174 protein-coding genes and 1 tRNA gene (2 of these 175 running past the window's edge) are annotated in these 199,771 nt (G+C 35.7%); 81 read left to right on the top strand and 94 right to left on the bottom strand.

From position 1 onward, the window contains the following. Together CHRYMOREF3P_RS12125 and CHRYMOREF3P_RS12120 are read left to right on the top strand one after the other, a co-directional pair. Positions 1 to 949 carry the 3' end of a SusC/RagA family TonB-linked outer membrane protein gene (locus CHRYMOREF3P_RS12125; RefSeq protein ID WP_180564731.1) on the top strand. 1,952 nt of this gene lie to the left of the window's left edge, so the window shows 949 of its 2,901 coding nt (coding positions 1,953-2,901); its start codon lies off the left edge, out of view; its stop codon occupies positions 947 to 949. Between the two features lie 15 nt (positions 950 to 964). Continuing rightward, positions 965 to 2,860 (top strand): SusD/RagB family nutrient-binding outer membrane lipoprotein, encoded by a 1,896-nt coding sequence (locus CHRYMOREF3P_RS12120; protein ID WP_180564730.1) that lies wholly within the window; start codon positions 965 to 967, stop codon positions 2,858 to 2,860. Positions 2,861 to 2,973: 113 nt separating this feature from the next. On the opposite strand, the gene CHRYMOREF3P_RS12115 is transcribed toward CHRYMOREF3P_RS12120, so the two are convergent. The 10 genes from CHRYMOREF3P_RS12115 to CHRYMOREF3P_RS12070 form a co-directional block, all read right to left on the bottom strand. Then, positions 2,974 to 3,462 carry a hypothetical protein gene (locus tag CHRYMOREF3P_RS12115; protein WP_139348583.1) on the bottom strand — a complete coding sequence of 163 codons (489 nt, stop codon included), beginning with the start codon at positions 3,460 to 3,462 and terminating at the stop codon, positions 2,974 to 2,976. 90 nt (positions 3,463 to 3,552) lie between these two features. Then, positions 3,553 to 4,077, bottom strand: a complete 525-nt coding sequence (locus tag CHRYMOREF3P_RS12110; RefSeq protein ID WP_180564729.1) for a hypothetical protein — start codon at positions 4,075 to 4,077, stop codon at positions 3,553 to 3,555. After that, on the bottom strand, positions 4,074 to 6,827 hold the full coding sequence (locus CHRYMOREF3P_RS12105; protein WP_180564728.1) for a hypothetical protein: 2,754 nt from the start codon (positions 6,825 to 6,827) through the stop codon (positions 4,074 to 4,076). Before CHRYMOREF3P_RS12105 ends, CHRYMOREF3P_RS12110 begins: the two co-directional genes overlap by 4 nt. Beyond that, complete coding sequence (locus CHRYMOREF3P_RS12100) at positions 6,820 to 7,620, bottom strand: WxL protein host-binding domain-containing protein (protein ID WP_180564727.1); 801 nt, start codon at positions 7,618 to 7,620, stop codon at positions 6,820 to 6,822. The genes CHRYMOREF3P_RS12105 and CHRYMOREF3P_RS12100 overlap by 8 nt, the downstream gene beginning before the upstream one ends. A 104-nt stretch (positions 7,621 to 7,724) precedes the next feature. Then, entirely contained in the window at positions 7,725 to 8,303 is a 579-nt protein-coding gene (locus CHRYMOREF3P_RS12095) for a hypothetical protein (RefSeq protein ID WP_180564726.1), read from the bottom strand. Positions 8,304 to 8,477: 174 nt separating this feature from the next. Continuing rightward, a complete protein-coding gene (locus tag CHRYMOREF3P_RS12090; RefSeq protein ID WP_180564725.1) occupies positions 8,478 to 10,823 on the bottom strand; it encodes a phosphocholine-specific phospholipase C in 2,346 nt (781 codons plus the stop codon). A gap of 82 nt (positions 10,824 to 10,905) precedes the next feature. Continuing rightward, entirely contained in the window at positions 10,906 to 12,426 is a 1,521-nt protein-coding gene (locus CHRYMOREF3P_RS12085; RefSeq protein WP_232539019.1) for a SusD/RagB family nutrient-binding outer membrane lipoprotein, read from the bottom strand. Between the two features lie 20 nt (positions 12,427 to 12,446). Then, positions 12,447 to 15,605, bottom strand: coding sequence for a SusC/RagA family TonB-linked outer membrane protein (locus tag CHRYMOREF3P_RS12080; protein WP_180564724.1), 3,159 nt, complete (start codon positions 15,603 to 15,605; stop codon positions 12,447 to 12,449). Positions 15,606 to 15,935: 330 nt separating this feature from the next. After that, positions 15,936 to 17,639 (bottom strand): hypothetical protein, encoded by a 1,704-nt coding sequence (locus tag CHRYMOREF3P_RS12075; protein WP_232539018.1) that lies wholly within the window; start codon positions 17,637 to 17,639, stop codon positions 15,936 to 15,938. A 4-nt stretch (positions 17,640 to 17,643) separates the two neighbouring features. Further along, the gene (locus CHRYMOREF3P_RS12070) at positions 17,644 to 18,438 is read right to left on the bottom strand and encodes an SDR family oxidoreductase (protein WP_180564723.1); all 795 of its coding nucleotides are present in this window, start codon (positions 18,436 to 18,438) and stop codon (positions 17,644 to 17,646) included. Positions 18,439 to 18,833: 395 nt separating this feature from the next. On the opposite strand from CHRYMOREF3P_RS12070, the gene CHRYMOREF3P_RS12065 reads away from it, so the two are divergent. The 3 genes from CHRYMOREF3P_RS12065 to CHRYMOREF3P_RS12055 all read left to right on the top strand — a co-directional run bounded on the left by CHRYMOREF3P_RS12065 (position 18,834) and on the right by CHRYMOREF3P_RS12055 (position 25,162). Continuing rightward, complete coding sequence (locus tag CHRYMOREF3P_RS12065; protein ID WP_180564722.1) at positions 18,834 to 21,722, top strand: SusC/RagA family TonB-linked outer membrane protein; 2,889 nt, start codon at positions 18,834 to 18,836, stop codon at positions 21,720 to 21,722. A 25-nt stretch (positions 21,723 to 21,747) separates the two neighbouring features. Then, positions 21,748 to 23,256 carry a RagB/SusD family nutrient uptake outer membrane protein gene (locus CHRYMOREF3P_RS12060; RefSeq protein WP_077418764.1) on the top strand — a complete coding sequence of 503 codons (1,509 nt, stop codon included), beginning with the start codon at positions 21,748 to 21,750 and terminating at the stop codon, positions 23,254 to 23,256. A gap of 73 nt (positions 23,257 to 23,329) precedes the next feature. Further along, a complete protein-coding gene (locus CHRYMOREF3P_RS12055) occupies positions 23,330 to 25,162 on the top strand; it encodes an alkaline phosphatase (RefSeq protein ID WP_180564721.1) in 1,833 nt (610 codons plus the stop codon). Positions 25,163 to 25,324: 162 nt separating this feature from the next. Here CHRYMOREF3P_RS12055 and CHRYMOREF3P_RS12050 read toward each other — a convergent pair whose 3' ends face one another. From CHRYMOREF3P_RS12050 to CHRYMOREF3P_RS12030, 5 genes are all read right to left on the bottom strand, one after another. Beyond that, complete coding sequence (locus CHRYMOREF3P_RS12050) at positions 25,325 to 26,305, bottom strand: phosphatidylinositol-specific phospholipase C (RefSeq protein WP_232539017.1); 981 nt, start codon at positions 26,303 to 26,305, stop codon at positions 25,325 to 25,327. Between the two features lie 236 nt (positions 26,306 to 26,541). Further along, positions 26,542 to 27,222 (bottom strand): hypothetical protein, encoded by a 681-nt coding sequence (locus tag CHRYMOREF3P_RS12045; protein WP_232539015.1) that lies wholly within the window; start codon positions 27,220 to 27,222, stop codon positions 26,542 to 26,544. 67 nt (positions 27,223 to 27,289) lie between these two features. Further along, entirely contained in the window at positions 27,290 to 28,513 is a 1,224-nt protein-coding gene (locus tag CHRYMOREF3P_RS12040) for a 3-phosphoshikimate 1-carboxyvinyltransferase (RefSeq protein ID WP_180564719.1), read from the bottom strand. A 71-nt stretch (positions 28,514 to 28,584) separates the two neighbouring features. Next, positions 28,585 to 28,911, bottom strand: coding sequence for a nucleotide pyrophosphohydrolase (locus CHRYMOREF3P_RS12035; protein ID WP_047385875.1), 327 nt, complete (start codon positions 28,909 to 28,911; stop codon positions 28,585 to 28,587). Then, complete coding sequence (locus CHRYMOREF3P_RS12030) at positions 28,911 to 30,320, bottom strand: hypothetical protein (RefSeq protein ID WP_180564718.1); 1,410 nt, start codon at positions 30,318 to 30,320, stop codon at positions 28,911 to 28,913. The genes CHRYMOREF3P_RS12035 and CHRYMOREF3P_RS12030 overlap by 1 nt, the downstream gene beginning before the upstream one ends. Positions 30,321 to 30,503: 183 nt before the next feature. On the opposite strand from CHRYMOREF3P_RS12030, the gene CHRYMOREF3P_RS12025 reads away from it, so the two are divergent. The 8 genes from CHRYMOREF3P_RS12025 (at position 30,504) to CHRYMOREF3P_RS11990 (ending at position 39,067) form a co-directional block, all read left to right on the top strand. Next, entirely contained in the window at positions 30,504 to 30,755 is a 252-nt protein-coding gene (locus CHRYMOREF3P_RS12025) for a type B 50S ribosomal protein L31 (protein ID WP_002976190.1), read from the top strand. Between the two features lie 105 nt (positions 30,756 to 30,860). After that, positions 30,861 to 32,021: a GlmU family protein gene (locus CHRYMOREF3P_RS12020; RefSeq protein WP_180565778.1), complete on the top strand. Its 1,161-nt coding sequence runs from the start codon at positions 30,861 to 30,863 to the stop codon at positions 32,019 to 32,021. A 100-nt stretch (positions 32,022 to 32,121) separates the two neighbouring features. Beyond that, a complete protein-coding gene (locus CHRYMOREF3P_RS12015) occupies positions 32,122 to 32,631 on the top strand; it encodes an RNA polymerase sigma factor (protein ID WP_047385893.1) in 510 nt (169 codons plus the stop codon). After that, entirely contained in the window at positions 32,606 to 33,283 is a 678-nt protein-coding gene (locus CHRYMOREF3P_RS12010) for a hypothetical protein (RefSeq protein WP_077418770.1), read from the top strand. The genes CHRYMOREF3P_RS12015 and CHRYMOREF3P_RS12010 overlap by 26 nt, the downstream gene beginning before the upstream one ends. Before the next feature lie 16 nt (positions 33,284 to 33,299). Next, positions 33,300 to 34,586: a DUF4252 domain-containing protein gene (locus tag CHRYMOREF3P_RS12005; RefSeq protein ID WP_228408896.1), complete on the top strand. Its 1,287-nt coding sequence runs from the start codon at positions 33,300 to 33,302 to the stop codon at positions 34,584 to 34,586. Between the two features lie 11 nt (positions 34,587 to 34,597). After that, positions 34,598 to 35,101, top strand: coding sequence for a DUF4252 domain-containing protein (locus CHRYMOREF3P_RS12000; protein ID WP_077418771.1), 504 nt, complete (start codon positions 34,598 to 34,600; stop codon positions 35,099 to 35,101). A 287-nt stretch (positions 35,102 to 35,388) separates the two neighbouring features. Continuing rightward, positions 35,389 to 36,849, top strand: coding sequence for an IMP dehydrogenase (gene guaB / locus CHRYMOREF3P_RS11995; protein WP_077418772.1), 1,461 nt, complete (start codon positions 35,389 to 35,391; stop codon positions 36,847 to 36,849). A 349-nt stretch (positions 36,850 to 37,198) separates the two neighbouring features. Beyond that, positions 37,199 to 39,067 carry a GEVED domain-containing protein gene (locus CHRYMOREF3P_RS11990; RefSeq protein ID WP_180564717.1) on the top strand — a complete coding sequence of 623 codons (1,869 nt, stop codon included), beginning with the start codon at positions 37,199 to 37,201 and terminating at the stop codon, positions 39,065 to 39,067. Between the two features lie 54 nt (positions 39,068 to 39,121). Here CHRYMOREF3P_RS11990 and CHRYMOREF3P_RS11985 read toward each other — a convergent pair whose 3' ends face one another. From CHRYMOREF3P_RS11985 to ruvC, 5 genes are all read right to left on the bottom strand, one after another. Next, entirely contained in the window at positions 39,122 to 39,319 is a 198-nt protein-coding gene (locus CHRYMOREF3P_RS11985; protein ID WP_180565777.1) for a KTSC domain-containing protein, read from the bottom strand. Positions 39,320 to 39,415: 96 nt separating this feature from the next. Continuing rightward, on the bottom strand, positions 39,416 to 40,108 hold the full coding sequence (locus CHRYMOREF3P_RS11980) for a T9SS type A sorting domain-containing protein (RefSeq protein ID WP_077418775.1): 693 nt from the start codon (positions 40,106 to 40,108) through the stop codon (positions 39,416 to 39,418). 5 nt (positions 40,109 to 40,113) lie between these two features. Further along, positions 40,114 to 40,707, bottom strand: a complete 594-nt coding sequence (locus tag CHRYMOREF3P_RS11975) for a phage tail protein (RefSeq protein WP_180564716.1) — start codon at positions 40,705 to 40,707, stop codon at positions 40,114 to 40,116. A 173-nt stretch (positions 40,708 to 40,880) separates the two neighbouring features. Then, positions 40,881 to 41,951, bottom strand: coding sequence for a DUF4407 domain-containing protein (locus CHRYMOREF3P_RS11970; RefSeq protein WP_180564715.1), 1,071 nt, complete (start codon positions 41,949 to 41,951; stop codon positions 40,881 to 40,883). Positions 41,952 to 42,103: 152 nt separating this feature from the next. After that, positions 42,104 to 42,658 (bottom strand): crossover junction endodeoxyribonuclease RuvC, encoded by a 555-nt coding sequence (gene ruvC, locus CHRYMOREF3P_RS11965; protein ID WP_077418778.1) that lies wholly within the window; start codon positions 42,656 to 42,658, stop codon positions 42,104 to 42,106. A gap of 100 nt (positions 42,659 to 42,758) precedes the next feature. Between ruvC and CHRYMOREF3P_RS11960 the strand changes: the two genes are divergently transcribed. After that, entirely contained in the window at positions 42,759 to 43,250 is a 492-nt protein-coding gene (locus tag CHRYMOREF3P_RS11960; RefSeq protein WP_139348585.1) for a hypothetical protein, read from the top strand. A 2-nt stretch (positions 43,251 to 43,252) separates the two neighbouring features. Further along, a complete protein-coding gene (locus tag CHRYMOREF3P_RS11955) occupies positions 43,253 to 44,611 on the top strand; it encodes a M64 family metallopeptidase (RefSeq protein ID WP_180564714.1) in 1,359 nt (452 codons plus the stop codon). Between the two features lie 31 nt (positions 44,612 to 44,642). Here the strand turns inward: CHRYMOREF3P_RS11955 and CHRYMOREF3P_RS11950 are convergent, their stop codons facing one another. Beyond that, complete coding sequence (locus CHRYMOREF3P_RS11950) at positions 44,643 to 45,167, bottom strand: 2'-5' RNA ligase family protein (protein WP_180564713.1); 525 nt, start codon at positions 45,165 to 45,167, stop codon at positions 44,643 to 44,645. Positions 45,168 to 45,246: 79 nt separating this feature from the next. On the opposite strand from CHRYMOREF3P_RS11950, the gene CHRYMOREF3P_RS11945 reads away from it, so the two are divergent. After that, positions 45,247 to 45,570, top strand: a complete 324-nt coding sequence (locus CHRYMOREF3P_RS11945) for a PadR family transcriptional regulator (protein ID WP_047385914.1) — start codon at positions 45,247 to 45,249, stop codon at positions 45,568 to 45,570. Further along, positions 45,567 to 46,286, top strand: a complete 720-nt coding sequence (locus CHRYMOREF3P_RS11940) for a hypothetical protein (protein ID WP_077418782.1) — start codon at positions 45,567 to 45,569, stop codon at positions 46,284 to 46,286. The genes CHRYMOREF3P_RS11945 and CHRYMOREF3P_RS11940 overlap by 4 nt, the downstream gene beginning before the upstream one ends. 16 nt (positions 46,287 to 46,302) lie before the next feature. Here the strand turns inward: CHRYMOREF3P_RS11940 and CHRYMOREF3P_RS11935 are convergent, their stop codons facing one another. Continuing rightward, on the bottom strand, positions 46,303 to 47,415 hold the full coding sequence (locus CHRYMOREF3P_RS11935) for a serine hydrolase domain-containing protein (protein WP_077418783.1): 1,113 nt from the start codon (positions 47,413 to 47,415) through the stop codon (positions 46,303 to 46,305). A gap of 173 nt (positions 47,416 to 47,588) precedes the next feature. Between CHRYMOREF3P_RS11935 and CHRYMOREF3P_RS11930 the strand changes: the two genes are divergently transcribed. After that, positions 47,589 to 49,007 carry a pyridoxal phosphate-dependent decarboxylase family protein gene (locus tag CHRYMOREF3P_RS11930; RefSeq protein ID WP_180564712.1) on the top strand — a complete coding sequence of 473 codons (1,419 nt, stop codon included), beginning with the start codon at positions 47,589 to 47,591 and terminating at the stop codon, positions 49,005 to 49,007. A gap of 35 nt (positions 49,008 to 49,042) precedes the next feature. Here CHRYMOREF3P_RS11930 and CHRYMOREF3P_RS11925 read toward each other — a convergent pair whose 3' ends face one another. From CHRYMOREF3P_RS11925 to CHRYMOREF3P_RS11915, 3 genes are all read right to left on the bottom strand, one after another. Continuing rightward, positions 49,043 to 49,753, bottom strand: coding sequence for a diphthine--ammonia ligase (locus CHRYMOREF3P_RS11925; protein WP_180564711.1), 711 nt, complete (start codon positions 49,751 to 49,753; stop codon positions 49,043 to 49,045). Positions 49,754 to 49,795: 42 nt separating this feature from the next. Beyond that, positions 49,796 to 50,854, bottom strand: coding sequence for a hypothetical protein (locus tag CHRYMOREF3P_RS11920; protein WP_180564710.1), 1,059 nt, complete (start codon positions 50,852 to 50,854; stop codon positions 49,796 to 49,798). A gap of 91 nt (positions 50,855 to 50,945) precedes the next feature. After that, positions 50,946 to 54,293, bottom strand: a complete 3,348-nt coding sequence (locus tag CHRYMOREF3P_RS11915) for a methylmalonyl-CoA mutase family protein (protein ID WP_077418786.1) — start codon at positions 54,291 to 54,293, stop codon at positions 50,946 to 50,948. A 249-nt stretch (positions 54,294 to 54,542) separates the two neighbouring features. Here CHRYMOREF3P_RS11915 and CHRYMOREF3P_RS11910 point away from each other — a divergent pair, with 249 nt between their 5' ends. After that, a complete protein-coding gene (locus CHRYMOREF3P_RS11910; protein WP_077419348.1) occupies positions 54,543 to 54,875 on the top strand; it encodes a hypothetical protein in 333 nt (110 codons plus the stop codon). On the opposite strand, the gene CHRYMOREF3P_RS11905 is transcribed toward CHRYMOREF3P_RS11910, so the two are convergent. Beyond that, positions 54,872 to 55,984, bottom strand: a complete 1,113-nt coding sequence (locus tag CHRYMOREF3P_RS11905) for a DUF3667 domain-containing protein (RefSeq protein ID WP_077418787.1) — start codon at positions 55,982 to 55,984, stop codon at positions 54,872 to 54,874. The genes CHRYMOREF3P_RS11910 and CHRYMOREF3P_RS11905 overlap by 4 nt on opposite strands. A gap of 347 nt (positions 55,985 to 56,331) precedes the next feature. Between CHRYMOREF3P_RS11905 and rplM the strand changes: the two genes are divergently transcribed. The 3 genes from rplM (at position 56,332) to rpsB (ending at position 58,129) form a co-directional block, all read left to right on the top strand. Next, positions 56,332 to 56,787, top strand: coding sequence for a 50S ribosomal protein L13 (gene rplM / locus CHRYMOREF3P_RS11900; protein ID WP_047385928.1), 456 nt, complete (start codon positions 56,332 to 56,334; stop codon positions 56,785 to 56,787). A 6-nt stretch (positions 56,788 to 56,793) separates the two neighbouring features. Then, entirely contained in the window at positions 56,794 to 57,180 is a 387-nt protein-coding gene (gene rpsI, locus CHRYMOREF3P_RS11895) for a 30S ribosomal protein S9 (protein WP_047385930.1), read from the top strand. A gap of 187 nt (positions 57,181 to 57,367) precedes the next feature. Continuing rightward, positions 57,368 to 58,129, top strand: coding sequence for a 30S ribosomal protein S2 (gene rpsB, locus CHRYMOREF3P_RS11890; RefSeq protein WP_047373581.1), 762 nt, complete (start codon positions 57,368 to 57,370; stop codon positions 58,127 to 58,129). A gap of 66 nt (positions 58,130 to 58,195) precedes the next feature. On the opposite strand, the gene CHRYMOREF3P_RS11885 is transcribed toward rpsB, so the two are convergent. The 9 genes from CHRYMOREF3P_RS11885 to tsf form a co-directional block, all read right to left on the bottom strand. After that, on the bottom strand, positions 58,196 to 58,384 hold the full coding sequence (locus CHRYMOREF3P_RS11885; RefSeq protein ID WP_139348586.1) for a bacteriocin-like protein: 189 nt from the start codon (positions 58,382 to 58,384) through the stop codon (positions 58,196 to 58,198). 264 nt (positions 58,385 to 58,648) lie between these two features. Continuing rightward, positions 58,649 to 59,089: a DUF6759 domain-containing protein gene (locus CHRYMOREF3P_RS11880; RefSeq protein WP_077418788.1), complete on the bottom strand. Its 441-nt coding sequence runs from the start codon at positions 59,087 to 59,089 to the stop codon at positions 58,649 to 58,651. Positions 59,090 to 59,095: 6 nt separating this feature from the next. Continuing rightward, positions 59,096 to 59,797: a DUF6759 domain-containing protein gene (locus CHRYMOREF3P_RS11875; RefSeq protein WP_180564709.1), complete on the bottom strand. Its 702-nt coding sequence runs from the start codon at positions 59,795 to 59,797 to the stop codon at positions 59,096 to 59,098. A 19-nt stretch (positions 59,798 to 59,816) separates the two neighbouring features. Then, positions 59,817 to 60,494 (bottom strand): tRNA (guanosine(46)-N7)-methyltransferase TrmB, encoded by a 678-nt coding sequence (trmB, locus tag CHRYMOREF3P_RS11870; protein WP_077418790.1) that lies wholly within the window; start codon positions 60,492 to 60,494, stop codon positions 59,817 to 59,819. Positions 60,495 to 60,590: 96 nt separating this feature from the next. After that, a complete protein-coding gene (locus CHRYMOREF3P_RS11865) occupies positions 60,591 to 61,355 on the bottom strand; it encodes a DUF6759 domain-containing protein (protein WP_077418791.1) in 765 nt (254 codons plus the stop codon). A 284-nt stretch (positions 61,356 to 61,639) separates the two neighbouring features. Continuing rightward, entirely contained in the window at positions 61,640 to 62,434 is a 795-nt protein-coding gene (locus tag CHRYMOREF3P_RS11860) for a hypothetical protein (protein WP_077418792.1), read from the bottom strand. A gap of 201 nt (positions 62,435 to 62,635) precedes the next feature. After that, entirely contained in the window at positions 62,636 to 66,034 is a 3,399-nt protein-coding gene (locus tag CHRYMOREF3P_RS11855; RefSeq protein WP_180564708.1) for a T9SS type B sorting domain-containing protein, read from the bottom strand. 114 nt (positions 66,035 to 66,148) lie between these two features. Then, a complete protein-coding gene (locus CHRYMOREF3P_RS11850) occupies positions 66,149 to 68,971 on the bottom strand; it encodes a gliding motility-associated C-terminal domain-containing protein (RefSeq protein WP_077418793.1) in 2,823 nt (940 codons plus the stop codon). Positions 68,972 to 69,359: 388 nt separating this feature from the next. Continuing rightward, positions 69,360 to 70,184, bottom strand: a complete 825-nt coding sequence (gene tsf, locus CHRYMOREF3P_RS11845) for a translation elongation factor Ts (protein WP_047385945.1) — start codon at positions 70,182 to 70,184, stop codon at positions 69,360 to 69,362. A gap of 145 nt (positions 70,185 to 70,329) precedes the next feature. On the opposite strand from tsf, the gene CHRYMOREF3P_RS11840 reads away from it, so the two are divergent. Further along, positions 70,330 to 71,115: a DUF6759 domain-containing protein gene (locus CHRYMOREF3P_RS11840; RefSeq protein WP_077418794.1), complete on the top strand. Its 786-nt coding sequence runs from the start codon at positions 70,330 to 70,332 to the stop codon at positions 71,113 to 71,115. A gap of 56 nt (positions 71,116 to 71,171) precedes the next feature. Here CHRYMOREF3P_RS11840 and CHRYMOREF3P_RS11835 read toward each other — a convergent pair whose 3' ends face one another. Beyond that, entirely contained in the window at positions 71,172 to 72,128 is a 957-nt protein-coding gene (locus tag CHRYMOREF3P_RS11835) for an acetyl-CoA carboxylase carboxyltransferase subunit alpha (protein WP_047385949.1), read from the bottom strand. A gap of 49 nt (positions 72,129 to 72,177) precedes the next feature. Then, the gene (gene gltX / locus CHRYMOREF3P_RS11830; RefSeq protein ID WP_180564707.1) at positions 72,178 to 73,686 is read right to left on the bottom strand and encodes a glutamate--tRNA ligase; all 1,509 of its coding nucleotides are present in this window, start codon (positions 73,684 to 73,686) and stop codon (positions 72,178 to 72,180) included. A 440-nt stretch (positions 73,687 to 74,126) separates the two neighbouring features. Between gltX and CHRYMOREF3P_RS11825 the strand changes: the two genes are divergently transcribed. Next, positions 74,127 to 75,515: an MAC/perforin domain-containing protein gene (locus CHRYMOREF3P_RS11825; protein ID WP_077418796.1), complete on the top strand. Its 1,389-nt coding sequence runs from the start codon at positions 74,127 to 74,129 to the stop codon at positions 75,513 to 75,515. 306 nt (positions 75,516 to 75,821) lie between these two features. Next, positions 75,822 to 76,787 (top strand): hypothetical protein, encoded by a 966-nt coding sequence (locus CHRYMOREF3P_RS11820; protein ID WP_180564706.1) that lies wholly within the window; start codon positions 75,822 to 75,824, stop codon positions 76,785 to 76,787. 55 nt (positions 76,788 to 76,842) lie between these two features. On the opposite strand, the gene CHRYMOREF3P_RS11815 is transcribed toward CHRYMOREF3P_RS11820, so the two are convergent. The 16 genes from CHRYMOREF3P_RS11815 to pdxA form a co-directional block, all read right to left on the bottom strand. Next, positions 76,843 to 77,727: a hypothetical protein gene (locus CHRYMOREF3P_RS11815; protein WP_077418798.1), complete on the bottom strand. Its 885-nt coding sequence runs from the start codon at positions 77,725 to 77,727 to the stop codon at positions 76,843 to 76,845. Next, on the bottom strand, positions 77,720 to 78,622 hold the full coding sequence (locus CHRYMOREF3P_RS11810) for a glycosyltransferase family 2 protein (RefSeq protein ID WP_232539013.1): 903 nt from the start codon (positions 78,620 to 78,622) through the stop codon (positions 77,720 to 77,722). The genes CHRYMOREF3P_RS11815 and CHRYMOREF3P_RS11810 overlap by 8 nt, the downstream gene beginning before the upstream one ends. Further along, positions 78,601 to 79,740: a glycosyltransferase gene (locus CHRYMOREF3P_RS11805; RefSeq protein ID WP_180564705.1), complete on the bottom strand. Its 1,140-nt coding sequence runs from the start codon at positions 79,738 to 79,740 to the stop codon at positions 78,601 to 78,603. The genes CHRYMOREF3P_RS11810 and CHRYMOREF3P_RS11805 overlap by 22 nt, the downstream gene beginning before the upstream one ends. Beyond that, positions 79,740 to 80,987 (bottom strand): glycosyltransferase family 4 protein, encoded by a 1,248-nt coding sequence (locus tag CHRYMOREF3P_RS11800; protein WP_175627283.1) that lies wholly within the window; start codon positions 80,985 to 80,987, stop codon positions 79,740 to 79,742. Before CHRYMOREF3P_RS11800 ends, CHRYMOREF3P_RS11805 begins: the two co-directional genes overlap by 1 nt. A 79-nt stretch (positions 80,988 to 81,066) precedes the next feature. Next, positions 81,067 to 82,302, bottom strand: a complete 1,236-nt coding sequence (locus CHRYMOREF3P_RS11795) for a glycosyltransferase (RefSeq protein ID WP_180564704.1) — start codon at positions 82,300 to 82,302, stop codon at positions 81,067 to 81,069. Positions 82,303 to 82,305: 3 nt separating this feature from the next. Next, complete coding sequence (locus CHRYMOREF3P_RS11790; protein ID WP_180564703.1) at positions 82,306 to 83,493, bottom strand: glycosyltransferase; 1,188 nt, start codon at positions 83,491 to 83,493, stop codon at positions 82,306 to 82,308. A gap of 3 nt (positions 83,494 to 83,496) precedes the next feature. Then, positions 83,497 to 84,483 (bottom strand): hypothetical protein, encoded by a 987-nt coding sequence (locus CHRYMOREF3P_RS11785; protein ID WP_180564702.1) that lies wholly within the window; start codon positions 84,481 to 84,483, stop codon positions 83,497 to 83,499. A gap of 4 nt (positions 84,484 to 84,487) precedes the next feature. Further along, entirely contained in the window at positions 84,488 to 85,234 is a 747-nt protein-coding gene (locus CHRYMOREF3P_RS11780) for a glycosyltransferase family 2 protein (RefSeq protein WP_232539108.1), read from the bottom strand. Between the two features lie 55 nt (positions 85,235 to 85,289). Next, a complete protein-coding gene (locus CHRYMOREF3P_RS11775; RefSeq protein ID WP_180564700.1) occupies positions 85,290 to 86,054 on the bottom strand; it encodes a polysaccharide deacetylase family protein in 765 nt (254 codons plus the stop codon). 1 nt (position 86,055) lies between these two features. Next, entirely contained in the window at positions 86,056 to 86,838 is a 783-nt protein-coding gene (locus CHRYMOREF3P_RS11770) for a glycosyltransferase family 2 protein (protein ID WP_180564699.1), read from the bottom strand. Continuing rightward, positions 86,839 to 88,086: an ornithine--oxo-acid transaminase gene (gene rocD / locus CHRYMOREF3P_RS11765; protein ID WP_180564698.1), complete on the bottom strand. Its 1,248-nt coding sequence runs from the start codon at positions 88,084 to 88,086 to the stop codon at positions 86,839 to 86,841. A 317-nt stretch (positions 88,087 to 88,403) separates the two neighbouring features. Beyond that, positions 88,404 to 89,759: an acetyl-CoA carboxylase biotin carboxylase subunit gene (gene accC, locus CHRYMOREF3P_RS11760; RefSeq protein WP_047385963.1), complete on the bottom strand. Its 1,356-nt coding sequence runs from the start codon at positions 89,757 to 89,759 to the stop codon at positions 88,404 to 88,406. 91 nt (positions 89,760 to 89,850) lie between these two features. After that, positions 89,851 to 90,327 carry an acetyl-CoA carboxylase biotin carboxyl carrier protein gene (gene accB, locus CHRYMOREF3P_RS11755; protein ID WP_077418808.1) on the bottom strand — a complete coding sequence of 159 codons (477 nt, stop codon included), beginning with the start codon at positions 90,325 to 90,327 and terminating at the stop codon, positions 89,851 to 89,853. 127 nt (positions 90,328 to 90,454) lie between these two features. Continuing rightward, the gene (gene rpmF / locus CHRYMOREF3P_RS11750) at positions 90,455 to 90,658 is read right to left on the bottom strand and encodes a 50S ribosomal protein L32 (RefSeq protein WP_002976251.1); all 204 of its coding nucleotides are present in this window, start codon (positions 90,656 to 90,658) and stop codon (positions 90,455 to 90,457) included. A 67-nt stretch (positions 90,659 to 90,725) separates the two neighbouring features. Then, entirely contained in the window at positions 90,726 to 91,256 is a 531-nt protein-coding gene (locus CHRYMOREF3P_RS11745; protein WP_180564697.1) for a YceD family protein, read from the bottom strand. A gap of 84 nt (positions 91,257 to 91,340) precedes the next feature. Continuing rightward, a complete protein-coding gene (gene pdxA / locus CHRYMOREF3P_RS11740; protein WP_077418810.1) occupies positions 91,341 to 92,432 on the bottom strand; it encodes a 4-hydroxythreonine-4-phosphate dehydrogenase PdxA in 1,092 nt (363 codons plus the stop codon). Positions 92,433 to 92,480: 48 nt separating this feature from the next. Here pdxA and CHRYMOREF3P_RS11735 point away from each other — a divergent pair, with 48 nt between their 5' ends. From CHRYMOREF3P_RS11735 to CHRYMOREF3P_RS11725, 3 genes are read left to right on the top strand one after another with little or no spacing between them, the layout of a single operon-like run. Then, positions 92,481 to 93,065, top strand: coding sequence for a riboflavin synthase (locus CHRYMOREF3P_RS11735; protein WP_180564696.1), 585 nt, complete (start codon positions 92,481 to 92,483; stop codon positions 93,063 to 93,065). Between the two features lies 1 nt (position 93,066). Beyond that, positions 93,067 to 94,521, top strand: coding sequence for a sensor histidine kinase (locus tag CHRYMOREF3P_RS11730; protein WP_077418812.1), 1,455 nt, complete (start codon positions 93,067 to 93,069; stop codon positions 94,519 to 94,521). Further along, entirely contained in the window at positions 94,521 to 95,213 is a 693-nt protein-coding gene (locus CHRYMOREF3P_RS11725) for a tRNA1(Val) (adenine(37)-N6)-methyltransferase (RefSeq protein WP_077418813.1), read from the top strand. Before CHRYMOREF3P_RS11730 ends, CHRYMOREF3P_RS11725 begins: the two co-directional genes overlap by 1 nt. A 67-nt stretch (positions 95,214 to 95,280) precedes the next feature. Here CHRYMOREF3P_RS11725 and CHRYMOREF3P_RS11720 read toward each other — a convergent pair whose 3' ends face one another. Both CHRYMOREF3P_RS11720 and rpmH read right to left on the bottom strand, forming a co-directional pair. Further along, a complete protein-coding gene (locus CHRYMOREF3P_RS11720; RefSeq protein ID WP_077418814.1) occupies positions 95,281 to 95,991 on the bottom strand; it encodes a cell division ATP-binding protein FtsE in 711 nt (236 codons plus the stop codon). A 153-nt stretch (positions 95,992 to 96,144) separates the two neighbouring features. Beyond that, complete coding sequence (rpmH, locus tag CHRYMOREF3P_RS11715) at positions 96,145 to 96,303, bottom strand: 50S ribosomal protein L34 (protein WP_034701860.1); 159 nt, start codon at positions 96,301 to 96,303, stop codon at positions 96,145 to 96,147. Positions 96,304 to 96,538: 235 nt separating this feature from the next. Between rpmH and CHRYMOREF3P_RS11710 the strand changes: the two genes are divergently transcribed. After that, positions 96,539 to 97,543, top strand: a complete 1,005-nt coding sequence (locus CHRYMOREF3P_RS11710) for a DHH family phosphoesterase (RefSeq protein ID WP_077418815.1) — start codon at positions 96,539 to 96,541, stop codon at positions 97,541 to 97,543. Between the two features lie 50 nt (positions 97,544 to 97,593). On the opposite strand, the gene CHRYMOREF3P_RS11705 is transcribed toward CHRYMOREF3P_RS11710, so the two are convergent. The 7 genes from CHRYMOREF3P_RS11705 to tilS form a co-directional block, all read right to left on the bottom strand. Further along, complete coding sequence (locus tag CHRYMOREF3P_RS11705; protein WP_180564695.1) at positions 97,594 to 98,400, bottom strand: patatin-like phospholipase family protein; 807 nt, start codon at positions 98,398 to 98,400, stop codon at positions 97,594 to 97,596. 72 nt (positions 98,401 to 98,472) lie between these two features. Beyond that, entirely contained in the window at positions 98,473 to 99,255 is a 783-nt protein-coding gene (locus CHRYMOREF3P_RS11700; protein ID WP_180565775.1) for an alpha/beta fold hydrolase, read from the bottom strand. Between the two features lie 109 nt (positions 99,256 to 99,364). Next, positions 99,365 to 99,889: a biopolymer transporter ExbD gene (locus CHRYMOREF3P_RS11695; RefSeq protein ID WP_180564694.1), complete on the bottom strand. Its 525-nt coding sequence runs from the start codon at positions 99,887 to 99,889 to the stop codon at positions 99,365 to 99,367. 304 nt (positions 99,890 to 100,193) lie between these two features. Beyond that, entirely contained in the window at positions 100,194 to 101,729 is a 1,536-nt protein-coding gene (locus CHRYMOREF3P_RS11690; RefSeq protein ID WP_180564693.1) for a T9SS type A sorting domain-containing protein, read from the bottom strand. A gap of 158 nt (positions 101,730 to 101,887) precedes the next feature. After that, entirely contained in the window at positions 101,888 to 103,426 is a 1,539-nt protein-coding gene (locus CHRYMOREF3P_RS11685; protein WP_180564692.1) for a T9SS type A sorting domain-containing protein, read from the bottom strand. Between the two features lie 122 nt (positions 103,427 to 103,548). After that, positions 103,549 to 105,618, bottom strand: a complete 2,070-nt coding sequence (locus CHRYMOREF3P_RS11680; protein WP_077418820.1) for a protein-disulfide reductase DsbD family protein — start codon at positions 105,616 to 105,618, stop codon at positions 103,549 to 103,551. Continuing rightward, on the bottom strand, positions 105,608 to 106,957 hold the full coding sequence (gene tilS / locus CHRYMOREF3P_RS11675; protein ID WP_180564691.1) for a tRNA lysidine(34) synthetase TilS: 1,350 nt from the start codon (positions 106,955 to 106,957) through the stop codon (positions 105,608 to 105,610). Before tilS ends, CHRYMOREF3P_RS11680 begins: the two co-directional genes overlap by 11 nt. A gap of 87 nt (positions 106,958 to 107,044) precedes the next feature. On the opposite strand from tilS, the gene CHRYMOREF3P_RS11670 reads away from it, so the two are divergent. Beyond that, positions 107,045 to 107,878: an OmpA family protein gene (locus tag CHRYMOREF3P_RS11670; protein ID WP_047385985.1), complete on the top strand. Its 834-nt coding sequence runs from the start codon at positions 107,045 to 107,047 to the stop codon at positions 107,876 to 107,878. Between the two features lie 52 nt (positions 107,879 to 107,930). Here the strand turns inward: CHRYMOREF3P_RS11670 and CHRYMOREF3P_RS11665 are convergent, their stop codons facing one another. From CHRYMOREF3P_RS11665 to CHRYMOREF3P_RS11655, 3 genes are read right to left on the bottom strand one after another with little or no spacing between them, the layout of a single operon-like run. Further along, positions 107,931 to 108,893, bottom strand: a complete 963-nt coding sequence (locus CHRYMOREF3P_RS11665; RefSeq protein ID WP_180564690.1) for an HTTM domain-containing protein — start codon at positions 108,891 to 108,893, stop codon at positions 107,931 to 107,933. A 4-nt stretch (positions 108,894 to 108,897) separates the two neighbouring features. Further along, positions 108,898 to 109,470 carry a hypothetical protein gene (locus CHRYMOREF3P_RS11660; protein ID WP_180564689.1) on the bottom strand — a complete coding sequence of 191 codons (573 nt, stop codon included), beginning with the start codon at positions 109,468 to 109,470 and terminating at the stop codon, positions 108,898 to 108,900. Positions 109,471 to 109,523: 53 nt separating this feature from the next. Beyond that, the gene (locus CHRYMOREF3P_RS11655; protein WP_077418824.1) at positions 109,524 to 110,117 is read right to left on the bottom strand and encodes a hypothetical protein; all 594 of its coding nucleotides are present in this window, start codon (positions 110,115 to 110,117) and stop codon (positions 109,524 to 109,526) included. Between the two features lie 839 nt (positions 110,118 to 110,956). Between CHRYMOREF3P_RS11655 and CHRYMOREF3P_RS24400 the strand changes: the two genes are divergently transcribed. The 6 genes from CHRYMOREF3P_RS24400 (at position 110,957) to CHRYMOREF3P_RS11630 (ending at position 114,759) form a co-directional block, all read left to right on the top strand. After that, positions 110,957 to 111,112, top strand: coding sequence for a CCPGW family putative bacteriocin (locus CHRYMOREF3P_RS24400; protein WP_410493605.1), 156 nt, complete (start codon positions 110,957 to 110,959; stop codon positions 111,110 to 111,112). A gap of 128 nt (positions 111,113 to 111,240) precedes the next feature. Further along, positions 111,241 to 111,888: an O-methyltransferase gene (locus tag CHRYMOREF3P_RS11650; protein WP_077418826.1), complete on the top strand. Its 648-nt coding sequence runs from the start codon at positions 111,241 to 111,243 to the stop codon at positions 111,886 to 111,888. Between the two features lie 85 nt (positions 111,889 to 111,973). Further along, positions 111,974 to 112,690 carry a C40 family peptidase gene (locus tag CHRYMOREF3P_RS11645; RefSeq protein WP_047385994.1) on the top strand — a complete coding sequence of 239 codons (717 nt, stop codon included), beginning with the start codon at positions 111,974 to 111,976 and terminating at the stop codon, positions 112,688 to 112,690. A gap of 22 nt (positions 112,691 to 112,712) precedes the next feature. Beyond that, on the top strand, positions 112,713 to 113,180 hold the full coding sequence (locus tag CHRYMOREF3P_RS11640; protein ID WP_077418827.1) for a DUF1648 domain-containing protein: 468 nt from the start codon (positions 112,713 to 112,715) through the stop codon (positions 113,178 to 113,180). Then, entirely contained in the window at positions 113,177 to 113,521 is a 345-nt protein-coding gene (locus CHRYMOREF3P_RS11635; protein WP_077418828.1) for a cupin domain-containing protein, read from the top strand. The genes CHRYMOREF3P_RS11640 and CHRYMOREF3P_RS11635 overlap by 4 nt, the downstream gene beginning before the upstream one ends. 5 nt (positions 113,522 to 113,526) lie before the next feature. Further along, positions 113,527 to 114,759, top strand: a complete 1,233-nt coding sequence (locus tag CHRYMOREF3P_RS11630; protein WP_180564688.1) for a 3-deoxy-D-manno-octulosonic acid transferase — start codon at positions 113,527 to 113,529, stop codon at positions 114,757 to 114,759. Here CHRYMOREF3P_RS11630 and CHRYMOREF3P_RS11625 read toward each other — a convergent pair. The 3 genes from CHRYMOREF3P_RS11625 to CHRYMOREF3P_RS11615 are packed head-to-tail and all read right to left on the bottom strand — an operon-like array spanning position 114,751 to position 117,133. Beyond that, complete coding sequence (locus CHRYMOREF3P_RS11625) at positions 114,751 to 115,377, bottom strand: deoxyuridine 5'-triphosphate nucleotidohydrolase (RefSeq protein ID WP_077418830.1); 627 nt, start codon at positions 115,375 to 115,377, stop codon at positions 114,751 to 114,753. The genes CHRYMOREF3P_RS11630 and CHRYMOREF3P_RS11625 overlap by 9 nt on opposite strands. Further along, on the bottom strand, positions 115,377 to 116,132 hold the full coding sequence (locus CHRYMOREF3P_RS11620) for a glycosyltransferase family 2 protein (RefSeq protein ID WP_077418831.1): 756 nt from the start codon (positions 116,130 to 116,132) through the stop codon (positions 115,377 to 115,379). Before CHRYMOREF3P_RS11620 ends, CHRYMOREF3P_RS11625 begins: the two co-directional genes overlap by 1 nt. 23 nt (positions 116,133 to 116,155) lie before the next feature. Then, positions 116,156 to 117,133, bottom strand: a complete 978-nt coding sequence (locus CHRYMOREF3P_RS11615) for an acyltransferase family protein (protein ID WP_077418832.1) — start codon at positions 117,131 to 117,133, stop codon at positions 116,156 to 116,158. A gap of 198 nt (positions 117,134 to 117,331) precedes the next feature. Here CHRYMOREF3P_RS11615 and CHRYMOREF3P_RS11610 point away from each other — a divergent pair, with 198 nt between their 5' ends. The 13 genes from CHRYMOREF3P_RS11610 (at position 117,332) to CHRYMOREF3P_RS11550 (ending at position 132,736) form a co-directional block, all read left to right on the top strand. Then, a complete protein-coding gene (locus CHRYMOREF3P_RS11610) occupies positions 117,332 to 117,805 on the top strand; it encodes a lipocalin family protein (protein WP_077418833.1) in 474 nt (157 codons plus the stop codon). A gap of 184 nt (positions 117,806 to 117,989) precedes the next feature. Next, positions 117,990 to 120,803, top strand: coding sequence for a leucine--tRNA ligase (gene leuS / locus CHRYMOREF3P_RS11605; RefSeq protein ID WP_180564687.1), 2,814 nt, complete (start codon positions 117,990 to 117,992; stop codon positions 120,801 to 120,803). 240 nt (positions 120,804 to 121,043) lie between these two features. After that, the gene (locus CHRYMOREF3P_RS11600) at positions 121,044 to 121,907 is read left to right on the top strand and encodes a MotA/TolQ/ExbB proton channel family protein (protein WP_047386005.1); all 864 of its coding nucleotides are present in this window, start codon (positions 121,044 to 121,046) and stop codon (positions 121,905 to 121,907) included. 61 nt (positions 121,908 to 121,968) lie between these two features. Then, positions 121,969 to 122,577, top strand: coding sequence for an ExbD/TolR family protein (locus CHRYMOREF3P_RS11595; protein WP_047386006.1), 609 nt, complete (start codon positions 121,969 to 121,971; stop codon positions 122,575 to 122,577). Between the two features lie 11 nt (positions 122,578 to 122,588). Next, the gene (locus tag CHRYMOREF3P_RS11590; protein ID WP_047386008.1) at positions 122,589 to 123,158 is read left to right on the top strand and encodes an ExbD/TolR family protein; all 570 of its coding nucleotides are present in this window, start codon (positions 122,589 to 122,591) and stop codon (positions 123,156 to 123,158) included. A 29-nt stretch (positions 123,159 to 123,187) separates the two neighbouring features. Next, complete coding sequence (locus CHRYMOREF3P_RS11585; protein WP_077418835.1) at positions 123,188 to 124,027, top strand: energy transducer TonB; 840 nt, start codon at positions 123,188 to 123,190, stop codon at positions 124,025 to 124,027. Positions 124,028 to 124,102: 75 nt separating this feature from the next. Further along, positions 124,103 to 124,300 (top strand): DUF308 domain-containing protein, encoded by a 198-nt coding sequence (locus CHRYMOREF3P_RS11580; RefSeq protein ID WP_172617109.1) that lies wholly within the window; start codon positions 124,103 to 124,105, stop codon positions 124,298 to 124,300. Continuing rightward, complete coding sequence (locus CHRYMOREF3P_RS11575) at positions 124,290 to 125,162, top strand: PstS family phosphate ABC transporter substrate-binding protein (RefSeq protein ID WP_077418837.1); 873 nt, start codon at positions 124,290 to 124,292, stop codon at positions 125,160 to 125,162. The genes CHRYMOREF3P_RS11580 and CHRYMOREF3P_RS11575 overlap by 11 nt, the downstream gene beginning before the upstream one ends. Positions 125,163 to 125,253: 91 nt before the next feature. After that, the gene (locus tag CHRYMOREF3P_RS11570) at positions 125,254 to 126,906 is read left to right on the top strand and encodes a tetratricopeptide repeat protein (protein ID WP_077418838.1); all 1,653 of its coding nucleotides are present in this window, start codon (positions 125,254 to 125,256) and stop codon (positions 126,904 to 126,906) included. A gap of 81 nt (positions 126,907 to 126,987) precedes the next feature. Then, positions 126,988 to 127,707, top strand: coding sequence for a bacillithiol biosynthesis deacetylase BshB1 (gene bshB1, locus CHRYMOREF3P_RS11565; protein ID WP_077418839.1), 720 nt, complete (start codon positions 126,988 to 126,990; stop codon positions 127,705 to 127,707). Between the two features lie 35 nt (positions 127,708 to 127,742). Then, a tRNA-His gene (locus CHRYMOREF3P_RS11560) sits at positions 127,743 to 127,818 on the top strand. 256 nt (positions 127,819 to 128,074) lie between these two features. Then, positions 128,075 to 130,387: a hypothetical protein gene (locus CHRYMOREF3P_RS11555; protein ID WP_180564686.1), complete on the top strand. Its 2,313-nt coding sequence runs from the start codon at positions 128,075 to 128,077 to the stop codon at positions 130,385 to 130,387. Between the two features lie 48 nt (positions 130,388 to 130,435). Further along, a complete protein-coding gene (locus CHRYMOREF3P_RS11550) occupies positions 130,436 to 132,736 on the top strand; it encodes a VCBS repeat-containing protein (RefSeq protein WP_180564685.1) in 2,301 nt (766 codons plus the stop codon). 189 nt (positions 132,737 to 132,925) lie between these two features. Here CHRYMOREF3P_RS11550 and CHRYMOREF3P_RS11545 read toward each other — a convergent pair whose 3' ends face one another. Both CHRYMOREF3P_RS11545 and CHRYMOREF3P_RS11540 read right to left on the bottom strand, forming a co-directional pair. Continuing rightward, positions 132,926 to 133,261 carry a DUF3276 family protein gene (locus tag CHRYMOREF3P_RS11545; RefSeq protein WP_034701927.1) on the bottom strand — a complete coding sequence of 112 codons (336 nt, stop codon included), beginning with the start codon at positions 133,259 to 133,261 and terminating at the stop codon, positions 132,926 to 132,928. A 99-nt stretch (positions 133,262 to 133,360) separates the two neighbouring features. Beyond that, on the bottom strand, positions 133,361 to 135,022 hold the full coding sequence (locus CHRYMOREF3P_RS11540; RefSeq protein ID WP_077418842.1) for an ABC transporter ATP-binding protein: 1,662 nt from the start codon (positions 135,020 to 135,022) through the stop codon (positions 133,361 to 133,363). Positions 135,023 to 135,113: 91 nt separating this feature from the next. Here CHRYMOREF3P_RS11540 and CHRYMOREF3P_RS11535 point away from each other — a divergent pair, with 91 nt between their 5' ends. The 5 genes from CHRYMOREF3P_RS11535 (at position 135,114) to CHRYMOREF3P_RS11515 (ending at position 139,123) form a co-directional block, all read left to right on the top strand. Next, complete coding sequence (locus tag CHRYMOREF3P_RS11535) at positions 135,114 to 136,019, top strand: transcription antitermination protein NusB (RefSeq protein WP_077418843.1); 906 nt, start codon at positions 135,114 to 135,116, stop codon at positions 136,017 to 136,019. Between the two features lies 1 nt (position 136,020). Next, on the top strand, positions 136,021 to 136,527 hold the full coding sequence (locus tag CHRYMOREF3P_RS11530; protein ID WP_180564684.1) for a DUF1573 domain-containing protein: 507 nt from the start codon (positions 136,021 to 136,023) through the stop codon (positions 136,525 to 136,527). 10 nt (positions 136,528 to 136,537) lie between these two features. Next, entirely contained in the window at positions 136,538 to 136,900 is a 363-nt protein-coding gene (gene yajC / locus CHRYMOREF3P_RS11525) for a preprotein translocase subunit YajC (RefSeq protein ID WP_077418845.1), read from the top strand. Positions 136,901 to 137,056: 156 nt separating this feature from the next. Next, positions 137,057 to 137,791, top strand: a complete 735-nt coding sequence (locus tag CHRYMOREF3P_RS11520) for an SDR family NAD(P)-dependent oxidoreductase (protein WP_180564683.1) — start codon at positions 137,057 to 137,059, stop codon at positions 137,789 to 137,791. A gap of 486 nt (positions 137,792 to 138,277) precedes the next feature. Continuing rightward, positions 138,278 to 139,123 carry a mechanosensitive ion channel family protein gene (locus CHRYMOREF3P_RS11515; protein WP_180564682.1) on the top strand — a complete coding sequence of 282 codons (846 nt, stop codon included), beginning with the start codon at positions 138,278 to 138,280 and terminating at the stop codon, positions 139,121 to 139,123. A gap of 54 nt (positions 139,124 to 139,177) precedes the next feature. On the opposite strand, the gene ligD is transcribed toward CHRYMOREF3P_RS11515, so the two are convergent. The 3 genes from ligD to CHRYMOREF3P_RS11500 all read right to left on the bottom strand — a co-directional run bounded on the left by ligD (position 139,178) and on the right by CHRYMOREF3P_RS11500 (position 142,511). Continuing rightward, positions 139,178 to 141,049, bottom strand: a complete 1,872-nt coding sequence (ligD, locus tag CHRYMOREF3P_RS11510; RefSeq protein ID WP_180564681.1) for a DNA ligase D — start codon at positions 141,047 to 141,049, stop codon at positions 139,178 to 139,180. A 71-nt stretch (positions 141,050 to 141,120) separates the two neighbouring features. Further along, the gene (locus CHRYMOREF3P_RS11505; RefSeq protein WP_180564680.1) at positions 141,121 to 141,726 is read right to left on the bottom strand and encodes a DNA polymerase ligase N-terminal domain-containing protein; all 606 of its coding nucleotides are present in this window, start codon (positions 141,724 to 141,726) and stop codon (positions 141,121 to 141,123) included. Beyond that, a complete protein-coding gene (locus CHRYMOREF3P_RS11500; RefSeq protein WP_180564679.1) occupies positions 141,726 to 142,511 on the bottom strand; it encodes a Ku protein in 786 nt (261 codons plus the stop codon). Before CHRYMOREF3P_RS11500 ends, CHRYMOREF3P_RS11505 begins: the two co-directional genes overlap by 1 nt. A 144-nt stretch (positions 142,512 to 142,655) precedes the next feature. On the opposite strand from CHRYMOREF3P_RS11500, the gene CHRYMOREF3P_RS11495 reads away from it, so the two are divergent. Both CHRYMOREF3P_RS11495 and CHRYMOREF3P_RS11490 read left to right on the top strand, forming a co-directional pair. Next, positions 142,656 to 143,225: a Crp/Fnr family transcriptional regulator gene (locus tag CHRYMOREF3P_RS11495; RefSeq protein ID WP_077418852.1), complete on the top strand. Its 570-nt coding sequence runs from the start codon at positions 142,656 to 142,658 to the stop codon at positions 143,223 to 143,225. 129 nt (positions 143,226 to 143,354) lie between these two features. After that, entirely contained in the window at positions 143,355 to 144,629 is a 1,275-nt protein-coding gene (locus CHRYMOREF3P_RS11490; protein ID WP_180564678.1) for an adenylosuccinate synthase, read from the top strand. Between the two features lie 89 nt (positions 144,630 to 144,718). Here the strand turns inward: CHRYMOREF3P_RS11490 and CHRYMOREF3P_RS11485 are convergent, their stop codons facing one another. The 7 genes from CHRYMOREF3P_RS11485 to CHRYMOREF3P_RS11455 form a co-directional block, all read right to left on the bottom strand. After that, positions 144,719 to 146,050 carry a M12 family metallopeptidase gene (locus CHRYMOREF3P_RS11485; RefSeq protein WP_180564677.1) on the bottom strand — a complete coding sequence of 444 codons (1,332 nt, stop codon included), beginning with the start codon at positions 146,048 to 146,050 and terminating at the stop codon, positions 144,719 to 144,721. Between the two features lie 497 nt (positions 146,051 to 146,547). Next, positions 146,548 to 147,252 carry a glutamine amidotransferase-related protein gene (locus tag CHRYMOREF3P_RS11480; protein ID WP_180564676.1) on the bottom strand — a complete coding sequence of 235 codons (705 nt, stop codon included), beginning with the start codon at positions 147,250 to 147,252 and terminating at the stop codon, positions 146,548 to 146,550. A gap of 45 nt (positions 147,253 to 147,297) precedes the next feature. Beyond that, the gene (aspS, locus tag CHRYMOREF3P_RS11475) at positions 147,298 to 149,052 is read right to left on the bottom strand and encodes an aspartate--tRNA ligase (RefSeq protein ID WP_180564675.1); all 1,755 of its coding nucleotides are present in this window, start codon (positions 149,050 to 149,052) and stop codon (positions 147,298 to 147,300) included. A 137-nt stretch (positions 149,053 to 149,189) separates the two neighbouring features. Continuing rightward, on the bottom strand, positions 149,190 to 149,552 hold the full coding sequence (locus CHRYMOREF3P_RS11470) for a hypothetical protein (RefSeq protein WP_139348588.1): 363 nt from the start codon (positions 149,550 to 149,552) through the stop codon (positions 149,190 to 149,192). A 150-nt stretch (positions 149,553 to 149,702) separates the two neighbouring features. Continuing rightward, positions 149,703 to 150,143, bottom strand: coding sequence for an ankyrin repeat domain-containing protein (locus CHRYMOREF3P_RS11465; protein WP_077418858.1), 441 nt, complete (start codon positions 150,141 to 150,143; stop codon positions 149,703 to 149,705). Positions 150,144 to 150,153: 10 nt separating this feature from the next. Next, on the bottom strand, positions 150,154 to 150,357 hold the full coding sequence (locus tag CHRYMOREF3P_RS11460) for a helix-turn-helix domain-containing protein (RefSeq protein WP_077418859.1): 204 nt from the start codon (positions 150,355 to 150,357) through the stop codon (positions 150,154 to 150,156). A 2-nt stretch (positions 150,358 to 150,359) separates the two neighbouring features. Further along, positions 150,360 to 150,944: a DUF2975 domain-containing protein gene (locus tag CHRYMOREF3P_RS11455; protein ID WP_077418860.1), complete on the bottom strand. Its 585-nt coding sequence runs from the start codon at positions 150,942 to 150,944 to the stop codon at positions 150,360 to 150,362. Positions 150,945 to 151,146: 202 nt separating this feature from the next. Between CHRYMOREF3P_RS11455 and CHRYMOREF3P_RS11450 the strand changes: the two genes are divergently transcribed. Then, positions 151,147 to 152,541 (top strand): MATE family efflux transporter, encoded by a 1,395-nt coding sequence (locus tag CHRYMOREF3P_RS11450; RefSeq protein ID WP_077418861.1) that lies wholly within the window; start codon positions 151,147 to 151,149, stop codon positions 152,539 to 152,541. A 250-nt stretch (positions 152,542 to 152,791) separates the two neighbouring features. Next, entirely contained in the window at positions 152,792 to 152,911 is a 120-nt protein-coding gene (locus CHRYMOREF3P_RS11445; RefSeq protein ID WP_002976304.1) for a 30S ribosomal protein THX, read from the top strand. Between the two features lie 59 nt (positions 152,912 to 152,970). Here CHRYMOREF3P_RS11445 and CHRYMOREF3P_RS11440 read toward each other — a convergent pair whose 3' ends face one another. The 3 genes from CHRYMOREF3P_RS11440 to CHRYMOREF3P_RS11430 all read right to left on the bottom strand — a co-directional run bounded on the left by CHRYMOREF3P_RS11440 (position 152,971) and on the right by CHRYMOREF3P_RS11430 (position 155,481). Then, positions 152,971 to 153,630 (bottom strand): DUF937 domain-containing protein, encoded by a 660-nt coding sequence (locus tag CHRYMOREF3P_RS11440; protein WP_149387223.1) that lies wholly within the window; start codon positions 153,628 to 153,630, stop codon positions 152,971 to 152,973. Between the two features lie 80 nt (positions 153,631 to 153,710). Beyond that, on the bottom strand, positions 153,711 to 154,970 hold the full coding sequence (locus CHRYMOREF3P_RS11435; protein ID WP_180564674.1) for a protein O-mannosyl-transferase family: 1,260 nt from the start codon (positions 154,968 to 154,970) through the stop codon (positions 153,711 to 153,713). Position 154,971: 1 nt separating this feature from the next. Continuing rightward, the gene (locus tag CHRYMOREF3P_RS11430) at positions 154,972 to 155,481 is read right to left on the bottom strand and encodes a DUF2480 family protein (protein ID WP_077418864.1); all 510 of its coding nucleotides are present in this window, start codon (positions 155,479 to 155,481) and stop codon (positions 154,972 to 154,974) included. Between the two features lie 78 nt (positions 155,482 to 155,559). Here CHRYMOREF3P_RS11430 and lpxB point away from each other — a divergent pair, with 78 nt between their 5' ends. From lpxB to CHRYMOREF3P_RS11370, 12 genes are all read left to right on the top strand, one after another. After that, the gene (gene lpxB, locus CHRYMOREF3P_RS11425; protein WP_180564673.1) at positions 155,560 to 156,663 is read left to right on the top strand and encodes a lipid-A-disaccharide synthase; all 1,104 of its coding nucleotides are present in this window, start codon (positions 155,560 to 155,562) and stop codon (positions 156,661 to 156,663) included. A gap of 40 nt (positions 156,664 to 156,703) precedes the next feature. Continuing rightward, the gene (locus CHRYMOREF3P_RS11420; RefSeq protein ID WP_180564672.1) at positions 156,704 to 157,795 is read left to right on the top strand and encodes a glycoside hydrolase family 99 protein; all 1,092 of its coding nucleotides are present in this window, start codon (positions 156,704 to 156,706) and stop codon (positions 157,793 to 157,795) included. Between the two features lie 136 nt (positions 157,796 to 157,931). Then, on the top strand, positions 157,932 to 159,710 hold the full coding sequence (locus CHRYMOREF3P_RS11415) for a ComEC/Rec2 family competence protein (RefSeq protein ID WP_180564671.1): 1,779 nt from the start codon (positions 157,932 to 157,934) through the stop codon (positions 159,708 to 159,710). Between the two features lie 144 nt (positions 159,711 to 159,854). Then, positions 159,855 to 160,517 carry a succinate dehydrogenase cytochrome b subunit gene (locus CHRYMOREF3P_RS11410; RefSeq protein WP_047386045.1) on the top strand — a complete coding sequence of 221 codons (663 nt, stop codon included), beginning with the start codon at positions 159,855 to 159,857 and terminating at the stop codon, positions 160,515 to 160,517. 15 nt (positions 160,518 to 160,532) lie between these two features. Further along, positions 160,533 to 162,545, top strand: a complete 2,013-nt coding sequence (locus tag CHRYMOREF3P_RS11405) for a fumarate reductase/succinate dehydrogenase flavoprotein subunit (RefSeq protein WP_180564670.1) — start codon at positions 160,533 to 160,535, stop codon at positions 162,543 to 162,545. Between the two features lie 24 nt (positions 162,546 to 162,569). Continuing rightward, entirely contained in the window at positions 162,570 to 163,337 is a 768-nt protein-coding gene (locus CHRYMOREF3P_RS11400) for a succinate dehydrogenase/fumarate reductase iron-sulfur subunit (protein ID WP_062675785.1), read from the top strand. Positions 163,338 to 163,645: 308 nt separating this feature from the next. Beyond that, complete coding sequence (locus tag CHRYMOREF3P_RS11395; RefSeq protein ID WP_077418869.1) at positions 163,646 to 165,187, top strand: TlpA family protein disulfide reductase; 1,542 nt, start codon at positions 163,646 to 163,648, stop codon at positions 165,185 to 165,187. 108 nt (positions 165,188 to 165,295) lie between these two features. Continuing rightward, positions 165,296 to 166,708 carry a 23S rRNA (uracil(1939)-C(5))-methyltransferase RlmD gene (gene rlmD, locus CHRYMOREF3P_RS11390; protein WP_077418870.1) on the top strand — a complete coding sequence of 471 codons (1,413 nt, stop codon included), beginning with the start codon at positions 165,296 to 165,298 and terminating at the stop codon, positions 166,706 to 166,708. Between the two features lie 31 nt (positions 166,709 to 166,739). Then, complete coding sequence (locus CHRYMOREF3P_RS11385) at positions 166,740 to 167,216, top strand: DUF6452 family protein (RefSeq protein ID WP_077418871.1); 477 nt, start codon at positions 166,740 to 166,742, stop codon at positions 167,214 to 167,216. Further along, positions 167,182 to 167,847, top strand: coding sequence for a DUF6048 family protein (locus CHRYMOREF3P_RS11380; protein WP_180564669.1), 666 nt, complete (start codon positions 167,182 to 167,184; stop codon positions 167,845 to 167,847). Before CHRYMOREF3P_RS11385 ends, CHRYMOREF3P_RS11380 begins: the two co-directional genes overlap by 35 nt. A gap of 180 nt (positions 167,848 to 168,027) precedes the next feature. After that, positions 168,028 to 171,060 carry a reprolysin-like metallopeptidase gene (locus CHRYMOREF3P_RS11375; RefSeq protein WP_180564668.1) on the top strand — a complete coding sequence of 1,011 codons (3,033 nt, stop codon included), beginning with the start codon at positions 168,028 to 168,030 and terminating at the stop codon, positions 171,058 to 171,060. A gap of 167 nt (positions 171,061 to 171,227) precedes the next feature. Further along, a complete protein-coding gene (locus CHRYMOREF3P_RS11370; protein ID WP_180564667.1) occupies positions 171,228 to 175,658 on the top strand; it encodes a GEVED domain-containing protein in 4,431 nt (1,476 codons plus the stop codon). A 280-nt stretch (positions 175,659 to 175,938) separates the two neighbouring features. Here CHRYMOREF3P_RS11370 and coaE read toward each other — a convergent pair whose 3' ends face one another. The 4 genes from coaE to ruvB are packed head-to-tail and all read right to left on the bottom strand — an operon-like array spanning position 175,939 to position 179,141. Further along, the gene (gene coaE / locus CHRYMOREF3P_RS11365) at positions 175,939 to 176,568 is read right to left on the bottom strand and encodes a dephospho-CoA kinase (RefSeq protein ID WP_077418875.1); all 630 of its coding nucleotides are present in this window, start codon (positions 176,566 to 176,568) and stop codon (positions 175,939 to 175,941) included. A 9-nt stretch (positions 176,569 to 176,577) separates the two neighbouring features. Beyond that, entirely contained in the window at positions 176,578 to 177,444 is an 867-nt protein-coding gene (locus CHRYMOREF3P_RS11360) for an MBL fold metallo-hydrolase (protein ID WP_077418876.1), read from the bottom strand. A 13-nt stretch (positions 177,445 to 177,457) separates the two neighbouring features. Then, the gene (locus CHRYMOREF3P_RS11355; RefSeq protein ID WP_077418877.1) at positions 177,458 to 178,069 is read right to left on the bottom strand and encodes an FMN-binding negative transcriptional regulator; all 612 of its coding nucleotides are present in this window, start codon (positions 178,067 to 178,069) and stop codon (positions 177,458 to 177,460) included. A 49-nt stretch (positions 178,070 to 178,118) separates the two neighbouring features. Next, positions 178,119 to 179,141, bottom strand: a complete 1,023-nt coding sequence (ruvB, locus tag CHRYMOREF3P_RS11350) for a Holliday junction branch migration DNA helicase RuvB (RefSeq protein ID WP_047425136.1) — start codon at positions 179,139 to 179,141, stop codon at positions 178,119 to 178,121. Between the two features lie 259 nt (positions 179,142 to 179,400). Here ruvB and hutI point away from each other — a divergent pair, with 259 nt between their 5' ends. From hutI to CHRYMOREF3P_RS11335, 3 genes are all read left to right on the top strand, one after another. After that, positions 179,401 to 180,624, top strand: a complete 1,224-nt coding sequence (gene hutI / locus CHRYMOREF3P_RS11345) for an imidazolonepropionase (RefSeq protein WP_180564666.1) — start codon at positions 179,401 to 179,403, stop codon at positions 180,622 to 180,624. 357 nt (positions 180,625 to 180,981) lie between these two features. Beyond that, complete coding sequence (gene hutG / locus CHRYMOREF3P_RS11340) at positions 180,982 to 181,902, top strand: formimidoylglutamase (RefSeq protein WP_077419353.1); 921 nt, start codon at positions 180,982 to 180,984, stop codon at positions 181,900 to 181,902. Between the two features lie 136 nt (positions 181,903 to 182,038). Continuing rightward, complete coding sequence (locus CHRYMOREF3P_RS11335) at positions 182,039 to 183,331, top strand: aldehyde dehydrogenase family protein (protein ID WP_180564665.1); 1,293 nt, start codon at positions 182,039 to 182,041, stop codon at positions 183,329 to 183,331. Between the two features lie 174 nt (positions 183,332 to 183,505). Here CHRYMOREF3P_RS11335 and pyk read toward each other — a convergent pair whose 3' ends face one another. From pyk to CHRYMOREF3P_RS11310, 5 genes are read right to left on the bottom strand one after another with little or no spacing between them, the layout of a single operon-like run. Then, positions 183,506 to 184,951, bottom strand: coding sequence for a pyruvate kinase (gene pyk / locus CHRYMOREF3P_RS11330; RefSeq protein WP_077419354.1), 1,446 nt, complete (start codon positions 184,949 to 184,951; stop codon positions 183,506 to 183,508). Then, on the bottom strand, positions 184,944 to 185,417 hold the full coding sequence (locus tag CHRYMOREF3P_RS11325; protein ID WP_047386079.1) for an IPExxxVDY family protein: 474 nt from the start codon (positions 185,415 to 185,417) through the stop codon (positions 184,944 to 184,946). The genes pyk and CHRYMOREF3P_RS11325 overlap by 8 nt, the downstream gene beginning before the upstream one ends. Further along, entirely contained in the window at positions 185,395 to 186,159 is a 765-nt protein-coding gene (gene rnc / locus CHRYMOREF3P_RS11320) for a ribonuclease III (RefSeq protein WP_077418880.1), read from the bottom strand. Before rnc ends, CHRYMOREF3P_RS11325 begins: the two co-directional genes overlap by 23 nt. Positions 186,160 to 186,168: 9 nt before the next feature. Beyond that, on the bottom strand, positions 186,169 to 187,413 hold the full coding sequence (gene fabF, locus CHRYMOREF3P_RS11315; protein WP_180564664.1) for a beta-ketoacyl-ACP synthase II: 1,245 nt from the start codon (positions 187,411 to 187,413) through the stop codon (positions 186,169 to 186,171). A 34-nt stretch (positions 187,414 to 187,447) separates the two neighbouring features. Next, on the bottom strand, positions 187,448 to 187,687 hold the full coding sequence (locus CHRYMOREF3P_RS11310) for an acyl carrier protein (RefSeq protein ID WP_002976354.1): 240 nt from the start codon (positions 187,685 to 187,687) through the stop codon (positions 187,448 to 187,450). Between the two features lie 715 nt (positions 187,688 to 188,402). Here CHRYMOREF3P_RS11310 and CHRYMOREF3P_RS11305 point away from each other — a divergent pair. The 8 genes from CHRYMOREF3P_RS11305 to CHRYMOREF3P_RS11270 all read left to right on the top strand — a co-directional run bounded on the left by CHRYMOREF3P_RS11305 (position 188,403) and on the right by CHRYMOREF3P_RS11270 (position 197,668). Next, positions 188,403 to 188,780 carry a hypothetical protein gene (locus CHRYMOREF3P_RS11305; RefSeq protein ID WP_180564663.1) on the top strand — a complete coding sequence of 126 codons (378 nt, stop codon included), beginning with the start codon at positions 188,403 to 188,405 and terminating at the stop codon, positions 188,778 to 188,780. A 197-nt stretch (positions 188,781 to 188,977) separates the two neighbouring features. Next, positions 188,978 to 192,052, top strand: coding sequence for a phage baseplate assembly protein V (locus CHRYMOREF3P_RS24325; protein WP_180564662.1), 3,075 nt, complete (start codon positions 188,978 to 188,980; stop codon positions 192,050 to 192,052). A 3-nt stretch (positions 192,053 to 192,055) separates the two neighbouring features. After that, complete coding sequence (locus tag CHRYMOREF3P_RS11295) at positions 192,056 to 192,781, top strand: hypothetical protein (RefSeq protein WP_180564661.1); 726 nt, start codon at positions 192,056 to 192,058, stop codon at positions 192,779 to 192,781. A gap of 6 nt (positions 192,782 to 192,787) precedes the next feature. Then, entirely contained in the window at positions 192,788 to 193,141 is a 354-nt protein-coding gene (locus CHRYMOREF3P_RS11290) for a DUF4280 domain-containing protein (RefSeq protein WP_180564660.1), read from the top strand. A gap of 292 nt (positions 193,142 to 193,433) precedes the next feature. After that, positions 193,434 to 194,726 carry a phage integrase SAM-like domain-containing protein gene (locus CHRYMOREF3P_RS11285; protein ID WP_180564659.1) on the top strand — a complete coding sequence of 431 codons (1,293 nt, stop codon included), beginning with the start codon at positions 193,434 to 193,436 and terminating at the stop codon, positions 194,724 to 194,726. A gap of 11 nt (positions 194,727 to 194,737) precedes the next feature. Beyond that, complete coding sequence (locus CHRYMOREF3P_RS11280; RefSeq protein WP_180564658.1) at positions 194,738 to 196,228, top strand: hypothetical protein; 1,491 nt, start codon at positions 194,738 to 194,740, stop codon at positions 196,226 to 196,228. Positions 196,229 to 196,343: 115 nt separating this feature from the next. Beyond that, positions 196,344 to 196,613 carry a helix-turn-helix domain-containing protein gene (locus tag CHRYMOREF3P_RS11275; RefSeq protein WP_180564657.1) on the top strand — a complete coding sequence of 90 codons (270 nt, stop codon included), beginning with the start codon at positions 196,344 to 196,346 and terminating at the stop codon, positions 196,611 to 196,613. Positions 196,614 to 196,765: 152 nt separating this feature from the next. Further along, complete coding sequence (locus CHRYMOREF3P_RS11270; RefSeq protein WP_180564656.1) at positions 196,766 to 197,668, top strand: hypothetical protein; 903 nt, start codon at positions 196,766 to 196,768, stop codon at positions 197,666 to 197,668. Between the two features lie 178 nt (positions 197,669 to 197,846). On the opposite strand, the gene CHRYMOREF3P_RS11265 is transcribed toward CHRYMOREF3P_RS11270, so the two are convergent. Both CHRYMOREF3P_RS11265 and CHRYMOREF3P_RS11260 read right to left on the bottom strand, forming a co-directional pair. Continuing rightward, the gene (locus tag CHRYMOREF3P_RS11265; protein WP_180564655.1) at positions 197,847 to 198,944 is read right to left on the bottom strand and encodes a reverse transcriptase family protein; all 1,098 of its coding nucleotides are present in this window, start codon (positions 198,942 to 198,944) and stop codon (positions 197,847 to 197,849) included. Between the two features lie 166 nt (positions 198,945 to 199,110). Then, positions 199,111 to 199,771: the 3' portion of a hypothetical protein gene (locus CHRYMOREF3P_RS11260; protein WP_180564654.1), read on the bottom strand. It continues 620 nt past the right edge of the window; only the last 661 of its 1,281 coding nucleotides appear in the window; the start codon falls outside the window, past its right edge — the gene reads right to left on this strand; it ends in the stop codon at positions 199,111 to 199,113.

Genomic DNA, 199,771 nt, shown 5'->3' with positions numbered 1-199,771 from the left:
CTATTTTAATAATAATGCGACTGATCAGCTTATAGCTATTCCGATAAACCCGCTATCCGGATATGAAAGAATGATGATTAATTCAGGAGGGCTGCATAATAAAGGATTTGAATTTGTTTTGAATACAGATATTTCTAAGAAGGAAAATTTTGCGTGGAACGTAAATGCTAATTTTTCAACTTTAAAAAGTAACATCGATAAAATTGATGGAAATATTTCAAAATATCCTCTATCAGGTTTTGATAACGTTGCTTTCTTCGCTGAAGTAGGAAAACCTTATGGTGCAATTTATGGAACGAAATTCTTGAGAGTAGAAGATACCGCTAGTCCTCATTACGGAAAACTGATTGTGGATCAAAATGGATTGCCACAGGCTACTCAAGACCAATATTATCTTGGAGATCAGACTCCGAGGGCTTTGTTTGGCTTTACCAACAGCTTTGTATATAAAAATATTGGACTTTCATTTTTAATTGACGGAAGAATCGGAGGTAAATTTTTCTCCGCAACGCAAGCAGCATTACAAGCTAATGGACTTGCTGCAGACACTGCGCCCGGAGGAAAACGTGATAATATGATTTTGGATGCCGTAGTGGAAGGAAATGGCGGTTATACAGCAAATACCAAAGAAATAACTCAGCAGGATTATTGGGGAGCTGTAACATCTGGAAATTTAGGAATTACGGAACAGAATATTTATGATGCTACCAACATTCGTTTAAGAAATATTCAGCTGACGTATAATTTCCCTAAAAGTATTTTCCAAAAATTAGCCTTGCAGAGTGCTAAAGTTGCTTTTACGGCCAATAATGTCTGGATGATCTACAGTAAAGCAAAAGGAATTGATCCGGAATCTGTATTCGCAATTAATTCTAATGCTACAGGATTTGAAAACCTTGCTTTTCCTACTTCAAGATCTTATTTATTTACAATTACTTTAGGCTTTTAATTAAAAACTGAAACAATGAAAAAATATATCTTATCATTTTTTACCATCGGTTTATTATGTACTTCATGCAATGATTTTGAAGAAATCAACAATAACCCATTTGCCGTAGACGCTAATAAGGCAGAACCTGAATATTTCTTAAATAACTCAATTCTTGGCGCTCAGCAGGATCCTAATATTGCAGAACGTGTTTTTGTTTTATACTGGAAAACGGCAGCGAGACAGCATTTATCAACAGGAATTGCAGGTGGAACTTACGACGATTCCTGGACTTCCGAATATTGGAAATACGTTTCAGATTGGCTGAATAATGCGAATGCGGCTATTCAATTGGCTAATGAAAAAAAGGCGGCCGGGCAAGGAAAACCTTATTATGACAATGTCATTCAGGTTTCCAGAATTTGGAGAGCTTATTTAATGAGTGAATTTTCGGATAATTTTGGACCTCAACCTATTCAGGCTTTTCAGGGAACGAATCCTACTTTTAATTCTGAAAAAGAAGTGTATTATTTTATTTTGGAAGAATTAAAAGATGCAGTCGCAAAAATGGACACAACCCAAGGAGCACCATCAAACGCTAATGCCCATGATATGGTGTATGGGTTCAATTGGACGCAATGGGTAAAGTATGCCAACTCTATGAGAATGAGAATTGCTATGAGAATTGCTGAAGTAGATCCTTCAAAAGCAAAAACAGAATTTGAAGCAGCTGCCAATTCAAATATGTTTATCGCTACAAATGCAGATAATTTTAAAGTGGCTGAAAAATCCGGTTGGGATGCCTTAACGGGTGTAATGTCCAGAGAATGGAACTCCCAAATCTTGTCAGCAACCCTTAATAATTTATACATTGGTTTAGGAGGAGTAAGTTCCACAGAGCAATTACCTGCAGCTCAACATACAGCAGTTAAGGCATCTGACTATGTTGGCATAAAGTATGATCAACAGTTCACCACAATGACCAACGATCCTAGTGCAGGATATTGGTTGGATGGACTACCCAATAAAATTGATCCGAGAGCGTATAAAACGTTCTATATTCCGGGTGATCTTACAAGCCCGGTTTATTCATTATATCCCACTTATACCAATCAGGCAACTACCAATCATGGAGATCTTACATTTGAAGATAACTCTAAAGTAACAATAAATACAGTAAATACCTGGAATGCCTATACCATTGGAAATTGGGGGGTAAAAGGACAGAGAAACGGCTTGAGAAATGTAGTAGGATGTATGCCGGCTTTGGGTAAGCAGTACCGGGAAAGTACGAATTCAAGAATATTTTTTGCAAGCTGGGAAACTTATTTCCTTTTGGCGGAAGCGGCATTGAAAGGCTGGGCTGTTCCAATGGGCGATGAAGCGGCATATAATAAAGGAATTCAGGAAAGTTTTGCTTATAATGGAGTTTCACAATTCTATGGTCAATATATTGCTTCAACAGATTATAACCGTGATGGGACTTCTGTTTCTTACAGTCATATTACAGAACCGGGAGTGAGCCATACGATGAAATATAAAGATCCTGTAAGCGGGAACTTAGTTTCGGTAGACATTAAATATCCTGTAAATACCATTTATAAAAATGGATCGGTAAAGAATGATAAACTGACAAAGATTATTACCCAGAAATATATTGCCAATATGCCTTGGTTACCGTTAGAGTCCTGGAGTGATCAGAGAAGGCTTGGACTGCCGTTTTTTGAAAATCCTGCCATCGAAACTCCATTGGCAAACCTTCCTAATCTGAGTTCAGGGAATTATATGACAAATTCTATTCAGAATTTCCCTCAGAGATTAAGATATCCAAGTACTTTCAGAAATACGGATCAGCCTGGATATGATAAGGCTGTACAGTTACTTGGTGGTGCAGATGCTGTACTGACTCCTCTTTGGTGGGCCAAACATTAATTAGTTTTAAATACAATAAAAAAACAATCCTTTTCTGATTTTGAAAAGGATTGTTTTTTTTTAGATATAAATTGACTGATTATGTCTTTAGCTGGATTGGTATTGGAGTATTTTTAATTGGGACCTATTGTGAAAACTATTTGCGTGTTATAGGTTGTTGCAGGAACGATTACAGAAACACCACTTATTTGTAATTGTCCATTAATGCCTGAAAAAGTAACACTATTACCCAATCCCAAAATTCCCGAGAAATTTATTGTAAAGAATGCTGTATCTACAGCTTGTGGTATTTCTACATAGGTTGTCCCACCATTGATCGTTGCAGTACAGCCAAGGCAAAGTCCACTGATACTGGTTGTCCCGCCACTTCTTTTGGCATAAAGGTGTAGATTGCTGTTCCAGGTGGTAGGAGTATGATGCATGCTTATTCTTGCCGCCCCACTTGTGAGCAGATTTAGAAAAGATCCTGGCAGTGTTCCTGATAATGTTATCAAATTAGTAGCGCTCTGATACGTTCCGGCATAGTTTGTCCCTGCTTCGGTAATAGAAGGTACGCTTACTGTCCAGTTACTTCCACCTACAGTTATTGTTTGGCCTGTCAAATAACTACTTATTATTAAAGGAATAACATATAGATATTTTTTTAAGAGGATTTCCCTGAAAAAGTGGCTGTAGACTTTCATTTTTCAATTTTATTCTGTGATGGTGTAGGTGATGACAATTGCTGTATTGGCCTGTGCCTGTAAATTAGCATAAGTATTGGTCGTTAGAGAAATAGTGAGCGCATGGCCATTGTTGGCACCATTTCCTGTGTAGGCACCTCCAATGCCGCTAATAATTGTAACAGGAGTCGTCGTAAGGGTAACCTGTCCTGAGGAAGTTCCCAATGTTCCGCCTCCAGCTCCGGAAGCGGCAGCTGCCTGTAATCTTATATTAACTCCTGCAATAACTTTATTCACAGATGCTGTAATTTTTCTGGTAAGCCCTCCGGGTGCAATTGCAGAGGTATAGTTGACCCATTTGGAAGTATTGGGTGTTGGATTACCAAGAGCATTTCCTGCTTCGGTAGGAGCTGTAAAATTGAGCGTAAAACTTCCTGTAGGTTCTATATCCATTAAAGTTACGATAGGTAAAGTCATCGTAACAGTAGTCTGGGAATAGAATACGCCCGAGAAGATGAAAAACACTAATAACAATAGGGAACGGATCAAAATCATTTTTTCTTTTTTATTTCATTATATCCTACCTTTAAGGATTCCTGCTGGTATTTTATTTCTATTTGCTGTTTGACAATATGAATATTTAATTTTTTTGTTTCCGAAGGGTTAAGCGTAAACTGAAATTTGTCGTTCGAGACTTTATAACGTTTATCAAGACCATTGCGATAGACTTTAACGGTCCAGTCTCCAGGTCTGAGGTAAGTAAAATCAAAATCTTCACCTATAAAACATATTTTACGGTAGGTCTGATCCTTACCTGTAGCTTCTATAATAATACTTTCTTTTTTCTTTTTCTCTTTTTTAGCAAGTAGTTCAGTAAGTCCGGTCTGATCTTTATCTTCTGTTTCTACAAACTGAATATGACCCTGAACATTAGCCGCTGTCGTTAATCCGAAATTAAAAATATTTTCCTTATTACTTAAAGAAAGAGCTGCCGGAATAGCCAATGTGGGAATATCATTGATCTCAGTTGTTGAACGGTCGATTTCCAGAAAATAATTTCCGGGAATCACATTTTTGAATAAATAATTTCCTTCCTGATCGGTAACTGAAAGGTAGCTTCCCAACATGAGTCTTATCCCTTCCGTCTTTTTTATCCCAAGATTACTGATATTTCCGGATAACGAAATATATTCAGCGGTTTTCTGTACCGGAATATTGGGACGCCAGGTATAACGCATGGAGAATATAAAATCTTTATCCCCAATTTCTCCCCTCTGCAATGAATATCTGCCGGAAAGATCAATTTCATTTCCGGGAAACAGCTGCTGGTGGAAGAGAAGTTCAAATAAATTTCTGTCTTTAAAATATTCTTCCGGCATATAATTGTTCTGATAAAAAATACTTAAACTAGTCTTATCAGAAAAACGACTGTAAATTCTTGCCCCATAATAGAGCTGTTTCTGGTTCTGCAGCTGGTATCTCGAGCTGATAGCATAGCTTCCGAATACATTAAAATAGGTCCTGAATTTTTGAAATGAAAGATTGGCAGAATAAAAACTTGAATTACCACTAAACCCTGTCAGATAATTATCTGTTTTACCAAACTGTCCTTCAATATTTACTTGAAACATTCCGACCTGCTGATCAATGCTCACCTTGAAAAAACGCTCATAATAATCAAACTGTTTTGGTTCTAAACGATCCTGATACTTTTGATAACCGCTATTAACGATAACATATCCATTGGAGCGGTATTTATATTGTACTCCATATTGCAGATACTGTCTGTAAGGAGCTGCTAAAAACAGCGTATCTCTCTGGAAATTTTTAACATCCTGTGTATAGTTGACAAAAGCACTGAGCTTTCTGGAAATTTTATAGCTAATGTTCCCGTTAAAGGTATTTGTATTCGTAAAATATCCTGCAAATTCCGGACTTGCTTTTACATACATTAAACTTCCGTTGAACTTTTCAAAAATAGCATCAGCCTGAAGCATGTAAGCTGTTCCATCCGTTTTTTTTGTAGTACTGTAGGCCAATTCTCCAGATACATTAATGTTTCTTGATATCTTGAATTTTCCTTTGGCATAAGGAAGATGTGCATCCGAATCCAGCCTTAGATCTCCATATCGGATTTCCTCCTTTCTTGGAGTTTTGTAAAGATATCCAACCGAAATTTCTGATTCCTTCCGGATTTTGAAACTGGAATAAAGGTTAAATTCATCCTTAATATCTCTGAAAAATCTTGGATGATTATAGAAGCCGCCCAGACTGAATTTGTTAAAATCATAGCGGATTTCTGCCCCGCGGCCATATCTTGCAAACTCCGTTAAATAAGATGAAGAATACGTTTTATCACCAAGATGAATAAAGAACTTATCCCGTTTATAATTCACAAAATATTCTTCATATTGAGTAAATGTATTGAGATCTACAGGATTGTGGGTTACCGCCCGGAATTCGATCTGGTTTTTGTTGTCTTTATCCAGAGTCCCTTTCCCATAAATTTCTCCCTGAAAGCCATCATTGTAAACCCCCATATTCTGCATTCCGATAAAAGATAATGAAACGGCAACAGGAAGTCTGTGGTAGATATCGTTTTCAGATGGTTTTACGGATATAATCTGAGTACTTACATAAACATTTTGAACTTCCTTAAGATTACCTTTTGAGTATACCGAAAGATTAAGGTTCTGAAATTCATTTTGACTGAGTTCAGGGTTTGTTACTTTGTGTATTGTAATGATTTTTGATTCATTGGGTTCCAGTACTAATGAAGTATCATTGTCAAGAATGGCATTTTTACTTTCAAGATGAATATCCTCTGTTATATTACCATTATTTTTTAAGAGAAAAGAAGCCCGAATCATTTCTCCGGCCCTTACAAACTCAGGTGAATTCAAAGGAGTCAGGGAAATATTTCTGTTTCCTGAAACTGTTATTTTTGATGTTTTTGTAAAGGATATTCCGTTATTGCGGTCAGTAATGTTCAATGTTACAGAATAATTTCCCTGGCTCGTTTCCGTTGCAATACGCAAAGGAACCAGATAAACTGATGCTTCATGTGCCGCAATCTGAAATTCTCCTTTTGCTAAAATAGGTGTAATAGAAGGACTTGAGGTGGTAACTGATATCTCATAAGTCCTGTTTTCATCCGAATTATTTTCTAATGTAAAAGGAATAGAAGTTGACATTCCCGGTAATATACTATCTTTTTTACTGGACAATCGGTTCGATTGCTGTTGAGAAAAAATAAATATCGGGAATAATGATATGATAATAAATATAGTCCAAGTTCTAATCATTTTTTACTTCTAATTCCACATTGAGTGCAAATGCATTCTCTTCTTCATCCGTAGCTATTATGGCGGCTTTGTATTTGTCCGGCGGTATTTTACTGATATCAATGTAAAATGTTTTGGAGGTGTCAGGCAGCAGTCCCATCGTTAAACTTGAATACGTTCCTATTTTTTCACCTGTTTTACGGTTATAAATTTCAATGGCTGTTGTCGGTTTACAGTAAAGATTACCATTATTGGCTACAGCAATCTTCACGGTTTGCTTTCCCTCCTGTTTCTCTACTTTTACACTCTCAAACTTAAGGTCCGGTTTGGCCTTTTCTGTTTCAAAATCTGTAATGACCTGAATCGCGTAACGTATCACAGAAGTGATATTCACTCCTGCCTTACTGTCGCTGGGCTTTATATCCTCTACCGGTTCTACAATAATGACACTCCAATAGCTTCCGGGATCTCTGTTTTGATTGGGAACTGTAATCTCATAAAAAACCTCAGTTTTCTCCTTACCTTTCAGGGTAATCAGGTTGGTATTGAGTTTAATCCATTCTCCATTGGTCCGTTTATTTGTACGCAAAGCCGAATAATTGATCGTTCCGTCAGCATGGTAAGCAAAGTCCTGTAAAAATAATTTTACACTCTGAGGATTATTGCTTGTGTTTTCAATGGCTACTTTTCCCTTGTAAACCTTTCCGTTTTCAATTTTGTAAGAATGTGTAAGTCCATTGAGAATCACAATGCCCGCATGTAAAAAGCTAAACTGCAAAATCAAGGTAATCAACAGAAGAATACGCTTTATCATTATGTAAAGTTTGGAGTTAAATGATGAGTAATACAAAAACAGGAAGAAACTGAATGACAACTTCTTCTTGTTTTTGAAATAGAGAATAAAATTTTATTTAAATTCTAATTGTCGGATATCGTATAAGTAACGGTAGCTGCTACAGTGGCTGTTGCCTGTAAATCTGCGTAGGCTGCTACCCCTCCAGGACCACTTCCTGCAGCAATTGCGTACGTAAGATTGTGTCCGTTGTTGGCACCATTTCCTGTATAAGCACTTCCGATTCCTGAAATGATAGTCTGGTTGGCAGCACTTAAAGTCAACAGACCTGCAGATGTTCCCAATGTTCCTGCTCCTGCTCCGGTAGCTGCTGCTGCTGTTACCTGAAGATCAACTCCGGGAATGATAGCATTCATGGTTACACTTATATTACGGGTAGGATCTGCAACAGATTTAATGGATGAATAATTAAGCCATAAAGTAGTGTTGGCTGTTGCCGGAACGATAGGATTTCCTGCTTCAGTAGGTGCTGTAAATCCAAGAGTAATGTTTTTGGTGGCAGATGGTTCAATATCTACCAATGCAACTTCGGGAATAGAAATGGTAACCGTATGGTTATCTGTAGCGAGGTCTTGGGCGCTCATATTCCCGGATAGAGCCAATGCAAATACAGACACTGCAATAGTTAAATTTAGTTTTTTCATGATGCAAATAATTAGTTAAGTGAATATAACAAAATTCAGTGCATTGTGAAAAAAATATATTATAATTTTTATATTATTGCTTATTTGCACTATGTAATGCATTATATTTAAAGAATAACTCAAAAAAACCTGTGCTTTTTTGGTACAGGTTTTTATTAAATTGTAAGCGTTTTTCTATGCCCAGTGTGGATCAGAAACAGAAACCTTTCCCGTTTCTACTCTTCCGGCAAAATGCCACAGACATTCATCTGACGTTAATTTCAAATCATACCAGCCTTTAAATTTATCAAGATCAATAATTATTTTTTCTTCTGTTTTTTGTACAGAAATTGTTTTTTTATTTTTTGTGTACAAATCTTCCAGATTGATGGAGAAATTTTTCTTTTTGTTATTTCTTATAGTCAGTTCCACTTGGTTTTTTGTGGTCATATTCTCTAAAATTATCTCTATTTCCGGTGAAATACTTCCCTGAAATCTCCTGAAAAAGCCATTGGGACCGAAAATTTCATAATAATAAGCTCCGGAATGTACAGCATGGGATAATTCCTGCTTTGAATATAAGGCATATGAAAAATGATAATCCTTACTGTCGAATTGAGTCCTGTCATACACCAAAAGCGGAACGCCATTCTCTTTTAAATTGGACATTTTTATCTGTTCACCTTCTAAATTGACATGGAAATGATACGGAAGCGGATTTGATGGCTTCAGACCTCTTTCCTGAATTTCAAGTAAATTACCGTTAAGTTCATTTTCAGAATACCATTTCAGATCAGGAACAGGTTTGTTTTTGGCTGCATTGATGGTTTTAGCATAGTCTTTCTGATCCAGATAATTTATTTGTGGAACTTTTACACTGGAAGAATTGAAGGCAGACGTAAGATCACCGCATACCGCTCTTCTCCAGTCACTGATATTGTCAACATGCACATCCTTTTTGAATTTTTTCATGATAAATTTCTCCAGAAACTGCAGTACAGAAGTGTGATCCGATACTTCGGAATTTACAAATCCTCCTTTCGTCCATGGGGAAGCGATGATCATTGGAACCCTGTAACCCAATCCAACGGTTCCTTCAATTTTTTCATAATTTTTTAAAGAAGGATTGCTCATGTATTCCTGGGATTGATTCACATATTCCACGCCTTCTTTGCCGTTCATATCAACAGGCTGGCTTGGATTTACGGGTGGCGCGAAAGGGAGTACATGATCGAAATATCCGTCGTTTTCATCATAATTGATGATGAATATGGTTTTTTTCCAGGTTTCAGGATCTTTGGTCAGAATATTCAAAACCTCAGAAATATACCACGCGCCATACCATGGTGATCCCGGGTGGTCTGAGAAATGTTCAGGAGCTACCAGCCAGGAAACCAGCGGGAGTTTCTTCTCTTCCACATCTTTTCGGAACTGAAACAGTACGTCACCTTCAGGAACAACCAGCCTTTCTCCGTTTTCATCCTTTCCGATTTCCAGTTTCCAGTAATCAGGATCATTGGAGTTGGTGGTGAAGGCTTTTTCGTGAAGGTTTTTTTCCTCTTTTGAAAGTTTTGAATAATTATCCGGATGGTATTTCACCTGATCTTCCTGAACTTCAGCGAGCATAGTTTCCAGCCTTTCTTTCTGTTGAGGATTTTTTTCAATTTCCTGCTTCAGATACGCTATGATATTAGGAATATTCTGATAATATCCTTTTGAAAATTTAACGTTGAATTTTGAAAACCATTCAATAGGGTTATCGGTAAAATTACTTAACCATGCTTCCTGTTCTCCGGACATTCCTTTTGGAAGACTGATTTCATTCTGATAAATTCTCCACGAAACATTCTGTTGTTCTAAAATTTCCGGGAAACTTTTCCATTTGGCCTGCCTTGCTTTGTCATAATCAATATTTTCATTCACAACATTAGCCTTTACCTTTCCATTCTGCTGCGCTCTCAACGTTCCGGACCATAGAAATAATCTGTTTGGAGTAGTCCCGGTAAGTGAAGAGCAGAAATATTGGTCGAATATGGTAAATGCATCTGCCAGCTGATAATAAAACGGAAGATCTTCACGGTTGTAATATCCTAATGTCAGCGGAATATTTTTGTAATCTTTATTCCCTGAAGCTTTAGCCTGAAGCCACTGGTCGTATTTTCCCTTGTTCAGTGCTTTTTGCTGATCAGCCCATGAATGAGGCAGTGAGCTCATCCAGGTTGATTTGGTATTTCTTAAATCCAGGCGGGCTGGGGATGCATATTTCCCGTCATCATTCTTTTGAAAGAAAACGGATTGCCCATCCTGTTTTACAAAGGCTCTTTTATCTAAAAAACCTCTCACTCCTTTGAGAGCACCGAATGCATGATCAAATGAACGGTTCTCCTGCATCAGGATTACAACATGCTCTGCATCATAAAATGTAGACTGGGCAGCCGGATCAATGGCTAAAGCTTTTAAAATGGAAGGATGCAGAACACTTGAAGTTCCCAATCCGGCTAATAAAAGACTTGATTTTTCTAAAAATTCTCTTCTGTTCATGTTCAATCGAAATAAGAAAGAAACCGCAAGTTAATAGGATTTTCCTGCGGTTTCTTTGTTTTATATAAAATTAATCAGATTTCTATTGTAACCACCAAGGTTTAGAGTTAATATTATCATTCCCTCCATACTGAGCAGCTAAAGCAGATTTTAAATTACTGCTGTTATAGTTGTACTCAGACTGTGGATATCTGAATCTAAATGGTGCAGCAACTCCAGCTTTTAAAGGATAGTTTGGATATCCGGTTCTCAGATAGTCATAATAAGAAGTCCATTGTGCCTGATGAAACATTGTCATGTATTTTTGAGTCATGATTTTTTCCAGCTGTGTCTGTAAAGGATCAGCATTATTATAAACTACTAAAGGCGTTGCCAGATATTGATTCACATCAAATCCTGAGAAATATTGTCCCGGATTTTTCACATAAGTCTGATAAAAATTGAAACTGGCTTTGATTGCATTGTCGTAATGTGTTTTTGCAGATCCGGAAATCCAGCCTCTTGCAGCAGCTTCAGCCAGGATAAACTCAAGCTCTGAATAACTTAATACAGAAGCAGGTTCATTGGTAGGATCTTTATAAAAACGATCGTTTACTTTGGAAATATTCTTAGCCGTGATCAGAGCGGCATTGTCAGAATATGGAGAAGTAGGATTTCCACCGTTATATGCTGTATAATCAGTAATAGCTTTTCCTGCTTCTTTTGCTCCGGTAGTCTGTGCAGCAAAAGTGAACAAACGTGGATCATGTCTGTCTTTGAACATATTGATGAAATAATCCGCCATATATAAGCTGGAACCATATCCGCTGTTGTTAAACATTGTATATCTGCTGTCGGCAGCATCAGCAAACTTAAGTTCACCGTTATCTGCAATGGAGGTCATTAAAGACTGGCTTCCTGCAATAGATGCAAATTCTGTAGCAATATTATAATTTCCTAACGTAGTTTTCTTAGATAAAGTAATCAGGATTTTAAGACGGAATGAGTTAATCAGTTTTTTCCACTTCAAAGCATCCCCGTTGTACACAATGTCACCCTCAATTTTATCATTGGTATTAATGAGATCATTGGCTTCTTTTAATTCTGATAAAATTCCGGACATAATCGCTTCCTGAGTGTCATACTTAGGCTGTGTAATTCCTGATTCACCCTTAGCAGCTTCAGAATAGGGAGCGCTTCCTACTTTTAAGCTGATATTGAAGAAATGATAAGCTCTCAAAAATTTTCCGATTGCCAGATAATTTTTATTTCCTCTCTTTTCTGCTTCCTGCATCATTTTTCCTGTATTCAAGAGGCCTTTTGTGTAAACTTCAAAAGAAGCATCATTCCATTTCATATACTGGTATGAATTCTCACCATCAGTACCAATCATCATTCTTGACGCATACATATTCTCACCATTTACCTGAAATGTATATTTTTCAACGTAAGTAAGAAGGTTTTTCGGATCAATGCTTGCCTGGTCATTAGGGTTCTCATTGATCGTATCAAGGCTGGTTTCGCATGAAGCCAGTGTCAGAAGTCCTGCCGCAAATAGAGACCTCATCAGCCACTTTGCCGTTTTACCCTTTTGCCCTTTTATATTGTTTATATTATTTTTCATTGTCTTGACGTACTTTTTAGTTAAAACTTAAGATTAAATCCGATTCCGAACCATCTGCTGGACGGATCCTGGATATCATTAGCGATATCTCCACTTCTACCTGATCTTATCTGGAAATCCGGATCGGAGTAAAGGTTCTTCGATTTTTTCCACATGGCTAAGTTGTAGGCAGAAATATTGGCAGTGAAACCTTTCACCATCCCTTTCGGATTAAGCAGCGAAGAAAAATCATACTCCAATACTACAGATCTCAGCTTGATGAAAGTTCTGTCAAAAACGTTGGCAAACTCTTCACTTTCATCCTGCGTTACCCTTGCCTGGTATGGATAATTCTGTGCCCAGTCCTGGAAACTGATAGCTTTTGTGTGTGGAGTATAAAGACCGGTAGCAGGATTGTAATTAACTCCATCCGGCACAAAATAATATGTTCCCGGATTGGCATATTCAAGATCTCTGTACGCTACAGAATTAGGATGTTTTCCTCCCCACCACATCTTCTCAACAACCTGCGACCTCATCACACCTCCGATGCTTCCATCAATTCCTATATTTAAAGAGAATTTTTTGTATTTAAACGTGTTGTTGAAACCAAAAGTCCAGTCCGGATTGAAATGTCCAAGGTTACTTGGGGTATTGGCTCTTGTCGGCATTCCTGAATTGACATCAAGAATTACTTTTCCGTCCGGAGACTTTTGCCATGTATAGTCATAATAACTGTCCATTCTTTCGCCTAACTTAATATTTTTGTAGTTCGGCATATTATCATAAATGGAAGTAAGCTTTTGCTCATATGTACTCCAGTTGATCAAGGTTTTCCAGGTGAAATCAGAGGTTTTTATGGGAACTAAACCTAACGAAACTTCAAATCCTTTCGTAGTATATTCATTTCCGTTTACATATTGTGAAGTGAAACCTGATGATTCAGCAGCCGGGAATTCAAGAATGTTATTATAATCTAATGTTCTGAAATAAGTAGCATCTAAAGTAATCCTGTTGTTCAGGAAGCCGGCACTTAATCCTAGCTCATAAGATTTTGTCTGTTCAGGTTTCAGAGAGTTTTCTACATTCAGCGTGGTAGGATAATAAGAAGTAGGATTTCCGTTGAATGTAATTCCCTCATTATTCAGATAATAATTTCTGATGGAATAAGGCTGGAAATCATACGCCACTTTAGCCCATGAAGCAGAAAGCTTCAACATATTGATAGACTCAGGTAATTTTACCAGGTTTGAAATAACAGCACTGATGGATGCAGAAGGGTAGAAGTAAGATCTGTTGGCCTTAGGAAGGGTAGAAGACCAGTCATTACGTCCTGAAATATTGATGAAGAAAGCATTGTACAATCCGATATCAATCGTTGAATAAGCACTATAAATCAACTTTTCCTTCAGATAGGTATAATTTTTAAGCGCTCCGATAGAGTTTTCAAATGTGTATACTTCAGGAGTTATCAATCCGTCCGTAGATCTTTCATTGTTATTGTTTTTGAAATAAAAAGCTGAACCTCCTGCATTGATTGTGAAATCAAAGTTTTCAGATATCTTTTTCTTGTAAGTAGCCAGAACATCATAGTTAAGATTCCATGTTTTATTATCTTTCAGAATATATCCTCCACTTCTTGGCGCACTGTAATTGAAATAAGAATAAGGACTTAGTATTTCCGTTTTGCTGTGGTTTTCCACGAGGGATACTTTCCCTTTTACTGAAAGATCCTGAGTAGCCTTATATTCTAATCCTGTCTGAGCATTGATGATATTCGTTCTGTTCTGATTTTTATAATACTCAGCGCCGAACCATGGGTTGTTGTACCATGCATAGTTCCAGTTGGCCTGTGCTCTTCCTTCTTGTCCGGGAATCCACATATGATTTTTCAGTGCCTTTCCATCTACGTCGCCTCCCATCCAGATCAGAATGGTATACATATGTCCGCTTGGGTTGTAATCGTAGTTAGGGACATTAGGCGTAAAAGCCTGATTGAAATTGAATTTCGTATTAAAGATTAATTTATCCCCCAAATGGTTTTCAGACGAAAAGTTGAGCCCATATTTTTGAAGATAAGAATTCGGAACTCTGTCATCGTAGTTCATGAAGTTTCCTGAAAACCTGTAGATATCTTTATTATTTCTATAGCTTATGGCGAAATTATTGTTGTTGATAACCGCAGGCTTTAAGAATGTGCTTAAGTTATCGTGGTATTTCCAGTCAATGGGAACTCTTTCATACCTTGATTTATTATCATATTGAGTTCCTGTCACTGCTCCATACCATGGAATTACCTGTCCTGTTACTTTATCTCTGATCGGGCTGTTCCATTGGGCAATTTGTAAACCAGGAACGAATTTTGGTCCCCAGATCATATCCCCGTCATTCACCCCGCCATCGGCTCCATCCCAGAATTCGTACTTTCCATGAGATCCGTTTCCGTATTCCGTTTGGGTTTTTGGAAGATTGGTAAATCCTGCCGTAATCATGGTGTTCTGAGAAAACTCTACAGAGAATCCTTTCTTCTTAGCTGTTTTTGTTGTTATTAAAACAGCTCCGTAACGGCCTCTGGAACCATACAGTGCAGAAGCAGTGGCACCTTTCAGTACATTGATATTCTCAATATTGTTTGGATCTAAATTCTGAAAAACTTCCTTTTCTACAATTACTCCGTCAATCACAAAAACTACATTGGAATTTCCTCTCAAGGTAAATTGTGGTGCCTGCTGCATTCCTGTCGGATTGGAAACACTCAGACCGGCAACCTGTCCTGAGAATAAATTACCAATACTCGGTGTTGTAATGGTTTCAAACTGTTTGGTTCCCACTTCCTGAGTAGAATAACCGATTTTTTCTTTCTTCTTGGCAATACCTAATGCGGTGATGACAACCCCTTCAATCTGCTTTTCGTTTGGCTTTTTTAAGACAACAGAATACTGTTTTTTTGAAGAAACCTCAACGGTATAAACAGAAAAATCAGGAGCAAAAAACTCAAGAATGTCTTTCGGGTTTGCAGAAATGGTAAAATTACCATTTTCATCTGTAGTGGCAGTCTTTCCTGTATTTTTATCAGTGATGTTTACACCGGAAACACTAGAGCCGTTTTCTGATTTTACATTTCCGGAAATATTGATTTCCTGTGCGGAAAAATATAGAGGAAGTAAAAAAACGGCAAAAGTAGCTAGAGTCTTCTTCATTTTTTTTGAAGGCAAATTTAGCGGAGCACTGTTACCTGTACTTTAATGATGTATTAAAATAAAAATACGATTTAATATTTTTTAACATGAAGAGTTAATAGAAAGGTAAAATGAAAAATATCCTTTGTATGGGAATTTTTGTTTTATTCTATAAGTATTACTATAAGGTAGGAAGCTGGAAGAGCGAGGCTGGAAGTTACTGTGGTGTTGTCAACTTCTTGCAATCCTTAGTAATAAATTTTGAAAAAACTTCGGTCTTATGAAAGAAATAAATTGCGAAACCAAGACTCCGATAACTTCTATCCTCCAGCTTCCTTCTTCTTTTCTTTTTTAAAACCTGCTCAGGATTCCCCAGTGAATTTTGGTATCATTAAACTTAAAAGGATTTCCAAACTCGTTACCATTAGACAGCTGAAAGCTCATCAGACCGATAGGAATGAAGAAATTGAAACCGAGTCCGACACTGTAGAGTTTGGGCCTTACATTCAGTGATTTATTATTAAGCTGTCCATATTGTCCAAAGATGTCGAAGAATGCCTGACTGCCAATCAGATACCGGTATTCCAGACTTCCATAATAGTAGAAATCGGCTGCCAGTGATTTTTCATTGAATCCCCGCATGGAGTTCCAGCCCCCGAAACGGTATAATTCGTTGGTGGTGAACTCTACTTTAGAATCCATCATGGCACCTTCTCCCTTAATGTTCAGGAAGTGGTTTCCGGAGATATGGTAATTGTGTTCTCCAAAGAAATAAAACTGGTTTTGGTTGGCTTTGATATTGTCTTTAGAATAGGTGGTTGTTAAAAAATCGTAACCAGCATTGATCCTTGTCTTATAAAGGAAAAGGTCAATATCAGTAGGCTCTGTCATTTCAAACCATACTCCGAGTCCCTTTTTGTTATAATCTTTCCCCTGCACATACAGCGTGTCAATAATGGTAGAGGATTCCAAAGTTGCCCTTAAACCTATTTTGTTACGGTTGTTGATATGGTAATAGAAGGCAGGCAGGAATTTTACATTGGCAAATGTAGAATCCTGGCGATAGATATTCACTTTTGCATTCATCCCGACATTCGATTTGAACAGATATGGGATATCCACCTGAAGATCAAAAGTCTGCCCTCTATCCGGGTTTCTCTGCCAGTATAAATTGACGGTTTCAAAACCGTTGAACATATTCCTGAAATTTACATTCATGGTTCCGTTTAACGTAAACTTGGAGGTTTTGTCATTCCCGAAACCGATTACTCCGTCAAAAGTATTGGTCTTTTTCTTTTCCAGGAACAGGTAAATACTTGTAGAGTCTTTTGTAAATAAAGTTTGCGGCTGCCGTTCAAGAGTCAGAAAAGGATGGCTCTGAAATGTTTTATTGATGGCCAAAAGATTTTTATCATCGTAGTTTTTGCCTTTAAATTCCTTTTCAAGATTTTTGATGAATCTTTTAGGAACTTTTTCATATCCTTTTACGACAAAATTATTGATCGTTCTTTTATCGTTCTTGTTAATGTCAAGTTCTACGATGGGGTAGCCGTTTTTCTGTCCCTTATATTTGGATTTGATTCTGCTGAAAGAATATCCGTCATCAATATAAGTTTTGTTGATGCTTTTCTTGGTGGAATCTAAGTTTTTAGTGAAAAAATCTTTCTGAATCTTTAGCTTCTGAACAAGAGAATCAGTGAGGTTTACATAGGTTTCATTGAAATTCTTGCCTTTGTCAAAGAAAATTTCAGTGCTGTCACCCTTTACTTTTACATCCTTAAGTTTGGTAAAGAAATAATTATTCTGAGCTAATGAATCCAGAAACTTTACTGCGGAAGTAGAATCTTTTACTTTTTTCCTGACATTGGTTTCTGTATCAATCAGCCAATACTGCTTTTTCTGCGCTTGTGTAAAAACGCAGAACAGCACAAAAAATATTTTTAAAAGTAATTTCAATTTATCAGCTTCTGAATGTGAAGAGGATTGAGAAATCTTCAGTACAAAAGATTCTTCACTGCATCGCATTCTGTTCAGAATAACTATGCGCCCTATCAATCAACTAATTTTTATCCAGTTTATTATATTTTTTCATTAAATTCTCATAAGTTCCCTGTGGAAGAATCCATTTCAAAGGAACCCCGATTTTCTGCCCGAATTTACCAAAATAATAATGAGCTTTCCACTTATTTTTTGCTAAAAGTTTTTCAATGTATTCTGCAACTTCCAAAGGTTCAGTTCCATCGTTCACATGAGAGTTCATCAGAGCATATACTTTATCAAAAACATTTTTATAAGGTTGGGAAACTTGTGCAATAACTCTGTTGTCTGCAATATTGGTTTTGATATCTCCCAAATGCAGTGAACATACTTCAATATTCCAAGGATAAACTTCATACCTCATCGCTTCCGTTACTTTATCCAGCGCAGATTTTGAAGCCGAATAAAATCCGCGGAAAGGCAGACCCATCTCACTTCCGATGCTGGAAACATTGATGATCTTCCCAAATTTGTGTTCACGCATTTTCGGAAGAACAGCGCTCATCATCTGTACAGGTCCGGCAAGATTTAGGCTGAACAATTTTAAAATATCTTCTTTCGTAGAATCTTCTACTGCTCCTACCATTCCCATTCCAGCATTATTGATCAGAACATCAATTCTGGATTCTGTTTTTAAAACCTCAGCGATAGCATTCTGAACGGCTGTGTTATCGGTAACATCAGTGGGTATAGATCTGAAATACTCACTTTCTGTATGCTTTCTGCTTAATCCGTATACTTTATGCCCTTTTTTACCAAAATATTCGGCCAATGCAAACCCGATCCCTGATGAGGTTCCTGTAATAATGATGGTCATTGAATTTGTCTGATTTTATTGTTTTTATTTTTCTTCTGATGCCAGTGAGACGTTTTTAAAGGTCTGTGTTCAAAAGTAAAATCTATTTTCAGCAAATGTAAAAAAAGAAAAATGAACTCAGTTATTTATTATTCCTGAAATAATTTTAATGATTTACTGATCTATTGCTATCAGTTCATAATAAACTTAAGACAAACTTAATCTCAATTCTGCATGCAATATCAGAGAAATGATTACTTTTAATTACTTATATAATTGATATACAATGTTTTACTTACAACGTGTGGTAGGTGGTGTCTTAAAAAAGCTAAAATTTATTAATAAAAACATAAGGAAACCTTAATGGGGCGGGGGAGCGGACTGATCTAATTTTGCACCTAATCAAAAAGGAGATCATGAATGTATTTAAAATCCCTGTCTCAGTAACGTATTTAACGGGAAGGGTATTACTTATTGGTGCAATATCAGCTTCACCGATGTTCCTCGCTCAGAAAAAAGACAGCTTAAAAGAAAAATCCATCGACGAGATTGTTGTTGTAGGATACGGAACACAGAAAAAAAGTAAAGTTTCCGGCGCTGTTTCGGAGGCTTCGCTGGATAAGCTTACTTCCAGATCTTTGTCTGGTGTAGGAGAGGTTCTTCAGGGTAAAGCTCCCGGAGTAACTGTAGTGAACGAAGGTGGAGATCCTAACGGCTCACCTAAAGTAAATATTCGTGGTCTGGGAGGAATCAATGGAGAAACTCCTCTTTATGTAGTAGACGGAGTAGTTTTTAATGGAACACCCTCTATTAACCCAAATGATATACAGGATATTTCTGTACTTAAAGATGCTTCTGCAGCCATTTATGGAGCAAGATCTTCCGGAGGGGTTATCCTGATCACCACTAAAAAGGGGAAAAAAGGAAATCTTACCGTAGATTTTGATGTAAAATATGGAGTGAACCAGGCATGGAGGCTAAAAGAGTCTCTGAATGCAGCGGAATTTCAGGATGTAATGTACAAAGCATATGAAAATGCCGGGAAACTGGGAAGTTTACCCATTGCTTTTAATCCTAACCAATATCCGGACGGAAGAATTACCAGAACAGACTGGATGAAAGAAATTTTCAGAACAGGAACTATTCAGGAATACAATGTTAACCTAAGCGGAGGAAGTGAGAAATCCAGATATTTTGTGGGAATGAACCATAGAAATCTGGAAGGAATCTTACTGAATACGCAGGCAAAACGATATAATTTCAGAGTCAATTCTGAACATAAAGTAAAAGATTGGCTGACGATTGGAGAAAATATGTATTATAATTACTCTGACGGCAATACAGCAGATACAAAAAGTGGTTATACGGGAGCTTTAGTGGCTGCAATGTACTATCCACCGAATGTTCCGGTATACACACCAAGCGGAGCTTTTTCCGGATTACCAATTGATGTGGCAGGAGGTTACGGAGATATGATCAATCCGGTAGCTTATCTTAAAAGGATCAGTATCAGAAATCCTACGCATGAGATCTTGATCAATCCATATGCTGAGATTACGTTGGCTAAGGATTTAAAATTCCGTTCTAACTTTTCGCAGACTTTTAAACTGGGTGATGTAAAAAACTTTACCTATAGAGTATTGGAAGTCGGGAAGATTTTTGATACGAATAATTTAGAGTACCAGTCCAATAACTCATCTACAGCACTTGCAGAGCAATTGCTTACCTATAAAATTGCTGCAGGAAAACATAATTTTGATTTCCTGGGAGGGTTTACTTTCCAGAAAACAATTGATGATGGTTTTGTAGCAAAAGCCTATGATTTCAGAAGTGAAGCTGAGGTTTTCCAACATCTTCAGAATGCTGCAGATACCAATAAAGATGTTTCCAGTTACAGATTCAAGCAATCTTTGGTTTCTTATCTGGCGAGAGTAAATTATGACTATGCAGGAAAGTATATCATAAGTGTATTGGGAAGACGTGATGGTTCTTCACTGGTAGCAAAACAGAACAGATTTGCTAACTATTATGCGGTTTCCGGTGCATGGGTAGTTTCGAAAGAAAATTTTATGAAAGATATTTCATGGCTTTCCAGTCTTAAACTGAGAGGAAGTTATGGTATTCTGGGTAACCTTGGAGGGATTTCTCCACAAGCTGTTAATCCATTAATGACCAGAGATAATAATGTGATTTTCGGACAGGATCCTTCTCAAAATATTGCTTATTACGCAACTACACGTCCGAACCCGGATCTGAAATGGGGGAAATCTGAGCAGACTAACTTTGGGGTAGATGCTTCATTCCTCCACAACAGCCTTTCTTTACAGTTTGATTATTTCGTAAAGAATTCCAAAGATCAGATTTTCAATGTAAGCTTACCAAGTACGGCAACATATAATAATCAGTATGTGAATGCAGGATTATTTCAGGATAAAGGATTCGAGTTGGGAATCAATTACAACAAAGTAGTTTCTGATGATTTCACATTCTCTGTCGGAGCTACAATGAGTCAACTAAAAAACACGGTGAAGCAGCTTGCCAATGTGAATGAGATCTTTATCAATGATAATGGAGTAAGAGGTGTGCTGAAACCAACACGCGTGAAAGTGGGTGATCCTCTCTATTCTTTCTATGGTTACAAGACCGGAGGAATTTTCCAGACTCAGGAAGAGATCAACAATTATAAAGATGCCAACGGAAATCTTATCCAGCCGAATGCAAAACCAGGTGATATCAAGTTCCTGAAGAAAGAAGGTAACACAGGAGTGCTTAATAATAATGACTTTGTTAATCTTGGTAGCCCATATCCTAAGTTTTCTTACGGATTTTCTTACAACATGACATGGAAAAACTTTGATCTGAACTTATTCTTCCAGGGCGTATACGGAAATAAAATATTCAACGGGATGAAGTTTATTTCTTTGAACCCGGGTGGTACAGGGCAGAACTACAACATGGATAAAGATATCCTTAATGCATGGACTCCTCAGAATACGAACACCGATATTCCAAGACTGGTACACGGAGACCCAAGCGGTAATTATTCCAAAGTATCGGATTTCTATGTGGAAGACGGATCTTATCTAAGGCTGAAGAACCTTACCATTGGTTACTCATTACCAAAAGAATTGTACAGCAAGCTGGATGTGAATAAGGTGAGAATCTATATGACTTCCAATAACCTGTTTACGATTACGAAATATACAGGATTTGATCCTGAAGTAGGAATGAATTCTTATGGTGTAGATACCGGAAGATATCCTCAGGCACGCTCATTCATCTTTGGGGTGGAGATCGGGTTATAATTTTTAACTAACAAAAAAGTAAAAAATGAAATTTTTCAATAAAATATTTTTAGTATCAGGAATATCCGTAATGCTTTTATCATGTACAGGAGAGTTGGATGTTCAGCCGGAAGGAACACCTACTGAAGCCAGTTTCTGGAAAACGGAAAATGACCTGATTACCGGTGCTAATGCCATGTATAAACCTTTGTTCGACGGTGAATTTTACGGAAGAGGACTATTTTGGTTTATCAACGCCAGTGATGATATGGTAACCGGAAGAGCAAAGAGCGAAGCGGATAACGCAAAAAACTTCAGCAGTAATTACATCGCAGCGGGAGATCTTGAAACTCAATGGAACAAAAGATATAATGTAATTGGGGTGGCCAACCGTGTGATCCGTAATATTGATAACATCCAGACTTCACAAGCCATTAAAAATAAATACCTGGGAGAAGCTTTGTTCATGAGCAGCAGAATGTATTTTGAACTTTCTTATTCTTACGGAAATGAAAAAGCGGGAGTACCTATTATCGACCGTTCTAAGGATCCTGATCCAAACCCGATTCCGAGAGCAGCCAATGTGATGGAAAATTACACCTACATTGTAAACGACCTGAAAAGAGCAGCCGAATTATTACCTACTCAGGCAGAACTTCCTGCAAAAGATTACGGCAGACCACATAAAGCTGCAGCATGGGCACTTTTGGCAAAAGTATACTTGTTTATGAAAGACTGGAAGAATGCAGAATTCTGGGCTAATGAAGTGATGACAAAAGGAAACAGAGCTTTGCTGGGTAATTTTGCTGACGTCTTCAAAGCTGAAAACAACTACAGCTCAGAATATATCTGGTCTGTCCCCGGGACACCTAAGTTTACAGCATGGGGAAGTATTCTTCCGGGCGTAATGCTTGAAAATAAAGGATGGGGCGAATATAACGGATGGGGATATTTTCAGCCTACAAAAGAACTTTATGACGAATATGAAACAGGGGATCTTAGAAGAAGTGCATCCATCCTGAAAATAGGTGACAAATTTACCTTTAACGGGAAAGAAAGAATATATGCTTCTACCAATTCACTTACCGGATATCAGTTCAATAAATATATGGATGCTTTCAAATATCAGCTTAACAGCGGTCATGTGAGTGCCAACGGAGATTATCCGTGTACGGATCTTGCCGTTCCGATCATGCGTTATGCTGAGGTTATCCTTATCAAAGCAGAAGCTGCATTGATGCAGGGGAAATCTGCAGATCAGGAAATCAATATGATCAGAGTACGTGCAGGTTTATCTCCGAAAAACGGATGTACAATGGCAGACCTTAAACATGAAAGACGCTGTGAGCTGGCAGGTGAATGGGCAGACAGACACAGAGACCTTGTACGTTGGGGAGATGCACAGGCAGCTTATGCCAAGCCTCTGCATGGTATTAACGGACAGGAGGTTTGGGCAGCAAGAAATTTTAATCCAGCTGTACATAATGTTTGGGCAGTTCCGCAGGCTGAAATCGTAAACAGTCATGGAATCATCAAGCAAAATGAAGGCTGGTAACATCTTAATCTTATATATTATCCACTATATCATTGCAGAAACTTCTGTGATGATATAGTTTTTTACAGAAATTATGAAACGGAAACTATCAAAAATTTTGGCTGTACTGGCCCTGGCTGTTTTTTCTGAAAATCAGGCACAGAATTATTTAAACTACAATGTTGGCAATGCACATTCACATAATGATTACATGCAGGAGATCCCTTTCTGGCAGGCTTATTATGCCAACTTTGGTTCCATAGAAGCAGATGTATTTCTTGTAAAAGGTAATCTTTGGGTAGCTCATACCGAAAAAGAACTTTCTGCAGACAGAACACTGGAAAACCTTTATCTCGATAATATTTCAAAACAGATTAAGCTGAACAAAGGGAATATCTATCCGGATGCCGGCAAAAAACTCCAGCTGCTGATTGATATTAAGCAGGATTATAAAACATCATTGGATGCTTTGGTGGCTACATTAAAAAAATATCCTGAGATCACGGGAAATTCAGGAATTAAAATTGTGATTACCGGCGGAAGACCCCAACCGACAGATTTTAAAAACTATCCAGACTATCTTTACTTTGATGGAGATCTTGACAAAAATTATTCTGCAGACCAGTTAAAAAGAGTAGGAATGTTCAGTGCAGATCTTCCCGGATTGGTAAAATGGAATGGAAAAGGAATCCCAAGAGACGAGGAAACGGCAAGGATTAGAACTGCTGTTGAAAAAGCACATTCCCAGCAAAAACCAGTGCGTTTTTACGGGGCTCCGGACTTTCCTAATGCATGGGTGAATTTTATGGATATGGGAGTAGATTATATCAATACCGACCATATTCCGGATCTAAAAAAATTCATGAACTCTATCCCGAAAAACTTTTATAAAAATACAAAAGAATACAGCACCTATACTCCGACTTATGCATCAGACGGAGTGGTTAAAAAGGTAAAGAATGTGATCCTTCTTATACCAGACGGAACTTCTCTTCCGCAATACTATGCTGCCTTTACAGCCAACAAAGGAAAGTTAAATGTTTTCAATATGAAAGCTACAGGACTTTCCAAAACCAATTCATCCAATGCCTATATTACAGATTCAGCACCGGGTTCTACAGCATTTGCAACAGGAGTGAAAACTAAAAATACTTTTGTAGGAGTTGACAATATGGGAAAAGCACTCGCACAAATTCCTGATATTATCGCTGAGAAAGGAATGGTCTCCGGATTGATTTCTACGGGTGATGTTACAGATGCAACGCCTGCTGATTTCTATGCACACTCAGACAATAGAAATAGTTCCGAACCTATTTTGAAAGATTTCGCAGCTTCAAAAACGAGAATTCTTATCGGAGGCCCTACAAACGGACTGTCTCAGGAAAATGTACAGAAATTTAAAGATGCCAAAGTCGATTTGTATAAAGATTTGAAATCAGTTACTGCAATTAAGAACCGTACTTTGGTGATTGATCCTCTGGCTTCACAAAGAATAACCAACGGAAGAGGAAACTGGCTTTCCGATGCGTTCGATCTTACCTTAAATAATTTAAAGAATAATAAAAACGGATTCTTTATGATGATAGAAGCTTCTCAGACTGATGGAGGAGGTCATAGCAACAATATTGAGCAGCTGGTTACAGAATTACTGGACTTTGATCATGTGGTTGGTAAGGCAATGAAATTTGCTGATGAAAATAAAGAAACCCTGGTAATCGTGGTGGGAGATCATGAAACAGGTGGTTTGACGCTATTGGACGGAAGCCTGAAAGATGGCTGGATATTCGGAAACTTCAGTACGAATGATCATACCTCCATTCCGTCAAGTGTTTTTGCATACGGTCCGAACTCTAAAGAATTTACAGGATTATTTGAAAATACAGAGATTTTCAACAAGATATTGGCAGCCTACGGAATACAGAAATAACTTTTGATTTTAATACTTTTACTTTTACAAAGAGAGACTGTTTCAAAAAAGAAACAGTCTTTTTTGTGTATTGATTTAAAGCCTGAGATAAAACAAGAACAAAATTTAAAAAGGCTGCCTCAAAAAAGAAACAGCCTATAAATATATCTAACAAATAATGAATTAGAAATTGGTCTTCACTATTAATTCAGACAGTTCCGCATTTACAAAGTCAATCGGCATTATTCCATATGAACCCTGAGTATTCGTCTGGAAGAAGGTCTTAAGTTTTGGATTAATGGTATTGGATACTGTAGGAATACTTGGGATCCCAAAGATTCCCGGTTTATAACCGCTGGTGAAATTCACGAAAAGCTTTCCGTTAGTATCATTTTTGGCTTCATTAAGCAGGCTGGAAATTCCATTCCACTTATCATCATTGTTGGTAACCTTATAATAATCCTGAACTTTTAATTGTACGCCGGAATTGTTGATATCAAATGTCGTATTATCTGCCCACGGAGAAGCATTGATTCCTTTAGTTGTTCCTGAAGAAAACCTTCTCAACAATTTGATCTTTCCTCTTACAGCTCCTAATGCAGGAATGTTTGCCCCAAGATCCCATTTAGAAGGATTTTTCTGTACATAAGAATCGAAGGTCTGCTCAAAACTTCTGGTAGTGTTGGATGCGTCATATTCTTCCTTTACAGACATGATAATTGTTTCTGATGGATGGCTGTTAAGGAACGTATAGCAGGCATTAAGCACATCATCAAAATTCAGATTTTGGTAAATCGCACCGTGATGAATGGTGAAAGAATTGTCAATATGTCTGCAACGGATATCCAGAAAACGGACTCCTGCATTCAGTTGTTCTGCAATGCTGAGGTCTTGAGTTTTAGCCGTACCTGATACAACAGGAGCATCTACACGTGCACCGGAATCATGAGTCCCGGGAATAGAGATTTTTGAAATTGAAATATTATCCTGAAGACCAGACATCCAGCTATTCATGGCAATAGGTAATAATGAAGCCTTATTACTTGTTTTTGCTAAAGAGGCTGCAAGAGTTTCATTATCTCTTTCCATCATGCTGTCATTTGAACAGGAAAAGAAGATCGACGCAGTAACAACCCCAAGAGTGATGGCTGTAAAACGTTTCATGCTTTGTTTGAACATAGTTTTTTTATTTTTTAATGCAGCTTAAAAATAAGAATATATCAAAGTACAAGGAGTTAATTTAATCTTAAGAGATGATTAAGTTGCTATAAAGTCAGGAAGTTGGGGGATGGATGGTGGAAAAAGAGAAATCGTTACTAGTTAAATAGTAATGGATTTACAATAAAGCAGCTATGATAGATCAACCACCTAACAGTAACCTCCAGCTTCAATCTTCCATCCTAAAACACAAAATCCTCCTTCGACCCGGGAACTTTGAACTTGTGGTCTCCGATAAAGAAATCATTCATTTTAATAAGAGCCGGGAATTTATGAGAAAACTCTTTGTGTGAGTTTTCGGGTACTTTGGTGCCATCATCACAGGATGAATATTCTCTGTCAACAATTACTTGCCCTGTAGAAAAATTGATTTCATTTGTAAAACTGAATTCACAGGTGTCTTCAAAATGATCGTGCGAACCTATAAGATAAAAATCTCCGTTCTGAAATCTGAAGGTATGTTTATATTGCTGGGTATGCCTTGAATTGGTAAAAAACTGCTGTTCAATAATAAGACAGTTATTTTTTATATTGATTTCAAGAGTATTATCAGAAGGATAAAATCCGAATCCGCTTGAAAAAAGGAGGGTAGAATTTTCGTTCCATACTTTTAGACCGCTGTTTCCTTTTTTCAGAATATAGAAAACCCTTTTATAGTCATTTGTACCTTCCAGGTTTTGCTTGTCTGATGCTTTTATATTCGTATTAAATATCAGGATAGTTTCATCTTTTCCATCTTTGTCAAGATCGCCTTTGGCTTCCACAATCTGGGTATAACCTTTCGGAACAGAAAAATTTTTCAGATTCTGAGCAGGTAAGCTCGTCACAGATAAGAAAGCCAAAAAGAGAAAGATGAGTCTCATTATTAGTAGTATGATTAAAATGTGGTAATCCAGAATGAAACCATTTCCAAATTACCACATTTTTAAATTAATTTGTTACAATACTTTCAAGGTCTTCCCAAAACATTGGATAAGATTTTTCAACTACATTTTCATCCTCAATAGTAAGCTCATTAATCAGGCAGAACGGAGCAAAACTCATTGCCATTCTGTGATCCTGATACGTTTTGATAGAAATATGATCCTGTGGCTCTCCAAAACGGATTGATTTAATCGTTAAATCTGTAATTTCTGTTTCAGTGCCCAGTTTTTCAAGCTCATTATATAAGGCAAGAAGTCTGTCGGTTTCTTTTACTCTTAAAGTTCCCAATCCGGAAATATCAAAAGGTATTTTTAAGGCTGCGGCTGTTACACAAAGAGTTTGTGCAATATCAGGACAGTCATTCATATCCAGGATAATTTTTTCCGGAAAAGAAAAATCTGGCTGAGGTTCCAGCGTTAGTTGATGCTCATCTTCAGAGAATGTTGTTTTGATTCCGAAGAACTTCTCATAGATATTGGCAATTGCAGAATCTCCCTGCGTTGACTCTTTGTAAAAACTTTTCAGGTGGATGGTTTCTCTTCCCAAAGCACAGATAGAGTAGAAGTAAGAAGCCGAACTCCAGTCACTCTCTACTTCATAATGTACTTCTGCATTATGGTCAGGAGTGAAGGGGGCTACTTTGATCGAATTTCCTTCAAAACTGCTTTGGATACCAAATTTTGTCAGAATATCAAGGGTCATTTCAATATAAGACCTAGATGTAACCTTCCCTACAAGATTAATTTCCATTCCGTTTTCAAGTTTTCCTGCAACAAGAAGCAGAGAGGTAATAAACTGGCTTGAAATATTGGCCGGAACATTCACAGAAGTCTGGGTGATCTTTTTTCCTGTAATTTTTAAAGGAGGAAAGCCTTCATTCTCCAAATACTCAATTTCTACCCCAAGATCCCTCAAGGCACTTACCAGATTTTTGATCGGTCTTTCTTTCATTCTTCCTGAGCCGGTAAGAATAGTAGTCTTTCCTTCCTGGATAGAATAATAAGAAGTAAGAAAGCGCATTGCCGTTCCTGCATGGTGAATGTCTACCACTTCTATATTTTCAGATAATGCTTTTTTCAGCAACTGAGTATCCTGAGAATTGGATAGATTTCCGATTTTTATATTGCTAAACAGACTTTCCAGAATCAATAAACGATTCGAAATACTTTTCGAACCGCTGATCTGTACTGTTTTTCCTCCTGATAACTTTGATTTTTCTAGCTTCTTCATTATTATCTACATGATATTAAAAAAATTATGAGTTACAAATTCATCTATAATTCATAACTCATCATTTATAATTATTTCAATTTTTCATTATTCTGATGCCGGTCTTTATCCCGGTCAGTCTTGATTTTCATTTTTCTGTCAAAAGCGTCCTGTAAATTAACTCCCGTCTGATTAGCCAGGCATAATGTTACAAAAAGTACATCAGCCAGTTCTTCGCCAAGATCTTTTGTTTTATCGCTTTCCTTTTCGCTTTGTTCACCATACCTTCTGGCAATGATTCTCGCTACTTCACCTACTTCTTCTGTCAGCATCGCCATATTCGTAAGCTCATTAAAGTATCTTACGCCAATGGTTTTGATCCATTCATCAACCTGCTGTTGTAACTGGGTAATTTCCATTATTGATAAGCTCCCAGCGTTGGGTTTGTAGTTCTGGATACATTCACAATATCGAAAGGTACTGTTGCTGCAACAGCCGCATTTCCTTTTCCAAGAGCTGGAGAACCTGGTTTTACCCTTAAATTCATTTTAGCCATAAAATAGTTGACAAACTGTGGATCAGTATTCTTGGTTGTTTGTATTACGTTTGGATTATTGTCAAAAGTGAAACCTGCTCCTGTTGCACTGGTATATTTTATTAATGAATTTTGAAGTAAGAATTCAAACTGCTGTCCCGGAGTCTGTTCAAAATGAATAGCATCATCCCTATCAGAATATATGATACTGTTTTTAATATCAAGCAGCTGTAAAGCGCCCTGTTCTGATTGTCCTGCATCATTCTTCCATTCATTGGCTGCAAAAATTCCGCTTCTGTCAAAAGAGCTCATTGTTCTGGAATAATTGGCAATCGTAGCGTGAGTATAGCTGTGTTTTCCTCCTCTGAAAATACCGATACATGATAAACCGCAATTGTTCATCACAAGGTTATTGGCATTCACAGTAGAACCTACCGCATAGATACCGTATTCAAAGAAAGTATGGATGAATGAATTGGTGATAGTAGCATTGGTTTGTCTCATATCAAAACCTCTTGTTCCTCCGAAAAGTCTTGCATGGTTCATCTTGAGCGTAGAATTTGCTTCCATTTTAATAGAATTCCAGTTTTTAGGAATCGTATCATAATAAGGATCATTTCTGTCTCCACGAAGAATAACCTGATCGGTCTGAGTTCCATTGATATTTAAAACAGCTCCGGAAGAAACTTTCATTCCACTGTTTTTGTGGAAGTATACCTTAGTTCCAGGATTTATGTCCAGTGTTACACTTGGGTTGATGGTAAGATTCCCGTAGATGATCTTTGCTTTATTGTTATTCCATGTAGTGGAATTGGTAATTTCATTAGGGTTGCCGGGAGTCTGAATAAAAAATTCAGCATCCTGAACTACAGAAAATAAGGTCACATGCTGCTGTCCTGCAGGCCCTGTGAAAATAACTTTGTCCTCAGCAATCGCTTCTGGTCCGGTAGCTTCAGGGGCAATTTCAACAAAAATATAAAGACTGTCTTTCTTTCTTAAAGGAACATTTTGAAAATCATATCCAGGTTTTCCATCTACATTGATTCTATATAATGAAGAGGCACCTTTCTCAAGATTTACTCTTGGGATCATGATATCCTTATCTTCATTATTATATACTTTTACTACATAGGTTTCTGAACGTACCTGATGATATACCGTATCACAGAATACTGTGTCTCTTGAGAAACTTAGCTGCTGCGTAGGGCTGTCAAACGTAATATCATCCTTATTACATGATACTGCTACAAGTAACATCCAGAAGGAAAAAGCCAGTAATAATTTGAATTTCATTGAAATTAAGGTTTAAGTAAGTTCCAAATTTAACGAAAATACTTTAAATTTCTTACCAATAAAAAAAAATGAATTCAGTATTTGGAATTTTAAAAAAATGTTGTATTTTTGCAACCTAAAATTTAGCAGAGAAATATCCATTACTATTTCGAAAGCAAACTTAATTTTTTTAAAAATAGTATTATGAAAAACGGAATCCACCCAGAAAATTATAGACTTGTTGTTTTCAAAGATATGAGTAACGACGAGGTGTTTCTTTGCAAGTCTACTGCAGAAACAAAAGACACTATCGAGTACGAAGGACAAGAGTATCCACTAATCAAAATGGAAATCTCTTCAACTTCTCACCCTTTCTACACTGGTAAAGTAAAACTAGTTGACACTGCAGGTAGAGTTGATAAGTTCATGAACAAATACAAAAAATTCGCTAAGTAATTTTTGTATACTTAAAAATATAGAAGTCTTCCAATTTTTTGGAAGACTTTTTTTATTGTAAATTTGTTAACCTTGAATTTTAAACTTTAAACCAAAACCTGAATGATGCAGTTAGTATTTTCAGACGCACAATATTGGGAAGATTTTCTTCCGCTTACTTTTACCCGCCCTGTTGCTGCCATGCGATGCGGAATTCTTACATTCTCCGAAAGATGGCAGAAAATCCTTGAAAACACGGAAATTTCCTACTTCACGGAAACGTATCTTCAGGATAAATTTAAAAGTCCGGAGGAAAAAGAAAGTCTCTTTTTAGTTCCGAATTTCATTCCTACAGAAACCGTAATTCAACAGATTAAAGATCTTAAGCTGGGAGAAGCGTTGGTTTATGAAGATGAATTGATCGCCGCTAAAATCAATATGAAAGATTTCTCTCTGAATCAGATTGAAAAAATGACAGACATTAAGGAGGATCTTATTTTCTTTAAAAGACCAAAAGATCTGTTTACCTATAATCATCATGCTATTGATTTTGACTTTGATCTGCTTACCAAAGGAAGAACTTCACAGGAGTTATCTTCAACCAATGGTTTTTTAGGAGATAAAAAAGATCTGTTTATTGAAGAAGGTGCAGAAATTGAATTCTCTACTTTAAATACTAAGACCGGGAAAATTTATATCGGTAAAAATGCTGAAGTGATGGAAGGCTGTCACCTTAGAGGTCCTATTACCCTTGGAGAAGATTCTAAATTTAATCTTGGGGCTAAAATTTACGGAGCAACTACCATTGGTCCACATTGTAAAGTGGGAGGGGAAGCCAATAATATTATCATTTTTGGTTACACCAGTAAAGGACATGAAGGTTTCGTTGGAAACTCTGTAATCGGGGAATGGTGCAATTTCGGTGCTGATACCAATTCTTCCAATCTTAAAAATAATTACAGCCATGTAAAACTGTGGAATTACAGAACAAAAGCTTTTGAAGATACGGGCTTACAGTTTGCTGGTCTGATCATGGGAGATCATTCCAAAACAGCAATTAACACTCAATTGAATACCGGAACGGTGATAGGAGTAGCATCCAATATATTCAAACCTGGTTTTCCACCCAATCTTGTGGAAAACTTTTCATGGGGAGGGTTGAAAGATGATGAAAGATTCAGGCTGGATAAAGTATATGAAGTGGCAGAAAGAGCAATGGCGAGGAGAAAAGTTCCTTTAACAGAAGAAGATAAAGCTATTTTGAAACATATTTTTGATACGTATTAATTCGATTATAATAAAAAACTTCAATTTTTTTTGAAGTTTTTTTATTTTTGATGTAATAGATCTGTAACGGCAATTGTCTTACCTATAAGAAACAAAACTCATGACCCAAGAAACTTTCAAGAATACGGTGTTTATTCTCAAAGACGAGATGTATCGTTTTGCGAAGCGGTTTGTCATGAGCAGTGATGAAGCAGAAGATGTAGTGCAGGATCTCATGATAAAGTTTTGGCAGAAGAGGGATGAACTGGGGCAATTCGGAAATTTTAAATCCTATGCGCTGAAGTCTGTCCGGAACGAATGCCTGAACCGGCTGAAACATCACGATGTCAAGATCGGCTTTGCGGATATGCAGCTTCATCGCTCGGAGCTTTATAGTATGGAAGTTGATAACCTTAAGGAACATATTATAGGATTTATCAATCAGCTCCCCGAAAAACAGAAGATGGTCATCCACTTGAAAGATGTAGAAGAGTATGATGTTTCTGAAATTTCTGAAATGCTGGAAATGGAGGAAAATGCAGTAAGGGTAAACCTGATGCGTGCGAGACAAAAAGTAAAAGAACAAATCTCACAACTGATGAGCTATGAAAAAAGATCAATTACAAGATAAATACAACGAAGTCTTCCGGGATATTAAGGAAGAAAAAATGGACTGGAGTTTTGAAGACTTTCTTCAGACTGCTGAAGGCGCGGAGCCTGAACAGAATGCAACACCTGTTATTCCATTGCAAGAAAAGAAGAAACCCTCCTTTCCTAAATGGTTCTGGATGGCCGCCAGTGTAATGCTGGTCTTAAGTATCGGATTTTTCCTGAATAACAATAATAAGAATGCGCAGGATAAAGAAAAGCTGGTAAAAGATGAAATCTTAAAGCAGAAGTCCGGATTCATTGAAGAAAACAGTGATCACCAGGAACAGGTTGCCATAAATCATACAGATTCTATTTCCGGTGTGAAAAAAGATTCTGTTTTTCAGGATAACCAGGTAGCGGAAAAAGATGTAATGGATGAAATCCTGCCAAAAAGAGGAAGACTTAAAAAGGAAACAAGACCCAGATACGTAAGTAATTCCTCAAACAGTAAAAGTTTAAATGATTCTGCTACAGCATACAATGACTCCTATGTAATTGTAAACGGCAAAAGAATCAGCAGTGAAAAAGAAGCCATAGATGTTGCTAAATATTCCTTTATGAAATTAGGAACTGAGTTTAAAAAAACAGTAGCATCTTCTCAAAAAAATGAAAATCTTGACAGCGAATACTAAAAATCAGAACAATCCCATGAAAAAAATATTTTTTATAATAGCCGTAATGCTAAGCAGCTTTGCAACTTATTCTGCACAGACTGAGAAATTAGACAAGCTTTTTCAGGATTTTGAAAAAAAGGGTAGAGTGACCTCTATCAATATTAAAAAACCGATGTTCAAGCTATTGAATACCATTGATGTTGATGATGCCTATGTCGGAAAAATAAAACCGATTTTGAACGATGTGGATGGGCTTAAAATTTTAATTATTCCTAAAATTACCTTCCCAGATCGTTTAAAAGATGAGAATCTTGCCAATATAAAAATGAACGAGGATAAAACGGCGAGAATAAATGATGCCTTAAAATCATTAAACTTCAACGAGCTGATGTCTATGAGCAGCGATGGAACTTCTATGAAATTTCTGGCTGAAGATGAGAAAGATAACTATCTTGAAAATTTGGTGTTCAATGTTGATTCTAAAGAAGAAAATATTATTTTTATCCTTAATGGAAAAATGAAATTATCTGATGTTAACAAGATTATTAATTCCGGCGAAACAACCACTTCTTCTGTAACAACTTCCGTGAGAAATGATCTTACTTCGGGTAATACATCGTCTTACCTGAATGGAGATAACAGAAATGTGGGTGAATTTTCCAAGATAGATGCCAGCGTAGGAGTAAATGTTACCTATAAACAGGAAAATACAAAAAGTGTAAAAGTTATTGCGGATGCTGATAAGCTTCAATATGTGATCACAAAGGTGGAAAACGGAGTTTTAAAAATATATGTTGACAATAAAGGAGTTCGGAACCTGAGATTTAAAAATCTTAATGTTAATGTTTCTGCACCTAGTATTAACGCTATAAAAACATCATCAGGAAGTGTCTTTACAGCTGTGAATCCGGTTACAGAAAACAGTTTGGCAATTGAAGCAGATTCTGGTTCTATTATTAAAGGAACATTCAATGTAAAAGATGCTACAGCAGTGCAGGTAAGCTCAGGATCTGTACTGGATGTTGATATTAAAACGCCAAAGCTTGCATTGGATACTTCCAGTGGCGCAAGTGTTAGCATATCCGGAGAGGCAGCCTCTGCCGTAATTGATATCAGCAGTGGAGCCTCTTGTAAAGCAGATGATCTTAAGATCGCTACAGCAGTGGTAGAATCTACTTCAGGAGCAAGTCTTTCCTTACTGGTAACAGATAAGCTGAAAGTAAGTGTTTCATCTGGAGCGGCAGTAAAATTGAGAGGAAACCCTGAACTGGATGCCAAAGTAGATAAAATTTCAGGAGGAAGTTTCAGACAAATCAAATAAAAAACTAAACTATGAAGACTCTTAAAAACATTTTCCTAGCTATTCTGACAATAGGTATGCTTCAGTCGTGTATTGTATCAGAAAAGCCGAATATCGATTTTTTTCAAAATTCAAAATATGATTTCAAAGGAGCGCGGTTTGCAAGTATTAATGTACCTATGGCTCTTGCTAAATCGTATATTAAGAAAGCGTTAAGGGAAGAAGGAGAAAGTGAGGAAACAGTCAACCTGGTAAAGAAAGCTTCAAAAATAAAAGTTCTTACCGTAACAAACGGGAGTAAGGAAATGCTGAATGATTATAGCCAATATTTGAGTGATAATCACTACGAAGAATGGGCTACCATTAAGCACGATGGAGATAATGTCAATATAAAGGTAAAACAAGACGGAGAAGCTATTAAAAATATGCTGATCACTGTAGGTTCCAATAGCCAGGATATGGTTTTTGTGGATGTGAAAGGGAACTTTACTCCTGATGATATTTCAAAAATGATTAATTCAGTTTCTGCTAAATAATCCTTGCACTAATCTCAAAACTTTCGCAGCCTGGAAAAACTAATACATTATACATCCATAAAAATAATTTAGGTGAAAATGAAAACCAGGTCAAGTAAGCCTTTTAACAACCAGTTTAATCAGATTTAACAAGTAGTTTCTACATATTCAATTATTTTGTACCGTAACCGTTCTGATAAAAGAACGGTTTTTTCGATTTAAGTTATTGATTATTAAATTTTATTTAAACTATTAAAAAGGATTTTCATATCTCACTAAAATAACCTAATTTTGCAAAGAAAGTAAAGATGTCTATTCATAACAAAATTGTAGAGACAGCCATCACTTTCGATGACGTTCTTCTAGTCCCTTCTTATTCAGAAGTTTTACCTAACCAGGTTTCATTAAAATCAAGACTTACCGACAAAATCACGCTGAATGTTCCGATAGTTTCCGCTGCGATGGACACTGTTACTGAAGCTGATCTGGCTATTGCTTTAGCAAGAGTTGGAGGATTAGGTTTTATCCACAAAAACATGACGATCGATGAGCAGGCAGCTCAGGTAAACCGTGTAAAGCGTTCCGAAAACGGAATGATCTCAGATCCGGTTACATTATCTAAAGATCATACTTTAGGTGAAGCTAGAGATCTTATGTCAAGATATAAGATTTCCGGTCTTCCGGTGGTAGATCCTAATAATGTTCTGATCGGAATTATTACCAACAGAGATGTAAAATATCAGGAAAACCTTGATATGAAAGTGGAAGAGATCATGACCAAAGAAAATCTGATCACTTCAGACAAAGATACCAACCTTGAAAAGGCAAAAGAAATCCTTCTTAAAAACAGAGTTGAAAAACTTCCTATTGTAGATAAAGATAATAAGCTTGTAGGATTAATCACGATCAAGGATATTGATAATCAATTGGAATATCCAAACGCTAATAAAGACCAGAATGGTCGTCTTATCGTAGGAGCAGGAGTAGGAGTAGGAGAAGATACATTGGCAAGAATTGAGGCTTTGGTACAGGCAGGAGTTGATATTGTAGCAATTGATTCAGCTCACGGTCATTCTAAAGGAGTTTTAGATAAAATCTCAGAAATCAGAAAAGCATATCCAAACCTTGATGTTGTAGGTGGAAATATTGTAACTGCAGAAGCTGCTAAAGACCTTATTAAAGCTGGAGCTAACGTACTGAAAGTTGGAGTAGGCCCGGGTTCTATCTGTACAACAAGAGTAGTTGCAGGAGTAGGGGTTCCTCAGTTATCTGCGATCTATAACGTTTACGAATATGCTAAGTCACAAAATGTAACGGTAATTGCTGATGGTGGAATCAAACTTTCAGGAGATATTGTTAAAGCGATTGCAAGTGGAGCAGGAGCAGTAATGCTTGGTTCTCTTTTAGCGGGTACAGATGAAGCACCAGGGGAAGAAATTATTTTCCAGGGAAGAAAATTCAAGTCTTACCAAGGTATGGGAAGTCTTTCTGCTATGAAGAGAGGAGGCAAAGAGAGATATTTCCAAAGTGAAGCTAAAAAATTCGTTCCGGAAGGAATCGAAGGAAGGGTTCCGCATAAAGGAAAATTGGAAGATGTAATTTTCCAGTTGACAGGAGGTCTAAGAGCCGGTATGGGATACTGTGGATCTAAGGATATTGAAACACTGCAAAGAGATTCTAAACTGGTAATGATTACAGGAAGCGGATTGAAAGAATCCCACCCTCATGATGTAATTATTACACAGGAGGCTCCGAATTATTCTTTATAAAATTATAATTGAATTTATATATTAAAAACCGCACAATTAGTGCGGTTTTTTTATTTTGCATTTGTATTTTAACTTATTGATTAATAGTAATTTGCTTTTATATGTTTGGTTTTTAAAATTATATATTTCTCTTTATTCTGTGTATTTTTTTAAGGAAAAATTAAATAAAGTAATAGTAGTTTGAAGTGATGTTAATTTTATTTTCGTTTAAAAATGTAACAATAATGAACTTTTTTCTACTAACTGAAGTGAAATTTAAAATTTTACATTGGTTTTGATGATAAATATTGTTGATTGATATGTGAAATTAATGAATTTTCAACTTGTTTAATTTTTTTAAATTATTGTAATGAAGAAAACTATCCTTTGTGGGGCATTGCTACTATCCCTTTCAATATCAGCACAGCAAAAAAAAGAATGGTGTGACTTTGATAATGAACAGAGAGTACACCAGAAACAGAATGCGGAAATTGATGAAATGGTTCGCAATATGCGTAACAAAATTATTAGCAGTAATCAAAATACTACTGCTAAAGGTGGAAGTGCATACAAAATTGTAAATGGAGTTTATGAAATTCCTGTTGTAGTACACGTAATAGCACCTACAGGAGCTGCTATTGGAACTACTTATAATAAGAGTGATGCACAAATTCAGGCGTGGTTGGATCATTGCAATCAAATGTATGCAGGTACTTATCAGTGGGCTCAGGGAATTCCCGCAGATTTTGGTACTGCAGCTACAATGCCGATTAAATTGGTGTTGGCTAAAAGGGATCCTAACTGTAATGCTACTACAGGTATTGTTAGATATAACGGGGGAGCTCTTACAGGATATGATACTTATGGGGTGAAACGTAGTGGTACAAATGGTGTTACTACAGATCAGATTAAATCAATTGCTCCGCACTGGTCTGAGGCATCTTACTTTAATATTTATATTATGAATAAAGTAGATGGTGGTGGAACATATGGTATTATGGGATGGGCAGGTCTGCCTCAAAATTCTGATGATAACTACGAATCGTTTATGAAATCTTTTGTAGTTACTTTACAGGATGATATTACATTAGCACACGAATTTGGACATAGTATGGGATTACTTCATACATTTGGTAATGCTAACGCTCAACCGCCACAAGGTACTACTTCTACTACCTACTGCCCGGCGATGACTTATAATGATTGTAATAAAGATGATGATCAGGTATGTGATACAGAAAGATCAAGAAGCTTACTGAATGATCCTGCACCTACTAACAATGATATGAATTATTGTACAGGAGCAAACTATCAGGGAGTACAGTATAACATGATGAATTATACCAATCCAATAGCATTTAAGTTTACCAATGGACAGCATGACAGGGCTGCTCTTTACTTCTTTTTAATGAGAGGATCTTTGAGTTCTTCATTAGGAGGAACAGCTCCATCTACTGCTGCTGCGATTGGAACGCCTATTGCTGCAACATGTAATCCCGCAGGTATTACTACAGCAGATGATTATTTTGTAGGACCAACTCTTGTAAAACTGGGAAGTATTAATAATGCAACTACTGGATATTGGCATAATAATGCTAGTTTTTATGAAGACTATACAGGAGCAAGCTGCCTGAAAGCTACATCAACTGAACTTTCATCAACGGGAACACATAACCTTCAGGTAAATGTATCAGGTTCAAATAATGAAATAAGAGTTTGGATTGACTATAATAATAATGGAACGTTTGAAGCTTCTGAACTTGTAGCTTCTGCTGATAATATTATAGCAGATCCAGCTACAGAAATAGGTACTTACAGTACTACAATTACAGCTCCAGCTTCAACGGTATTGAATACTCCATTAAGAATGAGAGTTCTTGTAGATGATGAGAATCCTAACATGACCCCTTGTGGACAATTAATGTACGGACAGGTTGAAGATTATACAGTGAAATTTGTTACTAACTTAGGAACAAACGAAGTGAAAGCTGATAATAGTGATTTGACAGTGTATCCTAACCCGGTAGCAACCGGAGATAAAATCTTCATTAAAGCTAAAAATGGTAAAAACCTGAAAGTTTCTATTTCTGATATGGCAGGAAGATTGGTAGCAAGCCCGTCTGCAACTGAAGAAGGAAATGGTATTTTCAAAGTAGATCAGCAGTTAGGAAAAGGAGTATATATGATTCAGGTTTCTAACGGAAAAGACTCTAAAACTTCAAAATTGATCATCAAATAAATTGATCAAATTTTAAAATAATATAAATGTCTCCATTTCAATGGGGACATTTTTTTATTCAATCCTAATATATTTAAATCTGGGCTTTATGACTTTGTTCAGAAACTGTCCTTTAGATTTTGCCTTTCCGAACTTTTCTATGATATCAGAGGGTACTTTAAAATAGTCATAAACCGCTCCTGACTGATATATAATCCTCAATATTTCAGTACCCGGGAAATAGATGAAATGATGTACAACACTTGAAGGCATGCTACAGTTCATACAATAAATGTTCCTTATCATCAAAAATAAAAAGCTTCCGGTAATTCCGAAAGCTTCAAAGATGTGCTCCTGTAAAATAGTAGTTTATTTTTTCACGAATTTAAATTGATGAGTTTGGAAATTCCTGGTATTTATTTTTAATATATAACCACCTGGAATAAGTTGTGAGACATCAATTTTTGAATCAAACATTTCAGTTTTTACAAGTCGTCCGTCCATATTATAAATTTGGATAGATAATCCGTCATCAATGCCGGAAATACGAATGAAATCTGTCACAGGGTTCGGGAAGATCTGGATTTTATGTTGAGAAAGATCTGAAGTTCCCAATGTTGTGGTCTGTACGTCACCCGTCATGGTGGAATTTACCGCAGTAAGGTTTCCGCCACATTGTCCGTTAGTCATTACTGTATTTTCAACCCAGGTTCCGACGCTGTTGCCTGGTGGTATCGGAACAGAATTGTTTCCTGTTGAATTATAATAAATCAGATAAGGGGTCGTAAAAGTTCCGTTTCCTTCATCACCAAGAAATTCCCATCTTGTAAGAGTGTTGTTCCATTGGATTTTAAATTCACAGGTGCCTAATCCATCACAATCTTGTCCGCCGTCAATAGGGGTCGTCATATAAATATTTTTGTTAAAAGCATCTACTCCGGTTTTGTTAAAAGTATATGTATTCGGCGGGCTGCTAAACAGATTAGGACATCCATTAAACGTTATGGTCTGTGCAAAAGCTGAGCTTCCGGCGAGCAGACATAATAAGTAAAGAATTTTCATAACCGTTAATTTTGTGATGGGAAAACTCCGGCCAATGCAATGATGCATTTCAGCGTGATAAAGGGAGGTCTGTTTTCATGAGGCTGGCTTCCTCCTGTGTTTCCTACCATTGTGCTTTTCATCGTAGTATTGGCCGCTGCGTCGGAATATTCTTTATCGAGAATTTTGGTGTCTGCCGGAAGATTATTTGTTGGTGAATTTTGATTTCCTTCCGCTGTTACGGCATTTACAGTATGATTGTGAGCTGGCATTTGTGTTATCAATAATGTTACACTTTCAGTTCCGCCGGTTTCTCCCATAGTGTAGCTTGTTGGCCCTCCAGGAGCCTGTCCGTTATGAACAAGAACTCTTCCCCTCATATCGGGTAAAGCAAATGTGGTTGTTCCATTTCCTCCATAAGTAGTTCCTAACAATGAAAAAAGTGCTTGATTTTGAGCGATAGGCAGGATCTGCCCATTACATTCTGCCCAGTATTTTGGTGCAAAATTATAAGGTACAAAGGCTATTTGCCCTAAAAATGGTTCTGATGCCTGAGCTTTTAAAGCAGGGGCAAATGCACCGCAGATCAGCAGTGTACATGCAAGAAATAAATTTTTCATGATGACAAGGTTTTAAGTAATATAAAATTAGAAAATATTTCACATATAATCAATTATAAAAATAAAAACCTTTCATTAATTTAATGAAAGGTAGATTTTATTAATGAAATATTAATTTTTTATAGATTTTTTCTCTAATGTTTAAATTGCTCAATAGCCAATGCAGATGATCATTAATTTTTCAGATTATCCTTAAAATCTTCAATTCTGAAATCTGTCAGAGCGTTTCCTTTTTCAATTTTCTCTTTGGAATACAACCTGAAATCATTTTCTGTTTTTTCTAAAAGATAATCGTAAGGCCCTATATGAGAAATTAATTTTACCAGAACCGGAGAGATCTCAAGACAGATGAACAGTCCCATAATAAAAGCTGCTGCCAATCCTATAATCGCTGAATTCTTACCCAGTTCATCCAGTGCCTGAAGTCTTGCTGCAAACCCATTGAATTTGTCCTCAAAAGTCTCTGTAGATTTTCTTTCTGTTTCCAGATTCGTATATACCTTGGATATTTCTTTGTCTAAATATTCCAGTCTGGGAGCAGCTTGTTTTTGATAATTCTCAAGATCCTGTCTGCGTTGCACTTTTAATTCCTGTTTACGTTTAGCATTCGGTCCGTAACCCTCTTTTCCACTGGTTAGACCCGATTGTTTTCCCAGAATTTCTTTTTCAAGTTCTACTGAAGCAGAATCATAGGATTTCTGATACTGTGCTATTTTTCCTGAAATCTGCTGTTTTTCGGTTTCAAAAGGGCCGCTCTGTTGAAGAATCCTTCCATTCATTTCACCCTGAAGCTGCTTTTTATTCCTTTGAATGATGGTATTCAACTGTTTATTTACCTCTTTCTCAAAAATTTTAAGCTCTAATGGTTTAGAAATAATAATCCCTAAAAATGTGGCTAGGATAAGACGGGGAATAGCCATCAGAATCTGATTCCACCATGTTCCTGTTTTTTTAATGGAAGAAACGATATAACGGTCAAGATTAAAAATCATCAATCCCCAAAGAATTCCAAATCCTACAGCTGCCCAAATGTTGTCAAAAACGGTATACATCGCGTAGCCTGCAGATAAAGTGGCAAATACTGCAGTGAAAAGTACAATCCCTCCAATCCCTGAAAATTTATTCCATTCACTCGGAGTCTTTCTTAAGATATGGATGTTCCCGCCGGAACACACCATCAGAAACTTTTGGAACCAGTTTATTTTATGAGTCCCTTGATTTATAGTTTGTTGGTTTGTTTTCATAACTGAAAATTTATACAAAGGTAATACTAAAAATCATACCAATGTAAAAGATAGTATTATGTTTTACCAAGTAATTGAATGTGTTTTCGTAAAAAACTGTTTTTAAGACGATTAAATTTACTTTTTTGAAATTTTCAAGGAGAAGATCAAGATCACTTCAATCTATCAGGATTCTGTTTCAAAAAACTATCCCATCCGGAATATGATTTGGTATCTGCTATTGTTCCGGAATTAAAATGATGACATACGGCAACGGCAAGCCCGTCAGAGGCATCCAGGTATTTGGTAGGGAATTCTTTTAAATTAAGAAGATTCTGAAGCATCCCTGCCACCTGTTCTTTACTGGCGTTTCCGTTTCCGGTGATGGCCATTTTAATTTTTTTCGGAGAATATTCGGTGATAGGGATATTTCTGTAAAGGCTGGCAGCCATGGCAACTCCCTGTGCACGGCCAAGTTTAAGCATACTCTGTACGTTTTTTCCAAAGAAAGGAGCTTCAAGAGCAACTTCATCAGGATGAAACTCATCGATGAGAGACAGCGTTCTTTCAAAAATATATTTGAGCTTTGTTTCGTGGTTGGGATATTTTTTTAAGATCAGTTCATGGATAGAAACCATCTCCATTTTTCCTTTTTTTACGGAGATAATGCCAAACCCCATCACAGCTGTTCCCGGGTCAATACCTAAAATTATTTTCTCTGAAATCATTGCCCCAAAGATAGGACTTTCTGTGTTTTAAGCTGAAAAAAGTATTTGCAATGATTTTCGTTCATATTTAAAACTTTAGTAACTTTAAACAAAAATGATTATGAAAAATGTATTTAATGTACTCATTGTTCCTGTTTTTCTGTTCTGCAGCTTTCAGAAAGAAAATGGATTAACTCAAAAAAGGCAATCGCTTTCAGAAACTGTGGCAAGAAAAGGCGATAGGATTATTTATTTGTTTTTCAAGGCAGATAAAGATCAGTCAGGAAATGCAAAAATTACCCTGCAAAGTTCTAAAATTACAGATGGCAGGTTGAAACACACCCCTTATTTTGAAAGAAATGGAGTGGATAAGGGAGATCTTATCATCACATTAACAGAGTCTGGTGGGAAAGAAGTTGCCAAACAGCTTGTAAAAGATCCTTTTAATCCTGAATTGGAAGTGTATGAAAAAGAAGGTATTTCCCGACATAAAGCTTCCCTTCAAAGCGCGGAATTCAGTGCCCGTTTTTCCTATTCTGAAAATGTTCAGACTATAAAGATTGAAAAGGCAACTGATGATGGAGCACAACTATTATTCACACAAAAACTATAATTATGGAAAAAGTTTTATTATCCCTTTTAATAGGAAGCAGCTGTTTTGCCCAGTCATTTGAGACTGTTCCTCTTTTACAGAACGGAGACAACAGTAAGCGGGTTGTGATTGCTGTGTTAGGAGACGGGTTTACCGCTGCACAGCAGGCTGCTTTCACAACATCAGCTCAGAATACGGTCAACTATCTTTTTACAAAAAGTCCCTATACAGAATATAAAAATTATTTTAATGCCTATGCGGTAAAAGTGATTTCTACAGAATCAGGAGTGAAGCACCCGGGAACTGCCACAGATGTTACTGAACCCGTAATTCCTGTAACCAATCCTAATAACTATCTTGGTTCTACCTTCGATGTTGGAGTTCACAGATGTATATACAGTAATACAACCAATAAGGTAGGGCAGGTTTTGGCGGCCAATATCCCGGATTATGATATCACCTATGTATTGGGTAATTCTACGGAATACGGAGGTTGTGGAGGTACCTATGCCTTTGCTTCCTTAAATGGTTCTTCTAATGAAATTGTGGTACATGAGCTAGGACATTCCTTTGGTAAATTAGCTGATGAATATTGGTTTTCAGGTACATTGGAATCCGCAAATAAAACCCAAAACTCCAATCCTGCGACGATCAAATGGAAAAATTGGGTAGGATTAAACGGGGTAGGTGTCTATGCTCATGCTGAAAGCCCAACCTGGTTCCGTCCGCATCAGAGTTGTGAGATGAGATATCTTAACCAGCAGTTTTGCTCCGTATGCAAAGAAGCAATTATCGAAAAAATCCATAGTTTAGTGTCTCCTGTAGATTCCTATACACCGGCAAATAACACTTCAGTAGATGCCACATCAAATGTTACTTTCACGGTCACTGAAATTCTTCCTATTCCTAATACATTGGTCAACACCTGGACATTAAATGGAACAGCTTTGGGGGCTACAGGAAATAGTGTTACCATTACTCCCGGACAACTTAACAATGGAAATAATACTTTGACATTTTCGGTCGTAGATAATAACCCGCTTTTAAAAGTTGATAATCACAGCACCCTTCATGTTACCAATGTTTCCTGGACTCTGAGTAAATCAACTCTTAAACTTTCAGAAGTAAAAGCTGAAGAAAGACGTTTCAGTATTTATCCGAATCCTACAGATGGTGAATTTTTCATTAAAGGAAAACAGGATTTTTCAAAAGATGTAAAAATAGAAATCTATGATACTTCCGGAAAATTGATTCCATCCAGATTTGAATTCAAAGATGCCGGGATAAGAATTGATATTAAAAACTTTCCGGCAGGTGCTTATCTGCTGAATGTAAAAGAAAACAAAAATCTGATTCTCTCTCAGAAAATCATAAAAGAATAAATTTGAACTTAACCGGCTCCTGCAGCCGGTTTTATTTTTCCAGTTTTTTTTCTGCTATAGGCACCCATTGTCCATCGTGGCGGAGAAGTATTATTTTATCAACTAAGAATTTAGTTTTATAATCCTTTGTTTCATATTTTTCCCAGGCTTTAAGATAATTTTCCCAACTCAGATCTCTGTAGCCTACAGTCATATGTGGGCTAAAAGAATAAGGGACAAAATTAAAATACTCTTTTACCCTATGATAAAGCTCAGTTAAATGAATATTTGCTTTTGGCTGAATATAGAGTACAGGATTTTTAGGATTAGGAAAGCTTCCAAAGCCATCCAGTTCTACTTCAAAAGGGTTGATTTCCGTATTGATCTTCTGAAAAGCAATATGAATATCGTCCTCCATTTCAATTTCTCTGGAAAAGGGAGGGAATAGTGTAATATGGGCTTCATTTTTCAAAGCCTTGGAATTGGCATAATTCATTACCAGATCTCTTTTAAAGGCTTTTATTTCTTCAATAATCTCCTGAGGAGGATAAATGGCTATGAAGTACATTTTTTTCATAAGACAAATTAAAAGTTTTTACATTAAATTTATATACATAAGAAAATTATGCATATGTTTGCAATGTATAAATCATTCTATGAAAAAGAATAGTCTTTATAAAGGTACCCTGCAGAATATTATTTTGAAGCTTCTTTCAAAAGAAATCAAAATGTACGGATATCAGATTACTCAAAGGGCAAAAGAACTCACGGAAGGTGAGCTTGAAATGACGGAAGGAGCACTTTATCCATTATTGCACAAACTGGAGGGTGACGGAATGATTATTTCTGAAATTCAGAAAATCAACGGAAGAGACCGTAAATATTATCTGCTGACTGAAAAAGGGAAAAAACAACAGGAAGAAAAAGAGACTGAGATGAAAAGCTACTTATTAAACCTACAAACCATATTCAATTTATGATAACGGAGGAACAGGAAAATAAAATTACAGATTATCTGGTAGCTCAACAGCTCTCATTGGATATTCTGGTAGAAATCAGAGACCATATGATCAGCCAGATTTCAGATCTTCAGTATAAAGAGAATATCAGTTTCGAGGAAGCTTTCTTACAGATAAAAGAATCCTGGAGTGGAGAATTTAAATTAGTTAACTATCTGCTATTCTATCCAACGACAATCCCTTTGATTGCCAAAAAGATTATACAGGAAAAATATGCCGGACTTTTCAGAAAATCTTTAATAATAGGATTGCTGGCTTTAGGAATTAATTTATTGCTGATTTTTACAGCACAAAACCAGGAAGTTTATAATATATTTTTTAAACTGCTTAACGGATCATTTTTATTGGGATCAGTATTGATATTGGTTTTTAATTATAAGATCTGGAAATACCTGAAAGCAGATTTCAAATACAAGGAAAAAAGCCTTTATACAATGTATCAGCAGAATATAGGATTATTGGTTGTTTGTGCTTCTTCAATGGTACAGATTGTAATGAAGAACGGGACTTATGCTTATCAGTTTTTCAGAGAACACAATCATTCTGAAGTTGCTCTGACCTTAATTACATTGATCTTCCCTTTCATATTGCAGACGGCACTTGTTTTTGCTGTATTCAATTTTATGGAACACAAAAAGAATTTAGTGAAAATGCAGGAATTCCTTAAACCCGCATAAATAGCACGTTATTCAACTAGTGTTGTGATCTTAGCTGCGTAAGAGTGTTCTCAAGATGATCTGTAATCTTTTTTACTTCAATATGAGGTCTGAAGATAACTCCTTTTCCCTTTTCTTCATCGGCAATATTAGAAAGGATGATTACTGAAGTTTTGGTGTCGGGATAATAGATATTTAATGAAGGGGAACCTTTTATATAACCGCTGTGGAAATAAGAATTGGGTTGGCCAATATTAAGCATGATGCCGTAAGCGTAGCCCATCTTTCCAAAGATTGCATGACGTCTTTCTGCGCTTTTTGCCATGAATAGCTTCTGCGTTTCTGGTTTTAAAATTTTCCCACCATACAAAGCATTGTTCCATGAATGAAGATCCTGAATAGTGGATAATATTCCACCAGCCGGAGTTCCTATTTCCTGTCCGCCTAATCTTTTCGGCATATTGGGAACTTCCTGAAATCTAGCAGGTGTACCGAGATAAGCACTGGCAAAGTTATTTCCTTTAAAAGTATCTCCGGTTGAAGAATGGTTCATTCCTGCTTTTTGAAAAAGTTCCTGAACGTTTTCAGCATATGATCTTCCGGAAACTTTTTCCACAATCTTTCCAAGGGTATTGAATCCGTCGTTGGAATAGAAGAAGTCAGAACCGCTTTTAAACATAAGCTTTCCTCCCACCATATTTAACCCTGAAGTATGGTTCAATAGCTGATGAATTGTAATGTTTTCATATTCTTTGATCTGGAATTCCTTTAAATATTTTGAAACTTTATCTGTCACGTTCAGTTTTCCCTGTTCCATTTGAAGTAATACCAAAACAGCGGTAAACTGCTTGCTTACAGAACCTATGGCAAAAATGGTATTACTGTCAATTTTAGTTTTCTTTTTAAAATCAGAATATCCGTTTTCTCTTCTGTAAAGGGATATGGTGTCTTTAAAAACAGCAATACTTCCATTGAAATGGTACTTTTTGAAAGCAGAATCAATCTGTTGTTCTAAAAGTGTTTTCTGAAAAGCGGCAACAGTAGAATCGATAATGGCTTTTTTATCAACAGGAGAAGCCTTTGGAGCCTCAGTTGTTGTACAGGAAAATAAAAAACAGAATAGAGTCAGGAATACTAAATTTTTGATCACAGGTGTTGTATTTTTATATGATGGTTGTTACCCTTAAAGATACTAAAATATCCAGGAGCATTTAGGGATGCAAATTGCGTGCTAGGACGGGATTTGGATCAATTTAATATTAAATTTAATAATTCTTTAGCAGGTATTTTTAATACATTTGATATAGAAATGTATCACAAAGTATGAATGAACACTTGAAAAATGATTCAGCAAACATCGGATACCTGCTGAATATCATCAAAGAACAGGGGACGGATTATCTGAACTCTATTGAAGACAGATCAACATCGGTAATCAATAACAATCTAAACACTCTATTGGAAAAACAGGAACTCCCGGAATCAGGATTAGGAGCAGAAGAGGCTTTGCGGATTTTCAACGAAAAATTTGAACCGATCATGGTGGGTTCCGGAGGGCCCCGATACTGGGGATTTGTGACGGGAGGTGCTACACCGGCATCGGTAGCTGGTGACTGGCTGGCGACGGTTTATGATCAGAATACCCAGTCTGTAAAAGGACAGGGAGATATTTCCGCAACCATAGAAATGGAAACCGTACAGCTTTTGCTAAAACTTCTTAAGCTTCCGGAAAGTTTCTTTTGTGGTTTTGTATCAGGAGCTACAATGTCTAATTTTACCTGTTTGGCTGTGGGCCGTCAATGGCTGGGAAAAGAGCAGGGAAGAGATATTGCGAAAGAAGGCATTTCGGGAACAGTAAAGATACTCACAGCGACTCCTCACTCTTCTTCTATAAAATCATTGTCATTATTAGGACTGGGAAGCGCCAATATTATTAAGATTAAAACGGAAGAAGGAAACCGGGAAGCCATCCATATCAAGGATCTGGAAGAAAATATTCTAAAGCTTTATGGGGAGCCATTTATATTGATTTCAAGTGGAGGAACAGTAAATACGGTGGATTTTGATGATTTCAAAGCGATCAGCAAATTAAAAGAAAAATACAATTTCTGGTGGCACATCGATGCCGCTTTTGGTGGTTTTGCAGCTTGTTCGGAAACCCATCATCATCTTGTGGAAGGTTGGGAATATGCCGACAGTATCACAGTAGATTGTCACAAATGGCTGAATGTACCTTATGAAAGTGCCGTATTTTTCATTAAAGAGCAATATAAAATTTTACAGATAGAAACTTTTCAGAATTCAAATGCCCCTTATCTGGGAGATCCGTTGGATAATTTCAACTATTTAAATTTCCTTCCTGAAAACTCAAGAAGATTAAAGGCGCTTCCTGCATGGTTCTCTCTTATGGCTTATGGTAAAAAGGGGTATCAGGAGATTGTGGATAAGAATATATCATGGGCGAAACAGTTTGGACAGCTGATTGAAAACAGTCATGATTTTAAACTGCTGGCTCCGGTAAGACTGAACACAGTTTGCTTTACATTGAAAGATGATGCAAAGCAGGATGCGGTAGGACGATTTCTTGAAAAGCTAAATAATACAGGAAAAGTCTTTATGACCCCTACTTTTTATAATCAGCATAAAGGAGTAAGAGCTGCTTTTGTAAACTGGATGACTAGTGAAAACGATATCAGACAGGTATTTGATCTGATGAATGAAATCATTACTGAAATACAATAATCTATTGAAAAGCCTGTGAAGATTTATCCACAGGCTTATTTTGACAGCAGATCACAAAACCAGAAAACATATTCGCCGTCTTCTTCTTCAGCAGAGGTTTTAGGTTTAGGATAAGTTTTTTTAACTGTTTCCCCGATTTCAAAGTTTACCGGATTTTTGAAAATAGGTCCATCAAAAGTGAAGGTGTGAAACTCACCGTTTTCTCCGCATGGATCTACATTTTCAGGAAGATCATCTATAAATTTCTGATCAATGATTCGTCCTGCAAAGCTTTTATCCAGATAAGTTCCGTTTACACAGGTTACAATGGTTTTAAAACCAAGCTCTAAAAATTCATGGATGAGGTTGGAGGTATCTTGTTTCCAGAGGGGAAATAGAGCCTTCATACCGATGGCATTTAATTGGTCTTCCCTGTATTTTCGCAGATCTTCCAGGAAAATATCACCAAAAACGGAATGGGTAATCCCCTGAGCCTGAATTCCGGCCATTGTTTTGCTCATGATTTGCTGGTATTCTTCCATTGATGGTTCTTTGGGAAGCTCCATTTTAATTAACGAAATCCCGAGGCTTTCGGTCTGTTTTTCCAACAGAGAAACATGAACACCATGCATGGAAATCCTTTGAAATTCTTCATTAATACTTGTAAGCAAAGTAGAAATTTCATATTGATCTGCCTGTAGTATTTTATAAAGAGCAAGCGCAGAATCTTTTCCGCTGCTCCAGTTGAATAAAGCTTTTGGTTTCATTTTAAAAATAAAAAACTCCCAAAAGTAAGGAGATTTTGTGGGTTAATAATTTTTGTTTTGAATTTCTTTGATCGGAACAAATCCACCATTGAAGTAATCTATCTTCATTTCAAAAGGATAGGCTGGATTGCTCATAATCAGAACACCAATGGCACCAAAGAATGCAGCTCCAGTCAGCATCATACTTCCCGTATTGGGATTCGACCTTATTTTTCCGATAAAATAGTAATCATTATCTTTCTTTACCGCCTTGGTAAAAAGGTTTTCTATGGAAAGGTAGATGTATGGTTCTCCTTTATACACGATAGCATAGATATTATCTTTTTTGATTTCTTTTTCTTTGCCGTCTGCCATTTCATAGATTCTTACAATTTTTGGAGCATTACCGTAGAATTTGACATTTGCGATTTCTTGGTCCGGCTGTTGATTCTTTAAAGAGTTATAGTTTTTATATACTCCATCTTTCAGTTGAGGTGAATTGTAAAAACTGATTGACTGCTTGGCGGTATTATCAAAGTTCTTTACTTGTTCAATTGTATAAGAATTGGTTGTTTCTGGCTTTTTAGATGCGTTTTTACTGATGAAATCTACGAGCATTTCGCTTCCTTTTTCAAGTGTTTTTGTGGTAACATCAGTTGCTTTGATATCAATTACTGTATCGGTCTGATCCATCAAAGAGTAAGTTCCATCATTGTTTTTTGAAAACAGAAACCCCTGAAAATAGCAGTAGCCATGCTCGCTGAGTTTGGCAGTAACCTCCGCAAAGTATAATTGTTTCAGGTACAGAACCATCATTCCATCTTCGGTATCATCTCCATTGATGCTGTTCAGGATACTTTGAAATTGGCTTGATATACTGGAGGTGGGAATCACTTTAGCTTTGGCATTCAGCATTCCCTGCTGTACAATTCCTAAAGAAGTGGTATCTTCTCTTTTATCAATAAGTGTTATCATTTTATAGTAGCTTTTCTCTACTTTGTGGCTGGGAAGGCTTATAGTAAATGGTTCGGTACGTTTCTGGCTCCATAAAGCAGATGTAAGACAAATGAGGATTAAGAGCAGGGTTTTCTCAAAATTAATGTTCATGGTTATCTTTTTCATTGTTAATTAGTTTTTAAAATTAAAAATACAAAAAAACCTCAAAGAATTTCTTTGAGGTTTGATTTATAAAAAATGTATGCCCAATTACGGTTTACATATTTCTTCTGTATTTACCACCCACTTCAAATAAAGCGTTGGTAATTTGTCCTAGAGAGCAGTATTTTACAGCATCCATCATTACTTCAAATAAATTTTGCTGGTTGATGGCTGCATGCTGAAGTTGTTTCAGAGCTTCTTCAGATCTGTCGTCATTCGCTTGCTGGAAGTTGTGTAGAGATTCAATCTGTGATTGTTTTTCTTCTTCAGTAGAACGGATAACTTCCCCTGGTAAAACAGTTGGTGAGCCATCTTTTCCTAAGAATGTATTTACCCCGATAATCGGATATTCACCGGTGTGCTTCAGCCATTCGTAATGCATAGATTCTTCCTGGATTTTTGAACGCTGATACATTGTTTCCATAGCTCCAAGAACACCACCTCTTTCAGTAATTCTGTCAAATTCTGTATATACAGCTTCTTCCACAAGATCCGTTAATTCTTCAATGATAAATGATCCCTGAAGCGGATTTTCGTTTTTAGCCAGTCCTAATTCCTTGTTGATGATCAACTGAATTGCCATCGCTCTTCTTACAGATTGCTCAGTAGGAGTCGTGATCGCCTCATCATAAGCATTGGTATGAAGTGAATTACAGTTATCATAGATCGCATAAAGCGCCTGAAGAGTTGTTCTGATGTCATTGAAATCAATTTCCTGAGCGTGAAGAGAACGTCCTGAAGTTTGAATGTGATATTTCAGCATCTGGCTTCTTTCGTCAGCTCCGTATTTTAATTTCATAGCTTTTGCCCAGATTCTTCTTGCTACACGTCCGATTACCGAATACTCAGGGTCGATACCATTGGAGAAGAAGAAAGATAAGTTCGGTGCAAAATCATTGATGTCCATTCCACGGCTTAAGTAATATTCCACATAAGTGAAACCGTTGGCCAGGGTGAATGCCAATTGAGAAACTGGGTTTGCTCCTGCTTCAGCAATATGATATCCTGAAATGGAAACAGAGTAGAAGTTTCTTACTTTCTCTCGGATGAAATATTCCTGAACGTCACCCATGAGTCTAAGGGCAAATTCAGTAGAGAAGATACACGTATTCTGAGCCTGGTCTTCTTTTAAGATATCAGCCTGAACGGTACCACGAACGGTAGCAATCGTTTTAGCTTTAATTTCTGCGTATACATTTGCAGGAATTACTTCATCACCCGTTAATCCTAAAAGCTGTAATCCTAAACCATTATTGGATGGAGGAAGTTCGCCTTTATATTTTGGTCTTTCTAAACCTTTATCGTCAAATTTCTCCTTAAGTTTAGCCTCTACTTTAGCTTCTAAACCGTTTTCTTTGATATATTTTTCAACATTCTGATCAATGGCAGCATTCATAAAGAAAGCCAATAGCATCGGTGCAGGACCGTTGATCGTCATGGAAACCGAAGTCAGTGCATTAACCAGATCAAATCCGGAATACAGTTTTTTAGCATCATCCAATGTTGCAATAGAAACTCCTGCATTTCCGATTTTACCATAAATATCCGGTGGTAAAGCAGGATCCTGACCATATAAAGTTACCGAGTCAAATGCTGTGGATAAACGTTTTGCAGGCATTTCTGCAGAAACATAATGGAATCTTCTGTTGGTTCTTTCGGGACCTCCTTCTCCAGCAAACATTCTTGTCGGATCCTCACCGGTTCTCTTGAACGGATAAATTCCTGCTGTATAAGGGAAACTTCCCGGAAGGTTTTCCTGTCCTTTCCATTGGATCAGATCACCCCAGTCATTGTATTTTGGTAATGCAATTTTTGGAATTCTCAAATGAGATAAGGATTCTGTAGAAGTTTCCACCTTAATCTCTTTTCCTCTTACAAAATAAGAGTAGAATTCTTCCTGGAAAGCTTTTTTAGTATCATCCCATGTCTTCAGGAAGTCGATATTATCCTGTTGAAGATGTTTTTCTGCCTTTTGATATTCAGCCTCTAACACCTCATTGGAAATTATTTTTTTTACGCCTTCAATATGATACATTGTTCTGGCCAGCTCAGCCTGTTTTTCGATATTGATGTCGTATTGCTTGTTGTTTTCAACAATTTCAGAAAGGTAACGAACTCTTTTTGGAGGAATAATTGTTACTTCGTCTGTGATTTCCTGTTCTACGAATGTATTTAGTTTTAAATCAGCAAACTTTTCGTTTACTTTAGAAACCAATCTGTTGTAGAGTTCCGTTGTTCCGTGGTCATTAAACTGAGATGCTTTTGTAGCATATACAGGCATATCTTCTAATGGACTTTCCCATAAAAGGTGGTTTCTCTGGAACTGTTTTCTTACCGCCTGAAGAGCATCAAGAGCCCCTCTTTTGTCAGATTTATTTAATGCGACAAGATCCGCATAGTCCAACATGTCGATTTTTTCCAGCTGTGTAGACGCTCCATATTCAGGAGTCATTACATACATAGAAACATCGGCAAAATCTGATACTTCTGAACCAGACTGCCCGATCCCTGAAGTTTCAAGGATGATAACATCAGGATGAGCCAGTTTCAGTACATTCAAAGCAGAATGAATGAATGGAGAAACGGAAACGTTATTTTCTCTCGTTGCCATAGAACGCATATACACTCTAGGATCATTGATCGCGTTCATACGGATTCTGTCTCCTAATAAAGCCCCTCCGGTTTTCTTTTTTGAAGGGTCAATAGAGATAATGGCAATTTTCTTATCAGTATTTGAACGTAAGAAACGTCTTACCAATTCATCTGTTAAAGAAGACTTACCAGCTCCTCCAGTACCTGTAATACCAATAATTGGAATGGTTAAATCTTTAGACTTTTCGTCAATTGCTTTTACAAGCTCAGGTTTTTCTTCTGAGAAGTTTTCAACAGCAGAGATAATACTGGCGATGCTTGTTGAGTTTTCAAAACTGATGGCATCCAGGTCTTCTGCAGTTACATCTTTTCCTGTCGCAAAATCTGATCTGTGCACAAGATCATCAATCATTCCCTGAAGACCAAGTTCACGACCGTCATCCGGAGAATAAATTCTGTCTATTCCATAAGACATCAGATCTTTGATCTCTTCCGGAAGGATTACACCGCCACCACCGCCAAAAATTTTGATCTGTGGTGAATTTTTTTCTCTCAACAGGTCGTAGATATATTTGAAATATTCTGTGTGACCTCCCTGATATGAAGTTAATGCAATAGCATTGGCATCTTCCTGGATTGCTGTATTTACAACTTCCTCTGCTGATTTATCGTGTCCTAAATGGATCACTTCGCATCCTGTTCCCTGAATAACACGACGCATAATATTGATCGCAGCATCATGCCCATCAAATAATGAGGCAGCAGTTACGATTCTTACCTTGTTGGTTGGAGTATATTTTTGGGTTTCCATAAAAATTCTAGAAAGTTTCTAAGTTTTCAAATATAACAATAAAAAAAGAACCATGTGTTTGATTTTATTCTTTTGATTATCAATTGATTGTTTGTGTTTATTTAATTATATATCCCCTTTTTGAGCAGGATACTTTGAAAGTTGGGAAACCACAGAGTTAAAACAAGTTGCAGTGACTTCGCTTTCAAAGCTCCTCATCTTTACATTCTCAAATTAAATTCTCTACTTTTGCAGAATATTTTTACAGACATGCAAAAAGCTTTGATGTACTTTGGATTAGGAACCGTAATTAGCTTCCTGATCAACTATTTCTTTTTAAGTTCAGAGAATATCGGACTGGATATTTATTATGCTGTTGCCTTTGGTTCTGCCTGGGGACTTGCTTATTATCTTGATACACCCAATTTTTCACTACCTAAGAAATTAGGACTGTCTTTTATAGGAATGGGAATTCTTGTTCTTGTAGGAGCTTTAATTTTTAATCTTGAATTGGCAATTCCATCTATCCTGAAATTTTCTACTGTTTTCGTTGCGTATTATTTATTTGCGAGTTTCAGAGGGAATAAATCCCTTAGAAATTAATGAAGCATAATAAAGCTTAAGTACATCAGTATCATAAACATCAGAAGTAATCCGATATAGTTAATAATAAATAATAAGGAACCTTTGAGTATGCTTATTCTTTTTTTTGTTTCATATACCCTGTGATGTGCTACAAAGAAATAGATCGTCATATAGACTGCCAGTGCTATACAGGCTAAAACATATAACAGGGTAAGTATATTATTGTCCGGAAGAAAGCTTACTATCTTTTCTCCTACTATAAATACTAATATTCCTAATAAAAGGAAAGAGAAATAGTGAAGGGTAAATATACCGTGGTCAAAGTACCACCATTTTTTCTTGTTATGGAATAGCCATAAAAAGAATGCAAATATAGGAAGGTATACAAAGAGCGCTTTAGGAATCGTATGAATGAAATTGTCTTTATATTTTTCCCAGATCTGATGTTTGCTGTATCCTTCTTCCTTTAAAGAAAAAGCTTTTTCTGCCAGGGGTCTCGCTAATGAATATATCCCTGTTTTATCCTTTGCAAGTATAGAATCATACTGTTTTATTGTATAGGCATTCATAATAGACTCTTCTTTCGTATCGAACGTACGGTCAAAAAGTTCAGTCTTTTCTCGGGTGTCTTTAATTTTTAGGGTATCCAAAGTTTTTAAAGTATCCAACACCTTTTGAGTATTTGTTGCTACTTCATGGGACAGAACGCCTTCTTTTTGTAAATCTTTTACAATGTCTTGTGAAATTTCTTTTGGCTTTTTTGCCTTTGTTTCTTTTTTTATCTGGCTTGGTCTTTCTGTTTCTTCTTTGGCGTGAGGTAAGATGTTGGGTAGAAAAAATGTAATGAAGCTTATGAATATGTACAGCTTTACAGGAGCAACATACAATTGTCTTTTACCAGCCAGATATTCTTTGGTAAGTGTCCCCGGACGGGTAAACAGATACTGCATAGTTTTCCAGAACTGCCCGTCATAATGGGTGAAATCCTCAATGAAATGAGTAAAGAGAAAATGAAAGGGCTGTCTGCTTTCAATATTTTCCTGTCCGCAGTGTGGGCAAAATCTTTCATCAACCTGATGTCCGCAGTTCAGGCAGGTTTTATCATCTCTTAGTTTTCCGTGGCTCATGGATTATGAAATATGATTGACACAAATATAATTATTTCAGCGAAACTGTAATTATATTAATGTCTTTTATGGAAATCTTTAAAGTAAATTTAATAAAAGAAAGAGTTGAGGGAATGAACTCTTTGCTGTATCACTTGTGTTTTTAGAATCTTCTGAGCGTTTTTTTCATCGCCACAACATTTTACAAGATGCATGCCAAATTATAATAGTGTTAAAATCTATTGATATAGGGGTGTGTAACCATGATTATATAGATAAAATAAAATATGTTTTTGGGTTACAAAAATAATGTGTACCTTTGCACACCCTTTTAGGGGTAAATTATGTTTAATCTTTAACTAAAACGTGTGAATACATTAAGTTACAAAACTGTTTCAGCGAACAAAGCTACTGCGAATAAAGAATGGGTTGTGGTAGACGCTGAAGGACAGCCGTTAGGTAGACTAGCTTCTACGGTTGCAAAGATTTTGAGAGGTAAGCACAAAACGAACTTTACACCTCACGTAGATTGTGGTGATAACGTTATCGTTTTGAATGCTGGGAAAATTACACTTTCCGGAAACAAGTGGGCTGATAAGACTTATATCTGGCATACAGGATACCCTGGTGGACAGAAGTCTATGACTGCGGCTGAACTTCAAAAGAAAGATTCTTTAAAGGTATTAGAGAAGTCTGTAAAAGGTATGTTGCCTAAAAACAGATTAGGATCTGCTATCCTTAAGAACCTTTATTTATATGAAGGAACTGAGCACAAACATGAAGCTCAACAGCCTAAAACAATTAATGTTAACGAATTTAAATAATTAATTATGTCTATAGTTCACAAAATCGGAAGAAGAAAAACTTCTGTAGCAAGAGTTTATGTAAGACCAGGTTCTGGTGTTATTACAGTAAACGGTAAAGATGCTAAAGAATATTTCTCTACAGACGTGATGGTTTATAAATTGAACCAACCGTTTATCCTTTCTGAGACTGTTGGCCAGTATGACGTTACCGTAAACGTATTCGGTGGTGGTAATACAGGTCAGGCAGAGGCTATCAGATTGGGTATTTCAAGAGCTTTATGCGAAATCAACGCTGAATTCAGATTAGCATTGAAACCAGCTGGTTTACTTACAAGAGACGCAAGAATGGTGGAAAGAAAGAAGCCAGGTCAGAAAAAAGCAAGAAAGAGATTCCAATTCTCAAAACGTTAATTTCGGGATTCAGGATATCATACACAAGATTCAAGACTTTGCTCTCAGATCTTGGCTCATGGTTCTTGGTTCTATTTTATCTAAACAAAAAAATTGCCCGTTACGTTTAGCATCCAAACGCTTCTCCCATCTAAAGAAGTTGTTGATTGTTTAAAAGACGGAAAGTAAACTAACAAAAACAGAAAACATGGCAAAAGCAAATGTAAAAGACCTTTTAGAGGCTGGCGTACACTTCGGTCACATGACTAGAAAGTGGAACCCAAATATGGCTCCATACATTTTTATGGAGAAAAACGGTATTCACATTGTAGACTTACATAAAACAGCAGTTAAATTAGATGAAGCTTGCAGCGCTTTAGAAAAATTAACTTCTGCAGGTAAAAAAGTTCTTTTCGTAGCTACTAAGAAGCAAGCGAAAGAAGTTGTTGCAAAACACGCTTCTGAACTTAATATGCCTTATATTACAGAAAGATGGCCAGGAGGTATGTTAACGAATTTCGTTACTATCAGAAAGGCTGTAAAGAAGATGAATGCTATCGACAAAATGAAAAAAGACGGTACGTTCGAAACTTTATCTAAAAAAGAAAGATTACAAGTTGACAGACAAAGAGCTAACTTAGAAAAGAACTTAGGTTCTATCTCTGACATGGTTCGTCTTCCTTCTGCAATCTTCGTTGTAGATATCTTGAGAGAACACATCGCTGTAACTGAAGCTAAGAAATTAGGTATTCCAGTTTTCGGTATTGTTGATACAAACTCTGACCCTAGAAAAGTTGATTTCGTTATCCCAGGAAACGATGATGCTTCTAAATCTATCGATATGATCTTGAGCATTGTTTCAGAATCTATCAAAGAAGGTCAGTCTCAAAGAAAAGCTGATAAAGAAAAATCTAAAGAAGAAGGAGAAGTAGTATCTGCTGATAAAGATGCTGACTTCGATGCAGAATAATTAAAGATTTTCTTTACTATAGGAAAAACGCTGGATTTCGATCCAGCGTTTTTTTGTTGTTTATAACTAAGGTTTTTTAGGGCATACCGTTAATTCAGGGAAATCAGGATCTGTTGTTGGTACAACGACTCCAATTCTGCATACGCCGCTGCAGCACATTTCTCCCATTTCTATATTACAGCCGTCTATACAACTTCTGTATCCTCCTTTGATGGTTCTTAGCTCACTTCTTGAGACTTTTTTTAAATTTTTCATGGTTTTAGTTTTAGCTTTTTTCCTACTCTATATGCTTTTCGGATACCGCAATTATATTTCTAAATATATGGAAATATTTTTATGTGTATGATTTACAATGAGATATTTTTCATTTTACTTCGTTTAAACTTTTAATAATGGGATTTTGTGATCGCTTTTAAAGCGATGAAATGAGTCTGTTCAGACGACTTTAACGTTTTTAGTTGGTTTAGAATAAGAAAGAACATTAAAAATAAAAACCCACAGAAATCTGTGGGTCATATTTTAGTTTGAAAGCTTTATAGAATATGAGGTTGTGACAAACTTTGTAGACTGATAGGTCGAGTTACAAATAAGTCCGGATAATCTGTAGTTTTGATTTTTAGGAACCATTGTATATCCTACTTTTCCAGAGCCGATAGGGATTTTCTTGAAGAAATTATTTCCGCTTACCGTAAGTACCATGTTGCATGGAGATTTGTTTTCTACTGAAATGGAGGTTCTGGGATTTTTCGGATCATCATTGTTAAGAAGATCATTAAGAACGTCTGCTGTTTCCGGTTTATAGGTCTTTATAAGTTCGTTATATTCTCTTTCCGTATTGGCTCCGTTACCTGAATTACTGGTAGAGGAAGGGTAGGAGGTTCTTACCGGATAACTGCCATAATTTACATTACAGCTGGCAAGGATCATTGAAATCCCGGCAAAAACTAATAGTCTTTTCATACTAGTTTACTTTTTGGTTTTTCTTTTTTTCGAAGACTTCTTTACTTTGGCAGGTTCCTTTTTGGAGGGTTTTGCTTCTGTGTCAGGGAGTCTTGGATTATCAATCGTTACAAATATACTTTTTTTAATGTCTTTCTGGGAGATGTATTTCATATCGCAGATATTGCTGTTGAGCATATATGAACCCTTATTGATCACAATGAAATTTTCTCCGTGAGCGGGAACGGCAAGATTGTAATAATCTTTTCCTTCAATCCTCAGTACAATATTGCAGTCTGAATTATTTTTGAATAAGAGTATTGCTTCCTTGCGGGTAATATCTTCATTGAACATTGCATTCAGAAGTTTCACCGTTTTTTCTTTGTGCTCAGCAGAGGTTTCAGCGATGAGCTTTTTAAACTCCTCAGCATCATCTGAATGAGGGTTTCTCATGATACTTTTAGGAATATCGGAGATAATAGGCCTTGCTTCCATCGGCTTGGCTGTACGGGCTCCTTTTGTCCATTCTGCGTTTTTTAAAGCGATAAGCTTAGGTTTTAGCACGCTTTTCTTTGGATCATCAGGATGGGTGTTCTTAATATACTCTTCAATTTCTTTAATATCAATGCTTTTCAGGATGTCATTACCTCCTTTTTTCTGAGCAGATATTGAGTTGGGGAACAAAAATGTGAAGAATAAAAAGAAAACAGGGAAAAGTTTTTTTTTCATCAATTATTATTTTACTTCATCAGCTTATCCGGAATTTAATGTAAGTAATTGTTTTTCCTTTCGCTGAGAAAAGTTCTTCATAATAGGTTTTAATGTCTCTAAGGTGCTCCGTATCAGGGTCATATTCTGGTGCTCCGTAGATATCATGATGGGCACTAATGATTTCATAGCCAGCCCCCTGCAGATATCCCAGTGTATATCCATGTAAAAATTCTGAATCAGTTTTTAAATGAATAATACCGCCAGGCTTCAGAAACTTTTTGTATCGGTTTAAGAAATCAGGGTGAGTCAATCTGTGCTTTGTTCTTCTGTATTTGATCTGTGGATCCGGGAATGTAATCCAGATTTCATCTACTTCATTTTCAGCAAAAAAATGATCAACAAGCTCGATCTGTGATCTCAGAAAAGCCACATTATTCATGTTGCTGTCTACCGCTTCTTTAGCTCCAAACCAGAATCTTGCCCCTTTAATATCAATTCCGATAAAGTTTTTTTCAGGAAATGTTTTTGCGAGTCCTACAGAATATTCTCCTTTTCCACAACCTAATTCCAATACAATTGGATTGTCATTTTTGAAGAAATTTTCTCTCCATTTTCCCTTAAGTTTAAAACCTTGTAAGGCATCTTCCCTTGTAGGTTGGATTACATTTGGTAATATTTTGTTTTCTGCAAATCTTGCTAATTTATTCTTGCCCATTGAGTTATAAAATGAGTGCAAAAATAGTGAAAATTTATGGAGAATCTCTGTCTTTTGAAAGTAAAAGACAGAGAGATAATCCGTGTATGATTGTAGCTACTGGCTTCCTAAAGCCACCATAATAGGTCTTTCAATTGTTTTTTGTGAAGCATATTGAGCACCACAAACCAGGCTGGTGAAAAGATACTGGCCTTTTTCTATAACAATTGAACCTTCACCCTGAGCAGGTACTGCCAGTCTGTACTTGGTTGTACCTACACCTTCCATTCTTACAATGATATTACAATCTGATTTATTTTGAATCAGAACAATACATTCTTTAGAATTGGGGTCATTATCAAACAAAGAGTTGAGGATTTTTACCGTTTTATTTTTGTGCTCTATGGGAGATACAGTCATAAGCATATTGAATTCTTCTGCTTCAGCATTGGGAATTGCTGTATTGGCTGAAGCATTTACAACAAATGTATTCTGTGCGGTGCTCGGAGTATAAGCAGTGCTAGGCTGTTTTGCAGCTAATTCGGCCTTGTATTTGGCAATTTGCTTCTGCTTGATGATCGCATTCATTTCATCAAAGGTGATCTTTGTGGAAGGTCTTCTCCTTAGCATGGCAAGCATTTCCTGCATATCTTTTACTTTCTGATCGGCTGGATGTGCATCTTTGATGTATTCTTTCATCATATCCATTACCCTTGGTTTCAGAACAGATCTCCGCGGATCATCAGGATGGGCATCTCTTAAGAAGGCATTGATTTCATAGATATTCTTACTTTTCAGAATATTACTATAGTCTTTCCCTTTTTTTTGAGCAGACATAGTAAAGAAAAACATACAGCAAAGAAGTAAAAGTACTTGTTTCATTAATTAATATTAAGTTAAAAAATAGGTGCTTCTCTCTTAATTTGCGTTTTGGGTTGGTTAGTTTTTATTTGGATAACGAAATACAAGTGTTTTTATTTTTAAACACCTGTTTGTGAGATAAAATTAAACATATTTTTGAATATTGAAGAATGATATGTAATAAAAGTTGAATAATCTGTATTGGATGTAGTGTGGAAGGGTTATACCACGGAATTTCTGTTTATTTCAAAAAAAATAATCCATGTGAAAGACATGGATTATTTATATATATTGGAATTATTTCTTTAATTACTGCTTACAACTTCCTGAAGATGTGAACTTCTAAGTCTCTTCTGATAGATTGGCAGATATTTTTCAATAGGAATCTTTATGGCTTCAAAATTTCCGGCCAATACATAAGCCTGAATATTTTCAGAAGTATAAACGAATTGAAGGAAATTATCAATTAAATTCTCAGGAATTTTAAACCTTGTGAAATAATCTTTCCCCAGATAGTTTTTGATCTGTGTAACGGAACTGTTCATTCTTTCGTATTCCTGATAACGCTGTTTTTTCTTTCTCTCACCGGAAAGAATATCATAGATACTTTCAAGACTGAAGGTAAGCCCGCCATCTCGCAATCCGGCAACAGGAAGTTCAGGAGGAGTTCCGTCACCTTTGGGCTCCGGAAGCCCGATTACTTTCTTAAGAGCATGTGCTTTGTCTTCTTTTCTTAAAGAATTGACATCATACCGAAGGTTTCCGGTAGGTTTGAACCTGCTGAGTACAATTTCCTGAATTTCATAGTACGCAATTTTTAGCTCAACCAGATTTTTTTGTGTCATAGATTGAGGCGTGAGCTTAATATCTTTTCTTTCCGTAACAATAGAAGTAAACCGGATCACATCTCCGGTATTGGCAGGGATATTAAAATTACCATTAAAGTCCGTAAGAACGGTTTTCTGGGTATTTAGGTTAGTGACATATACCTGATTGAGATATAAAATAGAGTTGTCTCTCAGAAATACCTCTCCGGAATATATTTGAGCATTAATTTTTGCCAGAAAAACCAATAGCAGTAGAGTAAACAGTTTCTTCATATAATGCGCAAAATTACATAGAAATATAGCAATTTTGTCTAGTTAGATGAAGAATAGTGGTTAAAGTTATATTAAACTTTAACATTAAACTGTTAAGGACTGTTAGAAATTTACAGTTGCCTTAAAAAAGTGTGTATATAAGTAAAGAAGCCGGAAGAAAGCACCGCTGAAAATTCAGCTTTCTTTCTTCCGGCTTCTTTTTTACCTATGTTTTACAAGCAGCCAGCTTGAATATTTTACAGTGAGGGAAGAACCATACTCTGTCCAGGTGATAAAATACCAATAGGTTGCTGTAGGGACATATCTTCCACCTATTCTTCCGTCCCAGGTATATCTGTTTTCAGGAGTTCCTCTGAAGACTTCCGCACCGTACCGGTCAAAGATCCTGAATACAAGATTATCATTGGCCATTAAAGCAGAATAGTCTATTCCTTCGTTATAACCATCTCCATTCGGAGTAATTGTGTTGATCAGGTTAATAATGGCAAATGGTTTCTTTACTTCTTCACACATTTTAGAGTCTCTTACAAATACATTGTGCGCTCCTCTTGGTACATTGTAGAATACATTGGAACTCTGCCATACCACACCATCCAAAGAATATTCATAAGGCGGGATACCACCACTTACTCCGACTTTTACCGTTGTACCATCAATTTCAATAGACGTAATCATAGGAAGCGGCAATTCTGTAACATTCACATATTGTTTGTAAACACAGCCATTGAAGGTAAGCTCTACCCAATAACTTCCAGGGGCAACATTGGTGATGGAAGGGGTAGTAGCTCCCGTGCTCCACAAGTATCTTTCAAAGCCAGGTCCTGCATCCAGTGTGGTAGTGGTTTTCGGACAAATGGCTTTATCTTGTAATACATCCGACTTTTTAGGAATTTTAATGTTGATTTTAAGAGTCCCTACTTCCGGACAAACCCCATTTTTTTCAAAACGGATATAATAGATTTGTGAATTTGTAATATTAACAGGTGATGAAACGATGTTCACATTATTCTGAGCATCCGCCAAGGTTGCATGAAAAGTGAAAGTAACATTGGGATCTAAAGTAAACTGGGGGATAAACTGAGCCAAGTTCACACTTTTTATTCCATCCAGGTCATCATCACAAACACTTTCCGTAACAGTTTTGGTAATTAATGTTACTTTAGCTCCGATACTGAACTGTAAAGGCTTGATCACAGAAGCACAGCCATCCGGAGAATCTACTCTGATGTAAATGGTAGTTGTTGCGGTATAACTCCAGCTGTTAGGAAGAGTATTATTGTTTCCTGCGTTAGCATCCGCCAGATTTGCATAATATCTTACATTGGTAAAATAATTAGGATTATTAAGTACAATAGGAGTGACATTGGAAAGGATGAGAGTAACAGTTCCGTCCAGGTTATCATCACAGAAAATACCATTGTAGTTGTCCAGGACAATCGCTTTATTGTAAAGAGACAATGTGATCTGCGCGATACTTTTACATCCAATATTGTTCTTTACAACAGCATATATGATTGTTCCATTAGGTGCAGGATAAGCTGTAGTATTGGTGATCAATGCTGCGGCATTTTCATTCTGAGCATCCAGAAGAGTAGGATAGTAAGTAATTGTAACGGGGGAGTTATTAGTAATATTTGCTGTCGTCAAATTGAATGTTCCCTGTCCGTTGATATCACAGGCAAATAATGTTGTATTCATTACTGTAAGCGCCTGAATATTGATGGTAACTGTTATTGTTTCACAATCCGGAAAGTCCGGATCATTTCCGCAGAATGTATAAGTGAATGTATCTGTTCCTGATGTACCGGGAGTATTTACAGTATAAGTAATGATTCCTGTAACAGGGTTTATCACAGCAGTACCCAAAGAAGGAGCTGTTGTAATCGCTACCGTGCCAGGAACAGGAGTTTGTGATGAAGTACTGAAGGTAGGTGTTATAGTCTGTGAAGTGCATACATTGTAGGAAGCATTGCTGAGTTTTGTACAATTCAGAACCTTAAATTTTTCAGTAATTAAAGGTGCGCAGCTTCCCATTGTTACAGAACAGGTATAATTTCCGGGTAGTGTAGGGGTAATTGAAGATGCCGTAGCTCCCGGAACAAGTGTGCCGTTTCTATACCATTGATAAGTGTCATAGATAAGTGGATCCACAGTAAGAACAATACCAGGAATACAGCCGTCGCCTGATTGTAAGATAACGGGCTGCGTAGGAAAACCGGCGAAAAAACCTCCATATCCTACGGCATCACTTCCGGCAGTTATGCCTGCCATAATGGCCTTGTTTGAAACCACAGTAATAGTACCCGTCACATTGGGAATTCCATAAGTAACCCAGTTGGTAGTTCCGGTCATATTGTAAGGACCTGTTACCGCAGGAGGATTGGCTCCATTTACTGTAATAATCGCTCCCCTTTCTGTTATAAGATTTAGTTTTGTTGGGATGTTCAGAATACCGCTGGGATTACCATTGGAATGAACAAAATTTTCATTGATAAGCCCCAGTTCATTAATCTGTTTCGGAAGGTAGCAGTTCAAAGCCGGAATGAAATTGAATCCTCCGGTAGCCGTTTCATTTCCCGAATTTGAATCTCCGGCTAAAATCTGGTAGACATAAGCATTTTTTGATGTTTTTAGATATAAATTATAATGTCCGTTTCCCTGAAGGATATATTTGGAATCAGGAATAACGAAGTATTTTCCTGCATTAATGGTAGCTACGGGAGGTATTTCATTATTGACAAAGATCTGAGTGTTGTCCTCTGTAGCAATAACGACAGCGCCTTCCATATTGGAACCAAGCGGGCCGTTACCTTTTACAAGGGCAAATTCATTTCCAAGCCTGTTGACAGGTACTGCCTGGTCCATTAAAATATCAGAACTGGAGGGGAAATTTCCTGCATATTGCCCGTTAAAATTTCCATTGGTAACATTGACAGGTTTGTTTGAAATAATTTTAGAGCCGATGAAACCATCAAAGTTTCCTGCTATATCCCCCATTCCGTCAATGATGTAAGACTGTCCCTTATTTAAAGTGAAAGTCATTGTCGGATTGGTGGCTCCTGTTGTTCCATTAGAAAACTGAACGGCAGGGTTGTATCCGGAAATGGTAACGGTTGTGTTATCTTCAGTTGCCAGTACACTGGTCATGAAGTTCAGAATATTGTTGCTCACCGTAATAGGAGCGGAGGCTGCATAAAATGTTTTTCCTGTGGAAGGAATCCCTTTGGAAGTGATAATTTCTGCGTGGTTGAATACCGAGAACCTTAAATTGGCATAAAAAGGAAATTCTGCTTTAAGATATAACCCTTTGGTTGTAGGGGTAAATAAATCCGTCTGCTGTGTGGTAATTATATAATTCCTTAGTACATCGAATTTCTGTGGATTATTTTTACTGATGTTCACCGTTCCGATGAGAACATTATTGTTATAAATATTTACAGGAAAAGGAGTTGTTCTGCTGGTGGATAAATACAGTTTCTGATAAGGATTGGGAGCGCCGGTCCTGTCTACCATCGGAGAAAACCAATGCTCTCGGTCCAATTGGGCAAAAGCAGAGGTGAAAATATAAAATATAAATAAAAAAGATAGAATTTTCTTCATTCAGTAGTAGTATTTATCACAAATTTAATAATAAAAAGTATTAAATGCTTGAAAATGTAATAAAAAAGCCACGATTATGAAATCGTGGCTTACCATTATGGTTTTAACTAATTATTACTCTCTGTTTTTAACAAGAATCCAACCTGTATATTTTATTGGAGTCTTTTCTTTATTGGATTCAGTCCAGTTGATATGATACCAATATGTTCCTGTTCCAAGTTTCTTATCAAAGTGTTTTCCGTCCCATCTGTAGTTGTTGAATTTATTTCCGGTAAATACCATATTTCCATATCTGTCATATACTACAAAACTTAGGTTTTCTTTATAAGCAAGCTCACTGTAATCTATATAGTCATTTACGTTATCTCCATTAGGAGTAATGGCATTCAATAGATTAGGAACTGTAATTTCTACCTCAGTAGGAGTACAGTTATAGAAGTCTTTTACATAGAAAGTATGTTGTCCTCTTGTTAAGCCTGTGAAGGTATTTGAATCCTGCCAGTTAGCAGTTCCGTCAACGGCATATTTATAAGGTGCTTTACCTCCGCTTACAATTACTGTTGCGGTATTGTTGTTGAGCTCAATCGTTTGGATTACCGGATCTTCAACTTTTTTAACTTTTACTGTCTGAGTAAGGAAACATCCGTTCTTACCAAGTATTACCGTGTATTCTCCAACACCTATATCTCTGATACCTGAAGTGGTAGCGCCTGTGCTCCATTGGTAAGAGTCATATCCGGAACCAGCATCCAGGTTGGTTTTAGCATCCATACAGATATATTGATCTACCAATATCGGAGATTTTTTGATTGGAAGTACAATTAATTCGATTTTTGCATTTGCTGTACATCCTTCAGCAGTTGTTACTTTCACATATACAAATCCTCCTGTTGAAGGGAAGTTATCTGGTGTTGTGATTTCATTGATACCTGCAGTAAGGTCATTCAGAGTACGGTAGTATTTTTTAGTAACGGCATTATAATCTGTTACTTTAGCTTTCGTAAGATCAAAATAAGCGTATGGAGCTACATCATACCAGCATGCCTTAATAGAAGTATCCGTTACAATGAATGGTACTACAGTAAGGTTTAGTGTTATCTGCTCACAATCTGTAAACTCAACTGAGTTTCCACAGAATTTATAAACTATTTTATCAGGTCCTAAATATCCAGGATTTGGGGTATAAGTGATTGTTCCGTTTGGATTAACCACTGCTGTTCCTTTTGTAGGAGGAGTTAAAATTACTACGGTAGTCGGTACCACAGTCTGTGTTGACGAAGTAAACGCAGGGGTAATAATTTTAGTAGAACAAGCATTAAGCGCTTGAGTTGTTTCCTTTAAACAGGTTTGTACTTTATAGATAGGAGTTGTCACAGGAGGGCATGTTCCCATTGTTACTTTTACGGTATAATTTCCTGATTGTGTAGGAGTATAGGTATAAGAAGTTGCACCCGGAATAATTACTCCGTCACGGTACCATTGGTATGTTTCATACCCATCATCAAGTTCAAGAACGATTCCCGGTACACATTCACCTGTCTTTTTAGCAATTACAGGGATAGATGAGAATCCGGCAAAGTAACCTCCGTATCCTGCGGAACTAAATCCTCCGTTGATACCTGCTGTTACAGCCTTTGTAGAAGTAATTTTAATATTTCCTGTTACTCCGGTGATCCCATACGTTACCCAGTTAGTATTTCCTGCTACCGGATAGGGGCCGTCTGTCGCTGCAACTGGGTTATCATTTACCATTACTGTTGCTCCTGTCTCTGTTAAAATATTTAATTTTACAATAATATCCTGAACAGCACTGGCTCCTCCTGTACCAATAGGCATTTCATTGATCTTTCCGATTTCATCAATTTTTCTCGGAAGGAAACAGTTCAATGGGGGTATATAGTTGAATCCGTTCGTAGCATCACTTCCCATAATTCCAATAAATTGGTATAGGTATACATTTTTAGTAGTAGAAATGAACATATTTGAATGCCCTGAAGTACCTTGAGCCACATAGCTGGTTTCATTTATTCTGTACCATTCTCCGGCAGCAAGTGTCGCAACAGAAGTACCACCTCCATTTAAAAACACATCAGTATTATCTTCAGTGGCAACAATAAGCCCTCCTTCCATATTTAGGTTAGGAGCAGTAGACCTTGTTTTTACCATTGCAAAAGTATTTCCAAGCCTGTCAACAGGTACAGACTGATCCAGAACCGGATCACTTCCTGAAGGGGCAGTGGAGAAGTTAGCATTACAGCTTCCGTTGGTAAGTGTTACCGGTTTGTCAGCAACTATTTTTGCACCGATAAAGCCTGTCTTGTTTGCAGACTGAGTTCCGGATCCTGCAAGAATGAAAGATTGTCCTTTCTGCAATGTAAAAGATTGAGTGTTACCAGTAGGAGTTCCATTGATAAAAACTACTCCGGCAGTAGGGTTCCATGAAACGGTTACATTGGTATTATCTTCAGTGGCAAGTACACCTGCTGTAAAGTTTTGAATACTGCTGGTATTGGTATTGGGAGCAGTAGCAACAAAGAATGTTTTTCCAATTCCTGCCCTTCCTTTACTGGTAATTACTTCCCCGTGAACACTTTGAGCAAGTCTTAAACTGCAGTAGAAAGGTTTTGCTGCTTTTAGATAAAGTCCTTTATTGCCCACATTGAATGCATCAGTAGAGGTACCTGTAGAAATAAGGCTGTTAGTAACCTTATAGGTTTGTGGGTTAGTTTTACTGATGGTAACCGTAGTAACTACGGCGTTATTATTGTAAATGGTTACATCAATGGGAGTTGGTGAATCAGTGGATAGGTATAGCATATTGTTATACCCTCCGACACTGTCATAATAAGGAGCAATCCAATGCTCGGTATCCCTTTGTGCAAAGAGTGTATTAATTGTAAAAAAAATTAATACCAAACTGAGTAGAAATCTTTTCATGTGTATGGAATTAGGATTTCTACAAAATTAAAATAAAAAATGAAATACTTTTAATAAAATGTAAATAAATGTTAAAAAAATATTACCAATTTTTAAATAAATGCCATCTTGAATATGAAACTGGTAATTCGATTTCAAATCAGTCTGTCTGATAATATGTAAATATATCTCTTTATTAGGACTTATTTTATTCGATTTTCCGATGAATACAATTTTATCAGAAAGGCTTATAAATGGATGCTCTTTACCGGCCAGCAGCTTCAATGGTGAGATTCTGCTTAATTCCGCCCGATATCAGTTTGTGTAATATTGTAGTTGAAGGGTTTTGTGAATAAAAAAATCCCGGTGAAATTCACCGGGATTCAATATTTTTTTGAAGATAATAAGCTTATAGGCTTACTCTTACAAATCCTGTTACTTTTAGATCTGCATTTACAGATTTTACATAATCAGCAACTGAGATACTTCCGTCTTTAATGAAGTCCTGGTGTACCAAAGTGTTATCTTTGTAGAATCTCTGCATTTTACCTTTAAGGATATTGTCGATAATGTTAGCAGGCTTACCTTCTTCAGTAAGTTTATGTCTTTCGATCTCTAATTCTTTATCAATAGTCTCCTGAGAAACTCTTGTTTCGTCCAAAGCAATTGGGTTCATAGCAGCAACCTGCATAGAAACAGCTTTAGCAGCTTCGTCAGCTCCGTCTACTTTAGCAGAAAGAGAAGAGATTGCAGCGATTTTGTTTCCAGCGTGGATGTAAGCTCCTAAGAAATCTCCCTGGATTCTTTCGAAAGATCCGATTTCGATTTTCTCACCGATAACTCCTGTTTGCTCTACTAATTTCTCAGCAACAGTCATTCCGTGGAAATCAGTAGCTAAAAGCTCTTCTTTAGTAGCAGCGAAGATAGCCATCTCAGCTAATTCGTAAGCTAGCTCGATGAAAGCTTCATTTTTAGCAACGAAGTCAGTTTCGCAGTTTAGAGAGATAACTACACCTAAAGTGTTGTCTTCGTTTACTCTTGCGATTACTGCACCTTCAGCAGATTCTCTGTCAGCTCTGTTAGCAGCAACTTTTTGTCCTTTTTTTCTAAGGATATCTACCGCTTTTTCGAAGTCTCCTTCAGCTTCAACTAGAGCTTTCTTGCAGTCCATCATACCTGCACCTGTTTGGTTTCTCAATTTTGCTACGTCTGCAGCAGCTGGTGTATAAGACATAATATCTATTATTTTTTTTATTTAAGATTAGTATTAATTTTTAGCTTAAATTTAGAGCAGTGCAAAGATAATGATTTTAATGATAAACTAAAAAATGACTTTTCACGTTATTAATATATTTAATACTATTTTAAAGATTTGATTAATGAAAAAAATCTTATTCCTTCTATTTATATGCATTTTCTCACTTGGTTTTTCCCAAAAAAAGAAAAAAACAAAATCTAAAGCTGTTGTTGAAAAAGAAACTGTAATTATCTATACAGAGCAGGAAGCTGAGATTTCAAAAGAAGCCAGAGTAATTGCAGGCTTTTTGAAGCAGAATCCTGGACATGCTAAAACTGATTATTTTAAAAGAAAACTTATTGATATTATTATGGCAGGTAATTCTCCGGAAGCAAAACCTACAATTAGACCAATCAGTAAAGAAAAAATTGAAAATATCGTTAAGAATAATGAGTTAAACAGCGGTAAAACACTTGCTGCAAATAAAACTTATACAGCGAATGGCAAGCCTGTTTCTAATAATACAGCAGCTGCTATTGAAGCTTTAAAAGAAGAAAGAAGAACAACTACGTTTGCATCGGTAGGTTCTGCCGGCTCAGCAAAAAGTGCCGGTACTTCTACAGGAGCATCTAAAGCAGGCCCAAGTGAAGAAAATAAAAGAACAGCAGCAATGCTTACCCATCTTTTTAATAATGACACTAGCAAAAATGAAGCTTATATCAATATTAAAAACAGATCTACCTGCAATCTTATTGTAAAGATAAGCGGTAAAAAATATTATAATCTGAGTGTTCCTGCAAAAGGAGAGAACTTTATTCTGGTAGATAAAGGAGAGTATGTCATGACAACAATGGTATGTGATGCCAAATATTCTGCTTTGAAAAAGATTAGCCAGGATATTGAAATAGCACTTAATGTTGCAGATTAGAATAGAAGAAAGCTAAAGTAAAAAAGGTTAAGAAGAAATTCTTAACCTTTTTATTTTTATCCTTTAAACTGACCCATCGCAATGAATTTATCTTGTCTCTGGGTTTCAAGCTCCTGTCCTGTAAATTTGGAGAAAGCTTTGATGTTTTGTAAAATTGAATTTTTCAGATTTAGGTAGGTAGTCTCCTGATCATACTGAGCTCCACCAAGTGGTTCCTCAATGATTCCGTCGATGAACTTTTCTCTTAAGGCATCTGCTGGAGTAAGGTTCAATGCATTGGCTGCATCTTCCTTGTGATCCCAGTTTCTCCATAAGATAGAAGAGCAACTTTCCGGTGCAATTACAGTATACCATGTATTTTCCAACATATACACTTTATTTCCAACACCTATTCCTAATGCACCACCACTGGCACCTTCTCCAATGATGTAAGTGAAGATAGGAGTTTTCAGCTGAACCATTTCAAAAATATTTCTTGCAATAGCTTCTCCCTGTCCTCTTTCTTCAGCTTCCAATCCTGGATATGCTCCCGGTGTATCTACCAAAGTTACCACAGGAATATTGAATTTTTCAGCAAGCTTCATTAGTCTTAAAGCTTTTCTGTATCCCTCAGGATTTGGCATCCCAAATCTTCTGTACTGTCTTTCTTTAGTTGTTCTTCCTTTTTGAGTCCCTATGATCATTACTTTTTGACCATCAAGGGTAATCAATCCTCCAATCATTGCCGGATCATCAGCGAAATTTCTATCTCCATGAAGTTCTAAGAAACTGCCTTTGTCTGCCATTCCGTTGATATAATCCAATGTATAAGGACGATCCGGGTGACGGGACAGTTGTACTCTTTGCCAAGGTGTAAGATTTCCATAGATTTCTTTTTTCTTTTCTAAAATCTTATCCTCAATCTGGCTGCATGCTAATTTTACATCAACACCACTTTCTTCTCCTACTAAAGAACACGTCTGGTATTGATCCATCAATTCTTTGATAGGAAGTTCGAAACTTAAATATTCCATTTCTTGAAGTAAATTAAATCTTTCAAATGTATGAAAAATTATGGTTATTCTATTTAAAATTATTTATAGCATTGCTTATTCTGGAGGTACTTTCCTCTTTACCAAGGGTTTCCAGGATATCGGGAACGTCCGGTCCTTTTAATTCTCCTACTAAAGCCAAACGTAGCGGCATCATTACTTTACCCATACCCAGTCCTTTGCTTTCCGCGAAATCATGCATTGTATGTTTCAATGTCTCTGAAGTAAAGTCTGTAGATGCAAAAGCTGATGCCAATTCTGCTAAAATTGCAGATGTTTCATCATTCCATGCTTTTTTAGATGCTTTTTCATCATAAGAAGCCGGAGCTTCAAAGAAGAATTTTCCGTTTTCATAGATGTCTTTAGGGAAAGTTGCTCTTTCTTTCATCAGATGAATTACTTTCAACAGTTTTTCATCAGAAGCTCCTGCAAAATCAATAGCTGTGTTTTTCAATATCTGAAGAAGCTCTTCGTCAGATTTCATCTGAATATACTGATGGTTGAACCACTCCGATTTTTCTTTACTAAATCTTGCTCCCGCTTTATGTACTTTATGAAGGTCAAATTCCTTAATCATTTCCTCTAAAGGAAGAATTTCTTTATCATCTGCCGGAGACCATCCCAATAATGCTACCATATTGATGAAAGCATCAGGAAGATAACCGTTTTCTCTGTATCCTTTGGAAACTATGCCAGTAGCTGGATCTTTGAAGTCAAGCGGGAATACCGGAAATCCAAATTTATCTCCATCTCTTTTACTTAGTTTTCCTTTTCCTTCAGGTTTTAAAATTAAAGAAAGGTGTGCAAACTGTGGTGCTTCCCACTGCATTGCTTCATATAATAAAGTGTGGAGTCCTAAAGATGGCAGCCATTCTTCTCCACGGATGACGTGAGAGATTTCCATTTCATGGTCATCAATGATGTTGGCGAAATGATAAGTCGGCATTCCGTCATTCTTTACCAAAACTTTATCATCTAAAGTATTTGTATTTACAGAGAATTTTCCACGAATGATATCCTCAAGATTTAATACTCTGTCAACAGGCATTTTGAATCTTACGACATACGGAGTCTTTTCGTCTAGTAGTTTTTTAACTTCTTCTTCAGAAAGTGTCAGGCTGTTTCTAAGACCGTTTCTTGTTTTATTGTCATATGAGAAAACATCACCTTTGGCTTCATATTGTGCACGAATGGCATCCAGTTCTTCTGCAGTATCAAAAGCAATATAAGCATAATCTGTTTTTAAAATCTGCTCCGTATAGCGGTCATAGATGTCTCTTCTTTCAGACTGTCTGTAAGGAGCAAATTTTCCTCCTTTCTTAGGACTTTCATCCGGGATGATTCCGCACCATTCCAAAGCTTCTTCAATATATTCTTCAGCTCCTTCCACATATCTGGCAGTATCTGTATCTTCAATTCTCAATACAAATTCCCCTCCCTGGTTTTTAGCAAAAAGATAATCATATAATGCGGTTCTTACGCCTCCCAAATGTAATGGTCCTGTAGGACTTGGAGCAAAACGTACTCTTACTTTCTCCATTTCAATTTTAATTTTTGCAAATTTACTTAAAATTATGCGTTTAAGAGGTGATTTATGACCTGGTATTCTTTTTTTTAATTCCAATTTTTGTATTTATTTCTGCGGATTTTCGTGAAATACTGTTTTAAAGCTTTCAATCTTATTATTTCGGATTATGATTTTAATTCATGGAGGATCATGTATGACTGATCATATTATGAAAATTAAGCTCATAAAGGAAAAGTATTATATTAATGTTTGTGTCTTCTAATGGATGTAATAAAGTTGGTTTTTATAATTTGTTTTTGTTATTAAATCACAAATAAATGATATATTGTTTCTTTATTAATGGTGTGTTAAACCATATTTGAATTCACTAAATAATGATATATATCATTGTGTGATTCCTTTTTTCACTAAGTGTTGAATATTATATTTGCCGGAAACTTTTAATTAATACTATGAAAAAACAAATTTTATTTTGCTTCAGTAGTTTACTGATGCTTTTCATGAGTTCATGTTCAACGGAAGAACTGAGCAATGAGGCAACACCTGAAAGCCCGGCGGCAAAAGCTAATCACCGATTATCAGCAGCCAAATTTGCAGGAGACGGAATTTACGATGTCTTAGGGCATGGTTATAATGTTGCCGGTGAATATGCCAATGCAACTGCAGCTGGTTTTAAAGTGATTGATATTGATCGTTTTAAAGTGGAGCAGACAAACAGATTGATCAGCGAAAACACTTTCTCACAGGAATATACTGAAGAATATGGTGAAAATGCTGAGGCATATTCTAAAATGGTTTCAACCAAAGTGAATGTTACTGCCGGTATTCCATTATTCAAGAAAACACTTTCAGTAGGATTTAACTCTGCAGTAACTACAAACAATAAGTTTGAAGGAAAATACATCTACGGAAGTTATAACCTTACCATTAAACAAAAAAGAGTAAGATTCAATGCAACTACAGACATGTTGGGAGACTATCTTACTCCAGAATTTGTTCAGGATCTGCAGACAAAAACGCCACAACAAATTGTACAGGACTATGGAACTCACGTAACACTTGATATCTATACAGGAGCAAAACTTGATGTTTTATTCCAGGCGGAAACAAGAAGCCAGAGCCGTGACCGTGCTGCAAGAATTGGAGTAAAAGTAGGAATGAAAGATATCTTTGATGTAGATGTAACCAATGATGTGAATACTTCAGAATCCTCTATGAACTATTCTAAAAAATTATCCTTTAAAACAAGAGGAGGAGATCCATCAAAAGGGTTATTAGGAGAACTGAATCTTGATATGTCAAATCCAAAAATCAACTTTTCCAACTGGCAGAACAGCTCTAATACGAGCAATTCTGTTTTGGTAGATTTCGGAAACAACGGATTGGTTATTATCTATGACTTAGTGAAAGATGCTGCTAAAAAAGCTCAGCTTAAGGCTTATGTAGATCAGTATCTGATAGACAATAAAGTTTATATGGAATTCAATACCATTCCGGTATACAGATATTACAACGGAGTAGATCATTATTATACAAAAACTCCGGGAAGCTACAGTGGCTATTCTTATGAAGGAACAGAGTTCAACGCATTCTTATATAAAGCTCCAAATACAGTTCCTGTTTATAGATATTATAATGGGAAAGATCACTACTATACAAAAACTCCTGGATATTATCAGGGGTATGTAGATGAGGGAATTGAGTTTAATGCTTTTGCTACTCAACAGCCTAATACAGTTCCTATTTATAGATATTGGAATGGGAAAGATCATTATTATTCAAGATCAAGTGTAAGACCTTCTGGTTATGTTTCTGAAGGAATTGAATTCTACGCATACTAACTAGATAATATTAATATTTTACAAAAAACCGTCTCAGCTTTGAGACGGTTTCTTTATACAACGAAAAACCAAAATAAATATTTGTAAAATATTTTCGTTGATATTAGGAACACTGAAAGAATATTTCCGGCAGTCTTATCATTAAAAATGTATTTTTGTACCTTATAAGTTTAGTTTATCAATGAAAGAGCATTTTGTCTTTACAGATGAAATCTGTGTCAGAAACTACAGAAATAAGATTATCGTATTCCTGTTTCTGTCATTGAATAGGATAGAAGCTAAATAATTTAACTTATTTACTAACAAATGAAAATTATTTTCCACGAAAATCAATTATGTTATAGAGGGACTTCCAATGCCCTTTTTGATTACGCTTATTATAATGAGGAAATGCTTGGCAATGAATCAATGATTCTTTATCCCCAAAATAGTCCGAATAATGCAGAAGAAGCTATCGGGCGTTTTAAAAAGAGGTTTAATGTTGTTGGATATAGTGATATAAAGGAAAGAGATGCTCTTATTAAGAAATCAAATGCTGATCTTTTTTATGCGATAAAATCTGGTGAAAAGGAAACGGATACCCCACAAGATCTTATTAAAACGGTTATTCATGCGGTTTTTAAGTATAATGAGCCTTACGGTGATGTCTACGCATATGTCTCCGAATGGCTGGCAAAAACCATGAGTGATGGAAAGCTTCCTTTTGTTCCTCATATCGTAGATCTTCCTGAAATAGGAGGTGATCTTCGGGCCGAATTGAATATTCCGAAAGATGCTGTGGTATTTGCAAGATACGGAGGAACCGAAACTTTTGATATAGATTTCGTAATGGATGCTGTAAAGAAAACAGCCCTGAAAAATAAAAATATATATTTTGTTTTTATGGGAACCGATGCATTTGTAAAGAAAAACTTTTTCAGGTCTTACAAGAATATTATTTTCCTTCCTCCTACAACAGATGTTGAAAGAAAAGTGAAATTTATTAATACTTCTGATGCATTTTTGCATGCCCGTAGACAGGGAGAGAGTTTCGGAATGGCGGTAGGCGAGTTTTCCATTAAAAATAAACCTATTATAACATGGTCCGGATCTGATGAAAAGTCACATCTTGAGATTTTGGGAGATAAAGCGTTCTTATACAGCGATAAAAAAGATATCCTGCAGATTCTGAATAATTTTGAACCGGATCCTGATAAAAACTGGGATTGTTATTCTGAACTTTTCAATCCACGGACAGTCATGGAGAAATTTGAGAATGTTTTTATCAAATAATAAAAAAGGCTAGTGTTACAACAACATTAGCCTTTATATTTTTGGTCTGAAGGAATTAAAAAAGGCTTTTAATTCTCATCTTTATTTTTTTTGTGAAAGATAAGTTCAGATTGAGTTTTTGCTGAGGATATTTCTTAGAAAAGGACAGAATAAATTCATCAATGTTTTTTGCCGGGAAAAAAGAAAGTTCTTTCCAGATCCCTTTATATAATGGATGGAAATCTATGAATGTTTTGTAATTATCAGAATTGACCTCTTTCCAGGAATTTAAAAATTTTGAAGTGTCAAAATCATTTTTATGCCCCCAGTTATTGATCTTTTCTGAAATTTCCATTTCTTCACGCGCCCAGGACTGATGAATTAAATAAAAATCTAATGGGAGAATTCTTCCCTTATTGGTATTTCTGGCATATTCATATTTAGGATAGTTTGTAATAAGCATACACTTCTCATCAAAAGGTGTAATAACGAAGAAACCTTCAGTATTATGTTTGAATAATGTAACGAAGTTTACCTGAAAATTAAAAGGATTTTTAGCTGGATTCTTCAATAAGAATTTATTTTTTTTCAAAAACTGAGCTAATACCTTGAAATCATAGGCATATTCATCACCATCCATCTGGATATGCCATCCGGCAGACCCCATCTTTTCAGCCATCATATTTCTTTGTCTGGTCTCCAGATCCATCGGCTGCATACCTTCAATAAAAAAAGTGTCTTTATAAAAGATGATTTTATTCTTAATATCCAATTTTTTGATATCACTAAAAACATTTTCAGGAATATGGATGTCATTTCCCGCCCATGTTTTATTATTGGCATCATAGCTTATCACGATACAGTCTGCATGCTCATAAATATGCTGAAGAGATGTAAAGATGTAAGAGTAGTCATACGATAAAAGATATCCTACTTTAATAATATTTTTTTTATTACTCATTTTTTATTTTCTCTAAATTGGAATAAAGACCGTCTAATATACCTTTAATGTATGCTTTCGCCATAGAAAATTTTCCTTTTTTAAGTGCTTTCCTTGCGAATTTCCATCGTTCTTTGGTTACATATTTTATATTTCCATCGTATAATCTGCACATCCAGATTCGGTTTCTGGTGATATAATATTCGTAAAAACTGCCTTTATTACTGGCAAGGTTGAAAGCTTCACATTGGGTATTCACCGCAATCTTCCATTTGTTATTCCTAAGGAGGCGCAGACACCATTCAGACTCTTCATAATACATGAAAAAACGGGTATTCATTAAACCCACATCATCTAATATTTCCTTTCTGAACATTAATGCACTTCCATCTACATATTGTATGTTGTAGTTATAATGAGGAGCATTTACATGATTCTTATCCTTTTCAGAATTGGTATGTCCACCCTGAAACCCCTCTTCAGGGAATAGCAGTCCGCCGTCTGAAAATATTCTGTCACGAATGTTTCTGTAGCAGATGCGGGGACCTATTATTCCAATATCTGGAAGCTCTTTTAAATCTTTGTATAATTGGCAGATCGTACTACGTGATATTTCAATGTCCGGATTTAATAATAAAAAATAATTCTTACCGTCTTCTATCGCTTTTTTTATGGCCAGATTATTACCGAAAGCGTAACCTCCATTATAATCACTTAAAATATAGTGTATGTGTTTTTGAGATCCCAGTTTCTCAATTTCTTTCCTGTCTTTTGAATTATTATCTACTACATAAATAGATTTTTGAGAAATTCCTTCGCTTAATAATGAATTAACTTCCCTGTTGGTGTCATCAAAAGAATTGTAATTCAATATGATAATTGCTAAATCATCCATTAATGTAAAATGTTTTTCCATTTTTCTATCGCTTTTTCTTCAGAAAAATTATTCTTAAAATAGACTTCAGCCTGTATTTTCATTTCCTGATAAGAAGATTCATTTTGTAGTAAAGACATTATCTGATCCCTAAAAAATTCCGGATTGTCAGTTACTAAGCAGCCATTTGAAATTTTTGACGGAAAGCCATCAATAGCTCTTTCAGTTCCTACAACAGGAAGACCGTAAGATAATGCTTCTATTACTTTTATTTTGATACCCGTACCTTCCAGCATCGGGCAAATTGCAATTTTCGACTGGTGGTAATATTCTTCTAAATTTTCTGCAAATTCTACCAATTTGACCCCTTCCCGTTCTTGGAAGTGTTTGCATATCCTTCCAATAATTACCATATGAATGTTTTTGGGAAGTAATGGATATACATGATCAAAAAACCATTGCATTGATTGTATATTGAAAATATTTTCAGACCCCACAAAAATTAAATCATACTTTTTATCAGTGTCATTTTTCTCGAAATGAGGGGTGAAAGAAGGAGGAATATTGATTACCTTTTCTCCTAAAAATCTTTTAAAAACAAGATGTTCATCTTCTGATATGGTGATCACCTTATCAAATTTTGAAAGGTTATTTATCTCCTCATTCAAGCGCTTTCCAATATCTAATGATTTGTTTTTGTAGAATTCATTGAGTGTAATCCAATCATGAGTGTCAATGATTTTTAAAGTATCTTTCATAGACTCATTATCAATTAATCCGGCCCAGAACTCATAATTGATGACGATGGCATTATATTTTTCTTTATTGAAGATATTCGTAAATTCTTTCTTTGCAAAATCTGTCAATAAGTGGTTATACTCATTAGATTTTTTAGAAAATTTTGATATTTTGTATTTCCAGTAATCTGATGACGTTTTTATTTTCGGTGGTTTCTGATTGATTAAGAACAGATTGTCAACAATACTTTTATCAATTTCCGTAGTGTCGTTTTGTCCCTTATAAATCTCAGCAGCCCCCACCAGATCAATACTATAACCCAGATTTTTTAAAACAGTAAGAGTCGTTTTTGCTCTTGTGGTATTTCCGGCCCTGTTTGAAAAAGGATTTTCAGGGAAAAAGAATAGAATTTTTCTTTTCATTATAAAGATTTGATGGCTGAATTAAATTTATTGATAATAGTGTCCCATGAATAGTTTTTCAAGACGTAATCTTTTGCTTTATTACCCTCTGAAATCAGATTTTCCTGTGTTTGCTGTAAGTAAAAAGTCAGAGCCTCGGAAAATTCATTACTGTCTGTGAAGCTTTTCCCGGTTTCACTCTTTTCAATATGCGAATACAGTACTTCACAGTTTTTGTTTACAATGACAGGAACTTTCAGTAACATGGCTTCTAATGTAATTAATGACAGACTTTCATAAAACGAAGGCATTATAAGTGCACTTGCATTTGCCAGCAACGCATTTTTAAGCTCATGATCTACAAATCCTGTCAGGATAATATCATCTCCCTGAGTTATTTTTTCATCAAGAGAATTTTTACCTACCAAAACTAACTTTATATCGCGATATTCAGGTTTTTTTTCTTTAAAATCTTTAAAATATTCAATCATCATGACACAGCCTTTGTCTTCAACAATTCTTCCAATATAAATGAAATATTTGTTCTGATAAAGATCCTGCGGTAATGTGCCTGATGTAACGTCATAATCATCGAAACCAATTCCTGCAATTTCAGATTTTAATTTTTGGGCCTGAGGGTAAACTTTCTCCACAAAATCCTTTTCAATCTGAGTATTATACATGATGAATTCTGGAAGAGAAAACAATTGAGAATAGCCATCAAGATAAAACTGAGGCTCATCGTGTGCCGTAGGAATGAGAATGCTTTTATCAGCAACTTCTCTTATACCTATATTGGTAGGGTGGTATAAATAGGTGAAGAAAATAAAAGCCTTATAATTTTCTTTTTTGTCTTTTATAAATTGAATTAAATCATTGGAATAGGGTCCCTGTACTTCTAACCATTCATTGAAATTAAAATCTTTTTTGTTGTATTTAAATCTCTTATAAAGCAAATAAGGGAAGTTTAGAACACTTAGCTTTCTGCTATAATACTTATATAAGTTACGAGCTATTTTACTTAGCTCGTTGAATTTTTTTAAGTCTTTTTTTAAAGTTTTAAATCTTCTTACTTTAATGTCGTTGATGATTTCAATTCCTTCCGGATAATGATTATCCCAACGTTCGAATTCTATAGCACAGGTTGTAATAATTTCAATATCATAGATGGCAGATAATTTTTCAGCTAGTAATCTTGCGTGAAGCTCTGCGCCTCCGTTGATCTCCAATCCATATCTTTGGACTACTATTGCAATTTTGTCTTTCATATGAAACATGATTATTATTTCATTATTAATCTATAGACCTGTCCATTGGATGACGGCCCGGAAAATTAACCAAATAAAATTATTTTCTGCCTTTTTTAAAAAACGCGTTTACTTTTTTTCTTATTTTATTATAAAGAGTACGTTCAAGATAATTGACTCTGGTGTTTAATCTTTCAATTTCGCTCAAATAGAAAACATTATTTACATCACTGCCTCCGCTGCTTTCTTTTTTACCAAAACCATCAATGGAACCCAGTCTTATTTTGAATAAATCCCCGATAGACTGGATAGAAAAATTCTCAGCGATTTGTGATTTTGCCTTTTCTCTCATTGAGGTCAGACTATCAAAATTGTTTTTGATGTATTGGAGTTTTTCAACAGCATCTTTCAGACTTGGTTTAGCAAGTGTTAAACCTTCGTCGATCAATCCTTTTGTATTGGAGGTTTTGATGAAATCATACTGAATGAGAAAACTGTTATTTACATTCATGAAATCAAGGTTTCCGGAATAACCGGTTCCGACTACAATTTTTCCATAAGCCATGGCTTCTGCCATTGTAAGCCCAAAACCTTCCGAACCATGAAGAGAAATCAAAACATCAGACTGCTGAATCAGAGAATGCAGCTTTTCCTTTGAAAAATGTTCATTAATGATAACCACGTTCGGGATATTATTGTAGGCTTCCAAAGCTTTCTGAGCATCTTTGCTTCTTTCAAGATTGTGTGTTTTTACAATAAGAACACTATTTTTATCCTCTTTGAAAACCGTTGTGAAAGCTTCAAGTGTCGCTTCCGGGTTTTTTCTGATGGTCGTACTCAAAGAGTCAAAAATCGTAAGATAGATCTTTGAATCTGAAGAAATAGTATACTGGCCCAGTTCAAAATCCTTAGATTCTGCCATCTTTTGAATCGGGTGAGAAAATCTGATGACCGGAATTCCCGTATATTTTGTGAATATATTGACACAGAAATCACTTGGAACCCAAAGCTCATCAAAAACATTTAATATTTCGACAACTTTATCGGAAACTTCGGGAAATTCCCAGGCCCAGTAAATAATGTTATAATGATCCTTAAGATTCAGATCCTGATTCTTAGAGAAAAAATTGTTAATAAAATTGATGTTAATGTGGAAAACATTAATCGAAGATGATGTTTCGGAACCTGTATCAATTCTCTCAAAAGTTTCGCTGGAATAATTAATCCGGTTTACTTTGATACCGATTGTTTCCAATGCTAAGGCATTCAGTCTGGTTGCTTCAGAAATTCCAAAATTTCCGTCAAAAAAACCATGGTAATTTACACTTAATGACATGGATTATAATGTTTTAAGTTTTTCTTTTACTTCTTCCGGTGAAAATGCTCTCAGACTGTCCACAGAATGTTGGCTTAATGTATTCCAAAGTTCTTCATTAATATTCAGCTGAATGATTGCTTCTGCAAAACTGTTTTCGTCATTGGCAATCAATACATTTTTTTTATCTGTAAGCTTCATCCCTTCAGCACCAATGTCTGTGGTAACCACCGGGAAAAAGTATTCAAAGGCTTGCCCTATTTTTCCTTTTACCCCAGCCCCAAACCGTAAAGGAGCCACCATGATTTTAGAATTCATGAAATGCTCTTCAATGCTTTCTACAAACCCTAAAAATTTAAACTTAGGATATAGTTTAAGGTCCAATTTTTCGGAAACATTTCCAATGATACTTACTTCCAGTTCAGGATTTGTTTTCCAGACAATGGGCATTATTTTTTCATAAAGGAACTTTACCGCATCAATATTCGGTTCATGGATAGACCCGATGAAGGTGATTCCTTTACTTTCACTAAAGTTCTTCCTTTCTGAAATATCAATTTTAGGATAGTGAATGTTCGATATGGTAATGATCTTATTTTTATCCGCGTACTGGCTCATAATCTCTTTCTCTTTATCCGAGATGGCAATAATGTAGTCCAGCTGTGGTGCAACAACCGTTTCCAGGCGGAAGAAATGCTTGTAATTTTTCTTTAAAGAAATACGGGTTGGTTCCAGTTCAATCGCTCTTTTAAACCTTAAAAAATGAATATCCACCATATCATAAATGAATCGGGTAGAAGGGAGAAGAGCCTTCATTTTTTTGTAAAACAGATTCAGGGCAAGGGGCCCATTAAACCAAATATAATCTACCTTTTTAAAGGAAGACAGGAAATCATAGATATTCTTATATTTATTGTTCTCTATATACACGATAACATCATGCTGCTGATAAAACTTTACATATGAATCGTCTTCAAAAATATGAGGAGCAAATAAAATGCAGTTGTATCCTAATTCTTTGTAGATTAATATGAGTTCTTTCAGTCTGTTAGCCCCGGATTCTTTATCATGGGCAGGAAAATCTCTTGAAGCAAACAGAATTGTTTTTTTGGAATCGTCAAACAGATTGATATTGACTATATCCTTAGATTGAAGATATTTGAGCTTTTCTTTTCTTTCGAAGTGTTTTTTTATTTTTTTTAAGATTCCCATTTGCTAGTTTTTAGTATCAAGTTCAAAAACTTTGTTTACCCAACTATCCAAAGTATATCTGTGATAGATTTCCTCAGGAATTTTTTCGTAAGGTGTTTCAAAAAAAGATTTGTCAAGATTACTAATATTTTTGTTTAAAATCAAAATATTATTGGGATTGTAAAAATCATAGGTTTTAATGACTTCATTATCAGTAATGATTTTCTTCTCCAGAGACATCGCTTCAAAAACTCTGAAACTAAGCCCATATTGACCTTCACGCATCAGGTCAAGCAACACTTTTGAATTTTTATAATACTTAGGAAGATCATTATGAGGAATCTTTTTGATGCTGAAAATCAGAAAGAGGTTTTTAGGTACCGTCATGAAAATATTCGTCAGCTGATGTTTCCATGATTTTTTCCCGATAATCATAATCTGGAATTTCAGACCCTGCTCAATCAACTTTTTAGCCAGTAATTTTATCAGCGAAACCCTTCTGTTATCATAAGAGGTGATATAGAAAAGATCCATTTCAGGCTGCTGGATTTCTTTTGCGCAGTGGGGCAGATAAATATAATTCGTTAGTTTTTCAAATCCATGCTTTTTAACATCTATATAGTCAAAGGAAAATACTTTGTCAAAAAGGTAGAGTTTGTCTTCTACAGGAACTCTTTCAAGGTTGTCATAAAGATAGGTAACGAGGCGGTCTGTATATTTTCGGATTTTTTCAAGGGTTGAAAGATCAAATGTATCAGGGTTCATCACTAATATCTGATCCTGATGTCCTAATTTTTCCAAGGCATCCAGAACATATTTCTGTCTTTTTTCAGTCTTAAGATTTTTGTTTAAAAAGGTTTTGCTTAAAGCATTTACAGCTCTTTCATTGAAATTGGAATGAGTAACGGTACTGATCTTTATATGATGGGCATCAATACCCCGTTTGCATAATGTTTCAACAATATACTTATCATAATCCCAAAAATCATAACTAATGATACAAATCTTCATTCAACTAATTTTGCTCTTTTTTTAATGATTCATAGGTTTTGAAAACGCTTAAAGATTGCAGGTAAGATAACTGATACCCTTCTTTTCCGTCTAAAATACCTAATCTCATTATGTAGGCTTTAAAGAATTTAAAAGCTGTTTTAAGATATTGCACTAAAACATTGTACTTTTTCCCTTTTGCAGCCAGTTCTTTCCCCTTTAAAACTCCGTAATGAATCATTTTTTTTCTATAAGATTCATAATCTGAAACGGAGTAATGTAGTAATTTATTTTTTAAAATCCCAATGGTTCCGTTGACTTCCAGAGTTTCGTGTACCTTTTTCCCTGCCATGTATCTGGCCTTCGATTTTCTGAAAAGCCTGAAATTTTTATCAGACTGTGTTCCTGAAAAATGAATCGGTTTCTGAGCAAAAAAGAATTTCCTGTAAAAATAATAGGCATCTTTTTGCCCGGGTTTATTCAGCTCACCTATAATTTCCTGCTTCAGGGCTGGTGTAAGCCTTTCATCACCGTCCAAAAATAGAACCCAGTCATTTTTTGCAGAATCCAGAGCCAAATTTCTTTGCTTTGTAAAGTCTTCAAATGTATTTTGAACCACTTTTACATTAGGGAATTTCTTTGCAATTTCTACAGTTTTATCCGTGCTAAATGAGTCTATCACTACTATTTCATTACAGAAATCAAAAGACTCAAGGACAGCCTGTATATTTTTTTCTTCATTATATGTTATGATTAAACCACTTATATTCATCACAACGATTTGTTTGATAGAGGAGTACATCAAAATACTCCTTTAAAATTGTTTTTTAAAATAGTTTTAATCTTCCAAAGATAAGTTTTAATTTGAACTTTATGATCGAATCTTTGCCTTTTATATCAACTCTACACAGTTCGTATGGGTGCTGTGTTGGGTAGTAATTAACTCTATTTCCAATTCTTACTGCAAAATCAATTCCTATTTTTTTCAAAATAGAAAAAAAAGCAGATTTTTCCTCTTTTTGATTAGGATATTTTCCATAAGGGTACGCTAAAACCTTTGAATACGGTATCTTTTGGGCATCGAGAATTTGCATATTCTTTTCTAGATCTTTTTCTATAAGATCTAAAGACATGTTTTTCAGATTTTCATGGGCATGGCTGTGAAGAGCAATCTCAAAATATTTTTTATCCAGACTTCTGATCTCATCAAAGGTCATCATCGGATAATTTTGATATCCTTTTTCGATAAATCCTGTGGGAATAAAAATGGTTGCTTTGAGATTATATTTTTCCAGTAAAGATGGCAGATATTCAAAATTGTTTCTGTAACCGTCATCAAAGGTGATAACAATATTTTTTTTCGCAGAAACACTGAGTTCTGAAAAAAACTTTGAAGTATATTTTTTATGGCTTAGATATGAAAACTGTTGTTCAAGGTTTTCTAAACTTACCGTAAGGTCTTCATGACTTTCTTTTTCAACCTGATGGTACATGAGGATGATCAGTCTGTTGTGTGGGAAGGTAAAGAGATACAGACGAAAATATATGACGATAAATACCGCCAACAAAACAGGAATAAGATAAAAGATCATGCTATTTTACCGTGTTTTTTTCAATTTCCAGTAGTCTTACTTTTTCGCGCAATTTAATATATTTCAAAAAGGTGTAATAGGACATTGTTTTGGCAATATAATATCCAGGGAATCCGTCCAGAAACCCCAATTTGAAAATAAATACCTTGATAAATTCAAAAACAGGACTTACAATGATTTTAAATCTATTGATTTTTTTTCCTCTTTCAAACATTTTCTCCGCCATCATATCGGAATATTTATTGATTTTTGAGACATGATGGTGAATACTTTTGTAAGTATAATGATTCAGCCTTCCGTCCAATAACCCCACTTTTTCATAGGTAATCAAAAATTCATGAACCTTGTCATGTGAATACGCGGCATATTCTTTTTTGAAAAGCCTTTCACGGCATACATTTCCCCAACCACCGTGTTTGATCAGGTGGGGGCCTAGATGATTATTAAATCTGGCCTTATACACATTGAATTCTGTACTTGCTGAAGAAACGATTCTCTGTATGGATCTTTTCAGATTTTCATCAGGAACTTCATCAGCATCCAGAAACAGAACCCATTCATGAGAACATAAATTAAGGGCATGGTTTTTTTGTTCACCATACCCGTTAAATTTTTTCTCAAAGAATTGTACCTGTTGATATTTTTGAGTGCAGATTTCTTTTGTCTTATCTGTTGAAAAGCTATCGACAATGATAATCTCATCAGCTATATCTACTAATGAATCTAAAAGTCTTACGATGTTTTCTTCTTCATTATAAGTGATGATTGCAAGGGAAAGAGCCATTTATTTATACTCGAGAATAGTCTTTTCAATAATCTTTACACAATCTAGTAATTGCTCTTCAGTAATTACCAATGGTGGTGCCAATCTGATGATATTACCATGGGTAGGCTTTGCCAGTAATCCGTTTTCTTTTAGTTGCAGGCAAAGGTTCCATGCAGTAGAACTGTCAGGGGTGTCGTTGATCAGGATAGCATTTAAAAGTCCTTTTCCTCTTACTTTGGTAATAAGATCTGACTTTTCGATCAATTTTTCAATTTCAGATCTGAACAGTTGGCCAAGTTCTTCAGCTCTTTCAGACAATTTTTCATCTGCTACTACATCCAATGCTGCTACGGCTACCGCACAGGCAATCGGGTTTCCTCCGAATGTAGAACCATGTTGTCCGGGCTTAATGACATTCATGATGCTGTCATTTGCTAAAACAGCGGATACTGGGTACATTCCTCCGGAAAGTGCTTTTCCTAAAATTAAGATATCCGGCTGTACATCCTCGTGATGGCATGCAATCAGTTTTCCTGTTCTTGCGATACCCGTCTGAACTTCATCTGCAATGAAAAGAACGTTGTATTTTTTACATAGTTCAGAAGCATTTTTAAGGAAGTTGTCATCCGGAACATATACTCCAGCTTCTCCCTGAATAGGTTCTACAAGGAATGCAGCAATATTATCTGCTTCTCTGCTCAAAACTTCTTCTAAGGCGGCAATATCATTGTAAGGAATTTTGATAAATCCTGGTGTAAAAGGTCCGTAGTTCTGGTTAGCATCCGGATCATTAGAGAAAGAAACGATAGTTGTCGTTCTTCCGTGGAAATTATTTTCGCAAACGATTATTTTTGCTGCGTTTTCCGAAATCCCTTTTACTTCATAACTCCATTTTCTTGCTAGCTTTACTGCGGTTTCCACAGCTTCAGCTCCGGAATTCATTGGTAAAACTTTATCAAATCCGAAAAGAGTCGTGATTTTTTGTTCGTATTCTCCCAATTTAGAGTTGTAGAATGCTCTTGATGTTAGAGCCAGTTTTTTTGCCTGCTCTACCAATGCTTCTACAATTTTAGGGTGAGAATGCCCCTGGTTCACAGCAGAATATGCTGAAAGAAAATCATAATACCTTTTGCCTTCTACATCCCAAACGAAAACACCTTCTCCACGATCCAGAACTACTGGAAGCGGGTGGTAATTGTGTGCTCCATGTTTGTCTTCAAGGTCAATAAAATACTGTGAGTTTTTTGTTTGTTCTGCTGTTGACATATATTTTGGTTTTCAACAAATTTACACAATATTAATGATATGCCTGAACAAATACCTTGTGTCGTACGGAGGTCTAATTAAAGTAGATTTTAAGGCAAAATAATGAGGTGTCAAAAATATTTTCTTTGTCAACAGGTTGTTTTAGGTTTTATATCTTTCTTATGGCAGAATTTTATTTTTATTAAATTTTCATTAAATAATTAACGATAGATTACTTTTAATTGTTTTTATGATATGTAGTCTGAGATACTGTATGATGGGTGGAAAAAAAAACTGCCTCTTTTTGAGGCAGTTTCATTATATATTTTAAAATAATCTTAGTGATTATCATATTTTCTATCCATTACAAAATCTTCCATGAATTTTGTCGTATAGTTTCCTGCAAGATAATCTTCATTATCCATTAGTTGTCTGTGGAAAGGAATAGTTGTTTTTACTCCTTCAATATAGAATTCCTCAAGAGCACGTCTCATTTTTGCAATAGCTTCTTCACGGGTTTGAGCCGTTGTGATAAGCTTAGCAATCATAGAGTCATAGTTGGAAGGAATGCTGTATCCGGAATATACGTGAGTATCTACTCTGATTCCGTGTCCGCCAGGGATGTTTAATCCTGTGATTTTTCCTGGAGATGGTCTGAAATCTGCGTAAGGATCTTCTGCGTTGATTCTACACTCAATTGAATGTAATTTAGGGTAATAATTGATTCCTGAAATAGGAGTTCCCGCAGCAAGAAGAATCTGTTCTCTGATCAGGTCATAATCAATTACCTGTTCAGTAATAGGGTGCTCTACCTGGATTCTTGTATTCATTTCCATGAAATAGAAATTTCTATGCTTGTCTACAAGGAATTCGATAGTTCCTACACCTTCGTACCCAATGAATTCAGCAGCTTTTACGGCAGCATCACCCATTTTCTCACGAAGTTCATCTGTCATGAAAGGAGAAGGAGTTTCTTCAGTTAATTTCTGATTTCTTCTCTGTACAGAACAGTCTCTTTCAGAAAGGTGGCATGCTTTACCGAATTGGTCACCGGCAACCTGAATTTCGATGTGTCTAGGCTCTTCAATCAGTTTTTCCATATACATCCCTCCGTTTCCGAAGGCAGCTACAGCTTCCTGAATGGCAGACTCCCAGTGATCTTTAAGGTCTTCAGCTTTCCAAACAGCTCTCATTCCTTTTCCACCACCACCAGCAGTTGCTTTGATCATTACCGGGTATCCTGTTTCTTCAGCCACTTTTACAGCGTGTTCGTAAGATTCTATCAATCCGTCAGAACCTGGTACACATGGTACACCTGCAGCTTTCATGGTAGCCTTAGCATTAGCTTTGTCTCCCATTTTTTCAATCTGCTCAGGAGAAGCACCAATAAATTTGATGCCGTTCTTTTGACAGATTCTTGAGAAGTTAGCATTTTCAGATAAGAATCCATACCCTGGGTGAATAGCGTCAGCATTGGTAATTTCCGCAGCTGCAATAATGTTAGGGATTTTAAGATAGGAGTCTTTACTCATTGCAGGGCCAATACATACCGCTTCATCAGCAAATCTTACGTGAAGACTGTCTTTATCAGCAGTAGAGTATACCGCAACGGTTTTTATCCCCATTTCTTTACAAGTACGTAAAATACGCATTGCAATTTCGCCACGATTGGCTATTAATATTTTTTTGAACATCTCCGAAATTTTAAATTATAAATTTTGAATTTTAAATTATTTTAAATGAAAAAGATTCATCTAAAATTTATAATCTTTAATCTAAAATTCCTTAAGATGGATCTACTAAGAATAAAGGTTGGTCATATTCTACAGGAGTAGCATCGTCAACTAAGATTTTAACGATTTTTCCGCTGATTTCAGATTCAATCTGGTTGAATAGCTTCATTGCTTCAATAACGCAAACTACTTTACCAACAGAAACTTCGTCACCTACATTTACAAATACATCTTTATCAGGAGATGGTTTTCTATAGAAAGTACCAATCATAGGAGACTTGATTGTTACATACTTGCTGTCATCAGATGCAGCTTCAGCTTTCTCAGCAGCAGCAGGAGTTGCAACAGGTGCCGGAGCCGCTACAGCTTGTGGCGCAGTGTGATATACTGCAGGCTGTGCATATACAGCGTCGCTTCCAGCTAATGGAGTTTTAATAGTGATTTCGAAATCTTTAGTCTTGTATTTTACTTCTGAAACTTCAGCTTTAGATACAAACTTAATAAGATTTTGTATGTCTTTAATGTCCATAAATTTGATATTTGATTTTGGGTCAAAGATACCAAAAAAACGTAAAAAACAACAAAAAACCGCCAAATTTTATCAAAATTGGGCGGTTTTTGTATTAAAACGAGGCTTTTTCAATGAAAAGCAACTCTTAGTTTTCTTCAGTAGCAGCTACTTCTTTTTCCAATACTACTTTACCTCTGTAGTAAAGTTTTCCTTCATGCCAGTGAGCTCTGTGGTATAGGTGAAGCTCTCCTGTTGTTGCATCTTTAGCTAATTGAGGAACTACAGCTTTGTAGTGAGTTCTTCTCTTATCTCTTCTTGTCGACGACTGTCTTCTCTTTGGATGTGCCATTTTCTAATAACTTTTTTAATTGATGAGCGATGAGATTCATCATCTCATCATATTTAAATTATTCTATTTAATTATTCTCTCTTAACTTTCTTAAAGCATCCCATCTGGGATCGCTTTCATGTTCTTCCTCTTCTGTTTTCTCAATATCTTTCGGACTGAACTGGTCAAGAATTTCAAGATCTTCATTGCTTACATTCGGTGAAATCTTTTTCATCGGGATAGAAAGCATTACATTTTCATAAATCAAATGTGCTACATTGAAAGCATGCTCTGCGGTAGGAATGGTAATAACATCTTCATTGCTGTCATCATATTCTTCCCCGAAATTCACCAAAATCTTGATTTCATTCTCAATAGGATAGTCAAAATCTTCGTTTGTAATATCACAAACCAATTCAACCAATCCATTAATTTTAATCTCAAATTCTAAAAAAGTAGTGTGTTTATCAAGTGATATATTCACTTCTATTCTAGGATTTGTAAATTCCTGCTCAGTGTCAAATAATTGAAAGAACGTTTTATCTATCTCAAACTTGAACCCGTGTTTTCCGTTTTTTAGTCCGGAAAAGCTTACGTCATAGTTTCTTAACTTGTCCATAAAATGAGTGTGCAAAAATATGCATTTTTTTTATAATAACAAATAAAATTTAAAACAAATTAATTTAAAATTTGTTTTAAAGATTTATCCTTCAGTTTCATCCGGTAGATCCTCGTCTATTCCATTGTCTACAACCATTTTTCTAGGCTGCATGCGGTCGTTCATAAGTTCGCTGTATTCACTTCTGTTCTTGAAAATTTTAATAGCTGTAAATATTGCTTCCGTAAAACTCTGCTCATCAGCAATATTTTTTCCTGCAATGTCATAAGCTACGCCGTGATCCGGAGAAGTTCTGATAAAAGGAAGTCCTGCTGTATAGTTCACACCTTCTTCATATGCTAAGGTTTTGAAAGGAGCTAATCCCTGATCATGATACATTGCTAAAACCGCATCGAAATTTTTATATTTGCTTGGCTGGAAGAAGCTGTCTGCCGGGAAAGGGCCAAATGCCAATGTTCCGTTGTCCGAAAGTTCTTTGATTGCCGGGCTGATGATTTCAATTTCTTCATTTCCAATAACACCACCATCTCCGGCATGAGGATTTAATCCCAATACGGCAATTTTAGGCTTTTGGATACAAAAATCTTCTATAAGGGTTTGGTTCAGAACTCTGATCTGTTTCTTTATTTTTTCCTTGGAAATATTTTCAGCGACCTGTGCAATTGGAATATGGTGTGTGGATACAGCTACTTTAAGATCTTCAGTTACAAGGAACATTAATCCCTTTTTGCTGAATTTCTCTTCAAAATATCCTGTATGTCCGGCATGTTTAAAGCCCATTTTCACCATTTCATCTTTGTTGATAGGAGCGGTTACCAAAACATCAATCTCTCCTTTTATCAAAGCTTCAGTAGCTGCTTCCAAAGAATCAATAGCCATTTTGGTGGACTCTTCCGTGGGAACTCCCAGTTCTACATTAACGTTTTCCTTCGTCAGGTTAAGCATATTAAGTTTCCCTGCCTGAGCCTGCGAAGCCTCATTAATATAGTTGAAATTAAGATTCAGCTTAAAAATATTTTTCTGATAAGTGAATAATTTTCCCGAACCAAAAATTACAGGAGTGAAAAAATCCGTAATGGTTTTGTCTTTCAGAGACTTCATAATGATCTCCGGGCCTATGCCGTTGAAATCACCGATTGAAATTCCTACTCGTACTTTATGGTTTTTTGGGCTCATTTTGATTATCTTTGAAGATTATAATTTACAAATTTAGCAAAAAATAATATGTTCACAGGAATTATTGAAGCAGTTGGTGTTATTGAGAAGATTGAAGAAAAAGGAAGCAATATAGATTTTACCTTGACATGCCCCTTTACAAACGAATTAAAAATAGACCAGAGTCTTGCACACAACGGCTGTTGCCTTACAGTTGTTGAAATAAAAGACAATCAATATGTGGTAACCGCAATCAACGAAACACTGGAAAAAACCAATCTTGGAAAATGGGAATTGGGAACCGTTGTGAATTTGGAGCGCTGTATGAAGATGGACGGAAGACTGGATGGACATATCGTTCAGGGACACGTTGATAAAACCGGTGAAGTTGTGGGTATTGAAAATAAGGACGGAAGCTATTTTATTACCATGAAATATGATCAAGACGGAAGTTTTGTAACGGTACCTCAGGGGTCAATCACGGTAAATGGAATCAGTCTTACAGTTGCAAAAAGTGAAGATACTCAGTTTTCTGTAGCCATTATTCCTTATACATGGGAATTTACCAATATGAAACATTTGAAAATTGGTGATAAAGTAAACCTGGAATTTGATATCATTGGTAAGTATATTGCTAGGTTAATTAAAAAGTAGAATGTCGATTAATAAGTATAAAGGATATAGCTTAAGGAACCGTGTGTTTTTCGGTTTCCTGCTGGTATGTTTTTTAAGTGTTGTAGCTACGTCGCTTGTCCCTTATTTTGTACTGAGAAATCACTCTCTGCAGCAAAGTAATATCGATATGCAGGATAAGACGAATGCTGTAATGAGATATCTGGACTACGCGGTAAGCCAGACACTTATTGAAACAAAAGATCTTCCGGAAGTTTTGGGAAATAAAATTTTCGAAATAGCGGATATCAATCAGCATGACATTTTTATTTACGATCTGAAAGGAAACTATTTACTTTCCAATAAAGATGAAGCTTTAGTTGAGCAGAAAACGATTCCTATCGAAATCATCAACAAGATTCTGTCTACTGATGCAAGAGTAGATATGATCAATTATGATGCTGCTAAAGATGCTAAACTTACTTCTTCATATCTTTTGTTGAAAAATAATGAGCTGGAACCGATCGGAATTGTCTATATTCCTTTATATCATAATGAATCTGCTTACCTGGAGGTTCTTCATCAATATGTAAAATATATTCTTTTAGTCGATATATTTCTTATTCTGTTTAGTATCTGGATTAGCTGGGTGACGTCCAACAGTCTTGCGAAAACAATTACGAAATTCTCTGATATGATTACCCGTATTACATTATTTGAAAATGAAATGCGCCCTATCAGATATTATAAAAATGATGAGCTTAATGCTTTGGCAAGAGCTTATAACAGAATGATTCTGCAGATTCAGGACCAGAAAGAAAGACTTAGATTCAAAGCCTCTGAAGAAGCCTGGAGGGAAATGGCCAAGCAGGTTGCTCATGAGGTGAAAAACCCGTTGACACCGATGAAATTGACCATTCAGAATTTTGAAAGAAAATTTGATCCGGAAGATCCGAATATCAGAGAAAGGGTAAAACAGATGAGTAAAACAATTGTGGATCAGATAGATCTGATTGCAACGGTAGCTTCTGCCTTTTCAGAATTTGCGAAACTCCCAGAAAAAAATAATGAGGTTATCAATCTGAATACCGAGGTTGAAGATATTCTCCGTGTCTTCAATGACGACAGTATCTTTATGCATGCCAATAAGACCAATATTATGATCAATATGGATAGAATTTATCTTTCCAGGATTATAACCAATCTTGTTACCAATGCAAAACAGGCAGAAAGTGATGAAAGAAAACTGATCATCAATGTAGATGTGGAGCAGCATCAGAGAAGGGTAATTATTTCTGTTCAGGATAACGGAATAGGAATTCCTGAAAGTATGTACGAAAGAATCTTTGAACCTAATTTTACATCTAAAAGCAGTGGAATGGGGCTGGGGCTATCTATGGTAAGAAAGATGATTGAAGATTATAAAGGAGAAATCTCGGTGAAATCCGAAGTAGGAAAGGGTTCTACATTCATTATTACACTGCCTACCAATTTATAGTGAAACCTTTTACATTTAAACAATTTAAAATTGAACAGTCTAAAGACGTCTTCCGTGTAGGAACAGACGGTGTTCTGCTTGGTGCTTTAGCGGATGTTCACGGCGCTTCCAGTGTTTTGGAAGTCGGGACGGGAACAGGGCTGATCTCCTTAATGCTGGCGCAAAGAAATCCACAGGCTTATTTTCTTGGACTGGATATTAACGAAGATGCAGCAGCGCTTACTAAGCTTAATTTTGAAAATGCACCCTTTCATGCAAGGCTAAAAAACAGGCATCAGGATTTTAAAACTTTCGAGACAGAAGAACAGTTTGATCTTGTTGTTTCTAATCCTCCATATTTTGAAGAATCAGGATCAGAAAAAGACAAGATTGCACGCCAGACTGTAGAATTAAACTTCAGACAGTTAATTGCCAATTCGGCGCAATTATTATCTGAGAACGGGATTTTTTCCGTAATTATTCCTGTTGAAGCCGGAGAAATTTTTATTTCAATAGGTAAAGAAAATCATCTGTTTTTACACAGAAGGATTAATATCAAAGGAATTGAAAATTCAAAAGCTAAAAGGTTGATTCTGGAGTTTTCATTACAAGAGAAAGAAATCAATGAATCTGACTTTATTATAGAAAAAAGTCCGAGGCAATACTCGGACCAATATCTTGAACTCACCAAAGAGTTTCATGTTTTTAAATAGAAATTAGAAAGGGTTATTATACAAATCCTGTAAGTCTGAATTTCTTAATCTCTCTATTTTTAAATTCTTACTCAAACAATTCTGCTGTATCCAATACGGATACTTTTCCATCTTCACATCTGATAGCTTCACCAGGGAAGTTTTGAATCATGTGGTAATCGTGTGTTGCCATTACTACGGCAGCGCCATTTTCAAGGGCAACCTGCTTCAATAGTGTCATAATTTCGTTGGAAGTTTCAGGATCCAGGTTTCCTGTAGGCTCATCCGCCAAGATAAGATCTGGATGGTTAAGAAGAGCTCTTGCGATGGCAATACGCTGCTGTTCACCTCCGGAAAGCTCGTGTGGCATTTTGTGCTTTTTGCTTTTCATGTTCACGCTTCCCAAAACCTCATTGATGCGGTCTTCTATTTTTACTTTATCATTCCAGCCTGTTGCTTCAAGAACAAATTTTAAGTTTTTTTCAACCGTTCTGTCAGACAGTAACTGGAAATCCTGGAATACAATTCCTAATTTTCTTCTTAGGTTAGGGATATCAGAAGGTTTTAGCTTTGCCAGGTCAAATCCTACAACAGTTCCGTGTCCTGAAGCCAATGGAATGTGTCCGTAAAGCGTTTTCAGAAGGGAACTTTTTCCGGAACCTGTTTTTCCGATAAGATAGCAGAATCTACCTTTTTTAATGTTAAGATTTACATCAGAAAGTACAGTGAAGTTTTTTTGCGCAATCTTTGCGCTTTGTAAACTTATAATATTGTCTCCGGAGATATTTGTATGTGGCATAATTTAATTTTAAAGACTGTTTCTAACAAAAATATTTCAACTTTTAAAAATAGAAAAAGATGTTGATCTAGCCTAAATTTTAGTAAATTTTAACAACAAAAAATGCCTGAAAAGAAACTTCTCAAGCATGTTTTGTATATGATAATAAAAAGATTATCTCTTAGCGCGTGCAGCACTTACAGTTAAACTCTTTCTGCCTTTAGCTCTTCTCGCAGCCAAAACTCTTCTTCCATTTGGCGTAGACATTCTTTCTCTGAAACCGTGTTTGTTTCTCTTTTTTCTTTCTGATGGCTGGAATGTTCTTTTACTCATTACTATATGTTTAAATCGTAATTAATCTATTAATTTTCAGGTTGCAAAGATATATAAATTTTTATAAGTTACAAACTTTAATTATTTTTTTTTTAAATTAAATGCAATGTTTTTTTATTGAAGAATGGCAAACCCCTGATAAGAATACCATTTCTCTGTGCAAAAATAATATTTAAATGATTTATATAAAAGCTCTATCTTTGAAAACTTTAATTTTAACGAAAATAAACACCAGATGTTTACACCAGCAGAACTTTTAGATATCAATACATTACTTACTCAAGAGAGCAAAATAGTTATCCTTACCCATTACAACCCGGATGGAGATGCTATTGGTTCAAGTTTGGGATTGAAGCACTATCTGAAAGCAAAAGGAATTCATGCTGAAGTTATTGTACCTAATGATTTTCCGAAATTTCTGAAATGGATGCCGGAGTCTAAAAAAGTTATTATTGCAGAATATAAAAGAAAGCTGGCATCTGATATGATTGCAGGAGCAGATGTTATTTTCTGTCTGGATTTTAATTCTCCATCACGAATTGGATTATTAGGAGATTGGCTGGTGAAAGCTCAGGGGAAGAAAATTCTTATTGATCACCACCAGCAGCCGGAAAAATTTGATTTTGTTTATTCTGATACCGTAATTCCGGCAACTTCACAGATGATCTATCATTTCATTGAAGCAATGAATGATGAGAAACTGGTGAATCAGGATATGGCAGAATGTCTTTATACCGGAATTATGACTGATACAGGAGGGTTCCGTTTTCGTTCTACCAGTGCTACGACACACAGAATTATTGCTAACCTGATTGAAAATGGTGCAGATCCGGCGATGATCACATCCAATACCTGGGATACCAATACTGTTTCCCGTCTGCATTTGCTTGCTTTGGTTCTGGGGAGAATAGAAGTGGTGAATGATGGAACGGTAGCTGTTTTAAGCCTTACACGAAACGAATTAAAAGAATTGGGCTTCCAGAAAGGAGATACGGAAGGTTTTGTAAACTATGGTCTAAGCATTGGAGGCGTAAAAATGTCTGCATTTTTCATGGAAGATCTGTATGAGGATTTTGTTAAAATTTCGTTCAGAAGTAAAGATGATGTGGATGTAAACCAATTCTCAAGAAAATATTTCAATGGAGGCGGACACATCAATGCCGCCGGAGGAAAGTCTTTGGAGTCTTTATCCGGAACTATAGAAACCTTCAAAAATAAAGTAAAAGAGGAAGGCCTGTAACAGGCAAAAAGAAAGTCCCTGATCTGATAAACTTCCGGAACTTTTCAAACTCACAAAACTTTACGAAATCCTTTCTCTTCAAGTTCCTGACAGGTATATTCATACACCTGCTGAAACATTTCATCCATATATCGTTTGTTGAAAAGGCTGTATTTCGTCATCTTAGGCGGATCTAAAAAAATATTACAGTATTTTGCCTTAGAATACACAGATTTTGCAATGGCTAAGTGAAGGATTCTGTCAAATTCTTTCATCAGACTCATTTTGTTTAATTGATCGTAGCTGATGGAGTTCACATGGGATGCAATAAGGAAGTTGCATTTATCCATGATAGGTTCAATGGGAAGATTATCCAGAACACCGCCATCTACATAAATTTTTTCCCCTATCCTTACCGGAGGAAGAATAAAAGGAACACTGGAAGAAGCCAGTAATGGACCGAAAAGTTCTCCTTCAGAGAAAAAGTCCACAATACCATGGGTCATCTCTGTCGCAGCAACATATATAGGGATTCTTAAAATGTTGAAATTGTCTTCCGGTAAATAATCTTTAAGCAGTTTTAGAATAAAATTGGAGCTGAAAATTCCGTTTTTTGATAATTTTAAAGCTGATCGGGAAAAAAAAGAGGTCTGACGTACAATTTCCATCATCTCATCCGGTGTTTTTCCAAAAGAATAAAAAGCACCAATAATAGAACCTGCGCTGGTTCCGGAGATAATGTGCGGTTTCAGATTATATTCTTCAAGAGCTTTCAGTACGGCAATATGGGCAATCCCACGCATTCCTCCGCCTGAAAGTGTAAGCCCGATAACCGGTGGTGCCGGTGGTTTCTTTTTTTTGAATGAAAATAAAGCCATTGACAAAATTATCCTCTACTAATATACAGGATTTTTTATTAAAGGCGATTTTAATCTATCAGGAAACTGATGTTATAAAACAAGTTTTTTAGGAAGGTTGTGGAGAAGTTCCGTATTGATGATTTCAGCACAGATGCCGGGCTTTTCCCAATGTCCGTTGTGTCCGCAGTCCAGAATATAAGATTTGATATTTGTCCTGTCTGGAAGATGTTTGATCATCATGTCAGTTTTCACTGCGTTATCATGCTTGCCGGCTAATACTAAAATTTTAGCTTCCAGATTTTCCAGGATATGTTTTTTGTCGGTTCTTTCTACCATGCCTTTTACACAGGCAAGAGCCCCCAGATTATTGGTAGATAGGGCTGTTTCAAGAGCAATTTCAATTTTCCCTTCCAGAATATCTCTTTCATTAGGATTAAATAAATTGGGAATGCCAGCCCTTACATAATGGGCAAATGCATCCTTAATGATCCTGTAGCTTTTGATGCGCTGTTGTTTTTTCTCTTCATCATCCGGAAAATAAGTAGAGAAAAATAAAGTTAAGCTTTTTAAAGAGTTGGGGTATTTTTCTGCAAAAGCAAGAGAGGTGTATCCTCCCATAGAATGTCCCAAAAGGTGAACTTTTTCTACATGCTGATTGTCTAAAACTTTTTTTACTTCTTCGGCCATCAGTTCCATGGTATGAACTTCCGCAAGAATTTCAGACTGTCCGTGGCCGGGAAGGTCAATTTTGAGCAGTGAAAAATCTTTGGAAAGATGATGCTCCATATCGCTCCAGATGGATAGGTTTTCCATAAATCCGTGAAGAAGTACAAATGTTTCTTTTCCGTTTCCTTTTCTTTCAAAGTTCAGCATGATTTCAAAATTATAGAAGGTTAAAAATAATATAGCTCTTACGTACTGCAGATCAATTTTCCTTTCAAATGTAAACAAAAAAGAGCATTTTAAAAATGCCCTTTATCTTTTATTGAGTTAATTCCTTGTAAATCTTTGTTTCCCAAGGCTTGATATCGGTCACGCCATATCGTTCTTTTTTGGAAATGGCCAGGTTGTCCAGCATATCCACAAAATTCTTATAATTGGCTTCGTCTGTTGGCTTCACAATTACGGTGAAGTTTTTAGGTGCCGGTGCATTTTTATAAGCTTCAGAAATAATTTTTGAAATTTTTATTCCACTGAAATCTGTTTCTTTAAGATTTCCTGTAGTTAAGTCTGTAGCATTACTTTGATGATAAAACACACGATTATCTTTTCCAAGGATAAATGTAATCTGGTCTTTATCTCCAATTACGGGAATGTCCGTAGGATGAGGGTTTGGATCTTTTGCCGGTAATCCTAAATCCATTACATTAGGTTTTGTAAAGTTTGTGGTGAACATGAAGAACGTGATGAGTAAGAATCCCAGATCTACCATAGGAGTCATGTCTACTCTGATCATTTTTTTCTTTTGTTTGCTGCCTTGTTTTTCTTGTGCAATTACTTCTGCCATGATTGAAAGTTTTTAAATGTTAAACGGTATTTGTTGTATAATTCTTGCAAAACATATGCCTTGTTTGATGAATAATTAATAGATTCATGAATTTATTGATTGTTTTTATGGCGATTTTAAACTTTCCTGTCTTTTTAATCTATTTTTTTTAAACCGATAATCATGATGTTGTTGGTTTACTGATTATTAAATTTTCAGGATACTCTTTGTCTGAAGATTATAAAAAAAACTCGCACAATAAAGTGTGAGTTTTTCAATGATAAAGAAATAATTATTTTGTTAAGCTTAAATATTTACCAATAACTTATCTGCTGACTGTTATTTTCTTGGAGAGAATGATTCCGTCTTTGTTTTTGATCTGCACAATGTAGATTCCTTCTGAGAATGTAGCAGTATTGATTTTTATTTTTTCTTCGTTATATTTTTGAGAGAAAAGTTTTCTTCCGGACATATCCGTGATGCTGATAACTGTTTCTTTGGGAAGATGATCCGCATAAAAGAAATCCTTTGAGGGGTTAGGGTAGAGGTTAGGCTTATTTGTCGGGTGGTTTTCTGAGATTCCTAATTGTTCCGGGCTTAGTTTCACAACCCAGGCATCAATTAACCCATGATTTCCTGTAATATCTCCACTTGTAGAAAATGTATTTCCTGAAACAATATATCCATTATCATTGGTTAGCTCAATAGAGCTAAAGTATTCGGTGTCTGGACCTCCCAGAGTTTTTTCCCATTTCAGGTTTCCATTAGTATCCAGTTTTACGATCCAATAGTCCAGATCGCCATGATTTCCAGTTACCTGTCCGTTATTGGAAATTGTCCAGCCTCCGACAATATATTCCCATTCAGGGGTTTGTCTTATTGTTATTGCGTTGTCATGAAGGCTTCCACCCAAATATTTATCCCACTGTATAACTCCGCTATTATTTAGTTTTACTACCCAATAATCAGGAAGACCGTTTTCAATGTTTGTGGGGTCATAAGAAGTACCCACCACAATATAACCGCCATCGAAAGTCTGTTGTGCAGAATATCCCAAATTATCACCAATATTACCCAGTGTTTTTTCCCATTGTATATTTCCGGAAAGATCAAGTTTTACCACCCAAAAATCGTTGTTTCCGTAGCTTACAGTAATATGACCATCTGTAGATACGGTGGTTCCTGCAATAATGTATCCTCCGTCAAAAGTTTGCTGAACAGAATTCAGCTGATCGCTGTCACTTCCTCCCAATGACTTCTGCCATTGTATATTTCCGGAGCTATCCAATTTTACAACCCAATAATCCTGTCCTCCCTGATTCCCACTCACATCCCCATCATTAGAACTGGAGGTTCCGGCAACAATATACCCTCCTTCGGCAGTCTGCTGAATAGATTGAGCTTCATCAATACCGCTTCCTCCTAAAGATTTCTGCCATTGTATGTTTCCGGAGTTATCCAATTTTACCACCCAGAAATCAAAATTTCCATGGTTTACAGTAGTATCTCCGTCTGTAGATTTAGAAGATCCGGCGGCAATGTATCCTCCATCTGTAGTCTGGCGGATAGACTGAATTATATCATTATTACTTCCTCCCAGTGCTTTTTGCCATTGTATATTTCCACTGCCATCCATTTTTACTACCCATCCATCTCCTTCACCATGGTTTCCACTAACATCTCCGTCGTTTGATGATGTATCTCCGGCCATGATGTACCCTCCATCAGAAGTTTGCTGGGTATAATGCGCGGTTTCGCCCTGAGTTCCTCCTAAGGCTTTTTGCCATTCTATCGATGGAGCAGTCTGAGCTGTAAATAATGAATAGGTAAGGAATGAAAAAGTAAATATATAATGTCTCATATGTATTTGAATTGGTGATAGTTATTCAAATATAATTAATTTTACACTACGCTTGGTGTTTTATTGTTTATTTAGTTGATTATAATAAAAATAATTATTTTTCTAAGCTTAAATAATGTATTGATGCTATTGGTGAATGACTGAATTTTATCAATAAACTATCTGCTGACGGTTATTTTCTTTGAGAAAATGATTCCGTCTTTGTTTTTTATTTGCACAATATAGATTCCTTCTGAGAATATAGAAGTATTGATTTTTATTTTTTCCTCATTATTTTTTTTGGATAAAAGTTTTCTTCCTGACATATCAATAATGTCCATAACAGTTCCTTTTGGAAGATGGTCCACATAAAAGAAATCTTTTGCCGGATTTGGGTAGAGGTTAGGTTGATTCATTTTCTGACTTTCCGAGATTCCTAATTGTTGCGGGCCTAATTTTACGATCCACCCGTCAATGTTTCCGTGGTTCCCTGAAACATCTCCATTGTTGGAGCTGGAATATCCAATAATAATATATCCACCATCCACTGTCTTTCGGATAGATCCTGCGCTCTCATTACCAGTTCCGCCTAAAGATTTTTGCCATTGAAGCGTTCCGGTATTATCTGTTTTTAAAATCCAGAAATCACTGTTACCATGATTTCCTAGCACGTCGCCATTGTTAGAATTGGAAAATCCTGCAATAATATATCCCCCATCAGCGGTTTGCTGAATAGAGTTGGCGACCTCACTGTTGCTTCCTCCAAAAAATTTTTGCCACTGTATATCTCCATTACTGGCTAGTTTTATGATGCCATAATCGGAATTTAGAGCATAGGGAGGAATTGCCCTTTCGTATACTCCAGCAACAATATAACCTCCATCAAAAGTCTGTTGGATAGAATGGACAACATCAAATCCGGTTCCGCCTAAAGATTTCTGCCATTGTATATTCCCATCCGAATCCAGTTTTACGATCCAATAGTCTGTTCCTCCATATATCTGTGTGACATCTCCATCTGCAATATTTCCGGTGGTCCCTCCAATAATATATCCATTATCAGAAGTTTGTTGAATAGATTGTACTTCTTCGGCTGAACTACTGCCTAAAGACTTTTGCCATTGTATATTTCCTGTGGAATTTGTTTTAATGATCCAGATATCTGAACCTCCATGGCTTCCCAGTATATCACCATCAGTAGAATAGCTTGTTCCGGCAATAATGTATCCTTCGTCAGACGTTTGCAAAATATCTTGTGCAATATCACGATCGCTTCCACCCATAGATTTTTGCCATTCTATATTTCCAACTGAATCTAATTTTACAATCCAATAATCTTCAAGACCGTTGTTGTTGGTAAGATCGCCATCTACAGAAGTTGATCCTCCCGCGAGAATATAACCTCCATCGGAAGTTTCCCGTATAGACTGGAATAATTCTGCCTGGCTGCCTCCTAATGATTTTTGCCACTCTATGCTTCCGTTGAAACTCAACTTAAGAATCCATGCGTCCCTGCTGCCAAAATTTCCCGTAAGGTCTCCATTATTGGAAAAGGTAGAACCTGAAATAATGTATCCCCCGTCGGAAGTTTGCTCAACAAAATGAAACATATCTACATTACTTCCGCCCATAGATTTTTGCCATTGAATGGAAGGAGCAGTCTGGGCGGACAAAATAGAAGTTAAGAATAATGATAGAATCACCGTAAAGTTTCTCATTTTTTTTGATTGGGTATTAGTTTGCTCTAATGTAATTAATTTATTTTGATGTTTATTCAAGTCATTAGAAATAAAAAAACTCACACGGTAAAGTGTGAGTTTTTCAATGATATGTAAATGTTTTATTTACTCTTTTTATAGTAATTAACACCGCATTCCAAGAATTTCTTGAAATCCTCTTTTGGCATATATCCTGAAACCGGAGTATTGATTACTTTTCCGTCCGGAGTTATCAAAACATAGTGAGGCTGCGAGTTATTGTTAAAGTTAACCTGCTGGAATAAACTCCATCTGTCACCGATTGTTTTTACCTTTTTGATCTGCCCTTCACCAAGGTCAATTTTAGTTTTTTGATCCTCCGGAAGCTCTTCTTTGTCATCCACATACAGAGATGCTAATACTACATCGTTCTGAAGGATAGGTAAGATATCTGGTTCGCTCCATACAAACTCCTCCATTTTTCTACAGTTTTCACAACCGTATCCGGTGAAGTCAATTAAAATAGGTTTATCTTCTTTTTTGGCAAGTTCTATTGCTTTGAAGAAGTCGTGTTCCGGATGCATTCCTAAAATTCCATCTTTTTCATCATGGAAATAACTTACGTTCAGTGGAGGTAAAATCCCGCTTAACAACTGCAGTTTTGGACGGTCAGATGGTATTAATCCCTGGATTAAATAGATTACAAAACCTATTCCCAATGCGCCTAATATCTTTCTTGTAATGGATATTTTAGGCTTTTTATCATCATGCGGGAATCTGATGAATCCTAATAAATATAATGCTAATCCTAATGCTACGATGATCCAGATTGCAATGAAAAGTTCTCTTTTTAAGAAGAATGTCTTAGAAACAAGATCTGCTTTAGATAAGAATTTCAAGGCTAAAGCCAATTCTACGAAACCTAAAACTACCTTTACCGTATTCATCCATCCTCCGGATTTCGGAAGACTTTGTAATGCTTGCGGGAATAAAGCCAATAGTCCGAAAATGATTGCCCAGGCAAGACCAAATCCTGCCAATGCAAATGTCAATAACATCGGAACGTTAGTAGAACCCGTTACCGCACTTCCTAGTAAACTTCCTAAAATAGGCCCTGTACAGGAGAAAGAAACAATCACCAATGTCAATGCCATGAAGAAAATACCGATAAGTCCTCCTGCTTCTTCCGCTTTAGAAGATTTATTAGCGATTGAACTCGGTAAAGTGATATCATAATATCCGAAGAAACTTCCGGCAAAGAAAATGAAAATAATAAAGAAGGCGATATTCAGCCATACGCTGGTAGAAATCTCGTTGAAGATATTTCCTGCAATCCCGTCGATAATGTGGAAAGGAATACTTAATAAAACGAAGATAAGAAGAATGAAAAACCCATAAATAAGAGCATCTCTTTTTCCTTTCGCTTTGTTCTTGCTGCCTTTCGTAAAGAATGAAACTGTTAATGGAATCATTGGGAAAACGCAAGGCGTAAGCAACGCGATCAGACCGCCTATAAATCCTAGGAATAAATAGGTCCAGTAATTTTCGTCCACTTTAGTAGAAGCAGTACCACAATCTGTTAATGGTTTTTTGAAATCTATCGTTTCAATTTTCAGCTGCTTAGGATCCAGTTTTGAAGTTTCTGTGATCGCAACTTCTGTTTTGGCAGGATTCTCAGTAACCGTTTCAGTTATTTTTACAGAGTCTTTTACAGGAGCCGCTGTTTCCTCAGTTGCGGCTTCTTCTGTTGCCCCTTTTGGGGTAACTTTTTGGTTGAATTCTAATGTATTGGGAGCAAGACAAACTCTGTCGTCACAAGTCTGATAAGTAATTTCAGACGTGACATCTGCAGGTTTTGTCGGATCTTTTAATTTAAATTTCTGCTTAAATCCTGCTGAATTGGAGTAGAAGACAATTGTTCCACCAAAAGCTTCAGAAAACTCTTCATGTTTTTTACCTACTTCGGTAAACTTCCCAATCAGTTCAATATTCTTTCCCGTAACTTTATACTCAGTAGGAATTCCGGTATCTTCCGGTAAATCTTTTGAGTAAATGTGCCATCCGCTTTCCATAGTAGCATTCAATACCGCTTCGTACTGATTGTTTCCCAGGTCGTTGATGGTGAATTTAAACTTTACAGGATTTTTTATTTGCGCATTAATCCCTGTCGCTAAAAATAGTAGAATTAATAAAAACCAATTTCTAAATTTCATTGTTCATTTCATTAAAAATTTTGAGACTCCATTTTGTCTTCTCATTCTTTGCATATCTTCTATCCTGTCTGAAGGGAATGATCCCTAGTACAGAATCATTACTGTCAGTCAGTATCCAGATTTTTTGCCTCGCTAAAATAGATAATTTTTCGTCCCTAAAAAACTTAGAAACTTTCTTTTTCCCGGAAAAACCGGTTGGATACAACTCGTCACCCTCTTTTTGTTTTCTCAAACGTAGTGGGAAATGAAGTTTGTCAGCATCAAAATCCCATTCAAACCCCTTATTGATTCCATCAATGCTTTCAATGTAATCTACGAGATTGATGTTGATTTGGTTTTCGGAAAAATCAAAATGATCAATCAGTACAATTTCCTCTTCGATTTCCTTTTCATTGCTTTTGTCAATAAAAATCAGTTCATCACGATTGACAATCAACTGATATTCTTTTGAAAAAAATGAACTGTTGTTTTCGGCTTTAAAAATTTTTGGTATTTCTTCCTCCTGGTTGAATCCGTATTTTTTTAAAATTTCAAATTTTACGAAGTCGCTTTCCTGATCCAGCTTTTCCTTTGATAAGATTTTATTGTTTTGGTTAAATACCGTAAGACGATTTTCGATCTCCTGAATCTGTTTCTGGACAAAATCTTTAGTTTGGTTCAGGTACAAAGAACTTTTTTTGAAGTTTTCCAGAAAATGGTCGTTGGTTTCCATCAGCATCGGAACAATCTCATTTCTAATCTTATTCCTCAGGTAATCATTTTTTTTATTAGACAAATCTTCCCGGAATTCAATCGTATTTTCCTCAGCAAACTGATAAATTTCTTTTTTTGAAAAATTCAATAGCGGTCTGAGAATATAATTGTCATTTGATGGAATCCCACTGAGTCCGTTGATGCCAGCAGCTTTGGAAAGGTTGATGATGAATGTTTCCAGCTGGTCATTCAGATGATGAGCGGTAACCAGAAACTCCAGTTTTTCCTTTTCCTGAATTTCTTTAAAAAAAGTATATCGAAGTTCCCTCGCCCAAAGCTGAATAGAATTCTCAGGTTTTCGATCCTTTTCCGAAACTTCATACAAATGAAATTTTATATGATTTTTCTCACAAAAATCCTGCACTGTTTTTTGATCCAGATCCGAATCATTACCACGAAGTTTATAATTGATATGGGCAACCTGAAACTGGAATTCTGAATCTTGGTTTTTGTTCCCAAAATCCCTGAATAAAGAAGCAAGAACCATAGAATCTGCTCCTCCGCTTACCGCCAGAAGATACGTATGATTTTCCGGTTCGTTAACGAGATTTTTTAATTGACTGATAAAGCTTGATTTTTCCAACATAGATGTTGAGAATTTCTTTTATGCAAAGATAACCGATATAATTCAATTGAATTTTCCTAACTTTGAGTAGTCTAAAAATGATTATTTATGAAGATTTTAAAAATTGTAGCAGTTTCTGCAATGGCGCTGGGAATGACATCTTGTGTCAGCAAGAAGCAGTATGATGCTTTGAGCTCAAACTATAAGCAGTGTATTGAAAATATCGGAGAAAGACAGAGAGAAATTCAGGATTTGAAGTCTCAGAACTCTGCATTGTCCGGTGAAAACAACTTGCTGAAAAGCCAGCATGATGCTTTAAAATCATCACTTGATGCATGTCTTTCCAATACCGGAAAAAGTTCTGCTAATATTGATAAACTGGTAGGAGAAATCAATGCTTCCAATTCTTATATCAAGCAATTGATCTCTAACAATGCTAAGAATGACAGCCTGAACCTGGCATTGTCTAACAAGCTGAAGAGATCTTTAGATAATGTATCAGATCAGGATGTACAGGTGAAGGTATTGAAAGGAGTGGTAATGATCTCTCTTTCAGATAATATGTTATACAAAACAGGAGATTACAACATTCTGCCTGCTGCTCAGGAAGTGTTAGGTAAAGTAGCAAAAGTAATCAATGACTACGATAAATATTCAGTATTGATTGAGGGTAATACAGATAATGCTCCACTGAACTCTCCAAATCTTCCGAGAGACAACTGGGATCTTTCTGCATTGAGAGGTACTTCTGTGGCTAAAGTTCTTCAGACTCAGTTTGGAGTAGATCCGGCAAGAATTACAGCTGGAGGTCGTTCTGAGTACAACCCGAAAGCAACGAACATGAGCGTTTCAGGTAGAGGCGAAAACAGAAGAACGGAAATCATCATTATGCCTAAGCTTGATGAGTTTATGAAACTGATGGATATCGCTCCTAAGAAATAATCACTCAACCATACATACAAATAAATCCCGAAGCAATTCGGGATTTATTTTTTTATGAGTTAATTTGTTTCGGAATATAATGAGCTGATATTTTTTTCTTTGAATAAGGAACTGCTTTTTTCGCTGTTTGCTCAAAATAAAAATTGGTGATATTCCATACGATCATAATAGCTGAAAAGTAGTATAAATTAAGAACGAGTGCGATTCCTATATGCATAGAAATTGTTAGGAAAAGCCATGTCTTCTGAGTCGGTTTGTACCAGATGAAAAACGGGTAGCACATCTCGATGATAATGGTACTCCATCCCATGAAACTTAAGAGATAAGAATGTTCTGTAAGCCAGCTGAAATCAAAATTCAGATCTCTGTTGGAATAGGGCAGATGAATGGCTTTCCAGATAGATTCTCCGTTCCACCAGTTGAAACCTAAAGCTTTATCCAGTCCGGAAAAGAAGTAAGCAATTGAAATATGAACCTGAAATAATCTTTTTACCGGTGTGGTATTTATCTCTCGTGATTTTCTACTGAAAATAAAATTCCTGAGTGAAAAATGTTGGTCTGAAGGAAAAAGGATGAGATAAAATAAAGACATGCTTGTGAAAAAGTCTGCACCATATGCAAAGAAAGAACTTCCTTTGAGTAATGCAATTTGAAGTATAAGTAAAAGAAGTGCAGAGCCTCTGGAATAAAACCCGGTAATGATCAAAATGCACAAGGTAATAAATGATATTTTGGTCATCACAATTGTTGTACTTTCTTCAATGCCGAAGCCCTGTAAAAAGGTGATGATTTTTGAGAAAGTAATCAGCCAGTCAGGAGTGAACACACTCATAATATCCTGTGGAATAATACTGCTGCTTGAAAATAATTTGTCAAAATCCGGGATCACTGCGAGAAACTGTAAGAGGATAACAGTTCCTATAGCAACACGGAAGAAGCTTAAGAATTCCGTTTGATTGTCCTGTTTGAAAAAGAAGCTTTCAAGTTGGGTATAAAGTACATTCAGCTTTTTCATCACTTTAATGTTTGAATTCATCAATAAGAATAAGATTTTCATTCGTTTTTCCCTGTTTAAAATCTGCAATAGTAGGGTAGTCGTACAGATAAAGTTTTGTAGTAACGCTGACGGCTTTTGGGTTTTCTTTCATCACATGTGCTGCGATCTGACTGATAATAATATCCAGATACTGATAATATTTTTTGTCATAGGTGTTTTTATCGGAAATTTTATCCAGAAACATATTAAAGACAGTAGTATATCTCACTCTGCTCTCCTTGCTTTTGAAATAAGGCATGGTCTTTTGTTCCAGGAGAGTTCCATTCTTGTCTTTCAGCTCAAAGCTCATTACAAAATCACTGGCAACATTCGGTGCATAAAAACCATATCCAGTATCAAAACCGGTATAAGCTGTAAACATATTGATAGGTTTTGATTGGGCAAAGTTCTCTGATATCACATAAACCAGAGGTTTATCATAGTTTTTGTTTTCATAATAAAAACCGTAGTAGCCATCAAACGTTCCCTTCATACCAATGGTAAATACCATCAATATGATAATGAATATTCCGGATAACTGAAGCTTTTTTTTCATGACAAAAAGATTTAAGAAAAGGCTGTCTTCAGAACAAAAACAGCCTTTAACTGTTATTTGTAGTTAGCCAACACACTATTAAGTTTTACATTGATTCTTGGATCAATAGCTGTATTGACTTTGTAAGATTTTATGATCACATTGGTAAGATTCTTTCTTCCCATAGTTGGCGGACAGATCGTATATTCTTCAGCACCTCTTATGGTAAGTTTACCTAAAGAAGCAATATCTTTCTGGCTCAGCAGGGCAGCATTAGTAGCAACCTGATTGTTTTGAATTGCATAATAATCCGTTCCAAGTTCTTTGGCTCCGTATTTTTTCAGGATGCCATCTACTTTAGCTCTTAGGTCACCGTATTTTTTCCAGTCGATATTAGCTTTCATTAAACATCCGCGGATGATATACTGTCTGTTGATTTTGTATATAATAAAATTGGTACCCAAACTATTCTGATGGAGTTTTTGTAGTTTTAATAAACTCTTCATGTCTTCATCAGAAATTTTTTTAACATCTTTAAGGATGTAATTGTTGTCTACAATGTAATTGCCTTTTTCTTTATAAAAAGACATTTCCTGAGGCTTTAGCTGGGAAAATATCATAACAAGTCCCACTATTGCTCCAATTAAAAATAAAGTCTTTGTTTTCATGTGGTTGTTTTAAAATATCCCTACTCTGTTTTAGGATTTTCGGGGGCCTCCTCGTGTGAGTGTTTCATGGTTGAGAAACTTAGATCAAATGTAGAATTATGTAAGTGCTTAAGAATAAGTGTTTATCCTGTTTTTTTATAAGGACTTTAACCTGTAATATTGAAATGTGAAGATTGGAAATATGAGGACCCCGGAATAACAGGCTGCTTAATGATAATCCAGACTGTTTTTATTGATGTTTATAACAATGATTTGTCAGATGAACTCAGAAAAGTTCTTTTGAATTGAAGTTGGGAAATGTTGGTCCCGGAATGGGATTAGATTGTTGATCCAATGATCAGGAAGAATAGCTGATGGAGTTTGAAAAGAGATACTACTGCTTAAAAAAAATAAATCCCGAAGGTGGCCGGGATCTATTTTTAATCAAATTAATTCTTCCTTTTTCAGGAGTGAAATAATTCGTAGCAAAAATGAAGTGGATATTTCTTTCTTAGTTTTTGCTGCAGAAGAATCAGTTTTGCCTTTCAGCATAACTTTTTTGTGATTCCCATGGTTAGTTTGTGTCTCTCCTGCAATCATCTTGTTTCTCTTAGTGTTTTTACCCCTTATTCTCATTGCAAACTTACAACGGATACCACAAAAATACCATCCGTATTTTCACGGTATTTTATATGGGGGTTTTCCCGGTATGATGTGTTTTTTTAATTTCTAACCAATTATTAGCGTATAATTGTTTGGTTAACAAAAGAATGTGTATATTTAAATCCCTTTAAAAGGAAATAAAAAAGAGGTGTCCGAAAATCTTAAAGAGTAGGAAATTAATACTAAACAAAATAATTATGAAAAATTCAAAAAAACTTTCAAGAGTAGAAATGAAAACTGTACAAGGTGCTATTAGAGGATGTAATCCACAGATATTTTGTACTAGCCCACAAACAGAGTGTTGCCCAGGATGGGTTTGTGCTGGTATAAGACAATATTGTATAGCAGTATAATGATTTTTACATAAAATTTAGATATGGCTAAGAAAAAGAGAGGGATTAATTTCTCTCTTTTTTGTATCTTCTTGTTGAATTTAAAAACTAGCTTTAAAATCCTTAAATTTGTTTTAAATTAAAATTGTATGAGTTTTTTTGAAGAAAAGAATCCTGAAATGGACAGATATTTGGAAGCACACGCTTCTTCGGAATCCGAAATTCTGAAAAAACTGAGAAGAGAGACTTATCAAAAGACGACACAGCCTCATATGATTTCCGGATACCAGCAGGGAAGGTTATTGACTATTATTTCCCAGATGCTGCAGCCAAAAAGTATTTTGGAGATAGGAACATTCACAGGATATGCTACTCTATGCCTTGCATCAGGATTGGCAAAAGAGGGGAAAATTACAACGCTGGATGTGAACGAAGATCTTGCTTATTTGCCGAAAAAGTATTTTGAGACCAGTGAATATGCCAATCAGATTGATTTTAAACTTCAGGATGCCAAAGAATTCTTGCAAGAAACAGATGAGTTTTTTGATCTGATTTTTGTGGATGCTGACAAGGAAAATTATGCAGAATATTTTAGATTGATAAAACCTCACACCAAATCCGGAACGGTAATTTTGTTTGATAATGTTTTGTGGTACGGGAAAGTGCTTGAAGAAAATCCGAAATTGAAATCTACACAGTCTATCCAGGAATTGAACGATTTGGCGGCAAAAGACGAAGATTTTGAAAATCTTATTTTACCTTTGCGTGATGGAGTCAACTTTCTTCGCAGAAAGTAATTAAAATATTCAAAGAGTAAAATAGTTAAAGATTGTACAGATCGTATTTTAATCTTAAATTATTCAATCTTTAAATTGAGAGTTAATGAATAAAGGAATTTGTATTGTTACAGTAGCGCCGGTTCGTGCAGAGAATTCTGACAGAGCTGAAATTGTTACGGAAATATTGTTTGGAGAAAGTGCAGATATTTTGGAAGTAGATAAAAACTGGACCAAAATAAAAATGCATTACGACGGCTATGAAGGATGGATGGATACCAAACAGCTGAAACCGGTAACGGATGAAGAGCTGGCAGGCAGAAAAGTGACTGTCGTTACTGAAGATTTTTCTTCCGTTTTAATGAATGATGGGAAGACACTATTGTCTATGGGATCAGAAGTGGAGTTCCCGGTGGTTGCTTCAAGAAGAAGTCATGATGTACGTGAAAGTATTGCCCTTACGGCAAAAGAATTCCTTAATGTACCTTATCTGTGGGGAGGCAAAAGCTTTTTTGCTGTAGACTGCTCAGGATTTACTCAACTGGTATATAAAATTCACAATATTAAAATTCCAAGAGATGCTTCACAACAGGCTGAGGTAGGAGAGCCGCTTACTTTTATAGAGGAAACACAGCCCGGAGACCTTGCATTCTTTGAAAATGCAGAAGGAAAAATTATCCACGTAGGAATTATGCTGGGTAATCAAAAGATCATTCATGCTTCCGGGAAAGTAAGAATTGATACATTGGACTCCACGGGGATTTTCAATAAAGAAATGAACAAGCATACTCACAAGCTGAGAGTATTGAAAAGTGTAATTTAATCCTAATTCAATCTCATCTGAAATGGAAAATACTCTTTTTATAATTTTTGATATTTTTAATTTTGGATGGGTCGCTTTTTTGTGGGGATTTACCCTGAAAAACTATAGCGCATTGCCAGAGAGAATTCCTGTACACTTTGATATGGAAGGAAAGGCTGATGGATTTGGTGGGAAAATATATGCATTTCTGATGCCTGTATTAGCTCTTGGACTATATGCCCTGTTCGTCTATGGATTAAGACATCCTGAAGATACTAATTTCCCTGTAGAAATTACAGATCAGAATATGAATGCTCAGTTTTTAATTATGAAAATTGGATTGAGAATACTTTTTGTTGTACTGGCAATCATTTTTACAAATATTCAGGACTATATGTTCAGATATGCTGCAGATGATCAGGCAAAACCCAAAATTTCATTTGCCACCATATTTTTATCCGTTGTGTTATTTACTCCTGCACTACTTTTTATTGCCCATATATTCAAATGATACATTCTAAAGATAATTCTGAGCACTATATCTGGGGAAACCATTGTGACAGCTGGATTCTGAAAAACACAAAAGGCTTATCTGTGAAGCAGGAAAAAATGCCTGCGGGAACATCAGAAAAACTGCACTTTCACAGAGTAGCAGAGCAGTTTTTTTATATTCTGAAAGGAGAAGCTGTATTTTATATTAATGAAGAGAAATTCCAGGTTAAACAGGGTGAGTCTATTTCTATTGCACAGGAATCAAAACATTATATCTCCAATGAATCCACCAAAGAAATCGAATTTTTAGTCATATCCAATCCACCTGCGGATCACGATAGAATTGAAATAAAAGAATAATTAAAATGGCTTTTCTATACACTATATTTATCAGTCTCCTTACTTTCGGAATGAAGGTTTTTGCATTGATTAATGATAAAACTAAAAAAGGCGTTGAAGGAAGAAAGCAGTCTTTGGATAAAGTAAAATCAGCATTTACAAAAACAGATAAAGTAATCTGGATGCATGCTGCCAGTTTGGGAGAATACGAGCAGGGATTACCTGTCCTGGAGAAGCTTAAAGAGAATTTCCCTCAGCATAAAATTCTGGTGACTTTTTTCTCTCCCTCAGGATATGAGAATGTCATTAAAAAGAAACACATCGCAGACGTTATTTGTTACTTGCCATTCGATAAAAAACATATTGTGAGGGAATTTATATCGCAGTTTAATACTGAACTATTTTTTACGGTTAAATATGATTACTGGTATAATCTGCTTGCTGAACTGAAAAGTAAAGGGGCAAAGATCTACGTTATCTCCGCTCTGTTCTATGAAAGGCAATCCTTCTTTACTTCCTATGGCAAATGGTTTGTAAAGCAGCTTCAGAAAGATGTAGATTGGTTTTTTCATCAGACTCAGTTTTCCTTAGCCTTGGCTAAAAGTGTGGGATTGATAAAATCTTCCGTAACGGGAGATACAAGATTTGACAGAGTAAAACAACTTCGTGAACGGAACAACCATGTAGACTTTATAGCAGACTTTAAAGGAGATCATAAAGCTGTAGTTTTTGGGAGCTCATGGCATGCTGAAGAAAAGATAGCAGAAGTGATTTCCCGTAAAAACAATACGGTGAAACTCATCATAGCACCACATGATCTGAAAAGAGTAGAACATTTGCAAAATATATTTCCCGAGGCTTTATTATACAGCCAAATTCAAAACATTCATATTTCCAGCACTCAGGTTCTGATTATAGACAGCATTGGTTTACTGTCAAAATTATATTCTTACGCAGATGCAGCTGTTGTAGGAGGGGGGTTTCATGATGCCGGACTTCATAATATTCTGGAAGCGGCAACTTTTGGCGTTCCTGTGATTTTTGGAAATCAGTACAAAAAGAATCCGGAAGCCGATGATCTCATCGCTGCGAACGGTGGGAAATCATTTTCAGACGAATATACAGCTGCAGAATTTGTTTTATTTCTTATGAATGAAGACAATCAGGAAGAGCTTACAGAAATGTCTCAAAATGCGGAAAAATTTGTAGATGGAAAACCAGATTCTACCAAAATGATTCTGGAGAAAATTTTATCGTAAATATCCCTGGCTTTTCATTTCCTTCATGATCTGATCTATGTTTTCAGGAATCCTGTCACATTCCAGCCAGCTGGTATCAAGGCCATTGTTGACGCAAAGTTTTTGTAGATAATGATTTTCTGAGATCTTCTCTTGGGTGTCACGCAGATATTCATCAATTTCCATCCAGTAATCCTCATCCAGTTTTTTAATAAGAGTCAAAGATTTGAATAATTTGTTGATGACATAAATATAAAGCTTGTAAACATTATCAAACCTTTGTCTGCTGAGGTCACTGTTGTTTTCCAGGATTTTATTGATAAGAAGAAGATTCAGTGAAACTTCCCCGAATTTATCTGTGGTAATTTTGATGTGTTCAGTAATCTCTGCACTTATCTTTCGGATGATCGTCAGGAAATAGGGAGCGTTTCCGGTGTATTTTGAGGCTAAAAGAACCTTTTCCGTTACAATTTCCTCCATTGCATCTCTCTTATCATCTGTAGTTTCCGGATCAATAAGTTCGAAATACAGCTTTTTCGACAGTAATTTATCCTTTCTCAGAAGTCTGAAAATAAGTTTGTCTTTCTCGGCAGCGGAAAAAGCGCTCAGAGCGGCTTTAAACTCTTTTGAATATTCCATTAATTGAAAAATTTCGAATATTTCATGAATCCGTTCAGTGCCCAGTTAGCTGTATAATACAATGATTTTACTGTTGAAAATCCCATGAAATCTTTATAGACAAGATATTGATCTTTGATGATGTTTTTTTTCTTTCTGGAAACACTGTTTTCGCGCATTCTGTATTTTGCCAGGGTCTTTTGTACAGGAATCCCTTCAGGAATTACTTTTAAAAGATTAAGCCACATGACATGATCTTCACGCTTACTTTTTACAGGGAACAAAAACTTACCTGCTCTTTTGGTATCGTACATCGTAGAAACCGGTGCCAGACGGCATGTCTTCAACAGATTGGAGAACGTAACGACTTTATCAGCCAAAAAATCTTTTAGAATAGGCTGAAGCTGTTCATCACATCTGGAATAATTGCAGTAGACCAGTTCTGCATTATGCTCCTGCATGTAATCCGTCATTGTTTCCAGATATTCCGGATACCAGTAATCGTCAGAATCCAGAAAAGCAATATATCTTCCCTGAGCTCTTTCCAGGCTATTGTTTCTGGCATTTCCTGCTCCACCATTTTTTTCCAGTACCTGTAGTTTTATTCTTGGATCATTATATTTTCTGATGATCTCAACAGTATTATCTGTGGAAAGGTCATCAGTAATCAGCCATTCCCAGTTTTCATAGGTTTGGTTAAGAACAGACTGTATGGTTTCCTCGATAAATTCTGACGAATTATAACAGGGAGTGATAATGGAGACAAGATCTTTCATTTATGTTTTTTGAGACTGTAAAATTATAAAAATCTTTTTTCATAAAAATGCCATGAGCTTACCCCTACAGCAATGACTACCAACATGCATACCAGAGCCATTACAAACGGATTGTAATCTTCAAATAACCCTAAAGTCTGGAAAGTTCTGATAATTGGGAAGTGAAAAATGTAAATTCCGTATGTGAAATCACCATATTTTCCAAAATTATTTAAGAATTTGAATGAATAGGCAATATACATTACGATAACACCGATCATCATTGGGGAAAAAAGCTGAATTTTTAAGTATAAATCAATCCAAGCGGTAGCGAGAGCGATGATGAAAATTATATTTTTATGTTTGATAAATTTATCAAAATTAAAGTAAATCAACATTCCAGGGATAAAATAGGATAATGTTCCGGGAAGCTGTTTAGCAAGTGAAATTTTATGTAATGATTCAAAATAATTTAGATAAATAAGTGACAAAAAGTATAAAATAATCAAACTTATATTTCTGTATTTATTATTCTTTCCAAAAAGCAAAAACAACAACGGTACTGCGAAATAGTAGCACATTTCTATTTTCAGTGTCCAAAGAGCACCATTTACTGCTTGATTTCCAAAAACTCCGGGAAGCCAGGGTGCTTTGAAATTTAAAAATAATGAATTCCAGAAAAGGTATTTGTAAACTTGTGTATTACTGAAATATTCGGTGAAAGAATAGGTACTTACCAAACTTAATAAAATTGCACATAAAAAAATAACCAATAAGTAAGCGGGAACAATTCTTTTGATTCTCTTTTTTAAATAACTTTTCAGGCTTGAAGACCTGTCATAACTCCTTGCTATAAGAAATCCGCTGACTGCAAAGAAACCGAAAACGGCAATTTCTATAGGGCTGTGCTCAAAAATTTTAAGATCAGGAGAATTACTGAGGGTGCCCAGATGTCCGAGAAAGACAATAAAGGCAAGGAGAACGCGTATAAAATCAAAATTGTTTTTCGTAATATCCTGCATTTGTATTTTCTTTCTTGCAAAAATAACTTTTTTAATAAAATGAATGGGTTCATGTATTCATTATTTGTTAAATAAAGGGAAAATGAGGTCTGAGGGTTTTAAAATATATATAAATAAAGGTCGATGAAATAATTTTTCATAAAAAATAGTAATATAAATCAAAAAAATTATAATTTTAGCGCTTGAAAAAATTGATCTATGAAGAAATTAGCATTACTATTTGCAGGTTTGTCTTTGTTTGCAGCTACAGGATGTAGTGATGACAATGATCCTGTTCTGGAAGCTCCTCTAGTTGGGACATGGCAACCGTTAAAAGAAGTAGTTACCACTGTAGAGGTTGGTGAAGACCCGGTTTCTAACACGATTACTTATACTGACTGTCAGAAGCAGACCAGATGGTTTTTCAGCGTTGACTCCAAAGGAGGAAAAACGAACTGGGGAGATACCGCTACACCTGGCCAGTGTGCTATTCTTTCTGATATAAAATTCAATTATACCTATAATAAGGAAGGAAAAGACGTTCAAATGAAAATTCAGGGAATCGTAGAGCCGCAAAATGCAAAGGTTATTACTTTGGATGCTACAACGCTCAATCTTGCTGTAAGAGAGGAAACTCAGGATCCTACTATATTCCAGACAAGAACATATACCTTCAAAAGAATTACTCAATAATAGGATGTACTTCAGGATATAAAACAGATCTCATCTCCGGATGGGATTTTTTTGTTGGGGATAGAATTGCAATTCATCATAAATTAAATTTCCATTTACTTTAAAATCATTATTTTTGTGAATCTTGTTAAAAAGAAAAATAATTCAATATTTTAAAGTCTAACATATAACATATATATATAAAGTGTTTTACGATCATCAGCAGATAGAAAAAAAGTGGCAGAAATACTGGGAGGAAAATCAAACCTATAAAACCTCTAATAACACAGATAAACCCAAATTTTACGTACTCGATATGTTTCCGTATCCATCCGGAGCAGGTCTTCACGTAGGTCACCCGCTGGGATATATAGCATCTGATATCTATGCAAGATATAAAAGACATCAGGGGTTTAATGTTCTTCATCCCGTAGGATATGACAGTTTTGGACTTCCTGCTGAGCAGTATGCTATCCAGACAGGGCAGCATCCGGCTGTTACTACAGAACAAAATATTAACAGATACGAAGAGCAGTTAAGAAAAATCGGATTTTCATTTGACTGGAGCAGAGAAGTGAGAACTTCAGATGCCTCTTACTATAAATGGACACAGTGGATCTTTATCCAGCTGTACCACTCATGGTATAATAAAAATACCGACAAGGCAGAATCTATTGATTCCCTGATTCAACACTTTGAAGAAAAAGGAACGGAAGGATTAAATGCCAATCAGAACGACGAATTAAATTTCACAGCAGAAGAATGGAAAATGGCTTCTGATCTTGATAAAGAAGATATCCTGTTAAACTATCGTCTTGCTTACAGAGCAGAAACCACTGTAAACTGGTGTCCTGCGCTAGGAACTGTATTGGCAAACGATGAAGTAAAAGACGGAAAATCTGAAAGAGGAGGGTTTCCTGTTTTCCAAAAGAAAATGATGCAGTGGAGTATGAGAATTTCTGCTTACTCTGAAAGATTATTACAAGGATTGAATACTTTAGACTGGCCTCAGCCTTTGAAAGATTCTCAGGAATACTGGATAGGAAAATCTCAGGGAGCGCAGGTTCAGTTTCAGGTAGAAGGCCACGATGAAATCGTTGAGGTATTCACGACAAGACCTGATACTATATTTGGAGCAACTTTTATGGTATTGGCTCCAGAAAATCCTTTAGTAGAAACTATTACTACTGATGCTCAAAAAGTAGAAGTAGATACTTATATTGAAGAAACTTCCAAAAAAACGGAAAGAGACAGAATGTCTGACGTGAAAAACGTGAGTGGAGCTTTCACAGGAAGTTATGCAATCAATCCGTTCAGCAACGAAAAAATGCCAATCTATATTTCAGACTATGTATTGATGGGATATGGAACAGGAGCAGTGATGGCTGTTCCGGCACATGATGAACGTGACCACAGATTTGCAAAGAAATTCAACCTTGAAATTAAAAAAGTTGTAGAGACAGAAGAAGACATTCAGGAAAAATCTTTTGATTCCAAAGATTCCGTTTGTGTAAACTCTGATTTCTTAAACGGATTGAATTATAACGACGCAAAGTCAAAAATAATTTCCGAGATCGAAACTAAAGGAATCGGTCATGGAACAACGAACTACAGACAGCGTGATGCTATTTTCTCAAGACAGCGTTATTGGGGAGAACCTGTTCCTATATATTATAAGGATGGGATGCCTTACACATTGCCTGCTTCTGCTTTACCATTACAACTTCCTGAAGTTGAAAAATATTTACCAACAGAAGACGGAGATCCGCCATTAGGAAATGCAAAAGAATTTGCCTGGGATGAAGCTAACCAAAAAGTAGTTGCTACAAATCTTGTTAATGATAAAACTATTTTCCCGTTAGAATTATCTACAATGCCGGGCTGGGCTGGAAGCTCATGGTATTTCCTTAGATATATGGATCCTCAGAATGACGGAGAATTCTGTGCCAAAGATCTTTCAGACTATTGGGGACAAGTAGATTTATATATAGGAGGAAGCGAACATGCAACAGGCCACCTATTATATTCCCGTTTCTGGAACATGTTCTTAAAAGACAGAGGATATATCAATCATGATGAGCCATTCCAGAAATTGATCAACCAGGGGATGATCTTGGGAATGAGTGCATTTGTGTACAGAATTGACGGAACCAACCAATATGCATCTAAAAACTTAGCAAAAGATTACCAGACTCAACAGATCCACGTTGACGTATCCTTATTAAAAGGGACTTCAGACGAATTGGATACTGAAGCTTTCAAAGCCTGGAGACCTGATTATGCTAATGCAGAATTTATCCTGGAAGATGGAAAATACATCACAGATCGTGAAGTAGAAAAAATGTCCAAGTCAAAATACAATGTTGTTAATCCTGATGATATCTGTGAAGAGTATGGCGCTGATGGTTTAAGACTATATGAAATGTTCCTGGGTCCATTAGAACAATCCAAGCCTTGGAATACGCAGGGATTAAGTGGAGTATATGGTTTCCTTAAAAAATTCTGGAATCTGTATTTCAACGAAGATACATTTGAAGTTTCGGAAGAAGAACCTACAAAAGCAGAATATAAAGTTTTGCATACTTTAATAAAGAAGGTGGTATATGATATTGAAAACTTCTCTTTCAATACTTCTGTATCATCATTTATGATTGCTGTCAATGAGCTTCAGAAAATAAAATGCAATAAGCGCAATATTTTAGAGCCGCTGGCCGTTATCATCTCTCCGTATGCTCCTCATATCTGTGAAGAACTATGGAATTTGTTAGGACATGATACGTCTATTGAATTTGAACAGTTCCCGGTATTAAATGAAGATTATCTGGTTGAGGACGAAATTCAGTATCCGGTAAGTGTAAATGGTAAAATGAAGTTCAAAATTTCACTTTCAGCTCAATTATCTGCCAAGGAAGTGGAAGATTTGGTGATTTCGAATGAGAAAATGCAACAAATTTTGGAAGGCAAAACCCCTAAAAAAATCATTGTAGTCCCTCACCGTATTGTGAATATCGTAATTTAAATAAAATTTAACATTGGGAAATTAAAAAAAATGGGTGTCTTATTTTTTTGATTTTTTAACTCAAATGTTAAATTTGGAAAAAATAAATAAAATATTTAAAAATAATTATTATATCGAAATCGTATTAAAATTTCTTTATCAAAAAAAAGCAAAATGTTTAATTAAGACTCTTGCATTTTAATTAATTTTGCCTTTAATTTACACCCTGTAAAATTTTAAAACAATATAATTTAGTTAAATATGGAAATGAATGTTTCAAAAAATGATGAGCAAGTAGTTGCTAGAAAGGCAGGAGGTTTAAATCCAGCTGTTATTATTCCTATTCTATTTATTATAGGAGTATGTATTTATTTATTCGTTCTTGGGAGCCCAGGAAACTTTAAAGATGCAGATAAACTAGGAAGTGGTTCTGTAGCCTTTTCAAGTGTTGAAGGAAAAGACATTCACCCAGAATCGTTCTTAGGTATTATCTACAAAGGAGGGGTTATCGTACCAATCTTGATTACTTTCATGATTACTGTAATCGTTTTCTCTTTTGAAAGATATTTCGTTCTTGGTAAAGCTGCTGGAAAAGGAAACTTAGACAACTTCGTTGTACAAGTAAGAAGCTTACTAAACCAAAACAAAATTGACGAAGCTATCGAAGAGTGTGACAGACAACAAGGTTCTGTAGGTAACGTAGTAAAAGAAGGTCTTACTACTTACAAAGCACTTTCTCACGATACTACATTAAATAAGGAGCAGAAAATGGTAGCTCTTAACAAAGCTATCGAAGAAGCTACTACTCTCGAGATGCCAATGCTTGAGAAAAACATGATGATCCTTTCTACTCTAGGTACAGTTGCAACGTTAATCGCACTACTTGGAACCGTAATCGGGATGATCAAGGCATTCTTCGCATTAGGTTCAGGAGGTGGTACTCCGGATGCTGCTGCTCTATCTACAGGTATCTCTGAAGCCTTGATCAACACGGCATTAGGTATTGGTACTTCAGCAATCGCTATTATCCTTTATAACTTCTTTACATCTAAAATTGATGGATTAACTTACAAGATCGACGAGATCTCTATGAGTATCCAACAATCTTTCGCTGAATTCAACTAAGAATTAGCAAGATATTTGCATTAGCAATTAAAAGAAGTTTAATTAAAAATATTTTATAATAATGGCGAGAGTCAAACCAAAAAGACATGGAGTAGTTACGGACATGACCGCAATGTGTGACGTTGCGTTCCTACTTCTTACGTTCTTTATCTTGACCACTCAGTTTAAAAAACCTGACGTGGAGCAGATCAAACCGCCATCTTCAATTTCGGAAAAATTGCTTCCTGATGCTAGTTTAATGACTATCAACGCTACTCCGGATGGAAAATTCTATTTCCAGCCAGTGGACAATGCATCAGAAAGACTTGCTCTTTTGGATAAAATGGGACAAAAGTATGGTATTACTTTTGACAACAACCAAAAAGTGGCTTTCCAGAAAGTTCAGGCAATTGGAGTTCCAATGAACCAACTTAAAGGTTACTTGGATATGCCTGCAGATGAGCAGAAAAATTATAAGAGTCCTTCAGGAATTCCTATGGACAGTACAAATAAGCAGTTAATTGACTGGGTAAAAGAAAGTTTAAGCGTTAATCCTGACTACAAGTTAGCCATTAAAGGTGACGTTACAACGCAGTACCCTAAAGTTAAAAGTCTATTTGAGGGTTTAAGAGATATTGATTTTCTTAAATTTTGGTTGATTACATCACAAGAAGGTAAACCTAACGAATAATATCGATAGAAATGGCAGAAGTACAAGTACAAGAAAAAGGCGGCAAGGGCGGCAAGGTCCGTTCCAAGAAGCAAAACACCAGAGTTGATATGACTCCGATGGTGGACTTGGGTTTTCTATTGATTACCTTCTTTATGTTCACAACTACATTCAGTAAACCGAATGTTATGGATTTGGGTCTTCCGGCTAAACCGAAAGATGAAAAACAAAAACCACCTCCAACAGAAATTAAACTTTCTAACTCAATTTCTATCTTATTAGGAAAAAATAATAGAGTATTTTGGCACCAGCAGGATGCAACTTCCTTGAATGACCAGACTCTTATGGAAACTACTCTTGATAGAGAAGGAATTAGAAAAGTAATTCAGCAGGCAAAATCTAGAGCTGCAGATCAAACGAAATTTACCGTGATCATTAAGCCAACTGACGATGCTATATATAAGAACTTTGTTGATATTCTTGACGAAATGGCAATTACCAAAAGTGAGCAGTACGGTGTTACTGATATCAAACCTTGGGAAAAAGCTATTTACGAGAAAAAAGTAGGAGGTGCTGCTGCACCAGCTGCTGCTACAAAGTAATTTAACCATAAAATTGTTATATCTAATCTATGGCAGATGAAAATGTATACGGTCAGAATCTTACTCTAGACGAAATCGTATTTGAAAATAGAAACAAGGAATATGGTGCCTACGATATTAGACATCAGTATCCGAGACTTTTAACAAAGTCTTTTATCATCGGAACAGCATTATTCCTTTTGGCAGCTTTGTCTCCGTTCATCTATCTTACGATTAAAAATCTTACAGCTCCGCCTAAGCAAGAAGTAAAGGCAGATCTAGTAGATATTATCGAAGAAGAACCGATTATCGAGCAGCCTAAGGAAGAAGAACCACCGCCACCTCCTCCTCCAAAAGAAGAAGAGAAAATTGAGGTGATTCAGAACGTAGTTCCTGAGCCTGTAAAAGCTCCGAAAATTGAAACTCCACCACCACCGATTTCTAAGCAGTTGGAAACTACAACTGGTTTGAATAATCAGGAGGGGGTAAAGGCTCCGGCTTATACGCCGCCACCGCCACCACCATCTACAGGTACTAAAGCTAGTACAGCAGAGGTGAAAACAAATAATCCTAACGAGATCTACAAAGATGTTGACCAGTCTGCAGAATATCCTGGAGGTATGGGAGCATTAAGAAAGTTCTTGGGAGATAATTTTGATACTTCTTTAATGGAAGGAGGCGAAGGAACGCTTAAAGCTAAGCTGAAGTTCGTTGTAGAAAAAGACGGAACTGTTTCTGCAGTTACTATTGAAGAGAAATCTCCAAATGGCGACTTTAACAGTGAAGCTGTACGTGTAGTTAAGAAACTTAAAAAATGGACTCCTGCGAAGAGAAACGGGGAGAGCGTTAGATCTTACTATAGTGTACCATTTACTATGAACTTTGAATAAGACTTATTTGTTCAAAATATAAATAAAAAGAGAAGCATATGCTTCTCTTTTTATTTTTTTTGGTATTTTTGTTACATGATGTTCAATTGGTTATCCCTGGTTACGGGATTGTTTTATATCGTTTTAGGAATTGTAGTGATTGTCTATAAATTCTTCTTTACTATTTTGGAACCTGCTGTTGCCTATGCATTAGGTGTAGTACTGGTTATTTATGGTATTTTCAGAATTTACAGGGCGATCTCAAGAATTAAAAAATCGAGAAATGAAGAATAGTTTTAAGCTTGCAGTAATTTTTGTTTTGAGCATAATGCTTGCAAGCTGCAAAAAGGAGAAAAATGCTCCTTCCTATCACAAGGGTGATCTTACAATTTTTACTGACGAGTCCTTTCAAAGCGTCACAGAAGCATTAGCTGACGGCTATATGATCAACTACCCTGACACCCACATCAAAGTAGAAATAAAGAAAGAAGACTTAGGACTTCTTGATCTTCTGAAAGGAAGTGCGAAAGCCGTGGTAATGTCCAGAAATCTTACTCCTGAAGAAATAAAAACATATGAAGAAAGAACTGATCTGAAGTTTCTTCCCTCTAAATTTGCTGCAGATGCAGTAGTTTTTGTAGTTCCTAAAGACTCTCCGAAAGAAAGTATTTCCATGGAGGAAATCAATGCTGGACTGATGTCTGATAAAAAAGAATTTATCTTTGATGGAACCAACTCAAGTAATCTGAATTTTGTCGCTGAAAAATTAAAAAAACAGCCAAAAGACCTCCAGTTTTCAATTATCCCGGGAAATCAGAAGATCATAGAGGAATTAGGAAAGTATCCCAATAAAATAGGGGTTGTAGGGCTTAATACTTTTAGCCGTCCTTATGATAAAACTTCTGAAAAACTGAGAGAAATGGTTAAAATCCTCCCTGTTGTAGAAAAGGGAAAACTCTATAATGCAGATTTTAAAGGGCTAAGTACAATGGAATATCCCTTTACAAGAGTTCTTTATTTCTTGATTAATGAAGGTAATTTTAATATTGCCAATGGATTTATAAGATTTTCATGTACTCATTTAGGTCAAAAAATTGTTCAGAAAGAAGGTCTGCAGCCTTATAATATTTATAAGAGAGAAGTTCAGATGCGTTAAAAAATATTAAATTCACAATTTAGCCTTGTTAAAAATATTGATTTGGTCTGAAAATTGTGTAGAATATAACTCAATTATTAGAAAATATAAAATGAAAGATATAATGAATATGAATGTAAAGAAGATTGCTTTTGGAGCAGCCGTGGTATTTTTTACCGGTTTTGCCTCTGCACAAACATTGCAGGATGGTATCAACAGTATAGACAGTGATAAATTTGCTCAGGCAAAAACGAATTTCACTGAAATGATCGCTAAAGAGCCTACAGCTGAAAACTACTTCTATTTGGGAAATACTTTCTTAAGACAGGGAGAACCAGATTATGCTAAAGCAACTGAAAGCTTCAACAAAGGATTAGCTGCTGATGCAAAAAGCTATCTTAACAAAATCGGTTTAGCTGCTGTTAAATTAGGTAAAGGCGATAAAAACGCTGTTGCTGAAATTCAGAAAGTAGTGACTGATTCTAGAGAAAAAGATGCTGAAGTTCTGTTCAGAGCTGCAGAAGCTTTAACTTTATTTGAAAAGAACAGTTCACCTGATCTTGCTATCCAGTTCTTGACTAAAGCGATTGAAAAAGCTGAGAAAAAAGGTGTTCCTGCACATTATTATTATACATTAGGAGATGCTTACAGATTAAAAAGAATGCCAGGAGAGGCTATGTCTGCTTATGATAAAGCATTACCTACTGCTAAAAATAAAGCTTCCGTTTATACAAGAATGGCAACTTTATGGATGGCTGCACAAGTTTGGAAAAATGCAAAAGAAAGTATTGATAAAGCAATTGCTGTAGATCCTACTTACGCTCCTGCATACAAAGCATTGGCTGGTTATGACATCAGATATCAGCAGAATGCAAAGGCTACACAAGACCTTATCAACTATACAAAATACGCTGACGAAGATCCGTATACTCAGTTAGAAATTGCAAAATTATATTTCACAAACGAAGACTATGCAAATTCTAAAACAGTTTTGGATAAAATTTTTGACAAAATCGAAGATCCTATTAAGTTTAAATTAAGAGCTTATCAGGCATACGCAGATAAAAACTATGCAGATGCTAAGCAGAACATGGATACTTTCGCTTCTCAAGCTGAGAAAACTAGAATACAGCCTGCTGACCAAGGTTTACAAGGGCTTATTGCTGCAGGTTTAGCAAAAGATGAAAAAGATGCTGCTAAAAAATCAGCTTTAATGACGGAATCTCAGCAGAAAGTTTCTATCGCAAAAGCTGCTAAAGATGAAACAATGAAGTGGGATCTTGAACTAGCTAACATCGCTGGAGGTGGAGGTGCTTCTCAGGCAGATGTTGATAAAGGGCCTACTAACCCTGCCATTGAAGCATTGAAAAAGCAGGTTGCAGCTAATGCTCAGGATTCTGATGCATTATTCAAGTTGGCAACAGCATATCAAGATGTTAAAAACTGGAATGGGGCTATCCTTACATGGCAAAAAATGTCAGCTCTTCTTCCTGATTGGGCTCCTGCTTATTACAGCCAGGGATATTCTTACCAACAGGCTGGAAACAATGATGCAGCAAAAATAGCTTACGAAAAATTCATCAGTACAGTAAAACCTGCTGATCAGGAAGCAAACAAGCAGACTCTTGCTTATGCTTACTTTGCAGTAGCTTATATGAGCAAAGATTCTGATGCTGCAAAAGCAAAAGATTATGTAGCTAAATCTTTACAGTTAGATCCTACTTACCAGGATGCTGTAAAATTAAATGCAGAGATCAATAAGTAATTTAAAATTTAAATTATAGATATAAAAACTTCCCATTCGTAATGTTTGGGAAGTTTTTATTTTAAACTTATCTTTGATTATATGAAAACTGATATACTTGCTTTTGGAGCACATCCTGACGATGTAGAGCTAGGATGTGGCGGAACTATTGCTAAAATGGTTTCAGAGGGTAAAAAATGTGTAGTTGTAGATCTTACCAGAGGAGAACTCGGAACAAGAGGTACAGATGAAACAAGAAAGGCCGAGGCGGCAGATGCTGCTAAAATTTTGGGACTTTCAGCAAGAGAAAATCTTGGAATGAAAGATGGCTTTCTGGTAAACTCTGAAGAATACCAAATGAGGATCGTAAAAATGATTCGCAAATACCGCCCGGAAATCGTATTAGCCAATGCTATTGATGATAGACATCCGGATCATGCAAAAGGAGCGAAATTAGTGTCGGATGCGTGCTTTTTGTCCGGACTGAGAAAAATAGAAACTGTAGAAGAAGGAGAAAATCAGGAGGTGTGGAGACCTAAGCACGTTTTTCATTATATTCAATGGAAAGATATCAAACCGGAGTTCGTTATTGACATTTCAGAATTTCTGGATACAAAAATTGCATCTTGTATGGCTTATAAAACTCAATTTTATGACCCTGCTTCTAAAGAACCAGAAACTCCGATTACAACAAAAGACTTTTATGAGAGCTTAACTTACCGTGCACAGGATTTAGGGCGGTTATCGGGAGTTACTTATGCTGAGGGATTTACATCTGAGAAGTTAATTTCTTTGAAAAATTTTGATGGAATTGTTTGGTAGTTGAGGAAAATGTCCTATATTTGCACTCACAAAACGGTGATTGTAGCTCAGTTGGTTAGAGCGTCGGATTGTGGTTCCGAAGGTCGGGGGTTCGAGACCCCTCATTCACCCAAAGAAAGTACACTTTTTAAAAGTGTACTTTTTTATTTTATATCTGTTTCAATAATAACAGAGACTTCTTTTTTTACATTCTTTCTAAAAGATTTTTCCATCATACGCTTATAATTTGTAAGTCGGTGGACAAAAATGGTTCTCTTTAAGTTCTCAAAAATAAATTCATGGTTTGGTAATTGAAACTTTTATATTTGTTTAGCCAAAATCAAGGGGAATAATTCTCTTTAAATTATTTCAAATCAAAACTTTTAACATGAAAAAAATCTTTACAATCCTCACCCTGCTATTTGTACTAAAATCTTATGCTCAATCTTACTATAAAAATTTGTTTGATGAGAAGCATTATGATACATCATTAGGTAATTCAGACAGTCCTGATCAGGCTGAGTTTTCTTGGGGAGTTCCAGCACATATGGAAGCATTAGTACTAATGTATGAAAAAACACATGACGTAAAATATGCTAAAAACTTAATAAGATGCATAGGGAATGTTATTGATAGGAGAGATGATCTTAGGGAGCAGACACCAAGTTTAGGTTTAAGCAATATTTCTGATTATAGAGATAGTATTGGTCCTGTATGGTCAACCAATCATTATAATAAAGTCCCGAATGTTGGAAAGACTTATGCTCATATGGTGCACAGTGCTAACATAACCTACCCAATGGCTAAGTTCGCGGCTATTGTTAAAAATGATAGTTCTATTCAAAATATATTGTATCAATCAGGTGGCCGTTATAATAATATGACTTTTAAAAATATTGCTGATGATCTTAAACAAAAGGTAAAAGAAACGCTTATTTATCATAAAGATCAATGGCATGAGGAGCCATATCCTAATGATAGTATAGGATATTATCAAGAAAGAGATTCTATTAGTGTTAATAGTAACCCTCCGCTAAAGTATAAGGGTGAAATTTTACCGTTTAATATGCAAAGCTCTATGGGAAGGGTTTTGGTACAAATGTACAGGGCGACAGATGACCAGAGTTATCTTAAAAATCTTAATAAAGTTGCTAATTTCTTAAAATTAAATACTTCCGTTAACAACAATCTAGGTTCATATACCTGGAAATATTGGAATCTTTTTGACTTACGTGATGACATATCACATGCGGGTTTGACTGTAAGTTTTCCCTACGAATGCTTCAAATATAATATAAAGAATAACAATAACGATGCTCTTTATACATCTTTAGATATAGAGAGATATGTTAAAAGTTTTACAAAAGACATTTATCAGGGACCTTTATCGATAAATGATGCAGTGAATTATAACGGACTGAAATGGAATATTAAATATCATACTATAAATAATCTTCCTCCAGGTGATAATACCAATTATGATGCATATGTTTCCTACATATGGCTATATCTGTCCTCGGAATATGATAAAAAAATATATCAGATAATTGCAGACTTACAAGCTGCAAAAAATTATTATGATCATATCAATGTAGAAGGTTCATCTTTGACATTAGCTCTTTTAGCAAATTATGAAAACTTTATTGTCCCTGTGAATACTTATCATTTATGGGGTGAAGATTCTGATTGGAGAGGCGTTGCAAAGGGTAATTTCGATGAAGATGATGAAGATGAGTTTGTAAAAATTAGAAATTATGATGGGTTGATAGGTACTCTGGAACCTAGTGGTAAGAGTTTCGTTCCTGTTACAAACAGCACAGTCTATAGTGGCCTCTACAATTGGAAAGGATTGGGTGCAGGTGATTTCTTTGGAGATCATAAAAGCGAAATTATTGCATTAAGTGATCATGCTGATTTTAATAAGAATGGCTTTTATATTTTTAAAATTGAAAATAACCAAATCGTTGAGCATTCAAAATTTACAGGTTTTGGGGCAGAATCAGATTGGGTAGGGATTACTGCTGGAGATTTTATCAGTGGAGGTAAAGAAGACTTTATTGCTGTCAGAAATTATAATAAAGAAGTAAGAGTATATCAATTTAATGGTACTGATCCTGAATTAGTATATTTTAATCAGCTCAATTTGCCTGTAAATTCCAAAATTAAAGCGGTTGCTGCTGGTAATCTTGATGATGATCCAAAAGATGAAATTGTATTGTTGATTGATGCCGAAGATTATATGCAAAATGGTGTGTATGTTTATGATATTGATGATAATGGGGTAATGACACTGATTGATAAGTCTATAGGTTTTGGATCAGCTTCAGATTGGAAAGGATTGGCTGTTGGTAATCTGGATGGTGACGGAGCTGATGAAATTATCGCTCATAGAAACTTTGATGGAGATTATAAAGTTTTTAAACTGAAGGAATCAAATGGCGTTAAATTTTTAGATAATATTGGAATTGAAAGCTTTCCCGTTTTACAAACCAAAGATAATGTAATGTGTTTTGGAAACTTTGATTCAAGCTCACAAAATGATGAACTGGTTACGCTTAGAAAAGATGGAGGTATTGTAATGTTTTCTGCGGCAAAAGTAGTTAAAAGTCCTCCTTCTGCTAATAAACAATCAGATCCTTGTCAGAATGAGCTGCCGGAAGTGTTGTTCAGCCTCCTGAATCCGGTTCATTTTAATAACTAAACCATTTCGTTTTTGAAGTATATTTGAAATAATCACAAAAATAAAAATATGAAAAAACTCTTCACAGTTCTCGCTTTTTTATTCGTAATAAAGTCTTATGCTCAATCCTACTATAAAAATCTATTTGATAGTAAGCAGTATGATGTAGTACCTGATAATTCAAAAAGCCCAAACCAAGTAGAATTTTCGTGGATAGTATCTGCCCACATGGAAGCATTGGCATTGATGTATGAAAAAACACATGATGTAAAATATGCTAATGTTTTAATAGGAACTATTGGGAATGTAATTGATAGAAGAGATGATCTTAGAGATCAGCTGCAACCACCACAAACAGGCATAAATAATATATCTGATTACCGTGGAGTTTCTGGAGCAGCATGGTCAACCAATCATTATAATACAACTCCAGACGTAGGAGCTACTTATGCTCATATGGTGCATAGTGCTAACATAATCTACCCAATGGCTAAGTTTGCAGCAATAGTTAAGAATGACTCTACGCTCCATAATTTAAAATATACTTTGGAAGGCCGCTATAATGATATGACTTTTAAAGCTATTTCTGATGACCTTAAACAAAAAGTAAGAGAAACGCTTCTTTATCACGAAGGTCAATGGTATACGGAGCCTAATTCTAATAATAGTATAGGTTATTATAAAGAGCGAAATGATAATCCGCCAATACATAATGCTGGGGTAATTTTACCCTTTAATATGCAAAGTGCAATGGGAAGAGTATTGGTGCAGATGTATATGGCAACAGATAATCCGGATTATCTTACACAGATTAATCAAATTACCAATTTTTTAAAAGCAAATACTTCTTTTAATACTAATCTAGGATCTAATAGTTGGACTTATTGGAAAAAAGATACTTTACGGGAAGATATTTCTCATGGTGGCTTAACCATATCTTTTCCTTATGAGTGTCGTAAATATAATATTTCCAACGGATCAACACCTATTTATACGGATTCCGATATGCAAGCCTATGCTAATACCTTAACGAAAGATATCTATCAGTCTCCTTTGTACATCAATAATGGAGTGAACTATCCCGGAGAATACTGGAATCTTAAGTCCGGTTATAGAATGGGTAATGCAGATTTAAGTACCTATACCTGTTTTCAGTGGGCCTCCTTATCTAAATATGATGCAAAAATATATCAGCTGCTTGCTGAGATGCAAACGGCAGAAAATTATTATACACCTTTAACACCTGAAAACTTTCCTTTAGTAGTTGCCTATCTAGCCTATTATGAAAACTTAATTGTGCCTGTCAATACGGAACATGGATGGGGATCTAGCTCTGATTGGAGAGGGGTTGCAAGTGGTAATTTTGATGGAGATAGTGCTCATGAATTTGTTGTCATCAGAAATTATGATGGGATGATCGGTACAATGGAACCTGTTGGTAAGAAATTTCATTCCGTTACAAATGACAAATATTATAGTGGACAGTATGATTGGAGAGGTGTAGCTGCCGGTGATTTTTTTGGAGATAGCAAAAGTGAGATTATAGCTTTAAGTAATCATTCCGATTCTAGCAATAATGGGGCTTATATTTTAAAAATTGAAAATAATAATATTGTTGAACAGACAAAGTCTATAGGATGGGAAACACAGTCTGATTGGGTAGGAGCCGCCGCTGGAAACTTTATTACCGGAGGTAAAGATGATTTTATTGCTGTCAGGAATTTAAATAAAGAAGTAATTGTTTTTAAATTTAATGGGACCACTCCTGAACAAGTTTATATTAACACTCTTAATCTGCCAGCGGATTCTAAAATTGCAGCAGTAGCATCAGGTAATCTGGATAGTGATGCTAAAGATGAAATCGTATTACTTGTAAATTCTTCAACTGCAGCATATAACGGAATACATGTTTATGATATAGATGATAATGGAATAATGACAAAGATTGCTGAACATACATTGTGGGGAATTGCTTCAGAATGGAGAGGATTGGCTGTTGGTAATCTGGATGGCGATGGAGCGGATGAAATTATCGCTCACAGAAATTTTGACGGAGATTATAAACTATTTAAATTAAATGGAAATATCTTATCAGGTAATACTTCTGAAAAGTTTCCTATCCAGCAAACCAACGATAATATAATGTGTTTCGGGAATTTTAATTCAAGCTCGCAAAATGATGAACTCGTTACGCTTAGAAAAGATGGAGGTATTGTAATGTTTTCTGCTGCAAAAGTTATCAATAGTAATCCTAATCCTAATAAAACAGCAGATCCTTGTCAGAATGAGATCCCGAGTGAACTGTTCAGCTTTATGAAATCTCCGTCATTCAATAAGCAGGATTTGAAAGAAATAGTATCAGTAAAATAGAAAATCAATGAATAATTTTACATTATTTATCTTGTAGTAATAGAACGGGCTTTAGTCCGTTTTTTTTGTATAAATAATCAACAGTGTCAGCCATATCTGCTTTACAAGAAGGTGGCCTGATGAATTGCCTGATTTTAAAGCATAAAAAAAGCATCTTTTTCAGATGCTTGTGTTTTTTAATATTCTTTTTTAAACTTCGTCGTCAGAATCAATTGTGAATGATTTGCTTTTGAAGTCTTTATCATGTTTTTCTGAAATTACATCCTCACCCTTTTCATTAATGATGAAATCTGTGGACTCATTAAACATCTCCTGAAAACTCTTAAAATCTTCCTTGTAAAGGTAAATTTTATGCTTCTCGAATGTAGCTTCCCCATTCTCTCCGAAATTTTTCTTACTCTCAGTGATTGTAAGATAATAATCTCCTGCTTTCGTCTCACGCACATCAAAGAAATAAGTTCTTCTCCCTGCTTTTAACACCTTAGTGAAAATCTCATTTTCATGGCGTTCCTTGTATTCACTCATTGTTAGATATTTTTTAATCTTGTTAAGAACAAATATAAAAGAATTCTTTTAATCACAAAATTTTTTTTATGATTTATTTAACAATTGAGAACGAAACGGCTAAGCGGTTACAGAATTGGTAATTTCCGTCAGGTTGATAATTTGATCTGCTTTTTGAGCGCTAGACTCTCTGTGTGTGATGATTATGGAAGTAGCGTTACTTATCTTTTTATCGATATTTTCCAGAATATTCTGCTCAGTTTCGGTGTCTAAAGCAGACAAGGAATCATCAAAAATGATGATATTCGGGTCTTTAATTAAGGCTCTTGCAATACAAATTCTTTGCTTTTGTCCCCCCGAAAGCATTACTCCGCGTTCACCAACAAGTGTTTTATATTGCTCTTTAAACTCTACAATATTTTTGTGAACATCTGCAATATTTGAATATTCTACCACTTTCTCATGAGAAGGGTGATCAATGGCAAAACCTATATTATTTTCTATAGAATCAGAGAATAAATAGCTCTCCTGAGGAATATATCCAATGAAGTTCCTGTAGTTAATCAGATTATGATCTTTCAGGTTTTTACCATCTATCAAAATCTCTCCTTCGCTGGGATCTATCAATCGGCATAAGAGCAGGGCTATTGTTGATTTTCCGCTTCCTGTTTTACCCATAATGGCTAAAGATTCTCCGGCTTTAACTTTAAAGTTCAGATTATCCAGTGCCTTAATTCCTGTATTAGGATATACATAAGAAACATTCCTGAATTCTATATCTCCTTTGATAGGATAGTTTTCAAAATTAGTATTAATGATTTCCGATCTCTTATCCATGAATTCATTGATTCTTTGCATAGACGCTTCAGCTCTCTGGTTCACAGAAGTTACCCATCCAACCATAGAGAATGGGAAAATCAGCGTGTTGATATACATAAAGAAATCTGCAATTTTTCCGATGCTTAATTCTCCGGCAATATATTTAGCACCGCCAATCCAGATGATCGCTACGTTTAATAATCCGATTACAAAAAGAATAATGGTGAAGAAATACGCTTCTGTTTTGGCAAGATCCAAAGCTTTATTCTGATAATCGGTCACTTTTATTCCGTAGTTTTTTTCAATGTATTTCTCTCGGGCGAAGAATTTTACTACACGGATTCCTGAGAAACTGTCCTGAACAAAAGTTGAAATTGCAGACTGGCTCTTCTGCATGATCTTCGACTTTTTGTTAATGATAGAACTTACCTTATAAATAGCAAAAGATAAAATCGGAAGCGGAAGTAAAGTCCACATGGTCATGGAAGCATCCGTTTTTACCATATAAATAGCTGTGATCAGTACAAGGACGATCAGGTTGGCTACATACATCACTCCGGGACCAAGATACATTCTTACAGCAACCACATCTTCACTCAATCTGTTCATTAAGTCTCCGATGGTAGTCTGTTTATAATCCGTTAAGGATAAATCCTGATAATGTCTGTAAATTTTATTTTTAAGCTCGTATTCTATCCTTCTGGAAGCCACAATGATGGTCTGTCTCATCATGAATGTGAAAAATCCGGTCAAAAGGGAACACCCAACAATAATTCCTACATAGATCAAAACCTGATGGTTGAAGCCAAGGTTTCCATTTTTTGTAAGCTCATCAACAGACTTTCCTACAAACTGAACTTTATATATATTAAAGAAATTACTGGCAATGATAAATAGTACCCCCCAAAACAACAGTATTTTGTGTTTCCAAAAATAGGGGTTTAAGGTTTTTAACGCTTTCATATAGTTTGACAAAATTACAAAAATGTCATCACACTACGAATTTCATCAATTTTAAATTTTGTATCTTTGCACCCATAAAAAAGCTCTTTGAATGTTAGGAAGACGACAAATCCGTGAAAAAGTAGTACAGACAGTGTATTCATACTACCAAAATCCTGTAAAATTTGATGTTTTAGAGAAAAACATGTTTGCCGGGATAGAGAAAATCTATTATCTATACATCTATCAGCTCAATTTTTTGGTGGGTCTGAAAGATTTGGCAGAAAATCAGATCGAAATTGGTAAGAATAAATATCTTAAAACTGATGCTGATATTAATCCTAACCAAAAATTCATCAACAACCAAGTATTGCTTAAACTGGAAGAAAATCCTGAAAGATTATTCTTTACAGGCCAGCATAAGCAGTTGAAATGGGATATGCATGATGACCTATTGGTAAAAACTTTCCAAAGAATTACTGCAGGAAAGCGTTACCAGGATTTCATGAAAGAAGATGGATACTCTTTTGAAGAAGATCAGAAGTTTATCGGAAAATTATTTTTAAGATATATTGCTGAAAATGAAGATTTTCATGATTATCTGGGAGATAAAGAACTTTCATGGTATGATGATATTCACATTGCCAACTCCATGGTACAAAAAACAATCGGTTTCCTGAGAGAAGATGAAGAAAGCAGAACTTTAATTAAAATGATTAAAGATGAAGAAGATAAGACTTTCGCTGCAAAATTGTTGAGAGATACTCTGAACAACTGGGAAAACAATGAAAAGAAACTGGGAGAAAGACTTGAAAACTGGGATCTGGAAAGAGTTTCTTTAATGGATAAAGTAATTTTGTCTACAGCGATTGCAGAACTTGATAATTTTGCTTTCACACCTTCAAGAGTTATCATTAATGAATATATTGAAATTGCAAAAGTATTTGCTACTGACCGTTCCAATATCTTCATCAATGGTATTTTAGATAAATATTGTAAAGATCAAAATAGAATATAAAATGAAAAAGACGTTATCAATTATCGCCTTGTCTATTATAGGCTTTGGGTTAGTTTCATGTAAAAAAGAAAACAAAGAAACTCAAAGTACTGAAACTGCAACTACTGATTCTACGGCTGTTGCGGCTCCGGTAACCACTGATTCTGCAGCAGCACCTGTAACTGGTGAAGCAGCGGCTCCGGTTTCTAACGAACCATCTACTTCTGTTGCTTTATCTGAAAACAACTTCGATTTTGGGAAAATCAAAAAAGGAGATAAAGTGGAACACGTATATGAAGTTACCAATACCGGAAAAAATCCTTTAATCATTTCTGAAGTTAAGCCAGGTTGTGGATGTACTGCTCCTGATTTTACAAAAGAGCCGATTATGCCAGGTAAAAAAGGAAAGGTTACATTACACTTTGATTCTTCAAGCTTTGACGGAAACGTTCAGAAATATGCAGATGTTTTTGCAAACGTAGAGAAAGCTCCAATCAGATTAACATTCACAGCAAACATTCAACCATAATATTTAAAATATGTTGACACTATTTTTACAGGCAGCAGGTGGATCTTCACCTATGATGCTGATCATGATGGGAGTGATGTTTGTAGGATTTTATTTCCTGATGATCAGACCTCAGATGAGAAAGCAGAAGCAAGAGAAAAACTTTCAGGAAAACCTTAAAGTAGGAACAAGAGTAGTTCTTACCTCTGGTCTTCACGGAAGAATTGCTCAGGTTCAGGATGATGGTTTTGTTATTGAAACATTATCCGGAAAACTGAAATTTGAAAAAGCGGCAGTTTCCAGAGAAATGACAGAATCTCGTTTTGGAGATAAAGCAAAATCTGCAGATAAAGCGGATGACAAAAAAGAAACAGCAACTGAAGAGAAAAAATAATTCAGTCTGAAAATATTTTAGCTGCGGCGGGTGAACGAAGTTCACCCGCCGCAATTTTTTTATACAACTTACTGAACAGAACAAAATATAATAAAGATGATTAAGCAGTTTTTGTGTTCATTTGGGATTAGTGTTTAATAAAATTATCTTTGTCCTATGAATCAAAGCGCAAACAAAACGGTTCTTATTCTGGGAGCTAATTCAGATGTAGCAAAACAATGTATAAAGCAATATGTTGAAAAAGGATTTACAGTGATTGCTGCTTCCAGAAATACAACATCTTTGGATGATTTTATTTATTCAAATAATCTGGACTCTTCAAAAGTTTCTGTTTTGTTTTTTGATGCAGCAGATTTTGATTCACATCAGAAATTTTATTCCGAACTTTCCGCAAAACCTCATATTGTAGTATATGCCGCAGGTTTTTTAGTAGATAATCAGAAAGCGTTAACAGATTTCAAAGGTGCCAGGCAAATGATGGAAGTTAATTATATGGGCGGAGTATCTATCCTGAGTATTATTGCAATGGATAAAGACAACAAAAACCTTGAAAGGATCATTGGCCTTTCTTCATTGTCTGGAGTAAGAGGAAGAAAAAGTAATTTTGTCTACGGAAGTACCAAGGCTGCGTTTACTCAGTTTCTGGCCGGATTGAGGCAGGAATTGGCTTCCCGAAAAATCATTGTAAATGCTTTGGTCATTGGCTATATCAGAACAAAGATCAATGAAGGATTAGCATTGAATGAATCCTTGATCATGGAACCGGATTATGTGGCAAAATATATTGTCAATGCAGGAAATTCTTTTACCATTGTTCCGAATTTTAAATGGAAAATTATTTATTATATTCTGAAATTGCTTCCGGAAGGGCTTGCTGCGAAACTGCCTTAATCCTTTAGATGAGAATGTTTTTGAACAAAATCCTTGAAAGTATTATAGCCAGACCCTTCAAAACCAGATGCTGTAAAGATGAGATTGATTTTGTTGAAGAAGATTCAAAATAAGATATTGATCAACGATGGTATAACTTATCTTATTCCAGTTGGAACCATATTGATTGGTTTTTAATCAAAATAAAATAATTAATCAATAAGAAGGTTATAAAAGATTAATTTCCCTTAATAATTGGACTTCGGTATCGTTTTTGTAATTCTATGACCGAAAAATTATTTCTTCCTGCAAGATTCAATTTCTGAATGATTATTGAGTAAGCTGAAACAATCTGTTCTGCTGTCAATCTATTTTAATCTATAATACCATTTACTTTCACTTTTGAAGTGTAAGGTAAATTTCTTTTTTAGACAGATGTATTCAATTTCATTTTTAAATCCTGCAGAACTTAATATCTCATTGATAATAATAAACATATAGTATAAAATGGACGATTTAGAATTGAACAAGATTCAACAGCACTGGGACACGTTAATTTCTTCAGCAATTTCATGGGCACCAAGAGTTTTTACTGCAGTTATTTCTGCATTATTAATTTATCTGATTGGATCATGGATGATCAGAATGATTAAAAAGCTGGTTGAAAAAGCTTTTATAAAACGTAATATGGAAGCTTCTCTGCGACATTTTCTGTTGAATATTATCAATTGGGGGCTTAATATTCTGTTGTTTATTGTTGTTGTAACTCAATTGGGAGTACAGACATCTGCATTTGTTGCCATGATTGGTGCAGCTGGTTTGGCGGTAGGTTTGGCTTTGCAGGGCTCCCTGACAAATTTTGCAGGGGGAATATTAATTTTATTATTAAAACCTTTTAAAATTGGCGACTTTATTTCTACCAATTCCGGAGTTTCAGGAACGGTGCAGGCAATAGATATTTTCCATACAAAACTGGTTACACCACAAAACCAATTGGTAGTTATTCCTAATGGTGTGGTTTCAAATAACAGTATTACCAATTTTACCCAGCTGGGAACGAGAAGAACATCATTGGATATCGGAGTTGCATATGATGCAGATCTTAAGCAGACCAAAGATCTTTTAATGAATGTCATTAGAAATAATCAATATGCTCTTGCAACACCTGTTCCACAGGTAGTGGTTACCGAGCTTGGAGAAAGCGCTGTCAATTTATCGGTTAGAGTAAGTGCTTCTACAGAAAATTACTGGGCTATGAACGAAGAACTCATCATCGGTTGTAAAGAAGCTCTCGATAAAGCGGGAATCGGAATTCCTTTTCCACAACGGGATATTCATGTTTATAATCAATAATTAGATTTAATTTTTTTAAGAAACTCCTCCATTTACAATAATGTAGGAGTTTTTTTAATCAATATTTTGTAGCAACTCCAGAGCCTTCATCATATCAATTCCCTTACCCAGAACCGGTTTGAACAAATCTCCTTTTTCTTTGATTCTGTCCAGAGCATTATTAATATTAAAATCTATAGGTTTCAATCCGGGTTTGAATTCATTCCAATCCAAAGGCATAGAAACTGAAGCACCTTGTTTAGGTCTCAGGCTGTATGCACTTGCCAGGGTTTGTCCCGTCCTGTTTTGAAGATAATCGAGATAGATTTTTTTGTTATCCCTTTTTTGAAGGCTTCGTTCTAAAGTAGTGATCTTAGGAAGTCTGTCATTGACCTGTTTCATAAGAATATGGGCAAAATCTTTTACCTGGTCAAAATCATAATGAGCTCCCATGGGAATATAAATATGAATTCCTGTACTTCCGGAAGTTTTGCAGTATCCTTTTACTTTAATCGTTTTTAAAACCTCATTCACCTGAAGTGCTGTTTCAATTACCTCATCAAATGTATTTTTGGAAGATGGATCAAGATCTAAAACCAGATAATCAGGATGCTCCAGATCGGGTAAAGAACTATTCCATGGGTTGAGGTCTATACAGCCTAAATTATTCAGGTAGGCTAGAGTTGCTTTGTCATTGCAATACATATAGTCGATGTATTTATCATTGGATTCAGAATAAACCTGTGTAGTTTTTATCCAGTCCGGGATATGATCTCCGGCATCTTTCTGATAAAACCCCTGCTCTTCAATTCCATTCGGAAAGCGGTTGAGAGAAAGCGGACGGTTTTTTAAATGAGGCAGAATATAAGTAGCTACAGATTGATAATACTCAATGACATCTCCTTTAGTAATGCCATCTTTTGGGAAATAGGTTTTATCCTGATTGGTCAGTTTTACGATATGTTTGTCCAAAGTGATCTCTTTTTCTTTCTCAGAAACTTCAGTTTTTTTTGATGATGCTTTCGTTTTCATTTCTTTAGATTTTTTGGTGAAGGGTGAATCTTTGATATCTTTAAAATCTTTGTCTTCTCTTATCCCTATAAAAACAGGATGTCTGAAGATTCCGTCCCTTGTAATTTCAGAATATTTTATTTCACAGATCAGCTCAGGCTTTGTCCATGTTACCGGCATATTGGTCTTTGGAATAATTTCGAATGGAGATGATTTTACAACCAGCTTCTGAAGTTTCTGGTAAAGCTCTTTTAAAGAAGCATTATTGAAGCCTGTTCCCGTATGTCCACAGTAAGTAAGCTTTCCATTCAAATATTTTCCTAAAATTAAGGCCCCGAAACTTTTTCGTGAACCTCTGGGTTCTGTGAAACCACAAATAATAACTTCTTCTGTATTGGAAAATTTGATTTTCAGCCAGTCACTGGTTCTGTGATTTTCAATGTATGGGCTTTCTGCCCGCTTTGCAATCATACCTTCCAATTGCATTTTTTTCATCTGTGTAAAAAACTCAATACCCTTTTCCTGAATATGATCACAATATTTAATACGATCAGTTTCTGTCAGAGTCTCTTTTAAAAGTTCCTTTCGCTGAATAAGGGGAAGGTCTTCGGTAGAATGACCATTTAGCCATAGAAGATCAAAAACATGGTACACAAGCGCAGCATCCGGATGATCTCCAATCTGCTGTAAAAACTGGAAATTAGGTTCCCCTTGTTCATCATACGCTACAACTTCACCATCCAGAATCATATGATGTTTCTGTTTTTCGAATTCCAGTGCAATTTTTTCGAATTTTGATAAAAAGGAAATTCCATTCCGGGAATAGAAGAGAGGAGTGTCATGGCTTAAGTCGGCAATGGCTCTATAGCCGTCCCATTTTATTTCAAAAATCCAGCCTTTATCATTGAAGGCTTCTTCGGAAAGCTTAGCCAACATGGGCTTTATGAAGGACTTTAATTTTTTTTCGTTCGTTAAAGAATTAAAATTTCTGAACGGTTTTTCAAAGGTTACGACTTCTTTTTTTCTTTTATTTTTAAGCTTTTTTTTTCCTCTAAAAATTGGGTAACCAAAGATTTTGGTGAGGTGTTTTCTTCAGCGTCATAAGGGCTTTCTGCAAATTCATCCTTATGTTTGATGAGCAGCCATGCATTGTCGTCTGTGTTTTTCATTTTAACCAAAGCAAATTCACCTTTCAGTTTCTTACCGTGTAAAATGAATTTTAAAGAACCGGCATGCAATTCTTTCAGCAGCTCTTTTTCATCAGAAAGTTTGGTATTTTCTTCCAAAGGTTCATAAGTTCCACTGTCCCATACTTCCACTTGCCCGGCACCATAATTTCCTTCAGGGATATTTCCTTCAAAATCCTTATAATCGTAGGGATGATCTTCCACCATCATGGCCAGACGTTTATCTTTTGGATCTAAAGAAGGGCCTTTCGGAACGGCCCAGCTTTTCAGTACACCTTCCATTTCAAGCCGGAAATCATAATGAAGTCTGGATGCAGCGTGTCTCTGAATCACAAAAATCAATTTATCTTTGCTTTTTTTGGTTTTTCCTTTAGGTTCGCTGGTTTCATCGAACTTTCGTTTTTCATTATAATCTTTGAGAGCCATTACGATGCAGATTTGGATTTAGAGGTATTCAGACTTGCTTTTAACTGCGCCATGAGGTCAATCACTTTGCCTTCTTTTGCAGGCTGTGCTTTTTTGGCTTTTATATTTTTGCCTTTTGCTTTCTGCTTGATGATTTTCATCAGTTCATCAGAATAGGTGTCTTTGTACATCGCAGGATCAAATTCCTGGGAAAGCTGCTCAATAAGGTTAACCGCCATTTTAAGTTCTGCCGGTTTCGGAGCTTTTTGCGCGGGAATTTTTAGATCTTTATAATCCCTTATTTCCTGATCAAACCTTAAACGATTGAGAACGAGGATGTCATCTTTGTACGGGCGGATCATTCCAATGGCTTCAGCTTCACGGAGCACAAATGTTCCGATTCCTACCATAGCTGTTTTTTCAAGAGCTTTCAGTAAAAGTCTGTAGGCATTTTCTCCATTTTTCTGAGGCTCCAGATAATAAGGGTTTTCAAAATACACACTGTCTACTTCCACTTCCTTTACAAACTGGTCAATAGAGAGTATTTTTGACTTTTCGGGGCTTGCCGCTTCGTAATCTTCCTCATCGAGAATGATATATTTGTCGTCCATGAGATAACCTTTGACGATATTTTCCCATTTAACTTCTTTTCCTGTATTTTCATTTACTCTTTTGAAACGGATATTAGAAAAATCAGATTTGTCGAGCATATCGAGATCCAGTTTTGTGGTTTCCGTTGCCGAATAAATTTTAACAGGAATGTTGACTAAACCGAAGCCAATGGCACCATTCCAAATTGCTTTCATTGTCTTACGTTTTTAAAAATCAAGCAATTAACATGCCGTTGGAGGCCTGTGTGGTACCTTTAACCGGCTTTTTGTCAAATGACAATTGTTTTTAGCCCCGACTTTTATACCTTTATATTTCCGTAATCTGTGGTTACAAAAAATATGGAAGAACTTTTTAATTATATCAAAAAATTCGGGACACTGAATCCTCAGGATGAACTTTTGATTGCTGAAGGAATTCAGGAAATCACTGTAAAGAAAGGGCATCCTTTCATAGAAGCAGGAAAGGCGAGTCAAAGAATTGCTTTTGTAAAAGAAGGGGTCTTCCGGTCTTTGTATTATAATAAACAGGGGGATGATTTTACGCGCTATTTTATTTACGAAGGAAGGTTTATCGGAGATTTTCAGGGCTTTACCGATCAGCTTCCCGCTCACGAAGATATTGAAGCTATTACTGATGCTGTATTGCTGGTGATAGATCTTAAGCATTTTAAAATACTGGAAGAGAAAATAATAGTCTGGCCAGTTTTATTTGCCAGAATCCATGCTTTTGTTGTGGAGAATAAACTGAAGGTAGCGAGTATCATGCTGAATCAGGATGCGAAATCACGCTATATTCACTTTTTAAATCATTATCCGGGCCTTGCCAACAGGGTTCCGCAATCTATGCTGGCATCTTATCTTGGGGTGACTCCCTCTTCATTAAGCCGGATCAGAAGGAATATAGTTTAGAATATCATTGATGATAGTTTGGGTCATTAATACTTTTTACATTTTACAACTGAATTCCCTTTTTGTCAAATGACAATGGTCTTTCTTGTTGACTGTCATAGCTTTGCCTCATAAAATTAAAGTACGAATATGGATATTGTATTAGGATTGCAATGGGGAGATGAAGGTAAAGGAAAGTTTATTGATCTTATCAGTGAAAATTATGACATTACAGCGCGTTTTAATGGCGGATCTAATGCTGGACACAGCATTGAAAGAAACGGGCGTAGAATAACTCTTAAAATGATTCCTTCAGGGATTTTCATGAAAGGAGTACAGAATGTAATTGGTACAGGAACTGTTCTGGATCCTGTAAGTTTTAAAAAAGAAATTGCAAATCTTCAGATATTTGATCTCACAGTTCAGCCTGAAGGCAATGTGATTATTTCTCTTAAAGCGCACTTTGTACTGCCTACTCACAAGCTTCTCGATGTTTTTATGGAAGAAAGTCCGGATTATACAACGATAGGAACAACCAAAAACGGGATTGCACAGGCGTATTCAAATAAAATTTTAAGACAGAATGTAAGAGTTGGAGATATGTTTGCTCCTGACTTTAGAAGTAGAGTGCTGCATATTTTAGAAAGAGATTATAAAATGCTGACAGCAGGAGGTATGGTACTGCCTTCTTTGAAGGAAATAAGTAATGAGTTTTTTGAAGCCGTAGAATTTCTGAAGAGATTCAAATGTACTGAGACAGAAATATATTTAAACAATGCTCTGACAGAAGGAAAAACAATATTAGCTGAAGGATCTCAGGCTGCCATGCTGGATATTGACCATGGAACGTATCCTCATGTCACTTCTTCTTCCACAACAGCTTCAGGAGCAAGCAGTGGACTGGGGGTTTCACCGAAAAAGATAGGTGATATATTTGGGATTGCAAAAGCATATTGCACAAGAGTAGGGAACGGAGTATTTCCAACAGAGTTATTTGATGAATTAGGTGAAGAGATCCGAACAAAAGGAAATGAATTTGGTTCCAATACAGGGCGCCCGAGAAGAACAGGCTGGCTGGATTTACCTGCTTTAAAATATGCGGTAATGATCAACGGCGTAACCCAGCTGGTTCTGACGAAAGCAGATGTGTTAAGCGGATTACCATCAGTAGCAGTGTGCACTCATTATGAACTGGAAGATGGAAAAACAGTAGATGTAACAGGTTTACTTCCTGAAAATGGAAAACCCGTACTGAAATGGATGAAGGGATGGAATGCTGATTTCTCCACGATGAAAAGTCCTTCAGAATTGCCACAAGAATTAATTGAGTTTTTATCATTTTTGGAGGCTGAATTGGGAATTCCGGTGGCTTATCTTTCAACAGGTCCGGGAAGACATGAAATGTTAAGATTAACAAGTAAATAATTATTGAGCAGAAATTATATACTGATCCGATAAACAAAAGAGGTTAGGAAATACATTTCCTAACCTCTTTAGATTTGTATGAAAAAAGTTTAGTTAACTTTTGTAAGTATAAAACGCTGCTTTGTAGAAGGCTGAACCGTTTGATCTGTAGTGCCAATTACAATAGGGGTAAGATTAGCGGTTAAGCCATTCTTTACTTCTAATCTCAGTGCTGGTGCATTCTTAGGAGCGAATCCAAAGCCATTATTTCCCAGATTGAATAATAACCATTTCTGAGAATCTGTATTAGCATTGGTTCTTAATTCAACAGCCGTTCCATTCGTTGTTCCGTTACTTTTCACGGTTAATACCTTTGCAGGATCCAATATAGATTTTATGATGTAATAACCATGATCTGACTTGCTGAAAGTAAATCTCTGGTTATTCTCGGTAGAGGCTGAATACAGAATTATGCTGGTGCCGTCTGCAGTAGAGCTCCCGGAAATATCCAAATTTTTATCGCTAGCTAAAGCTGTTCTCATTGTATAAGTTCCGTTGATGGCAGAAGTAGTATTAACAGGTCCATACAAGTGATTTATTCCAGCATAATCACCGGCAGACAATCCTGTTCTTTGCTTTGTAAAAGTGGATCCGTCTAGCTTAGTCATTACAGGCTGGCTTGGGTCTATAGCAAAGTCTGTAGACTGGTACATCATGACTGAACCGAAATCAAATGCACCATGTCCTGCATAATCATTGTAAAGGTTGAAGTTATGGCGGCTTCCTTCTACTGCTTTGTTAACATCTACGATAATATACTGATCTCTGTCTGGACGGCACTGTTCATGCATGATTCCCATAGAATGCATTATTTCATGTGCGATAATTGCGGGATAAGTAATATTATAAATTTTAATACCGTTAACTCTGTTTTTTTGCCATCCAAGTGGTGAACTGTTGCTTGTTGTATAAGTAAAGGTGATGTATTCTGTTTGATTCGTGCGTTCAACAAACTGCACACTGGTTTGAGAAGAAATCATATCAAACGCTTTGTTGATATTGGTAAGGAATGTATTGTAATTCTGAGTGCTCAGACTTCCCTGACTGGGTAATGTATAATAGACCGTTGCATTCGGCCATGTCTTAATAAAGGAGCTTACAATGGTGCTTTTCTCAACGGTTGAAATTTCAGAATTGGCCTGCATTTTTAATTTGTCAAACTGCTCAGAGCTGATAGTAATATCATCTGCATAAAAATATTCACCATTTACTTCATTGACATACGTGTAATTTCCGTTAATCAGTAATTTGTGAATCTTTGTATTGTCCAGCTTCGTTGTTGTAAGATCTATTGAGTCTGCTTGTGCATTTTCAATATCAGACCTACATGAATTCAGTGCCAGAACAAGGCATGCTGATAAGAGTAATAGTTTGTTTTTCATATTATTTAATATTGGTTGGTTGATCAGGTTTGTAAAATATGAACAGCTATATTATTACCGCACGCAAAAGATTGTAACAATAAATCAAATCCCAGGTTTGATTAAATCTTCATTATAATTCAGCCGTGTATTGTAAATATACTCATAAAAGTTATTATTTGTATATAACATAATATAATGATTGTTTTGTTGTTGTTTTGTTTAAAATATGCAATTGTTTCATGTAATAAAATATTTTGATTTAATTTTTACTATTAAATTTTAAATTAAGTTATTTCACAGATATTTGATATAATAGCTAAAACTGTATATTATACTAACATAAAGTTCATTCTATTGACAAATTAATATAGTATGATAGAATTTGAATTGCTATGACTGCAAAAATGTGACCTCATGAATATTATCAATATAAGGCGTTGTACATTGAAGATTCCTGTAATTTAGAGTATAAAAAAGGAGTATTGGCTCGGCTTTACATTATTGATCCTTTCTAACTAGCTTTTATTTAAACATTTTTTCACAAATTCCATAATAATTGGATTCGGTTCTTTTTCTGTAGAAGTTAAAGCAGGCTGAAATAATGTTCCTACAAAAAAGGGATGGGATTTTATTTCAAATGAACGGTAATTTCCGTCTTCAGATATTGAAGTAAGAGACAGTCCGTTCTTTGTCAAAATATCAACATACTTTTCATTAATGCCATAGCTGCAATAATATTTTCCTATGATATTATCCTGATGGATGGTTTGATAGAGAAAACTATTTTTATCAATGAGTTTCAGGTTTTCCTGTTCTCCTTTTAAAGAGCAGGGAAGTTTTTTAATCAATGGATCTGCCCCATCCGGGTTTGTTTCTTCATGATCAGCATTCTGAATACCGCAAACATTTCTTGCAAATTCTATAATCATGTGCTGAAATCCGCCACAATTTCCAAAAGTAGGAATATTATTCTCCCGTGTAAATTGTATGGCTTTAAGGACATTTTCCATATCACGATATGGACTTCCGGGAGCAATCCAAAGTCCTGAATACTTTTGGGTCTCAAAAACAATTTTATTATTAAAAATGTCTGTGGGAATCCAGTCAAACTGAATATCCAGATTTAATTTTTTTTGAATGTTTCTTGTGCTTTCATTTAATGCATGAAGCGTAGAATGGACGGGGTTGAAATCTCCCAGAATGGCAATTTTTTGTATCATAATATTTGTGTATAAAAAAAGCGGGGCAAATACCCCGCTTTACATTTATGCTTTTAAATTCAATTGTAATTCTAATTCGTCGAGCTGTGTATCAGCAATAGAAGCCGGAGCATCAATCATTACATCTCGTCCTGAGTTATTTTTAGGGAATGCAATATAATCTCTGATCACTTCGTTTCCATCAAGAATCGCTACCAAACGGTCAAATCCAAATGCTAAACCTCCATGTGGCGGTGCTCCGTATTTGAAGGCATTCATCAGGAATCCAAACTGTGCTTCAGCTTCTTCTCTGGTGAATCCTAACAAATCAAACATTTTAGACTGAAGGTCTTTATCAAAAATTCTGATAGATCCACCTCCGATTTCGTTTCCGTTAAGAACCATATCATATGCGTTAGCTCTTGCTTTTCCAGGATCTGTTTCCAATAAATGAATATCTTCAGGTTTTGGAGATGTAAACGGATGGTGCATTGCGTGGTAACGGCCGGTTTCCTCATCAAATTCCAATAGAGGGAAGTCAACTACCCAAAGTGGTGCAAATACGTTTCCTTTTCTTAGTCCCAAACGGTTTCCAAGCTCCATTCTTAAAGCAGAAAGCTGAGCTCTTACTTTATTTTCGTTTCCGGAAAGAATCAACATTAAGTCTCCTTCTTTAGCTCCGAATTTTTCGATGATTTTTGCTAAATCTTCTTCGTTGTAGAATTTGTTTACTGATGAGGTTTTCACTCCATCATTCTGGAATTTAGCCCAAACCATTCCTGAAGCTCCAACCTGAGGGCGTTTTACCCAATCAACAAGCTCGTCAATCTGTTTTCTTGTATATTCTGCACATCCTTCTACATTGATTCCAACAACCAATTCTGCATCATCAAATATTTTAAAGTCTTTTCCTTTTACCAGTTCATTCAGTTCTACGAACTCCATTCCGAAACGGATATCCGGTTTGTCATTTCCGTACTTTCTCATCGCATCTGCGAAAGTCATTCTTGGGAAATCTCCGAATTCCTGGCCTGTGATATCTTTAATAAGAGTTTTAGTCATTCCTTCGAATACATTCATTACATCTTCCTGATCTACGAATGCCATCTCACAGTCGATCTGTGTAAACTCCGGCTGTCTGTCGGCTCTTAAATCCTCATCACGGAAACATTTCACAATCTGGAAGTATTTATCCATTCCACCTACCATCAATAGCTGTTTGAAAGTTTGTGGAGACTGTGGCAATGCATAAAACTGTCCCGGGTTCATTCTGCTTGGTACAACAAAGTCTCTTGCTCCTTCCGGAGTAGACTTGATCAGAACAGGTGTTTCCACTTCAATGAAACCTTCATCAGATAAGTAATTTCTTACTTTCTGTGCCATTTTGTGACGGAAGATCAGTTTATCTTTTACCGGATTTCTTCTGATATCCAGATATCTGTATTTCATTCTTAATTCCTCGCCACCATCTGTTTCATCTTCAATAGTGAAAGGAGGCAACTGAGATTCATTCAGAATAGTCAGTTTTTCTACAAGGATTTCAATTTCCCCTGTTGGAATATTAGGATTTTTGCTTACTCTTTCAATAACTCTTCCGGTAGCCTGAATCACAAATTCACGGCCCAGTTTTTTAGCTTCTTCCATCAGTTGTGCAGAAGAACGCTCCTGGTCAAAAACCAGCTGGGTAATTCCGTAACGATCTCGAAGATCTACCCAAATCATAAATCCTTTATCACGGATAGTCTGTACCCATCCTGATAGTGTAACTTCTTCATTCAGATTTTTCAGAGATAGCTCTCCGTTGGTGTGTGATCGAAACATAATTATTTGTTTAAAGTTCAATGTTTAAGGTTCAATTCCGAACCTTGAATTTTTCGTTGGCAAAGATAAGATTTTTGCAGGTTTTATAAATAAAAAAAACTTCCTTTCGGAAGTTTCGTATATTGTTTTCAGGTTTTTTAATTTCTATTACCGCCTTTTTCTGTCAGAATTTTCTTTATTTCTTCAGTACCCTTTGTATCATCAGCTACTTCAAGAGGTGTTTTGTTCTGACATTTTTTATTAACATTGGCCTTGTTGTCCAAAAGGAAATGTATAATATTCTTTCTATCAGACATTACACTGAATCCAAGGGGTGAATAAGCTATATTTCCAACGAGGAAGCATTTGTTGTAATCTCCCGGGGCAAACTGTTTTTTAAATGTTGCCACATCATCAGAATAGATCGCTTTCATCTTTTCCTGAGTCATCTTCTGAGCAGAAAACATACTTCCAGATAGTAACATTCCAAATAGAAAGGTAGTAGAGATTATTTTTTTCATAAGGATACTTTTTTAAGAATATACAAATCTAAATTAAATTTTATTACCAATTGCTAAGTTTTGATAATAATTATCGTTCTATTAATCAGATTATTCTCGTATTAATTATAGAATTGCAAAACTGCTGTTTTAAATATCATGAGTTAAAAATTACTCTAAAAGCTTAATGATTTCTGGTTTCTCATATTTTCGGGCATAATCCAGAGCTGTGTAGCCTGCTGATGTTTTAATCTCTTTTTTTGCTCCATTGGCCAGGAGTTTCTTTGTAAATTCTGTATTTCCATATTTTGCGGCAAACATCAAGGGGGTCTTTCCGTCACATACTTTGTCCAAATCTGCTTTTTCATCAATCAGTTTTTGGAATATCTCTTTACTGTTCATTTTAATGGCTAAGCCTAATAAAGTATAGGTGTTGTTTTCAATTTGATAACAGGTATTGATGTTATTTTTATTGATCAGAGTATTAAAATAAGCGGTATTGTCATACTTCAACATTTGTTTGTGTTCATTAGTCAGTTCTTGAGCACTTGTAAATGTTGAAAATACAACCAATGTCAAAATGATTGTTCTTAAGGTTAAACTGAGTTTCATATTATTGATTTTAAGGTTTAAATTCTAATATATCACCAGGCTGGCAATCCAGTGCTGTACAGATGGCTTCTAACGTTGAAATTTTTAAAGCTTTGGCTTTTCCGTTTTTTAAAATGGATAGATTGGCCTGTGTAATCCCTATTTTTTCAGCCAATTCCTGGGATTGCATTTTTCTTTTTGCAAGCATTACATCAATATTGATAATGATCGGCATAATTATATTGTTAAGTCATTTTCAGTTTGTAATTCATACCCCTTTTTAAAAAACTCCATAATGAAAAGGATCATTATTCCTAAGGTGAGGTGAAGTAATATAAACATCGGATCTATACTGTATACAGATTTATCCATGAAATATAAAACGGCACAATAAACCGGGACGAAAATTATATTGAGGATAGAAAATAGTCTGAGGTCTCGGATTACTTTTATATTAAAAATAATCTCTTTGCTCATTCCTTTGAAAATTCTGAACAGATAAAAAGTAAACAGACTGTAAAACCCAATGAAAAATATAATTGAAATAAAGGTATACAGGGTATAGTTTCCTCTGATTACAGAACCGGTTAATGGTATGTTGAATTCAAAGGTTAATGAGTCAGCAGCTGTTTTTGGGACTTCATTGTTGAAATCCCCGGTTTTAAAAGTATCTGAGAAATACTGTGTGTCTTGATGTATATTGAGATATACCATAATGAATCCAAAAATTAAGTAACCTAAATACAGCAGCTGAGCTATTGAGACAGCCAGCAGAATTTTATTTAAAACTGTGGAGACAGATTTTTCACCAATTAATTTCATGCAGTTATTATTTTTAATTGTTGTAAATGTATAAATATTTATCGTAATACGATAAATATTTGTTGTTAATTTTATTTTAAAGTTTTTGATTTGACTTTTTTTTCAGGAGTAATCGGCGGTCAATAGTTATTAAAAACTTTTCATATGCCAACTTTTAATTGCTTTTGAATGAATACTTTTGCTAAGTAAACTAAAAGAAATCATGACAAAATATGTTGAATTTTTGAAAAAAGCATTCAGTGGCGAAGAAACCGACTTTACGAAGGTGAATATCAGAAGTGCTGTATTGCTTTTAGCGATCCCAATGATGCTGGAAATGGCTATGGAATCTGTATTCGCGCTGGTTGACCTATATTTTGTCGGACACCTGAAAGAAAGTGGTTTTGCTATTCAAACTGTAGGACTTACCGAATCTGTACTTTCTGTGATGTATTCTATTGCGATCGGTATGAGTATGGCGGCAACAGCTTTAGTGGCAAGACGAATCGGGGAGAAAAATCCGGAGCAGGCTTCCAGAAGTGCTGCACAGGTATTACTGGTGTCATTTGCTATTACTTTCGTTTTAAGTTTACTGGGAGTGATTTATGCTGAGGAAATCCTGATTTTAATGGGCTCAAAGCCGGAAGCGGCAGCCTATGGAAAGGATTTTACCAGAATTATGATGAGCAGCAGTACAATCATTATGCTGTTATTTTTAATTAATGGTATTTTCAGAGGTGCAGGAAATGCGATGATTGCTATGAAAAGCTTGTGGATCGCGAATATTGCCAATATTATTCTGTGCCCTATACTGATAAAAGGTTTAGGACCCGTTCCCGCTTTGGGATTGACAGGGGCAGCTTTGGCAACTACAATAGGACGAAGTATCGGAGTAATTTACCAGTTGTATCATCTTTTAGTAGCGGATACCCAAATCCGCATAAAGATTCCTTATTTTAAACCGAATTATGAATTAATCAAATCCATTGTAAAGATCGCAACTCCTGGAATCTTTCAGTTTGTTATCGCTTCATGCAGCTGGATTTTCCTCGCAGAATTGGTAGCGACTACAGGGGGCGAAAATGCATCGGCAGGCTATCAGACGGCTTTAAGACTGATGATGTTCTTTATGCTTCCGGCCTGGGGACTGAGCAATGCGGCGTCTACGCTGGTAGGGCAGAATATGGGAGCAAACGAAATGCTGAGAGCAGAACAATCAGTAATGAAAACTGTAAAATATAATGTCATCTTTATGTTGATTGTAAGTCTGATATTTATTTTTATGGGCAATTTTTTAGTTGGTTTTTTCACTCAGGAAACGGCTATTAAAGATTTTGCTAAAAATGCTCTTCAGATTATGAGTACAGGATTTATTTTCTACGGAATCGGGATGGTAATGATCAACGCATTCAATGGAGCCGGCGATACCTGGACACCTACCTGGGTTAATCTTTTTGGATTCTGGCTGTTTCAGATTCCTCTGGCGTATTTTCTGTCAAAATATCTTGAAATGGGTCCAAAAGGAGTCTTTATTTCAATTCCTGCCGCAGAAACCCTGATTACAATAGTTGCGTTTATCTTATTCAAAAAAGGAAAATGGAAAACGATTAAGGTTTAATTTAAAAGGCTGGGTGCTGGAAGCTGGATGTAGGAAATGCTCAAAAGTCTAAAATCCTTAAATTGCCCTTATCAGTAAGATGAAGGTGATAAATGATTCAATAACAAAGAATAGAAGATAGTAGCCTAAAAGTAACTTCCAGCCTTCTTCCTCATACTTCCCTCCTTAATTTATAAAACTTTAACAGCTTCATTAATTGGATTTTAAGCTTACATTTTTTAAATTCGTAATACAACAAATACATAATACTATGGGAAAAGGAGACAAAAAATCAAGAAGAGGAAAAATCAATTCCGGAAGCTATGGTAAAAGAAGACCTAAAAAAGCCTCGAAATCTTTTGTTGCTTCTGAAGAAAAATCTAAAAAGTAAACAAAAATAAAAAGACCGAAGATCATCTCTCCGGTCTTTTTTTATGAAAATTAAATTAATTATTTACCACCAAGAATATTACCAAGAATGCTGCCTAAACCGCCGCCGCCTTGCTGTTGGTTTCCACCACCGCCCAATACACTTCCAAGTATATCGTTCAGAGGATTTCCGGATGATTGAGCTTGTCCGCCACCTCCTAAAACACTTCCAAGAATGTCATTTAAAGGATTAGATTGCTGAGCCTGAGCCTGGTTGGAAGCATTCCCAAGAATTCCTCCTAAAAGATCTCCAAGACCTCCTGCGCCTACATTGCTCTGTTGCTTCTGCTGTCCGATGTAACCCATTACAACAGGTGCCAGCATCGCCAGGATAGGACCTATTTTGTCAATAGAAATTCCTGTGTTCTGTGAAAGCTGGTTTTCAACCGTACTTTTTTGCCCTCCAAAGATATGATCAAGAATAGATCCGCCCTCGGCCTGTCTTGCTTCAATCTGAGAAGTGTCATTTAAGATACTTCCGTTATGGTCTTTATCTAAAGCATTATTTAAAGCTTCTGCTTCTTTAGCATCCTGAGATTTATTTCTAAGGTAAGAAATAATAAGAGGTGCAGCTACTGCTAATAGGGCGATTACCTGATTTTTGCTGATTCCGAATTTATTTTCAGCCTGTTCAGCAACCTGGTTGCCTGTGTTCCCTGTAAGTAGGTCAATTAAACTCATTTTTTGTGTTTGTTAGTATTAAGTAAATCAAAGTTATCAAAAAATATGTCTCATAAAATGACCGCCTTTCATAATTATTGTTAAAGTTTTCTGATCTGTTCTTCTGTATAGCCTTTGCTTTTTAGCACCTTAATGTATTCTACAGCACTTATTGTCATCCATTCAATTGGTTCGGGTGCTTGTTTTTTATCAATGGTAAACTCCAGAATCCCTACATTGTTATTCATCCATGGAAGAACATAATAATCCAGACCGCCTTTGTACTCCTTGGATGTATGAAATTCTTTCCCTTTTTCTGTTAAGAATGCGACTTTATAAAAGAGAAGATACCCAGCAGGAATCAACAGACATACCCATGAAAATCTTCTCAGGCGGGCATATTTTGCGGAGGAAAGTCCATAGCCGATAGACAAAGCAAAAATTATATTAAAAGGCAAAAAGAAAACGTAATTATCTGATACTGCATAAAACGTTGAAAATCCGTATACGCAGACAGCCCCTGCAGCAAAAACAAAAAACATTTTTCGATTAGTCTTGTATAACATCAGAACACCTGCGACTCCGAAAAATGTAAATACATTGAAATTATAAATAAGATAAGCAAAAGACTGGAAAAAATCTTTCACATACTGAACTGTACTTTTTTTCAAAGAATCTTCCACCCATGTTCCCTGATCAGAGCTATACGGTGATTTGAAGGGAAGTCCCTGGGAGATATTCAGAATAAATAAAGAGCTAAACAATGCTGCAAAAATGAATAGTGAAGCCACTGCATATTTCTTTTCGTTTCTGAAATAAAATAAGAAGACTAATAAAGAAGGTATCAGCAGTATATTTTGAATATGAACCCATAAGCTGATCCCTAAAAACAGACTGCTTAACAGGATGTAAATTCTTTTCTTTTCAATAACACTTTTTATCATTGAAAAGAAAAAAAGGCTTACCCACAGGGAATTGTAAGTATATACTTCTACTATCTCTGCATTTCTCCAAAATGAGAAACTGAAACCGAAAATAAAGGCGGCTGTAAGCGATGCCCATTCTGTTTTTGAAATACTTTTTACAGTGAGATAAATAACGGAAACTGTGGCTGCTCCTGAAGAAACAACCAAAAACCGGCTTGCTTCAATAGCATTAATACCCGCCAGATTTTTAATAAAGATAACAGTATTGATATATAAAAAGTGACTGGTTGCTGAAGCAGTTGTTTCCCATATCCCTTTTTCTGCACTCAACACAAATCCTACACAATCGGCAAAAGGAATTTTTGAAAAACTTCCGAAATAGTAGATACCAAGAAAAATAATAAACAAAAATACAGCTGATAAATATTTGTTCATATTAGTTCTTTATGATAGGAACATTAGAACAGGCTTCTCCAAACATCAGGGATTTTACAATGGGTTTTAACTGTTCAACCAGTTCTATATATGCATTTTCAGGAATATCTTTATCTGAACAGCCTTTTACCAGAACTCTTTTGCCTCTCATTTCTTCAAAATCATGCGTCTGGATAGCATTGTGCATTAAAATAACATCAAGATCCTCCCGGCTTCCGAAGACTATTTTTTTGGCAACATCAGTAAGTTTTGCGGTCAATACAAAATAAGCCCAAAGCGGGATAATCGTATCTACAGAATTGTAAATGTATATGTATGAGTCTTTGTATAGTTCAGTATCTATAGCCTCTACCTTTTCACGAAAATCTTTTTCTTTGAGGATCATTTCCTGAAAAAGAAAATCTTTAAGGTCAATACCTTTTCTTTCTCCCTTTGGAAGTAAAGTGGCAAGGTCAAAATTGATAAGGCCGCTTTCGGCAATTTTATTCCGGATTTCAAATTCTTCTGACATTTTTTATCATTATCTTTGAACAAATTTACGAATTAAGATCATATCTATTTTAATTTGTTCTCTATCCTTACTATAGAAATGAAGTATTATATTATTGCAGGAGAAGCTTCAGGTGATTTGCACGGAAGCAACTTGATGAAAGCCTTAAAACAAAAGGATCCGAATGCGGAGTTTAGGTTTTGGGGTGGTGATCTGATGAAAGCTCAGGGCGGAACACTGGTAAAACATTACCGTGACCTTGCTTTTATGGGGTTTCTGGAAGTGGTGATGAATCTCAGAACCATTCTGAATAATATCAAATTCTGTAAAGAGGATATTCGGAAGAACAGACCTGATGTTTTGATTTTGGTTGATTATCCCGGGTTCAACCTGAGGATTGCCAGATTTGCCAAAGAACTTGGTATCAAAGTCGTGTATTATATTTCTCCGCAGCTTTGGGCATGGAAAGAAGGACGGGTAGAAACTATCAAAAAATATGTGGATGAAATGATGGTGATTCTTCCTTTTGAAGAAGATTTTTACAGAAAACATGGAGTTCATTCTCACTTTGTAGGCCATCCTTTGCTGGATGCTATTTCGGATCTGCAGGAAATCAGTATTGAAAGTTTCAAATCGGAGCACGGACTGAACGAAAAAGAAATCATTGCGCTTCTGCCAGGTTCCAGAGAACAGGAAGTGGAAAAAATGCTTGAAATAATGCTTTCCGTAAGACCGCATTTTAAAAACTATCAGTTTGTAATTGCCGGAGCACCGAGTCTTCCTAAAGAGTTTTATCAGAAATATGTGGATGATAATGTTCATTTTGTATCCAACAAAACATATGATTTGTTAAGATGTTCCAAAGCAGCTCTTGTTACTTCCGGAACAGCTACCTTAGAAACAGCCTTGTTAAATATTCCTGAAGTGGTTTGTTACCGTGGAAGTAAGATTTCCTATGCTATTGCTAAAAGATTAGTGAAAAACATTAATTATATTTCTCTGGTTAATCTTATCATGGACAGAGAAGTGGTGAAAGAATTAATACAAAATGATCTGAATACTAAAAACCTGGTCGAAGAACTCAGTAAAATCATAGAAGGAGAAAAAAGAACTCAGGTTCTGAATGATTACAGCCTTCTGAGAGAAAAACTGGGTGGAAAAGGTGCCAGTGACCATGCTGCTGAGGTAATATTAAAAGTTTGATGTTGCCGGGGTTTTTGAGAATTTAATTTACTTTTTAACTATGAATTATTGTAACCGTTTTCTGGTATTACTGACATTTACATTATTCTTCTCAAACAGTTTTGCACAGCAGAACAATACAAGAGATAAAGTTCAGATATTCTATTATGGCTGGTATGGAAATCCTGAAACGGACGGAAGTTATCAGCATTGGAACCATGAAATCCTTCCTCACTGGAGTAATCCGAAGTGGAACAATCTCGGACATCATAAAGGCGGAGATGATATTGGGGCCAATTTTTATCCTGCACTTGGAAATTATAGCTCGAATGATTCAAAGATCATTGAAAAGCATATGAGAATGATCAAAGAATCTGGAGTGGGAGTAGTTGTTGTCAGCTGGCTGGGGAAAGATTCATTTACGGATAAAAGTCTTATCAAATACCTCGATATTGCCGATCATTTTGATTTAAAAATTGCATTTCACATTGAGCCGTTTTATAAAAATACTTCGGAATTAAAAGAACAGCTTTCTTATCTCGTAAAAACATATTCCGGTCATCACGCCTTCTATAAAAAGGAAGGAAAACCATTGTTTTATGTTTACGACAGTTATAAAATTTCTAAAGAAGAATGGTCTGAAATGCTATCTAAAGACGGAGAAAAAACCGTTAGAAATACAGATCTAGATGCTCTTTACATTGGATTATGGGTTGAAAAAGACGATGCAAAGTTTTTTGATTCATCCGGATTTGATGGTTTCTATACTTATTTTGCCAGTGAAGGTTTTGTATATGGAAGCACAACGGCTAACTGGAATTTTATGGCCCAATATGCTAAAGACCATCATATGATTTTTATTCCTTGTGTTGGTCCAGGTTATTCGGATACCAGAATCCGCCCATGGAACGAAGCTAATTTCAAAAGCAGAAACAATGGGAAGTATTACGAAAATATGTTTGATGCTGCCATCAAAGTAAATCCGGACTTCATCGGAATCACATCATTCAATGAATGGCATGAAGGAACACAGATAGAACCTGCTATTCCTAAAAAAGTGGGAGATTTCAAATATGAAGATTATGGGAAAGATCCTTTATTTTATATCAAAGAAACGAAGCGTTTGGCGGATAAATTTCTGAAAAAGAAATAACACACTTTCAATCTTTGATTTCATAGCAAAAAATCAAGTGTTCTGTTGATAACTTTAATATGCTGCGAAGTGCTTATTTGGTTATTCAAGAGATAATACTTCATGGATTAATTATCTATTTTACAAGGATAATTAATTGAAATTGCAAAAGCAGCCTCTTCTTATTCTGGTTATATGTTTTATTCTTGGAATTTTTTTTCAAGAGAAAATGGTATTGACAGGTATTGCACTTTATTTGGTTATTGTGATTTGCCTGATTATTTTGGCTGCAATATGTTTTCATTCTTATTTCTTACATAAAATCAAAGCTTTTTTGCTGGGACTTCTATTCTTTGGAACAGGGATTATTCTTCATTTTCATAATACTTTTTCAGCGGATGTTTCTTCATTTGTAAAGAAAAAAGAAACAGTTACTTTTACAATCTCTCAAAAATTAAATACTACTGAGAAATATAAAAAATATGAAGGGACAGCACAGGTAGGAAACACAACTTTTAACTCAATAGTGTATGTTCCGAAGGATATCAAAGAGTTGGATTTTCTTCATTATTACAAAGCGGAAGCTTATATAACACAACCAAAAACGCCCCAATATGATTTTCAGTTCCACTATGCCAGATATTTGAGACGAAAACATATTAATTATCAGGTTTATCTTTCAAAAGAAATTGTATCTGCAGAACGTGATGATTTAACTCCTGCAGATAAGCTGCGCCAATATAGATTTTTGGTTCTCAAAAATATTGATGAAACCGGAATTTCAGGAAAAACCAAAGAATTTTTAAAAGGAATCATTCTGGCAGACCGTACAGAGATTGATGCAGATACTGTACAGGATTTCAATAAATCCGGACTGGTTCATTTTCTCGCTATTTCCGGAACTCATATTGTGGTTATTTTCGGGATGTTTTACTTTTTGCTGATTCGTTGTATTCCCTTAAAATTCAGAAAATATGCAGTCGTTCTAAGCCTGGTTTTTATTTGGCTGTTTGCTGCTTTTATCGGATTTGGAAATTCAGTGCTGCGTTCCTGTATCATGCTGAGTGTCTATTTTATTTTTGTATTGCTTCAGCGGAAACCAGACCTGCTTCATTCATTGGCTTTATCCGCTTTTTTTATTTTGACTGGAGATACACAGCAGTTTTTCGATGTAGGATTCCAGCTCAGTTTTTTGGCCGTTTTGGGGATTTTTTGGCTGAATCAGCCTCTCTTGAAATATTTTCCAAAACAAGATAATTACCTTAAAAAACTACTGTTTAATACCATTACAATATCTTTATCTGCTCAATTGGCAACACTTCCTTTGGTACTGTACTACTTTCATCAGTTTTCATTCATTTCAATCGTTGCAAATATTGTCATTGTTCCTTTTTCAGAAATAATCATCGTTTTTTCATTCCTAATGACAGCTCTTATTTCTTTTGGGATTGACTTTGAACTTATAAATGGGATATATGATTTTGTTATTCAGATTTTGCTGAAAATAATCCATTGGTTTGCTGAGGTTGATGTATTATTCTTTGAAAACATTCCAATGAACGGATTGGAGGTGCTGTCAGTGTTTATGATTGTCTATTTATTAAGATCAGTCATCTTAAAATTCAATGTTAAAAATTCTTCAAGACTGATGATGGCTGTCGTCGTATTTCTGATTATAAGAACGGGAAGTAATGTGTTTGAAAATCAGAGAGAAGAGGTGTTGATTCATACATTCAACAAAACCAATATTTTTTCAATAAAAAGGGGAGATAAGGCTTGTTTCTGGATTTCGGATATGGAAAATAAGGACAAGGTTTTACAGTTTGTTGTGAAGCCTTACTGCTCTTCTCGAAGAATAAATCATTTTGAACTTAAAACCTTTTCAGATTCAGTTCAAAAAGTAGTTTTCAGGAATGAGAGTTACGATTTGAGATAATGGTTATCATTTATGTGTTTTCCTGCATTTATAATGTATGGAATTCTTATTTAGAAACATTACAAACTGTCTATTTGTGAGATTTCTCACTTTTCGATATTGTTAAACTTTCTTAATTTTGTAGAAATTCAAATTTAAACTTATATGGCAGGTTTAACGAGTTCTACGATAGGTAGAAAATATGCTATGGCATTATCAGCTCTATTTTTGCTGATTTTTCTTATACTGCATTTGACGACCAATTTGTTATCAGTTCTGAATAAGGATGCATTCAATACAGCATCAGACTTCATGGGCTATAATCCTTTTGTGCAGTTCTTAATGCAGCCTATTCTTGGTTTTGCAGTAATTTTCCATTTCATTATGGGATTTGTGCTTGAGATCAAGAATAATAAAGCGCGTCCGGTAAAGTATGCAGCAAACAATGCATCTGTGAATTCTTCATGGATGTCCAGAAATATGATTATTTCGGGTGCTGTTATTTTAGCTTTCCTAGCGCTTCACTTATATGATTTCTGGCTGCATGAAATCAATTACAAGTATGTAGAAGGATTGACTCCGGATGCAGAACGTTTCTGGCCGGAACTTCATGAGAAGTTTGCTGATCTTTGGAGAGTGGCTTTGTATGTGATCTCTTTTGTTTTATTAGGATTACACCTTGCTCACGGATTCCAGTCTTCATTCCAGTCTATCGGAGCAAGACATCCAAAATATACGCCGGTGATCAAAGCTTTCGGGAAATGGTATTCAATCCTTATTCCTGCAGGATTCATCATCGTAGCAGTTTTCCATTTTATAACTCAATAATATCAATATACTAATATGAGTAAATTAGATTCAAGAATTCCAGCGGGTCCTCTTAAAGACAAGTGGAAAAATCATAAAGACCATATGAACCTTGTTGCACCAAACAACAGAGATAAGATTGATATTATTGTTGTAGGTACGGGTTTGGCAGGAGGTTCTGCAGCAGCTACATTGGCTGAGCAAGGATACAACGTAAAAGCGTTCTGCTACCAGGATTCACCAAGAAGAGCACACTCTATTGCAGCTCAGGGAGGGATCAACGCAGCTAAGAATTACCAGGGTGACGGTGACTCTACTTACAGATTATTCTACGATACCATCAAAGGTGGTGACTATAGAGCAAGAGAGGCCAACGTTTACAGATTAGCTGAAGTTTCTGCAAATATTATTGACCAGTGTGTTTCCCAAGGGGTTCCTTTCGGTAGAGATTACGGTGGTCAGCTAGATAACCGTTCATTTGGTGGGGTTCAGGTAAAAAGAACTTTCTATGCAAAAGGACAAACAGGACAGCAGCTATTATTAGGTGCTTATTCTTCTATGAGCCGTCAGATCGGTAAAGGAAGAATTAAAATGTACAACCGTCATGAAATGCTAGATCTAGTTATTGTTGACGGAAAAGCAAGAGGAATTATTGCGAGAAACCTTGTGACAGGTGAAATTGAAAGACATTCTGCTCACGCTGTAGTAATTGCTTCAGGAGGATACGGAAACGTATATTTCCTTTCTACCAATGCTATGGGATCAAACGTTTCTGCAGCTTGGAAAATCCACAAAAAAGGAGCTTACTTCGCAAACCCTTGTTATGTACAGATTCACCCGACTTGTATTCCTGTTCATGGAACACAGCAGTCTAAACTGACTTTGATGTCTGAATCATTAAGAAACTCAGGAAGAATCTGGGTTCCTAAGAAAATTGAAGATTCTGTAGCCATCAGAGAAGGTAAATTAAGACCTGAAAATATTAAAGAAGAAGATAGAGATTACTATTTAGAAAGAAGATATCCTGCATTTGGTAACTTGGTTCCTCGTGACGTTGCGTCTAGAGCGGGTAAAGAAAGATGTGATGCTGGTTTCGGAATCGAAAATAATGATACTAAAGAAGGTGTTTACTTAGATTTCTCTACAGAAATTATCAAAAAAGGTAAAGAAGCTGCTATTGAAAAGCATATTCATAATCCTAGTGAACAGCAAATTTACGACCTTGGAAAAGCTTGGATTGAAGAAAAATATGGTAACCTATTTGTAATGTACGAAAAGATTACTGCTGATGATCCTTACAAAACTCCAATGAAGATTTATCCTGCGGTTCACTACACAATGGGAGGTGTTTGGGTTGATTATAATCTTCAGTCTACAATTCCTGGATGTTTCGTAATTGGTGAAGCTAACTTCTCAGATCACGGAGCCAACAGACTTGGGGCTTCTGCATTGATGCAGGGTCTTGCGGACGGATATTTCGTGCTTCCTTATACAATTGCAGATTATCTTTCTGCAGATATCAGAACAGGAACTATTCCTACCAATTCAGGAGCGTTTGACGAAGCTGAAAAAGGAATTAAAGAAAAAATAGATTTCTTCTTAAATAATAAAGGAACTCATTCTGTAGACCACTTCCATAAGCAATTAGGAAACATTATGTGGAACAAAGTAGGAATGGGAAGAACTCCTGAAGGGTTAAGAGAGGCAATCAGAGAAATTGAAGAAGTGAAAAACGATTTCTGGAAAAACGTAAAAGTTCCAGGAGATGGTGAAGGAATGAACACTGAACTTGAAAAAGCATTCAGAGTAGCAGACTTCCTTGAACTTGGACAATTAATGGCTATTGATGCATTACACAGAAATGAATCTTGTGGTGGGCATTTTAGAGAAGATCATGCTACTCCGGAAGGTGAAGCAGAAAGAGATGACGTAAACTTCAAATATGTAGGAGCTTGGGAATATCAGGGTGATGATATCAAACAAGAAATTCTGCATAAAGAAGAACTTATCTATGACAATATCGAAGTTAAAGCGAGAAGTTACAAATAATCTCCAACCTATAAATATAACATTATGAGTGCAAAAAAAGGCCTTCATCTTACGCTGAAAATTTGGAGACAAAAAAATAGTAAAACTAAAGGTCAGTTTGAGACCTACAAAATATCAGATGTATCTACAGACTCTTCATTTTTGGAAATGCTGGATATTCTGAATGAAAACTTAATTAACGAGGGAAAAGAACCTATCGCTTTCGACCACGACTGTCGTGAAGGAATCTGCGGTATGTGTTCACTTTACATCAATGGTAGAGCTCACGGGCCGGATACAGGGATCACAACCTGCCAGCTTCACATGAGAATGTTCAAAGATGGAGAAACGATCGTTATTGAACCTTGGAGAAGTGCTGCTTTCCCTGTTATCAAAGATTTGATGGTAGACAGAAGCGCATTCGACAGAGTAATGGCAGCAGGAGGTTTCATCTCTGTAAATACTTCCGGTAATACATTGGATGCTAACGCAATTCCGGTTCCAAAAGAAGATGCAGACAAAGCAATGGATGCAGCTGCTTGTATTGGATGTGGAGCTTGTGTAGCGACTTGTAAAAACGGATCTGCAATGCTATTTGTAGGCGCTAAAGTTTCTCAGTATGCATTACTTCCTCAAGGTAGAGTAGAAGCTAAAAGAAGAGTTCTGAACATGGTGAAAGCTATGGATGAAGAAGGATTCGGTAACTGTTCAAACACCGGAGCATGTGAAGTAGAATGTCCTAAAGGTATTTCTCTTGAAAACATCGCAAGAATGAACAGAGAATACATGGCTGCTCTTGTAGATCAAGGATAGAATTGATTCAAATACATAAAAAATCGCCTTCATTTTTGGAGGCGATTTTTTTATGAAATGCTAAGTCCTGTTAAAGTTTGTTAACTTATTAGCAGGTTTTAGTCATTCTTTATTTAATAAGTATATATTTGGAGGGTAGTTGAAACATTTTTTTTAAACTTTCAAATACAGCATGCCACTCGGAAAGAGACAATTGAAATAATTGGAATAACCCTCTTGAAAGGTGATAATAAAATTTTTAAAAAAAATAATTAGTGTGAATTAGCAAGCCCTAAAAAGCGTATTTTTGTGTAATATTAAAAATTGAAATGAAAAAATATCTTTTATTGTTTATCATCACAGTTTTTGTGATGTCTTGTTCAAAAAAAGTAGAAGTAAAAGGAAAAATTACTGGAAGCTCATCATTAGAAAGAATTGAATTTGTAGAAGCTTCAGGAGTAGGAACCCTGCCTTTGATTAATATAGGTTTAGATAAAGACGGAAACTTTTCAGGAAGCTTTGATGCTCCTAAAGACGGTATGTACGTGATCAACTATGCGGGCAGACAAAACCTGATTTATCTTGAAGGAGGACAAAAAGTGAATATTTCAGGAAACGGAACTACTTTCCCAAATGAATTTGTGATTACCGGAGATGCTAAAAAGAATAATGATTTTCTTACAGCTTCTCAAAAGTTCTTAGCTGAATATGGTACTAAAGTTAATATAGCTGCCTTAATGGGTGGAGATGAAGCGGCATTCCTTAAAGGTATGCATAAAATTGAAGCAGATATTAATAAAAATGTAGATGATCTTGCAAAGAAAAATAATCCTAGCAAAGCACTTTTGGAGTGGAAGAAAAATGATGTGAAAGTTACCATTCTTAATTTGATTGCCAACTATGAAATGTCTCACGGACCAATGTCTGGAAACCCATCTTACAAAGCTACTAAAGCATTAAAGGATTACGAAGCTCAGTTGGAAACAGATAAAGAAGCGATGGTGAAAACAATCCCTCTTTACAGACAATATCTTCTTGTAAAAATGACTCCGGATTTCCAGAAGTATGCAGAAGCAAACAGCAAAGGAAAAACAGGAATTACAACTTCTGAGATGTTTGCTCAGTACTTAAAAACAAAGAAAGATTTATCTCAGACTGCAAAAGATTATCTTTTGGCATTTGTAATGGCTCAGGCGGATATTCATCCAACAACTCCGGCTGCAAACATTGATAAAATCAAAAAGATTATTGATTCAGATATTAAAGATGCTACCATTAAAAGTGACCTTTTAAAAATGCAGGTGGCTATTACTGGGCTTAAAATCGGAGATGCAGCTCCTGAAGCAGCTGTAGCAAAGCAGGATGGAAAGGCTTATAAACTTTCTGAAAACAAAGGAAAACCCTATATGCTATTCTTCTACGCTTCATGGAATCCTTACATCAGTGAAGCTACAGTACCTGTATTAAAAGAAGTAGTAAACTTTTATAAGTCTAAAATGAACTTTGTGTTTGTAAACGTAGATGACACAAAAGATCAGTTCATTAAAACAAGCAATTCTCTTTTAAAAGGAATTCAGGGAGTGAATGTTTACGGAGAAGGAGGTCTGAACTCTGATATTGCTAAGAAATATGGTGTATACGGATTCAAATTACCTTGCTTTGTGATCATCGATAAAGATGGTAAAATTGCCAGCAGATCATTTGTAAACCTTGGTGAGCAGGAACTGGTAACTATTCTGGATAAACAGACTGGTCTTTCGGCTCCAAAAGCAGAACCAATGCAGATGCAGCCACAATTACAGCTTGATCCTTCTGCAGCTCAGCAGCAAGCTCCACAGCCAGCAAATCCACAGCCGGCTCCAACAAAATAATAAACTTTAACACAGTATAGAAACCTTATCTTCGGATAAGGTTTTTTTTATTGTATTTTTGCAAACTGAAGCGTAAAAGTTTCAATTAGGAAAATAGAAAATTTTAGAATGAGTAGGAAGAAAAAAAGAGATTTAATTCTTGAAAATATAAAGCTATTGACTGCCGGAGCAAAAGGAGTGGCAATAGGAAGGACAGAAGAAGGAAAAGCTGTAATGGTTTCAGGAGCTATTCCAGGTGATATTGTAAATGTAAGAGTGAAAAAAGCGAAGTCAAAATATTATGAAGGCGAAGCGGTTGAAGTTATTGAAAAATCACCTTACAGAGCAGATCCAAAATGTGTTCATTTCGGAACTTGTGGAGGCTGCAAATGGCAGAACATGAGCTACGAAAAGCAGCTTGATTTTAAACAGGAAGAAGTATATAATAATATTAAAAGAATCGGTGGAATTGATGACTTTGAGACGGTATCAATTCTGGGAGCTGAAGAACAGTATTTTTATAGAAATAAAATGGAATTCTCCTTCTCAAATGCAAGATGGCTTACTCAATATGAAATCAGTTCTGAAGAAAACTTTGGAAGTAAAGATGCGTTAGGATTCCATATTCCCGGAATGTGGAGTAAAATTCTTGATTTAAAAGAATGTTTCCTTCAGGAAGATCCTTCCAATGCAATAAGACTGGCTGTAAAAGAATATGGAGTAAACAACGGTCTGGATTTCTTTGATGTAAGAAACCAGGAAGGTTTTTTAAGAACCTTGATGATGAGACAAAATTCCAAAGGAGAATGGATGGTTCTTTTCCAGCTTTACAGAGAAGAAAAAGAAAACAGAGAAAAACTTTTTGAATTCTTACTGGAAAAATTCCCGCAGATTAAAACATTAGTATATGCTATCAATCCTAAGCAGAATGATTCCATTTACGATTTAAATATCAATGTATATTTTGGAGAAGGTTACCTTATGGAAGAAATGGACGGACTGCAGTTTAAGATAGGCCCGAAATCATTCTTCCAGACCAATTACAAACAGGCTTTGGAACTGTACAGAAAGACACTTGAATTTGCAGATCTGAAAGGAGATGAAGTTGTATATGACCTTTATACAGGGACAGGAACAATTGCTCAGTATGTAGCGAGAAATGCAAAACAGGTAATCGGAATAGAATCTGTACAGGAAGCCATAGATGCTGCTATAGAACATGCTGCATTGAATGGTCTTACTAACTGTACTTTCTATTGTGGAGACATGAAGGATATCTTCAATGACGAATTTATGGCAACTCATCCTAAAGCAGATGTATTAATTACAGATCCACCAAGAGACGGAATGCACCAGAAGGTCGTAGAACAGATCTTAAAGCTTTCACCGGAAAAAGTAGTTTACGTAAGCTGTAATTCTGCAACACAGGCGAGAGACCTTGCCTTGATGAAAGACCATTATACTTTAGTGAAGATTTTGCCGGTAGACATGTTCCCACAAACACACCATGTTGAGAACATTGCGTTGCTGATTAAAAAATAATTTTATCTAAATTTGAATTTCAAATCTTAATATGAAGTACTTTAAATTTCTGATAGCGATCTGTTTTTTAGGAATGCTTTTTTCCTGTGGAGGAGATGATGATATTTGTGAAAGCGGAGAAGGAACTCCCAGAATGAAGGTGGCTTTCAGATCACTGGCTACTGGAAAAGAGACGACCCTGGATACCCTTTATGTCGCAGTAGATTATGGAGCAGGAAAAGTGGATCTTGGAAAACTTGCAAAAATTGATTCCCGGTTAATTCCTTTACGGGTTGACAGCTCACCTTATACTGACGTTTATTTTAAACTTACCTATAATGGAGCAGAATCTAAAGTAAGAATTAATTATAGTACGAAGTCAACGTATGTTTCTCCCGGATGCGGAATCAAAAAATCTTACGAGAATTTAAGTTCAGAATTAGTAACTCCGAATCCTGTTCAGAAGCTGGAAGCCGGACAAAATCAAATAGAGAATGAAGACAAGACTAATCTTTACCTTTCTTTTTAGTTTATTGGGAATAATAAACTGGGCACAAGACAAAAAAAAGGAAGCAGAGAAGAAGGTTCAGGAGAAATATGAACCCAATTTTATGGTTGGCCTTGATGTACTGAATACCGGAGCCGGTTTTTTTTCTGACAGAAAATTGTATCAGGGATTTATTTCTTCAAAAATCAGAGGAAATCTCCATGCTGTTGCAGAGGCAGGTTTTGAAAAAAATGTGTATCAGAAAAATGGTTATGATGCGAAGGCAAGCGGTCCTTTCGTGAAATTGGGTGCATTCTATATGCTTGCAAAAGATGCAGAGAATGAATTCAATGGATTTTATGCAGGAGGAAAAGCTGCCGGATCATTTTATAATCAGGAGTATATGGCAATTCCTGTTCGTGGATTTGGGGGAAGCAATTCTTCAGAAGCCTTTCCTTCATCATCACAGTCATCTTTTTGGCTGGAAGGTACGTTGGGAGGCAGAGTACAATTATTTAATTCCAATTTCTACATCGATGTGAATCTTCAGCCAAGATATATGGTATATACTTCCAAGCAGGATGATATCTCTCCCATGATCGTTCCGGGCTTCGGAAAAAGTTCTTCAAAATTCAATATGGGATTTGCATGGAATATTGCATATAAGTTTTAGAAATATTATTTCTTGACATTTAAAATATATAAAACACAAACTTTAGACTACTCTAAAGTTTGTGTTTTTTTTAATGGATATCGTTGATGAGTGTATTATGTTGAAAAATATTAACTTATTTTACTTATAAGATTGATAAAATAGTTATATTTGGCGGAAATTATAATTGTGTTTTAATTTATGAAAAGAGTATTTACTGCTTTAATGTTCACTTTTATAGGGAGCGCCGTGTTTGGTCAATGGACACCAACTTCCCTTAAAAAAGGAGACGATAACAAAAGAAGTACAGGATTTAGAGTAGATCAATCTAATGTAAGAGGAAACGGGTACTATAAATTAGACCTGAACTTACTGAGATCTCAGCTAAAGAATGCACAGGAAATGGGTACAAATGCCACTCCTGTAGTGATTTCTCTTCCCACTATGAGCGGGAAGATTGAAAGGTTTAATGTATACAGTTTTCCAGTAGTTGTAAAAGAACTGGCAGACAAGTATGAATTAGGATCTTATGTTGGAACAAGTGTAGAAGACCCTACCAAGTATTTAAGATTCAGTATTGCTCCTAATGATTTTCAGTCGATGATTATTCATGGTGATAAATATGAGTTTATTGACCCTTCTTCTGCAGATAAAACAGTGTATGCCGTTCATCCTAAAACTAAAAAGGATAAAAATGGATTCTTATGTTCTACAGAAGAATCTCCTGTTGCTAAAAAGGAAATAGATGCCTTATTGAAAAATGGGCAGTCATTCTCAAATCAGGCAACAACTTTCAACAAGAGTTCTGATAAGAAATACAGAACAATGAGACTGGCGATGTCTGTTACCGGTGAGTATACTCAATACTTTATGGGGCTTGCTGGCGTACCTGCTACAGCTACAGATGATCAGAAAAGAGCTCCGGCACTAGTTGCAATTAATAATACTTTAACCAGAGTAAACGGAGTTTTTGAGAAAGATTTTGCATTGCATTTGAATTTGCAGAATTTTCCGACTGTAATTTATATTGATCCAGCTACAGATCCATATTCTGCTGCTGCTACAGGAGCAGGGGGTGCATGGAATGGACAACTACAGACTGCTTTGACAGCCAATGTAGGAAATGCCAACTATGATATCGGACATTTGTTCGGTAAATCAGGAGGTGGAGGAAATGCCGGATGTATCGGATGCGTATGTATCAATCCTACAACTTCAGTTCCTAAAGGAAAAGGTTCAGGATTTACTTCTCCGGCAAATGGAATTCCATCAGGAGATAGCTTTGATATCGACTATGTTGCACATGAGATGGGGCATCAGCTAGGAGGTAACCACACTTTTTCTCACAATCTTGAGGGAAGTGGTGTAAATATGGAACCTGGTTCAGGATCTACCATTATGGGATATGCAGGTATTACTGGTCCTGATACGGATATTCAGCCTAACTCTGATCCTTATTTCCATAAAGCAAGTATCGGTCAGATTCAAGCTAACTTAATTGCAAAAACTTGTGATGTAGAAACTACAATTACCAATAATCCACCGGTAATTACGGATCTGCCAACATATACTATACCTAAGGGGACTGCTTTTGTTTTAGCAGGTGGTGCTACAGATCCTGAAAATGATCCAATGACTTATTCTTGGGAAGAAGTTGATGATGCATTAGTTTCTGTGGATAAATATAATTTAGGAAATACAATGTCTGGAGCTTCATTCAGATCTGCTCCACCAAGTACAAACCCAGCAAGATACTTTCCAAAATTTGCATCTGTAATGAATGGAGTGTTGAATAACGCAAACAATACTTGGGAAGCGGTATCAACTGTAGCAAGAACAACAAATTTTGCATTAACTGTTAGAGATAATAACTCTAATGTAGCTCAACAGCAGTCAGCTTTTAAAGTTCAGACAATTGTTGTAGGAGATAACGGACCTTTCAGGTTAGCTAATCAATATGCTGATGTAAATACACCAACTCCGGTTCAATGGATTGTTGCCAATACAAATGCTGCTCCTTATAATGTAGCTAATGTAAAGATTGACTATACTACAGATAATGGAACAACCTGGACTGTACTATCAGCATCAACACCTAATGACGGAACTGAAAACTTTACTTTCCCTTCTTCATTGAATGGACAGACTATTAAAGTTAGAATTTCTTCAATAGGTAATGTTTTCTATGCTGTAGGACCTGTGAGCATTGCACCTCTATCTGCATGTAGCAGTGCTGCTCCAACGAATGTAGTAGTGAGCAATATTACGGTATCTTCAGCTAGCGCATCTTGGATGTCCTATACTGGAGCAACTTATAAAGTACGTTATAGAAAGGTAGGTACAACAGCATGGACTGAAGCTGATACAACAGTTCCTTCAATCAACTTAAGTAATTTAATTGATGGAACAACATATGAAATTCAGGTTGCATTAGTTTGTGGTACTTCGGTAGGTACATATTCAGCTTCTGTAAACTTCAGCACTCCTGCACTTGCTTACTGTGCATCTGCTTCAACTAGTGCAGCTTATGAGTATATCGCCAATGTGACACTTGCAAATGTAAATAATACTTCAGCAAATAGTACATATACAAACTATACAACAAATACAGCACTTCAGGCGAACTTGGTAAAAGGAACTTCTTATCCTATTTCTGTTACTGTTGGGAACTCTGGTGCTGCGGATTATGATACAGTAGCTGCATTTATCGACTTTAACAAGGATGGTGTCTTCAGTGATTCAGAAAGAGTATTGAATTATCCTGTAACATTAACCCAGCCATCAACTGTAGTTAACGGAACGGTTACCATTCCAGGTAATGCAGTAGAAGGACAGCCATTAAGAATGAGAGTTGTAGCATTCTATGTAGGTGCTGGAACTGGTGGTGGTAACGTTGGATTATCATTACCTACAGATTATATATGTGGAGAACTTTTCGATGGTGAAGTTGAAGACTATAACGTAGTAATTACTAGTAATCTTGCTACTTCTGAAACAGCTGTTAAAAATAACGGTATTCAGATTTATCCAAACCCGGTAAGTGATATTCTAAATATTACTAAAGTTTCAGATAAAGCTACTTATAAAATCTATAGTGCTGCTGGACAATTAGTAGACAGAGGAAATATCAACGATGGAAAGGTGAATGTTTCAACTTTAGTTAAAGGTGGTTATATAATTACAATAGATGATAAAGGAATTGAGCAATTCAAATCTAAATTCATCAAAAAATAAAGATAACCTTTTAAATATTAGTAAATCCCCGGGCTTTCCCGGGGATTTCTTTATTTAAAGCATAAGTGGAGATATTGTTATATTTTTACAAAAAAACCTAAATGTACCTGTAAATTAATAACAAAAAATGATTAGATTTGTATGATTAATATTATAATGAAAACATTATGAAGAAATTCTTTACCTCTTTAATTCTGTTTCTCTGTTTGATCTGTACAGGCTTTGTATCCAAAGTCTCAGCTCAGGCAGGACAGATCGGGACAGGAACGGGTACCTCAGTGTATCTCCCCATACGTTCCTATTATGGGTATAGTTATTCCCAGCAGATTTATACTGCTGCGGAGCTTACGACTGCTATAGGTACGTCGAACTATATCACAGCTGTAAAGTTTTATTCTACCACCGTTTCAACATCTCAGGATGTCTATAAGGATTGGGTAGTATATATGGGGAACACAACCCAGAATAACTTTGCAACCACTACAAACTGGGTTCCATTAAGTGGTTTGACCCAAGTTTTCGCCGGAAATTTACCTAACCTGACAAATGGGAACTGGGTAACTCTTCAATTGGCAACTCCGTTTTTGTGGAACGGAACAGACAATCTTGTGATTGCTGTAAATGAAAAAACTCCAGGTTATTCGTCTTCGCCAGGTACAGCTTGGGGATCTTATAACGCAGGAGCAAACAGAGGGATGATCTATTATGAAGATTCTGCAAACCCAGACCCTGCAGCACCTCCTGCTGCAAAAGACAGAGTTGCAGATATTCCTAGAATACAATTGGAAAGCCATCCGCTGCCAGCTTGTTCAACAGCTCCTCCTACCAATATTACAATTTCCAACCTGACAACAACTTCGGCTAATGTAGGTTGGTATCTTTCTGCAGGTGCTACGTATGTTGTACGATACAGACCTGTAACAGGAGGACCTTGGGTGACAATTAACGTAACAACACCTTTGGTAGGAAACCAGATCATTACCGGATTAACAGAACAAACCCAGTATGAAGTTCAGGTAGCTACTATCTGTGGGGGTACTCAGGGAGCATTCTCTTCCAGTATAAACTTTACAACTCCGGCACTTACGTATTGTAATTCAGCGGCTACAAGTACTTTTATTGATGGGTATATAAGCCAGGTTGCAGTTAATGCACAAGGAGCTCCTTCGATGGTAAGTAACTCTAATCAAAGTGGTTACACAGATTATAGTACAGATCCTACAAGATTAGTTACTTTGGTAAGAGGAGGTACTGCTACTGTTTCTGTAGCAAAAACATGGCCGGGTTACCAATATAGCTTCTTAACAGGAGTTTGGATTGACTTTAACCGTAATGGTATTTTTGAAGCGACTGAAAGAGTATTGACTTCTCCAAGTAATACGACAACGCCGGTTACGGCCACATTCAATATACCAAATGCTGCAGGTGGTGCATATACCGGAAACCTTACTACCAGAATGCGTGTAGTAATGAATGAGTACAGTCCTATTAATGCTTGTGGAACTTATTCTTATGGTGAAACTGAAGATTATGCTGTTAAACTTATTGATTTATCAGCATGTACTACAGCTCCACCGGCTGACATTCAGGTAAACAATGTAACTCCTTCTTCAGCTAACGTTACTTGGACATCAACTACAGGAGCTACTTATATTGTAAGATACAGAGTTTCTCCTTCCGGTGCATGGCAGCAGATTGCTGTAAATACACCTTTGGTAAGTAACCAAATACTTACAGGATTATTAGAGCAGACTACATATGACGTTCAGGTAGCTACTATTTGTGGAGGTACTACAGGTGCATTCTCTCCGAGTGTAACCTTTACAACTCCTGCTCTTACTTATTGTACGGCAGGTCCTACAGGTAATACTGCTACTAGCGGATATATTAATAATGTAACCGTTACTCCTACGAATACTCCTATCATGTTGAGTAATTCAGGATCGGATAACTATAAAGATTATACACCAGATCCTACAAGAGTAGTTATATTTGAAAGAGGTTCTGCAAATAATAAAATTTCTGTGAACAAATACTGGCCAGGTTCTCCTACATCTTATGGAGTTTCAGCTTGGGTTGATTTTAACAGAAATGGAACATTTGAAACGAGTGAGAGAATTCTGAATACTACTTATAATACAACTACTCCGGTAACGGCAACTTTTGCTGTCCCTACAGTGGCGAGTGGAAATGTATATACTGGAACTCTTCCTACCCGTATGCGTGTAGTAATGAGATATTTTGATAATGCTAACCCTTGTGGAACATTTACCCAGGGAGAAGTAGAAGATTATGCAGTAAAATTTGTAGATTCTCAACCATGTTCAACAGCTCCTCCAACGAATATTACAGTAAACAATATTGGTGCAACTACTGCAACAGTATCATGGGTTGCAACTGTAGGAGCTACTTATAATATAAGATGGAGAACTACTCCTGGAGGGGTGTGGCAGACGGCTACTGTGCCAGCTGGTCAAAACTTCTATGGAATCACTGGTCTTACTGAGCAGACAAATTATGAAGTTCAGGTCTCTACAACATGTGGAGGTTCTACAGGATCTTACTCATCATCAGTAACGTTTACAACACCACCGCTGTCTTACTGCCAGATGACAGGTACCGGAACGAATGACCATATTTCGAATGTAACAGTTACCTCTTCGAACCTTGGAGTTCCTCCAATGAACAATACTTCAGTACAGACTAATTACACCAGCTATACAACACCTGAGACTCTTATTACTTTAGATGTTAATTCTCAAAATAATAAAATCTCTGTAGCTAAAGGTTGGACTGGAGCAACAGGAAACGATGCTGTAACAGCATGGATTGACTTTGACAGAAACGGACAGTTTACAGACGCTGAAAGAATTTTAATTTCTCCAGCTAACACAACTACCCCTGTTACTGCTACGTTTGCCGTTCCTTCAACATCTTATACAGGTCCATTGACAACTACAATGAGAGTGGTACTAAAACGTACAAGTGCTCCTGTAATGTGTCAGAATGCAGTAGATGGAGAAGTGGAAGACTACAGAGTAAGAATCAGACCTTGTAGTAATGCAACTCCAAACGCACCTACATTTACTACTACTCATACAACAGCTACTGTTACAATTACAGGAGCAGGAGTAAGTTATTTGGTAAGATACAGAGTTCAGGGTACAACAGCTTGGACACAAGTATATGCTTCAACACAATTGGGGAACCTTCCATTAGTAATCACCGGATTGACACCAGCTACCACTTATGAAGTAGAAGTAGCTGCAATTTGTGGAGATATTGTAGGAACAGCAACTCCAATCAAGACATTTACCACAAGATGTGATCCTACTCCTCCGAATGTGACAGTAGGTAACATTACTCCAACAACAGCATTGATTACATGGGCACCACTTGCAGCAAGTTCTACCTATACAATGAGATGGAGAAAAGTAGGTACTACTACATGGAATATTATCAGTTTACCAGCAGCTCCTGCAAATACTTATGTGTTAGGTAGTGTGACTCCATTAGAGCCTTTCACTACTTATGAAGTACAGATTGCTAATATGTGTAACGGAGAAACTGCTCTGAATCCATATTCAAACCCTAAAGTATTTACAACAGAAAGAATCTGTGAAATTCCGCCTCCAGGATTAACAATTACTCAATTGCTTCCTACATCGGCAGCAATCCAATGGGATCCTTTCCCTGGAGCAACATATGTTCTTAGATATAGAAAAGTAGGTATTCCAAGCTGGACAGAAGTACCATCATTAGTTAATAACCTTGTATTAACAGGTCTTACAGAATTAACTAAATATGAAATGCAGGTGGTAAATATCTGTAACGGGACACCAGGAAATTATACTCCTCCATATTACTTCACAACTCCTACAGTAATTTACTGTCAGATGAATTCAGGAAGTTCTATAGGCGAGCATATCTCTAAAGTTACTGTGAAGCCTACCGGTAAGAAAACAATGGAGAATGAATCAGGAGCATCAACGTATACAGATTATACAGGAGTTCCTAAAACATTCATCGAAATGATCCAGGGATCAACAGATAATGAGATCATCATTGAGAAGAAGTGGACAGGAAACACGTACAACGAAGGAATCGCAGTTTGGATTGACTTCAACAGAAATGGTGAATTTGATATCAATGAAAGAGTATTAAGCTCTCCACCAAATACAGACAGCCCTATCTCAGGTAAATTCAATGTACCGGCAGATGCGTTTGTAAGTATGACGGATTACAAATATGTAGTGATGAGAGTAGCAATGGAAAGAGACGGTATTCCTGTAAACTGTACAAGCTTCAAAAACGGAGAAGTAGAGGATTACACAGTAAGAATCTCTAAGCCGATTGTTGCTAATCCAATTGATCAGACGGGTATCATGATTTATCCTAACCCGGTAAGCTCAATATTATTTGTTAAAAATATCAGCAAGAGAGCTAAATATAAGATCTACAATGCTGCAGGACAGGTAATAGGAGATGGTATCTTACTAAACAACCAAATCAACGTAAGCAGATTGATTAACGGTGTTTATGTAATTGATATCGATGATAACGGTAAAACTGTTCAGAAGAAATTTATCAAAGAATAAGTAAACTAAATATCAAATAGAATAAGCCTCCAGAAATGGAGGCTTATTTTTTATCCTTATTATTGATTAATTACAATGTACAACGCTTCCGGCCAATTTATATCAGGTAGAATAATATTAGACTGATATGAGTAAATTAATCAATAGTGTATATGTTATCTCTAATGAAGATAATGGAAATATCATCCAAAAGAAATTTATAAAGGAATAATACAAAAAGCCCTCAAAAAAATGAGGGCTTTTTTATTTTTAAGCGAGAAAATAATCTTTAGGAATATTTCTATTCAATGGCAAAGATTACTTTTTCGGTCTGTTCTTTTAATTCTTGCAGATTGGTATTGTTGTAGATGATACAATCTGCCATTTTAATTTTATCCCTTTCAGGCATCTGTTTTTCCATAACAGCCTCTACTTCACGATAGGTTTTATTATCTCTATCCATTACTCTTTTAGCCCTGATATTATCCTCAGCTGTTACCAAAAGAGATTTATAACATTGTCTGTTAAGTTTTAGTTCAAACAATAATGCAGTTTCTTTGAAAACCAAATATTTGCTTTGCCTACTTACCCAATCTTCAAAATCAATTCGTACAGCAGGGTGTATGATTTCATTTAATTGCTCGAGAATATCACTATTGTTGAAAACCTTACTGGCAACGAATTTTCTGTCATACAATCCATTTTCATCATAAGATTCTTCGCCAAGAAGTTCCTTGATCTTTATTTTCAGATCTTCATTCTCATTGACGATTGCCTTTGCTCTTTCATCGGAATAATAAACCGGAAATCCGAATTCCTCTATAAAGCGGGCTACTGTAGTTTTTCCAGAGCCAATTCCGCCTGTTAAACCTATGATCTTGGGTGCTGGTTCCGGTTCAGCCTGTTGTGTTTCTGAATGTAATTCTTCCATGATTTAAAATTAATATCCAAAAACATCATTAAAGGTAAACGTCTCATCAAGTCTTACCCCTTTGTCGGTCATTTTAAGACTTGCCAGCTCATTATGAGCATCATGTTCAAAGAATAATAAATATTCGTTATCTACACACTGCTTTAGGAATTTTCCCTTTTCTTCCAATGTTAAAAGAGGTCTGGTATCATACCCCATCACATATACCTGGTTGATATGTCCTGCTGTAGGAATAAGATCTGCAGCAAAAACGACTGTTTTTTCCTGGTATTGAATGACCGGAAGCATTTGTTTTTCTGTATGTCCATCCACAAAGATGACATCCATCTTCAGATCAGGAGCAAAACCGTAATTTCCGGTAGTAGGAAGCGGTAAAAAATTAAGCTGGCCACTTTCCTGTATCGGCATAATATTTTCCTTCAGGAAACTTGCTTTTTCTCTCGCATTAGGTTCTGTTGCCCATTGCCAGTGATTTTCATTAGTCCAGAAATTAGCATTTTTGAAAGCGGGCCTGTATCCGGTTCTGTCATCATTCCATTCTATAGCACCACCACAGTGATCGAAGTGAAGGTGGGTAAGGAATACATCCGTAATATCCTCCTTTATAAAACCGTATTTCTTTAGATTTTTATCAAGAGTATCATCTCCAAAAAGAGAATAATGCCCGAAAAATTTATCATCCTGTTTATTTCCAAGACCGCAGTCTACCAGGATTAGTTTTTTTCCGTCTTCAATAAGCAGGGAACGTGTTCCCAGTTCGATTAAGTTTTTTTCGTCTGCCGGGTTTGTTTTTTCCCACAGACTCTTCGGGACGACTCCGAACATAGCACCGCCGTCCAGTTTAAATTTTCCACATTGTATTGGATATAACTTCATATGTATATTTTGATTATTTTTTTATTGCTTTCATTTTCTCCGCAATTTTTTTTGCGTTATCATCAGAACCCTCAAGATGATTGATAATATTTTCATAATCAGTCTCTTTTCTGTTCTGAGAAAGTTTTTGCTTGATAAATATTTCGTTAGGAATTATTTTAATGCCAAAAGCACCCTTCATTTCCTTTTCCACGAATTCTTTTCCCATATCCTTCACCATCATCGGGCATTGCTGAATTTTTTCATATTTGGAAGTTAATTTATCCAAATGAGCATAAAGCTCATCATGATTCATCAGTTCAATCTTTCCATAGATCTGTACTGCTTCATAATTCCAGGTGGAAACATTAATATGATCGTACCAGCTGCTGGATATGTAAGTGTGGGCTCCTAAAAAATCACAAAGAGCCTCATCTCCGTTTTTTAAGGTTTTCGCCTGTGGGTTAGCTCTCGAAATATGAGTTTCAATATAAGCATTTTCCGGATCATCTTCATTTAACATCATCATAGCATGGGTCGCCCGGATCTTGTCAACAGAAGAAATCAATAAAGCAAAAGAATTTTCTTTGATAATCTCTCTCATCAAATTGTAATCTTCGCTTCTGTATAATTTGGGTATAAACATAAACTAATAAACTCTCATTAACCTAAACCTTAAACCTTGAATCTTTGAACTAAAAAAGTTCACCCGGATTTTTAGGTCTGGTAATATTTAAATGTTTGTAAGCTTTGTCAGTAACTTCTCTTCCTCTCGGAGTTCTGATAATAAATCCTTCCTGAATCAAAAATGGCTCATAAACTTCTTCCAGTGTTTCAGGATTTTCAGCAATAGAGGTGGCCAAAGCAGAAATACCAACTGGTTTTCCTTTAAAATTTTCAATCATAACACGCATGATCTTATTATCCATTTCATCCAATCCAAATTCATCCACATTGAGAGAGTTCAGCGCATATTTTGTAATATTGATCTCAATTTCACCGTTCCCTTTGATCTCCGCGAAATCACGTACCCTTCTCAATAATGCATTGGCAATCCTTGGGGTTCCACGACTTCTTCTAGCAATTTCTATCGCTGCATCTTCGTAAATAACAACTCCCAGAACCCTTGCACTTCGTTGGATAATCGTAGACAAAAGTTCAATAGAATAATACTCCAGTCTGCTTTGAATCCCGAATCGGGCAAGCATAGGTTTGGTAAGCATTCCGCTTCTTGTAGTTGCTCCCACCAGAGTAAAAGGATTCAGCCCAATCTGCACACTTCTGGCATTAGGACCTGTTTCCAGCATGATGTCAATCTTATAATCTTCCATTGCGGAATACAGATATTCCTCTACAACAGGAGAAAGACGGTGAATTTCATCAATGAAAAGGACATCATTTTCTTCCAGATTTGTTAATAAACCAGCTAAACTTCCGGGTTTATCCAATACAGGACCAGAAGTAATCTTACAGTTCACTCCAAGCTCATTGGCAATAATATTGGCTAAAGTGGTTTTACCAAGTCCCGGCGGACCATGCAATAAGACATGATCTAATGCTCCTCCGCGTCTTTTCGCAGCGGTAACAAAAACTTCAAGGTTCTCCAGCGTTTTTCTCTGCCCCGCAAAATCTTTAAAGCTCTGGGGACGGATCTGTTCTTCCTGCATCAGCTCCTCGCGTGAGTAGTTTTCCTTATCTGGATGTAAAAAATCTGGCATTAATTCATTTCATTTACCTCAAAGATAGCAAATTTAGACTAAGGTTGAAGGGCAGATTGAGAAAAGGTTAAGATTGATGCTGAGTTTACGCTAAGGTTAAAAATGAGAACAGCTAAGATTTAAATAATTGGGATATTTTAAGTATTTTTGAGAGGAGAAATTATTGATAAAAATTATTGAAATTTTGATTGTTTAGAAGACAGGTGTTGATAATAAATGAATCAGCCTCAATCTGAATATTAGTATTAACTTTAAACTCATGAAATTAATAGGACCATTTAAGCAGGTGGTAACGCTTGCTAACTTACCATTAAGAGGAAAACTTTCCGATGAACAACTTGAAATTATTGTAGACGGAGGAATTGTAGTAGAACAGAATATCATTCATAAAGTTGGAAATTTTGAAACATTAAAAGCAGAAAATCCTACCATAGAAATCGAAAACATCGAGGGAGAGCAGATTGTTCTTCCTGCTTTTGTAGATTCACATACCCATATCTGTTTCGGAGGAAACCGTGCCAATGATTTTGCGATGCGTAATGCAGGGAAAACCTATCTGGAAATCGCTGAAAGCGGTGGTGGAATCTGGAGTTCTGTGCAGCATACAAGAAATGCATCAGAAGAAGAATTGCTGAAAACTTTAATAGAAAGAATCAACTTTTTGGTTGATTTAGGAATTACCACTATTGAAGTGAAGAGCGGCTACGGACTGGATATAGAAAATGAGCTGAAGATGCTTAGAATTATTAAAAAAGCACAGAATGAAACTAAAGCTACTTTAGTTCCTACCTGTCTTTCGGCTCATTTAAAGCCTAGAGACTTTCAAGGAAGCAATCCTGAATATCTTGAGTATATCATTACTGAAATTTTACCAAAAGTAAAAGAAGAAGAATTGGCGAATAGAGTAGACATCTTTATCGAAAAGTCTGCATTCCAGCCTGAAGAAAGTAAAGAATTCTTGCTTAAAGCAAAAGCATTAGGTTTTGAGATTACCGTTCATGCAGATCAGTTTACGCCAGGAAGCTCAAGAATTGCAGTAGAGGTGGGAGCTGCATCTGCAGACCATTTAGAAGCAACTATTGATGAGGATATCGATTTTTTGGCTAAGTCTGATACCGTAGCAACAGCACTTCCCGGAGCAAGCTTAGGACTAGGAGAAAAATTTACTCCTGCAAGAAAATTATTAGATGCAGGAGCTATTGTAGCGATTGCAAGTGACTGGAATCCTGGATCAGCGCCGATGGGAAATTTAATTACCCAGGCTTCTATCTTAGCCACTTTCCAGAAACTGACCACTGCTGAAGTGTTGGCAGGAATGACTTTCCGTGCAGCTTATGCCCTTAATCTTGAGGATAGAGGACAGTTGAAAACAGGGAAAAAAGCAGATTTTGTCACTTTCAAAACCAATAACTTCCAAAATGTACTGTATAATCAAGGAAGCTTGAATGCGGAACATGTTTATATTGATGGGATTTCAATATAAAATTTACTATTTTGAAAGCTATTAAAAATTTGATAATTTATTTGGTACTACTCATAGTATCTTTAAATGTGATTACTTTTTTGCAGTCTTTTTGGAATTATAGGAATTTGATCGAAGGGGAAAAACAGTTTTTAGAAATATTTTATTCTGGATTTCTTTTTATAGCTTTTCTAGCGATAGTACTATTATCTTTTTACTTTTTTTTCATGATCATATTTTGTATTTTTCAAATAATGAAAAGTGTATACGCTTCCTTGATTAGAAAAAGTAAACAATAAAAAAACTGGGATAACAATTAAAAATAGTTTGATTTGATTGAACTTTAAAGAAACAATATACAAATTGAAATTATTAATGATGAGTAATATTTGGCAAGGCAGATTGGACGGAGAAGAACTTCTCCATCACAGAATATTTCAAAGAGTAAAAGAAGAACGTAACTACGATAATATCGCAACGGATGACTTCGTACTGCATGGTTTTGCTGTAGATGAAGGAGTAAGGCGAAATAAAGGCCGTCAGGGAGCTAAGGACGCACCTGATGTAATCAGAAAAAACATGTCCAATTTTCCGGTGATTCTTCCTGACTTTTCAATGCTGGATTTTGGGAATATTACTTGTGACGATGGTAATCTGGAAAATACGCAGAACAATCTTGCTAAAAATGTTTCAAAAGTACTTTTAAAAGGCGGAAAATCCCTTGTATTGGGTGGAGGCCATGAGGTTACATATGCTCATTATTTAGGAGTCAAAACAGCTTTTCCGGAGCAAAAAATAGGGATTATTAATCTTGATGCCCATTTTGATAACAGACAGCCGGAAAAAGGAGTAGGGGCAAGCTCAGGAACCGGATTCTGGCAGATTGCTCAGGAAGGTCCTATCAATTCTCTGCATATTGGAATTCAGAGAAACTCCAATACACTGAAGCTTTTTGATACTGCTCATCAGTATGGAATGAAATATATTCTGGCTGATGAACTGTTTTTTGAAAACCTTCCATCAATCTATCAGCGTATTGACGAATTATTGGATACGGTAGATTATGCCTATCTTACAATTTGTATGGATGTCTTTAATGCATCTGTCGCTCCAGGAGTTTCGGCTGCAGCGTACAACGGAATCTTTGCGGATCCAACCTTTATGCATTTTTACAGGCATATCTTAAAAAATAAAAAATTGGTTGCAATGGATGTAGCGGAAGTTAATCCTTCTTTCGATATCCAGGACCGAACAGCAAGACTGGCAGCATGTCTTGTGAATGAATGGCTAATGATTTAAGATAAAGCTATATTCTTCCGATAGAGAAAATCATTATTTTATTGACCCTTAAGGAATGAAATTTGCTGATTTCACCGTGCTTTTAAAACAAAAGCGCTCATAAATTCATTAGCTGAATTTAAAACAGATTTATATTATGGAACAATTAATTGAAAGCAAGCTTATTAAAGCAGATAAAGCGTTTTCAGTGTGGAGAAAAGTGCCGTTTGAGGAAAGGCAGAAGTTAATTGCAAAAGCAGCAGAAATTTTAAAGAATAATTCAGAGAGATTTGGTAGAATAATTACAACAGAAATGAATAAGCCCATTTCAGAATCAATAGCTGAAGTGGAAAAGTGTGCTTTAATGATGAATTATTATGCCGCTGCTGATAATATTTTAAAACCAGAAAAAGTAGAATCTGAATTTGCTTATTCTGAAGTTCATTACGCTCCGAAAGGAGTGATTTTAGGAGTAATGCCATGGAATTTTCCTTTTTGGCAGGTATTGAGATTTGCTACTCCTGCAATTTTAGCTGGAAATACAATTGTTTTGAAGCATGCTTCAATTTGTTTCGGAAGCGGAAATGCAATTGAAGATGTTCTTTTGGAAGCAGGTTTTCCGGAAGGTGTTTTCCAGAATCTTGAAGTAGGACACAAAGCAGTAAAGGAAATTCTTGAGCATGATGCTGTAAGAGGGGTAAGTCTTACAGGAAGTGGAAAAGCCGGCGGTGAAGTAGCGTCAATAGCTGGTTTAAATATCAAAAAATCTTTGCTTGAATTAGGTGGAAGTGATGCATTTATCATTTTTGATGATGCAGATCTGGAAGCAGCAGCAAAAGCTGGAGTAAAATCCAGACTTCAAAACTGTGGACAAACCTGTACTGCGGCTAAAAGATTTATCATTGACGAAAAAATCGAAAATGAGTTTCTCCCTATATTCATTGAAGAATATAAAAAATATGAAATTGGAGATCCCTTAGATAAAGAAACCAAATTGGCAGGAATGGCAAGACCTGACCTGGCTGATGAGTTGGAAGCTCAATTCAACAGAGCGTTGGAAAATGGTGCAGAAATCATTATTCCTCTGGAAAGAATTTCAGAAAATGAATTTAAGCCAGGCTTAATCAGAGTTCAGGAAGGAAATCCAATTTTAAAGGAAGAGCTTTTCGGACCTCTTGGTATGGTTATGATTGCAAAAAATGATGAAGAAGCCTTACAAATGGCTAATGATATTCCTTTTGGGCTTTCCAATTCTGTATGGACAAAAAATAAAGACCGCCAATTATTCTTCATTGAAAACCTTGAATCAGGAACAGTCAATATCAACAGAATGACAAGCTCTGATCCGCGTTTTCCGTTTGGAGGATCAAAAGCTTCAGGATATGGAACAGAATTATCCCTGTTGGCTTTAAAAGAATTCGTGACAGCTAAGACTATTGTAGGTAATTAAGATGTGTAAATGTCATTCCGAGGAATCTCAGAGATTTTTCACTTCACTCCGTTTTGTTCAGAATGGCAAACGAACATTTATAAGTTAAGAGTAGACTTTACACTATAAACAAAAAAAACTCCCGGAAATCATTTCCAGGAGTTTTTTATATGTTTTTTACAAAAGTAATTTTGCTTATACTGTCGTCAATCTCAGCGTATTCGTTTTTCCACCTTCGTATGATGGAGTAGCATTGATATTGATTACAAAGTCTCCGGTTTCAATATAACCGTAGTTATGAGTCAGCATATTTACCTGGATGATTGTTTCATCAGTAGATTTCTTCATATCATAATAGTATGCGTGAACACCCCAAAGAAGGTTCAGCATGGTAATCACTCTTTTGTTACCACTATATACAATGATATGAGAGTTTGGTCTGTGTGCTGCAAGCTGGAAAGCAGTGTAACCAGAGTGAGTAAGCGTCACAATAGCAGAAACGTTTGTTGTTTTAGCAATTCTTACCGCTGCAAGACAAACCCTGTTTGTAATGAATCTCTCATCAATACAGTTATAATCTTTTTCGATTGGCTCATTTTTGTGTTGGTAAAAATGAGTGGTCTCGATATTCTTTACGATTTTAGCCATATTTTCCACTACCTGTACCGGATATCTGCCTACAGAAGTTTCTCCGGAAAGCATTACTGCATCAGCTCCGTCCAATACAGAGTTGGCAACGTCATTTACTTCTGCTCTTGTTGGTGTCAAACTGTTGATCATGGTCTCCATCATCTGGGTAGCGATAATCACCGGCTTAGAATAGAATCTTGCTTTTTCTACCAGGTTTTTCTGGATCGCAGGAACTTCTTCCATTGGAACTTCTACTCCAAGATCCCCACGAGCTACCATTAATCCATCACATTCAAGAAGGATTTCCTCAATATTTTTAACGCCTTCAGGCTTTTCAATCTTCGCAATAATCGGAGTCTTGAATTTACCATTTGGATGCGCTTTGATAAGCTCCTTCAAGTCGATAATATCCTGAGCATGACGAACAAATGATAAGGCAATCCAGTCAACCTCCATGTCAAGCATGAAATTGGCATCCTGAATATCTTTTTCTGTCAATGCAGGAAGAGATACATTCGTATTAGGTAGGTTCACTCCTTTTTTAGAACTTAACGGACCTCCTTGAATGGTTTTTGCTTTTACAGTATCTATTTCATTGGTTTCGATAACTTCCAGCATTAGTTTTCCATCATCAATAAGGATTCTTTCTCCTACTTTTACATCTTGTGGAAACTGTTGGTAAGTCATATACACCTTAGTGGAATCTCCCTCCATCTTTTCATTGGTAAAAGTAAGAATATCACCTGGATTCAGGTAAGATCCTTCCTTTACAACTCCCACTCTCAGCTTTGGCCCTTGAAGATCTCCCAGGATTCCTACTGAATAACCATACTCGCTGTTTAGCTCTCTAATTATTTCAATATTGTTTCGAACTAAGTCGTAATCTGCATGGGAAAAATTTATTCTGAAAATATCAACACCCGCTTTCATTAAATCTAACATTACCTCCTTCGATGACGAAGCAGGCCCTAGTGTTGCGATAATTTTTGTCTTCTTTAAATACTTATTCATAATACTGGATAATTTGATAAAGTTCTTCATCAGAACTCAGTGTATAATCTTGAATTGGAAACACAAGATTTTCAGGGAGCAAAATTACGGAAAAATCAGGAAACTGTTCCGAACTATGCAGAATATATTCCACATCTACCTGATTATTTAATAAAAATTTAATGTTTTCTTCTTCTGTAAAGAGTTCTGTCTGAACTTTTTTTTGCTTACTTTCAGAAGATTTATTTGAAATAAAGGTAAAACAGGTCCTGGAAAACTTGTGATAGGCCTCAAATCGTGGAAAAAAATAATCATAATATCCTCCATGAAAGACAAGATCTTTTTTTCGTGAAAAGCTGAGATTGTTGGCTTGATTTATTTTGTAAAAAAACTCATGAGCAGGTACATCTTTTGCTAATCTTACCAATCCTATGGTAATATCTTCAAATTCTATATCATCAAGATCATAAAGTTTTTGAATTTCCAAGTATATTTTCTTTTTTATTTAAAATATAAAATGCCCTTTGTGCTGCCTTTTCCTCTGCTTTTTTCTTGGAAGTTTCTGTTGCATTAGCAATTTTTCCTTCACCCAGCCACACGTGACATCGGAATACCACAGATTTATTAGCTTGTATTTCTTCGCAGGTTTCGTATTTTATATTGACCTTCTTCTTTTGGCTCCATTCGAGCAGTAGACCTTTATAGCTTACAATTTTGTTTTCAAGCTTATTGATTTCAGAAGGGGTCAGCAATTTTTCCAAAATAATCCTTTTACAGGTATCATAATGGAAGTCTAAATAAACGGCACCAATTAGGGCTTCGAATAAATTTCCGGAGATATTCTCGCCCAAAGCAGAAGAACTGTTTTGCTTTTGCAAAAGGTTGGTAAGCTTAAGGTCTTCGCCTAATTTATTGAGGTTTTTCCTATTAACAATCTTAGATTTCATTTGGGTCAGATATCCCTCATTAGCCTGAGGATAGGTCTGGAACAAATGACAAGAAATAATTGTACCCAAAACAGAATCTCCCAAAAATTCAAGCCTTTCGTAGTTGCTGTCTTGATTTTTAGAAGAATTTTTCAAAGAAAAAGCTTCGCGGTAAAGAGCTATATTCTGTACCTCTGTACCTAACACTTTTTTAAGCTCGGTACTGAGAAAATACTCTCTCTCCGTTAATTGTCTTTTTCTTTTTTTGAGAAGGAATTTAGAAAAGTATTTCTGTAACTCCATTCATTGAATTTAGATTTTCTTAAATAGAACGCAAGCGTTATGCCCGCCAAATCCAAAAGTATTGCTCATGGCTACTTTTACATCTTTCTTCACAGCTGTGCTAAACGTAAAGTTTAGTCTGCTGTCAATATTTTCATCATCAGTAAAATGGTTGATGGTAGGAGGAACAGTACCATGAATAATAGTTCCCAATGCAGCGATAGCTTCAATAACACCTGCAGCACCAAGAAGGTGGCCTGTCATTGATTTTGTAGAATTAATCTGAATGTCGTAAGCATGCTCGCCTAATAATCTTGAGATTGCATTGGATTCTGCGATGTCTCCTAATGGAGTAGAAGTACCATGCATATTGATATGATCTACTTCATCAGCAGTTAAACCTGCATCTTCCAGGCAACTCTTCATTACCAGATAAGCACCAAGGCCTTCAGGGTGAGGAGCAGTCATGTGATGTGCATCAGCACTTAGACCTCCTCCTAATAATTCTGCGTAAATTGTAGCACCACGTTTTACAGCGTGCTCATATTCTTCAAGAATAATACATCCTGCCCCTTCACCTAATACAAATCCATCTCTGTCTTTGTCAAAAGGTCTTGAAGCTGTTTTAGGATCATCATTTCTTGTCGAAAGTGCCATCATTGCATTAAATCCACCGACACCACTTGCTGTAACGGCTGCTTCAGAGCCTCCGCACACAATCACGTCTGCTTTTCCCAATTGGATCAGCATTTTGGAATCAATTATAGCATTTGCTGAAGATGCACATGCAGATACGGTAGTGTAATTAGGTCCGTGGAAACCATACTCAATAGAGATATGTCCTGGAGTGATATCCGCAATCATTTTCGGAATAAAGAACGGGTTGAATCTCGGAATTTCCGTATTGGCCCATCCTAACACTTCAGTTTCAAAAGTCTCTAATCCTCCGATTCCGGAACCCCAGATTACTCCAACTCTGTTTTTATCTACATTGTCTTCAATAATTCCAGAATGTGCTACTGCTTCTCTGGCAGCAACAAGCCCCAATTGAGTGTTTCGGTCCATTTTTTTAGACTCTTTCTTGTCGAAATGCTGTAACGGATCGAAATTTTTCACTTCGCAAGCGAACTTCGTTTTAAAGTTTGTGGCATCAAAAAGAGTAATCGGAGCGGCACCGCTCTCACCTTTTACAAGATTTTCCCAGTATTCTTTTGCATTATTTCCTATTGGTGTTATTGCTCCAAATCCGGTTACAACTACTCTTTTTAATTCCATAAACTTTGTTTAATTTCTTTTTTGTTGAAGAATATTATTTATTTACTACTTCTTCGATGTAAGCGATAGCGTGCCCTACAGTAGTAATTTTTTCAGCTTGGTCATCAGGGATCTGAATATTAAATTCTTTTTCAAATTCCATGATTAACTCAACTGTATCTAGTGAATCAGCTCCTAAATCGTTAGTGAAGCTAGCTTCAGGAGTTACTTCTGTTTCTTCAACGTCAAGCTTATCCGCGATGATAGCTTTTACTCTTGATGCAATGTCTGACATAGTAAATTATTTTTTTAATTGTTAGATGGTGCAAATATATAAAATTCTTTACGATAAAACATTTTTTTAGCCTTTTTTGTGGACGAGAAGCTTTCATTTTAAATTGTGTCGCTTTAGTCTTTTAGTTTTCAGTAGGTTATAATTTGTTATGTATTGAGTGCTAGATTTCAAATTCAAATAAGCTGGAAGTATTTCAAAGGATACCTTTTTATAATATGAAAGTGATAGCAGAAATCGTAACACTTTGTATTAGTTTTTGTATTTGGAATTAGTAAGAAATTTGGAAAAAGCAAGATTAAATGTGCTCAAAGAGAAAGAATGATAAGCTAGGTGGGTAGATCCTTTTTTGCAGAAGCAATAGGGTTTAATGATAATATTTCATTTATTAGATATAACTTTTTAAGTTATTTCACAATGAAGTTTAAAAGGTGATGAAGAAATAGAATGGCTTAGGAATTATTTTGTGCAGGTCGTGCTAAACTATCTGAGATAAATTGGAATATACATAACTATACTCAATAGTGACACTGGAGAGCAGGTGATTGAAAGTCTTTTAATTCAAAAAATGGCAACTAATAGTGGTAGTGACTATGAAGAAGTTTGTTAAGTTCAGTTCGATTATAGTAGAGCTATTCGTCAAATTCACAATTGATATTCTGAATCAGGTGTAGTAATAAAAAAAGAGAATCTGATTTTCCAGATTCTCTTTTTTTTAGTGGAGTGGGCAACAAGTCATTTCGACCCTGAATTAGAAATTTCTATTAATGGTTCTACTAATATAGAAGACAATAAAATGCTAGCAGAAGCCAAAAAAGTTAGTGGCAAGATAATTGGAATTTTTGATGAACAACAAAAGACATCTTTTATATATACTGTTTATGAAACCAATGGAAAAACATTTATAAAAACTTCTTTCAAGGATGGGGGATCTATGGATAATGAAGTGACAAAAATAGATACTAACAATGGAATCAGATATAATTATAAAGAAGATGTAAGTCAGGGAGAATACTTTGTTTTAAATAATGACATTCTTGAATTCTATAATAGCGAAAATAAAATGTTTACAACAGCAAATAAGGTATTGTATTGATATTCAATCTGTAGTAGTATTACTACAAATTCCAAGATTTTATTAAAAATTTTACATTTGGCATTATTTTTTATCTATATTTAGTGATATAAAACCAAAAACACACAAAATATATTATGAAAAAAAAGGTCTCTAATTCAGAGAAGATTTCGGAGAACCATATTGCAGGCATTAATCGTGTGGTAAAACTTGAGATTGTGATCGATGGCAAAGCTATTGGTAGTTTCAAGCACTTTCTGTTAAAGCAGAGCGCCAGAAGACATCATAATTTTGAACTTACTCTAGCACACGATTCTTTAGATGAAGTACAAAATCACAATCTTGAACAGGCACAGCAATTTTTAGGAAAGCGTTTAACTATAGTTTTTAAATACAGAGACGTAGAAACCGAAAGTCCCGAAAGAACATTTGTTGGTATTATAACAAAGATAGCGTTTAGTCAAGAAAAGATGAGCCTGGGAAATATTGTACTAAAGGGATATAGTCCGACAATCCTTATGGATTCTGCTCCCCATACTCAAAGTTTTGGAGGAAATCAACCTGTAAATACTTCTATCATTGCAGATAGAATCATTAAGGAAGCACTGGGAACAAGTAAGTTCGATTTTAGAATAGAAACTCAAAACAAAGGGTATATCAATTATAGTTCACAGTACTGCGAAACCCATTATAACTACCTTGCTAGAATTGCAGAAGCTTATGGAGAACAGTTTTACTATGATGGAGAAATACTTCATTTTGGGAAATTACCACCTCATGAAAAACCTATCCGGCTTATTGATGGGAGTAATATAAGTGATGTAATAATAGAACTAAAGGCAATACATACTAAGCCAGAATACTTTGGATATAATAGTAGCAGTCATGCAAAAATGCTTGGCTCTGATAACAGTATAAAACACTTGGGAGGGTTATCTGCCAAAGCCTATGGCCTGAATACCGATATTTTTAAAACGCGATCACTTACCCCTACACCCATCAATGCCAATATGTTCATGGATGTGGATGATTCCCAAAAAAGTGCAAGGGGAAGTGCTGCTGTAGAAGTTTTTACAGTATCAGGAAATACTTCTGTTCCTTTTCTTTATACAGGTTGTGTTGCTGATTTAGCAATGAGGAAACCTGACAGCAATCAAACCTCACATTTTACTACATTGATGATTACAGAGGTAACCCATGAAGTGGATGCTAGAGGTTATTATAGCGGAAATTTTGAAGCAATAGCAGAAGGAACAGGCTTTATGCCAAAACCTGATTTTATAATGCCTAAGGCAGAACAACAGGTGGCAACGGTCATATCCAATGTAGACCCATTGAACCAAGGAAGAATACAGGTTCAGTTTGACTGGCAGTTAAATGACACAACTCACTTTATAAGAATGATGAGTCCTGATGCAGGAGGAACAGATGCTATAAGCCAGAACAGAGGATTTGTTGCAGTTCCTGAAATTGGAGATCAGGTAATGGTTGGATTTGAATATCATAATCCAGATTTCCCTTTTGCAATGGGTGGAATGTTCCATGGAAAAGTCGGTTTAGGTGGTGGTATGAATAACCATTTAAAATCCATACAAACTCGTAGCGGAATCAAAGTTTTAATGAATGATGCTAATGGGAGTGTAACAATTCAAGACCCGAGTGGTAATATTTATTTTATGGACGGCGGAGGAAACATTAACGTTACCGCTCCAAATAAATTAACGATGAATGCTACAGATGTTGAGATTAATGCCAATAATAATTTTGAGATTAATGTGGCAAATAACATGACTTCCACAGTAGGAAATACTGCATTAATGAATTATCTGCAGAAAACATTAATGAACACTCCTATTATGTTGCAGACTGTATCTGAGCTATTTCATGCTCAGGCAGCAAAGACCATTATTAATACAGAAAATGAATTATTTATTCAGGCAAAGGAAGCGAATGTAGCAGGAACTCAAAAACTATTTATGCATTCTGATCAGAATACAATTGTAAATAGTAAAGGTGTTGTTGATATGCATGGTAAGCAGGGAAATAATCAAACAAATAAAGCACAACCATATAAAAAGATTCCCATATATATGGATGGGAGATGTTATGTTAGTTTCAGACCTCAATCCAATTGGAGCGGAGAATATGGCTTTGACTGGATGAGAATGGGTGACACTTCTCTACCGGGAGATACAAAAGCAAACGGATATAAATTTATTTCATCGAATTATAATAAGCTAAAGACAGCATACCAACAAAGAACTTTTACAAGAAAAGATAGTAGAGGGAGAAGAATAACATTTACTTACTTTGTACCTTGGCTGACCTTATATCCAAAAAATGAAGTTCCAAAAGGCTTTACCCATACTTTGGCAAAATTGAATGTGACAGTTGACATCGAGGTAGAGCCTATAAGATTGGAGTTGGAATATGATAAAACTTTATTTACTTTAGATAAACAGAATATTACACCTGTAACTAAAGGTATCCATAAAACAATACTTAATATAACCTGTATTAAATCGTTTGATAAGTACCAAGATATTAAAGTGATTTCTGTATTTAAGAATGCTAAAGGAGAAGAGGAAAAGGCACTGGCGGGGAAAATTTTGGTTACTCCTAATAAGCAACGTTATAAAGCGGATTGTGTAATTGTAAGAGTAAATACAAATATAAACGGAACTGTTTCAATGAGTGCCCCATCATCAAATAGACAATCTGTTTTGAACAAATATTTGAGACAGTCATTAGTAAATCCTAATTTTCTTACCACAATTGATCTATCGTTTACTTCAGATACTGATTCATCTGGAAAAAGGACAAATCTAAAAACATTATTCAATAACGCTGCGAACGTAAGAGGTGGTATGATTCCAAACGGGTCAACTGATGCAATTCAAGATTTTTTAAATGGACAGATCAAAACGAAGTATGGCAGTAAATATGATGATGTTTATAAATTCTATTTTATCAATCAGGAAGCAGGAACATCTCGGTCTCCCAACTATGGTTTATTTGGTCGCTCTTATGGCATCCCCTCTACTGCTAAATCTGTAGTAATATATAAAGGTGATAGTAGCAATACCGCTTTTAGTGACAGTACCCTTGTACATGAGGGTCTTCACGCAATGGGTCTTTATCATTCTTTTGATAATTCTGGAGAACATACTTTTACTCAAGATAAAACGGATAATATAATGGATTATTCAGATGTAGCACTAACTCCAATACCGGTTATTCAACTATGGCACTGGCAGTATCCATTTATTTATCCAAACGTAAAAAGAATATAGACCATGAAGAAAATAACACTTATCCTATTATCATTAATAATATCATCTTGTCACTCACAAGATAAAGAACCTAATAAAAATGCTCCCTCAAAAGACATCAAAAAACCTAAATCATTAGAAATTCCAGTAAATCAGAAAACTATGGAAACATTTACCAATGAAAAATTTGATATTGAAAATTATTTTAAACATTATGATAAAATAAATAGAACTTATGAGCATGAGTCTTCTAATGGTACAAAGATTTTGGAAGCTGATTTTGATGATTCTTATTATGTAACATTAATAGCCAAGAACTCTCTTTTTGCGGTCCATAAAGAATACTATAAAAATGGTTTATTAAAAAGTAAGTGGGAAACTTTTGGTGAAGGGGGCTTTATTAAAGGGTTTCGATATGAATATGATTTAAAAGGTAAACTCTTAAAAGTAGAAGACTGGGATAAACCTTATAAATTTACTTGGGAGCAAGTAAAAAAGTATATTGAACAAGATTTAAAGTTGAATATACTAAAAGATAAGGTTGGAGTAAGTAATAAGTTGGAATCTCCTGATTACAATTTTCCGACTTGGGGTATTGATTATATCGGACAATATAAAGATGACCCTAAAAAGGGGATTATTAGAATAAAATTAAGTGGTCTCACTGGCGAGTTATTGCTTGTAGAACGTCAACTTGGTAAGGGTGGTGATGGAACAAATGTTGATGTTATTTATAAAAAGAAAAACTAATGTGAAATGCCACAAAAGATCACAGATACTGCCCAATTATCCTGTAACCAAGGAACGGTACCAAGCAACCTTAGTGTTACAAGCCAGAACTTTTCTACAGCCGAGGGAAAACATATTGCTACGGAGCAGGATAAACAAGCAAATGTTAACATAAAATCCTTTGGACAGTGTAAATTAAAGCCTAGTTCAGGGGGGTATTTGCCATGTATTCCTGCGCCAATAACGTGGCAAGAAACAACAGAAAAAGACACTATTAATAATTACAAAATTCTTACTGAAGATTCTTTTTGTATGTGTGGAATAGGGGGAAGAATTGAAGTGGCAGGTAGGGGACATTTAGAGAAGCATGATATTTCTTAATATAACCTTTAGCATTCTATTTTATCCCTAAAAAATATACCGTACAATAATCGTACAAATTGAGAAAGTAAAAACCCCTAATTAGTTTGATAATTAACTATTTAGGGGTTTGTTATTGTGGAGTTGGAGGGACTAAGTTTTTAAATCTGTTAAAATCTTGATTGATTTATAAATGCTTTATACAAAGGCTTTTTAGGGTTGTTTAATTAATTTGAATTTATTGAAATTAAACTATATTTGAATTTTTTGGGTACAACTTTGGGTACAACTTTAAATTTTAATCATTTCAATTATGGCATCAGTAAGTTTTTTTATTAGAGGAAAAGTGGCGGATAAAGAAAGTACAATTTGGGCAAAGTTTAGAGATAAGTATATTGATATACGTGTTCCTGTTCCGTATTTGAGCTGTAAACCAAAAGAATGGAAAGAGGGAAGGTGTAAAATGCCGTCTAAAAAAATGCATAAAGATGATGCGGAAACTATAAACACTCGTCTTTCACAATTAGAAGCTAATATTATTTCAAGTTATACGGAAGATAATCCAGAAATCGATTTAAAAGAATGGCTTAAATCAATTATAGAACCTACGACTTTAAAGCCTGTAGATAATAATTATTCGGATGATGTGATTGTTTTTATTGATACTTATATTTCTTTAAAAAAAGATAGTGTTACAGAATCGACTATTAAGAAAGCTAATGTTGTTAAGCAATTAATGATAAGATATATAGCGGATAGAAAAATCAGAAAGAAAACATTTAGAGGATTAAAGTTTAAAGATTTAGATAATTCTTTTAGAATTGATTTTGAAGATTATTGTAATAAGGAGAGTTATAAGATTTCAACCACATATCGCAATCTTAAATTCTTAAAAATGATTTGTAAAGTTGCGGGTTCTTTTGATATTGAAGTTCATAAACATGCGGAATTATGGAAATTTGAAGTTGAAAAAGCGACAAAGCATATCCCAAAATCAATTTACTTAACTTTTGATGAGTTGGATAAAATAGAGCATAAAGAAATGGCACATGATTATTTAGATAATGCAAGAGATTGGCTACTTATCTCCTGTTATACAGGGCAACGTGTGAGTGATTATATGAGGTTTAATTCTTCTATGATTGTGGAGGATAGTGAGGGACAGAAATACATTGAATTTACACAGCAAAAGACTAATGCTAAGATGCAAATTCCTTTATTAAAAAAAGTCCAAGATATTTTAGCAAAACGAAACGGAGAATTCCCCCGAAAAATATCAGATGTAAACCTAAATCTTTATATCAAAGAAGTATGTGAGATTGCTGAAATAGATGAGATTGTATATAACGGTAGAACCGAGACAATAGCTAAAGATGGGAAAAATATTACTCGTAAAGTTTTTGGTAATTTTCCGAAACATAAACTTATTACATCTCACATAGGCAGAAAAAGTTTTGCTTCTAACTTTTATGAGAAAATTCCTACTACTTATTTGCTTAATTTTACAGGACACACAACAGAAAAACAGCTTTTAGCATATATCAATAAAACAGAAGTAGAAAAGGCAAAGTCAACTGCAAAAATATTTAACAGTTTAGGGTATTAATAAATTATTGTATGATTAGTATAGAATCGAAAAGAGGAATGGCATTAGATTTTATTGTTTATTTAATAGCTGTTGAAGACCCTGTTTCAAGTCATGGTATACATGAGTTTTTTTTACAAAAATTTGAAGTACAAAAATCTGAAAATGTTAATATTGAAAACATAAAAGCAAAGTTAGATTCTTTATCACCTTTTTTTCAGTTCGGTATTGAAAATATGATACTTTCAGAAACAGTCAATGATTTGTTATCTTATTACCCAAAAGAACTATCTCCACAAAAGACTGAAAATTCAGCAGATTTTAATGTGGATTATTTTGACTATCTCAACCGTTTTGTAGATATAAGTACGATAATTGTTAATGACGAATCTATTGATTTTTATGATGTTGAATCATCAATTGAAGAAAATTATAATGATGAAGAAATCAATAATATTTTAAGTGCGGTTAATTCTATTATTACATCTAACGAATTATATCAAAAGAAAAAGCACCAATTTAAAACCTTATCAATTAATCAATTTGAAATTAATTTAGCATCTATTAAGGAGCATTTTGAAAACTATTTTATGTTGAGAATTGTATCTCCAGGTGTTTACATAAGTTACTATGCATCGCTCATATTTTCTTTAAATAAAAGAGCATCAAATTTTCTTAATCATTTTATTAGAAAAATCAATGGGGTATCAGAATCAATTGTTATTAATAAATATTTTAATAGCAAAAACTTTAAAAGCAAAGAATACTTAGATTATCAAATTGATGAAAATGAAAAATTACTTTTTCAGCATTCATTTGATGTTCCACAACTTGATGGGTTTTTTACAAAGAATAATAAATCTTCAATTATTTCTTTACAAGCTTCTCTTAAAAATTACCTTAGCATATTAAGTGCTTCTGAATTGCTACGAAATACAAATCTCACAGGGATTAATCCCCACCAATATTTAGAATTAAGTGCCGAACATTCTCTTTATGGAATGAAATTAAAATACTTGAATTTTCTGAGGTATGGAGACAGAGTTCATTCGCAGGAAGATAAAGGGATTGAGAATAATTTGGAGGAATTAATGACTGAGAAATCAAATTTTATCGAATATATTAAATCTAAAAATTTTGATATTGATGATGTTAAAATTATTTTAAACGCATTGTCTGAAAATAAGTATAGTAGTATTGGTATTAAGGAAATGGAATTTAAAAATGATATTTATTTCTTTAGGTTTTGCTATTTCTTTTACGTTTTTGATTATTTCCAAGATATTGAAGGGAAGAAATTCGATACAATTGCTTCCTTTGAAAAAATTACTAAATTCAATAGGGATAATAGGAGAGAAGTTAAGCAACAATACCATAGGAATTTTATTGAAATTGACAATTCAAATGGTAAACACTTTCCTTTTTCGGCCAAATCCACGGATGCTTTTCTTTCAGAAATTGAATATTCATTAAGAATTGATAGGGAAAACCTAAAACCTATTCCAACTCTAAAAAAATACTAAATTTTTCTATCTGATAATCATTTAGTTATGCTGGATTGATTTGAAAATCTTTTCCCTAAATTTTCCCTGCTTTCTCTCTCCGTACACTTGCATCATAATAAAAAAACAAAATATTATGCAACATTCAGCAATTCAATTGATGCAAATAGATATAGAATCATTTGGTCAGTTTATTCAAAAACTTGTTAGGGAAGAATTAGAAAAAATCATTCCTGTTCACTCAGAAGAAAAAGAGTTTTATACTCGTGAAGAGACGGCAAAGTTATTAGATGTTAGTCTTACAACTTTGTTCCACTGGAATAATGATGGTACTTTGAAAAACACCAAAATAGGTAAAAGAGTATATTATTCTAAAAACGAGGTTTCTGCTCGTTTAAATCCATAAATTTCTTGCTTTACAGTTATGACAATACTAGTTCAATCATAATCATGTAAGGCTTCCAAATACTCCTTAAATTAATTAATAATATAGACAATACCTTAGTATAAATACATAAGGAGGCTAAAGGTATGTTTAAATTTAAAATAATACATCACATGATAGATTTTATAAAAATTTATACAGAAACAAAAGAATCATTAGAAAATAGGATTAAAAATGATTTTCCTGATAGTGAAACAAGATGTTCAGTAGATTACTTTACAGGTCAAGTTCAATATCCATGTAGAAGATACTTTGAAAATATAGAAGTGCGAATTACGGATAAATTAGGAATAATTAGAAATTCAATTCACAAATTTTTTAATCTTAAAAATAGGTACGATGATAATAACTACACCGATTTTTATTATTCTGATATTCAGACGGCTTTTGAACAACTACAAAATGATTTAAATGAAGATATCTCAGATTATAAAATTACTAATCTTGAATTCGGATTAAATATTCATACATCCTTAAGTCCCAAGTTAATGCTGGAGAATAATTTTATCATGTTCAATTTTGACGAATTTAATCAAAAAGATACTTTTAAAAACAAAGGAATGTACAAGCAATATAATCGTAGTGAGTACTATATTAAAATTTATGATAAAGGTCTGCAATACAAACTGCCCTATAATCTATTAAGAGTTGAAATTAAAATAATTGATAGTAAACTATTAAAAAAGAAATTTGGAATATATACAGCTAAAGATTTGTTTGAAAAAAGTAGACTTGAGTTGATTTTTAAATTTCTTTTGGGTTGTTTTAATGAGATAAATATTGTTGATAGTTCTTCTACCTATAAAATGACAGATACGGAAAAAATGTTTTTTGAACTTGGTAAAAGTCCCCATTTTTGGCGGGAAATAAAAAACAATAAATCATCTAGTTATTATTATGCCCAGCGAGCAAGATACAATAGGCTGTTAGAAAAGTATCAAATGGATACCATAAAACAGGAAATAAGAGATTTACTGATTGCCAAATTTCAAACTTTGATAGGGGAGGGTTGCTAGGCTTGCTTGGACAATATCGAACTATATATTAAGTATAATTTAAACTTTCTCTATTAATTAATTTTAGTGATTGGTTTTGCCATTTATTGTGGTAGAACCAATTTTTATTCGTGAGTTTCATTATTTTCTAGAATTAATAATTGTTCATAATGGGAGTGCATGTTTTCTGTAAAATAATTCAGAGAGGCCATTCTATTTTATTAAAATCATTAAAATAATTTTGTCCAACTTTTGGCTCAATAGAATAAACAAAACAAATATTACCAAACAACCAATCTTTAAAATTTCGATTTCCGATATTTGATTTTATTAAATGTAATATAACACCATTTTTTATACAATGATACAAGTGATGTTCAATCTCTTTCTTTTTTCTCCTAATTACTTTAACTTCTTCATTATGCACTGATAAACCAGTTACTAAGTATGGGTTACCCCTAACTATAAACTTTGTTTTACCAATATTTACAAAAAGATTTTCACTATATATTATCTTATAAATAATTTTCTTTAAATAAAGTAGGTTTTCTTTTTTTCCAGAAAAAGTTAAATCATCTGCATATCTAGAATAATTCACGTTATATTTTGAGCACAATCTTTCTAATCTTTTATCTAAATTTCTTAAAATTAAATTCGCTAGCTTTGGGCTTGTAGGTGCTCCTTGTGGTAAGATGCCTTCATCTTTAGATAATAAATACTGCTTTAAATTGTCTTCGTTTTTTTTAAATGTATTATAAAACGTCTCGTTCTGTTTTACTGTACAAATTTTTGCTAATGAAACGCACAAATTATTTTGATAACCAAAAGATTTAAAAATTCCATAAATTCTTCTTTCATTTATAGAATCAAAAAAACGAAGTAAATCGATTTTAAGAATACATTCAGCATTTAAATGTATTTCAGCATTTTTTTTTATAGAACTTAATTTATCAAAACCTGTACATGACTTATGTGATGGGAATTTTTCGAGAATGTTTCTTAAAATCCATTTCTGTAAATATTTTAATTCATTCGTGGGAGTTTGAATTGTACGATAACCTCCTCTTCTTTTTTTGATTTTAAATCTCTTGTAATACTCAATTCTACTAGAATTACAAATTTCAAGTGTATTTTTTATACTTACAGCAGAAGCTAAACATAAATGAGGTAACGAGAATAATACAGGTAAATTTTTTGAAGACAGAAAATTAGCATACTGAATTGTTTCGCTAATAAATTCATTACTGTGATTAGATGCTAATGCATGTTCTTTATATTTATCCAATAGGAAGGTCATGGCAACTCATTTTTAAAATATGCGAAGCGTATCCCACCATAACTCATGAATACTTGGAATGATGTTGTGGTGAGAAAGTTGATAAGTATCTTCAGCTAAACTTGAACAACTGTTCAGGTAATCCTGCTTATATTCCGTAGCGTTTAAACAAGAAATTGCTTGCCATTTATGACCTTCCATTGAATGTTTTTGGTATGTAGTTTATTTGGTTATTAAGATACTCATTTTTATTTTCAAATTTAAATGCAAAACTGTTTTTTATAATTTTTTTTGCATCATTATATATTTCCAAACCTTTAATTGAAATTTGGAATTTGGGATTAAATAATCCTTTTTCTTTACCACTGTTCAAATACTCTAAATAGTCACTATGTGAGATACCTAGTATTTGGCAAATATTAAACTCACTATAACCATTTCTCATCAATTTAATTATTGCATACAATGAAAAATTTAGATGATTAATAGTGTCAAATTTCTTTTTGTGATTAACTACCTTATAAGTTAAAAAATCTCTTTGTATTCTTTGAGTCCCAAACTCTTGCAGAAGACTTAATTCAAATGCGATGCTTTTTCTAAAATCGCGAGCTTGTGATATTTTGTGATGATTAAACCTGGGTAATAAGGAAGCCCACTTAAAATTGGAATTACTTTCTTGCCAAAAAATCGGTAAAGTATTATTCGGGCAACCGTAAAAAAAGCCTACTAATGACTGAGAGTTTTCATAGCCTAAGGCATTATCATATTTTAATCTTTTAGATTTTAATTTTCTAGGTTTTGTTAGTTTACATCCATATTTATAGGCAACCTCTTTATAATTAGAATAA

Origin of the sequence: Chryseobacterium sp. JV274 (assembly GCF_903969135.1) — a bacterium.
GTDB lineage: Bacteria > Bacteroidota > Bacteroidia > Flavobacteriales > Weeksellaceae > Chryseobacterium.
Note: the sequence above shows the minus strand (reverse complement) of the source record. Positions and strands in the feature narration are given on the sequence as shown.

Coding starts and splice junctions, on each gene's coding strand:
- CHRYMOREF3P_RS11485 (WP_180564677.1), bottom strand. CDS start 146,050: ATGAAAAACAAACTATTACTCTTATCAGCATGCCTTGTTCTGGCACTG.
- pdxA (WP_077418810.1), bottom strand. CDS start 92,432: ATGAGCCCAAAAAACCATAAAGTACGAGTAGGAATTTCAATCGGTGAT.
- CHRYMOREF3P_RS12035 (WP_047385875.1), bottom strand. CDS start 28,911: ATGGAAATTACCCAGTTACAACAGCAGGTTGATGAATGGATCAAAACC.
- CHRYMOREF3P_RS11730 (WP_077418812.1), top strand. CDS start 93,067: ATGTCGATTAATAAGTATAAAGGATATAGCTTAAGGAACCGTGTGTTT.
- CHRYMOREF3P_RS11380 (WP_180564669.1), top strand. CDS start 167,182: ATGAAGACAAGACTAATCTTTACCTTTCTTTTTAGTTTATTGGGAATA.
- CHRYMOREF3P_RS11600 (WP_047386005.1), top strand. CDS start 121,044: ATGGAAATGAATGTTTCAAAAAATGATGAGCAAGTAGTTGCTAGAAAG.
- CHRYMOREF3P_RS11270 (WP_180564656.1), top strand. CDS start 196,766: ATGATAGATTTTATAAAAATTTATACAGAAACAAAAGAATCATTAGAA.
- CHRYMOREF3P_RS12070 (WP_180564723.1), bottom strand. CDS start 18,438: ATGACCATCATTATTACAGGAACCTCATCAGGGATCGGGTTTGCATTG.
- CHRYMOREF3P_RS12045 (WP_232539015.1), bottom strand. CDS start 27,222: ATGAGACTCATCTTTCTCTTTTTGGCTTTCTTATCTGTGACGAGCTTA.
- CHRYMOREF3P_RS11545 (WP_034701927.1), bottom strand. CDS start 133,261: ATGAGTGAATACAAGGAACGCCATGAAAATGAGATTTTCACTAAGGTG.
- CHRYMOREF3P_RS11440 (WP_149387223.1), bottom strand. CDS start 153,630: ATGAGTTTAATTGACCTACTTACAGGGAACACAGGCAACCAGGTTGCT.
- CHRYMOREF3P_RS11785 (WP_180564702.1), bottom strand. CDS start 84,483: ATGAAGATTTGTATCATTAGTTATGATTTTTGGGATTATGATAAGTAT.
- CHRYMOREF3P_RS12080 (WP_180564724.1), bottom strand. CDS start 15,605: ATGAAGAAGACTCTAGCTACTTTTGCCGTTTTTTTACTTCCTCTATAT.
- CHRYMOREF3P_RS11825 (WP_077418796.1), top strand. CDS start 74,127: ATGAAAAAACAAATTTTATTTTGCTTCAGTAGTTTACTGATGCTTTTC.
- gltX (WP_180564707.1), bottom strand. CDS start 73,686: ATGGAGAAAGTAAGAGTACGTTTTGCTCCAAGTCCTACAGGACCATTA.
- CHRYMOREF3P_RS12120 (WP_180564730.1), top strand. CDS start 965: ATGAAAAAATATATCTTATCATTTTTTACCATCGGTTTATTATGTACT.
- CHRYMOREF3P_RS11420 (WP_180564672.1), top strand. CDS start 156,704: ATGAATTATTGTAACCGTTTTCTGGTATTACTGACATTTACATTATTC.
- CHRYMOREF3P_RS11615 (WP_077418832.1), bottom strand. CDS start 117,133: ATGCAGGATATTACGAAAAACAATTTTGATTTTATACGCGTTCTCCTT.
- CHRYMOREF3P_RS11865 (WP_077418791.1), bottom strand. CDS start 61,355: ATGAAACAAGTACTTTTACTTCTTTGCTGTATGTTTTTCTTTACTATG.
- CHRYMOREF3P_RS11640 (WP_077418827.1), top strand. CDS start 112,713: ATGGAAAATACTCTTTTTATAATTTTTGATATTTTTAATTTTGGATGG.
- CHRYMOREF3P_RS11490 (WP_180564678.1), top strand. CDS start 143,355: ATGGATATTGTATTAGGATTGCAATGGGGAGATGAAGGTAAAGGAAAG.
- CHRYMOREF3P_RS11985 (WP_180565777.1), bottom strand. CDS start 39,319: ATGCCTTCAAGTGTTGTACATCATTTCATCTATTTCCCGGGTACTGAA.
- hutI (WP_180564666.1), top strand. CDS start 179,401: ATGAAATTAATAGGACCATTTAAGCAGGTGGTAACGCTTGCTAACTTA.
- CHRYMOREF3P_RS11645 (WP_047385994.1), top strand. CDS start 111,974: ATGAATAAAGGAATTTGTATTGTTACAGTAGCGCCGGTTCGTGCAGAG.
- CHRYMOREF3P_RS11625 (WP_077418830.1), bottom strand. CDS start 115,377: ATGGAATATTCAAAAGAGTTTAAAGCCGCTCTGAGCGCTTTTTCCGCT.
- coaE (WP_077418875.1), bottom strand. CDS start 176,568: ATGGAAGAATTACATTCAGAAACACAACAGGCTGAACCGGAACCAGCA.
- CHRYMOREF3P_RS11410 (WP_047386045.1), top strand. CDS start 159,855: ATGGCAGGTTTAACGAGTTCTACGATAGGTAGAAAATATGCTATGGCA.
- CHRYMOREF3P_RS11980 (WP_077418775.1), bottom strand. CDS start 40,108: ATGAAAATTCTTTACTTATTATGTCTGCTCGCCGGAAGCTCAGCTTTT.
- CHRYMOREF3P_RS11595 (WP_047386006.1), top strand. CDS start 121,969: ATGGCGAGAGTCAAACCAAAAAGACATGGAGTAGTTACGGACATGACC.
- CHRYMOREF3P_RS11470 (WP_139348588.1), bottom strand. CDS start 149,552: ATGAAAAAAATAATCTCTACTACCTTTCTATTTGGAATGTTACTATCT.
- CHRYMOREF3P_RS11405 (WP_180564670.1), top strand. CDS start 160,533: ATGAGTAAATTAGATTCAAGAATTCCAGCGGGTCCTCTTAAAGACAAG.
- CHRYMOREF3P_RS11805 (WP_180564705.1), bottom strand. CDS start 79,740: ATGAAAAGAAAAATTCTATTCTTTTTCCCTGAAAATCCTTTTTCAAAC.
- CHRYMOREF3P_RS11930 (WP_180564712.1), top strand. CDS start 47,589: ATGAATGAACACTTGAAAAATGATTCAGCAAACATCGGATACCTGCTG.
- CHRYMOREF3P_RS12005 (WP_228408896.1), top strand. CDS start 33,300: ATGAAAAAAATATTTTTTATAATAGCCGTAATGCTAAGCAGCTTTGCA.
- CHRYMOREF3P_RS11695 (WP_180564694.1), bottom strand. CDS start 99,889: ATGGCAGAAGTAATTGCACAAGAAAAACAAGGCAGCAAACAAAAGAAA.
- CHRYMOREF3P_RS11540 (WP_077418842.1), bottom strand. CDS start 135,022: ATGAAAGCGTTAAAAACCTTAAACCCCTATTTTTGGAAACACAAAATA.
- CHRYMOREF3P_RS11370 (WP_180564667.1), top strand. CDS start 171,228: ATGAAGAAATTCTTTACCTCTTTAATTCTGTTTCTCTGTTTGATCTGT.
- CHRYMOREF3P_RS11685 (WP_180564692.1), bottom strand. CDS start 103,426: ATGAGAAACTTTACGGTGATTCTATCATTATTCTTAACTTCTATTTTG.
- CHRYMOREF3P_RS11905 (WP_077418787.1), bottom strand. CDS start 55,984: ATGAGCCACGGAAAACTAAGAGATGATAAAACCTGCCTGAACTGCGGA.
- CHRYMOREF3P_RS11815 (WP_077418798.1), bottom strand. CDS start 77,727: ATGAGTAATAAAAAAAATATTATTAAAGTAGGATATCTTTTATCGTAT.
- CHRYMOREF3P_RS12030 (WP_180564718.1), bottom strand. CDS start 30,320: ATGAAATTCAAATTATTACTGGCTTTTTCCTTCTGGATGTTACTTGTA.
- CHRYMOREF3P_RS11555 (WP_180564686.1), top strand. CDS start 128,075: ATGAAAAAAATCTTTACAATCCTCACCCTGCTATTTGTACTAAAATCT.
- CHRYMOREF3P_RS11465 (WP_077418858.1), bottom strand. CDS start 150,143: ATGAAACTCAGTTTAACCTTAAGAACAATCATTTTGACATTGGTTGTA.
- CHRYMOREF3P_RS11835 (WP_047385949.1), bottom strand. CDS start 72,128: ATGGAATATTTAAGTTTCGAACTTCCTATCAAAGAATTGATGGATCAA.
- guaB (WP_077418772.1), top strand. CDS start 35,389: ATGTCTATTCATAACAAAATTGTAGAGACAGCCATCACTTTCGATGAC.
- rocD (WP_180564698.1), bottom strand. CDS start 88,086: ATGTCAACAGCAGAACAAACAAAAAACTCACAGTATTTTATTGACCTT.
- CHRYMOREF3P_RS11550 (WP_180564685.1), top strand. CDS start 130,436: ATGAAAAAACTCTTCACAGTTCTCGCTTTTTTATTCGTAATAAAGTCT.
- CHRYMOREF3P_RS11705 (WP_180564695.1), bottom strand. CDS start 98,400: ATGGCTTTATTTTCATTCAAAAAAAAGAAACCACCGGCACCACCGGTT.
- CHRYMOREF3P_RS11355 (WP_077418877.1), bottom strand. CDS start 178,069: ATGTTTATACCCAAATTATACAGAAGCGAAGATTACAATTTGATGAGA.
- CHRYMOREF3P_RS11945 (WP_047385914.1), top strand. CDS start 45,247: ATGAAAAAGAATAGTCTTTATAAAGGTACCCTGCAGAATATTATTTTG.
- rlmD (WP_077418870.1), top strand. CDS start 165,296: ATGAGTAGGAAGAAAAAAAGAGATTTAATTCTTGAAAATATAAAGCTA.
- CHRYMOREF3P_RS11515 (WP_180564682.1), top strand. CDS start 138,278: ATGGACGATTTAGAATTGAACAAGATTCAACAGCACTGGGACACGTTA.
- CHRYMOREF3P_RS11820 (WP_180564706.1), top strand. CDS start 75,822: ATGAAAATTATTTTCCACGAAAATCAATTATGTTATAGAGGGACTTCC.
- CHRYMOREF3P_RS11690 (WP_180564693.1), bottom strand. CDS start 101,729: ATGAGACATTATATATTTACTTTTTCATTCCTTACCTATTCATTATTT.
- CHRYMOREF3P_RS12090 (WP_180564725.1), bottom strand. CDS start 10,823: ATGAACAGAAGAGAATTTTTAGAAAAATCAAGTCTTTTATTAGCCGGA.
- CHRYMOREF3P_RS11655 (WP_077418824.1), bottom strand. CDS start 110,117: ATGAAAACAAAGACTTTATTTTTAATTGGAGCAATAGTGGGACTTGTT.
- CHRYMOREF3P_RS11880 (WP_077418788.1), bottom strand. CDS start 59,089: ATGAAAAGACTATTAGTTTTTGCCGGGATTTCAATGATCCTTGCCAGC.
- CHRYMOREF3P_RS11680 (WP_077418820.1), bottom strand. CDS start 105,618: ATGAAATTTAGAAATTGGTTTTTATTAATTCTACTATTTTTAGCGACA.
- CHRYMOREF3P_RS11875 (WP_180564709.1), bottom strand. CDS start 59,797: ATGAAAAAAAAACTTTTCCCTGTTTTCTTTTTATTCTTCACATTTTTG.
- CHRYMOREF3P_RS11275 (WP_180564657.1), top strand. CDS start 196,344: ATGCAACATTCAGCAATTCAATTGATGCAAATAGATATAGAATCATTT.
- CHRYMOREF3P_RS11480 (WP_180564676.1), bottom strand. CDS start 147,252: ATGATACAAAAAATTGCCATTCTGGGAGATTTCAACCCCGTCCATTCT.
- CHRYMOREF3P_RS11620 (WP_077418831.1), bottom strand. CDS start 116,132: ATGAAAGATCTTGTCTCCATTATCACTCCCTGTTATAATTCGTCAGAA.
- CHRYMOREF3P_RS12010 (WP_077418770.1), top strand. CDS start 32,606: ATGAAAAAAGATCAATTACAAGATAAATACAACGAAGTCTTCCGGGAT.
- CHRYMOREF3P_RS11950 (WP_180564713.1), bottom strand. CDS start 45,167: ATGAAAAAAATGTACTTCATAGCCATTTATCCTCCTCAGGAGATTATT.
- CHRYMOREF3P_RS12085 (WP_232539019.1), bottom strand. CDS start 12,426: ATGAAAAATAATATAAACAATATAAAAGGGCAAAAGGGTAAAACGGCA.
- accC (WP_047385963.1), bottom strand. CDS start 89,759: ATGTTCAAAAAAATATTAATAGCCAATCGTGGCGAAATTGCAATGCGT.
- CHRYMOREF3P_RS11400 (WP_062675785.1), top strand. CDS start 162,570: ATGAGTGCAAAAAAAGGCCTTCATCTTACGCTGAAAATTTGGAGACAA.
- CHRYMOREF3P_RS11660 (WP_180564689.1), bottom strand. CDS start 109,470: ATGAAAAAAAAGCTTCAGTTATCCGGAATATTCATTATCATATTGATG.
- bshB1 (WP_077418839.1), top strand. CDS start 126,988: ATGAAAACTGATATACTTGCTTTTGGAGCACATCCTGACGATGTAGAG.
- CHRYMOREF3P_RS12020 (WP_180565778.1), top strand. CDS start 30,861: ATGCAGTTAGTATTTTCAGACGCACAATATTGGGAAGATTTTCTTCCG.
- CHRYMOREF3P_RS11295 (WP_180564661.1), top strand. CDS start 192,056: ATGAAGAAAATAACACTTATCCTATTATCATTAATAATATCATCTTGT.
- rpsI (WP_047385930.1), top strand. CDS start 56,794: ATGTCTATAGTTCACAAAATCGGAAGAAGAAAAACTTCTGTAGCAAGA.
- CHRYMOREF3P_RS12050 (WP_232539017.1), bottom strand. CDS start 26,305: ATGAAACGTTTTACAGCCATCACTCTTGGGGTTGTTACTGCGTCGATC.
- CHRYMOREF3P_RS11810 (WP_232539013.1), bottom strand. CDS start 78,622: ATGGAAAAACATTTTACATTAATGGATGATTTAGCAATTATCATATTG.
- CHRYMOREF3P_RS11280 (WP_180564658.1), top strand. CDS start 194,738: ATGATTAGTATAGAATCGAAAAGAGGAATGGCATTAGATTTTATTGTT.
- CHRYMOREF3P_RS11940 (WP_077418782.1), top strand. CDS start 45,567: ATGATAACGGAGGAACAGGAAAATAAAATTACAGATTATCTGGTAGCT.
- CHRYMOREF3P_RS11720 (WP_077418814.1), bottom strand. CDS start 95,991: ATGCCACATACAAATATCTCCGGAGACAATATTATAAGTTTACAAAGC.
- CHRYMOREF3P_RS11915 (WP_077418786.1), bottom strand. CDS start 54,293: ATGGAAACCCAAAAATATACTCCAACCAACAAGGTAAGAATCGTAACT.
- CHRYMOREF3P_RS12025 (WP_002976190.1), top strand. CDS start 30,504: ATGAAAAACGGAATCCACCCAGAAAATTATAGACTTGTTGTTTTCAAA.
- CHRYMOREF3P_RS11970 (WP_180564715.1), bottom strand. CDS start 41,951: ATGAAAACAAACCAACAAACTATAAATCAAGGGACTCATAAAATAAAC.
- CHRYMOREF3P_RS11990 (WP_180564717.1), top strand. CDS start 37,199: ATGAAGAAAACTATCCTTTGTGGGGCATTGCTACTATCCCTTTCAATA.
- CHRYMOREF3P_RS12040 (WP_180564719.1), bottom strand. CDS start 28,513: ATGAAGAAGCTAGAAAAATCAAAGTTATCAGGAGGAAAAACAGTACAG.
- CHRYMOREF3P_RS11445 (WP_002976304.1), top strand. CDS start 152,792: ATGGGAAAAGGAGACAAAAAATCAAGAAGAGGAAAAATCAATTCCGGA.
- CHRYMOREF3P_RS11610 (WP_077418833.1), top strand. CDS start 117,332: ATGAAGAAATTAGCATTACTATTTGCAGGTTTGTCTTTGTTTGCAGCT.
- lpxB (WP_180564673.1), top strand. CDS start 155,560: ATGAAGTATTATATTATTGCAGGAGAAGCTTCAGGTGATTTGCACGGA.
- CHRYMOREF3P_RS12055 (WP_180564721.1), top strand. CDS start 23,330: ATGAAACGGAAACTATCAAAAATTTTGGCTGTACTGGCCCTGGCTGTT.
- CHRYMOREF3P_RS11735 (WP_180564696.1), top strand. CDS start 92,481: ATGTTCACAGGAATTATTGAAGCAGTTGGTGTTATTGAGAAGATTGAA.
- CHRYMOREF3P_RS11700 (WP_180565775.1), bottom strand. CDS start 99,255: ATGCTGAACTTTGAAAGAAAAGGAAACGGAAAAGAAACATTTGTACTT.
- accB (WP_077418808.1), bottom strand. CDS start 90,327: ATGGACATTAAAGACATACAAAATCTTATTAAGTTTGTATCTAAAGCT.
- CHRYMOREF3P_RS11375 (WP_180564668.1), top strand. CDS start 168,028: ATGAAAAGAGTATTTACTGCTTTAATGTTCACTTTTATAGGGAGCGCC.
- CHRYMOREF3P_RS11630 (WP_180564688.1), top strand. CDS start 113,527: ATGGCTTTTCTATACACTATATTTATCAGTCTCCTTACTTTCGGAATG.
- CHRYMOREF3P_RS11710 (WP_077418815.1), top strand. CDS start 96,539: ATGTTTACACCAGCAGAACTTTTAGATATCAATACATTACTTACTCAA.
- CHRYMOREF3P_RS11955 (WP_180564714.1), top strand. CDS start 43,253: ATGGAAAAAGTTTTATTATCCCTTTTAATAGGAAGCAGCTGTTTTGCC.
- CHRYMOREF3P_RS24400 (WP_410493605.1), top strand. CDS start 110,957: ATGAAAAATTCAAAAAAACTTTCAAGAGTAGAAATGAAAACTGTACAA.
- CHRYMOREF3P_RS11430 (WP_077418864.1), bottom strand. CDS start 155,481: ATGTCAGAAGAATTTGAAATCCGGAATAAAATTGCCGAAAGCGGCCTT.
- CHRYMOREF3P_RS11635 (WP_077418828.1), top strand. CDS start 113,177: ATGATACATTCTAAAGATAATTCTGAGCACTATATCTGGGGAAACCAT.
- CHRYMOREF3P_RS11360 (WP_077418876.1), bottom strand. CDS start 177,444: ATGAAGTTATATCCAATACAATGTGGAAAATTTAAACTGGACGGCGGT.
- CHRYMOREF3P_RS11495 (WP_077418852.1), top strand. CDS start 142,656: ATGGAAGAACTTTTTAATTATATCAAAAAATTCGGGACACTGAATCCT.
- fabF (WP_180564664.1), bottom strand. CDS start 187,413: ATGGAATTAAAAAGAGTAGTTGTAACCGGATTTGGAGCAATAACACCA.
- CHRYMOREF3P_RS11530 (WP_180564684.1), top strand. CDS start 136,021: ATGAAAAAGACGTTATCAATTATCGCCTTGTCTATTATAGGCTTTGGG.
- trmB (WP_077418790.1), bottom strand. CDS start 60,494: ATGGGCAAGAATAAATTAGCAAGATTTGCAGAAAACAAAATATTACCA.
- CHRYMOREF3P_RS11770 (WP_180564699.1), bottom strand. CDS start 86,838: ATGGCTCTTTCCCTTGCAATCATCACTTATAATGAAGAAGAAAACATC.
- CHRYMOREF3P_RS12015 (WP_047385893.1), top strand. CDS start 32,122: ATGACCCAAGAAACTTTCAAGAATACGGTGTTTATTCTCAAAGACGAG.
- CHRYMOREF3P_RS11265 (WP_180564655.1), bottom strand. CDS start 198,944: ATGACCTTCCTATTGGATAAATATAAAGAACATGCATTAGCATCTAAT.
- CHRYMOREF3P_RS11960 (WP_139348585.1), top strand. CDS start 42,759: ATGAAAAATGTATTTAATGTACTCATTGTTCCTGTTTTTCTGTTCTGC.
- CHRYMOREF3P_RS11500 (WP_180564679.1), bottom strand. CDS start 142,511: ATGAAAGCAATTTGGAATGGTGCCATTGGCTTCGGTTTAGTCAACATT.
- CHRYMOREF3P_RS11910 (WP_077419348.1), top strand. CDS start 54,543: ATGCAAAAAGCTTTGATGTACTTTGGATTAGGAACCGTAATTAGCTTC.
- ligD (WP_180564681.1), bottom strand. CDS start 141,049: ATGTTGGCTAAGCTTTCCGAAGAAGCCTTCAATGATAAAGGCTGGATT.
- CHRYMOREF3P_RS11450 (WP_077418861.1), top strand. CDS start 151,147: ATGACAAAATATGTTGAATTTTTGAAAAAAGCATTCAGTGGCGAAGAA.
- CHRYMOREF3P_RS11460 (WP_077418859.1), bottom strand. CDS start 150,357: ATGCCGATCATTATCAATATTGATGTAATGCTTGCAAAAAGAAAAATG.
- CHRYMOREF3P_RS11925 (WP_180564711.1), bottom strand. CDS start 49,753: ATGAAACCAAAAGCTTTATTCAACTGGAGCAGCGGAAAAGATTCTGCG.
- pyk (WP_077419354.1), bottom strand. CDS start 184,951: ATGAATAAGTATTTAAAGAAGACAAAAATTATCGCAACACTAGGGCCT.
- CHRYMOREF3P_RS11775 (WP_180564700.1), bottom strand. CDS start 86,054: ATGATCTTTTATCTTATTCCTGTTTTGTTGGCGGTATTTATCGTCATA.
- CHRYMOREF3P_RS12105 (WP_180564728.1), bottom strand. CDS start 6,827: ATGATTAGAACTTGGACTATATTTATTATCATATCATTATTCCCGATA.
- rpmH (WP_034701860.1), bottom strand. CDS start 96,303: ATGAGTAAAAGAACATTCCAGCCATCAGAAAGAAAAAAGAGAAACAAA.
- CHRYMOREF3P_RS11580 (WP_172617109.1), top strand. CDS start 124,103: ATGATGTTCAATTGGTTATCCCTGGTTACGGGATTGTTTTATATCGTT.
- CHRYMOREF3P_RS12095 (WP_180564726.1), bottom strand. CDS start 8,303: ATGAAAAAACTAAATTTAACTATTGCAGTGTCTGTATTTGCATTGGCT.
- hutG (WP_077419353.1), top strand. CDS start 180,982: ATGAGTAATATTTGGCAAGGCAGATTGGACGGAGAAGAACTTCTCCAT.
- CHRYMOREF3P_RS11335 (WP_180564665.1), top strand. CDS start 182,039: ATGGAACAATTAATTGAAAGCAAGCTTATTAAAGCAGATAAAGCGTTT.
- CHRYMOREF3P_RS11665 (WP_180564690.1), bottom strand. CDS start 108,893: ATGAAAAAGCTGAATGTACTTTATACCCAACTTGAAAGCTTCTTTTTC.
- CHRYMOREF3P_RS11590 (WP_047386008.1), top strand. CDS start 122,589: ATGGCAGAAGTACAAGTACAAGAAAAAGGCGGCAAGGGCGGCAAGGTC.
- CHRYMOREF3P_RS11520 (WP_180564683.1), top strand. CDS start 137,057: ATGAATCAAAGCGCAAACAAAACGGTTCTTATTCTGGGAGCTAATTCA.
- CHRYMOREF3P_RS11800 (WP_175627283.1), bottom strand. CDS start 80,987: ATGAAAGACAAAATTGCAATAGTAGTCCAAAGATATGGATTGGAGATC.
- rpsB (WP_047373581.1), top strand. CDS start 57,368: ATGGCAAAAGCAAATGTAAAAGACCTTTTAGAGGCTGGCGTACACTTC.
- CHRYMOREF3P_RS11570 (WP_077418838.1), top strand. CDS start 125,254: ATGAAAGATATAATGAATATGAATGTAAAGAAGATTGCTTTTGGAGCA.
- CHRYMOREF3P_RS11435 (WP_180564674.1), bottom strand. CDS start 154,970: ATGAACAAATATTTATCAGCTGTATTTTTGTTTATTATTTTTCTTGGT.
- CHRYMOREF3P_RS11745 (WP_180564697.1), bottom strand. CDS start 91,256: ATGGACAAGTTAAGAAACTATGACGTAAGCTTTTCCGGACTAAAAAAC.
- CHRYMOREF3P_RS11850 (WP_077418793.1), bottom strand. CDS start 68,971: ATGAAAAGATTTCTACTCAGTTTGGTATTAATTTTTTTTACAATTAAT.
- tsf (WP_047385945.1), bottom strand. CDS start 70,184: ATGTCTTATACACCAGCTGCTGCAGACGTAGCAAAATTGAGAAACCAA.
- CHRYMOREF3P_RS11535 (WP_077418843.1), top strand. CDS start 135,114: ATGTTAGGAAGACGACAAATCCGTGAAAAAGTAGTACAGACAGTGTAT.
- CHRYMOREF3P_RS11395 (WP_077418869.1), top strand. CDS start 163,646: ATGAAAAAATATCTTTTATTGTTTATCATCACAGTTTTTGTGATGTCT.
- rnc (WP_077418880.1), bottom strand. CDS start 186,159: ATGGAGTTACAGAAATACTTTTCTAAATTCCTTCTCAAAAAAAGAAAA.
- CHRYMOREF3P_RS11310 (WP_002976354.1), bottom strand. CDS start 187,687: ATGTCAGACATTGCATCAAGAGTAAAAGCTATCATCGCGGATAAGCTT.
- CHRYMOREF3P_RS11840 (WP_077418794.1), top strand. CDS start 70,330: ATGAAAAAAATCTTATTCCTTCTATTTATATGCATTTTCTCACTTGGT.
- CHRYMOREF3P_RS12110 (WP_180564729.1), bottom strand. CDS start 4,077: ATGATTTTGATCCGTTCCCTATTGTTATTAGTGTTTTTCATCTTCTCG.
- CHRYMOREF3P_RS12060 (WP_077418764.1), top strand. CDS start 21,748: ATGAAATTTTTCAATAAAATATTTTTAGTATCAGGAATATCCGTAATG.
- CHRYMOREF3P_RS12100 (WP_180564727.1), bottom strand. CDS start 7,620: ATGATAAAGCGTATTCTTCTGTTGATTACCTTGATTTTGCAGTTTAGC.
- CHRYMOREF3P_RS11585 (WP_077418835.1), top strand. CDS start 123,188: ATGGCAGATGAAAATGTATACGGTCAGAATCTTACTCTAGACGAAATC.
- CHRYMOREF3P_RS11885 (WP_139348586.1), bottom strand. CDS start 58,384: ATGAAAAATTTAAAAAAAGTCTCAAGAAGTGAGCTAAGAACCATCAAA.
- CHRYMOREF3P_RS11795 (WP_180564704.1), bottom strand. CDS start 82,302: ATGTCATTAAGTGTAAATTACCATGGTTTTTTTGACGGAAATTTTGGA.
- tilS (WP_180564691.1), bottom strand. CDS start 106,957: ATGTTGGAAAAATCAAGCTTTATCAGTCAATTAAAAAATCTCGTTAAC.
- CHRYMOREF3P_RS11285 (WP_180564659.1), top strand. CDS start 193,434: ATGGCATCAGTAAGTTTTTTTATTAGAGGAAAAGTGGCGGATAAAGAA.
- CHRYMOREF3P_RS11290 (WP_180564660.1), top strand. CDS start 192,788: ATGCCACAAAAGATCACAGATACTGCCCAATTATCCTGTAACCAAGGA.
- CHRYMOREF3P_RS11790 (WP_180564703.1), bottom strand. CDS start 83,493: ATGGGAATCTTAAAAAAAATAAAAAAACACTTCGAAAGAAAAGAAAAG.
- CHRYMOREF3P_RS11575 (WP_077418837.1), top strand. CDS start 124,290: ATGAAGAATAGTTTTAAGCTTGCAGTAATTTTTGTTTTGAGCATAATG.
- CHRYMOREF3P_RS12065 (WP_180564722.1), top strand. CDS start 18,834: ATGAATGTATTTAAAATCCCTGTCTCAGTAACGTATTTAACGGGAAGG.
- CHRYMOREF3P_RS11920 (WP_180564710.1), bottom strand. CDS start 50,854: ATGAAAAAGATAACCATGAACATTAATTTTGAGAAAACCCTGCTCTTA.
- CHRYMOREF3P_RS11780 (WP_232539108.1), bottom strand. CDS start 85,234: ATGAATATAAGTGGTTTAATCATAACATATAATGAAGAAAAAAATATA.
- CHRYMOREF3P_RS11670 (WP_047385985.1), top strand. CDS start 107,045: ATGAAGATTTTAAAAATTGTAGCAGTTTCTGCAATGGCGCTGGGAATG.
- CHRYMOREF3P_RS11650 (WP_077418826.1), top strand. CDS start 111,241: ATGAGTTTTTTTGAAGAAAAGAATCCTGAAATGGACAGATATTTGGAA.
- CHRYMOREF3P_RS11385 (WP_077418871.1), top strand. CDS start 166,740: ATGAAGTACTTTAAATTTCTGATAGCGATCTGTTTTTTAGGAATGCTT.
- ruvB (WP_047425136.1), bottom strand. CDS start 179,141: ATGCCAGATTTTTTACATCCAGATAAGGAAAACTACTCACGCGAGGAG.
- CHRYMOREF3P_RS11975 (WP_180564716.1), bottom strand. CDS start 40,707: ATGAAAAATTTATTTCTTGCATGTACACTGCTGATCTGCGGTGCATTT.
- rpmF (WP_002976251.1), bottom strand. CDS start 90,658: ATGGCACATCCAAAGAGAAGACAGTCGTCGACAAGAAGAGATAAGAGA.
- CHRYMOREF3P_RS12000 (WP_077418771.1), top strand. CDS start 34,598: ATGAAGACTCTTAAAAACATTTTCCTAGCTATTCTGACAATAGGTATG.
- CHRYMOREF3P_RS11860 (WP_077418792.1), bottom strand. CDS start 62,434: ATGAAGAAACTGTTTACTCTACTGCTATTGGTTTTTCTGGCAAAAATT.
- aspS (WP_180564675.1), bottom strand. CDS start 149,052: ATGTTTCGATCACACACCAACGGAGAGCTATCTCTGAAAAATCTGAAT.
- yajC (WP_077418845.1), top strand. CDS start 136,538: ATGTTGACACTATTTTTACAGGCAGCAGGTGGATCTTCACCTATGATG.
- CHRYMOREF3P_RS11855 (WP_180564708.1), bottom strand. CDS start 66,034: ATGAAGAAAATTCTATCTTTTTTATTTATATTTTATATTTTCACCTCT.
- ruvC (WP_077418778.1), bottom strand. CDS start 42,658: ATGATTTCAGAGAAAATAATTTTAGGTATTGACCCGGGAACAGCTGTG.
- CHRYMOREF3P_RS11455 (WP_077418860.1), bottom strand. CDS start 150,944: ATGAAATTAATTGGTGAAAAATCTGTCTCCACAGTTTTAAATAAAATT.
- CHRYMOREF3P_RS11505 (WP_180564680.1), bottom strand. CDS start 141,726: ATGGCTCTCAAAGATTATAATGAAAAACGAAAGTTCGATGAAACCAGC.